The organism is Nocardioides ginsengisoli (assembly GCF_039537225.1).
Lineage (GTDB): Bacteria > Actinomycetota > Actinomycetes > Propionibacteriales > Nocardioidaceae > Nocardioides > Nocardioides ginsengisoli.
The window spans coordinates 1-170,518 of record NZ_BAABAC010000049.1 but is presented as its reverse complement, the minus strand read 5'-3'; the positions used below and the strand labels follow the sequence as shown (position 1 = coordinate 170,518).

At 71.8% G+C, this 170,518-nt stretch carries 183 protein-coding genes, 1 tRNA gene and 1 riboswitch; of the genes, 92 read left to right on the top strand and 92 right to left on the bottom strand.

Going from position 1 to position 170,518, the window contains the following annotated elements; genetic code table 11:
- From AB4880_RS24525 to AB4880_RS24510, 4 genes are all read right to left on the bottom strand, one after another.
- The coding region (locus tag AB4880_RS24525; RefSeq protein ID WP_367921849.1) for a DinB family protein at positions 1-341 on the bottom strand (341 nt) is incomplete at its 3' end.
- A 43-nt stretch (positions 342-384) separates the two neighbouring features.
- The gene (locus AB4880_RS24520) at positions 385-2,289 is read right to left on the bottom strand and encodes a hypothetical protein (protein WP_367921848.1); all 1,905 of its coding nucleotides are present in this window, start codon (positions 2,287-2,289) and stop codon (positions 385-387) included.
- Between the two features lie 4 nt (positions 2,290-2,293).
- The gene (locus tag AB4880_RS24515; RefSeq protein ID WP_367921847.1) at positions 2,294-3,367 is read right to left on the bottom strand and encodes a hypothetical protein; all 1,074 of its coding nucleotides are present in this window, start codon (positions 3,365-3,367) and stop codon (positions 2,294-2,296) included.
- Between the two features lie 50 nt (positions 3,368-3,417).
- Positions 3,418-3,870 (bottom strand): hypothetical protein, encoded by a 453-nt coding sequence (locus AB4880_RS24510; protein ID WP_367921846.1) that lies wholly within the window; start codon positions 3,868-3,870, stop codon positions 3,418-3,420.
- Positions 3,871-4,051: 181 nt separating this feature from the next.
- Here AB4880_RS24510 and rpe point away from each other — a divergent pair, with 181 nt between their 5' ends.
- A complete protein-coding gene (gene rpe / locus AB4880_RS24505; RefSeq protein WP_367921845.1) occupies positions 4,052-4,717 on the top strand; it encodes a ribulose-phosphate 3-epimerase in 666 nt (221 codons plus the stop codon).
- 21 nt (positions 4,718-4,738) lie between these two features.
- Here rpe and AB4880_RS24500 read toward each other — a convergent pair whose 3' ends face one another.
- On the bottom strand, positions 4,739-5,077 hold the full coding sequence (locus AB4880_RS24500) for a hypothetical protein (RefSeq protein WP_367921844.1): 339 nt from the start codon (positions 5,075-5,077) through the stop codon (positions 4,739-4,741).
- Positions 5,074-5,325, bottom strand: coding sequence for a hypothetical protein (locus AB4880_RS24495; protein ID WP_367921843.1), 252 nt, complete (start codon positions 5,323-5,325; stop codon positions 5,074-5,076). The genes AB4880_RS24500 and AB4880_RS24495 overlap by 4 nt, the downstream gene beginning before the upstream one ends.
- A gap of 33 nt (positions 5,326-5,358) precedes the next feature.
- On the opposite strand from AB4880_RS24495, the gene AB4880_RS24490 reads away from it, so the two are divergent.
- On the top strand, positions 5,359-5,817 hold the full coding sequence (locus tag AB4880_RS24490; RefSeq protein WP_367921842.1) for an MOSC domain-containing protein: 459 nt from the start codon (positions 5,359-5,361) through the stop codon (positions 5,815-5,817).
- 64 nt (positions 5,818-5,881) lie between these two features.
- Here the strand turns inward: AB4880_RS24490 and AB4880_RS24485 are convergent, their stop codons facing one another.
- The 3 genes from AB4880_RS24485 to kstD form a co-directional block, all read right to left on the bottom strand.
- On the bottom strand, positions 5,882-6,322 hold the full coding sequence (locus AB4880_RS24485) for an OsmC family peroxiredoxin (protein ID WP_367921841.1): 441 nt from the start codon (positions 6,320-6,322) through the stop codon (positions 5,882-5,884).
- A gap of 84 nt (positions 6,323-6,406) precedes the next feature.
- Positions 6,407-7,312 (bottom strand): enoyl-CoA hydratase ChsH3, encoded by a 906-nt coding sequence (gene chsH3, locus AB4880_RS24480; protein ID WP_367921840.1) that lies wholly within the window; start codon positions 7,310-7,312, stop codon positions 6,407-6,409.
- A complete protein-coding gene (gene kstD / locus AB4880_RS24475) occupies positions 7,312-8,985 on the bottom strand; it encodes a 3-oxosteroid 1-dehydrogenase (protein ID WP_367921839.1) in 1,674 nt (557 codons plus the stop codon). Before kstD ends, chsH3 begins: the two co-directional genes overlap by 1 nt.
- Positions 8,986-9,139: 154 nt before the next feature.
- Here kstD and hsaA point away from each other — a divergent pair, with 154 nt between their 5' ends.
- From hsaA to AB4880_RS24450, 5 genes are all read left to right on the top strand, one after another.
- Positions 9,140-10,327 (top strand): 3-hydroxy-9,10-secoandrosta-1,3,5(10)-triene-9,17-dione monooxygenase oxygenase subunit, encoded by a 1,188-nt coding sequence (hsaA, locus tag AB4880_RS24470; protein WP_367921838.1) that lies wholly within the window; start codon positions 9,140-9,142, stop codon positions 10,325-10,327.
- 1 nt (position 10,328) lies between these two features.
- Positions 10,329-11,219: a 4,5:9,10-diseco-3-hydroxy-5,9,17-trioxoandrosta-1(10),2-diene-4-oate hydrolase gene (gene hsaD, locus AB4880_RS24465; protein ID WP_367921837.1), complete on the top strand. Its 891-nt coding sequence runs from the start codon at positions 10,329-10,331 to the stop codon at positions 11,217-11,219.
- Positions 11,219-12,115 carry an iron-dependent extradiol dioxygenase HsaC gene (gene hsaC / locus AB4880_RS24460; RefSeq protein ID WP_367921836.1) on the top strand — a complete coding sequence of 299 codons (897 nt, stop codon included), beginning with the start codon at positions 11,219-11,221 and terminating at the stop codon, positions 12,113-12,115. Before hsaD ends, hsaC begins: the two co-directional genes overlap by 1 nt.
- Positions 12,116-12,137: 22 nt before the next feature.
- Entirely contained in the window at positions 12,138-12,782 is a 645-nt protein-coding gene (locus AB4880_RS24455; protein WP_367921835.1) for a flavin reductase family protein, read from the top strand.
- Positions 12,783-12,871: 89 nt separating this feature from the next.
- On the top strand, positions 12,872-14,140 hold the full coding sequence (locus AB4880_RS24450) for a trypsin-like serine peptidase (protein WP_367921834.1): 1,269 nt from the start codon (positions 12,872-12,874) through the stop codon (positions 14,138-14,140).
- 2 nt (positions 14,141-14,142) lie between these two features.
- Here AB4880_RS24450 and AB4880_RS24445 read toward each other — a convergent pair whose 3' ends face one another.
- Genes AB4880_RS24445 through AB4880_RS24435 form a run of 3 tightly spaced genes read right to left on the bottom strand, consistent with a single transcriptional unit; the run spans position 14,143 to position 17,200 of the window.
- Complete coding sequence (locus tag AB4880_RS24445) at positions 14,143-15,135, bottom strand: acyl-CoA dehydrogenase family protein (protein WP_367921833.1); 993 nt, start codon at positions 15,133-15,135, stop codon at positions 14,143-14,145.
- Positions 15,135-16,034, bottom strand: a complete 900-nt coding sequence (locus AB4880_RS24440) for an acyl-CoA dehydrogenase family protein (protein WP_367921832.1) — start codon at positions 16,032-16,034, stop codon at positions 15,135-15,137. The genes AB4880_RS24445 and AB4880_RS24440 overlap by 1 nt, the downstream gene beginning before the upstream one ends.
- On the bottom strand, positions 16,031-17,200 hold the full coding sequence (locus AB4880_RS24435) for an acyl-CoA dehydrogenase family protein (protein ID WP_367921831.1): 1,170 nt from the start codon (positions 17,198-17,200) through the stop codon (positions 16,031-16,033). Before AB4880_RS24435 ends, AB4880_RS24440 begins: the two co-directional genes overlap by 4 nt.
- A 97-nt stretch (positions 17,201-17,297) precedes the next feature.
- On the opposite strand from AB4880_RS24435, the gene AB4880_RS24430 reads away from it, so the two are divergent.
- The 3 genes from AB4880_RS24430 to AB4880_RS24420 are packed head-to-tail and all read left to right on the top strand — an operon-like array spanning position 17,298 to position 20,506.
- Positions 17,298-18,506 (top strand): acyl-CoA dehydrogenase family protein, encoded by a 1,209-nt coding sequence (locus tag AB4880_RS24430; protein ID WP_367921830.1) that lies wholly within the window; start codon positions 17,298-17,300, stop codon positions 18,504-18,506.
- A 2-nt stretch (positions 18,507-18,508) separates the two neighbouring features.
- The gene (locus AB4880_RS24425) at positions 18,509-19,312 is read left to right on the top strand and encodes an SDR family oxidoreductase (RefSeq protein WP_367921829.1); all 804 of its coding nucleotides are present in this window, start codon (positions 18,509-18,511) and stop codon (positions 19,310-19,312) included.
- A 30-nt stretch (positions 19,313-19,342) separates the two neighbouring features.
- On the top strand, positions 19,343-20,506 hold the full coding sequence (locus tag AB4880_RS24420; RefSeq protein WP_367921828.1) for an acetyl-CoA C-acetyltransferase: 1,164 nt from the start codon (positions 19,343-19,345) through the stop codon (positions 20,504-20,506).
- A gap of 73 nt (positions 20,507-20,579) precedes the next feature.
- Here AB4880_RS24420 and AB4880_RS24415 read toward each other — a convergent pair whose 3' ends face one another.
- The gene (locus AB4880_RS24415; RefSeq protein ID WP_367921827.1) at positions 20,580-21,275 is read right to left on the bottom strand and encodes a PilZ domain-containing protein; all 696 of its coding nucleotides are present in this window, start codon (positions 21,273-21,275) and stop codon (positions 20,580-20,582) included.
- 81 nt (positions 21,276-21,356) lie between these two features.
- Between AB4880_RS24415 and AB4880_RS24410 the strand changes: the two genes are divergently transcribed.
- Positions 21,357-21,737 carry a VOC family protein gene (locus tag AB4880_RS24410; protein WP_367921826.1) on the top strand — a complete coding sequence of 127 codons (381 nt, stop codon included), beginning with the start codon at positions 21,357-21,359 and terminating at the stop codon, positions 21,735-21,737.
- A 22-nt stretch (positions 21,738-21,759) separates the two neighbouring features.
- Here the strand turns inward: AB4880_RS24410 and AB4880_RS24405 are convergent, their stop codons facing one another.
- A complete protein-coding gene (locus tag AB4880_RS24405) occupies positions 21,760-22,125 on the bottom strand; it encodes a hypothetical protein (RefSeq protein WP_367921825.1) in 366 nt (121 codons plus the stop codon).
- A gap of 52 nt (positions 22,126-22,177) precedes the next feature.
- Here AB4880_RS24405 and AB4880_RS24400 point away from each other — a divergent pair, with 52 nt between their 5' ends.
- Positions 22,178-23,164, top strand: coding sequence for a GNAT family N-acetyltransferase (locus tag AB4880_RS24400; protein WP_367921824.1), 987 nt, complete (start codon positions 22,178-22,180; stop codon positions 23,162-23,164).
- 47 nt (positions 23,165-23,211) lie between these two features.
- Here the strand turns inward: AB4880_RS24400 and AB4880_RS24395 are convergent, their stop codons facing one another.
- Both AB4880_RS24395 and AB4880_RS24390 read right to left on the bottom strand, forming a co-directional pair.
- Positions 23,212-24,054, bottom strand: a complete 843-nt coding sequence (locus tag AB4880_RS24395; RefSeq protein ID WP_367921823.1) for a DUF2182 domain-containing protein — start codon at positions 24,052-24,054, stop codon at positions 23,212-23,214.
- Positions 24,055-24,097: 43 nt separating this feature from the next.
- The gene (locus tag AB4880_RS24390; RefSeq protein WP_367921822.1) at positions 24,098-24,379 is read right to left on the bottom strand and encodes a hypothetical protein; all 282 of its coding nucleotides are present in this window, start codon (positions 24,377-24,379) and stop codon (positions 24,098-24,100) included.
- 102 nt (positions 24,380-24,481) lie between these two features.
- Between AB4880_RS24390 and AB4880_RS24385 the strand changes: the two genes are divergently transcribed.
- Entirely contained in the window at positions 24,482-24,808 is a 327-nt protein-coding gene (locus tag AB4880_RS24385; protein ID WP_367921821.1) for a hypothetical protein, read from the top strand.
- Positions 24,809-24,866: 58 nt separating this feature from the next.
- Here the strand turns inward: AB4880_RS24385 and AB4880_RS24380 are convergent, their stop codons facing one another.
- From AB4880_RS24380 to AB4880_RS24365, 4 genes are read right to left on the bottom strand one after another with little or no spacing between them, the layout of a single operon-like run.
- Positions 24,867-25,934, bottom strand: coding sequence for an NAD(P)H-dependent flavin oxidoreductase (locus AB4880_RS24380; protein WP_367921820.1), 1,068 nt, complete (start codon positions 25,932-25,934; stop codon positions 24,867-24,869).
- On the bottom strand, positions 25,927-26,682 hold the full coding sequence (locus AB4880_RS24375; RefSeq protein ID WP_367921819.1) for a CoA-transferase subunit beta: 756 nt from the start codon (positions 26,680-26,682) through the stop codon (positions 25,927-25,929). The genes AB4880_RS24380 and AB4880_RS24375 overlap by 8 nt, the downstream gene beginning before the upstream one ends.
- Entirely contained in the window at positions 26,679-27,572 is an 894-nt protein-coding gene (locus AB4880_RS24370) for a CoA transferase subunit A (RefSeq protein ID WP_367921818.1), read from the bottom strand. The genes AB4880_RS24375 and AB4880_RS24370 overlap by 4 nt, the downstream gene beginning before the upstream one ends.
- Positions 27,569-28,330 (bottom strand): enoyl-CoA hydratase family protein, encoded by a 762-nt coding sequence (locus AB4880_RS24365; RefSeq protein WP_367921817.1) that lies wholly within the window; start codon positions 28,328-28,330, stop codon positions 27,569-27,571. Before AB4880_RS24365 ends, AB4880_RS24370 begins: the two co-directional genes overlap by 4 nt.
- A 40-nt stretch (positions 28,331-28,370) precedes the next feature.
- On the opposite strand from AB4880_RS24365, the gene AB4880_RS24360 reads away from it, so the two are divergent.
- Together AB4880_RS24360 and AB4880_RS24355 are read left to right on the top strand one after the other, a co-directional pair.
- Positions 28,371-29,129 (top strand): SDR family oxidoreductase, encoded by a 759-nt coding sequence (locus AB4880_RS24360; protein WP_367921816.1) that lies wholly within the window; start codon positions 28,371-28,373, stop codon positions 29,127-29,129.
- Positions 29,130-29,145: 16 nt separating this feature from the next.
- A complete protein-coding gene (locus tag AB4880_RS24355) occupies positions 29,146-30,027 on the top strand; it encodes an SDR family oxidoreductase (RefSeq protein ID WP_367921815.1) in 882 nt (293 codons plus the stop codon).
- Positions 30,028-30,105: 78 nt separating this feature from the next.
- Here the strand turns inward: AB4880_RS24355 and AB4880_RS24350 are convergent, their stop codons facing one another.
- Positions 30,106-30,630, bottom strand: coding sequence for a hypothetical protein (locus tag AB4880_RS24350; RefSeq protein WP_367921814.1), 525 nt, complete (start codon positions 30,628-30,630; stop codon positions 30,106-30,108).
- 106 nt (positions 30,631-30,736) lie between these two features.
- Between AB4880_RS24350 and AB4880_RS24345 the strand changes: the two genes are divergently transcribed.
- Positions 30,737-30,810 (top strand) — tRNA-Pro (locus AB4880_RS24345).
- Positions 30,811-30,899: 89 nt separating this feature from the next.
- Here the strand turns inward: AB4880_RS24345 and AB4880_RS24340 are convergent.
- Positions 30,900-31,565, bottom strand: a complete 666-nt coding sequence (locus tag AB4880_RS24340; RefSeq protein WP_367921813.1) for a response regulator transcription factor — start codon at positions 31,563-31,565, stop codon at positions 30,900-30,902.
- A gap of 216 nt (positions 31,566-31,781) precedes the next feature.
- Between AB4880_RS24340 and AB4880_RS24335 the strand changes: the two genes are divergently transcribed.
- On the top strand, positions 31,782-31,964 hold the full coding sequence (locus AB4880_RS24335; RefSeq protein ID WP_367921812.1) for a DUF5999 family protein: 183 nt from the start codon (positions 31,782-31,784) through the stop codon (positions 31,962-31,964).
- A gap of 2 nt (positions 31,965-31,966) precedes the next feature.
- On the opposite strand, the gene AB4880_RS24330 is transcribed toward AB4880_RS24335, so the two are convergent.
- Positions 31,967-33,484: a PAS domain-containing sensor histidine kinase gene (locus tag AB4880_RS24330; protein ID WP_367921811.1), complete on the bottom strand. Its 1,518-nt coding sequence runs from the start codon at positions 33,482-33,484 to the stop codon at positions 31,967-31,969.
- A gap of 10 nt (positions 33,485-33,494) precedes the next feature.
- Complete coding sequence (locus AB4880_RS24325) at positions 33,495-33,884, bottom strand: response regulator (RefSeq protein WP_367921810.1); 390 nt, start codon at positions 33,882-33,884, stop codon at positions 33,495-33,497.
- A gap of 129 nt (positions 33,885-34,013) precedes the next feature.
- Between AB4880_RS24325 and AB4880_RS24320 the strand changes: the two genes are divergently transcribed.
- Positions 34,014-35,723, top strand: a complete 1,710-nt coding sequence (locus AB4880_RS24320; RefSeq protein ID WP_367921809.1) for a DEAD/DEAH box helicase — start codon at positions 34,014-34,016, stop codon at positions 35,721-35,723.
- 166 nt (positions 35,724-35,889) lie between these two features.
- Complete coding sequence (locus AB4880_RS24315) at positions 35,890-36,708, top strand: maleylpyruvate isomerase family mycothiol-dependent enzyme (RefSeq protein ID WP_367921808.1); 819 nt, start codon at positions 35,890-35,892, stop codon at positions 36,706-36,708.
- Between the two features lie 9 nt (positions 36,709-36,717).
- Here the strand turns inward: AB4880_RS24315 and AB4880_RS24310 are convergent, their stop codons facing one another.
- Together AB4880_RS24310 and AB4880_RS24305 are read right to left on the bottom strand one after the other, a co-directional pair.
- A complete protein-coding gene (locus AB4880_RS24310; RefSeq protein ID WP_367921807.1) occupies positions 36,718-37,803 on the bottom strand; it encodes a ParB-like protein in 1,086 nt (361 codons plus the stop codon).
- Positions 37,804-37,916: 113 nt separating this feature from the next.
- A complete protein-coding gene (locus AB4880_RS24305; protein ID WP_367921806.1) occupies positions 37,917-38,267 on the bottom strand; it encodes a nuclear transport factor 2 family protein in 351 nt (116 codons plus the stop codon).
- A 120-nt stretch (positions 38,268-38,387) separates the two neighbouring features.
- Here AB4880_RS24305 and AB4880_RS24300 point away from each other — a divergent pair, with 120 nt between their 5' ends.
- The 4 genes from AB4880_RS24300 (at position 38,388) to AB4880_RS24285 (ending at position 43,360) form a co-directional block, all read left to right on the top strand.
- The gene (locus AB4880_RS24300; protein WP_367921805.1) at positions 38,388-39,164 is read left to right on the top strand and encodes a helix-turn-helix domain-containing protein; all 777 of its coding nucleotides are present in this window, start codon (positions 38,388-38,390) and stop codon (positions 39,162-39,164) included.
- Positions 39,165-39,203: 39 nt separating this feature from the next.
- On the top strand, positions 39,204-40,223 hold the full coding sequence (gene curA, locus AB4880_RS24295) for an NADPH-dependent curcumin/dihydrocurcumin reductase (protein WP_367921804.1): 1,020 nt from the start codon (positions 39,204-39,206) through the stop codon (positions 40,221-40,223).
- A gap of 843 nt (positions 40,224-41,066) precedes the next feature.
- Positions 41,067-41,795 carry a GntR family transcriptional regulator gene (locus AB4880_RS24290; protein WP_367921803.1) on the top strand — a complete coding sequence of 243 codons (729 nt, stop codon included), beginning with the start codon at positions 41,067-41,069 and terminating at the stop codon, positions 41,793-41,795.
- Positions 41,796-42,010: 215 nt separating this feature from the next.
- Positions 42,011-43,360: a cytosine permease gene (locus AB4880_RS24285; protein ID WP_367921802.1), complete on the top strand. Its 1,350-nt coding sequence runs from the start codon at positions 42,011-42,013 to the stop codon at positions 43,358-43,360.
- A 9-nt stretch (positions 43,361-43,369) separates the two neighbouring features.
- On the opposite strand, the gene AB4880_RS24280 is transcribed toward AB4880_RS24285, so the two are convergent.
- The gene (locus AB4880_RS24280; RefSeq protein WP_367921801.1) at positions 43,370-43,969 is read right to left on the bottom strand and encodes a TetR/AcrR family transcriptional regulator; all 600 of its coding nucleotides are present in this window, start codon (positions 43,967-43,969) and stop codon (positions 43,370-43,372) included.
- Positions 43,970-44,085: 116 nt separating this feature from the next.
- Between AB4880_RS24280 and AB4880_RS24275 the strand changes: the two genes are divergently transcribed.
- Together AB4880_RS24275 and AB4880_RS24270 are read left to right on the top strand one after the other, a co-directional pair.
- A complete protein-coding gene (locus AB4880_RS24275) occupies positions 44,086-44,871 on the top strand; it encodes an SDR family NAD(P)-dependent oxidoreductase (RefSeq protein ID WP_367921800.1) in 786 nt (261 codons plus the stop codon).
- A gap of 85 nt (positions 44,872-44,956) precedes the next feature.
- Positions 44,957-45,928, top strand: coding sequence for an AurF N-oxygenase family protein (locus AB4880_RS24270; RefSeq protein ID WP_367921799.1), 972 nt, complete (start codon positions 44,957-44,959; stop codon positions 45,926-45,928).
- A gap of 13 nt (positions 45,929-45,941) precedes the next feature.
- Here AB4880_RS24270 and AB4880_RS24265 read toward each other — a convergent pair whose 3' ends face one another.
- Both AB4880_RS24265 and AB4880_RS24260 read right to left on the bottom strand, forming a co-directional pair.
- Positions 45,942-46,931: a cation diffusion facilitator family transporter gene (locus AB4880_RS24265; RefSeq protein ID WP_367921798.1), complete on the bottom strand. Its 990-nt coding sequence runs from the start codon at positions 46,929-46,931 to the stop codon at positions 45,942-45,944.
- Positions 46,932-46,959: 28 nt separating this feature from the next.
- Entirely contained in the window at positions 46,960-47,706 is a 747-nt protein-coding gene (locus AB4880_RS24260; RefSeq protein ID WP_367921797.1) for a PaaX family transcriptional regulator C-terminal domain-containing protein, read from the bottom strand.
- A gap of 101 nt (positions 47,707-47,807) precedes the next feature.
- Here AB4880_RS24260 and AB4880_RS24255 point away from each other — a divergent pair, with 101 nt between their 5' ends.
- Together AB4880_RS24255 and AB4880_RS24250 are read left to right on the top strand one after the other, a co-directional pair.
- On the top strand, positions 47,808-48,653 hold the full coding sequence (locus AB4880_RS24255) for an SDR family oxidoreductase (protein ID WP_367921796.1): 846 nt from the start codon (positions 47,808-47,810) through the stop codon (positions 48,651-48,653).
- A complete protein-coding gene (locus AB4880_RS24250; protein ID WP_367921795.1) occupies positions 48,650-49,027 on the top strand; it encodes a PaaI family thioesterase in 378 nt (125 codons plus the stop codon). Before AB4880_RS24255 ends, AB4880_RS24250 begins: the two co-directional genes overlap by 4 nt.
- Here AB4880_RS24250 and AB4880_RS24245 read toward each other — a convergent pair.
- Positions 49,024-50,238 carry a cytochrome P450 gene (locus AB4880_RS24245; RefSeq protein ID WP_367921794.1) on the bottom strand — a complete coding sequence of 405 codons (1,215 nt, stop codon included), beginning with the start codon at positions 50,236-50,238 and terminating at the stop codon, positions 49,024-49,026. The two genes, AB4880_RS24250 and AB4880_RS24245, sit on opposite strands and share 4 nt — an antisense overlap.
- Before the next feature lie 130 nt (positions 50,239-50,368).
- Between AB4880_RS24245 and AB4880_RS24240 the strand changes: the two genes are divergently transcribed.
- Entirely contained in the window at positions 50,369-50,914 is a 546-nt protein-coding gene (locus tag AB4880_RS24240) for a TetR/AcrR family transcriptional regulator (protein ID WP_367921793.1), read from the top strand.
- Here the strand turns inward: AB4880_RS24240 and AB4880_RS24235 are convergent.
- Positions 50,911-51,579 carry a hypothetical protein gene (locus AB4880_RS24235; RefSeq protein ID WP_367921792.1) on the bottom strand — a complete coding sequence of 223 codons (669 nt, stop codon included), beginning with the start codon at positions 51,577-51,579 and terminating at the stop codon, positions 50,911-50,913. The genes AB4880_RS24240 and AB4880_RS24235 overlap by 4 nt on opposite strands.
- Before the next feature lie 70 nt (positions 51,580-51,649).
- On the opposite strand from AB4880_RS24235, the gene AB4880_RS24230 reads away from it, so the two are divergent.
- Both AB4880_RS24230 and AB4880_RS24225 read left to right on the top strand, forming a co-directional pair.
- On the top strand, positions 51,650-52,723 hold the full coding sequence (locus tag AB4880_RS24230) for a helix-turn-helix domain-containing protein (RefSeq protein WP_367921791.1): 1,074 nt from the start codon (positions 51,650-51,652) through the stop codon (positions 52,721-52,723).
- A 73-nt stretch (positions 52,724-52,796) separates the two neighbouring features.
- Positions 52,797-54,401 (top strand): hypothetical protein, encoded by a 1,605-nt coding sequence (locus AB4880_RS24225; protein WP_367921790.1) that lies wholly within the window; start codon positions 52,797-52,799, stop codon positions 54,399-54,401.
- A 43-nt stretch (positions 54,402-54,444) separates the two neighbouring features.
- Here AB4880_RS24225 and AB4880_RS24220 read toward each other — a convergent pair whose 3' ends face one another.
- Positions 54,445-55,761, bottom strand: a complete 1,317-nt coding sequence (locus AB4880_RS24220; RefSeq protein WP_367921789.1) for a TIGR04338 family metallohydrolase — start codon at positions 55,759-55,761, stop codon at positions 54,445-54,447.
- Between the two features lie 121 nt (positions 55,762-55,882).
- Here AB4880_RS24220 and AB4880_RS24215 point away from each other — a divergent pair, with 121 nt between their 5' ends.
- Positions 55,883-56,611: a hypothetical protein gene (locus tag AB4880_RS24215; protein ID WP_367921788.1), complete on the top strand. Its 729-nt coding sequence runs from the start codon at positions 55,883-55,885 to the stop codon at positions 56,609-56,611.
- Positions 56,612-56,620: 9 nt separating this feature from the next.
- Here the strand turns inward: AB4880_RS24215 and AB4880_RS24210 are convergent, their stop codons facing one another.
- Positions 56,621-57,763 carry a CDP-glycerol glycerophosphotransferase family protein gene (locus AB4880_RS24210; RefSeq protein ID WP_367921787.1) on the bottom strand — a complete coding sequence of 381 codons (1,143 nt, stop codon included), beginning with the start codon at positions 57,761-57,763 and terminating at the stop codon, positions 56,621-56,623.
- An 80-nt stretch (positions 57,764-57,843) separates the two neighbouring features.
- Here AB4880_RS24210 and AB4880_RS24205 point away from each other — a divergent pair, with 80 nt between their 5' ends.
- The 19 genes from AB4880_RS24205 to AB4880_RS24115 all read left to right on the top strand — a co-directional run bounded on the left by AB4880_RS24205 (position 57,844) and on the right by AB4880_RS24115 (position 74,973).
- Entirely contained in the window at positions 57,844-58,518 is a 675-nt protein-coding gene (locus AB4880_RS24205; protein ID WP_367921786.1) for an acyltransferase, read from the top strand.
- 130 nt (positions 58,519-58,648) lie between these two features.
- Positions 58,649-59,995 carry a hemolysin family protein gene (locus AB4880_RS24200; protein WP_367921785.1) on the top strand — a complete coding sequence of 449 codons (1,347 nt, stop codon included), beginning with the start codon at positions 58,649-58,651 and terminating at the stop codon, positions 59,993-59,995.
- Positions 59,988-61,043, top strand: a complete 1,056-nt coding sequence (locus tag AB4880_RS24195; RefSeq protein ID WP_367921784.1) for a hemolysin family protein — start codon at positions 59,988-59,990, stop codon at positions 61,041-61,043. The genes AB4880_RS24200 and AB4880_RS24195 overlap by 8 nt, the downstream gene beginning before the upstream one ends.
- A gap of 23 nt (positions 61,044-61,066) precedes the next feature.
- Positions 61,067-61,675 carry a cardiolipin synthase ClsA gene (clsA, locus tag AB4880_RS24190; protein WP_367921783.1) on the top strand — a complete coding sequence of 203 codons (609 nt, stop codon included), beginning with the start codon at positions 61,067-61,069 and terminating at the stop codon, positions 61,673-61,675.
- Entirely contained in the window at positions 61,668-62,519 is an 852-nt protein-coding gene (locus AB4880_RS24185; protein ID WP_367921782.1) for a DUF881 domain-containing protein, read from the top strand. Before clsA ends, AB4880_RS24185 begins: the two co-directional genes overlap by 8 nt.
- Positions 62,516-62,848: a small basic family protein gene (locus tag AB4880_RS24180; protein ID WP_367921781.1), complete on the top strand. Its 333-nt coding sequence runs from the start codon at positions 62,516-62,518 to the stop codon at positions 62,846-62,848. Before AB4880_RS24185 ends, AB4880_RS24180 begins: the two co-directional genes overlap by 4 nt.
- Positions 62,841-63,686 carry a DUF881 domain-containing protein gene (locus AB4880_RS24175; protein ID WP_367921780.1) on the top strand — a complete coding sequence of 282 codons (846 nt, stop codon included), beginning with the start codon at positions 62,841-62,843 and terminating at the stop codon, positions 63,684-63,686. The genes AB4880_RS24180 and AB4880_RS24175 overlap by 8 nt, the downstream gene beginning before the upstream one ends.
- A 10-nt stretch (positions 63,687-63,696) precedes the next feature.
- Positions 63,697-64,086 carry a glycine cleavage system protein GcvH gene (gcvH, locus tag AB4880_RS24170; RefSeq protein WP_367921779.1) on the top strand — a complete coding sequence of 130 codons (390 nt, stop codon included), beginning with the start codon at positions 63,697-63,699 and terminating at the stop codon, positions 64,084-64,086.
- Between the two features lie 74 nt (positions 64,087-64,160).
- Entirely contained in the window at positions 64,161-64,679 is a 519-nt protein-coding gene (locus AB4880_RS24165; RefSeq protein ID WP_367921778.1) for an FHA domain-containing protein, read from the top strand.
- A gap of 5 nt (positions 64,680-64,684) precedes the next feature.
- The gene (gene ftsR / locus AB4880_RS24160) at positions 64,685-65,416 is read left to right on the top strand and encodes a transcriptional regulator FtsR (RefSeq protein ID WP_367921777.1); all 732 of its coding nucleotides are present in this window, start codon (positions 64,685-64,687) and stop codon (positions 65,414-65,416) included.
- A 43-nt stretch (positions 65,417-65,459) separates the two neighbouring features.
- Positions 65,460-65,930: a bifunctional nuclease family protein gene (locus tag AB4880_RS24155; protein WP_367921776.1), complete on the top strand. Its 471-nt coding sequence runs from the start codon at positions 65,460-65,462 to the stop codon at positions 65,928-65,930.
- Positions 65,931-66,060: 130 nt separating this feature from the next.
- Positions 66,061-66,666 (top strand): MerR family transcriptional regulator, encoded by a 606-nt coding sequence (locus AB4880_RS24150; RefSeq protein ID WP_367921775.1) that lies wholly within the window; start codon positions 66,061-66,063, stop codon positions 66,664-66,666.
- A 76-nt stretch (positions 66,667-66,742) separates the two neighbouring features.
- Positions 66,743-66,840: riboswitch (glycine riboswitch) on the top strand.
- A 78-nt stretch (positions 66,841-66,918) separates the two neighbouring features.
- Positions 66,919-69,741, top strand: coding sequence for an aminomethyl-transferring glycine dehydrogenase (gene gcvP / locus AB4880_RS24145; RefSeq protein ID WP_367921774.1), 2,823 nt, complete (start codon positions 66,919-66,921; stop codon positions 69,739-69,741).
- Between the two features lie 21 nt (positions 69,742-69,762).
- Complete coding sequence (locus AB4880_RS24140; RefSeq protein WP_367921773.1) at positions 69,763-71,118, top strand: serine hydrolase domain-containing protein; 1,356 nt, start codon at positions 69,763-69,765, stop codon at positions 71,116-71,118.
- A 46-nt stretch (positions 71,119-71,164) separates the two neighbouring features.
- Positions 71,165-72,007: an acyl-CoA thioesterase domain-containing protein gene (locus AB4880_RS24135; RefSeq protein WP_367921772.1), complete on the top strand. Its 843-nt coding sequence runs from the start codon at positions 71,165-71,167 to the stop codon at positions 72,005-72,007.
- Between the two features lie 174 nt (positions 72,008-72,181).
- Positions 72,182-72,754 (top strand): hypothetical protein, encoded by a 573-nt coding sequence (locus tag AB4880_RS24130; protein WP_367921771.1) that lies wholly within the window; start codon positions 72,182-72,184, stop codon positions 72,752-72,754.
- 16 nt (positions 72,755-72,770) lie between these two features.
- Positions 72,771-73,490 carry a hypothetical protein gene (locus tag AB4880_RS24125; protein ID WP_367921770.1) on the top strand — a complete coding sequence of 240 codons (720 nt, stop codon included), beginning with the start codon at positions 72,771-72,773 and terminating at the stop codon, positions 73,488-73,490.
- 109 nt (positions 73,491-73,599) lie between these two features.
- Positions 73,600-74,235 (top strand): zinc metalloprotease, encoded by a 636-nt coding sequence (locus tag AB4880_RS24120; protein ID WP_367921769.1) that lies wholly within the window; start codon positions 73,600-73,602, stop codon positions 74,233-74,235.
- Positions 74,236-74,253: 18 nt separating this feature from the next.
- Positions 74,254-74,973, top strand: a complete 720-nt coding sequence (locus AB4880_RS24115) for a hypothetical protein (RefSeq protein WP_367921768.1) — start codon at positions 74,254-74,256, stop codon at positions 74,971-74,973.
- A gap of 12 nt (positions 74,974-74,985) precedes the next feature.
- Here the strand turns inward: AB4880_RS24115 and rmuC are convergent, their stop codons facing one another.
- The 3 genes from rmuC to pepN form a co-directional block, all read right to left on the bottom strand.
- On the bottom strand, positions 74,986-76,431 hold the full coding sequence (gene rmuC, locus AB4880_RS24110; RefSeq protein WP_367921767.1) for a DNA recombination protein RmuC: 1,446 nt from the start codon (positions 76,429-76,431) through the stop codon (positions 74,986-74,988).
- Between the two features lie 106 nt (positions 76,432-76,537).
- Positions 76,538-77,359, bottom strand: a complete 822-nt coding sequence (locus AB4880_RS24105) for a formate dehydrogenase accessory sulfurtransferase FdhD (RefSeq protein WP_367921766.1) — start codon at positions 77,357-77,359, stop codon at positions 76,538-76,540.
- Positions 77,356-79,788, bottom strand: a complete 2,433-nt coding sequence (gene pepN / locus AB4880_RS24100) for an aminopeptidase N (RefSeq protein ID WP_367921765.1) — start codon at positions 79,786-79,788, stop codon at positions 77,356-77,358. Before pepN ends, AB4880_RS24105 begins: the two co-directional genes overlap by 4 nt.
- Before the next feature lie 54 nt (positions 79,789-79,842).
- Here pepN and AB4880_RS24095 point away from each other — a divergent pair, with 54 nt between their 5' ends.
- A complete protein-coding gene (locus tag AB4880_RS24095; protein ID WP_367921764.1) occupies positions 79,843-80,721 on the top strand; it encodes an oxidoreductase in 879 nt (292 codons plus the stop codon).
- A 40-nt stretch (positions 80,722-80,761) separates the two neighbouring features.
- Here the strand turns inward: AB4880_RS24095 and AB4880_RS24090 are convergent, their stop codons facing one another.
- Positions 80,762-81,541: a peptidylprolyl isomerase gene (locus AB4880_RS24090; protein WP_367921763.1), complete on the bottom strand. Its 780-nt coding sequence runs from the start codon at positions 81,539-81,541 to the stop codon at positions 80,762-80,764.
- Between the two features lie 51 nt (positions 81,542-81,592).
- Between AB4880_RS24090 and AB4880_RS24085 the strand changes: the two genes are divergently transcribed.
- The gene (locus tag AB4880_RS24085) at positions 81,593-82,459 is read left to right on the top strand and encodes an LLM class F420-dependent oxidoreductase (RefSeq protein ID WP_367921762.1); all 867 of its coding nucleotides are present in this window, start codon (positions 81,593-81,595) and stop codon (positions 82,457-82,459) included.
- Here AB4880_RS24085 and AB4880_RS24080 read toward each other — a convergent pair whose 3' ends face one another.
- From AB4880_RS24080 to AB4880_RS24070, 3 genes are read right to left on the bottom strand one after another with little or no spacing between them, the layout of a single operon-like run.
- Complete coding sequence (locus AB4880_RS24080; protein ID WP_367921761.1) at positions 82,460-83,242, bottom strand: SDR family oxidoreductase; 783 nt, start codon at positions 83,240-83,242, stop codon at positions 82,460-82,462.
- Between the two features lie 27 nt (positions 83,243-83,269).
- Positions 83,270-83,821: a hypothetical protein gene (locus tag AB4880_RS24075; RefSeq protein WP_367921760.1), complete on the bottom strand. Its 552-nt coding sequence runs from the start codon at positions 83,819-83,821 to the stop codon at positions 83,270-83,272.
- Positions 83,822-83,866: 45 nt separating this feature from the next.
- Positions 83,867-85,537, bottom strand: coding sequence for an AMP-binding protein (locus AB4880_RS24070; protein WP_367921759.1), 1,671 nt, complete (start codon positions 85,535-85,537; stop codon positions 83,867-83,869).
- A 130-nt stretch (positions 85,538-85,667) separates the two neighbouring features.
- Here AB4880_RS24070 and AB4880_RS24065 point away from each other — a divergent pair, with 130 nt between their 5' ends.
- From AB4880_RS24065 to AB4880_RS24050, 4 genes are read left to right on the top strand one after another with little or no spacing between them, the layout of a single operon-like run.
- On the top strand, positions 85,668-86,255 hold the full coding sequence (locus tag AB4880_RS24065) for a TetR/AcrR family transcriptional regulator (RefSeq protein WP_367921758.1): 588 nt from the start codon (positions 85,668-85,670) through the stop codon (positions 86,253-86,255).
- 30 nt (positions 86,256-86,285) lie between these two features.
- Positions 86,286-86,573 (top strand): antibiotic biosynthesis monooxygenase family protein, encoded by a 288-nt coding sequence (locus AB4880_RS24060; protein WP_367922005.1) that lies wholly within the window; start codon positions 86,286-86,288, stop codon positions 86,571-86,573.
- Positions 86,574-86,582: 9 nt separating this feature from the next.
- Positions 86,583-87,122 (top strand): maltokinase N-terminal cap-like domain-containing protein, encoded by a 540-nt coding sequence (locus tag AB4880_RS24055; RefSeq protein WP_367921757.1) that lies wholly within the window; start codon positions 86,583-86,585, stop codon positions 87,120-87,122.
- A gap of 2 nt (positions 87,123-87,124) precedes the next feature.
- Complete coding sequence (locus AB4880_RS24050; protein ID WP_367921756.1) at positions 87,125-87,682, top strand: TIGR03086 family metal-binding protein; 558 nt, start codon at positions 87,125-87,127, stop codon at positions 87,680-87,682.
- Here AB4880_RS24050 and AB4880_RS24045 read toward each other — a convergent pair.
- Positions 87,672-88,430, bottom strand: coding sequence for a sulfite exporter TauE/SafE family protein (locus AB4880_RS24045; protein WP_367921755.1), 759 nt, complete (start codon positions 88,428-88,430; stop codon positions 87,672-87,674). The genes AB4880_RS24050 and AB4880_RS24045 overlap by 11 nt on opposite strands.
- Positions 88,427-89,134 (bottom strand): FadR/GntR family transcriptional regulator, encoded by a 708-nt coding sequence (locus AB4880_RS24040; protein WP_367921754.1) that lies wholly within the window; start codon positions 89,132-89,134, stop codon positions 88,427-88,429. The genes AB4880_RS24045 and AB4880_RS24040 overlap by 4 nt, the downstream gene beginning before the upstream one ends.
- Positions 89,135-89,218: 84 nt before the next feature.
- On the opposite strand from AB4880_RS24040, the gene AB4880_RS24035 reads away from it, so the two are divergent.
- The 3 genes from AB4880_RS24035 to AB4880_RS24025 are packed head-to-tail and all read left to right on the top strand — an operon-like array spanning position 89,219 to position 92,498.
- Positions 89,219-90,388: a CaiB/BaiF CoA transferase family protein gene (locus AB4880_RS24035; protein ID WP_367921753.1), complete on the top strand. Its 1,170-nt coding sequence runs from the start codon at positions 89,219-89,221 to the stop codon at positions 90,386-90,388.
- Entirely contained in the window at positions 90,385-91,815 is a 1,431-nt protein-coding gene (locus AB4880_RS24030; RefSeq protein WP_367921752.1) for a carboxyl transferase domain-containing protein, read from the top strand. The genes AB4880_RS24035 and AB4880_RS24030 overlap by 4 nt, the downstream gene beginning before the upstream one ends.
- A 26-nt stretch (positions 91,816-91,841) precedes the next feature.
- Positions 91,842-92,498: an HD domain-containing protein gene (locus tag AB4880_RS24025; protein ID WP_367921751.1), complete on the top strand. Its 657-nt coding sequence runs from the start codon at positions 91,842-91,844 to the stop codon at positions 92,496-92,498.
- Here the strand turns inward: AB4880_RS24025 and AB4880_RS24020 are convergent.
- The 6 genes from AB4880_RS24020 to AB4880_RS23995 form a co-directional block, all read right to left on the bottom strand.
- A complete protein-coding gene (locus tag AB4880_RS24020; protein ID WP_367921750.1) occupies positions 92,489-93,961 on the bottom strand; it encodes an FAD-dependent oxidoreductase in 1,473 nt (490 codons plus the stop codon). The two genes, AB4880_RS24025 and AB4880_RS24020, sit on opposite strands and share 10 nt — an antisense overlap.
- Before the next feature lie 970 nt (positions 93,962-94,931).
- Positions 94,932-95,471, bottom strand: a complete 540-nt coding sequence (locus AB4880_RS24015; protein WP_367921749.1) for a DinB family protein — start codon at positions 95,469-95,471, stop codon at positions 94,932-94,934.
- A complete protein-coding gene (locus tag AB4880_RS24010) occupies positions 95,464-96,387 on the bottom strand; it encodes a methylenetetrahydrofolate reductase (protein ID WP_367921748.1) in 924 nt (307 codons plus the stop codon). The genes AB4880_RS24015 and AB4880_RS24010 overlap by 8 nt, the downstream gene beginning before the upstream one ends.
- 23 nt (positions 96,388-96,410) lie before the next feature.
- Positions 96,411-96,878, bottom strand: coding sequence for a GNAT family N-acetyltransferase (locus tag AB4880_RS24005; RefSeq protein WP_367921747.1), 468 nt, complete (start codon positions 96,876-96,878; stop codon positions 96,411-96,413).
- A gap of 22 nt (positions 96,879-96,900) precedes the next feature.
- Positions 96,901-97,662, bottom strand: a complete 762-nt coding sequence (locus AB4880_RS24000; protein ID WP_367921746.1) for a dienelactone hydrolase family protein — start codon at positions 97,660-97,662, stop codon at positions 96,901-96,903.
- A gap of 9 nt (positions 97,663-97,671) precedes the next feature.
- Positions 97,672-98,559, bottom strand: a complete 888-nt coding sequence (locus AB4880_RS23995) for a hypothetical protein (RefSeq protein WP_367921745.1) — start codon at positions 98,557-98,559, stop codon at positions 97,672-97,674.
- 30 nt (positions 98,560-98,589) lie between these two features.
- On the opposite strand from AB4880_RS23995, the gene AB4880_RS23990 reads away from it, so the two are divergent.
- Entirely contained in the window at positions 98,590-98,943 is a 354-nt protein-coding gene (locus AB4880_RS23990) for a VOC family protein (protein ID WP_367921744.1), read from the top strand.
- 6 nt (positions 98,944-98,949) lie between these two features.
- Here the strand turns inward: AB4880_RS23990 and AB4880_RS23985 are convergent, their stop codons facing one another.
- Positions 98,950-99,468 carry a putative immunity protein gene (locus AB4880_RS23985; RefSeq protein WP_367921743.1) on the bottom strand — a complete coding sequence of 173 codons (519 nt, stop codon included), beginning with the start codon at positions 99,466-99,468 and terminating at the stop codon, positions 98,950-98,952.
- Positions 99,469-99,472: 4 nt separating this feature from the next.
- Positions 99,473-99,772: a DUF1330 domain-containing protein gene (locus AB4880_RS23980; RefSeq protein WP_367921742.1), complete on the bottom strand. Its 300-nt coding sequence runs from the start codon at positions 99,770-99,772 to the stop codon at positions 99,473-99,475.
- Positions 99,773-99,799: 27 nt separating this feature from the next.
- Here AB4880_RS23980 and AB4880_RS23975 point away from each other — a divergent pair, with 27 nt between their 5' ends.
- The gene (locus AB4880_RS23975; protein ID WP_367921741.1) at positions 99,800-100,252 is read left to right on the top strand and encodes a MarR family winged helix-turn-helix transcriptional regulator; all 453 of its coding nucleotides are present in this window, start codon (positions 99,800-99,802) and stop codon (positions 100,250-100,252) included.
- Here the strand turns inward: AB4880_RS23975 and AB4880_RS23970 are convergent.
- Positions 100,249-100,668, bottom strand: a complete 420-nt coding sequence (locus tag AB4880_RS23970; protein ID WP_367921740.1) for a DUF3224 domain-containing protein — start codon at positions 100,666-100,668, stop codon at positions 100,249-100,251. The two genes, AB4880_RS23975 and AB4880_RS23970, sit on opposite strands and share 4 nt — an antisense overlap.
- Positions 100,669-100,686: 18 nt before the next feature.
- Between AB4880_RS23970 and AB4880_RS23965 the strand changes: the two genes are divergently transcribed.
- Positions 100,687-101,487 carry an HAD family hydrolase gene (locus AB4880_RS23965; protein ID WP_367921739.1) on the top strand — a complete coding sequence of 267 codons (801 nt, stop codon included), beginning with the start codon at positions 100,687-100,689 and terminating at the stop codon, positions 101,485-101,487.
- On the opposite strand, the gene AB4880_RS23960 is transcribed toward AB4880_RS23965, so the two are convergent.
- The 5 genes from AB4880_RS23960 to AB4880_RS23940 form a co-directional block, all read right to left on the bottom strand.
- A complete protein-coding gene (locus tag AB4880_RS23960; RefSeq protein WP_367921738.1) occupies positions 101,468-101,923 on the bottom strand; it encodes a pyridoxamine 5'-phosphate oxidase family protein in 456 nt (151 codons plus the stop codon). The two genes, AB4880_RS23965 and AB4880_RS23960, sit on opposite strands and share 20 nt — an antisense overlap.
- Before the next feature lie 7 nt (positions 101,924-101,930).
- A complete protein-coding gene (locus AB4880_RS23955) occupies positions 101,931-102,341 on the bottom strand; it encodes a VOC family protein (RefSeq protein ID WP_367921737.1) in 411 nt (136 codons plus the stop codon).
- Between the two features lie 5 nt (positions 102,342-102,346).
- Entirely contained in the window at positions 102,347-102,817 is a 471-nt protein-coding gene (locus tag AB4880_RS23950) for a helix-turn-helix transcriptional regulator (protein ID WP_367922004.1), read from the bottom strand.
- Between the two features lie 77 nt (positions 102,818-102,894).
- The gene (locus tag AB4880_RS23945) at positions 102,895-103,659 is read right to left on the bottom strand and encodes a glucose 1-dehydrogenase (protein ID WP_367921736.1); all 765 of its coding nucleotides are present in this window, start codon (positions 103,657-103,659) and stop codon (positions 102,895-102,897) included.
- Between the two features lie 35 nt (positions 103,660-103,694).
- On the bottom strand, positions 103,695-104,264 hold the full coding sequence (locus AB4880_RS23940) for a TetR/AcrR family transcriptional regulator (protein WP_367921735.1): 570 nt from the start codon (positions 104,262-104,264) through the stop codon (positions 103,695-103,697).
- Positions 104,265-104,327: 63 nt separating this feature from the next.
- Here AB4880_RS23940 and AB4880_RS23935 point away from each other — a divergent pair, with 63 nt between their 5' ends.
- From AB4880_RS23935 to AB4880_RS23925, 3 genes are read left to right on the top strand one after another with little or no spacing between them, the layout of a single operon-like run.
- On the top strand, positions 104,328-105,182 hold the full coding sequence (locus tag AB4880_RS23935; protein ID WP_367921734.1) for an alpha/beta fold hydrolase: 855 nt from the start codon (positions 104,328-104,330) through the stop codon (positions 105,180-105,182).
- Positions 105,183-105,186: 4 nt separating this feature from the next.
- Positions 105,187-105,588, top strand: coding sequence for a hypothetical protein (locus AB4880_RS23930; RefSeq protein ID WP_367921733.1), 402 nt, complete (start codon positions 105,187-105,189; stop codon positions 105,586-105,588).
- Positions 105,585-107,192, top strand: coding sequence for an FAD-binding oxidoreductase (locus AB4880_RS23925; RefSeq protein WP_367921732.1), 1,608 nt, complete (start codon positions 105,585-105,587; stop codon positions 107,190-107,192). Before AB4880_RS23930 ends, AB4880_RS23925 begins: the two co-directional genes overlap by 4 nt.
- Here the strand turns inward: AB4880_RS23925 and AB4880_RS23920 are convergent.
- The gene (locus AB4880_RS23920) at positions 107,189-108,028 is read right to left on the bottom strand and encodes an SDR family oxidoreductase (RefSeq protein ID WP_367921731.1); all 840 of its coding nucleotides are present in this window, start codon (positions 108,026-108,028) and stop codon (positions 107,189-107,191) included. The two genes, AB4880_RS23925 and AB4880_RS23920, sit on opposite strands and share 4 nt — an antisense overlap.
- A 196-nt stretch (positions 108,029-108,224) precedes the next feature.
- Here AB4880_RS23920 and AB4880_RS23915 point away from each other — a divergent pair, with 196 nt between their 5' ends.
- Together AB4880_RS23915 and AB4880_RS23910 are read left to right on the top strand one after the other, a co-directional pair.
- Positions 108,225-108,356, top strand: coding sequence for a hypothetical protein (locus tag AB4880_RS23915; protein ID WP_367921730.1), 132 nt, complete (start codon positions 108,225-108,227; stop codon positions 108,354-108,356).
- 239 nt (positions 108,357-108,595) lie between these two features.
- A complete protein-coding gene (locus AB4880_RS23910; RefSeq protein WP_367921729.1) occupies positions 108,596-108,748 on the top strand; it encodes a hypothetical protein in 153 nt (50 codons plus the stop codon).
- 52 nt (positions 108,749-108,800) lie between these two features.
- On the opposite strand, the gene AB4880_RS23905 is transcribed toward AB4880_RS23910, so the two are convergent.
- Both AB4880_RS23905 and AB4880_RS23900 read right to left on the bottom strand, forming a co-directional pair.
- Positions 108,801-109,601 (bottom strand): maleylpyruvate isomerase family mycothiol-dependent enzyme, encoded by an 801-nt coding sequence (locus AB4880_RS23905; RefSeq protein ID WP_367921728.1) that lies wholly within the window; start codon positions 109,599-109,601, stop codon positions 108,801-108,803.
- A complete protein-coding gene (locus tag AB4880_RS23900; RefSeq protein WP_367921727.1) occupies positions 109,598-110,614 on the bottom strand; it encodes a zinc-dependent alcohol dehydrogenase family protein in 1,017 nt (338 codons plus the stop codon). Before AB4880_RS23900 ends, AB4880_RS23905 begins: the two co-directional genes overlap by 4 nt.
- 76 nt (positions 110,615-110,690) lie before the next feature.
- Here AB4880_RS23900 and AB4880_RS23895 point away from each other — a divergent pair, with 76 nt between their 5' ends.
- The 4 genes from AB4880_RS23895 (at position 110,691) to AB4880_RS23880 (ending at position 114,911) form a co-directional block, all read left to right on the top strand.
- Entirely contained in the window at positions 110,691-112,232 is a 1,542-nt protein-coding gene (locus tag AB4880_RS23895; protein ID WP_367921726.1) for a helix-turn-helix domain-containing protein, read from the top strand.
- Between the two features lie 29 nt (positions 112,233-112,261).
- The gene (locus tag AB4880_RS23890) at positions 112,262-113,029 is read left to right on the top strand and encodes a glycerophosphodiester phosphodiesterase family protein (protein ID WP_367921725.1); all 768 of its coding nucleotides are present in this window, start codon (positions 112,262-112,264) and stop codon (positions 113,027-113,029) included.
- Complete coding sequence (locus AB4880_RS23885) at positions 113,026-114,381, top strand: MFS transporter (RefSeq protein ID WP_367921724.1); 1,356 nt, start codon at positions 113,026-113,028, stop codon at positions 114,379-114,381. Before AB4880_RS23890 ends, AB4880_RS23885 begins: the two co-directional genes overlap by 4 nt.
- Before the next feature lie 137 nt (positions 114,382-114,518).
- The gene (locus AB4880_RS23880; protein WP_367921723.1) at positions 114,519-114,911 is read left to right on the top strand and encodes an RNA polymerase-binding protein RbpA; all 393 of its coding nucleotides are present in this window, start codon (positions 114,519-114,521) and stop codon (positions 114,909-114,911) included.
- Here the strand turns inward: AB4880_RS23880 and AB4880_RS23875 are convergent, their stop codons facing one another.
- From AB4880_RS23875 to AB4880_RS23860, 4 genes are all read right to left on the bottom strand, one after another.
- Positions 114,912-115,406, bottom strand: a complete 495-nt coding sequence (locus AB4880_RS23875; RefSeq protein WP_367921722.1) for an FxsA family protein — start codon at positions 115,404-115,406, stop codon at positions 114,912-114,914.
- A complete protein-coding gene (locus AB4880_RS23870; RefSeq protein WP_367922003.1) occupies positions 115,403-116,152 on the bottom strand; it encodes a polyprenol monophosphomannose synthase in 750 nt (249 codons plus the stop codon). Before AB4880_RS23870 ends, AB4880_RS23875 begins: the two co-directional genes overlap by 4 nt.
- A gap of 40 nt (positions 116,153-116,192) precedes the next feature.
- Positions 116,193-117,770 carry an apolipoprotein N-acyltransferase gene (gene lnt, locus AB4880_RS23865; protein ID WP_367921721.1) on the bottom strand — a complete coding sequence of 526 codons (1,578 nt, stop codon included), beginning with the start codon at positions 117,768-117,770 and terminating at the stop codon, positions 116,193-116,195.
- Between the two features lie 550 nt (positions 117,771-118,320).
- Entirely contained in the window at positions 118,321-118,785 is a 465-nt protein-coding gene (locus AB4880_RS23860) for an Lrp/AsnC family transcriptional regulator (protein WP_367921720.1), read from the bottom strand.
- Positions 118,786-118,813: 28 nt separating this feature from the next.
- Here AB4880_RS23860 and AB4880_RS23855 point away from each other — a divergent pair, with 28 nt between their 5' ends.
- The 11 genes from AB4880_RS23855 (at position 118,814) to ureG (ending at position 129,126) form a co-directional block, all read left to right on the top strand.
- Positions 118,814-119,740: a 5'-3' exonuclease gene (locus tag AB4880_RS23855; RefSeq protein WP_367921719.1), complete on the top strand. Its 927-nt coding sequence runs from the start codon at positions 118,814-118,816 to the stop codon at positions 119,738-119,740.
- 160 nt (positions 119,741-119,900) lie between these two features.
- On the top strand, positions 119,901-121,145 hold the full coding sequence (gene urtA / locus AB4880_RS23850; RefSeq protein ID WP_367921718.1) for an urea ABC transporter substrate-binding protein: 1,245 nt from the start codon (positions 119,901-119,903) through the stop codon (positions 121,143-121,145).
- A gap of 95 nt (positions 121,146-121,240) precedes the next feature.
- Complete coding sequence (gene urtB / locus AB4880_RS23845; RefSeq protein WP_367921717.1) at positions 121,241-122,125, top strand: urea ABC transporter permease subunit UrtB; 885 nt, start codon at positions 121,241-121,243, stop codon at positions 122,123-122,125.
- Complete coding sequence (gene urtC, locus AB4880_RS23840) at positions 122,122-123,246, top strand: urea ABC transporter permease subunit UrtC (protein WP_367921716.1); 1,125 nt, start codon at positions 122,122-122,124, stop codon at positions 123,244-123,246. Before urtB ends, urtC begins: the two co-directional genes overlap by 4 nt.
- Positions 123,243-123,995 (top strand): urea ABC transporter ATP-binding protein UrtD, encoded by a 753-nt coding sequence (gene urtD, locus AB4880_RS23835; protein ID WP_367921715.1) that lies wholly within the window; start codon positions 123,243-123,245, stop codon positions 123,993-123,995. The genes urtC and urtD overlap by 4 nt, the downstream gene beginning before the upstream one ends.
- The gene (locus AB4880_RS23830; protein WP_367921714.1) at positions 123,988-124,668 is read left to right on the top strand and encodes an ATP-binding cassette domain-containing protein; all 681 of its coding nucleotides are present in this window, start codon (positions 123,988-123,990) and stop codon (positions 124,666-124,668) included. Before urtD ends, AB4880_RS23830 begins: the two co-directional genes overlap by 8 nt.
- Position 124,669: 1 nt before the next feature.
- A complete protein-coding gene (locus tag AB4880_RS23825) occupies positions 124,670-124,972 on the top strand; it encodes an urease subunit gamma (protein ID WP_367921713.1) in 303 nt (100 codons plus the stop codon).
- A 10-nt stretch (positions 124,973-124,982) separates the two neighbouring features.
- The gene (gene ureB, locus AB4880_RS23820; protein WP_379228870.1) at positions 124,983-125,321 is read left to right on the top strand and encodes an urease subunit beta; all 339 of its coding nucleotides are present in this window, start codon (positions 124,983-124,985) and stop codon (positions 125,319-125,321) included.
- Positions 125,314-127,020, top strand: coding sequence for an urease subunit alpha (locus tag AB4880_RS23815; protein ID WP_367921712.1), 1,707 nt, complete (start codon positions 125,314-125,316; stop codon positions 127,018-127,020). Before ureB ends, AB4880_RS23815 begins: the two co-directional genes overlap by 8 nt.
- Before the next feature lie 11 nt (positions 127,021-127,031).
- Positions 127,032-127,691, top strand: coding sequence for an urease accessory protein UreF (locus tag AB4880_RS23810; RefSeq protein WP_367921711.1), 660 nt, complete (start codon positions 127,032-127,034; stop codon positions 127,689-127,691).
- Positions 127,684-129,126 carry an urease accessory protein UreG gene (ureG, locus tag AB4880_RS23805; RefSeq protein WP_367921710.1) on the top strand — a complete coding sequence of 481 codons (1,443 nt, stop codon included), beginning with the start codon at positions 127,684-127,686 and terminating at the stop codon, positions 129,124-129,126. Before AB4880_RS23810 ends, ureG begins: the two co-directional genes overlap by 8 nt.
- Here ureG and AB4880_RS23800 read toward each other — a convergent pair.
- A complete protein-coding gene (locus AB4880_RS23800; protein ID WP_367921709.1) occupies positions 129,123-130,199 on the bottom strand; it encodes a substrate-binding domain-containing protein in 1,077 nt (358 codons plus the stop codon). The two genes, ureG and AB4880_RS23800, sit on opposite strands and share 4 nt — an antisense overlap.
- A gap of 154 nt (positions 130,200-130,353) precedes the next feature.
- Here AB4880_RS23800 and AB4880_RS23795 point away from each other — a divergent pair, with 154 nt between their 5' ends.
- Positions 130,354-130,704, top strand: a complete 351-nt coding sequence (locus tag AB4880_RS23795; RefSeq protein WP_367921708.1) for a MarR family winged helix-turn-helix transcriptional regulator — start codon at positions 130,354-130,356, stop codon at positions 130,702-130,704.
- A gap of 25 nt (positions 130,705-130,729) precedes the next feature.
- Here the strand turns inward: AB4880_RS23795 and AB4880_RS23790 are convergent, their stop codons facing one another.
- The 13 genes from AB4880_RS23790 to dop form a co-directional block, all read right to left on the bottom strand.
- Positions 130,730-133,519 carry a DEAD/DEAH box helicase gene (locus AB4880_RS23790; protein ID WP_367921707.1) on the bottom strand — a complete coding sequence of 930 codons (2,790 nt, stop codon included), beginning with the start codon at positions 133,517-133,519 and terminating at the stop codon, positions 130,730-130,732.
- Positions 133,516-134,385 carry a diacylglycerol kinase gene (locus AB4880_RS23785; RefSeq protein ID WP_367921706.1) on the bottom strand — a complete coding sequence of 290 codons (870 nt, stop codon included), beginning with the start codon at positions 134,383-134,385 and terminating at the stop codon, positions 133,516-133,518. The genes AB4880_RS23790 and AB4880_RS23785 overlap by 4 nt, the downstream gene beginning before the upstream one ends.
- A gap of 28 nt (positions 134,386-134,413) precedes the next feature.
- Entirely contained in the window at positions 134,414-135,187 is a 774-nt protein-coding gene (tatC, locus tag AB4880_RS23780; RefSeq protein WP_367921705.1) for a twin-arginine translocase subunit TatC, read from the bottom strand.
- Between the two features lie 71 nt (positions 135,188-135,258).
- Entirely contained in the window at positions 135,259-135,531 is a 273-nt protein-coding gene (gene tatA, locus AB4880_RS23775; RefSeq protein WP_379228874.1) for a twin-arginine translocase TatA/TatE family subunit, read from the bottom strand.
- Positions 135,532-135,590: 59 nt separating this feature from the next.
- Positions 135,591-136,616 carry a helix-turn-helix transcriptional regulator gene (locus AB4880_RS23770; protein WP_367921703.1) on the bottom strand — a complete coding sequence of 342 codons (1,026 nt, stop codon included), beginning with the start codon at positions 136,614-136,616 and terminating at the stop codon, positions 135,591-135,593.
- Positions 136,613-137,572, bottom strand: coding sequence for a helix-turn-helix transcriptional regulator (locus AB4880_RS23765; protein ID WP_367921702.1), 960 nt, complete (start codon positions 137,570-137,572; stop codon positions 136,613-136,615). The genes AB4880_RS23770 and AB4880_RS23765 overlap by 4 nt, the downstream gene beginning before the upstream one ends.
- 173 nt (positions 137,573-137,745) lie before the next feature.
- The gene (locus tag AB4880_RS23760; protein WP_367922001.1) at positions 137,746-138,756 is read right to left on the bottom strand and encodes an FKBP-type peptidyl-prolyl cis-trans isomerase; all 1,011 of its coding nucleotides are present in this window, start codon (positions 138,754-138,756) and stop codon (positions 137,746-137,748) included.
- Positions 138,757-138,817: 61 nt separating this feature from the next.
- Positions 138,818-140,179 (bottom strand): Pup--protein ligase, encoded by a 1,362-nt coding sequence (pafA, locus tag AB4880_RS23755; RefSeq protein WP_367921701.1) that lies wholly within the window; start codon positions 140,177-140,179, stop codon positions 138,818-138,820.
- A 91-nt stretch (positions 140,180-140,270) separates the two neighbouring features.
- The gene (locus tag AB4880_RS23750; protein WP_367921700.1) at positions 140,271-141,233 is read right to left on the bottom strand and encodes a hypothetical protein; all 963 of its coding nucleotides are present in this window, start codon (positions 141,231-141,233) and stop codon (positions 140,271-140,273) included.
- A gap of 164 nt (positions 141,234-141,397) precedes the next feature.
- Positions 141,398-142,234, bottom strand: a complete 837-nt coding sequence (prcA, locus tag AB4880_RS23745; protein ID WP_367921699.1) for a proteasome subunit alpha — start codon at positions 142,232-142,234, stop codon at positions 141,398-141,400.
- Positions 142,231-143,085: a proteasome subunit beta gene (gene prcB / locus AB4880_RS23740; RefSeq protein ID WP_367921698.1), complete on the bottom strand. Its 855-nt coding sequence runs from the start codon at positions 143,083-143,085 to the stop codon at positions 142,231-142,233. Before prcB ends, prcA begins: the two co-directional genes overlap by 4 nt.
- A gap of 4 nt (positions 143,086-143,089) precedes the next feature.
- Complete coding sequence (locus AB4880_RS23735; protein ID WP_367921697.1) at positions 143,090-143,287, bottom strand: ubiquitin-like protein Pup; 198 nt, start codon at positions 143,285-143,287, stop codon at positions 143,090-143,092.
- A gap of 17 nt (positions 143,288-143,304) precedes the next feature.
- Complete coding sequence (dop, locus tag AB4880_RS23730) at positions 143,305-144,813, bottom strand: depupylase/deamidase Dop (RefSeq protein ID WP_367921696.1); 1,509 nt, start codon at positions 144,811-144,813, stop codon at positions 143,305-143,307.
- A 66-nt stretch (positions 144,814-144,879) separates the two neighbouring features.
- Here dop and AB4880_RS23725 point away from each other — a divergent pair, with 66 nt between their 5' ends.
- Positions 144,880-145,650 (top strand): DUF1206 domain-containing protein, encoded by a 771-nt coding sequence (locus tag AB4880_RS23725; protein ID WP_367921695.1) that lies wholly within the window; start codon positions 144,880-144,882, stop codon positions 145,648-145,650.
- Between the two features lie 231 nt (positions 145,651-145,881).
- Here AB4880_RS23725 and arc read toward each other — a convergent pair whose 3' ends face one another.
- The 3 genes from arc to AB4880_RS23710 all read right to left on the bottom strand — a co-directional run bounded on the left by arc (position 145,882) and on the right by AB4880_RS23710 (position 149,896).
- The gene (gene arc / locus AB4880_RS23720) at positions 145,882-147,645 is read right to left on the bottom strand and encodes a proteasome ATPase (RefSeq protein WP_379228878.1); all 1,764 of its coding nucleotides are present in this window, start codon (positions 147,643-147,645) and stop codon (positions 145,882-145,884) included.
- A gap of 138 nt (positions 147,646-147,783) precedes the next feature.
- Positions 147,784-148,734 carry a tRNA (adenine-N1)-methyltransferase gene (locus AB4880_RS23715; RefSeq protein WP_379228892.1) on the bottom strand — a complete coding sequence of 317 codons (951 nt, stop codon included), beginning with the start codon at positions 148,732-148,734 and terminating at the stop codon, positions 147,784-147,786.
- A 25-nt stretch (positions 148,735-148,759) separates the two neighbouring features.
- Positions 148,760-149,896: a site-2 protease family protein gene (locus AB4880_RS23710; protein WP_367921693.1), complete on the bottom strand. Its 1,137-nt coding sequence runs from the start codon at positions 149,894-149,896 to the stop codon at positions 148,760-148,762.
- Between the two features lie 74 nt (positions 149,897-149,970).
- On the opposite strand from AB4880_RS23710, the gene AB4880_RS23705 reads away from it, so the two are divergent.
- Positions 149,971-150,873, top strand: a complete 903-nt coding sequence (locus AB4880_RS23705; protein ID WP_367921692.1) for a RecB family exonuclease — start codon at positions 149,971-149,973, stop codon at positions 150,871-150,873.
- Here AB4880_RS23705 and AB4880_RS23700 read toward each other — a convergent pair.
- From AB4880_RS23700 to metH, 4 genes are all read right to left on the bottom strand, one after another.
- Entirely contained in the window at positions 150,842-151,501 is a 660-nt protein-coding gene (locus AB4880_RS23700; protein ID WP_367921691.1) for an HAD family hydrolase, read from the bottom strand. The two genes, AB4880_RS23705 and AB4880_RS23700, sit on opposite strands and share 32 nt — an antisense overlap.
- 17 nt (positions 151,502-151,518) lie before the next feature.
- Positions 151,519-152,088, bottom strand: coding sequence for a dihydrofolate reductase family protein (locus AB4880_RS23695; protein ID WP_367921690.1), 570 nt, complete (start codon positions 152,086-152,088; stop codon positions 151,519-151,521).
- Positions 152,089-152,113: 25 nt separating this feature from the next.
- Positions 152,114-152,236 (bottom strand): hypothetical protein, encoded by a 123-nt coding sequence (locus tag AB4880_RS23690; RefSeq protein WP_367921689.1) that lies wholly within the window; start codon positions 152,234-152,236, stop codon positions 152,114-152,116.
- Positions 152,237-152,319: 83 nt separating this feature from the next.
- Positions 152,320-156,027, bottom strand: coding sequence for a methionine synthase (gene metH, locus AB4880_RS23685; RefSeq protein ID WP_379228894.1), 3,708 nt, complete (start codon positions 156,025-156,027; stop codon positions 152,320-152,322).
- Between the two features lie 212 nt (positions 156,028-156,239).
- Here metH and AB4880_RS23680 point away from each other — a divergent pair, with 212 nt between their 5' ends.
- Positions 156,240-157,085 carry a PAC2 family protein gene (locus AB4880_RS23680; protein ID WP_379228881.1) on the top strand — a complete coding sequence of 282 codons (846 nt, stop codon included), beginning with the start codon at positions 156,240-156,242 and terminating at the stop codon, positions 157,083-157,085.
- Between the two features lie 215 nt (positions 157,086-157,300).
- Here the strand turns inward: AB4880_RS23680 and mshC are convergent, their stop codons facing one another.
- The 4 genes from mshC to AB4880_RS23660 all read right to left on the bottom strand — a co-directional run bounded on the left by mshC (position 157,301) and on the right by AB4880_RS23660 (position 160,653).
- A complete protein-coding gene (gene mshC / locus AB4880_RS23675; RefSeq protein WP_367921686.1) occupies positions 157,301-158,536 on the bottom strand; it encodes a cysteine--1-D-myo-inosityl 2-amino-2-deoxy-alpha-D-glucopyranoside ligase in 1,236 nt (411 codons plus the stop codon).
- 101 nt (positions 158,537-158,637) lie between these two features.
- A complete protein-coding gene (locus AB4880_RS23670; protein ID WP_367921685.1) occupies positions 158,638-159,378 on the bottom strand; it encodes an SCO1664 family protein in 741 nt (246 codons plus the stop codon).
- The gene (locus AB4880_RS23665; protein WP_367921684.1) at positions 159,375-159,929 is read right to left on the bottom strand and encodes a DUF3090 family protein; all 555 of its coding nucleotides are present in this window, start codon (positions 159,927-159,929) and stop codon (positions 159,375-159,377) included. The genes AB4880_RS23670 and AB4880_RS23665 overlap by 4 nt, the downstream gene beginning before the upstream one ends.
- Before the next feature lie 10 nt (positions 159,930-159,939).
- Positions 159,940-160,653: a histidine phosphatase family protein gene (locus AB4880_RS23660; RefSeq protein WP_367921683.1), complete on the bottom strand. Its 714-nt coding sequence runs from the start codon at positions 160,651-160,653 to the stop codon at positions 159,940-159,942.
- A gap of 126 nt (positions 160,654-160,779) precedes the next feature.
- Here AB4880_RS23660 and AB4880_RS23655 point away from each other — a divergent pair, with 126 nt between their 5' ends.
- Positions 160,780-162,009 (top strand): glycoside hydrolase family 16 protein, encoded by a 1,230-nt coding sequence (locus tag AB4880_RS23655; protein ID WP_367921682.1) that lies wholly within the window; start codon positions 160,780-160,782, stop codon positions 162,007-162,009.
- A gap of 35 nt (positions 162,010-162,044) precedes the next feature.
- Positions 162,045-163,025 (top strand): magnesium/cobalt transporter CorA, encoded by a 981-nt coding sequence (gene corA, locus AB4880_RS23650; RefSeq protein WP_367921681.1) that lies wholly within the window; start codon positions 162,045-162,047, stop codon positions 163,023-163,025.
- Positions 163,026-163,352: 327 nt separating this feature from the next.
- On the opposite strand, the gene AB4880_RS23645 is transcribed toward corA, so the two are convergent.
- Complete coding sequence (locus tag AB4880_RS23645; protein ID WP_367921680.1) at positions 163,353-164,195, bottom strand: undecaprenyl-diphosphate phosphatase; 843 nt, start codon at positions 164,193-164,195, stop codon at positions 163,353-163,355.
- A gap of 79 nt (positions 164,196-164,274) precedes the next feature.
- On the opposite strand from AB4880_RS23645, the gene AB4880_RS23640 reads away from it, so the two are divergent.
- Together AB4880_RS23640 and AB4880_RS23635 are read left to right on the top strand one after the other, a co-directional pair.
- Positions 164,275-165,225 (top strand): aldo/keto reductase, encoded by a 951-nt coding sequence (locus AB4880_RS23640; RefSeq protein ID WP_367921679.1) that lies wholly within the window; start codon positions 164,275-164,277, stop codon positions 165,223-165,225.
- Positions 165,222-165,455, top strand: coding sequence for a DUF5703 family protein (locus AB4880_RS23635; RefSeq protein ID WP_367921678.1), 234 nt, complete (start codon positions 165,222-165,224; stop codon positions 165,453-165,455). Before AB4880_RS23640 ends, AB4880_RS23635 begins: the two co-directional genes overlap by 4 nt.
- 72 nt (positions 165,456-165,527) lie before the next feature.
- On the opposite strand, the gene AB4880_RS23630 is transcribed toward AB4880_RS23635, so the two are convergent.
- Positions 165,528-166,868 carry a M20/M25/M40 family metallo-hydrolase gene (locus AB4880_RS23630; RefSeq protein WP_367921677.1) on the bottom strand — a complete coding sequence of 447 codons (1,341 nt, stop codon included), beginning with the start codon at positions 166,866-166,868 and terminating at the stop codon, positions 165,528-165,530.
- 40 nt (positions 166,869-166,908) lie between these two features.
- Between AB4880_RS23630 and AB4880_RS23625 the strand changes: the two genes are divergently transcribed.
- Both AB4880_RS23625 and AB4880_RS23620 read left to right on the top strand, forming a co-directional pair.
- Positions 166,909-167,619: a hypothetical protein gene (locus AB4880_RS23625; RefSeq protein ID WP_367921676.1), complete on the top strand. Its 711-nt coding sequence runs from the start codon at positions 166,909-166,911 to the stop codon at positions 167,617-167,619.
- 75 nt (positions 167,620-167,694) lie between these two features.
- Positions 167,695-168,657, top strand: a complete 963-nt coding sequence (locus tag AB4880_RS23620) for a LysR family transcriptional regulator (RefSeq protein WP_367921675.1) — start codon at positions 167,695-167,697, stop codon at positions 168,655-168,657.
- On the opposite strand, the gene AB4880_RS23615 is transcribed toward AB4880_RS23620, so the two are convergent.
- Positions 168,644-169,492, bottom strand: a complete 849-nt coding sequence (locus AB4880_RS23615; RefSeq protein ID WP_367921674.1) for an alpha/beta fold hydrolase — start codon at positions 169,490-169,492, stop codon at positions 168,644-168,646. The two genes, AB4880_RS23620 and AB4880_RS23615, sit on opposite strands and share 14 nt — an antisense overlap.
- Before the next feature lie 153 nt (positions 169,493-169,645).
- Positions 169,646-170,434, bottom strand: a complete 789-nt coding sequence (locus tag AB4880_RS23610) for an ATP-binding cassette domain-containing protein (protein ID WP_367921673.1) — start codon at positions 170,432-170,434, stop codon at positions 169,646-169,648.
- Positions 170,435-170,518: the final 84 nt, after the last annotated feature.

Sequence of the window (170,518 nt, the reverse complement as noted above, 5' to 3'; positions counted from 1 at the left end):
AGGTCGGCGGAGATCTCCGCCGGCGGCAGTGAGCCGTAGGCCGCCGCCGCCGCGTCCTGGTCCCAGTTCGCGAACGCGGGGTCGTCGAACGACAGCATCGTGGCCAGGCGCGCCGGGAGCAGCCGGCACAGGTCGCGGACGTGGGCGGCGTACTCCACCGGCGACCACACCTCGGGCGCAGGACGTACGGCCGCCGTCGCGCCGAGCAGCACCGCCGCCCAGCCCGGCAGTGCGCTGCGCACCCGCGTGGCCGCCTCGGCGGGCGTCAGCCCGCCGGGGGCGAAGCCGCACTCGGGGCAGCCGGTGTCGAGCACGAACGTCCAGTTGCGGGTCTCGGGCACGGACCCGATCATGCCCGACGGCGCCGGCGGAGACGACCGAGATTCAGGCGCCGTTGATCGAGAACGAGCGACTGGTGCTCGTGGTGTTGCCGGCCGCGTCCCGCACGGTCACGTCCAGCGTGTAGCTGGTGCTGTTGAAGTTCGGCTGCCCGTTGTTGCCCTGCCAGGCCAGCGGGTTCGACACCCACACACCGCCCGACAGCGTGAGCGCGACCGGCGTGCTGCAGTTGGCCGAGTCGAACGTCGTCGAGGCGGTGCCGCTCCAGCATCGCCCGCCCGACTTCGTCAGCACGACCGTGACGCCGGTGACGCCGACGTTGTCGCTGGCGGAGACGCAGATCCGGCCGGCGGTGTTGGGCTGGTTGCACGCCATGGCGGTCCAGCCTCCGGTGGCTCCGGCCGCCGGGCGGATGGTCCCGATCGTCGGGCCAGTGGTGTCGGCCGGCGCGCTGACCGCGAACGAGACGGACGCCGTCGGCGCGGGCGCCCAGGTCGTGTTCCCGGCCTGGTTGGCCTCGACGACGCAGGTGCCGGCCGCGACGTAGGTGATGACGGCGCCGTTCGTTCCGCTGCTGGTGCAGACGGCGGGCGTCGTGGTCGAGAAGACGACCGGGTTGCCGGAGCCGCCGCCGGTCGCCGTCGCGGTGTAGCTCCCGGGGACCGTCGCGCTCGACGGCGAGGTGAGGCCGGTGATCGTCTGTGCCTTGCGGGTGACGGCGATCGTCTGGGTCACCTGGGCGGCCGCGAGGTAGTCGGCGTTGCCGGCCTGGTTGGCGGTGACCGTGCAGGTTCCCTGGGCGAGGAAGGTGACCGTCGCGGCGCCCGGTCCGGTGGCGGACAGGGAGCAGACACCAGGCGTGCTGCTGGCCAGGACGACGGCGTTGCCGGAGCCGCCGCCGGTGGCGGTGACGGCGTAGGTGTCGCCGACCTTCGCGTCCGCCGGCGGGGTCGACGTGAAGCTGACGGCCTGGGCCGCGGGGGAGATGGCGAACGCCTGCTGCACCTGCGGCGCCGCCGCGTAGTTCGCGCTGCCCGCCTGGTTGGCGTCGATGGTGCAGGTGCCCGCCTTGAGGTAGGAGACCACGCCACCGGAGATCGAGCAGTTGGCCGACGTGGTCGCGTCGACGGTCAGCACCACCGCGTTGCCGGACGCGCCGCCCGTCGCCGCCGGGTGGTAGCCGCTGCCGCCGACCGTCGCGCCGGTCGGCACGGTCGTGGTGAAGCTGATCGCCTGGGTCGCCTGGGCGACCGTGAAGGACTGCTGGACCTGCGGAGCGGCCGCGTAGTAGGTGCTGCCGGCCTGGTCGGCGTTGATCTTGCAGGCGCCGGCGCCGACGAAGGTGGTGGTCGCGCCGTTCACGCCGGTCGAGGTGCAGACGGCCGGCGTCGCGCTGGAGAAGACGACCGGGTTGCCAGAGGCGCCGCCGCTCGCGCTCACGGTGTACGACGCCCCGCCGTACGTCGGCGCGTTCGGCGTGGACGTGAAGGTGATCGACTGCGACGCCTGGGCGACGGTGACCGGGTCGCTCGGCGCGGACGCCGTCGTCCACGTGCGGAGGACGGCGGTGACGACGTACCGCGCGGTGCCGATCGGCACGCTCTCGACGGAGCAGGAGAGGCTCGTCGTGGTGCAGACGTCGACGGCCGGGCCGGACGCCGGCACCCGCTGCACGCGATAGCTCGCGGGGGCGGCCCCGCCGACGGGCGCCGTCCAGCTGACGTCGACCCGACCGGTGCCGGAGGTCGAAACCGCGGTGACCCCGGTCGGTGCGTGCAGGTCGCCGGCGGTGGCGGAGCCGGTGCCGTTGCCGTCGGACCCGAAGTACGCCGCGGCGACGCCACCGAGCGAGGTGCCGACGACCAGGATCAGCAGGACGGCGAGCAGCGGGCGGATGCTCCGGCGCGCGGTGGTCGCGACCCGGCCGGGCGCGCGGTGACGACGGCTCATCGCTTCACGCCCCGTTCCCGGCACCGGTGTAGGCGAGCCGCACCTTCGCGCCCTTGCAGGCGTCCTGGTTGGTCGGGAGGTTGAACATCCGGACGGCGGGCCACTGGGCGCGCGGGACCCCGAGCTGCGAGAGCGTGCGGGTGCTGTTGGCCGGGATGGTCAGCGGGAAGGGCCCGCTGTAGTCGTCGATGGCGTAGTTCTGCGTGCCGCAGCCCGCGGTGTCGGTCGACGTGACGCTGACGCCGAGCCCGGTCACCGTCATCGCGGCGCCGTGCGGGTTGGTGAGCGCGAGGTCGATCGCGGCGCGTTCGCCGCCGGGCGTGAGGGTCCGGTCGGGCTGGCCGGCGATCGGGAAGCGGGGGTAGGTCTGCGGCACCACGACGAGGTACGCCGACGCCGTTGCCGAGGCCAGCAGCGCCTTGCCCTTCACGGTGATCAGGTAGGCGCCCGGCACCACGTCGGTGCCGGTGGTGACCTTGATCGTCGCGGTGTTGCCGAGGATGGACAGCGACGGGCTGACGGTCGCGGTGGCGTTCTGCGGCACGCCGCTGACGGTGAGGCCGATCGCGCCGGCGAGCAGGCCGCGGTCGATGGAGAGCGTGTACGTCGTGGACGCGCCGTCGACGACGGTCGCGGCCGGAGGAGACAGGGTCATCGTGAAGCCGGTCGGCAGGCTCACGACGAGGGTCACGGTGACGCTCGCCGACTGTCCGCCGGCGGTCGCGGTGATGGTGAGGGCATAGCTGCCCACGGGCGTCGACGCGCTCGTGCTGATCGCGACGACCGCCGGAACGCCGTTCAGGGCCGGGTTGGGCAGGATCGCCACGCTGGCGCCGACGGGTGCGCCGGTCACGCTCAGTTGCACCGGGCCGAGCAGTGAGCCCGGCTGGCTGACCGTGACGGCGACGACCGCCTGGGCGCCGACGGCGACGCCCACGGACGTCTGGTCGGCCCGCACGGTGAGCCCCACCCCCACGGTGGTCGCGGTCGGTGCGATGGCGCTGCCCCCGAACGATGCGGCCAGGAGGGCGGCGAGCAGCAGCACGAGCAGACGGATCCGTCCGGGATGCCTGCGCATGGGCTCTCCTTCCTCCTGGCCGCGGTCGCTCGGAACTCAGTCGGGCGAGGTCAGCTCGCGGCGACCTTGAGGTTGACCGTCACGCCCTTGCAGGCGTTCTGGTTCTGGCCGGTCTCGATCATCTGGATCGTGAACGTGCCGTTGACCGTGGCGCCGGCCGCGACGTCGCCGTACGCGATGGTGGTGGCGCTGATGTCGAAGTCCGCGGCCGTGCAGCCGGGGTTGCTGGTGCCGGTCACCGACGCGACGGTGCCGTTGAGGTGCTGGACACCGCTGTTGTCGTTCTTGACGGAGAAGTGGACCGTGTCGGTCGGGCCGTTCGGCGTGAGATTCGCGAGCGAGACGTTCTCGACGCTCACGGTCCAGGGGGTGGAGGTGCCGGTCGTGGCCGAGCCGGTGCCTTCGCCCGTGCTGGTCCAGTACGCGAACGCGACGCCGCCCGTGAGGACGACGGCACTGGCCGCGCCGACGACGACGACCTTCTTCCGGGTCATGCGGATCATGAGAGAACCTCTTCTGACTGGTGAGCTGCCGATGAAGGGAATCGGCGTCCCGTAGCTCTCCCGAGAGGGTCGGCGCGCGGCCCGAACACGCGCGCGTCGAGCCTTCAACGGGACCGCGGGCGAGGGTGTTACGTCGGCGCGGGTAAAGACTCGGCGAGCGGACCGCTTAGACTGACGGTCCGTGGGCCACATCCAGATCACCCCGTCGATCCTCAACTCCGACTTCGCCCGTCTCGGCGAGGAGGTCGCCCGGATTCCCGGCGCCGACTGGGTGCACGTCGACGTGATGGACAACCACTTCGTCCCCAACCTGACCTTCGGCCCGACGATGGTCGAGGCGCTGGCGCGGGTGAGCCCGATCCCGCTCGACGCCCACCTGATGATCGAGGACGCCGACCGCAACGCCCCGGCGTACGTCGAGGCGGGCTGCGGCTCGGTGACCTTCCACGTCGAGGCGGCCAAGGCGCCGGTTCGGCTGGCCCGCGAGATCCGCGCGGCGGGCGCCCGCGCGTCCATGGCCCTCAAGCCCGCGACGCCGATCGAGCCCTACGAGGACCTGCTCCCCGAGCTCGACATGCTGCTCATCATGACGGTCGAGCCGGGCTTCGGTGGCCAGAAGTTCCTCGACCTGTGCCTGCCGAAGATCCGCCGGGCGCGCGCGATGCTCGACAAGCACGGCATCGAGACCTGGCTGCAGGTCGACGGCGGCGTCTCGCTGGAGACGATCGAGCGTTGCGCCGAGGCGGGCGCCGACGTCTTCGTCGCGGGCTCCGCGGTCTACTCGGCCGAGGACCCCGACAAGATGGTCGCCGCGCTGCGCGACAAGGCCGCGGCCGTACAAGCCTGACCCCGCGCCCGGGTCGCACTGCTAGGCGGCGGGCGGTTCGCCGATCTCGACCGGCACGTCGCCCCGGTTCTCCTCCAGCCAGCCGATCACCTGCTCGAGCGCCCCGAGGCCGGACGGTCCGACGACGGCCGTCAGCGCCGCGGCTGCCGGCGACATCCCGAACGCCTGCCCCAGTCGGGCCGCCAGCGCGCCGGCGCCGTTCACGGAGATGTCGCGGTCGTCGCGGGCGATGAATCGCAGCACGGGGAGATGGCGTGCCTCGTCGACGTACGGCGGCACGATCTCCCACCACCCGACCTCGACGAGCTCGACGTTCGCCCAGAGCAGCATCGCGCCGGCGTCCGTGCTCTGCATGGTCACGCCGACGCCGTCGAGGTGGAGGCCGGCTCGAGCTGAAGAAGCGGCCGCGACCAGAGCCGGTAGCCGCCCCAGCCAGCGATCACCAGGCCGGTCAGGGCGAGCATCAGGGCGTCGATGACGTCGACCCGGTCGAGGGCCTGGGTGCCGGTCGCTGCGAGCGACGTGACGATCAGCACCGCCCCGATGACGAGCGCGAGCCAGGGGAGCCGGGGCGGGTTGCCGGCGGGTGCGGGCAGCCGGACGTCCATGGGCCGCACCCTAGGGGACAGTAGCCTCGAGCCGTGGACCACCCTCCCGTCGTCGCCGCGCTCCATATCGCCAAGGCGAGTCGCCTGCCGATGCAGGCCAAGGACGTCGTCGAGGTCGAGGCCGGTCGCGGGATCGTCGGCGACCGCTACCACGGCACCCGGCACCGGCACGTGACCGTGCAGAGCCGGGAGCGCCTCGACGAGGCGGCGGCGGCGTACGGCAGCCCGGTGCCGAGCGAGCTGACCCGGCGCAACGTGACGATCAGTGCGGGCGCCGTACCGCGCGACCCGGGCGCGCGGATCCGGATCGGCGAGGTGCTGCTCGAGGTGGTCCGGGTCGCGGCGCCGTGCAAGCTGCTCGACGACACGATCGGCGCCGGAGCGCAGGAGGCGCTCCGACGCCGGGCCGGGACGGTGTTCCGGGTGCTCGAGGGCGGGACGATCCGGGTCGGTGATCGGGTGGACTTCCTGACGGAAACTGGCGCTTCCTGACCGTTGCAACCGTCAGGAAGCGCAGGAATCCCCGCTGAAGCGGGGATTCCTGCACCCGCCGCGCTCAGCTCTCCAGCGCCGCGTCCAGCGTGATCTCGGTGCCGGTGAGCGCCTTGCTCACCGGGCAGCCGACCTTGGCGGTCTCGGCGGCGGCGAGGAATCCGGCGTCGTCGAGACCTTCGACCTCACCGCGGACGGTGAGCTTGACGCCGGTGATCCGGATGCCGCCGGCCGGGTCGGCGCCGAGGGTCACGGCGGCGGAGACGTCGAGCGCGTGTGGGGTCCCGCCGGCCTTGGCGACCTCGTTGGAGAGCGACATCGCGTAGCAGGCCGAGTGGGCCGCGGCGATGAGCTCCTCGGGGCTGGTGGCGCCGTCGGCGTCGTCCGCGGACCGCTTGGGGAACGAGACGTCGTAGGTGCCGAGGCCGGAGGAGGTCAGCTCGACCTGTCCGGAGCCGTCCTGGAGCCCGCCGTTCCAGGCGGTGCGTGCGGTGCGAGTGGGCATGGCAGACCTTTCGTCGGGGACGTGCCCCAACGTAGCCCGGCGGCCCACCCGAACGACAGGCTCAGGACCGGGCGGGCTCAGGGCTCAGGCCGGGGTGAGCACGCAGTCGGCGAGCACGGGCGAGCCGTCGCGGTCGCCGCCGTCGCCGCCGTCGCCGCCGTCGATGGTCGCCGAGCCGATGATCGCGTCGCCTTCGCGCCAGCCGGCCACGCGGATCGTCTCCCCGGGGAAGACGACGCCGGCGAACCGCCCGGTGAAGCCGCCCACCCGCGTCGCGTCGCCGCCGAGCAGGCCGTCGGTGAGCTCGCGCAGCACGATGCCGTAGGAGCACAGGCCGTGCAGGATCGGCGCCGGGAAGCCGGCCGCCTTGGCGAAGCCGGGGTCGGCGTGCAGCGGGTTGCGGTCGCCGCAGAGGCGGTAGAGCAGGGCCTGCTGCGGCGTCACGGCGTACGACGACACGTGGTCGGCAGCGCGGTCGGGCACGACCACGGGCTCGGCCGAGCCGCGGTCGCCGCCCCAGCCGCCCTCGCCCTTGACGAAGATCGACGAGCGCACCCGCCAGAGCTCTTCGCCGGCGCCGTCGGAGCCGGCGGTGGCGACGCCCTCCTGCCAGATGACGGCTGCCTTGCCCTTGTCCCAGATGTCGGTGATCGTCGTGCGCACGGTCGCCGTGCCGGACGTCGGGAGCGGGCCCGACACCGAGATCGCCTGCGAGCCGTGCACGACCTGGGCGAGGTTGATGTCGCAGCCGGGGAGGTCGAGCGGCGGCGGGTTGGTCTCGTGGAAGGTCGGCGCCACCACGCCGAACGACGGCAGCACCTGCAGCGCCGCATCGTCGAGCGTGTACCGCAGCGCGGCCGGGTCGAGGTTGTCGCCGGCGCGCGAGCCCGCGCCGATGCCCAGGTGGTAGAGCAGGACGTCGGACTCGGTCCACGAGAAGGTGCGCGAGCCGAGGTCGGCTCCGATCGCGACGGACGGGTCGATCGGCATCAGCTGTTCTCCTTGGCTGTGTTCTCGGCGATGTCCTCGGCGGCCAGGTAGCCGAACACGATGGCGGGTCCGATGGTGCCACCCGGGCCGGGGTAGGTGTTGCCCATGACGGCCGACGAGACGTTGCCGGCGGCGTACAGGCCGGCGATGACGGTGCCGTCCTCGCGCAGCACGCGGGCGCGCTCGTCGGTGACCAGGCCGCCCTTGGTGCCGAGGTCGCCGGGGACGATCTTGACCGCGTAGAACGGGCCCTTCTCGATCGGCGCGAGCGAGCAGTTCGGCTTGACCGTGGGGTCGGAGTAGTACTTGTCGTAGGCCGACTCGCCGCGATGGAAGTCCTCGTCGACGCCCGCGCGGGCGAAGCCGTTGAACCGCTCGACGGTGGCGTCGAGGGACCCCTCCGGCAGGCCGACCTTGGCGGCCAGCTCGGCGAGGGTGTCGGCCTTCACGACGACGCCCTCCTTGTACCAGCGGCCGGGGAAGGGCTGACGGCCCGCGACGCCCGCGAACAGGTAGCGGTTGCGGTAGGTCTGGTCGAAGACCATGTACGACGGCACGTGGTCGACGCCGGTGGCCTGGCCCTTGTAGATCTCGTGCGTGGCCTCGACGTAGGGGAGCGCCTCGTTCATGTAGCGCGCGCCCGCGGCGTTGACGATGATCGAGCCGGGCAGGTTGCGCTCGGCCAGGCAGAACCACGCCCGGCCGGGGAGCGGGATGGTCGGTCCCCACCAGGCGTCGTCGAGCAGGTCGGTGGCCGCGCCGGCCGCCGTACCGGCGAGCAGGCCGCCGCCGGTGTTGGACGCCGCGCCCGTCGACCAGGTCGACGAGGTCGGCTGGGGGAGGAACTTCTCGCGCAGCTCCTGGCTGTGCTCGAAGCCGCCGGAGCCGAGGATGACGCCGCGGGTGGCGCGGATCTCGCGGCGCTCGCCGCCGGTCTCGACGACGACGCCGACCACGCGGCGGTCCTCGACGAGCAGGTCGAGGAGCGCGGTGTCGTAGGCGACGGGGACGCCGGCGTCGACGAGGCCCTTGCGCAGGCCGATCGCGATCGCGTTGCCCATCGCGAACATCTTCTTGCCGGTCACCATCGCCAGCAGGCGCTTGAGCATGACCTTGAGCATGGTCAGCGGGCCCTTGATGGTGCGCAGGCCGAGGCTGATCTTGCGGAAGTCGGCCTGGGTGACGATCAGGTTCGCCGGCGCCTTCGTGTACGGCGGGTGGAGGCGCTCGAGCTCACTGCCGAGGAAGCGCGCGTCCAGCGGGACGGGCTCCACGCTGCGCCCGCGGGGACGGCCGCCGGGCTGCTCGGGCAGGTAGTCGGCGTACTCGGGCACCCAGGTGAACCGCAACGGCGTCTTCGCCTTGAGGAAGTCGAGCACCTCGGGGCCGCGGTCGAGGTAGGTGTCGCGGCGCACCTTGGGGACGACGTCGCCCACGATGGAGTCGAGGTAGGTCTTGGCGGCCTCGCGATCGCCCGCGTCGACCTGGCCGGCGGCCTGGAGCGCGTAGTTGCCGGGGATCCACACGCCGCCGCCGGAGCGCGCGGTGGAACCGCCGAAGTAGCCGCTCTTCTCGACCAGCAGCGTGTCGAGTCCCTGGTGCGCGGCGGTCAGCGCGGCCGACATGCCGGCACCGCCGGCGCCGACCACGACGACGTCGTAGGAGTCCTTCATGCGAAAAACTGTAACAGGTTCTAGTGTCGGGGTGACGCCATGTCCGCCGCACTCGCCACGCGTCCCGAACGAGGCGGTCGGCATGTCCGACTTGCCAAAAGTAGAACGTGTTCTACCATTGGTCCCACAGTTTGTCGCACACACAGGAGCTCCCATGTACCAGGACTTCACTCCCGAGGTGAACGGCGTCCTCGCGGGCGTGCGTGACCTGCTCCCGACCATCCGCGAGCGCGCGGAGGAGGGCGAGCGCCTCCGGGTGATCCCGGACGCCTCCATCAAGGAGCTCGAGGAGACCGGCTTCTTCCGCCTCCTCCAGCCGAAGCGCTACGGCGGCATGGAGGCCGACCCGGTCGCGTTCTACACCGCGGTCCGCGACATCGCCTCCGCCGACGGCGCCACCGGCTGGGTCTCCAGCGTCGTGGGCGTCCACCCGTGGCAGGTCGCGCTCTTCGCCGACGAGGCCCAGCAGGCCGTGTGGGGCGACGACCAGAGCGTGCGCCTGTCGTCGTCGTACGCGCCGACCGGCAAGGCCGTCATCACCGAGGGCGGCTTCACGCTCTCGGGCAAGTGGAGCTTCTCGTCGGGCTCCGACCACTGCGCGTGGGTGCTGCTCGGCGGCCTCGTGTTCAACGAGGAGGGCCAGGTCGTCGACTTCCGCACCTTCATGGTCCCGCGGGAGAAGTACCAGATCGTCGACGTCTGGAATGTCGTCGGCCTGCGCGGCACCGGCTCCAACGACATCGTGGTCGAGGAGACGTTCATCCCCGAGGCGTTCACGCTCTCGATGGGCGAGACCGGCCAGTGCAGGGGCCCGGGCCAGGCGGTCAACACCAGCGACCTCTACAAGCTGCCGTTCCACTCGATCTTCACCTCGACCATCGCCACGCCGATCATCGGCATGGCCAAGGGCGCGTACGCCGAGCACGTCGAGATGCAGCAGAAGCGCGTCCGTGCGGCCTACCTCGGTGAGAAGGCGTCGCTCGACCCGTTCGCCGCCGTCCGCATCGCGCGGTCGTCGTCCGAGATCGACGCGGCGTGGGCGCTGCTGATGAGCAACATCCGCGAGGAGCAGGCGTACGTCGCCCGCGGCGAGCAGATCCCGCTCGAGCTGCGCCTGCGCGTCCGGCGCGACCAGGTGCTCGGCACCGCGCGCTCCATCGAGGCGATCGACGCGCTCTTCGAGGCCTCGGGGGGTCGGGCGCTCGCCGAGGGCACCTACCTCCAGCGGGCGTGGCGCGACGCGCACGCCGGCCGGGTGCACGCGGCGAACGACCCCGAGCGCGCGCTGCAGATGTACGGCGCGCAGCAGTTCGGGCACAAGGTCGACCCGGGGATGTACTGAGATGGCCGACTTCTCGAAGGAGGCCACCCGCCGCTCCGCCCAGGTCAAGACCGAGGCGGCCGGCGAGATCACCCTCGACTACTACGAGGCGGGGGAGGGAGCCGGTCGGCTGCCGCTCGTGATGCTTCACGGCGGCGGCCCCGGTGCCTCGTCCTGGTCGAACTTCGGCCCGGCGCTCGGGGGCTTCGCCGCCGAGTACCGCACCCTCCTCGTCGACCAGCCCGGCTTCGGCGGCTCCGACAAGCCGCCGGTGGTGGGCAACTACTACCGGTTCGCGGCCGACGCGGTGGTCGCGCTGCTCGACGAGCTGGGCATCGAGAAGGTGCACCTGCTCGGCAACAGCCTCGGCGGCGGTACGGCGATGCGCCTGGCGCTCACCTACCCCGACCGGGTGGGGCGGCTGGTCCTCATGGGACCGGGAGGGCTCTCGCTCAACCTCTTCCACGCCGACCCGACCGAGGGCGTGCAGCGACTGATGGACTTCGGCGCCAACCCCAGTCGTGAGTCGCTGCGCGCCTTCATCTCGACCATGGTCGTCAACCAGGGCCTGGTCACCGACGAGCTCGTCGAGGAGCGCTTCGCCGACGCCACCGCGCCCGGCGCGCAGGACGCGATGCGCTCGATGGGCATGTCCTTCTGGAACCCGGAGACCGCCGAGGACGGGATGCTCTGGCGCGAGGCCCACCGCCTGCGCAAGCACACCCTGCTCACCTGGGGCCGCGAGGACCGCGTGAACCCGCTCGACGGGGCCTTCGCGGCGCTCAAGCTGATCCCCAAGGCTCAGCTGCACGTCTTCCCGAACTGCGGCCACTGGGCGCAGATCGAGGCGGCCGACGAGTTCCGCGAGGTTGCCGTCAGCTTCCTGAACCGCCACCGAGAGAGGGGCGCCTGATGACGATCGACATCAAGTCGATGGGCTACATCCGGGTCGCGAGCACCGACCTGGACGCCTGGAAGACCTTCGCCGGCAAGGTCCTCGGCCTCGCCGAGGGCCGCGGCCCGGACCCGGACAACCAGTACTGGCGCATCGACGAGGTGTCCGCGCGCCTCGTGGTGTTCCCGTCGGACGTCGACCAGCTCGACTGCACCGGCTGGGAGCTCGCCGACCACCAGGCGCTGCAGGCCGCCCGCGAGCACCTGCAGAAGGCCGGCGTGGAGTTCGAGGAGGGCACCCGCGAGGAGCTCGCCGAGCGCCGCGTCCAGGAGCTGGTCCGCTTCCGCGACCCGTGGGACAACGTCTTCGAGCTGTTCCACGGCATCACCTACGAGGCGCGGCCGGTCGTCACGCCGTACGCCGCGACCTTCGTGACCGGCGACCAGGGCATGGGCCACATCGTCGTCCCGGTGCTCGACGACGTGGAGGCGCTGCGCTTCTACACCGAGGTGCTCGGCTTCCGGCTGCGCGACTCGATGAGCATGCCCGGCGAGTTCGTCGGCAAGGAGCCCGGCAGCAAGGTCTGGCTGCGCTTCCTCGGCGTCAACCCGCGCCACCACTCGCTGGCGTTCCTGCCGATGCCGAACCCGAGCAAGTGCGTGCACGTGATGCTCGAGGTCGACAAGCTCGACCACGTCGGCCGCGCGCTGGAGCGGGTCCGCAAGCACGGCGCTCCGCTGTCGGCGACGCTCGGGCGGCACATGAACGACGAGATGATCTCGTTCTACGTGAAGTCGCCCGGCGGCTTCGACGTCGAGTTCGGCACCGAGGGCATGACCGTCGACGACGCCCGCTGGGTCGCCCGCGAGTCGACCGCGGTCTCGTACTGGGGCCACGTGTTCGGCGGACAGTGAGTTGAGCACTAACGTGACGGACGTGAGCGAGATCCCCGACGGCATCAGCCCGGACGCCAGGGAGACCTGGCCGCACCCCGAGCTGATCCAGTCCTGGCTCGGCGACGCCGACGTCGACTTCGAGCTGCGGCCCGGCGAGGAGGTCGCGGTTCACGACGACCCGGAGGCCCAGGCCGCGGCCCGCCGGTTCCGCGACGTCCTCGGCTGCTTCGCGTCGGGGATCGCCGTCATCACCACGATGAGCGGCGACGAGCCGGTCGGCATGACCTGCCAGTCGTTCTCGTCCGTCTCGCTCGACCCGGCGCTGATCACGTTCATCCCGGCGCGCTCCTCGCGCGCCTGGCCGCTGATCCAGCGTGCCGGCCGGTTCTGCGTCAACATCCTCGCCGCCGACCAGGAGCACGTCTCCGGCCAGATGGCGACGAAGGGGATCGACAAGTTCGCCGGGATCGGGTGGCAGCCCGCCAAGGTGACCGGGTCGCCGGTCATCGACGGCACCCTGGCCCACCTCGACTGCACGATCCACGCGGTCTACGAGGGCGGCGACCACTTCATCGTGGTCGGCAAGGTCGAACATCTCGAGGCCGCTGCCGCCGGCGACTCGGCGGGCGAGCCGCTGCTCTACTTCCAGGGTCGCTACCGCACCACGGACTCCTCGGCGACGTAGCCTCGGGCGCCGCTCGCGCGTTGATCCCCCCGATCGAGCTACGACGAACGGCCTGACGAACGGCCTGGCGAACGGCCTTGGGGGGATCGATGCCGACGACGCACCGACGGGGAGTCGCCGCGCTGGCGTGGCTCCTGCTGGCCGGTCTCCTGGCGGCCACGCCGACCACGGCGACCGCGGTCGCCCAGGGGCCGGTCGCGACCGACCCGGGGGCGTACTGGACGCCGCAGCGGATGCGCGACGCGCAGCCGCTCGACCTGGCCGGCGACGCGCCCGGCGCGGGCCGCTCGACCACCCGCGCGGGCGGATCGACGCCGGTCGTGCCGCCCAAGAGCGTCGGACGGCTGTTCTTCTCCGACGCGACGAGCGACTACTCGTGCTCGGCCGCGGCCGTCAACACCCCCGAGCGCAATGTCGTCATCACCGCCGGGCACTGCGTCAACACCGGTGCGAGCCGGGTGCTGCTCGGTGGCTGCCGGGCCGGCCGGTACTTCACGAACTTCGCGTTCGTGCCCGCCTACGACCACGCCGATCGCCCGTACGGCGTCTGGGCCGGCGTCCGCGCCGTCGCCCAGGCGCAGTGGATCACCGAGTGCGACGACACCGTCCACGACCAGGCCGTGATCGCGGTCGCGCCGCACAACGGCCACAACCTGGTCGACGTGGTCGGCGGCAACGGCCTGGCCTGGAACTACCCGGCCCGCGAGGACGGCGTCCGGGTCGTCGGCTGGCCCGCCGAGGCGCCGTACGACGGTGAGGGCGCGCAGCAGTGCGCCGGCCCGACGACGCCGTCCTTCGACTCGACCGACGCCCAGATCGCGTGCCCGATGAACGGCGGCGCCAGCGGCGGCCCGTGGTTCGTGAGCATGGTCAACCGCGACGTCGGGTTCATCTGGGCGGTCACCTCACGCCGTACGACCTCGGGGCCGCCCACCCTGCTCGCGCAGCCGTTCGACGCCTCGATCGTCCAGCTCCTCGCAAGCCTGCGCACGGCCGCCCGCCCGGTCGCGGGCCGCGCCCAGGCGTCGGGCCGGCCGCTGCGGATCACCGCGTCGGAGTCCGTCGCCGGTCGCGGCCAGGGCTACACGCTGCGGGTGCGCGCGAAGGCCGGCAGCCGGGTCGTGGTGCAGGTGCGCAGCACGCCGGGTGGGCGGTGGCGGCAGCTGACCGCGGTCCGGCTGCCGGCGAGCGGCGTCGCCTACCTGGCGCGGCCGAGCGTGCGGGTGGGGCCGGTCTGGTACCGGCTGCACCAGGGGAAGCGGAACAGCCGGAAGGTCGGGGTGACCGTCCGGCCGTGTCCGCTGCCGCTCGACCGGCGCGCCGCCGCGGTGGCGCGCTGCTCGAGCCCGTCGGCCTGAGCTCAGAGCGCGACGGCCGCCCGGTGGCGGTGCGGTGCCCCGAACAGCTGCCCGAGCGCGTGCGCGCGCTTGAACACCAGGTGCGCGTCGTGCTCCCACGTGATCGCGATGCCGCCGTGCAACTGGACGCACTCGCTGGCGGCGAGGGCCGCCGTCTCGATCGCGTACGACGCCGCGGAGTGCGTCAGGAAGGCGGCTTCGTCCGCGTCGGTGTCGGCGTCGGCCAGCGCGTACGACGCCGCCCAGCTCGCCGAGCGCGCCATCTCCACCCGCGCCAGAACGTCGGCCATCCGGTGCTTGAGCGCCTGGAAGGAACCGATCGCGCGCCCGAACTGGACGCGCTCCTTGCTGTAGTCGACGGTCATCCGCAGCGCCCGGTCGGCCAGGCCGACCGCGAGGGCCGCGACCGCGGCCGCGCCGACGAGCTCGGCCCGCTCGCGCGCAGCCCTGCCGTCGCCGATCACGGTGAGCTCGGCGTCGGTGAGGTCGAGCCGGGCGAGCCGGACGCTCTGGTCCATCGCCTCGACCCACGTCGCGGTGGCGCCGGCGATCTCGACGAGGTCGTCGCCGCGGACGGCGAGGACGATCTCGGCGCGGTCGCCGTCGAGCACGGCGCCCTCGTCGAGCGCGATGGTCGCGATCTCACCCGCCGCGATGCGGGGGAGCAGTCGCTTCTTGGCCTCGTCGGAGGCGCCGGCGAGTAGCGCCTCGGTGGCCACGGTCGTCGCCAGGAGCGGCGACGGTGCGATCGTGCGGCCGAGCTCCTCGAGCACCACGGCGGTCTCGAAGAAGGTGACGCCGACGCCGTCGTACTCCTCGGGGACGGCGAGCGCCGTCACGCCGATCTGCTCGCACAGCGTCGCCCACAGCGCCTCGTCGTACCCCTGCTCGGAGGTCGACGCGGCTCGGACGGCGGCCGAGTCGGCCCGCTTGTCGAGCAGGCCGCGGACGGTCGCCGCCAGCTCGGCCTGGTCCTCGCTCAGCTCGAACTGCATCACGCGCTCCGGAGGGTGTCGAGGATGCGGGCCCGGTGGGCGGCCGGCGTGCCCCAGGCGGTGACCAGCGCGCGGATCTTGGTGATCCAGACGCTGAGGTCGAACTCCTGGGTGTAGCCGATCGCGCCGTGGACCTGGAGTCCGGTGCGGGAGGCGAGGTACGCCGCGTCGGCGCACGCCACCTTGGCCGCCGACACCGCACGCGGGGTCGGGTCGAGCGCCGCGCCGTAGACGAGCGGACGCGCGAAGTCGAGCGCGATCCGGACGTCGGCCAGCTTGTGCTTGATCGCCTGGTACGACCCGATCTCGCGGCCGAACTGCTTGCGCTGCTTGACGTAGGTGACCGCGTCGGCGAGCACCCGCTCGCCCGCCCCGAGCAGCTGGGCGGCGGTCGCCAGGACCGCGAGGTCGTAGGCCGCGGCGGTGTCGCCCGGCGTCTCGACGGCGTCGCCGGCGGTGACCTCGAACAGGTGGCGGGTGCGATCGACGGAGACCGCGGCGGCGCCGACGACGGCCGTGCGCAGGCCCGCGCCGTCGATGACATAGGCCTGGTCGGCGACGTCGGCGTCGAGCGCGTACGACGACTCCGGCGCGGCCACGGTGGCGACGCCCTCGGTCTCGGCGCCGAGCGCGAGCGGCAGGTAGGCGGCCGACTCGACCCACGGGCCGGGGACGGCGTGCCGCCCGAGCGCCTCGAAGGCCACGCAGACCTCGACCGGCGACGCCTCGGTCGCGAGCATGGTCAGGCCCTGCTCGGCGAGCCGGTCCCAGAGCTTGAGGCCGGCGGCGTGGTCGCCCTCGGCCCAGCTGCGGGCGGCGCCGACGCTGTCGGAGGCGGCCAGGAGCGCGTCGAGGGACGCCGCGAAGTCCTGCTGGTCGGTGGTGAGCTCGAACCTCACTGCTGTGCTCCCTTCGCCTCGCGGGGCAGACCCAGGATCCGCTCAGCGACGATATTGCGCTGGATCTCGTTGGTGCCGGCGTAGATCGGGCCGGACAGCGAGAAGGTGTAGCCGTCGAGCCACCGGGACTCGAGCTCGGCGTCGGGGCCGAGCAGGTCGAGCGCGGTCTCGTGCAGGGCGACGTCGAGCTCGCTCCACCAGACCTTGTTGACCGAGCCGCGCAAATTCAGATCGTTGCCGATGTCGCCGCCGCGATCTGACTTGGCGAGCTTCGTGACCGTGCCCCAGGTGTAGAGCCGGTAGGCCTCGGCCTTGATCCACGCGTCGACCACACGGTCGGCGACGCGCGCGTCGGGCCGCTCGTCGTACAGCGCGAGGAGGCGGTCGGCTGCGGCGGTGAAGCGGCCGGGGGAGCGCAGCGAGAGGCCGCGCTCGTTGCCGGCGGTGCTCATCGCGACCCGCCAGCCGTCGCCCGGCGCGCCGAGGACGTCGGCGTCGGGGACGAAGACGTCGTCGAAGAAGACCTCGGCGAAGCCCTCCTCGCCGTCCAGCTGCGCGATCGGGCGCACCGTGACGCCCTCGGCGTCGAGCGGGAAGAGGAAGTAGGTGAGCCCGGCGTGCTTCTGCGCCTGCGGGTCGCTGCGGAACAGGCCGAAGCCCCAGTGGGCCAGCGCGGCGCGCGAGCACCAGATCTTCTGGCCGTTGAGGACCCAGCCGCCGCGGTCGTCGTCTCGGCGGGCGGTGGACTTGAGGGAGGCGAGGTCGGAGCCGGCCTCGGGCTCGCTCCAGCACTGCGCCCACACGCGCTCGGCGGTCGCCATGGTCGGGAGGAAGCGGTCCTGCTGGTCCTGGGTGCCGTGCTCGAAGATGATCGGCGCGAGCAGGAAGATGCCGTTCTGCGACACGCGCAGGGGCGCGCCGGCCCGGTAGTACTCCTCCTCGAAGATGATCCACTCGATGAGGGACGCCTCGCGGCCGTGGTAGTCCTTCGGCCAGGACACGACCGACCAGCGGTCGGCGGCGAGCTTGGCCTCCCACTCCTGGTGCAGGACGAAGCCCTCCGCGGTGTCCAGCGACGGCAGCGGCTCGGCGGGTACGTTGGCCGCCAGCCAGGCGCGAGCCTCGGCCTGGAAGGCCAGCTCGGACTCGCTCAGTTCGAGATCCATGTCAGTTCGTGTTCCTCATCCGGTGGGGGACCGCTGTGGGAGAAATCTAGGTCCATGCGGTGCGTGAACCAAGCATTTGCTTGGTAGGGTAGCAGCCATGAACCTGACCGAGGGTGCTGAGGACCGCGCATTCCGCGTCGAGATCCGGGAATGGCTGGGCGACCACCTGACCGGCGAGTGGGCGACGTTGCGGGGGCTGGGCGGCCCGGGCCGCGAGCACGAGGCCCACGACGAGCGTCTGGCCTGGAACCGGCACCTCGCCGAGCACGGCTGGACCGCCGTCGGCTGGCCGACCGAGCACGGCGGCCGCGGCCTGTCGCTGTGGCAGCAGGTGATCTTCCACGAGGAGTACGCGCGCTCCGACGCGCCGGCCGGCGTCAACCACCTCGGCGAGCAGCTCCTCGGCCCGACGCTCATCGCGTTCGGCACGCCGGAGCAGCAACAGCGCTTTCTGCCCGAGATCGTCGGCGTCCGCGAGCTGTGGGCGCAGGGCTACTCCGAGCCCGGCGCCGGCTCGGACCTCGCCAACGTCCAGACCCGCGCCCGCCTCGACGAGGCCACCGGCGAGTGGGTGATCGAGGGCCAGAAGGTGTGGACGTCGCTCGCGCACCTGTCTGACTGGTGCTTCGTCGTCGCCCGCACCGAGCCCGGCTCGAGCCGCCACCAGGGACTCTCCTTCCTGCTGGTGCCGCTGCGCCAGGACGGCGTCGAGGTCCGCCCGATCGAGCAGCTCACCAGCGGCTCGGAGTTCAACGAGGTCTTCTTCACCGGCGCCCGTACGTCGGCCGACCTCGTCGTCGGCGAGCCCGGCCGCGGCTGGGGTGTCGCGATGGGCCTGCTCGGCTTCGAGCGCGGCGTCTCGACCCTCGGTCAGACCGTCGGCTTCGCCCGCGAGCTGGAGAGCGTCGTCGCCCGCGCCAAGGACAACGGCTCGATCGACGACCCCGTCGTCCGCGACCGGCTCGCCGCGCTCAAGACCGAGCTCGCCGTGATCCGCAGCTACGCCCTGCGCGCGCTCGCCCTCGTCGAGGGCGGCCAGGACTCCGCCGCCGGCGGGGGAGCGGGCTCGATCTTCAAGCTGGCCTGGGCCAACTGGCACCGCACGCTCGGCGAGGTGGCCATGGACGTCGCCGGCCGCGACGGGCTGCTGACGCGGACGTCCGGCACGCCGTACGACCTCGACGACCACCAGCGCCTCTTCCTCTTCTCGCGTGCCGACACGCTCTACGGCGGCAGCGACGAGATCCAGAAGAACATCCTCGCCGAGCGTGTGCTCGGCCTGCCCCGCGAACCCAAGGGAGCCTGACCATGACTGCAATGCGACCCGAGCAGCCGACCCCCGACTACGTCCCCGGCCACGACTTGCTCGCCGGCAAGGTGGTCGTCGTGACCGCGGCCGCGGGCGCGGGCATCGGCGCGGCCGTCGTCCGCCGTGCGCTGGAGGAGGGTGCGAAGGCCGTCGTGTTCAGCGACACCCACGAGCGCCGGCTCAAGGAGGCCGAGGAGGCGCTGGCCGCAGAGTTCGGCGCCGACCGCGTGCGCCAGCTGGTCTGCAATGTCACGCTGGAGGAGGACATCACGGCCCTCCTCGACGCGGCCGAGGAGTTCGGCGGCGTCGACATCATGATCAACAACGCGGGTCTGGGCGGCACCGACTCGATCCTCGAGGTCACCGACGAGACCTGGAACCGGGTCATCGACATCACCCTCACCGGCACCATGCGCGCCACCCGCGCGGTCGGCCAGCGCTTCGTCGCGGCCGGCAAGAAGGGCGTCATCGTCAACAACGCGTCCGTCATCGGCTGGCGCGCGCAGGAGGGTCAGGCCCACTACGCCGCCGCGAAGGCCGGCGTGATGGCGCTGACCCGCTGCTCGGCGCTCGACCTTGCCCCGCACGGCATCCGCGTCAACGCGGTCTCGCCGTCGCTGGCCATGCACCCGTTCCTGGAGAAGGTGACCTCGCCCGAGCTGCTCGTCGAGCTCAAGCAGCGCGAGGCGTTCGGCCGCGCGGCCGCGCCGTGGGAGGTCGCCAACGTGATGGTGTTCCTCGCGAGCGACTACTCGTCGTACCTGACCGGCGAGGTCATCTCCGTCAGCAGCCAGCACGCCTGATCGTCCACCCCCACCACCCAAGGAGAAGCCATGGCTGAGGCCTATATCGTCGACGCGGTCCGCACCGCCGTGGGCAAGCGCGGCGGCGCGCTCGCCGGCGTCCACTCCGCCGACCTCGGCGCCCACTCGCTGAGCGCGCTCGTCGACCGGACCGGCATCGACCCGGGCGCCGTCGACGACGTCATCCTCGGCTGCTGCGACACGATCGGCTCGCAGGCCGGCGACATCGCCCGTACGGCGTGGCTCGTGGCGGGCCTGCCCGACCACGTCCCTGGTGTGACGATCGACCGCCAGTGCGGCTCGTCGCAGCAGGCCGTCCACTTCGCGGCGCAGGGCGTCATGTCCGGCACCCAGGACCTGGTGGTCGCCGGCGGCGTGCAGAACATGAGCGCCATCCCGATCTCCGCGGCGATGCTCGTCGGCCAGCAGTACGGCTTCTCGACGCCCTTCGCCGAGTCGCCCGGCTGGATCAAGCGGTACGGCGACCAGGAGGTCAGCCAGTTCCGCTCGGCGCAGATGATCGCCGAGAAGTGGGACATCACCCGCGAGGACATGGAGCAGTACGCGCTCGCCTCGCACGAGCGGGCCCGCGCCGCGATCGCCGAGGGGCGCTTCACGAACGAGATCGCGCCGTTCACGCTCGCCGACGGCAGCGTCTTCGACACCGACCAGTGCCCGCGCGAGACCTCGCTGGAGAAGATGGCCGGCCTCGAGCCGCTCGAGCCCGGCGGCCGGATCACCGCCGCCGTCGCCTCGCAGATCTGCGACGGCTCCGCCGCCATGCTCATCGCCTCCGAGCAGGCGGTCAAGGACCACGGCCTCACCCCGCGCGCGCGGATCGTGCACCTCTCGGTGCGCGGCGACGACCCGGTCTGGATGCTCACCGGCCCCATCCCCGCCACCCAGCACGCGCTGGCCAAGGCCGGGATGACGATCGACGACATCGACCTCTTCGAGTGCAACGAGGCCTTCGCCTCCGTCGTCCTGGCGTGGATGAAGGAGACCGGTGCCCCGCACGACAAGCTCAACGTCAACGGCGGCGGCATCGCCCTCGGTCACCCGATCGGCGCCACCGGCGCCCGGCTGATGACCACGCTGCTCAACGAGCTGGAGCGCACCGGCGGCCGCTTCGGCCTGCAGACCATGTGCGAGGGCGGCGGCCAGGCCAACGTCACCATCATCGAGCGGCTCTGACCGCTCCCTTCGGGGAGTCGTGTGCCTGAGAACCCGGATATCCGGGTTCTCAGGCACACGACCCTCGCCTGGGTCAGGTACGGCGGCGGCGCTGCCGCTCGGCCGCGAACACCACGGACCGCAGCTGGTCGCCGTGGACCTTCGGGTCGGTGAACTCCACCGCCACCCCGGTCCCGCCGCTCGCGAAGTCGACATGACGGATCACCCGGGCCGGCTGGCTCAGGTTGTGACCGTCGAGGCGGACCGTCACCTCGATCTCGGTTCCCGGCGCGGGCGGCTCGCTCCGGACGGACGCCAGCAGGCCGCCCTCGCTGAGGTCGACGACCACGCCGTGCAGCTCGATCGGCTCGACTGGTTCGGGCGTCTCCGGCTGCGGCTGGTCTTCTGCGCAGTCGGCGGGCTCGCGCCAGCGGAGCAGGACCGGCACCGGGATCCGCGCGCGGAAGTACGCCCGCTGCTGCAGCCGGGTCGCCGGCGCGCTCGGGCAGAGGACCCATACGTCGCCGTACGCGCGACGGCCGGGGCGCGTGCTGACCGCGCACTCCATCCGCCCCAGCGGGTACGTCCACGCCAGGGTCGCGTCGAAGTGGTGCTCGCGCGGGTCGAGGCCGGCGGGTGGCGCGACGACCAGCCGGGTGGATCCGTCGGGCTGCGGCTCGAGGTCGAGCACCTTGGTCTCCATCGCCATCGGGCTGCCGGAGGTCGGGCGCAGCGTGAGCGCGACGGACTGCAGCACGCCGGGATGCACGTCCGGTGCCGTGAGGTGCATGTCCCCCTGATCGGCCGGACGACCCGGAATCTGAGGCGGAATCTGAGGCGGTTGTCGGCGCATCCTGGTTCGATGGGCCGCATGATCGATCACCTCGGCATCAACTGCGCCGATCTCGCTGCGTCCAAGTCCTTCTACGACCAGGTCCTCGCGCCCCTCGGCTACGGTCGCGTCCTCGACTACGACGTCGCCGTCGGCTACGGCGTCGAGGGAGACCCGGCGTTCTGGTTGAGCAGCTATGCCGACATGCCGGCGCAGCGCGAGGTCCATGTCGCGTTCAAGGCCGCCGACGTGGCCGCCGTCCAGGCGTTCTTCGAGGCCGCCGTCGCCGCGGGCGCGGAGGTGCTCCACGAGCCGCGCCCGTTCCCCGAGTACCACCCCGGCTACTACGGCGCCTTCGTCCGCGACCTCGACGGCAACAACATCGAGGCCGTCTTCCACGCTTACTCCGCGCCGGCCTGAGCCGACCCCCGCACGGGGAGGCTCAGAGCACCGTCCACCAGATGCCGACGATGCCGGGCACCAGTCCGAGGAGCAGCCACGGCGACTTCCACGAGCGGCCGTTGAGGATCAGCGTCGCGGCGATGCCTCCGACGAGGAAGGCCGACGCGATCACGTTGAGCCCGATCCGGGCGTCGGAGCGCGCGGCCGACACGTGGTCGGCGGCGATCACGAAGCCGGCCGAGAGGTGGATGATCGTGGTGATGACCAGGACCGAGACCACCCGGCGCTGCACGCGCTGAAGGCGCTCGAGGTCGCGCGGGTCGGGCGCCTTGCGCGGGGCGTTGGGGTCCATCAGGTGACGACGGCGCGCGGGGCTCGCCGAGCCGGAGGGCGACGTCTGGTTCACCGGCCCAGGATATCCAGTGGAGTCCGCGAGCCCCGCATCGCATGCTCCTTCCATGGAGATCGTCCCGTTCGGACCCGACGACGCCGATGCCCTCGCCACCTGGACCGACCTGGTCAATGCGATCGACGAGGCCGACGCTCCTTGGCAGCGGTCCACCTCGCCCCGCGGGGCCGACGCGCGGTGGCGGCACGGCTTCGACGGCGAGCCCGGCACGCCGCACCTGGCGCGGGTCGACGGCGAGGTCGTCGGCTGGGCGGGCTACGAGGCGAGTGACTACGACAACCTCCACCTCGGCTGGGTCGACGTCGGGATCCATCCCCGGCACCGCCGGCAGGGCTACGGCTCGCTGCTGCTCGCCGCGATGGAGGACAAGCTGCGCCGCCTCGGCCGCACCACCGTCGCCGGCGGCGCCTGGGACGCGTACGCCTTCGACGCCTTCGCCCGCCGGCACGGCTATGCGTGCAAGTCCACCGAGATGAACCGCCGCCAGGTGCTCGCCGACATCGACTGGCCCGAGCTCGACCGCCGCTACGACGCCGCGCTCCCGCACGCCGCCGACTACGTCCTCGAGCGCCGCCTCGGCCCCACCCCGGACGACGAGCTGGACGCGCTGGCGCTGATGGCGTCGTCGATCAACGACGCCCCGACCGACGACCTCGACTACGAGGACGAGGTGTTCAGCGGCGGCCGGATGCGCGCCTACGAGGACTCCGTCGCCGCCCACGGCAACGAGCTGTACCGCGTCGTCGCCCGCCACGTCCCGACCGGCGAGCTCGCCGGTCAGACCGTCGTCGCCGTCTCGCGTGACCAGCCGGGCTGGGGATCGCAGCACGACACCTCCGTCGTCCGCGCTCACCGCGGCCACCGGCTCGGGCTGCTGCTCAAGGCCGACATGCTGCGCTGGCTGCGCGACGCCGAGCCGGGCCTGGACTCGCTGACGACCTGGAACGCCGAGTCGAACGAGCAGATGATCGGGGTCAACGAGATCCTCGGGTACGTCGTGCTCGGGCGGGTGAAGGTCTACCAGCGCACGCTCTGACCCGCGCCCGCCCGACGACGCCCACGACGAGCCGCCGTCGCGGCGGGTCAGCCGGCGATGCTCCCGAGCAGCGACGGCTCGATGAGGATCGCGACGCCGAGCGCGATCAGCGCCGTACCGGCGACCCGGGACAGCGCGACGGCGTGCCGCCAGTGCTTCTCGGCGAGGAAGATCAGCGCGATCCCGGCCATCCATGCCAGGTTGGTCAGCCCGACCACGACGAGGACCGCCATCAGCGCCCAGCAGCAGCCGACGCAGTACAGGCCGTGGGTGACGCCGACGCGGGCAGCCTGGAGCGGCCCCGTGCCGAAGTCGTGGGTCATCACGAACGACAGGGGAGTGCGACAGGCGCGCTGGCAGGCGTCCTTCCAGGCGGTGAACTGGTAGCCGCCGGCGACGATCAGCACCGCACCGCCGAACGGGACCAGCCAGCCGTCGTCGCGGGGGACGTCGCGGACCGCGGCAAGGAAGGCGTACGGCACCACGCCGGCCGCGACCCAGACCGCGAGGTAGCCGGCGACCAGCCCGACCGAGGCGAGCGGACCCTCACCGCGGCGCCGGGTCACCATGCGGTGCAGCAGGACGATCGGCCCGACGGTGGGCAGCATCATCGCGACCATCATCGCCGTCCACATGCCGAGGAAGACGCCGATGCTCATGTCGAACGACATCGCCATCATCGCGCCACCGGGCGCGAGTCCGACGCTCATGTCGTCCATGCCGCGGTTGGCGAGTGCGGTCCACACCCAGGCGAGGGCGCCGAGCAGCACCAGCGTGCCCGTGGCGGCGAGCGTGGCCCGGGTCTCGAGCACCCGGTACGCCGCGGTGGGCGTGTCGGTCAGGGCCGACCGGCCGCTACGGCCGGCGCCGACGGATTCGCGGTGGGACATGCGACCTCCTCACCGCGAGTGAACGCCCGCGCCGAGAGGCCCCTCAAGCCCTATTTGAGGTGTCTGTGTAGCGGTGCGTCTTCGCAGCGTGCCCGCGCTCGCGCTGGCAGGTGCGCCCGCCCTTGCCGGGGTGCCCGCACAGCTCGTCAGCCGTGCTCGGCGGCGTCGCTGCCGCCCCGGGGTGGGCGACCTCGGGCGCGATCGGCGCGGAGGCCCGCGCGGCGGCGCGCTGTGCGGCGCGCGGCGAGTCCTGTGTCGTCTGGCGGCTCCTCTCCTGGTTGAAACGGGCCTCGCGCAGGGCCCGTACGGCGTCCAGCTTGCTCATCGGTTGCTCACGTCGAGAACCCTAGGAGAGGGGTCCGACACAACCTCCGGCGGCGGTGCCGGCACCGCTAGGCTCACGCCCAGGACGACCCAGGAGGCGGACATGGTGGCGAGCCGATCGGCTCGGGAGCGGAAGGCGGCCGCGCAGGCCGGGCCGCTGGCGCGGGTGCGGATCGACGTCGGCGCGGACGAGCAGTTCGTCTACAAGATCGGCTGCACCGAGTGCGTGGTGAAGGCCGATCGGCGCTGGTCGACGTACCGTCCGGGCGACGACAACGGCTTCATGGCCGCGATGGACCGTTGGATCTTCCACCTGCGCGAGAAGCATGCCGGTGCCGACGCGCCGTGCCTGGAGTTCCTGCCCGCGGCCGAGCAGCGGCTGCACGAGCGCCGCCAGCAGCGCGAGCGCGAGCACCCGCCCCGCGGCTGAGAAAAGCAGAGCGGCGCCGCCCGGCCGAAGCCGAACCGCGCCGCCCGGGGCGAGGCCGTCACACCAGGTACGACGACGCCCGCTTCAGCTCGTCCGCCGCCTGCGTGACGATCCGCTCGATGAGCTCCTCGCACGACGGCAGGTCGTCGATCACGCCGACCACCTGTCCGCTGGCGAGCACGCCCGCCGAGGTGTCGCCCTCGACCAGGCCGGCGCGCAGCATGGTCGGCGTGTTGGCGGCGAGCGCCATCTGCCCGAGCGTGCGGCCCTGGGCCTTCTTCATGGCCCGGCCGTCCTTGAGCAGCGCCGTCCACGACATGCCCGACGACTTCTTGAACTCCAGGGTCCGGCGCGCCGACGGCCCGAGCCGGCGTACGGCGGACGTCTCCTCGAGCGAGTCGACGAGCGGGGTCCGCAGCATCCGGTGGGGCATGCCGTCGACCTTCGTGGTGACGATGGTGTCGGCGAGGCCCTTGGTCAGGTAGAGCTCCTTGACCGCGTCCGGGACGGCCGAGTCGCGGGTCAGCAGGAAGCGGGTGCCCATGCCGACGCCCGCGGCGCCGTAGGACAGGGCGGCCGCGAGGCCGCGCCCGTCGAAGAAGCCGCCGGCCGCGATGACTGGGATGTCGACGGCGTCGAGCACGGTCGGCAGCAGCAGCGTGGTCGGGATGGCGCCGGTGTGGCCACCGCCCTCACCGCCTTGGACCATGACCGCATCGGCGCCCCAGCCGGCGACCTTCTTGGCGTGCTTGGCCGCGCCGATCGACGGCATCACGACGATGTCGTGCTCCTTGAGCTTGGCGATCAGCTCCGGCTTGGGGGCGAGCGCGAAGGAGGCGACCTTCACGCCGTGGTCGATGAGCAGCCGGCAGCGGTCGGAGGCGTCGGCCGCGTCGGCGCGGAGGTTGACGCCGAACGGCTTGTCGGTGCGGCCCTTGACCTCGATGATCGCCTGCTCGAGCTCGGCGAAGGTCATCGTCGCCGAGGCGAGGATGCCGAGGCCGCCGGCGTTCGCGGTGCCCGAGACCAGGCGCGGGCCGGAGACCCAGCCCATGCCGGTCTGCACGACGGGGTGGGGGACGCCGACCAGGTCGGTGAACGGCGTCCGGATCTGCTGCTCAATCATTCGGCACCTCCTTGAACCGCAGGCCCTTGGGATCGAGCATCTCGCGGATGATGGTGAGCTCCTCGGAGGAGGGCTCGCGGGTGATCGGCACCTCGGCCGGGATCTCCAGCGCGAACCCGGTCGACGCGACCACCTCGTCGACGGTCACGCCGGGGTGGACTGAGACCAGGCGCATCGTGTCGTCGGCGCCGCCCATGTCGAAGACGCCGAGGTTGCTGACGATCCGGTGGATGTCGTTGTAGCGCGACGCGCCCGCACCGGCCGCCTTGGCCCGCGCCGGGCCGACGCCGGAGACGATGTCGACCTGCTCGACGAAGACGCGGGCGGAGTGCTTGGGCACCCAGTACGACGTGCGGTTGTTGACCGTGTTGCCCGGCGCGCCGCGCGAGCCGAGCAGCTGGCGCTTGGGCCGCGCGAACGGCCCGATCGCGGAGATGTTCTGGTTGCCCTGCCGGTCGACCTGGGTGGCGCCCATCATCACGTGCCGCTTGCCGTAGGCGACCACGTCGAAGACGCGGCGGAACGGGATCCAGCCCTCGACGACGTCCTTGCCGCCGAGCGGGGGAGTGCCGCCCAGGAACAGCGACTCGCCGTCGCTGATCACCAGGTCGGGGTTGGAGGTGAGCTTGGCGAGCCGGACGCCGAGCGTCGGCAGCAGGCCCATCGGGCTGGCGAAGATCTCGCCGTCCTCGCTGAAGGCGTCGGCGATCGCGGCGGCGCACACGTCGGCGCGGGTGTAGTCACTCATCGAGCGTTCTCCAAGGTGTTGGCCTGGACGGCTGCCTGGTACGACGCCTCGTCGCCCGCGAGGAAGCGGTCGTGGAAGGCCTGCCACTCCTCGTCCGTGCCGCCGGCGGCCGCGGCGTAGGCGCGCTGGAACCTCTCGTCGCGCTCGTAGTCGGGCGTGCAGGTGGTGAAGTGGGCGCCGCGGGGCGTCTCGACGACGCCGCTGACCATCATCCGGTTGACCAGCAGCCGCTGGACCGGGGTGTCGACGGTGAGCCCGGCGGTGTCGACGATCTGCTCGACGCAGAGGTAGGTCTTGTCGGCGGCCATCGCGAAGAGGTCGTCGAAGTAGGGGTCGGGGCCGAGGTAGGTCCCGTTGCCGTGGACGTCGGCGCGGTTGAGGTGGATCAGCGCGGCGTCGAGGCGGAGCGCGGGGACGGCGACGAGCTCCTCGTGGCCGGCGCCGTCGTCGTACGGGCTGGTGACGGTCTTGATCCACGGGTTGTTGACCAGGACGTCGGAGCCGAGGCCCGCGCGCATCGGCAGGAACGGCAGCCGCTCGGCCGCGGCCTTGAGGCCGGTCTGGAACATGCCCTCGTCGAGCTCGACGATCTCGGGGATGGACGCCGCCTGGCGGGCGCGCTGGAAGTTGGGCTCGAGCGGCACGGTGTCGAGCGAGACGAAGGCGTAGACCAGCTTGCGGATCTTGCCCGCGCGGGCGAGCAGGCCCACGTCGGCGCCGCCCCAGGAGACGATGGTCAGGTCGGTGAGGTCGGAGTTGTAGATCGCGCGGATCAGCGCCATCGGCTTGCGCCGGGGACCCCAGCCGCCGATGCCGATGGTCATCCCGCTCTCGAGGCTGCCGACGACCTCGTCGATCGACATCCGCTTGTCGCGCGGCTTGCGGCTCACTGCGCGCCCCCCGCCTTGGACGTGCCCGCGAAGTCGTCGCGGAGCTCGTCGCTGACGCCCATCAGGTTGAGCTCGAAGGTGAAGCCCTGCTCCCAGCGGTAGGACTTGTTGACGTCGATCGGGTCGATGCCGTTGAGGGCCTCCTTGGCGGCCCGGATCACCTTGGTGTTCTTGGCGGCGATCTCACCGGCGACCTGGAACGCGGCGTCGTCGAGCTGGTCGCGCGGGACCACCTCGAGCACGGAGCCGAACTGGACCAGATCCTTGGCCGGGATCGTGCGCGCGGTGAAGTAGAGGGTGCGCATCATGTGCTGGGGGACCAGGCGGGCCATGTGGGTGGCCGCACCCAGCGCGCCCTGGTTGACCTCGGGGACGCCGAAGTAGGCGTCCTCGCTGGCGACCACGACGTCGGCGTTGCCGACCAGTCCGACGCCGCCGCCGACGCAGAAGCCGTTGACCGCCGCGACGACCGGCACGGAGCACTCGTAGACAGCCTTGAACGCGGCGAAGCAGCCCTTGTTCGCGCCCAGGAGGGCGTCGAAGCCGGTGGTGTTCTGCATCTCCTTGATGTCGACGCCCGCGTTGAAGCCCTTGCCCTCCGCGCGGAGGACGACGACCTTCGTGTTCATGTCGGCGCTGGCCTCGTCGAGGGCCGCGGCCACGTCGAACCAGCCCTGCACGGTGAGGGCGTTGACCGGGGGAGCGTTCATCGTGACGACGCGGATGCCGTCCGGACGCAACTCGCTGGTGACTGTCATGGATGCATGCTACCAAGCATTTGCTTGGTATTGTGCAGTCATGACACTCAGCTTGGACCTGACCGGCCGGGTCGCCCTCGTCACCGGCGGTGCCCGCGGCATCGGCCGCGGGATCTCCGAGGTGCTGATGGCCGCCGGTGCGACGGTCGTGACCTGCGGCCGCTCCGAGGCCGAGCCGCCGGCGGGCGCCAGCCACCTGACCTGCGACGTCCGCGACGCCGACGCGGTGACCGCTCTCGTCGACGCGATCGTCGCCCGCCACGGGCGCCTCGACATCGTCGTCAACAACGCGGGCGGCGCGCCGTACGCGATGGCCGCGGACGCCTCGCCCCGCCTGCACGACAAGATCGTCGGCCTCAACCTGATGGCCGCGCTCCACGTCAGCCAGGCCGCCAACAAGGTGATGCAGGAGCAGGACGGCGGCGGCTCGATCATCAACATCTCGTCCGTCTCCGCGCTCCGGCCCTCGCCGGGCACCGCGGCGTACGGCGCGGCCAAGGCCGGCACCGACTCGCTGACCACCTCGCTCGCGATGGAGTGGGGCCCGAAGGTGCGGGTCAACTGCATCGACGTCGGCCTGGTGCGCACCGGCGACACCGCCGACCACTACGGCAGCGACGAGACCGTGGCCGCCATCGAGCGGACCATCCCCGCCGGCCGGATGGGCCGGATCGAGGAGATCGGCAACGTCGCGGCCTTCCTCGCCAGCGATCTGGCCACCTATGTCTCCGGTGCGAGCGTCGCCTGCCACGGCGGCGGCGAGTTCCCGGTCTTCCAGTACATCGTCCTCAACGCCTGAACCCCTAGGAGTACTCGTGAGCAAGCTGCTCGAAGGCCGCGTGGCCATCGTGACCGGAGCCGGCCGCGGCATCGGCCGGGCGCACGCCCTGGAACTCGCCCGCCACGGCGCGAAGGTCGTCGTCAACGACTTCGGCGTGTCGGCCGCCGGTGAGGGCACCGACGAGTCGCCCGCCCACGAGGTGGTCGCCGAGATCGAGGCGATGGGCGGCCAGGCGGTCGTCAACGGCGCCGACGTGGCCGACTTCGCTGCGGCCGAGGCGATGATCCGCCAGGCCATCGACACCTTCGGCGGCCTCGACATCCTGGTCAACAACGCCGGCTTCCTGCGCGACCGGATGCTCGTCAACACCGCCGAGGACGAGTGGGACGCCGTCATCCGCGTCCACCTCAAGGGCCACTTCGCCCCGCTGCGCCACGCCGGGGCGTACTGGCGGGCCGAGGCCAAGGAGGGCCGCCAGCGCGCGGCCCGCGTCATCAACACCTCCTCCGGTGCCGGCCTGCAGGGCTCCGTCGGCCAGGCCACCTACTCGGCCGCCAAGGCGGGCATCGCCGGCCTCACCCTCGTCGCCGCCCAGGAGATGGGCCGCTACGGCGTCACGGTCAACGCGATCGCGCCGGTCGCCAAGACCCGGATGACGGAGGGCGCGTTCGACACCTCCGCGATGGCCCTGCCCGAGGACAACTCGCCGATCGTCGCCTGGCTCGCCTCCGAGGAGGCCGGCGACGTGACCGGTCGCGTCATCGAGATCGACGGCTCCGTGATCACCGTCGAGAACGGCTGGTCGCACGGCCCGTCGCGCGACGCGGGCGCCCGCTGGGAGGCGGAGAAGGTCGGCAGCGCGCTGCGCGACATCCTCGCCGAGGCCCCGACGCCGGAGCCGGTCTACGGCGCCTGAGCCGTCCGCTCGCCGTCCACGACAAGCGCCCCGCCGGTCATCCGGCGGGGCGCTTGCGTCGTCGGCGCCGGGGGAGCCTCAGAGGCCGTCGGTGTTGAACTCGTCGCCGCTGACCAGCCAGGTGCCGTCGACCTCGGTCAGCTGGTAGAGCGTGGTGATGTTGGCGAGCTTCGAGCCGACCTTGACCGTCGCCACGCCGTTCTCGCCCTGCAGCTCGGTGAGCTGGACGTCGTCCTGGGTGAACAGCGGCTTGCTGAACACGCTCTCCCAGCTCGTGCAGGCCTCCTCGCGCGGGGTGCTCTCGTCGGCGAAGAGGGCGATCGAGCGCAGGTACTCGGTGGTCGCCAGGTCGCAGTCGCCGGTGACCAGGAACTCGCGGATCGTCGTACTGATCGCGGCCTGGTCGGCGGCGCTCAGGTCCCCGGCGACGACCTCGGTCTCCACCGTGGACGGCGACTCGGACGTCGCCTCGGACGTCGCCTCGGACGGCGCCTCGGACGGCGCCTCCGACGTCGGTTCCTGCGTGGCCGCGGGCTTGTCGTCGCTCCCGCACGCGGTGAGTGCGAACGGCAGCACGAGGGCGGCGATGAAACGTCGGTGCATGGGTAGTTTCCTACCGTGACGCGCGCTGTGGGGTGGGCGATTCGGGAGAGTTCGCGTGCCTGCGGTAGTGTTCCGTTCGCCTTGGACGGTGACCCGGCCGAGGTATCGGGCTGTAGCGCAGCTTGGTAGCGCACCTGACTGGGGGTCAGGGGGTCGCAGGTTCAAATCCTGTCAGCCCGACCGAAGATCCGGCTCTGTCCAGCGAGACGCTGGGGCAGGGCCGGATCGCTTTTTGTCGCCGTCGCCCCGGTCCGCGGCGGCCGGCCCGGTCACGGCGAGGGCACCAGCCCCTCCCGGATCGCCCAGACCGCCGCCTGGGTCCGCGAGCTCAGCCCGAGCTTGACCAGCACGTTGCTGACGTGGGTGCGGGCGGTCCGCTCGCTGATCACCAGCTCGTGCGCGATGTCGCGGTTGGACTGGCCCTTCGCGACCAGGATCAGCACCTCGCGCTCGCGCGTGGTCAGCTCGCCGACCGGGTCTCCGCCGGCGACCAGCGTGCGGGTCAGGCGACGCGCGACGGCGGGGTCGAGGTGCACCTCGCCGGCCATCGCGGCGCGGACGGCGGCCGCGACCTCGTCGGCCTCGGCGTCCTTGAGCAGATAGCCCGCCGCCCCCGCCTCCAGGACGGCGTGCACCCGCTCCACCTCGCTGAAGCTGGTCAGTGCGACCACCTCGACCTGCGGGTGCCGGGCCTTGATCGCGCTCGTCGCGGCCAGGCCGTCGAGGCGCGGCATCATCAGGTCCATCAGGACGACGTCCGGGAGCTCGCCGTCGACGGCGCGGTGGTCGAGCTGCTCGACGGCGTCCTGGCCGTCGACCGCCTCGCCGACCACCTCGAGGTCGGGGAGCATGTCGATGAACGCGCGCATGCCGCGGCGGACCACGGCGTGGTCATCGACGAGGAAGACCCTGATGACACCCGCTGCGTCACTCACGTCCTGAGAATCCCACCGGCGCGCAGGCAGGGCAACGGGTGCGACATCCGTCGCGGTCATGACGGACGTCGGTCGCGGGCAGGGTGGCCGCGATTGACCCGATCGGTGCCGTCAAGGCGACGTGGCAGGAGCGGCACGGAAGGCGCATGGTGGTTCTCAACGAAACCCGCCGAGACCCAGCGACCGTGGAGCTCGACACAGACAAGGAGTCGGACGATGTGCAACCACAACCCCCAGTGCCCCTCAGCCAGTGCCGGCGACTGCTGCCGCGCCCACGTCACCGCTGACCACTCCGAGCAGGGCTGGTGCCTGCTCTGCAACGGCGTCGTCCTCTTCGACGACGGCATGGCCCTGCTGCCCGACGGCCGCACCCGGCACATCCTCGAGTCGGTCGCCTGACCTCACCGCTGCGGGGGGAGCGCTCCCGGAAGCAGTACCTCGACCACCGTCGGTCCGCCGGGCCTGCTGTCGACGACCAGTCGTCCGCCCGCGCGCTCGGCCCGCTCCGCCATCGAGGTGAGGCCCAGGTGGCCGGGATAGGCGGCCCTCGCGTCGAAGCCGACGCCGTCGTCCGCGACCCGGATGCTCAGGTCGCCCGCGTCCGTCGTACCGAACGAGATCCGGACCTGTCGGGCCCCGGCATGCTTGGCCACGTTGTTGAGGGCCTCCTGCACCAGCCGGAACAGCTCCTGCTCGACGGCCTCGGAGAGCGGCAGCCGCTCGTCCGGTCCGGTCACCTCGATCTCCAGCCCGCTGCGCGCGGCGACCGCCGCGGCCTGCTTGGTCACCGCCGCGACCAGTCCCTCGTCGTGCAGCGCGCCCGGCCGCAGCTGGAAGATCAGCGCCCGCATCTCCGCGTGGACGCCCTGGGTGAGCTCGCGCAGCTCGGCGATGCCCTGGGCCACCGACTCCCGGTCCGGCGGCTCCTGGTCGTGTGCCAGCTGGACCGCCCGCGTGTGCAGGGTCAGCGAGAACATCGCCTGGGAGATCGAGTCGTGGAGGTCGCGCGCCAGCCGGTGGCGCTCCTCCAGCGACGCGGACTCGCCGATCTTCGCCACCAGACGGGTGTTCTCGATCGCGACCGCCGCCTGGTCGCCGATCGCGGTGAGGAAGGCGACGTCCTCCTCGTCCGGGTCGACCCCGGGCGCGTACGACGCCGTGAGGACGCCGAGCTGCCGCCCGCGCGCCGTGATCGGGGCCACCACGATGGTGTCCCAGTCGTGGTCGCCCTCGCCGAGGATCGGCGCGAACCGGGGGTCCGTCGCGATCGACCGCATCCAGTGCCGGCCGATCTGGGCCTCGCCGGTCTCGAACGCCTTGAGGCTCAGCAGTGGCGCCCCGAGTGCCCGTGACTCCTCGAGCCGCTCCGCGTAGTGCGGCGGCAGGTCGCCGGCCGCACCCGCCTGGATGGCGCCGGTTTCGGGGTCGACCAGGACGACGCCGCACGCCACCGCCTCCGTCGTGGCCTGCACCTCCTCGGCGAGGTGGTCCAGGACCTCGTCGAGCGTCTCGCCGACCGTGATCCGCGCGGCCGCCCGGGTGAAGGCCCGGAGCTGGCGCTGCCGGCGGTGGGCGACGGTGACGTCGCGGAAGGTGACGAGCGTCCAGCGGTCGTCGGGTGCCCCGAAGGGCGACTCGACCAGCTCGAGCTCCGGCATTGCGTCCCGGCCGGACGAGTCGACGCCGGTGGCGACCAGCATCGTGGCCGGTGCCCCGATCAGCGCGCTCGGCGCGGCGCCCAGGATCGACGCACCGCCGTCGTTGACCCACAGGAGGCGGCGGTCGCCGTCGAGCACGGCGATGCCCTCGGGATGGGCGGTCAGGGCGGACGCGACCACCTCCGCGCCGACTCGTTCGAGCAGTGCGACGAGCTCGCGGGACGTGCTCCCAGCCTCGGGGCGACTCTCGAGAGACGCCATGCCACTGAGTCTAGGACGCCGGTCGGTCGCCGCGCGCGTGCTCGGACGCGACCTTGGCCAGGGCCTCGGGGAGCGTCGCGGCCGCGCCGCCCTTGTCGTGGAAGGCCGAGGCGCCGGCGAGTGCCGACGGATGCCGCGAGTGGGCCACCGAGCTCATCGCCACCACCGAGATCCCGAGCGCGGTGAGCTCACGGGTCAGGGACAGTCCCGAGAGGCCGCCGGGGGTGTCGAGGTCGACCAGGGCGACCGCGGGCGCGTGCTGGCGGGCCAGGCGCGCGGCCTCGCACGGCTCGGCCGACTCCGCGACGACGCGGTAGCCGGTCATCGCGTCCACCAGCCGGACGAGGGCGCGGCGGCTCCGCAGATCGCCCTCGACCACGAGCACGCGCACCTCGTCCACGTCGCCTCCTTCGCGGGATCGCCGCTCCTCCATCGAACGCCGTCGCGCTCGCGCGCGCGAGCGGCGCCCGACGTACCGGCACCGCGACGAATGTCGTAGTCGGCGCCGGGCAACCGATAGCGTCCGGGGGTGGTCCGCACCCGACGCTCCCGCCCCCGCCGCCGCACCTCGTCGGCGCCGCGGCCGCTGCCGCTCGTCGGCCCGGGGGAGCGGCTGTGGGTGCTCGACGTCCCCTACGGCACGCAGGTCGAGGGCGCGACCTGGCACCCGGCCGTCAAGACCCACCTGTACGTCGGCCGCGTGCTACCCGCGCACCTCCAGCCGTACGCGCCCGGCCCCTACACGCTGGGTCGCTTCATCGAGAACACCCTCAACCCGGACGACCCGACGCCGAGTCCGGCGCCGACCGATGCGCTCGAGCCGCGGCGGCTCCAGTTCGAGGCCGCGGACGCGATCGCCGCGCGGGCCGAGGCCGGCGGGCGGCTGTTCCTGCTGGCCGACGAGCCCGGCGTCGGCAAGACGATCTCCGCGGTGCTCGGCGCGACCGCGGTGGGCGACCTGCGCGGCGCCGAGCGGGTGCTCGTCGTCGCCGACCGTCCGGCGGCGATCACCATCGGCCACTGGTGTCGCACCATCGCGGCGCTCGGCGACGGCGGCATGGAGTGGGTCGTCATCACGTGGGACCGGCTGGAGAAGGTCAAGGACCACGCCTGGGACGTCATCATCGCCGACGAGGCCCACGCCCTGCGCCGTACGACGACCAAGCGGTGGAAGCTCTGGGCGCGGATCTCGGGTCACGGGCGCCCGCACGACAAGGCGCCCTTCGTGATCGCGACGACGGCGACGCCCGGGCACACGCCGCTGGAGCTGCCCTATCTGGCGCCGGCCTACGCGCAGGTGCTCGGCGAGTCGATGAAGGACTGGACGTCGGCGACCCAGCCCGGTGCCTCCTTCGCCGAGGCACTCGAACGGCACGGCGTCGGCGTGGAGTCCGGTCGCTACGGCGCCTCCTGGACCACCGACGCGGCACGGCGCGCGGCCGACCTCAAGCTGGTCCGCGGCTGGCTCGCCGACGAGCGGCCGCCTGCGATGCTCCACCGGGCCGCGCCTTGGGGGCCGGTGCCGATCTCGGGGATGCCGGTGGCGCTCACGCCGGCGGAGCGGGCGGCGTACGAGGCGGAGTGGGGTGAGTTCTGCCGCGAGATGGACATCGCCCGCCGCGGTCGCAATGTCGCCAAGGGCCGCGCAGCGCTGCTGCGGTTCCGGCAGAAGGCCGGGCTGATCCGCGTCGACTCGACGGTCGACTGGATCGCCCAGCAGGTGCGGGCGGAACGGCAGGTGGCGTGCTCGGTGGAGTTCGTCGCGACCGCCGCCGACCCGATCGTCGACCGGCTGCGCGACTCCGGCATCGAGGTGGCCACCATCTACGGACGTGACCGGTTCGACCCCGAGGCGGAGCGGCTCCGGTTCCAGACCGGAGCGGCGAAGGTCTGCGTGTTCACGACGGTCGCCTCGATCAGCCTGCACGCGGGCGAGACCCTGGCCGACGGCCGCCGGGCGAGCACCGAGCCGCGCGTCGGTGTCTTCCACCAGGCCCGCTTCTCCGGCATCGCGGGCCGGCAGGTGACCGGCCGCACGCACCGCGACCACCAGGTCTCGCCGTGGCACATCGCCTACGCCGAGGGCACCGTCGAGGAGCAGGTCGGCAAGGTGATGGTGGAGCGGATCGCCGCGGCCTCCGACACCGTCGGAAGCGACACCACCGGCCTTGCCGACCTCGCCGAGCTCCTCGGCGCCGACTGGCTGCCGTCCGCGGCGCTCACCGAGGACGGCGCCTGATCGCTCCGGCCGGGGGCGGTCGTCGTCCTTGGTGCCGGGCGAGGGTGGGGCTACCGTGGATCCGACGTCTCCACCCATGACTCACCGGGCAGTCCGCAGCGCCCGGCGCAGCCTGCGCCGGATCCGGGCCGGCCCCTCGAATCTCCTCCCGACGGAGGTGGTGGGCATGAGCACCTGGAACGCCATGACCCCGGAAGGCAAGGGCACGATCCTGCGGGTCGTGCGCACCGAAGCAGAGCAGTTCTTCGACCTCGTCGACAGCGAGGAGGCATGGCAGGCGCCAACCGGGGCCGGGCACTGGCAGGTCCGGGACGCCGTGGGCCACCTGGTCGACACGACGGAGGCGTACTTCGTCGCCTTCGACGCCGCACGCAACCACCGCCAGGTCGAGCCGGCGTACGGGCTGCCGGGGATGGCCGCGCGCGTCGACGTCCAGGCGCAGGCGCTGAGCCGGACCGAGTCGCGGGAGGCGCTGGTCGACCGGCTGCGCGACGACTTCGCGAAGATGATGGAGCTCTTCGACGGCCTGACCCATGAGGACTGGACGCAGCTCCTGGTCCCGCACTTCTACATGGGACCGCTGCCGGCGTTCTTCTTCCCGGCGTTCCAGCTCATGGACTACGGCGTGCACTCGTGGGACGTGCGGCAGGGGACCGGCCGTGCCCACGGGCTGTCCGGCGAGGCGGCCGACCTGCTCACGCCGTTCATGTTCGTGCTCTGGCAGTACACCTCGAACCCGGTGGAGGCGGCCGACGCGTGCGAGGTCGGCATCCGGATCACGTCCGGACCGAACGCCGGAGACACGCGCGTCGCCGTCTCGCCGGACGGCTTCTCCTACAGTTCCGGCGAGATCGACGACGTGCCGGTGCTCGAGTTCGACCCGGGCAGCTTCGTGCTGACGGCGTTCGGGCGCAGCAACGCGGGCACGATCCGCGGCGACCAGACGGTCGCGTTCCGCTACCTGAACCTGTTCTTCCGGATCTGAGACGGCTGATCAGTCGAGCCCGTGCACCCGCTTGTACTCCAGCGCGTACGCGATCTTGCCCGGCTTCGCGTCGCTGTAGGGCTTGCTCAGCTTGTCGAACTCGCCCTTGTTCTCGGCCTTGCCGGCGTTCCAGGAGTCGAGGGCACCGAGCTGGGCGGCGGTGAAGCCGCTGTCGACGACGGTGCTCTTCGGCAGCGCCGTCATCGCCTGGGTGGAGGCCTTGACCGCGGCGAGGTAGCCGGCCGGGTCGGTGTTGCTCCAGCTGGTCAGGCCGGCCGGACGGGTGTCGCGGATCCAGTCGCCCCAGTAGAACTCCTGGAACGGCAGGCCGTTCTGGGCGTAGCCGATGTCGCGGCCGAAGTAGAGCAGGCTGCGGTACTTGTCGTTCTGGAAGCTCGACAGCCCGACGCTCGTCGGCAGCTGGTCGACCTTCACCGGGTCGCCCTGCGGGTCGAGCAGGTAGGTCCACTTGTGGGCGATCATCTGCGCCCAGAAGTCCTTGCGGGTCAGGGTGCTGAAGTTGGCCTGGACGCGCACCCGCACGTGCAGGTTCGGGCCGCCGTCGGGCGTCTCGTCGAAGGCGGTCAGCGTGTGATGGCCGTCGGTGAGGAAGGGCTCGCCGCCGGGGCCGATCACCACGGTCTTCATCGCGGCGATGCTCGCCGCGGTCTCGCCGCCGCGCGGCAGCGCGCAGGTGAAGGACGACGGGTCGTCGAGGCGCGCGTCGGGCTGGGCGGCGACGGCGTCGAGCCGGCCGTCGGCCTCGCACCAGTCGGCGAACCTCTTGTTGATGGCGTCCTTGCCGAGCGTGTAGCGGCCGAGCTTGTAGTAGACCTCGTCGTAGCCGAGCGACGGCTGCGTCGGGTGCACGTCGCCGATGCGGACGTCGAGCAGGTCGCCCTCCTGCGCGCACAGGTAGCCGGCGTACGGCGTGCTGCGGTTGTCGTGGCCGCAGAACGACGGCCGCTCGCCGGGGCTGCCCGGGGCGGCGGTCGCCGACGGCGCGGAGGGCGCGGCGACCACGGCGCCGAGGGCGGCCACGGCGGTGAGGAGGCCGGCGAGTCGCCGGCGCGGGGACAGGGTGCGAAGAGCCATCGGTGGGAACCTCTGCTGTCGGTGGGCCCGGGGAGTCGCGCGTCAGGCTGCGCGCGTCGGGCGTCCCACCGATGGCACTCCAGGGAGGTGTCGGCGAACGCGAGGTGAACTCCTCAGGCGGGCACCCGGTCCAGGAAGCCGTGGACGTCGCGGACCCGCCCGGCCTCGTCGAGCACCACGACGTCGAAGCCGATCACGACCGGCTCCGCGCCCTCCGGCCCGAGGCCCCACTGGAAGCGCAGCCGGTCGTGGTGGCCGTCGGGGTCGCCGACGGGCGTGAACACGAACCCGGGGAACTGGGTCCGGACGCCCTCGATCAGCGCGTGCATCCCGGCGTGACCGGCGACCTCGGTGAGCGGGTCGACGTAGGTGACCTCGGGGGAGAAGTGGTCGGCGAGCAGCTGCTCCCGCTCGGCGGGCGCGGCGTTCCAGGTGGCGAGGTAGGCGTCGACGATGGGGTTCATGGCGGTGCTCCGTTCGGTGGTTGCTGCTGGGGACGGGCTCCACCGTGGTCGCAGTCGGGCCGCGGCGCCATGACCTCCGAGGTCATGGGGAGCGCGACGCCATCTCCCTAGGGTGGGCCCATGACCGCCGTACTCGAAGCGCCGCAGGTGGGGCCGATGCTGCGGCGGTGGCGCGAGCGCCGCCGGTTCAGCCAGCAGGAGCTGTCGAACCGAACGACCGTCTCGACGCGCCACCTGAGCCGCGTCGAGACGGGCCGCGCGCACCCGACGCCGGAGATGATCCTGCACCTGGCCGACAGCCTCGACGTGCCGCTGCGCGACCGCAACCGGCTGCTGCTCGCCGCCGGCTACGCCCCGCGCTACGACGAGCGCGCCTGGGACGACGCCTCGCTCGCGGTCGTCATGGACGGCCTGCGCGGCCTCCTCGACGCCCACCTGCCCTACCCGGCGCTGCTGCTCGACGACCACTGGGACGTCGTCGACGCCAACGAGGCCGTCACGGCCCTGCTCGCCGGCTGCTCGCCGGCACTGCTCGAGCCGCCGCTCAACGTGATCCGGCTGAGCGTGCACCCCGACGGCCTCGCCTCCCGGATCGAGAACCTCGACCAGTGGGCCGCCCACCTCCACCACCAGGTGCTGCACCGCGCCGAGCGCACCCACGACTCTCGGCACGAGGCGCTCGCCGCTGAGATCACCGCGCTCCGTGGGGGAGTGCCGCGGCTGGAGCCGACGCCGGGACCGGTGCTGACGATGCGGCTGCGGGTCGGCGACCGGACGCTCAGCATGTTCAGCACCGCCGCCCAGCTGACGACGGCCACCGACGCGGCGCTCGAGGGGCTGCACGTCGAGACCTTCCTGCCCGCCGACGAGCCCACCCGGGCGTTCTTCGCGTCGTGACGGACGGTCGCCATCGGGGCGGCCGGTAGGTTCGGATCCGTGCAGACCACCCAGATCCGCCTCGCGTCCCGTCCCGTCGGCGAGCCCACGGACGACGACTTCGCGTTCGTCACCGACGACCTCCCCGAGCTCGCCGAGGGGCAGGTGCTCCTCCGCACGATCTACCTCTCGCTCGACCCCTACATGCGCGGCCGGATGAGCGACGCCAAGTCGTACGCCGCGCCGGTCCCGCTCGGCGGCGTGATGGTCGGCCAGACGGTGTGCGAGGTCATCGAGAGCCGCTCCGACCGGCGCGCGGTCGGCGACCTGGTGCTCGCCTACACCGGCTGGCAGACGCACGCGGTCGCCGACGCACAGCACACCCGCCGCCTCGACCCCGACGCGGCGCCGGTGTCGACGGCCCTCGGCGTGCTCGGGATGCCGGGCTTCACGGCGTACGCCGGACTGCTCGAGATCGGCCGGCCCCAGCCCGGCGAGACGGTCGTCGTCGCGGCGGCCACCGGTCCGGTCGGCTCGGCCGTCGGGCAGATCGCGAAGATCAAGGGCGCCCGCGCGGTGGGCATCGCCGGCGGGCCGGAGAAGGTCCGCGCGCTCACCGAGGAGTTCGGCTTCGACGTCGCCCTCGACCACCGCTCGCCGACCTTCCGCGACGACCTCGCCGCGGCCACGCCCGACGGCATCGACGTCTACTTCGAGAACGTCGGCGGCCCGGTGGCCGACGCCGTCAACCGGCGGCTCAACCTCTACGCCCGGGTGCCGGTGTGCGGACTGGTCGCCAACTACAACGCGACCTCCGCGCCCGAGGGGCCCGACCGGCTTCCCGGCTACATGAGCCGGATCCTCACCCAGAGCCTGACCGTCCGCGGCTTCATCCAGAGCGAGTTCGAGCCGACCCTGTTCAAGCCCTTCCTCGCCGACATGGGGGAGTGGGTCCGCGACGGTCGCGTCCGCTACCGCGAGGATATCGTCGAGGGGCTCGAGAACACGCCGGAGGCGTTCCGCGGGCTGCTCGTCGGGCGCAACTTCGGCAAGCTGCTCATCCAGGTCGCGCCCCTCTAGGCAGTGTGTCCAGGGCGGGTCTATGCGGCCGGCGCCCCCAGGCCGCGGACCGAGCCGATCCGCGGGCCCGACGGATCGAAGATTCAGACGACCTCGCGGTCGCCGGCCTCCCAGGAGTCACGGCGCGGGTAGTAGCGGACGGCGTCGAGACCCGAGCGGGCGCGCGGGGCGCCGTAGTAGTCCGCAGGGGCCGCCGCCCCACCGCGCGGACGCCCGCTCGGACACGGCCTCGTCGCCGGGGAAGTCGCCGCCGGTCAGGTCGAACCGGAAGGTGATCTCACCGTCGTGGTCGCCTCCGCACGACACCTTCCGGTCGGGGCGGTCGGCGTCGCCCCGTAGCCCGGGCGCCGTCAGCTGAGCGAGGTCGACCAGCGGACGGGGTCGAAGACGCCGGTCTCCACGACCTCGGCGTGGTGCGGCGCGGTGCACGAGCGCCGGACGAACACGATCGTGTCGTCGCTCTCGCCGGTGCGGTCGAAGCTGCTGTCGACGCAGTCGCCGAGCTCGAGGGCGCTCGGGACAGCATGTCGAGGTCGTCGTACCAGCGGGCGAGAGCGACCGCGCCGGCGAAGGCGGCGATGCCGAGCAGTCCGCCGACGATGCCCAGGACGGCGCACCTGCGGCCGCGCTGCCGCCCGGCCCCGGTACGGCGCAGGCCGCGCACCCCCAACGCGAGCGCGACCGGCGCCAGTACCCAGGTCCCCGCCAGGAGCGCGGAGGCCACGGAGCCGCGGTCGTAGTCCCCAGGTCGCATGGTTGTCCTACGTTGCCCGATCGGCCGGTTCACCGGGACAACTTGCCCGAGCCGCGGCGGTTACGGGGCACGATGGGAGAATGGCTCTCATGTCGGACCGCACGGACAGCCTGGACGCCCGCTCGGGCAGCCTGACCAGCCCGGACTTCGAGTCGGAGTCGGCCCGGGTCGCCGCCGCGATCCGCGACCAGATCCTCGACGGCGTCCGCGCGCCGGGGTCCAAGCTGGTCGAGCGCGACCTCGCCGACGAGCTCGGCGTGAGCCGGGTGCCGGTCCGCGACGCCCTCAAGGTGCTGGTGACCGAGGGCCTGGTGACGCCCCGCCCGCGCACGTGGGCCGTCGTCCGCGAGTTCACGCCGGCCGACGTCGCCGACCTCAACGAGGTGCGCTCCGCGCTCGAGGTGCTGACCTTCCGGCTCGCGGCCAACCGCCGTACGCGCGACGGGCTGAGCGCGCTGCGCGCCGTCCTCGACGCCGAGCTGGCCGCGGCCCGCAGCGGAGACGCCGCCCTCGCCCGGCGTGCCGCCGCCGACTTCCACGAGCAGGTCACCATGCTCGCCGGCAACGACCTGCTGCACGAGATCGGCGGCATGCTCAAGAGCCGGATCCGCTGGCTGCTCCTGCAGCACGAGGACATCGACGGCGTGGCCGAGGAGCACCAGGCGCTCTACGACGCGATCGCCGCGCGCGACGTGGCCAAGGTGAGCGCGCTGATCCTGGCCCACATGGGCAACATCCGCTACCTCGACGACCCGACCTGGCGCGACGACGACCCGCTGCTCGGCGGCGCGAGCGAGCAGGTCGAGTCCGCCGGCTAGGCCGCGCGCCGCGCCGCGGATTCCGGGGGGGATCCCCAAGCCGGACCAAATGGCATACCATTCTGATCGGGTGACGGGTTGGTCACACGGGATCACACGCGATTACACGCGATCACACGCGAGCTGGGGTCGCATGCCTCCGCGGTCTCGCATCGAGGTGGCGTCAATGGCATACCAACTCGCCGCCGATGTCCCCTGAGCAGAGAGTGTCATCGATGACCACATCGTCCGGAGTCTCCTCCGCCGACCGCGAGCAGCAGGACCCGCGCGCACCGCACGACGCCGCCGGCGGCCGGGAGCTCGAGTCCGAGTTCGAGCACGAGCCGGTCCCGGTCACCCATCGCAAGTCGCTGCTGACGGTCTCGGCCGTCTGGTTCGGCTTCCCGATGATCCTGACCAACGCGATCCCGGGCGGCCTCGTGGTCGCGCTCCTCGGGTTCTGGCAGGGCGTCGCGGCGATCCTGGTCGCCAACGCGATCATGTTCGCCTACGTCAGCCTGCTCAGCTATCGCGCCGGCCAGACCGGCAAGAGCTTCGCCCTGCAGGCCACCGAGACCTTCGGCACCGTCGGCTACGCGATCGCGTCGGGCTTCCTCGCGACCGTCGTGGTCGGCTGGTTCGCGTTCAACACCGGCGCCACGGGCGCCAGCCTCAACCAGGCGTTCGGGTGGAACGAGTCGCTCGTCGTCCTCGTCGCGGGCGCGGCCTTCATCGCCGTCACGTACGTCGGCATCAAGGCGCTCTCGGTCCTCGGCGCGATCGCCGCGCCCCTGTTCATCGTCGCCGTGATCATCGCGATCGCAGTGGCCGCCAGCACCGCGGACTTCTCGCAGGTCACCAGCTACGCCGGCGTCGGCGGGGGAGCGATGACCTTCGGTGTCGCGGTCACCTCGATCATGGCCACCTTCGCCGACTCCGGCACGATGACCGCCGACTTCACCCGCTGGTCGCGCAACGGCCGCGAAGCCGTCCTCGCCACGCTGACCGCGTTCCCGATCGCCAGCCTGGTCGCCCAGCTCAGCGGCGGCCTGCTCGTCGCGGCGGGCGCGATCGCCAACCCCGGCGCGGTCGGCGGGGACTTCACGCCGATCCTCACCGGCGAGGACAACCTGCTGCTCAACGCCTTCGTCGTGGTCTTCGTGCTCATCAACCTGGGCTCGGTCTGCACCCACTGCCTCTACAACGGCGCCCTCGGCTGGTCGCACCTGACCCGCTCGACGATGCGGCTGCTGACCCTCGTGCTCGGTGTGCTCGGCGTCGTCGTCGCGTTGGCCGGCGCGTGGCACCACTTCGTCAGCTGGCTGGCGTTCCTCGGCGTCCTCGTCCCGGCGCTCGGCGGCGTCCTCATCGCCGACCAGATCATCCTCGGCCGCCGGCTTGCCGGCCGCACGGAGTCCAAGGCCCGGCTGACGGCGTTCGCCGCCTGGGCGATCGGCGCGGGCGCCGCGGTGATCGTCCACTACTCGGCGGACTTCCTCTCGGACGCCGTCGTCGGTCTGGCCACCGGCATCGTGGCCTACCTGGTCATCGAGAACGTGCGACGCCCCGCGAGCGTCGGCGCCTGACCGGAGGGGTCAGCCCCCGAGACCGCGCGTGAGGGAGCGCAGGCACCGGACCGCCAGGTCGACCGGTGCCTGCGCTTCGTCGCGTCGGGCCCAGTCCTCGAGCGAGACGCGGATCGCGTCGGTCGCCGCCGCGGCGAGCAGGCGCAGGTCGAGCTCGTCGGCGTCGGGCGCGATCTGCGCGAGGATCGGCAGCAGCCGGGCCTCGGAGTCGCGGTTGACCCGGTACCAGACCGCGGCCAGGTCGTCGTCGTCCTCGGCGGCCCGGAGCAGCCCGCGCATCCACGGCAGGTCGTGGTCGATGTCGGCCGCCGACAGCGTCGCGTGCATGGCCTGCTCGATCGCCGGCACCAGCCGCGAGCCGGGCGGCGTCGCGGCGAGCTCGGCGCGCCAGGCGTCGCCGCCGAGCGTGAGCAGCGGGGCGATCGCGTCTTCCTTGGTCCGGCTGTAGCGGTAGAAGGTGCGCAGCGAGATGCCGGCGGCCTCCGCGATCGACTCCGCAGTCGTGCCGGCCGCGCCGTGGTCGGTGAACAGCTGCGCGGCGACGCGCGCGATCTCGAGCTGCGTCGCCGTACGACGTCGCTCGGTCAGGCTCGCCGAAGTTCCGCTCACAGGGAGCAGCGTAGCGATCGGTGGCGTCGTACGGGCATATTGTGCCGATCTGGCACGTTGTGCCATATCGACGCGATGACACCAGCGCCACCGCGACCACGAGAGAGGAAATCGAGATGAACCGTTACGAGGGACGTCGGGTCCTGGTCACCGGAGGCGGCTCGGGCATCGGCCAGGCCACCGTGCTGCGAATGCTGGCGGAGGGCGGTCGCATCGTCGCCGCCGACGTCAGCGAGGCGGGCCTCGCCGACACCGTCGCCAAGGCGGGCGACGCGGCCGACCGGCTCTCGACCGTCGTCATGAACGTCGCCGACGAGGCGTCGGTCACGGCGGGCGTCGCGACCGCCGTACAGACGCTCGGAGGGCTGGACGCGGTCGTCAACGCCGCCGGCATCCTGCGCTCGGGACACACCCACGAGGTCACCGTCGAGTCGTTCGAGCAGGTCCTCCGGATCAACCTGGTCGGTACCTTCATCGTGATCCGCGAGGCGATTCCGGCCCTGCGCGAGGGCAATGGCGCCGCGGTCGTGAACTTCAGCTCGACCTCCGCGATGTTCGCCCACCCCTACATGGCGGCCTATGCCGCGAGCAAGGGTGGCATCCAGTCGATGACCCACGCGCTCGCCGCCGAGTACGCCCAGCAGGGCATCCGCTTCACCTCCGTGCAGCCCGGCTCGATCTCGTCCGGCATGACCGACGGCAGCGGCCAGAGCAAGCAGAGTGTCGGCCCCGGCCTGCCCGAGGACGCCGACATGAGCCTGTTCATGAAGCTCGCCCCCGCCCTCGGCCAGGGCTTCGCGGGCCCGGAGACGGTCGCCTCGGTCGTCGCGCTCCTCGCCAGCGACGACGGCGCCTTCATCACCGGCACCGAGGTCCGCATCGACGGCGGCACCCACTTCTGAGTGCCGGCGTGCGGGGGTTGCGCCACGAACTGCGTGCAACCCCCGCACCTCGACGGTACGTGTTACCGACGGTAACATCTGGGGCATGGGTGGCATCGGCGCAGTCCAGAGTGAATACCAGGCGATGCTTCGGACGCTGTCAGAAGCATCGGTCGAGCAGCACTTCGACGCCTTCACCGACATCGCGTGGGACGACCCGGCGTTCGCGATCGACCCGGCCGACCCGCGCTGGGTGCTGCCGGAGGTCGACCCGCTGGGGCGTACGGCGTGGTACCGGTCGCTCCCGCTGGAGCGGCAGATCGAGGTCGGCTTCTACCGCCAGACCAATGTGGTCAAGGTGGGCCTGCAGTTCGAGCAGGTGCTCATCGCCGGGTTGATGATGTACTGCCTCGACCTGCCGAACGGGCGGGCCGAGTTCCGGTACTCCACGCACGAGGCGACCGAGGAGTGCCATCACACGCAGATGTTCCAGGAGTTCGTCAACCGCACCGGGCTCGACGTCCCGGGTGCGCACAGCGTCTTCCGGGCGCTGGGGCCGATCCTGCCGCTCGCCGCGAAGCACCTGCCGTTCATCTTCTTCGTCGGCGTCCTCGGGGGCGAGGAGCCGATCGACCACGCACAGAAGGTGATGCTCCGCTCCGGCGAGGAGATGCACCCGCTGCTGCGGCGGATCAGCCAGATCCACGTCGCCGAGGAGGCGCGGCACATCGGGTTCGCCCACCAGTTCCTCGAGCACCGCGCCCCGGCGCTCAATGTCTTCGAGCGCGCCTTCGCGTCGGTGTTGACGCCCGTCATCATGCGGCTGCTGTGCGACGCGATCGTCGTGCCGGGGCCGAAGGCGATCCGCGACATGGGCATCCCCAAGGACGTCGTCCGCGAGGTGTGGTGGGGCAGCCCCGAGTCGCGCAAGTTCCTGCGCGACATGTTCGGCGACGTCCGGATGCTCGCCGAGGAGATCGGCCTGATGAACCCGGTCTCGCGCCGCATCTGGCGCGCGCTCGGCATCGCCGGGCGACCCAACCGGTTCCGCAGCGAGCCGGCGCCGGGCTCGGCCTGACCCGGGCCGAGGCTCAGCTCCGGGGTGCGTCCTCGAGATACCAGTCCGGCAGCGGTCCCGGGTGCAGGTCGGTGTCGTCGTCCGGCCGGGTCAGGGTGAGGACGGCGCGGACGATCTCGTCCCGCTCCTCGAGCGCGTCGGCGATGGCGGCGAGCCGGCTGGCGACATCCGACTCGGGCGCGTCGCCGACCACGTCGACGGCGGCGACGAGGAAGATCCGGTCGGCGCCGACCCACTCCATGTGGAGATAGCTGACCCGCGCGATCTCGGGGTGCTCGAGCAGCGCGCCCAGCACGACATTGCGTGCCAGCGGGGTGACCGCCTCGCCGGTGAGGAAGTCGAGGTTGCGCCGGATCAGGAACAGCGCGACCCCGCCGAGCAGGACGCCGACCGCGATGGAGCCGATCGCGTCCCACACCGGGTTGCCCGTCACCTGGTGCAGCAGGATGCCGACGAAGGCGATGCCGAGGCCGACGAGCGCGGCGGAGTCCTCGGCGACGACGGCGCGCAGCATCGGGTTCGACGTGACGTGCAGGTAGCGGACCGGATGCAGCCGACGCGGTACGGCGGCCGCGCGGGCCTGGCGCAGCGCCTGCAGGAAGGACGTCCCCTCGAGCACGAAGGCGATGCCGAGCACCAGGTAGGCCACCAGATAGGACGGCGTGTCTCCCTCCCCGCCGAGGGACTGCACGCCGTGCCAGACCGAGACGGCGGCGCCCACCGTGAACAGCCCGAAGGCCGCGAACATCGACCACACGTAGCCGGCGCGTCCGTAGCCGAGCGTGTGCTCGTCGTCCGGCGGGCGCGCGGCCTGGCGCTCGCCGACGAGCAGGAAGACCTCGTTGCCGGTGTCGGCCCACGAGTGGGCGGCCTCGGCGACCATCGACGCGGAGCCGGTGATGGCGGCGGCCGCCGTCTTGGCGACGGCGATCAGCGCATTGGCGCCGAGCGCGACCAGGACGGTGAGCAGGCTCTCGTTCCGCGGCTCCGAGGTTTCCGTCACCCGACCCATTGTGGGGGCTCGGGCGGGGCTATGCCGAGGACTGAGCTGTCTGGGTCAGGGCGCGCCGCATCTCGACGATCCACTGCTTGTAGGCGACGTGCGAGGCGCGCAGTGCGTCGCCGGGCCAGTTGGCCGGCAGCAGGTCGGCCGGCAGCACCGGGTCGGTGAGCAGATGGCGCCCCGAGGTCGCGCACGCGGTGAAGCGCAGGACCGGGTCGTCGGTCGCGGTGGAGTCGAGCAGCGCGCGGGCCGTCGCGGCCCAGTCGTCGAGGTTCCAGAGCCGTCGGGCGAGGTCGGCCGGCTCGCTCACCGGAGCGCCGACGAAGCGCTCGCAGACGTCGTCGACGGCGGCGGGCCAGTCGAGGTCGAGGTTGGCGGGCCGGGTCCAGAGGCCCTCGCGAACCTCGGCGAGCCGGAGGTCGGTGAGCGCCGCGCGCAGGTCGGCGCGGTCGCTGGCGGTGCGACCGGCGGTGGTGACGGCGACCAGCTCCCAGTCGCCGTCCCAGTCGCGCAGCGACGGGTGGGCGGCCTGCTCCTGCCGGCGTTGCCGGGCGACGAGCCGGTCGGAGAGGCGGTAGGCGCCCTCCTCGTCGCGGACGACGTCGCCCGCCGCGGTCATCCGCGACAGTGCGACCCGCACGGTCGGCTCGGCGAAGCCGACGACGGACGCCGCCGCGACGAGCTCGCGGGTGGACAGCCGGGGCACCTCGGCGCCCAGCAGCAGGGTGAGCAGGGCGGAGCGGGTGGAGACGGGCTTGAGGTCGAGAGCAGCCATGACCCGGTCATGTTACAGACTCCGGACGGCCGTCGCCGATCTGTTGTGATCTATGTCTAACAGTCTTGGCGCGGCTGTCGGCACTATGTAACGGTGGCGCCATGACTGAGGCGAACACGCAGAAGCGACTGGCGGGCCGGACCCTGATGATGTCCGGGGGCAGCCGGGGGATCGGGCTGGCGATCGGGCTGGCGGCGGCGCGCGAGGGCGCGAACGTCGTCCTGCTCGCGAAGACCGACGTCCCCGACCCGCGCCTGCCCGGCACGGTCCACACCGCGGCGGCCGAGATCGAGGAGGCCGGCGGCCAGGCGCTCGCCGTCGTCGGCGACGTCCGCGACGAGGCGTCGGTCGAGAACGCCGTCGCGCAGGCGGTCGAGCGCTTCGGGGGCATCGACATCTGTCTCAACAACGCCTCCGCGATCGCGCTCGACGGCACCGAGCAGCTGCCGGTCAAGCGCTTCGACCTGATGACCCAGATCCAGCTGCGCGGCACCTACCTGCTGACCCGCGCCTGCCTGCCGCACCTGCGCGAGGGAACGAACCCCCACATCCTGTCGCTGTCGCCGCCGCTCAACATGTCGCCCGAGTGGCTGGGCAAGCACCCGGCGTACACCCTCGCCAAGTACGGCATGTCGCTGCTGACGCTCGGCTGGGCCGCGGAGTACGCCGACGCGGGTGTGGCCGCCAACTGCCTGTGGCCCGAGACCCTGATCGCGACCGCGGCCGTCCAGAATCTGCTCGGCGGCGACGACGCGATCGCGAAGGCGCGCACGCCCGGGATCGTCGCCGACGCCGCCATCGAGATCCTGACCCGGCCCGCCCGGGAGTTCACCGGCCGCGCGGTGCTCGACGTCGAGGTGCTGCGCGAGGCGGGCGTCACCGACTTCTCCGCGTACGGCGGCACCGGCGAGCTGGAGTACGACATCTTCATCGACGGTCCGCAGTGACCGGTCCGCGCGACGCCTACGCCGGGACGCTCCGCGTCGAGGTCGTCGGTCACGGCGGCGGCCACGCCGAGGCGCGGGTGACCGTCACCGAGGCGCACCTCAACCCGCACGGCACCGCCCACGGGGCCTTCCTGTTCTCGGTCGCGGGCATCGCGCTGGCGGCCGCGGCCAACGACGCCGAGCACTCGGGCGTCGTGAGCGCGGTGCAGATCGACTACGTGCGCCCGGCGCGGCCCGGCGACGCGCTGGTCGCGGAGGCGCGGGTCGCGGAGCGGCTGGCGAAGGAGGACCTCTTCGTGGTCCGGGTGACGCACGATGGCGAGCTGGTCGCGCGCGCGACCGGGCGCGCCAACCGGCGGGTCCGCAGGCCCTAGGAGAGCGCGAGCCGCAGCCGGGTGTGCCGTCGCACGAAGATGCTCGGCGCCCAGGCTGCGGCGTCCGCCTCGTCGCCGTCGAGCCGGATCGACGTGGTCCGACTGAGCAGCGCATGGATCGCGACCGTCGCCTCGAGCCGGGCCAGTGCGGACCCGACGCAGAAGTGGATGCCGCGCCCGAACGCGAGGTGCTGGCGGATGCCGGTCCGGCCGAGGTCGAGCGTGTCCGGCTCCTCGAAGCGCGCGGGATCGCGGTTGGCGGCGCCCCAGAGCAGCAGCAGCGTGCTGCCGGCGGGCAGCTCGACGCCGCCGAGCGTGGTACGCGCCGCGACGTGGCGGTAGTGCCCGCGGAAAGGTGACTCCAGGCGCAGGCACTCGTCGAGGAACGGATCGATCAGGTCCGGCTGCCGGCGCAGCAGGTTCTGCAGGCAGGAGTCGGTCGCGAGCCGCCGCGCCGCCGTACCGACGAGGCCGGCGGTCGACTCGCCGCCCGCGCCGACGAGCTGCAGCAGGATCAGCACGGCCGTGTCGACGTCCAGGTCGTCGATCTGGCACGCCAGGGCCAGCTCGCCCATCAGGTCGTCGCCCGGCCGGTCGAGCGCGGCGTCGAACCGCTCGGCGAGGTAGGCGTGCAGGTCCAGGGAGGCCTGGACCGTCGTGCCGAGCCGGTCGCCGTCGACCCAGCCACCGAGCATCTCGGTGCTGTCGTAGGCCCAGCGCAGCAGGTCCGGTACGTCGTCCGGCGCCAGGCCGATCAGCTCCGCGACGAGCACCAGCGGCAGCCGGTCGGCCATGTGGCGCGCCCAGTCGCCGCCGCCGTCGGCGAAGTGGCGGCTCCACAGATGGTCGACCTGGCCCGAGACCGACGACTCCAGTGAGCGGATCCGCCGCCCGATCGTCGCCAGGACGACGCCGCGGTGCATCTTGTGCGACGGGTCGTCCGCGGTCGCGAGGACCTGCTCGACCGCGCCGCCGCCGTCCGTCGGGAGCGTGGTGGCGCTGCCGTCGGCCCGCCGCAGCAGCACCGAGCGCAGTTTCGAGGAGTAGGTCTCGGGCTCGGCGAGCACCTCCTGGACCAGGTCCCACGACGTCACCAGATGGACGTCGGTGCCGGCGACGCGGTGCACCGGATCGCTCGCGCGCAGCCGGGCGAGCGCGGGGTAGGGGTCGTCGACCAGCGCGGGGTCGAAGACGTCGAAGGTGTGGAGCATGGAGCCAGTGTCGGCCCGCGGCGGCGGGCCGTCAGCAGAAGCGGACAGGTCGGCGTGGAGTTACCTAGAATGTGTCTCATCTGCCGCTCAGAGATGGCGATCCGATGTCTCAGTGCGAGACCCTCTGCTCATGACGCAGGGCGACTGGCTGCTCGATGGACGCCGGCGCGACGCCGCCGTGCGACGGATCCACCGCGCGGCCGGGGAGCTCTTCCTCGAGCGCGGCATCGAGCGGACCACCGCCGACGCCATCGCCCGGCGGGCGGGCTGCTCGCGCGCCACGTTCTACCGCCTGGTCGGCAGCCGGGGGGCGCTCATCGACGCGCTGCTCACCAGCGGCGCCGCGGCCGTCGTCGCGCGGGTCGAGGAGGCCACCGAGGGACTGGCAGGCGCCGACCGGGCGACCGAGGCGATCGTGACCGCCGCGGCCGCGATCCGCGACGACCCGGTGGTGGCCGCCTGGCTGCGCGAGCGCGCGGGTCTCGGCGACCTGCTCGGCGGCCCGGAGGGGGTCGCCGGGCTCGCGAGGACCCTCACCGGCGTCGCCCGCCCCGACACCCGCGACGGCGAGTGGATCGTCCGCTCGGTCCTCGCCCTGGTCGCGATGCCGGGCGCCGACGCCGCGGCCGAGCGCGAGCTGGTGGCGACGTATGTGGTCCCGCCGCTGGGCGTCTAGAGCCAGCCGACCGCCCCGAAGGTCATGGCGAGCGCGAGGTCGACGGCCGCCATCGCGCCGACCACGGTGAACCGCCGCCGGTGGCTGTCCATGTCGAAGACGGTCGCGGCGATCCAGAAGAAGGTGCCGTAGCCGAGCACCACGATCGGAAGCAGGAGGGGCTCGTTCCAGTACCACCACGCCCAGTGGAAGATCCCGGCGCGGTGCAGCAGCACCTCGACGAAGACACACACGCACGACCACCAGGTGATGAAGACCCAGCGGTTCGGGATGCCGAGGATCCGGAGGTTCTTGTCGGCCGGCAGGAACTTCACGAACTCGATGCCGCTGATCAGGAACAGGAAGACGATCTCGATCGACCAGCCGATCAGGATCAGGTACGCCGTGTCCCCGGTCACCGTCCACAGCGGCGCGCGGTCGCTGACGTGGAACCACGCCGAGTTGACCAGCTCGTTGAGGACGTCCATCAGGAAGAAGGCGAGCCCGGCGGCGATCACGTCGTACCGCTGGCGCTCGACCTCGTTGGCGTAGACGTACATGACGATGCCGAAGAAGGTCACGACGTACCAGTGCAGGTGCGACGGGTCGCGCAGCATGGCGAGCGCCTCGCGGGCGGCGTCGGTCGGCACGAGGGCGCCGAGGAGGGTGCTGAGGAGGGGCGTCACGTCGTCCGAACCTAGGGGCCGTCGCCGGATCCGCCGGTGGGGTTCCCTCCATGGTGGGAGGGTGCCGCTTGTGAGTATCTCCATCGAGCAGCGGATGCGCCCGCATCTCGACGCGATGTGGGCCGACCGTGACCGGATCGTGCGCCAGGTGGCGCAGTCGGTGACCCGCGGCGTGCCGAGCTATGCGACGACACCGTCGAGCGAGGTCTGGATCGGCATGACCCGGATCCTTGAGCGGGCTGCCCACGGCAACCCGTTCGGCGCGCCGACCGACGACGACCGGCTGGCCGCGATCGGCACGGGCGCGCAGGGCGCGGGTGCGGGCATCGCGGTCGACGACCTGGTCACCGCGGTCCTCCTCGGCGCCCGCGAGGTGGAGTACGACGTCCTGGAGCGCGCGACGGAGGCCGGCGTCCCGGCGGGGGAGATCCTCGAGGCCTCGCGGCGGGCGCGGGTCTGGGCCGAGCAGGTCGCGGTCTGGGCGGTCCAGGGCCTGTGCGGCGCGGCGGAGGCCGACGCCGAGGATCACGTCCGGCACGAGCAGCTGATCGCCGAGCTGCAGGCGGGCGACCTCGACGCGGCCCGTGCGACGCTCGACCGGCTGGGCCTCGACCCGGCGACGCGGTGGTGGGCGGTGGCGGTCGCGGGCGATGCGACGCCCGCGCTGCGCCTCGCCAACCACGGCGCGGTGTGGGGACTGACCGCCGGACTGGTCCCGCGGGCGCCGAGCGTCCCGCGCGAGCTGGTCGCCGGCGTGAGCGGACCGGCCGGCGTGGCGGAGCTGCCGGCCGCGCTGCGCGACGCGGCCCGTGCCGCGCGGGTCGGCGCCCGGTTCGGGCGCGGCGGAGCGGTCACCCTCGCCGAGCTCGGCCTGCTCGTCCCGCTCCACGAGGACCCCGCCCTCGCCCGCCGCCTGCACGAGCGGTGGGTCGCGCCGCTCGCCGCGGAGCCGCGCCACGACCTGGTGGCGACACTGCGCCGCTGGCTGGAGCGAGACGGTCAGGTCGACGCGGTCGCACGCGATCTCGACGTCCACGCCAACACGGTGCGCAACCGGCTGGCGCGGATCGGGCGGCTGCTCGGCGACGCCTGGCGCGCGCCGCAGGGGCGGGCCGAGGTCTGGGCGGCACTCCAGCTCGGCTGAGGAGAAGTTGTGGGAACCTCCACATTCTGACCGCGGCGTCGCTGCGTTGAATGGTCGGACCCGAGGAGGCCCGATGAGACGGACGACCACACTGCTGGTGCCCCTGGCGCTGGCGGCGCTGCTGCTCGCGCCCTTGCGGGCGCCCGCGGCCCGGGCCGACGGCGGTGGCGGCGACATCGACCTCCAGGACCTGCTCGCCCAGGTGCCCGGCATCGTGCACGCCCTCCTGACCGACCGCGCCGACATGCTGCGCTGCCCGGAGCTCATCGGCGGCACCATCGGACTCCTCGAGTCGGCCGGCGAGCCCGGCCGTCGCACCGTCGACGAGGGCAACCCGCTGCGCGACGGCGATCCGAGTGACGCGCCGCGCAGCCTCCCGGACCAGGTGATCTTCCGGAGCACGACCCAGACCTTCAACCGGCGCTACCAGTTCGCGCTCTCCGGCGGCCACATCTGGTTCAAGTCCAACACCGAGGTGACCGGCCTCCGCGAGCCGTGGGCGCGGCTGCCCGTGTCGGCCTGCTTCGCCGGCAAGGTCGCCGGCATCTCCGCGGACGACGACGAGCTGATCGCCGTCGACACCGACCGCTGGGTCTACGGCATGGACGGCGCGCTCAAGGCGGCGCGCTTCTTCAACTGGTCATTGCGCTGGGGGCCGCCGGTGTGGACCGGACCCGGCCGCCGGCTGCCCGCCGGCATCGCCACCTGGTCGTGGTCGGTCGTCTCCCAGCTCGAGGACGGGACCTGGCCCGACGACGCCGGCAACGCGCACCGTGTCGGCGACGGGAAGGTCTCGCACATCTGGACGCTCAGTCACGGCGGCCAGCGGTTGACCTACCTCGATCCGTGGCTCGCCAACGACCAGAGCTATGAGATGTGCGGCCCGGTCCGCGGCCGGTTCCGGTCGGCGAGCATGTCGGCGTCCGGCTCGACCGTCTTCGTCGTCGGCCGGTACGGCGACCTCTGGACCCGGCTCTACGACTTCGACATCGCAGGCGCCGACCCCGTCTTCTTCGACTACGCCTACGACGACCAGCGCGGCGTCGCGAAGCCCAAGATCCAGCTGCCGTCGCCGGCGTGGGTGCGCCAGCCGAAGATCCCCGGCGCGATCACCGACCGGATCTCGATCCACAAGGTCGGCGCGGGCGCGATCCACCGCGAGCTCCGCGTCGAGGGCGTCCGGTCGGGCGCCGCCGGCTACTGGCACAAGGACATCGCCGCGCCGCGCTGGGCGTTCACCGCCACCGGCGGCGCACTCGCCGGCCACCCGCTCGCCAACCCGAGCGGCGACACCTCCGCCCGCGGCCTCGGCCCGAGCGAGGACCGGACCTACGCCGGCGCCGTGCCGGGCGGCACGGTGACCATCGCCGACTTCAACGCCTCCTGCTCGCCCGCGCGGGTCGAGGTCCGACTGACGACGGGGGAGCGGTTCGCGCTGCGGCTGCACACGACCGACAACATCCGCCAGTTCCAGCGGGCGCGCGGGCTCGACGGCACGCCGCGGATGTTCAACGGGATGCTGGAGATCCCGCCGGCCCTGCGGACCTCGCCGAGTCCGGCGATCCGGGCGGTCGTCGCCCGGCTCGGCGCGCAGCGGTTCGTGCGGGCCAACCTCGACGGCACCCTCGACAGCCTGCGCTTCCGCAAGCAGCCCTGGACGCTGACCTACCGGTCCTGACCTACCGGTCCTGACCTACCGGCCCTGACCTACCGGCCCTGAGTCACCGCTCGATCGCGCGCTCGGTGCCGAGCCGGGCGCGGGCCGCGGCGCGGGTGCCGGCCTCGTGGGAGCCGGGGGCCGCATGGCCCGCGGCGGCCGTGCCCTTCCAGGTGCCGCGGATGCCGTGCTCGCGCTGCATCCTGCCGAAGTAGTCGACGATCTCGACCTCCTTGGCCCGGATCGCCAGCTCGGTCGACGCCGGGTCCTCGGCGACCGCCGCCTCCTGGACCTCGCGCCGTGCGGTCGACAGTCGGTGGCCGACGTGGTCGGCCCATGCCTCGTAGAACGCGGCGCGCGCCGTCGAGCCGTGGACCGGCTTGAGCTCCCAGCGTCGGCGGCGGGCGTTCCACACCTGCTGCTCGTCGGCCTTGTGGGCGCCCGAGCGCAGGTGGGCGTCGCCGTCGGCGACCATCTGGGTCACCAGCGACGCGTAGAGCGCCTTGACCACCGCGACGTCGCTCGGGAAGCCGTAGAGGGTGACCCGGGTGTTGCTCGTGTAGATCGCCACCCGGACGTCGTTGGCCCGCGCGATCTCGATCATCAGCCGGACGTAGCGGGCCAGGGAGCGCTTGCCGGACTCACCGATGAGGACGGTCTCGTAGGTCGGCTCCTCCCGCTTCTCCTCGGCGCCCGCGGTCGCGCGGGCCACGGCCAGCGCGATCTGGTGGCGGGTGGCCAGCGCCTGCGCCTTGGCGAAGAAGGCGTCGCGCTCGGCGGTGTTGGAGGTGCGCTCGGCCTGCCGCAGCAGCCGCCCGATGCGGAGCAGGGTGCGGTCGTCGCCGTCGACGCCGGTGTCGAGACCGTTGAGCCGGTAGGCGGTGTGGAGCAGCTCGGCCTGGACCGGCCGGCCGATGTCCTCGAGCAGCCGCAGGTGGGTCGTGCGGAACTCGCGCCCGTGCCCCTCGCCCGCCGCGAGGTGGTGGGCGATCTCGTGCAGCACGACCGCCCCGCGCAGGGACCAGGCGCCGCCCACCTCGCGGGGCGGGATCGCGATCACCCCGCGGCGCGGGCGCTCGTCGTACTCGTAGTGGGCGCGGGTGCGCCCGCGCCGGGCCCGCACCACGACCGGCACCGCGGCCAGGTCGAGTCCCGTGCCGTCGTCGTAGCGGCTCTCGGTGGCGACGAGATGGGCCAGCACCCGGTCGACGAACTCCTGGACGTGCGCCGGATCGGTGAACCGCGGCTCGGTCTCGGGCTCGAAGGTCTGCACCGTCTCGCCCACCCGGACCCGCAGCGGCTCGCCGGGCCGGCGGCTCGCGTCGTCGAGCCATCCGGAGAACAGATCTTCGGCGGCATAGACCTCACGGGTTTCGGGCATAGGGCCACCTTGTCAGGTGCCACCGACGGAAACCGACGGCGGACCGGATAGCCTCACCCTCGCGACAGAAGTCGCAAGGGATCACCAACATGCGAACCTCCGGGAACATACACAGATGTAGATGAAGATGAACTCGCTGCGACGCGTCCTGCTGCTCGTCGTCGCGCTCGTGGCGAGCACGCTTTCGCTCGTGGGCCTCTCGTCCGCGCCGGCCAGCGCCGACACGTTCAACGGCACCGCCGAGGTCCGCGCCACCGTCGCGGTCCGCCAGGGCGGCACCGCCACCGTGCAGGGCCGCGTCACCTTCGTGGCGCCCGACTCGCAGCGCTACTACGTCCTGGCCGGCACGGCCACGCTGCAGCAGCTGGCCTACGGCGCGAGCGCCTGGACGACGGTCAGCAGCCAGACCATCACCCAGGACACCGAGGACCTGACCTGGACGGTGCGCCCGGCGAAGAACACGCAGTACCGCGTCGTCTACTCCGGCGGCACCTACACCTGGCCGGACTCGAGCACCGACAGCTGGAACCCCGCCACCTCGGCGGCGGTGACGGTCGGCGTCGCGCGCAACCTGAACGACAAGTACACGAAGCGCACGCACGTCTTCCAGGGCAAGGTCGCGGCCTACGGTCGCAAGATCGTCGTCATCCAGAAGTCGACCTGCGCCGACCCGAAGTCCGCCTCCTGCAAGTGGAAGACCTACAAGAAGCTGCGCACCAGCGCGAAGGGCGCCTGGTCGCTGAAGCTGCCGTTCAACCGGACCAACACGCACTTCCGTGCGGTCGTGAAGGCCGGATCCGGCTACATCACCAGCTACTCCACCTGGGTGATCAGCACCCGCCGGTACTGACCGCGTAGGTCAGGCCGACTCCTCGAGGCCGGCTGCGGGGCTCGCGCCCTGCAGCCGGTCTCGGCGCTCCACCAGCTCGGTGATCGCCTCGACGAAGCGCACCGTGCTGTCGCCGACGCCGTTGTCGTCGAAGTAGTGGTGGCGCATCGCCGCGCGGGCGATCCGGTGCTCGTCGTGGGCGAGCCGGTCGGTGAGCAGCTCGGTGAGGGCGGGCAGGTCGTCGGTGTCGATGACGTCGGCGCACCGGCTGACGGGCACCTCCTGGCGCAGCCGCTCGGCGTCGTGGTGCCGGTCGGTGATGAGGATCGGCTTGTCGGTCTGGAGGTAGAGCCAGTCGAGGCCGACCGACGAGACGTCGGTGATCATCGCGTCGCAGCCGGGGAAGACGGCGAGGATGTCGCCCTGCCAGATGGCGGCGTGGCCGGCGTCCGGCTCGCGCTCGGCGGCCCGCTCGATCAGGTCGAGGATCGCCTGGTGCGCCTCGCGGATCGCGGGCGTCTGGCTGGTGGTGACCTTCGGGTGCGGCTTGTAGACCAGCCGCGCGTCCGGGACGGCGAGCACTGCGGTCGCGATCTCGACGCCGAAGACGTCGACCGACGTGTAGTCGTTGTACTCCGCGTCGCCCTCCCAGGTCGGCGCGTAGAGGACGCTACGTCGCGCGCTCGGCGGCAGCAGGGGAGCGGGACGCAGGTCGAGCTGGGGTCGGCCGATCCGGACCAGGCGGTGCTCGTCGAGCTCCATCAGCGCCGCCCGGTGCCGCTGGACGGCGGCCTCGCCGGCGACGAACACGCGGTCGTAGGCCTTCGCGTTGTTCGACACCATGCTGTGCTTGTCGCTCTCGCCGTGGTTGATGTGCACGTGGAACATCCGGCCGTCGAGCAGCGAGTTGAAGTTGAGCATCGAGTTGTTGCAGTACACGACGACCTTGGCCTCGAGCTCGTCGTACGCCGCGGCGAGGTCGGCGAAGCCGGGCGCGAAGTGGACGGGCAGCGAGGTCCGCTCCTCGACGATCGCGCGGGTCTGCGGGTCGCGCGTCAGGATGCCCACGGGATGGGTGTCATCGAGCCGTTCCAGCACCGGGAGCCACTGAAGGAGCTGGTAGACCCGGGTCGGGTCGTCGGCGAAGTAGGCGATGACATGGGGCTTCTGCACCGGCGGATACTACGGCCACGAACGGTGGGTGAACGAACCGGCGCGAGCGCTCGAATGTTGCGTTTCGGTAACCTCGCGCCGTGCCCGATCTCCGGCGTCCGCTCCGCCGCCTCGTCAACCGTTCCGTGCACCGCGTCTGGCGCTGGGCCGAGCACGTCGGCGACGTGTCGCCCGGCACCGATCTGGCCGACCGGTTCGGGACCTTCGGGCCCGGCGCCTGCCTGGCCTTCCCGCTCTCGGACGTCGTCAACGCCGCGGCCATCCACGTCGGCCGCGACACCCTGATCGGCCGCTACGCCACGCTTTCCGTCGGCTACGGGCCGACCCAGACCGTGCTCCCCGAGCGGGGCCTGGTGATCGGCGAGCGCTGCGTCCTCGGCGCCCGGATCTGCATCACCGCGCACGAGTCCATCGAGATCGGGGACGACGTCTGGTTCGGCCAGGACGTCTTCGTCTCCGACGCCAGCCACGGCTACACCGACCCCGACATCCCGGTCGGCCTCCAGTTCGGCACCCACCAGCCGGTGACGATCGGCTCCGGCACCTGGATCGGCCACGGCGCGATGATCCTGCCCGGTACGACGATCGGCCGGAATGTCGTCGTGGCCGCAGGCTCGGTCGTCCGGGGCGCCGTGCCCGACCACGCGGTCGTGGGCGGGGTCCCGGCCAAGCTGATCCGCCGCCTCGACGCCGACCGTCAGTGGGTGCGTGTCCGCGACGAGCCGGCCGTCGAGCTGCCCGCAGTGACCCTGTGAACGCCGTCGACGCGTCCCCTCGGGAGATCGCCGCGGGCCGGACCCGCGGTCGTGCCGACGTCCCAGGTAGTGTGGACGCCCCCGAGCCGATCGACTGCTACCGAACCGTGGGCAGGAGCCTCCGAACCCGATGACCGCCTGGCTATTGCTGGGACTCGCCATCCTTCTCGTCCTCGCGTGTGGACTCTTCGTCGCCGCCGAGTTCGCCTTCGTGACCGTCGACCGTGGCCAGGTCGACCGCGCCGCCGCTGACGGCGACGCCACGGCGCTCGGCCTGCAGAAGGCGCTCCGCACGCTGTCGACCCAGCTCTCCGGAGCCCAGGTCGGCATCACCATCACCAACCTGGCCATCGGCTTCCTGGCCGAGCCGGCGATCGCGGAGCTGCTCCGCGGCCCGCTCGGCACGGCCGGCGTGCCCGACAGCGCGATCGGGCCGGTCGCGGTCACCCTCGGCCTGGTGCTGAGCACGCTGCTCACCATGCTCATCGGCGAGCTGGTGCCGAAGAACGTCGCCATCGCGCTGCCGATGGCCACGGCGCGCATGACCCAGCGCCCGATGCGTCTCTTCACCGCCGCCGCACGCGGGCCGATCAAGGTCCTCAACGGCAGCGCCAACGCGATCGTGCGCCGTCTCGGCGTCGAGCCGCAGGAGGAGCTCCGCTCGGCGCGCAGCTCCACCGAGCTCGCGTCGCTGATCCAGCACTCCGCCGACGAGGGCACGCTCGACGCCGACACCGCCGAGCTGATGGAGCGCTCGGTCGAGTTCGGCACCCGCACCGCGGGCGAGATCATGACGCCGCGCGTCCGCACCCGCACCCTCGAGGCCAACGACCGCGCCAGCGCGGTCATCACGCTGGCGCGCGAGTCCGGCAACTCGCGCTTCCCGGTGCTCGACGAGTCCGACGTCGTCGTCGGCACCGTCCACGTCAAGAACGCCGTCGCGCTGCCGCTCCACGAGCGCGCGACGACCAAGGTCAAGCACCTGATGGCCAAGCCGATCGTCGTCCCCGACTCGCTGCGGCTCGACCCGCTGCTCGCGCTGCTGCGGGCCGACGGCTTCCAGATGGCCATCGTCCTCGACGAGTACGGCGACCACGCCGGCATCGTCACGCTCGAGGACGTCATCGAGGAGATCGTCGGCGACATCGCCGACGAGCACGACCGGCTCGGCAGCCGCGGCCGGCTCCGTCGCGACGGCACCTGGTCGCTGTCCGGCCTGCTCCGCCCCGACGAGGTCGAGGACCTCACCGAGGTCCAGCTCCCCGAGGGCGAGGACTACGACACCGTCGCGGGCCTCGTGCTCAAGGTGCTCGGCCGGATCCCGCAGACCGGCGACGAGGCCGTCGTACCGCTGCCGCTGGCGGGAGAGGACGACGACGAGCCGCTGCGCCGCGCCGTCCTGACCGTCGACCACATGGACGGACTGCGCATCGACCGGATCTCGCTGCGCGTCGAGGAGGTGGGCAACGATGGGTGACTTCGGTGGCGTCCTGCTCGCCGTCGTCCTGCTCGCGGCCAACGCCTTCTTCGTCGGCGCCGAGTTCGCGCTGATCTCCGCGCGCCGCAGCCAGATCGAGCCGCGCGCCCAGGCCGGGTCGCGGATGGCCCGGATCACGCTCGACGCCATGGAGCGGGTCTCGGAGATGATGGCGGGCGCCCAGCTCGGCATCACCATCTGCTCGCTCGGCCTCGGTGCCGTCGGCGAGCCCGCGCTCGCGCACCTCATCGAGCCGGTCTTCCACGACCTGCACGTGCCCGACGAGTGGCTGCACCCGGTCGCCTTCGTGCTGGCGCTGTGCATCGTCGTCTTCCTGCACGTGGTGCTCGGCGAGATGGTGCCCAAGAACATCGCCATCGCCGGCCCCGACCGCGCGGCCCTCATCCTCGGCCCGCCGATGCTCGGCATCGTCACCGTGCTCCGGCCGCTCATCATCGCGATCAACGCGATCGCGAACGCCATCCTGCGGCTGCTCCACATCGAGCCGAAGGACGAGGTCGGCAGCACCTTCACCCGCGAGGAGGTGGCGGCCCTCGTCGAGGAGTCCCACGGCGAGGGGCTGCTGGCGGAGGATGAGTACGACCGGCTCTCCGGCGCGCTCGGCTTCACCGAGAAGACAGTCGGCGAGATCATGATGCGGCCCGAGACGCTGGCGACCGTCGTCCGCGGCTCGACCGGCGCAGACGTCGAGGCGCTGTGCGCCGCGACCGGCTTCAGCCGGTTCCCGGTGGTGGGGGAGCACGGCGATCTGGCCGGCTACCTCCACATCAAGGACGTCCTCGAGCCCGACGAGGAGCGCCGGCTGCGCCCGGTCGCCGACCGCTGGATCCGGCCGTTCGCGACGGTCAGCGCCGACACGCTGCTCCACGACGCGCTCGAGGTGCTCCAGCGCCGCGGCTCCCACATGGCCCGCGTGGTCGGCGTCGACGGGACGACCCAGGGCGTCGCGGCTCTCGAGGACGTGATCGAGGAGCTGGTCGGCGAGATCCGCGACGCCGCGCACTCCGACGAGGCCCCGGCGACATGACCGCTTCCTCTAGGGTGTCGTCCGTGGGTGGATCGAAGACGGGCGACGGCCGTTCGACCGGTCCGCGAGTGCTGACGATCCCCAACCTGATCAGCGGTCTGCGCCTGCTCGGCGTCCCGCTCTTCCTCTACCTGGTGCTCGGCCCCGAGGCCGACGTGGCCGCGCTCGTCGTGCTCATGCTGTCGGGCGTCACCGACTTCCTCGACGGCTGGCTCGCGCGCAAGCTCAACCAGCAGTCCGAGCTCGGCAAGCTGCTCGACCCGATCGCCGACCGGCTCTACATCCTGGCCGTCGTCGTCGGCCTGGCGATGCGCGACATCATCCCGTGGTGGGTCGCGCTCTCGCTGCCGCTGCGCGACCTGCTGCTGTGGGGACTGGTGCCGCTGCTGCGCACCCGCGGCTACAGCGCCCTGCCGGTGCACTTCCTCGGCAAGGCCGCCACGTTCAACCTGCTCTACGCCTTCCCGCTGCTCCTGCTCGGCGACGGCGAGGGCACGGTCGCCACCCTGGCGCAGGTGTTCGGCTGGGCGTTCGCGCTGTGGGGGGTCGGGCTCTACTGGTGGGCCGGCGTCCTCTACGCCTGGCAGGTCCGCAAGCTGCTCGCCACCACCGAGCGACGATCCGATGCCTGACCAGCTGGACCGTGCCCGCACACCGCTCCTGACCCTGATCACCCAGGAGTCGCTCGATCGCGACTACCAGGTGGCCGCCGACCGCCGCGGCGAGAAGGCCCAGCCCGAGGGCCGGCGCGCCTACCGGATCGGCGTCATCGCCGTCATCGGCGCCTTCGCGATGCTCGTCACCGTGGCCGGCGTCCAGACCTCCGAGAACGCCGACGTCAACGACGCCAGCCGCGCGAGCCTCATCAAGCGGGTCGAGGACCGGCGTGCCGTCGTCACCCGCGACCAGAACCTGATCGCCAGCCTGCGCCGCAAGAACACCGACGCGGAGGCCGCCCTCAGCAGCCTCGGACGGCGGTACGCCAGTGTCCAGGCGCGCGTCGACCGGCTCGGCGCGCTCTCCGGCTTCGAGCCGGTGACCGGCTCCGGCGTCCGGGTCCGCGTCGACAATGCGCCGAGCGCCGGGGCCGACCAGGACATCCGCGACTCCGACCTCGCCCTCCTCGTCAACGGGCTCTGGCAGGCCGGCGCCGAGGCGATCGCGGTCAACGGCCAGCGGCTCAGCCCGGTGACGGCGATCCGCAACTCGGGCATCGCGATCGAGGTCAACAGCATCGGCATCGCGCCGCCGTACACGATCGAGGCGGTGGGCGACCGGCGTACCCTCGCCGCGAACTTCGTCGAGACCGACAGCGGTCTGAAGTTCATCGCGCTCGTCGACCAGTTCGGCTTCGCCTACCGGATGGACACGGTGACCGGCCTGCGGCTGCCTGCGGCACCGGGCGCGTTCCAACAGCTACGGTCGGCGAAGCAGGTCCCGAAGAACCAGAAGCGTCAGGGAGGTGAGGCACCGTGATCGCGGTGCTCGGACTCGTCGTCGGCATCGTCCTCGGGCTGGTGTTCCAGCCCGACGTGCCGCTGGGCCTGGAGTTCTATCTCCCGATCGCCGTCGTGGCCGCGCTCGACGCGGTCTTCGGCGCGCTGCGCGCCTATCTCGACGGGATCTTCGACGACAAGGTGTTCGTCGTCTCCTTCGTCAGCAACGTCCTCATCGCCGCGGGCATCGTCTACCTCGGCGACCGCCTCGGCGTCGGCGGCCAGCTCTCGACGGGCGTGATCGTCGTGCTCGGGATCCGGATCTTCACCAACGTCGCGGCGATCCGCCGCCACCTGTTCCATGCCTGAGCCCGACGAGCAGCAGCCCGAGCCGTCGGCCCCGGAGCCGTCAGAGCAGTCGGAGCAGTCGGAGCAGTCGGAGCAGTCGGAGCCGTCAGCACCGCCGGTACCGTCCGCACCCGCGGAGAGCACCGCGGCCGACCGGCTGCGGCGCGCGCTCTTCCAGCCCTCGCGCAAGCAGGTGGTCGCGGGCGTGCTGCTCGCGCTGCTCGGCTTCGGCGCGGTCACCCAGGTCCGGATGACCGGCCACGACGACACCTACGCCGGCCTGCGCGAGCAGGACCTGATCGACCTCCTCGACGGTCTCGCCGGCGCCCGCCAGCGCACCGAGGGCGAGATCAGCCGACTCGAGGACGTCGCCAGCGGCCTGCGCGACGACACGACCAAGCGGCAGACCGCCCTCGACCAGGCCGACGCCGAGGTCGACGACCTCAACATCCTGGCCGGCCTGGTGCCGGTCACCGGCCCCGGCATCCGGATCACGATCACCGAGGACACCGGCCGGGTCCGCCTCCCGTCGCTGCTCGACACGATCGAGGAGCTGCGCACCGTGCGCGCCGAGGCGATCGCGATCAACGGCAAGGTCCGCGTCATCGCGCAGACCTCCTTCGCCGAGACCGACGGCGGCTTCCTCGTCGACGGCGTGCGGCTCGAGGCGCCGTACGTCATCGACGTGATCGGCGAGCCGAGCGTCCTCAGCTCCGCCCTGACCTTCGCGCTCGGCCCCAAGAAGCAGGTCGAGGACGACGGCGGGCACCTCGAGGTCCGTGAGCTGCGCACCGTCGACATCGAGGCCGTGACGCGCCGTGCCGAGCCGCGCTACGCGGTACCGGACCAGGGGCAATAGGCTTCCGCCCATGAGCAACCCCGCTGACCTCAAGTACACCGTCGAGCACGAGTGGCTCCGCCGGCCGGGCGAGGCCGCCGGCTCGGTGCGTGTGGGCATCACCGACTACGCCCAGGACGCCCTCGGCGACATCGTCTACGTCTCGCTGCCCGAGGTGGGCGCCAGCGTCGAGGCCGGCTCGTCGTGCGGCGAGCTCGAGTCGACCAAGTCCGTCAGCGACGTCTATGCGCCGATCACCGGCGAGATCGTCGCCGTCAACGAGGCGCTCGACGCCACGCCCGAGCTGGTCAACACCGACCCCTACGGCGCCGGCTGGCTCTTCGAGGTCGTCCCCGCCGACGCCGGTCAGATCGAGGGTCTGCTCGACGCAGCGGGATATGAGGCCCAGCTCGACACCTGATCCGGTAGGTTCGTAAGTGAGTGGTGGGGCGCGATGGCCCCACTGCTTCGATCCGTCCAGACGAGGAGTCCCTGATGCCGTTCTGCACCAACTGTGGTCGGCAGAACCCCGATGACGCGCGCTTCTGCTCCCAGTGCGGCACGCGCCTGGTGGCGGCCGACACCGCCCCGCCGGTGAGCGACGCGACCGCGACGATCCAGTTCGGCGGCGGTGCCGCGGCCGACCGGGTCGAGACCTCCGACCGCGCGCTCAGCGCCGTCGACGCCGCCGCGGTCGACGCCCTGCCCACCGGCCACGCCCTGCTCGTGGTGCAGAAGGGCCCGGGCGCCGGCAGCCGCTTCCTGCTCGACGCCGACGAGGTGAGCGCCGGACGCCACCCCGAGAGCGGCATCTTCCTCGACGACGTCACCGTCTCGCGTCGCCACGCGGTCTTCCGCCGCGACGGCGACACCTTCACGGTCGAGGACGCGGGCAGCCTCAACGGCACCTACGTCAACCGCGACCGCATCGAGAAGACCACGCTCAAGGACAGCGACGAGGTCCAGGTCGGCAAGTACCGCCTGGTCTTCTTCGCCGGACACGAGAGCGCCTAGGCGCGATGCCTGCTGCCGTCGCTCGGGGCGAGCGGGAGCCCCTGCTCAACATCGGGCAGGTGCTCGACCGACTGCGCGCCGACTTCGAGGACATCAGCATCCCGAAGATCCGGTTCCTCGAGGCCGAGGGGCTGGTCAAGCCGGAGCGCACCCCGTCGGGCTACCGGAAGTTCTCCGAGGCCGACATCGCCCGGCTGCGCTACATCCTGCGGATGCAGCGTGACCACTACCTGCCGCTCAAGGTCATCGGCGAGCACCTCGACGCCCTCGACCGCGGGCTCGAGCCGCCCGCGCCCGAGCCCGTCGTCCCCACCGTGCCCACCGTCGCCCTCGGCTCCGACGGTCTGCCGGCCCCCGAGTCGTTCCGTCGTACCGACCGACTGCGGCTCTCGCGCAAGGAGCTGATCAAGGTGGCCGACATCGACGACGACCTGTTGGGCCAGCTCGAGGAGTTCGCGCTGATCACCCCGTCCGCGACGGGGCACTACGACACCGACGCGCTGGTCATCGCCCAGACCGCGCGCGAGCTCGCCGACTTCGGCATCGAGCCGCGCCACCTGCGCGGCTTCCGCGCCGCCGCCGACCGCGAGGTCGGTCTCATCGCCCAGGTCGTCGCCCCGCGCAAGGGCCGCGACGCCGGCGCGGCCGCCCGCGCCGAGGAGGCCGTGAGCGAGATCGCCGCCCTCTCCGTCAAGCTGCACGCCACCTTGGTCAAGGCCGGGCTGCGCCGCATCTGACCTACGGGATCTGCGCCCGGGGTCGGAGCAGTAGGCTGGACGCATGCGCGAGGTCGATGTCATGGGCGTGCGGGTGGAGATGCCTTCCAACCAGCCGATCGTGCTGTTGCGCGAGGTCTCGGGGGAGCGCTACCTCCCGATCTGGATCGGCGCCGTCGAGGCGACCGCGATCGCCTTCGCCCAGCAGGGCGTCGTCCCGCCGCGGCCGCTCACGCACGACCTGATGAAGGACATCCTCGCCGCCACCGGCAACGAGCTGACCCAGGTCAAGATCACCGACGTCCGCGACGGCGTCTTCTACGCGACGCTGGTCTTCGCCTCCGGCGCCGAGGTGAGCGCGCGGCCGTCGGACTCGATCGCGCTCGCGCTGCGCACCGGCACCACCATCTACTGCGCCGAGGACGTCCTCGCCGAGGCCGGGCTCGCCGCGCCGGCCGAGGAGGAGGACGAGGTGGAGGCCTTCCGCGAGTTCCTCGACCACGTCTCGCCCGACGATTTCGGGCCGGGCCAATAGTCTCAACCTCAGGTTGAGATTGAGGGTTTTTCCCGACACGCGGGGCGACATCTTTGACCGGTCCGAGGCCACAGCCGTACCTTGGAAGACGTCGAATGACAGCAGTGCAACGCGCCCCGTGGAGGACCCCGTGAACGAGCAGCAGCCTGAGAAGGTCGGTCAGGACACCGCTGCGGCGACCGCTGTCGCCGAGGAGCAGGGTCTGCTCTTCACCGACGACGTATCGCCGCTGCCCAGCGACCTCGGCTACCGCGGTCCGACCGCGTGCAATGCCGCCGGCATCACCTACCGCCAGCTCGACTACTGGGCCCGCACCGGCCTGATCGAGCCCAGCGTCCGCGGCGCCAAGGGCTCCGGCTCGCAGCGGCTCTACAGCTTCCGCGACATCTTGATCCTCAAGATCATCAAGCGGCTCCTCGACGCCGGCATCTCGCTGCAGCAGATCCGCACCGCCGTCGGCCACCTGCGCGAGCGCGGCACCGACGACCTGACCCAGGTCACCTTGATGAGCGACGGCGCCTCGGTCTACGAGTGCACCAGCAGCGACGAGGTCATCGACCTGCTCCAGGGCGGTCAGGGCGTCTTCGGCATCGCCATCGGCGGTGTCTGGCGCGAGATCGAGGGCACCCTGGCCCAGCTGCCCAGCGAGTCGGCCGCGGAGTCCACCGCGGACGCCGACGCGCCGGTGGCGGGCGACGAGCTCGCAGTGCGCCGTGCGGCGCGCAATGTCGGCTGAACCGCCGACCCCACTGGCCGACTGACGAGCAGGAGCCCGCGCACGCGGGCTCTTGCTGTTAGTCTGGACCTGCTGTTGATGCTGCACGGGAGAGTCCAGACTCCTTCGTGATGCTGGCGCCGAAGGGGCAATCCCTCCCCGGAACCTCTCAGGCGCAAGGACCGTGCAGAGCAGGCAACTCTGAAGTCGCGCTGGTGCGACGACAGAGGGGGAGGCTTCGATCATCCGATCCCAAAGGAAGCCACCCAGCCCATGAGCGCACCCTTCGTCAACCGTCACATCGGCCCCGACGACAGCCAGGTCGAGTCGATGCTCGACCGCCTCGGCTACGCGTCCCTCGACGCCCTGATGGAAGCGGCCGTGCCGAAGTCCATCCGGTCGACCGACCCGCTCGGCCTCCCGGCCGGCGTCAGCGAGGAGACCGCCGCCGCCGAGCTCCGCGAGCTCGCCGGCGCCAACGTCCCGGGCGAGCCGATGATCGGTCTCGGCTACCACGCGACCGTGACGCCGGCCGTCATCCGACGCAACCTGCTCGAGGACCCGAGCTGGTACACCGCCTACACGCCGTACCAGCCGGAGATCTCGCAGGGTCGGCTCGAGGCGCTCATCAACTTCCAGACGATGGTCGCCGACCTGACCGGCCTCACCACCGCCGGCTCGTCGCTGCTCGACGAGGGCACCGCCGCGGCCGAGGCCGTCGCCCTGGCGTTCCGCGCCAACCGCAAGGCGAGCGGCCCCTTCGTCATCGACGCCGACGCGCTGCCGCAGACGCTCGACGTCGTCCGCACCCGCTGTGAGGGCATCGGCATCGACGTCCTCGTCGCCGACCTGAGCGAGGGCCTGCCCGAGGGCGACGTGTCCGGCGTCCTCATCCAGTACCCCGGCGCCAGCGGCCGCGTGCCGACCATCAAGCCGGTCATCGACGCCGTCCACGAGCGCGGTGGCCTCGCCGTCGTCGCCGCCGACCTGCTCGCGCTGACCCTGCTCGAGGCGCCCGGCGCGCTCGGCGCCGACGTCGTCGTCGGCTCCGCGCAGCGCTTCGGCGTCCCGCTGTTCTACGGCGGCCCGCACGCCGGCTTCATCAGCGTCCGCGAGGGCCTCGAGCGCCAGCTCCCCGGCCGCCTGGTCGGCGTCTCCGTCGACGCCGAGGGCCGCCCGGCCTACCGGCTCGCGCTGCAGACCCGCGAGCAGCACATCCGCCGCGACAAGGCGACGTCCAACATCTGCACCGCGCAGGTGCTGCTCGCCGTGACCGCCGGCATGTACGCCGTCTACCACGGTCCCCAGGGCCTGCGCGAGATCGCCGGCGACATCCACGAGCTCGCGGGCCGCGCCGCCGCGGCGCTCACCAACGCCGGCCTCGAGCTGGTCAGCGACACCTTCTTCGACACCATCCAGGTGCGCGTGCCCGGTCGCGCCGCCGACGTCGTCGCGGCCGCTCGCGCCGAGGGCGTCCACCTGCGCCAGGTCGACGCCGACACCGTTGGCATCGCGTTCGGCGAGACCGCCGACGCCACGACCCTGGGGGCGCTGCACACCGCCTTCGGTGTCACGCCGGCCGAGGCGACGCCCCTCGCCGGCCTGCCTGCCGACCAGCGGCGCGCGACCGAGTTCATGACCCACCCGGTGTTCAACACCCACCACAACGAGACCTCGATGCTGCGCTACCTGGCGCGGCTCTCCAACCGCGACTACGCGCTCGACCGCGGCATGATCCCGCTCGGCTCGTGCACGATGAAGCTCAACGCGACCACCGAGATGGAGCCCATCTCGCTCGCCGGCTTCGCCAACCTGCACCCGTTCGTGCCGGCCGCCGACGCCGACGGCTACCGCCGGATGATCGACCAGCTCGAGGAGTGGCTCGCCGTGGTCACCGGCTACGACCGGGTCTCGGTGCAGCCGAACGCCGGCGCGCAGGGCGAGTTCGCGGGCATGCTCGCGATCCGCAACTACCACCGCGCCAACGGCCAGGACCAGCGCGACGTCTGCCTGATCCCGTCGTCGGCACACGGCACCAACCCGGCGTCCGCCGTCATGGCCGGCATGCGCGTCGTCGTCGTCAAGGCCGAGGACGACGGCACCGTCGACCTCGACGACCTGCGCGCCAAGTGCGAGCAGTACTCCGACACGCTGGCCGCGATCATGGTCACCTACCCGTCGACGCACGGCGTCTACGAGGAGACCATCACCGAGCTGTGCGACCTGGTCCACTCCCACGGCGGCCAGGTCTACATCGACGGCGCCAACTTCAACGCGCTGCTCGGCTACGCCGCGCCCGGCAAGTTCGGCGGCGACGTCTCGCACCTCAACCTGCACAAGACGTTCTGCATCCCGCACGGCGGCGGTGGCCCCGGCGTCGGCCCGGTCGCGGTGCGCGAGCACCTGGCGCCGTACCTGCCGACCCACCCGCTCCACCCCGACGTCTCGCGGCGCGAGGGCACCGGCGCGATCAGCGCGGCGCCCTTCGGCTCGGCTGGCATCCTGCCGATCTCGTGGGCCTACATCCGGATGATGGGCGGCGAGGGCCTGACCCGCGCCACCGCGGTCGCCGTCCTGTCGGCCAACTACGTCGCGGCGCGCCTCGGCGAGCACTTCCCGGTGCTCTACCGCGGCGAGTCGGGCCTGGTCGCGCACGAGTGCATCCTCGACCTGCGCGAGATCACCAAGCAGACCGGCGTCTCGGTCGACGACGTCGCCAAGCGGCTCATCGACTACGGCTTCCACGCCCCGACCATGTCGTTCCCGGTCGCGGGCACGCTGATGGTGGAGCCGACGGAGTCCGAGGACCTCGCCGAGCTCGACCGGTTCTGCGACGCGATGATCGCGATCAAGGGCGAGATCGACCGGGTGGCCGCGGGGGAGTGGGACGTCGACGCGTCGCCGCTGCACCACGCGCCGCACACCGCCCGGGCGCTTGTCGGCGAGTGGGACCGCGCCTACTCCCGCGAGGTCGCGGTCTTCCCGGCCGGCATCACCGTCGACAAGTACTGGCCGCCGGTGGCCCGCATCGACCAGGCCTACGGCGACCGCCACCTGGTCTGCGCGTGCCCGCCGGTCGACGCCTACAACGACTGACCCGGACGCTCACCGACCCGGATGCTCACCCACACCCACCGCTACGACGCCGTGCTGGCGTCGCTGCAGGCCGCGGGGCGGCTGCCGTCGATCACGGCGGCGGTCGCCCGGGGCGGTGAGGTGGAGTGGCGCGGGTCGGTGAGCGTCGACCCTTCCGGCTTGTCGGACTCTCCCGGCGTGAGGTCCGCCTACCGGATCGGGTCGATCACCAAGACCCTCACCGCGGTCCTCGTCCTGCAGCTGCGCGATGCCGGCCGGCTCGCGCTCGACGACCCGATCGGTGACCTGGTGCCCTGCGGCGACTACGGCTCGGCTACCGTGCGCGAGCTGCTGTCGCACACCTCCGGCATGCAGAGCGAGCCCTCGGGGCCGTGGTGGGAGCGCATCGACGGCGGCTCCCTCGACGACCTGCTCGCCGCCAACCCCGGGGCCGGCCGGGTCGCCGGGCCGGGGGAGTTCTACCACTACTCCAATCTCGGCTTCGCCCTCCTCGGCGCCGCCGTGTCCCGCCTGCACGACGTGCCCTGGTGGGAGGTCGTGCAGCAGCGGATCCTCGTGCCGCTCGGCATGACACACACGACCTACCTGCCACCGGCCGACCACGCCCGCGGCAGCAGCGTCGACCACTTCGCCCACACCCTCGTCCGCGAGCCCCACGCCGACACCGGCGCGATGGCGCCTGCGGGCCAGCTGTGGAGCACCGTCGACGACCTGCTGCGGTGGGCCGACTTCCTCGCCGTCGGGCATCCGGAGCTGGTCCCGGCCACGACGCTGGAGGAGATGGCCGCGCCTTCCTTCGGCGGCGGGGAGGGGCCCGCCGGTGCGGGGGAGTCCTACGGGCTCGGGCTGCGCCGGGTCCGTGTCGACGGGCGGACGCTGGTCGGCCACACCGGGTCGATGCCCGGCTTCCTGGCCTCGCTGTTCGTCGACCGCGAGACGCGGGACGCGGTCGTGGCTCTCGCCAACGCGACGACGGGACTGGCCACGGACCAGGTCCCGGCGGCGCTGCTGACCGACGCGCTGCCCGCCGTACCGGAGGCGGTGGCGGTGCCGTGGCGCCCGTCGACCTCGCCCGTCCCGGCGGCGGTGGCCGACGTGCTGGGCGTGTGGTTCTGGGGCAACACCGGCTTCGGGTTCGAGTGGGCCGACCAGACGCTCGTGGGGCGCGACCTGCGCACCGGCGAGATCGAGGAGCGGTTCCGCCTCGCCGACGGCGTCTTCGTGGGCATCGACGGCTATCACCGCGGCGAGATGCTCCGGCTGGTCCGTCACGCCGACGGTACGGCGAGCCACCTCGAGTGCGCGACCTTCGTGTGGACGCGGTCGCCGTACGACCCCCGGGCGCCGATCCCCGGAGGCCCGCCAAGCGCCACGTGACGGACGTGACAGTCCACGGCGTTGACCGAACGGGCATGATGGGAGCGTGAACGAGAACACGTTCCAGTTTTCCTGGTTCCAGCAGTCCGACGCCGGCTTCGAGCCGCTGCCGCTCGCCCAGAGCCTGTGGCGGTCCGACCAGATGCACGGCGTCGCGGTGAGCGGGCTGCTCGCGCGGGCGATCGAGCGCGCCGTACGGGATGCCGGGCGGGACGAGCTGGTCCCGGCGCGCTACCACGTCGACCTGTTCCGGCCGGCGATGATGACCACCACGACGGCGTCCGCGCGGATCGTCCGGGAGGGTCCGCGCCTCGTGCTGCTGGACGCCGTCGTCGAGCAGGACGGCGAGATCGTCGCGCGGGCGGGCGCCACCTTCCTGGCGCCCTCCGCCCCCGCGTCCGGCGAGGTCTGGGCCGCGCCCGACGATCGCCCGACGCCCCCGCCGGCGGACCGGCTCCCGACGCCGGGGGAGCACCACGTGCCGTGGTTCGCGAGCGAGCAGCCGTGGTCGGACAGCTTCGGCGACCACCAGAACGCCGGGCGCCACCAGACCTGGCAGACGGCCGTCCCCATCGTCCTCGGTGAGGAGTGCACGCCCTTCCAGGCCGTCGCGTCGATCGCCGACGCCACCAGCATGGTCACCAACTGGGGCAGTGCCGGCGTCGAGCACATCAACACCGACATCGACCTCGCCCTGTGCCGCACCCCCGACAGTGCCCGCCTCGGCCTGCGCGCGCTCGACCACGTCGCCTCCGACGGCATCGCCGTCGGCACCGCCGAGGTCTTCGACAGCACCGGCCCGATCGGCACCGCGACCGTCACCGCGCTCGCGAACACCCGCCGTACCGTCGACCTCTCCGGCGGCGTGGAGGCGCGCGGCTCGGCCTGAGCCTCACCATGCCCCTGCCCGACAAGGTTGCCGGACGGCCCTTGTCTCTTCGGCAACCCTGACTTACTCTCCTGGCCTCATATATTGATCAGAGGGCTGGGGGGCTCGGGTATGGACCTGGTATCGAGACGTGCAAGACCTGGCGCGCTGCGGCGACGCGGAGCGGCCTCGGTCGTGTGGGCGCTGCTGATCGCGGGCGTCACGACGGTGACCGTCGGCGGACCGGCGTCCGCCGACGGATATCCGAACGGGTGGTATCCGGACAAGGGCACCTATCACTCCTTCTGCTTCAGCCTCGCCTTCGCGCAGTACAGCGGTCTGGTCAGTCGGGCGCGCTACTCGATGGACAACAACGACGGCGTCGAGGCCCAGACCGTCGTCAACACGCTCGAGCAGTCGTGTGCGTCCGCCACCGACGTGGTGTTCCGGATCGCCGACCTGCACGGCAAGTACTACGGCTACACCAACTGTCTCCGCACCAACGCCAACGGCTACTGCGACTCGTGGTCGGTCGACATCGACTGGGAGATCATCAAGCAGAACGCGGCGAACGACGGCTACGAGGCACGCCACACGCTGTGCCACGAGATCGGGCACACCCTCGGCGTCCAGCACTACTTCTCCGGCGCGTCACCGGACGGCGCCACCAACTCCTGCATGATCAGCGGCCTCGCGGACAGCGGTGCCGCATGGACCCGCACCTACGGCGCCCACCACCGCTCCCACATCAACAGCTGGTTCGCGTGACCGGAGGGGAATCGACATGCGGATGAAGAAGACGGGTCTCACCCTGGCAGCACTGCTTGCTGCGACCACACTGGTCGGCTGCGGCGCCGAGGACGGATCGCAGAAGGTGGTCGACGCGCCAGCGAGCGCCGCACCCGGTGGAGCGGGCGACGCTGATGGCGGCTTCCTCAAGAGCCTCCAGGATCGGGGTGACCTGGTGACGGTGTACAGGTCGCTCGAGGAGGCCGCTGCGGCGGAGTCGATCGTGGCAACCGGCGTCATCGACCGTGTTGCCGCGGGCCGGACGACGGTGCAGACGACCGCGCCGGGGCTCGAGGCCCGTGATCAGACGGCCGTGGTGCGGATCCGGATCGTCCGGGTCTACAAGGCCGCCGACGTCAAGCTGGACGACGCGTTCGCGTACGTGACGCTGCGGCGAGGTGCTGAAGCCACCGCGGCCGACGGCGCTCCCATCGGGGCCGGTCCGTCGACCGTCACGTCCATCGGTGCCTTGGGCAAGGCGCTGCCGAGTGGCACGCGCGTCATCCTCGTGACCTCACCGGTACCGCCACCGCGCCCGGGCGCGGACTCGGGACGGGTGGTCACTCCGGAGGCCGGTACCAGCCATGGGGCACCGCTGCTCGAGGGGGACGTCTCTCAGCTCTTCTCCATCGAGGACGGCGACGGGCGGCTCACCGGCTGGCCCTCGATGACGTACGACGACGCGGTCGCCGCGCTGGAGAAGGCCTTCCCCTGAGCGCACCTCGCGTGGGCGTTCGGCAGGTTGCCGGACCGCGGTTGTGTCCTCGAGGGGGGCGACCTACCGTCCAGGCCTCACACCACTCACAGGGGCTAGAGGCTCGGGTATGGACCAGAAGGCGGGGCAGGCACGGCGTCGCGGGCGACGCGGGCGTGGCGCGATGGGGGTGGGGCTGGCCGTCCTGACCGTCGCCGTGACCACGATGACCAACGGCGGACCGGCGTCCGCCGATCCGTATCCCAACGAGTGGTACCCCGACAAGGGCACCTATCACTCGTTCTGCTTCACGCTGGCCTTCGCGCAGCACAGCGGTCTGGTCAGTCGTGCCCGCTATTCGATGGACAACAACGACGGAGTGGAAGCTCAGACCGTCGTCGACACGGACGAGCAGAGTTGCAGCGCGGCCACGGACGTCGTTTTCCGCATCGGAGACCTCCACGGAAAGGCCTACGGCTCCACGGACTGCGTCCGGTGGAACGGCAACGGCTATTGCGACTCCTGGGCAGTCGACATCGACTGGGAGGTCATCAAACAGGACGCCGTCAATGACGGCTATGCGGCCCGGTTCACGCTGTGTCACGAGATCGGTCACACGCTCGGCGTCAAGCACTACCCCGCGGGTTCGTCGCCGGACGGTGCCACGAACTCCTGCATGCTCAGCCTGCTGACGGACACGGGGGCTGCATGGACCAGGTCCTACGGCGCACATCACCGCTCGCACATCAACAACTGGTTCGCCTGACCGGAGGGAGAAGCTGACATGGGGATCACGACGAAGAGCCTCGCGGCGGCGGCGGTGTTCGCAGCGTTGACGCTGGCCGGGTGCGGCACCGAAGGTCACACGCAGAAGGTGGCCGATCGTTCGAGCAGCACCCGCGTCGGGCCGTCAGGAGAGGTCGATGCGGCATTCCTGGAGCGCCTCCAGGATCGCGCCCTGCCTGCCGTCAGGTCCGGGTCGCTGGCTCAGGCGATCGCTGCCGAGCCGGTCGTGCTGACCGGTGTCATCGACGGCGTCGAGGCGGGGCCGACGACCGTCCAGGCCATCTCGACCGAGCTCGACACGCGCGCGCACACGGTGGTCGTGCGGGTTCGGGTCGAGCGGGCGTTCAAGTCCGATGGCGTGAAGCTGGCGGCCGGGTTCGCCTACGTCACGATCAGGAGCGGCAGCGAGATGACCGATCATGATGGTGCCGCGATCGGCGACGTCCCGTCGAAGAACCCGACCGTGGCCGACATCGCGAAGGCGATGCCGGCCGGCACGCGGGTCGTGCTGGCGACCAGGCCGACTCCGCCGCCGCGGGCGGGCGCTGAGTATGGCCGGGTCGTCGATCAGGATGCCGGGCATCCGGCGGGGGCGGCGCTGCTGGAGGGTGATCTGCCGCCATTCTTCTCGATCGAGGACGGCGACGGGCGGCTCACCGGCTGGCCCTCGATGACGTACGACGACGCGGTCGCCGCGCTGGAGAAGGCCTTCCCCTGAGCGGACCCGAGGTCAGCCCGCCTGCGCGTCGTCGACGATCTCGGCGTCGACGGTGCCGGCTAGGTCGAAGTCGAAGGTGAGCTCGTCGCGCTCGAGGTCGGCCAGGGCGGAGAACTCGCTGGAGGTCAGCGCCTTGGGTGCGTCCTCGATCTCCTTGGGGGCGGGGATGGTGGCGATCGGGTCGGCGGCGTTGAGCTTGCGCGCGGCGGGGAGGACGGAGCGCTCGAGGGATCCGGTGAAGGCGTTGTAGTCCTTGACGCTGCGCTGCAGCGAGCGGCCGAGCTTGTCGACGTGCTCGGAGAGCTTGAGGATGCGGCGGTAGAGGACCTGACCGAGCTCGAAGAGGACCTGCGCGTCCTCGGTGAGCGCCTCCTGCTTCCAGGTGAAGGCGACCGTCTTGAGCATGCCCCACAGATTGGTCGGGGTGGCCAGGACGATGCCCTGCTTGAAGGCGTGCTCCATCAGGGACGGGTCGACCTCGAGGGCGGCGTTGAGCAGTTGCTCGTTGGGGATGAAGGCCACCGTGAACTCGGGGCTGATCGCCAGACCCGTCCAGTAGCCCTTCTGCGCGAGGACGTCGACGTGGCCCCGGACCTTGCGGGCGTGGTCGTCGAGCAGGCGCTGGCGGACCTCGGGGTCGATGCCCTCGCGGTGGGCGTCCATGAACGCGTTGTAGGGGACCTTGGCGTCGATCGCCATCTGCTTGCCGCCGGGCAGGTTGATCACCATGTCGGGACGGCGGGCGCCCGAGTCGGCCTCCATCGAGTGCTGCAGCTCGAAGTCGATGCGGTTGAGCAGGCCGGCGGTCTCGACGAGGGTGCGGAGCTGGGTCTCGCCCCAGGCGCCGCGGACCGCGTTGTTCTTGAGCACCGAGGCGAGCGTGTCGGCGGCCTTGCGGGAGTCTTCGACCGACTGCTGGGTGTGCTTGATCTGGCTGGCCAGCTCGGTGTGCTGGCGCACCCGCGCCTTCTCGAGCTCGTCGACCTTCGCCTGCATCGCGCGCAGGTGCTCGACGACGGGGGTGAGGGTCTTGAGCACCTGGGTCTGGCCGGTCTCGTTGCGCTCGCGCTCACGCTGGGTGGTGCGCTGCTGGTCGAGGAGCGTCTGGTACTGCGCGCGGGCCTCGTCGACCGCCTCGCGGAGCTGGTCGACGGTGGCCAGCGCGCCGGTCAGCTCGGCCTGGACCGCGGCCCGGGCGCTCGCCTCCTGTGCCCGCGCCTCGGCCGTGCGGGAGGCGCCGACCATCTCGGCGCGCTCGACCTCGTGGCGCAGCGCCGCGACCGCGGCCTCGTGGGAGGCGCGCAGCTCGGCGAGGGCTGCCTCGTGGCGTGCGGCGACGACCTCGGGCGCCTCACCGGGGACCACCTCGGGTGCCGGCGCCAGGGTGGTCTGGCGCACGGCCCAGCCGACCCCTGCACCGAGCAGGAGACCGACGATGAGCGCGAGGAGGATGGCCATGGGAGCAGTCAAACAGGAGGGTCCGACGGAAACCCTCGGGGCACGCCGTCAGGGGGTGATCGGAACGCCCGGTTCGGTCCGGAGATCGCGCCAAGCGGTCGCCTGCTCAGACGTAGCGGACGGTCCGGTCGCCCTTGGTCCAGCCGTAGAGCGCCAGGCCGCCGGCCTCCGCGAGGCGTACCGAGAGCCCCGTCGGGGCGCCCACGGCGACGAGCGCTCCGATGCCGCTCGCGACCGCCTTCTGCACCAGCTCGAAGCCCGCACGGCCGCTCACCACGAGCACCGCCTCGGCCGACGGGGCGCCGGCGAGGAGACGCGCGCCGACGACCTTGTCGACCGCGTTGTGCCGCCCCACGTCCTCCCGTACGGCGACCAGCTCGCCCGCCGCGGTGAACAGACCCGCGGCGTGGGCGCTGCCGGTGCGCGCGAACAGCTCCTGCCGCGGCCGCATCAGGTCGGGCAGCGTCCGCACCAGCTCGGCGGCCGGGAGCGGGCCGGTCCACGGCAGCGAGGGGCGTCGGGAGAGCACCTCGGTCACCTCGTCGGTACCGCAGACGCCGCACGCGGCCGACCCGGCGCTGAGGGCGTCGAGCTGGCTCGGCACGCGCGGCGGCACGGCGTCCAGAGTGACCGTGACGACGTTGAACTCCTGCTCGGGCCGCAGCGCCTCGTCGGTGCAGTAGGCGACGCCGCTGGGCATTCCGAGCCCCTCGTGGTGCACCCACCCCGCGGCGAGCTCGAAGTCGTGGCCGGGCGTGCGCAGCGTCGTCCACACCCGCCGCGCGGGCGCGCCGGGCCACGCGAGCCGGATCTCGAGCGGCTCCTCGGTGAGCAGCCGGTCCTCGTGGCGTCGTACGGCGTCGCCCCGGTGCTCCTCGACCCGGAGCCGGCCGGTCGGACCCGGGCGGCGCGGGCGGGTCGCGGTCATGTGAGCACCGCCCTGCGGCGCTGCAGGTCGTCGACGCGGTCGGCCAGGCGCCGGCGGACGGCTCCCGGCAGGTCGCGCTCGAGCGCGGCGAGGCCCGCAGTCTCGGTCGCGTCGTCGAGGTGGGTGATCGGGAAGAACGCCTCGATGACGTCGCCCTGGACCCACCCCTGGTGCGCGTTCATGAGCGCGTCGAGCTGGGCGAAGTAGGCGGCCGCGTAGGAGGCGGTCAGCGCGCGCTGCGAGGCCTGCCACATGCCGGCGCCGGCGGCCTTCAGCTCGTAGTTGGGAACCGAGACCTCGCCGGTCGCGCGCGCCCAGGCGAACTCCTTCGCCGCGGGGGACGGCAGCGACGCGACGGCCCGCGCGTGGTGGACCTGGGCGGCGCCGGTCGGCTCGGCGGCGAGGGCGGCGTCGAGAGCGGCCATGTCGGTGGCGCCGATCTCGGCGAGTCGGCGGCGCGCCTTCCAGCGCAGGTCGAGGTCGGGGGCGATGCCGTCGGGCAGCCCCTCGCCGGCGGCCCAGCGCTCCAGCTCGGTGGTGTCGAGCGCGGACAGCACGGTCGCCCGGAACGCCGACAGCTGCAGCTCCGAGCCGACCTCCGCGGCGAGATGGGCGGCACGCACGGCGGCGTGGAAGCGCTCCGTCGTCCCCTCGGGAGCGAGCGGCAGCACCGTCTCCAGCACCCACGGCAGCAGGTTGCGGATGCCGTCGGCGGTGTCCTCGACCGGGGGAGCGGCGGCGAGCAGGTCGGCGACCTGGGGCAGCGAGATGGCGCTCTCGAAGAGTCCGAGCCGGACGCTGTTCCACATCGTGGCGCGCAGCTGCGGGTCGTCCATGGCGGGCGCGAGCGCCGGCAGCGATGCGAGGGTCACCATGTCGGGCGGGCACACCGCCCACGTCGTCTCGGTCGCGTCGATCAGGACCGGGGCGTCGCCGACGGCCAGCGGCGTGACCGGTCCGTCGATCACGTACGGCTGCTGGGTCCAGCCGTCCGGGCCGTGGACGGCGATCTGCAGCTCGTGGCGCCGGTCGGCGGGATGCGCCGCGGGCGAGGTCCGGCGGACGGCGCCCATCGAGCGGTCGAGCTCGAGCCGGTCGGCCCCCGGGGTGAGCAGCCAGTCCTTGACGAAGCCGTCGAGCGACGCGCCTCCGGCGGCGCGCTCCCAGCTCGCGAACAGGTCGTGCATGGTCGCGTTGCCGTAGCGGTGCAGGGCGAAGTGCTCGCGCACACCGCCGAGGAAGGCGTCATCGCCGAGCCGGTGGGCGAGCTGACGCAGCACGTTGGAGCCGCGGGCGTAGGAGATGCCGTCGAAGTTCTGCAGCGCCGACAGCGCGTCGGGCGCGGCGTTGCCGGCGACCGGGTGGGTGGTCGGCCGCTGGTCGGCGGTGATGCCCCAGACCCGGCGGGCGTAGGACTGGTGCAGCCACGCGTCGTCGTACTCGGTGGCCTCGGCGATCACCCGATAGCCCATGTACTCGGCGAACGACTCGTTGAGCCACAGGTCGTCCCACCACTGCGGGGTGACCAGGTTGCCGAACCACTGGTGGGCCATCTCGTGCGCGACGAGCGCCGCGCGGAAGCTGCGGTCGGCGCGCGTGCTGCTGCCTTCGAAGAGCAGCGGGTCGCGGATCGTGACGCAGCCCGGGTTCTCCATGGCGCCCGCGTTGAACTCCGGCACGAACGCCTGGTGGTAGTCGCCGAACGGGTACCGCACGCCGAACAGCCGGTGCAGCTCGTCGAACGACTGCCGGGTCAGCGTGAACAGCTCGTCGGCCTCACGGTCCAGCGTTGCGGCGAGGCTCTGCCGCGAGCTCAGGCCGAGCGGGATGCCGTCGTGCTCGTCGCGGATCAGATGGTAGGGACCGGCCACGAGCGTCACGAAGTACGTCGCCAACGGCGGCGTCGGCCCGAGCTCCCACTGCTTCGTCGCGCCCTCGCTGCCCACCTCGCGCGCCGGCGCGTTGCCGACGACGAGCCAGTCGGCGGGCGCCGTCACCCGCATCGAGTACGGCGCCTTGAGGTCCGGCTGGTCGAAGCACGCGAAGATCGACGGTGCGGCGTCCATGAAGGACATGCCGTAGACGTAGGCCTTGCCGTCGACCGGGTCGACCGAGCGGTGCAGGCCCTCACCGTCGTTGCGGAAGCTCATCGTCGCCTCGACGACCAGCTCGTGCTCGGCGGCCGACAGGCTCAGCGGCACCCGGCCGTCGGCGAGCAGCCCGGTGTCGAGGGGCGCGCCGTCGAGCCGGACGGCGTGCAGCGCGGTCGGCTTGACGTCGACGAAGGTGTCGGTCGCCTCGCTGCGGAAGCGGATCGTCGTCCGCGAGGCGAACACGTCGTCGGCGACGCTGAGGTCGAGCTCGACGTCGTACGACGCGACGGTGATCGTGGTCGCGCGGTGCTCTGCTTCGGCGCGGGTGAGGCTCATCCCGCCAGCCTAGAACCAGCCCGGCGCGCGGTCGGATGTGGGAGTCTTCGGCCCATGCGTCCGTGGACCCAGGTGCCGCCCCAGCAGGGCCGGCGGTTCGTCATCACCGGCTCGAACGGCGGCATCGGGCTGCAGACCGCGCGGATCCTCGGCTCCCGCGGCGCGGAGATCGTGATGGCCTGCCGCAGCGTCGCGAAGGCGGAGGCGGCGGCGGCGAAGGTGCCCGGCGTCGACAAGGGACGCGTCGAGGTGCGGCAGCTCGACGTCAGCGACCTGGCGTCGGTGCGGAAGTTCGCCGACACGATGCTGGGGGAGGGGCGGCCGGTCGATGTCCTCGTCAACAACGCCGGTGTCCTCGGCGTCCCGCACGCGCTGTCGGCCGAGGGCGTGGAGATGCACTTCGCGACCAACTACCTCGGCCACTTCGCGCTGACGCGCGCGCTGCTGCCGCTGCTGACCGACCGGGTCGTGGTCGTCAGCTCGCGCGAGCACCGCTCGGGAGCCATCGACCTCGACGACCTCGGCTGGGAGCGGCGCCCCTACCGCCCCTTCCAGGCGTACGGCGACTCCAAGCTCGCCGACCTACTCTTCATGCGCGAGCTCGACCGCCGGCTGCGGGCGGAGGGCTCGCCGCTGCGTGTGGTCGCCGCCCACCCGGGCGCCTCGGCGACGGGGATCACCAGCGGATCGGGCAATCCGATCGTCACCGCGATCGGCCACTACGGCCAGCAGCTGGTCGGGATGCCGGCCTGGCGCGGCGCACTGTGCACGGTCTACGCCGCGACGATGGACGTCCCCGGCGGGACCTACATCGGCCCGCACGGGCGGACCGAGCTGTGGGGTTGGCCCGCGCCGGCACGCATGTCGCGGAAGGCCGACGACGAGGTGCTGGCGCGGGCGCTCTGGGACCGCTCGGTCGCGTTGACCGGCTGAGCCCGCTGCCCGGGACGATCAGCCGGGACGATCGGCCGGGTCAGCCGATCGAGATGCTCGTGAAGGTGACCGGCGTCTTCGGCCGGCCGCCCCCGCTCGCGCCCCAGAAGCCGTCGTTGCCCGACGCGGTGGCCTTCTTGAGCGTCGCCAGCGACGACGGGTCGAGGTGACCCCACACCGTGTAGGACGGCGGGAACTGCGAGTCGCCGAACACGATGAAGAACTGGCCGCCGCCCGAGTTGGGCGCGCCCGTGTTGGCCATGGCGAGGGTGCCGGCCGGGTATGTCTCGGTGCCGTCGACCTCGTCGGGGATCGTGTAGCCCGGGCTGCCGGTGCCGGTCTTCGGGTCGGGCGAGGAGGCCTTCGGGTCGAAGTAGGGGTCACCGCACTGCAGGAACTCGAAACCCGGGTCGTTGCCCTGGCGGTGGCAGGAGGTGTCGTCGTAGTAGCCCTGCTGGGCGAGTGAGGCGAAGGACTCGACCGTGCACGGCGCCTTCTTCGCGTCGAGCGTCAGCTTGAGGTCGCCGATCGAGGTGTGCAGGACGGCGGGCACCTCGCCCTGGTAGGCGGGCTTCGACGGCGGCAGCTTCACCTTGCGCGCGGCGTCGCCGCTCTCGACGAAGTCGCACTTGCCGGCGCCCGCCGGGGTGGACGAGCCGTCGGTGGCGCCCGTAGCGGCGCCGTCTGAGGTGCTGTCGGTCGCCGACGGCGAGTCCGACGCGGCCGGGGTGTCGTCGGCCTTCTTGTCGTTGCCGCCGCAGGCGGTGAGCGTGGCGAGGAGCAGGACGGCCGGCGCACCGGCGAGCAGGCGGGTTCGCATGGGGCGCATCGTACGCAGCGGACCTGAGCGCCAGGGGTCTAGGTTGGCAACATGGACCTGGGCATCCACTACGCCTCCTTCAGCCACCCCGAGTGGCAGACCCACCTCACCGACCGTCTCGCCGAGACCGCGCAGATCGCCGACCAGGGCGGCATCACGCTGTTCACCGCGATGGACCACTACTTCCAGATGGAGATGGCCGGCGGCCCCGCCGAGCCGATGCTCGAGGGCTACACGACGCTCGGCTTCGTCGCCGGTCGCACCGAGCGGATGAACCTCTCCCTGCTCGTGACCGGCGTGAGCTACCGCCGTCCCGGCCTGCTGGCCAAGATCGTCACCACGCTCGACGTCCTCTCCCGCGGCCGGGCCTGGCTCGGCATCGGCGCGGCCTGGTACGAGCGGGAGCACCTCGGACTCGGCGTCCCGTTCGCGCCCGTCGCCGAACGGTTCGAGCGGCTCGAGGAGACGCTGCGGATCTGTCGTCAGATGTGGAGCGACGACGACGGCCCGTTCGAGGGCGAGCACTACCGGCTGGCCGAGACGATCTGTGTCCCGCCGCCGGTCCACGGCCGGGTGCCGATCGTGATCGGGGGGCAGGGGGAGCGCAAGACCCTGCGCCTGGTCGCCCAGTACGCCGATGCGTGCAATCTCTTCACCGGCGAGGGCCCCGACGGCGTGGGCCGCAAGCTCGAGGTGCTGCGCCGCCACTGCGACGACGTCGGCCGCGACGACGACGAGATCCGCAAGACCATCCTGTGGTTCGGCGACCCGGTCGCCGAGCCGGAGCGGTTCGTGCGCGAGATGGAGCAGTACGCCGCGCTCGGCGTCACGCTCGCGTCGATCATGCCGCCGACCGACGACCCGGCCGGCTGGACGAGCGACCTGGTCGAGAAGGCACTGCCCCGGGTCAGCGGCTGATCAGCGGCTGATCCGGGCGTTGATCCGACGCAGCATCCACGAGGGCGCCAGCCCCGACGACGCCATCAGCACCTTGGCCTGCGCGCCCACCGCGCGGTGCACGGGCTGGGGGAGCCGGCGCGGGCGGACGACGTCGAGCACCTCCTTCGCCACGTCGTCGGCGGTGAGCCGGATGCCGAGCGAGCGGGTCGAGGCGATGTCCATGTCGGACGTCATCGCGGTCTGCACGAACAGCGGCCACACCGCTCGCACTGCGATGTCGTCGGCTGCCCACTCCAGGTCGAGGGCCTCGGTGAGCCCGCGGACCGCGAACTTCGACGCCGAGTACGTCGCCAGCTCGGGCTGGCCGTAGATCGCACTCGCCGACGCGAGGTTGACGACGTGTGCGCCGGGCGTGGCCTTCAGATACGGATACGCGGTGTGGCAGCCGTTGAGGACACCCTTGACGTTGACGTCGACGATCCGCTGCTGCGCGTCGAGCGGGATGTCGGTGAACCGGCCGCTGCTGAGGATCCCGGCGTTGTTGACCAGGACGTCGAGCCGGCCGCCGGTGCGCTCGGTGAATGCGGCGAGACGCTGCCCCCACTCGGCAGCGTCGCGGACGTCGAGCGCACCGGTGACCATCCGGCCGGGCTCGCCCACCTCGGCGGCCAGACTCTCGAGGCCGGTCCGGTCGACGTCGTACGCGCCGACCAGGTAGCCGGCGGCATGGAAGCGCCGGGCGATGGCCCGGCCGATGCCCGCGGCGGCTCCGGTGACGACGACACTGCGCTGCTCGCTCATGCAGCGCAGTATCGCCGTCGGGCGTGCTCAGCCCGCGACGAGGGCGGCGAAGTCGGCCGGCAGCTCGGCGTCCTCGAGGACGCGCATCTCGATCGGGCCGCCGGTGTAGGAGTCCTCGCCGATGATCATCAGGTCCTCGTCGAAGGACCAGAAGATCACGTTGCGCATCCGGATCAGGTAGTTCTTGTCGGCCTCGGCGAAGTCGCCGGCCATCGGGTGCTGCACCATCAGCGCGCCCGGCTGGATCATCGTGAGCCGGCCCTCGATGACGATGCAGTGGTCGTCGACGACCATCCGCTCGCAGAAGAACTCCAGCACGTGCCCGTTGTTCTCGACCAGGTTGCGGTAGTAGTCGGAGACGCCCTCGCGGGTCTTGGGGCCGACGTCGCCGGAGAGCTCCCAGAAGTGGTAGTTCGTGGCCTCGCCGAGGGTGCCGACCAGGGTCTCCAGGTCGCCGTCGCGCTCGGCGGCGGCGTGCACGCGCATCCGCTCGAGCATGGTGCGCTGGCGCGGGGACTCGGTGGTCGCGAGCCGCTCGGTGATGAAGTCGACGAGGTGGTTGCGGTTGAGCTCGATCACGGGTTGATGCCTTTCCTGGGGTGAAGCGCGGGATGCACGGGATGGTCAGGGGAGGAGCGACTGTCGGCCGTGCGCGACGAACGCGGCCTCGCGCTCGGTCAGGTCCTGCTCGGTGAAGGGCCGATAGCCGTCGGCGGTGGCGAGCAGCACCGGGTCGTCGGCCAGCCAGGCCTGGCGGCGCAGCACCTGCTTGTCGAGCTTGCCGGTGCCGGTCAGCGGCAGGTCGTCCACGACGCGGACCAGCCGCGGGCGCCACTTGGTGCCGAGGTCGGGCTGCGCGTCGAGGAAGGTGTCGAGGTCGGCGGCCTCGATCCGCCGGCCGGGCAGCAGCAGGAGGGAGGCCATCACCTCGTCGCCGGTGCGGGGGTCCGGTACGCCGTACACGACCGAGGTGGCGACGGCGGGGTGGCGGGCGAGGATCCGCTCGATCGGGGCGGTCGCGAAGTTCTCGCTGTCGACGCGGATCCAGTCGGAGTTGCGCCCGGCGAACCAGAAGTTGCCGTCGGCGGTGGCGTAGGCGAGGTCGCCGGTCCAGTAGTCGCCGTCGCGGACCTTCGCCGCCATCGCGGCCGGGTTGTTGTAGTAGCCCTCGAAGCGCGCGGCCCCGCCGCGGACGACGATCTCGCCGATCGCCTCGGCCGCATTGACCAGCCGCCCGTCGGGCGCGAACTCCGCGGGCGGGCAGATCTCGCCGCCGGCGTTCAGGATCTCGAGGCCCATCTGCTCCTCGGGCCGGCCGAGCGCGCCCTCGGGGGTGTCGGGCCCGCGCAGGATCGCGCAGACCCCCTCGGAGGAGCCGTAGGACTCGACGATCCGGCAGCCGTAGCGACGGACGAACTCCTCGCGATCGCGCGTCGACGCCTCGGTGCCGAAGCCGAACCGGAGCCGGGTGGTGCCCTCCTTCGGCGACTCCGGCTGCGCCAGGATGTAGGAGAGCGCGCGGCCCACGTAGTTGAAGAAGGTGGCGCGGAACCTCAGCACGTCGGGCAGGAAGCCGGACGCCGAGAACCGCGGCCGCATCGCCATCGTGCCGCCGACGACGAGGATCGGCGCCCAGGCGGCCATGAGCGCGTTGCCGTGGAAGAGGGGCATCGCGCAGTAGGCGACGTCCTCGCGCACCAGACCGTGCCGGTTGAGCTGGCCGATCACCGCGAGCCGGAAGGACGAGCAGATGACGGCCTTCGGGGCGCCGGTCGAGCCGGAGGTGAAGAGCAGGAGCAGGGTGTGCTCCATGCCGGGCGGCGCGGTGGTGGCGATCGGGTTCGCGGCGGCGTCGGCGAGGAGGGCGCGGTAGCGCTCGCCGTCCTGGTCGAGGACGTCGATGCAGTCGACCTCGGCGTCGGTGGCCAGGTCGAGGTCGTCGAGCAGCGCGCGGTGCGTCGTACCGACGACGAGCGCCTGGCAGTCGGTCCCGCGGATGTCGGCCGCGAGCTCGGCGCCGCGCCGGGTGGGGTTGACCCCGATGACGGTCGCTCCGCACAGGGCCGCGCCCGCGATGAGCAGCAGGAACTCGGGATCGTTGTCCATGAGGACGCCGACGTGCCACGGCCGTCCCTCGCGCCGCAGCCGGGTGAGCACGGTCGCCCGCTCCCGCGCGGCCGCGACGAGCTCGCGCCAGGTCAGCGACCGGTCGCCGAAGAGCAGCGCGGGATGGTCGTCCTCGGCTCGGGCGAGCAGCAGCTCCGCGATCGAGCCGTAGGGGAAGGTGGGGGTCACTGGCGCTCCAGGGTGATCCGGATTACATTGCGTTGTGATACGAAACATAAATACGGTGACGGGTCGCGTCAAGGGGTTCGCGATAACGCGCGTCGACCGGACCCGACCAGGCGAACGAGGAGGTGGGGGAATGAGCGAGGCCGCTGCCGCGGGCCGTCCGCGTGACACCCGCATCGACGAGGCCGTGCTCGACGCGACCCGCGGCCTCGTCGCCGAGGTCGGGTACGCCGACCTGACCTTCCGCGCCATCGCCGAGAGGGCTGGGACGTCGGTGCCGGCCATCCGCCGGCGCTGGGCCTCGAAGGCGCACCTGGTGCACGAGGCCGTCTATCCCACCGACTCGATGGTCGCTGCCGATGAGGTGCGCGACCTCCGCGCCGAGGTCCGCGCCGTGGTCGAGCGCTGCCTCGGCAACGTCGGATCGCCTCACGGGCGCCGCGCCACGCCCGCGCTGATGAGCGAGCTGATGGCCGACCACGCACTCGAGGTCGAGCTCAGCTCGCGCCTGCTCGCCGGTGGCCGGGAGAGCCTCGCCGCCCGGCTCGCCGAGTCGGCCGCGCGCGGCGAGTCCCGCGCCGACGTCGACCTGGGGCTGTTCATCGAGATGGTGTTCGGCACCACCCTCGTCGCCATCGTGATGCGCGGTCGCGAGGCCGTCGACGACGCCTGGGTCGACGGGCTGGTCGACGTCATCGTCGACGGCATCCGCGTGCGCTGACCGCAGGACTGCCACAATCGCGGCGTGATCATGGAGCACGCCGTCCTTCCCGTCATCCCCGGCCGTGAGGAGGAGTTCGAGGCCGCCTTCGCCAAGGCCCGCAGCATCATCTCCTCGATGCCCGGCTTCGTGAGCCTCGGCCTGCGCCGCTCGCTCGAGTCGCCCAACCTCTACCTGCTGCTCGTCGAGTGGGAGAGCGTCGAGGCGCACACCGAAGGCTTCCGCGGCTCGCCGCAGTACGACGAGTGGCGGGCGCTGCTGCACGAGTTCTACGAGCCGTTCCCGGTCGTCGAGCACTACGTCGACGTCGCGTTCTAGGCTGATTCCATGGCGATCGTCCACCGCGCGACACTGACCCCGAGCAAGCAGGAGCTGCTGACCGCCTGGCTGCCGACCCAGGACTGGGCGGGCCCGGGCGAGGTCGAGATCCTCGGCGCCTACCGGTACGACGACCCGGAGGGCGAGGTGGGCGTCGAGGCGTTCATCGTGCGCCTGGGGGAGCGGCTGCTGCACGTCCCGGTGACCTACCGCGGCGCGCCCTACGACGACGCCGACCTGATCGGCACGCTCGAGCACTCGGTCCTCGGCCACCGCTGGGCCTACGACGGCACGACCGACGCGGTCGCGCTCGGCTGCTTCGCGCGGGCGCTGGCCGGCGAGCAAGAGCAGGCGCAGGTCGAGCTGTGGGACGACGAGCAGCGGGTCCATCACCTGCCGCTGTCGGTGACGGTCGCGCTGGAGGGCGAACCCGGCGAGGGCAAGTTCCGGATCCTGCACGAGATCGTGGCCGCGGTCGACGCGGGCGGCGCGGCGCGGATCGTCGCCACGTGGGACGGCGGGTCGGGCGCGGTCGCCGTCCTCGCCTGAGCATGCACGACCTCGACGCGCTCGACCTCTCGACCGCGCTCCTGCGCGCGCGGCTCGCCGCCGTCCCCGGCGACCGGTGGGAAGCGGCGACGCCCTGCGAGGCCTGGACGGTCCGCGACGTCGCGGCGCACGTGGTAGGCGACGCGGTTCGCTACCGGCTGTGGCTGGAGGGCGCGCCCGACGAGGAGGTCGTCGCGAGCCGTGCGGTCGACTTCGCGGGCGACGATCCGGTCGCTGCGCTCGACCGGATCCAGGGTGCCCTGCGCGAGGCGCTCGCGGCGCCCGGCGCGCTCGACCACACGGTCGCCCACTCCGCCGGCGTCATCGTCGGGCGCGAGCTGCTGGAGCTGAGGATGCTCGAACAGGCCCTGCACGCCTGGGACATCGCCGTCGGCAGCGGCACCGACGACACCATCGGCGACGAGCTCTGCGCGCGCCTGCTCCGGGCCACGCCGACCATCGACCGGCTACGGAGCGCCGGCTACTACGCAGCCGCGGCAGCGCCCGCGGGGTCGCTCCAGGAGCAGCTGCTCCGCGCGGCCGGGCGACTCAGAACATGAACGCCGCGGCGGCCACGCCCGCGCCCACGACGGCGACCCGGAAGACCGCGGCGGGCAGCCGCCGTCCGATCCGCGCGCCCAGGTAGCCGCCCCCGACCGAGCCCAGCGACAGCAGCACGACGGCGCGCCAGTCGAGGTCGGCGACGAGGACGAAGATCGCGCCGGCGACCAGGTTGCAGGCGAGCAGCGCGAGCGTCTTGACCGCGTTGACGAAGCGCAGGTCGAGGTCGGTGCCGAGGGCGAGGACGGCGACCATCATCACGCCGGCGCCCGCGCCGAAGTAGCCGCCGTAGACGCCGGTCAGCAGCGCGAACGCCGTCGTCGCCGCCGTCATCGTGTGGCGGGGGCCGTCGTCCTCGTGGCGGTGGCGGGCGAGCCAGGAGGAGATCCAGGGCTGCGCGCCGACCAGTCCGCAGGCGAGCAGGATCAGCCAGGGGACGGCGGCCTCGAACGCCGTCGCTGGCAGTGCGAGCAGCAGGGTCGCGCCGATCACCGCGCCGACGGCACAGCAGGTCATGACGACCCCCGTGACGTGGCGGTGACTGCGCAGCTCGGTGCGGTAGCCGATCGAGCCGCCGAGGCCGGCCGGGATCAGGCCGACCGAGTTGGAGGCGTTCGCGACGACCGGTGGGATGCCGAGCGCGACGAGCACCGGGAAGCTGAGCAGCGACGCGACGCCGACGGTCGAGCTGAGGATGCCGGCGCCGAAGCCCGCGGCGAGGATGGCGAGCTGGTCGAGCGCGCTCACGCGTCGTCGCGGATCAGCGCGACGTCGCTGACCAGGCCGATGTGCTCGTGCATCGCCTGCGCGGCGCCGGCGGCGTCGCCGGCGGCGATGGCGTCGGCGATCCGGCGGTGGCCGGCGAGCGAGGAGCGCGGGCGCTCCGGCTGTGACAGCGACTCGAGCCGGGTCTCGCGGACGAGGGGGCCGATCTCGAGCATCAGCCGGGCCAGCAGTGCCGAGTGGCTGGCGGCGGTGACGGCCGCGTGGAAGCGCTCGTCGCCCTCGACGCCACGCCCGCCCGCCGCGATGTCGGTCTCCATGTCGGTGAGCGCGGCCTCGATCGCGACCAGGTCGGCATCGGTGCGGCGTACGGCGGCCAGCGCGGCGAGCTTGGTCTCCAGCGCGTCGCGCGTCTCGATGATCTCGGGCAGCCGGTCGGCGTGGTCGCGGATCGCCTGGGTGATGATCGCGGTCGTCGGCCGCACGAGGACCGTCCCGTCGCCGTGCCGGACGGCGACCACGCCCACGACCTCCAGCGCGACCAGGGCCTGGCTCAGGGTCGCGCGGCTGACGCCCAGCTGGACGGCGAGCTCGCGCTCGGGCGGCAGCCGATCGCCGACCTGCAGGCCGGACTCGGCGGCCCAGGCGGTGATCTGCTCGGCGACCTGCTCGTACAAGCGGGTCCGGGTCACCTTGGGGGGCAGCGGGCGTCCGGTCGTTGCGGCCATGCGCCCATCCTATTGACAACTGTCCGCGTGTCCTATTGGCTAGGCCACTGATCCAACGGTTTCCCCTTGACTGAACGAGGAACGATGCACGGACCCCTCTGCGACGTACTGGTCGTCGATCTGTCCCGCGCCCTCGCCGGGCCGCACGCCACGATGATGCTCGGCGACCTCGGCGCCCGGGTGATCAAGGTCGAGGCGCCCGGCCACGGCGACGACACGCGCGGCTGGGGGCCGCCGTTCGTCGAGCCGGAGGCGGGGGAGCGGGAGTCGACGTACTTCCTCGCGGCCAACCGCAACAAGGAGTCGATCGCGCTCGACCTCAAGGACGACGTCGACCGCGCGGTCCTGCTCGGGCTGATCGACCGCGCCGACGTCCTCGTCGAGAACTTCCGCACCGGCGTCCTGGAGCGGCTCGGCCTCGGCCTCGAGTCGCTGCTCGAGCGCAACCCGCGCCTGGTCGCGCTGTCGATCACCGGCTTCGGGCACGACGGCCCGGAGGGCGGTCGTGCGGGCTACGACCAGATCGCGCAGGGTGAGGCGGGCCTGATGTCGCTCACCGGCGCCGGTCCGGAGGACCCGCAGCGCGTCGGCGTTCCGATCGGCGACCTGCTCGCCGGGATGTACGGCGCCTACGGCGTCCTCGCCGCGCTGCACGAGCGGTCGCGGACGGGCGTCGGCCAGATCGTGCGCACGTCACTGCTCTCCGCGGTCGTCGGTGTGCACGCCTTCCAGGGCACCCGCTGGACCGTCGCGGGCGAGGTCGGCCGCGCGCAGGGCAACCACCACCCGTCGATCGCGCCCTACGGACTCTTCCGCTGCGCCGACGGCGCGGTGCAGATCTCGGTCGGCTCCGAGGCGCTGTGGACCCGCTTCTGCGCGGCCTTCGACCTCGACCCGACGCAGGACGGGCTCGCGACCAACCCCGCCCGGGTGGCCAACCGCGACAAGACGATCGCCCTCATCGAGTCCGCGTTCGCGGGTTGGGAGGCGGCGGCGCTGCTCGACAAGCTGGCGTCGGCGGGCATCCCGGCCGGCAAGGTCCGCACACTCGACGAGGTCTACGCCTGGGACCAGACCGCCAGCCAGGGGCTGCTGCTCGACGTCGAGCACCCGACCCTCGGCCCGCTCACCCTGCCCGGCCCGCCGCTGCGCTTCTTCGGTGCCGACGGCGACGAGCAGACGCCGCGCGGCCACCGCGCGCCGCCGACGCTCGATCAGCACGGCGCCGACGTCCGCTCGTGGGTGCGGTCGTGAGCGCGCGGCTGGGCGCCCGCGACCTGCTCGACCTGGTCCTCGACGCCGGCACCTTCCAGTCCTGGGACCAGCCGGTCGACCACAGCGGCTTCGCGCCGTCGTACGTCGCCGAGCTCGAGGCCGCCGCCCTCAAGGCGGGCACCGACGAGTCGGTCCTCACCGGCCGTGGACTCGTGCGGGGGCGGCCGGTGGCGGTCGTCGTCAACGAGTTCCGCTTCCTGGCCGGGTCGATCGGCCGGGCCGCGGCGCAGCGCATCGTCGCCGCAGTACGACGAGCGACGGCCGAGGGCCTGCCCCTGCTCGCCGCGACCGCTTCCGGCGGCACGCGGATGCAGGAGGGCACGCCCGCCTTCCTGCAGATGGTCGAGATCTCGCGCGCGCTGATGGAGCACCGCGCGGCCGGCCTGCCCTATCTCGCCTACCTGAGGCACCCCACGACCGGCGGTGTCTTCGCGTCGTGGGGCTCGCTCGCGCACGTCACCGTGGCCGAACCGGGCGCTCTGGTGGGCTTCCTGGGGCCGAAGGTCTTCGAGGCGCTCAACGGCGAGCCGTTCCCGCCGGGCGTGCAGACGTCGGAGAACCTCGCCGCCCACGGCGTGATCGACGCCGTGGTGCCGACCGAGGACCTGCCGCTCCTCGTCGACCGGGCGCTGAGCGTGCTGGTCGACCCGCCGGCGGAGTCGACGCTGCCGCGGCGCTTCGGTGCGGTCACCGAGCGCGACGCCTGGGACTGCATCACGCAGACGCGCGCCGACGGCCGCGCCGGCGTACGGGATCTGCTGCGGCACGGCGCCACCGACACGGTCCGGCTCTACGGCACCGACGAGGGCGAGCGCGACAGCACCGTCCTCGTGGCGCTCACCCGGCTCGACGGCCAGCCGTGCGTCGTCGTCGGCCAGGACCGGTCCCGACAGACGCCGGAAGGGCCGATGGGTCCGTCAGCGCTGCGCGAGGCGCGGCGCGGGATGCGGCTCGCCGAGGAGCTCCGGCTCCCGCTGGTCACCGTCATCGACACCCCCGGCGCCGAGCTGTCCCAACGCGCCGAGGAGGGTGCCATGGCGGGCGAGATCGCACGCTGCATCGCGACCCTGACGACGCTGACCGTGCCGACCGTGTCGGTCCTGCTCGGCCAGGGCTGCGGGGGAGGGGCGCTCGCGCTGCTCCCGGCCCGCACCGTCGTGGCGACCGAGCGGGCGTGGCTGTCGCCGCTGCCGCCCGAGGGCGCGAGCGTGATCGTGCACGGTGACGTCACCCACGCTGCGGACATGGCGCGGGCGCAGGGCGTCCGGGCGGTCGACATGCACGCATCGGGCGCCGTCCATGTCCTGGTGCCGGAGCTGGACGACGACACGCCCGCCGGCCTCGCGGTCGCGGTCGCGGCGGCGTGCGGCGAGGTGCTGGCGGCGGCGACCGCGCCGTCGATCTGAGTCCGCCGGTCTGAGATCGTGGGCGCGTGGACGTTGACGAGAGCCTGCTGATCGACCGGAACCCGCCACCCGACGGCGTTCCCGAGCGGTTGGCCGCACAGCTGCGGTTCGTCGCGGAGGCCGACAAGCTGAAGACGATCCTGCGCGCGTCGCCCCTGGCGGCGGCCGACCGGCGGGAGAACGACGCCGAGCACTCGTGGCATCTGGCGCTGATGGTGATCCTGCTGGCCGAGTACGCCGACGAGCCGATCGACGTCGGCCACGCGATCAAGCTGGTGGTGATCCACGACCTGGTCGAGATCTACGCCGGCGACAGCCCGGTCTTCGCGCCGGATGCCGCCGACGACCAGGCCGAGCGCGAGGCCGCCGCCGCCACGCGGCTCTTCGGGCTGCTGCCCCCGGACCAGGCCGCGTCCATGCGGGCGCTGTGGGACGAGTTCGAGTCCGGCGCGACGCCGGAGGCGCGCTTCGGCAAGGCCATGGACCGGCTCGAGCCGATGCTGCTGAACTGGCTCAACGGCGGGGGGACCTGGGGCATGCCGGGCGCGACCGAGGCGACGGTCCGGGCGCGGGAGGCCGGGGTGGTCGCGGGCTCGACGTCGCTCGGATCGGTGACCTCGCTGCTCGTCGACGAGGGGCTGCGGCGGGGCTGGATCCGCCCCGCCGCAGTCGCTCAGGACTGAGCCGCGGCCGCCCCTGCCCGCCGGCCGAAGTAGGTGCCGTCGCCGAGCGACGTCCCGCTGATGTAGCCCCGCGCGTGCATGCTGGACGTCGCCCGGCCGGCGGCGTACAGGCCGGGGACGGCGTCGCCGTCGTGGTCGAGCACGGCGCCGTCGATGGTCGTGACCAGGCCGCCGAGGGTGAAGACCTCCGCGCCGCCGCCGCTGGTCTCGCCGTACTCGGGCGGGGCGATGCCACGCCGTACGTCGATCGCGGCGAACGGCGCACGCAGCGGCCGCAGCCAGCGCTCGGCCTTGTGGAAGTAGGGATCGGCGCCCTGCTCGGCGTGCCGGTTGTACTCCGCGACGCTGCTCTGGAGCGCTCCGTCGGGCATGCCCAGCTCGGCCTCGAGCTCGGCGACCGTCTCGGCCACGAAGTGCGGTCGCACGCCCCAGCGCTCGATCTCGGGGACCTCCTCGTAGGCCTCCTCGTCGAGCACCACCCACACCTTCAGTCCGTGCTTGAAGAGCGCGGCCTGGCCGATGAGGCCGGGATAGACGTCCTCGTTGATGAACCGCTGGCCGTGGTCGTTGACGACCATCCCGCGGATCGCCATGGCCGGCACCAGCGAGATGCCGACCTGCCCGGCGGCCATATTGCGTACGGCGGCGCCGGCCGCCTGCGCCATGGCGATGCCGCGGCCGTCGTCCCCGCCGTCGCTGTTGACGGGAAGTCCGGCCAGGACCGGCGCGTGCGTGGCGACCATGGCGGCGTTGTCGGCGAACCCGCCGGTCGTGAGGACGACGCCACGACGGGCCTTGTAGGCGATGTCCTTGCCGTAGTTGCGTGCGAGCAGCCCGACGACGCGGCCGGCCTCGTCGACGATGAGCTGCTGCGCGCCGGTGTCGGTGTGGACAGGGATCCCGGCCTTCGCCACCGCCTCGCTGAGCACCTGCATGAGCACCTTGCCGCCGAAGCCGTCGGAGGTGACCCGGTGGCCGCGGGGCGCGGGCGTCGCTGCATCCGCGAACGGGTGGGCGGCCTCGCCCATCCACATCAGGCCGTCGTCGGTGGGCGGGACCCACGTGGGGGAGTCCCACAGCGACGGCTTGAACGGCACGCCGTGTCCGACCAGCCAGTCGTAGTGCTCACGGCTGCCGCGGCTGTAGGCCCGGACCTTCGCGGCGTCCGCGTCGGGTCCGAGCGCCGCGAGCAGGAACTGCTCCATGTCCTCGGGCGTGTCCGCGAACCCGCACGCCTCCTGGATCGGCGTCCCGCCGCCGAGGTAGATCTCGCCGCCCGACAGCGCCGCCGACCCACCCCCTCCGGACAGCCGCTCGAGCAGGACGACGTGCGCGCCCGCCGCGTGCGCGTCGAGCGCCGCTGCCGCGCCCGCACAGCCGTAGCCGGCGACGATGACGTCCGCCTCGTGGGCGAACTCCGGGATCTCGGCTGCCGGGACCGGCTTGACCGACGACTTCCACATGGGTGGTCTTCCTTCCGCTGGGTGCGCGGGACGCTAGGCGGGTGCGGGGGAGCGGACGCGCCGTGTTCCCGGAGAGCGGAACCTGGCGCCGGCGGCGTGAGCGTGCGTTCCATGGCGGATCGATGGGTGGTGCTGCCGGCGCCCATGTAACTCGGTGTTCGTGAATCCACCAGGGGGTTATGACCGGTAACGACGCCGTGGTGGATGACGCAGCGCCGTGGTGGATGAAGAACGGCGACCCTGCCTTGCTGTTCGGCGCCGACCTGCGATCCGACGAGTTGCGTCAGATTCAGTGAAACGGAGCACGCACGTGCCAGCCAGCCTCGACGAGCCAATCGCCCTCGACGTCCTGCATGGTCAGGCCGCAGTCGCCTACGAACTCCCCGGCGTGCGTCTCCAGCACCCATCGGGCGACCGCCAGAGTCGCCGCGCCGGCCGATGGCATACCTCGAGGGTGCGCCCGGTCTGCGTCAGATCGAGTGAGACGCGCCGTACAGATGCGTCAACTTCATTGAGACAGATCCTCGAATGCGTCAGGTCCAGTGAGACTGCGACGAGTCAACTGAGACAGGACATGAGACAGGACATGAGACAGGACATGCGGGGAAGTGGTTCAGGCGGATCCAGCGGCTCTGAGAGCGCCTGCCCCTCCAACCACTGTCTGACATAATGTCACTTATCGGTGCCTTTCTTCGGCGGGCCGACTGCTGGTCGGAGGCCCGTTCGAGACCGCGACCGGTCCATGTCGCTCGCACCATGGGGTGGTCCACGCACCACGCCGCTCAAGGACGCGCTGCTGGCGCGACGCAGCGCACCCCTGTCACGCCGACGATCCGCATGTCGGAGGTTCCCCGAACACCGCCATTCCGGCTCACGCACGTCCGCACGCGTTATGTCACCGCCACCGGGTGCGGGCTTCGTCCCGTGGAACAGTGCAGGTCTTCCCAGCTGCTTCCCTGACAGACACCTGTCAGCGGCGTTCGCGCAGGTAGAGATCTCGCAACAGCCCGATCTCTCCGCCGTGATGCGCGACCTCGTCGAGGGCGTGCAACGCGAGCTTCAGGTAACGCTCGTCGGCCCAGCCGCCGGGCCCGCGGCCCATCGGCGCCAGCAGGCCTTCGTCGCCGAGGGAAGCGATCCGCGAGACGAAGCGCTCCCAGTCTTCGGCGAGCGCTTGGAGTCCCTCCGCCGCGGTGCCTGGCCACGCGAGGCGGTCGCCGAAGTCCTGGACGTCCTCGAAGAAGTGGATCACGTAGCCGCGCAGACAGCCGGTGCCGATGTGCATGATGCGCCAAGCGATGGTCGTCACGGGGTCCGGCCCGTCCGGAACCGGCTCCGGGAACAGCTCATCGACGCCGAAGCTGCCGCCCTTGCGGGGGCCGATGTTGAGACTGTCCTCGGCAGGCTCCCACAGGTATTCGGCGTCGGTCAGTCCGTCGAGGCGGCCGAACAGCCGCCGTCGCACCCCGTCGAAGGTGCTGAGCAGGTCGCGGGTGACGGGGTCAGACACGGCGTAGCTCCCGACCCAGTGCCGTCGCAAGCTCCACCGACGCCTCGATCTCAGCGCGCCGGATCGAGACGCTCTCGACGTTGATCCCGAACGGGACGCCGATCCGTCGGCAGTACTCGATCAGGTCGCGAGCGACACCGACCGAGTGCTCGTACGACGCTTGCAGCGTGTCGTCGGCATGACGCAGGTCGTTGTGGATCCAGCGCGGCACGTCGACCCCGAGCCAGCCCAGGAACTCCAGTGTCTTCAGCGAGCCGCACACCGAGAACGTGAAGACGATCGGCACCGGCTCGAGGCCGCGTTCGGCGCATTCGTAGCGATAGTCCGAGACGAGGTTCTTCGCCGCGTTGACGTCGTAGACGACCTGGGTGACGAAGAACGAGCATCCGGCTTCCTGCTTGGCGATCAGGCGCAGGTGCTCGTCGCCACGGCGGGTGTGGCGTTCCGGGATCGCGACGCCGCCGAGCGGCAGCTCGGGCCGCAGGTCCGCCCACAGCCGCTGGGCGCGAACGAGCGAGGTCGCTGACTGCTTGTCCCGGGACGATGCGCCGACGAACACGGTCAGCGCGTGATCCGCGTCCTGGGTCTCCAGCCAGGCGCGGAGCTCTGCCTCGTCGTACTTGCCGACAGAGCGGTAGACCACGACCGGCGTCCGCCAGCCGGTCAGGTGCTGTGAGCGGAAGACGGCCGGATCGAGCGTCGGGAGGAACGGGAACGGTCGCTCGTCCGGGTTGCGGTCGCTCTCGTCGTCGATGTCGTAGAGGACGAGACCGTCGAGATCCAGTGCAGCGAGGCGCTTCTGGGTCACGTCGGCGATCTCCTGGGCGCGCTCTGCACCGACCGTGACCCGAGGCGGAGTCAAGGCGAAGAGCAGGAACTCACTCCCCCGTGCTGCGATCCGGCGCGCTAAGTCCATGGGGCGAACGTAGCCGACGACGCTCAGCGGGACAGTCCGAGGCCGAACACCAGTGCGGGGCCACCGTTCTTGTGGATCTCCCGTTCGAGCACCATGCCGATCTTCGTCGCGACCCGCTGCGAGGCGACGTTGTGGGGCCGAATGATCGCGATCAGATGCTCCACGCCCGCATCCCGCGCCGCATCGCGTACGGCGGCCGCGGCCTCGGTCGCCAGACCCGACCGGCGCCGATCCGCGCGGATGTGCCAACCGGCCTCCACGAGCCACGCGCCCTCGACCTCCTGCATCGTCAGCCCGCAGTCACCGACGAACTCGCCGGCGTGGGTCTCCACGACCCAGAGCCCGAACCCGTGCTCGGCATAGTTGTCGAGATTCCACGCGATCCAGTCCGCCGGACCGCGGGAGCCACCGCGGTCCAGGCTCGCGATGTCGGCGAGGTCTGCCTCGGCCATCTCGCGGAATCGCAGGCGCGGTGTGGCGAGGGGCAGCATGCCGCTCACCGTAACGCCGTGATCACGTGCGACAGGCGAACTGGTTGCCGGGGTCGAAGCCCGGCCGATCGATCAGGTGACGCACCAGGAATCCGATCCACGCATCCACCGCGTCCGGCGACGTCGTTCCGTGTTCGCCCGGAAAGCCGACGACCTGCTTGTCGGCAGCGCCCACGCAGTCGAACAGCTCGAACTGGCCCGCCCGCGCGAACAGCTCGTCGTCCCACGTGACGTGCCACAACGTCGGCGCCACGACGCCCGCGGCGCACGCGCGCAGTTCCGCCGCGTCGTGGAGGCCGGGATGCAATGCCTCACTTTGGACCAATCCGAACATGCCGAGTACCACGCAGGCGAGCTCGTGCCCCAGCGCCGCCGCGAGCGGGAGGCCGAACCGCGTGCCCATCGACATGCCGAGGTAGCCGAGGCCGCCGTCGCCGGCGCCCGTGGCGCGGGCGGCGGCGATCGCGGCGGTCCAGTCCTCCACCATGTCGCGCACGACGATGTCCATACCGCGTGCGACGAGCTCGGCCTGGTACTCCCCCGGCGCCATCGGCCGCGGAGCCCGCTCGCCATGCAACGGACCGTCGATCGCGACCACGCACACGCCGGCCCCAGCGAGCCGCTCGGCGAGCATTTGCTGGCGCGTCGCGGTCTTGTGTCCGCTCCCGCCATGTCCGAGCAGGACCAGTGGCGCCGGTCCTACGCCTCGCGCCACCCACATCACCGCGGGCACCCGGCGCGTGTCCGCGGTGACCGCCAAGGGACGCGGCGCGACCGACTCCATGCCGCGACGCTACTCCCCACCGCGCCGGAGGTCCGCGACCTGCCGGAGAAGCTGGTCCCGCTCGTCGAAGATCCGCTCCCGCCCCTGCTCGTTGATGACCCTGAACTGCATGTCCAGCACGGCCGTCGTCTGCATCTCGTCGAGCCCGAACCGCCGCACCAACGCGGTCCGGCTCTCGTCGAGCGTCCGCCCCGTCATCAGTACGTCGACCAGCACCCGCGGGTCGGCCAGGGCGCGGGCCAGGCCCTCCATGATCTGCAAGCGCTGAAGGCAGCTCTCCAGCTGCAGCTCGTCGTCGGTCGGTGCCGACGCGCCGTTCGGCAGCGGCAGCACCTTCGTGCGGTCGCGATGCGTCGGCGCGAAGAAGGACGGCGACAGGTCCGGCTCGACGCGTACGTCGTGCCACTCCTCCGCGAATCCGATGTCGTCGCGCGCCATCCGCAGCACCAGCCCGAGCTCGGCGTCCACGATCACCGTCGGCGACCCGCCCTTCACACGCGGCATCGAGAACTCCCACGCGGGCCGGCCGTCGTACGTCATCGCGTGCAGCGTCCGCTTCACCCGAGCGCGGTCACTGGAGAGCCACTCGGTCCAGTAGTCCCGCGGGTCGACCAGATGGGCGAGGCCGACGTCAGCCGGCGCGTTGTCGGGATCGCGCAGTTCCCAGACCTCCTCCTGATACTCGGTCCGCGCGCTCCACAGCATCCGCTCCCCCGCCAGCACCCGCGCGTCACCAGGCGGGTCCTCCACCCGGATCAGGTCGCGCCAGCGCCAGACCTTCACCGAGCGTCGAACCTCGCCGTCCGCGATCTCCACGAGCGTTCCCGACCACCCCGGCGACGGGTCGTTGCCCGCGATCATCAGCTCGAGCAGCTCTTCGAAGGACGGCACCTGCATGGGCGCATCCTCACATGGCACGCTGACCCCATGGAGCGAGTCCTGGGCATCGGCGGTCACTTCCTGCGCGCGTCCGACCCGGAGGCGCTCGGCGCGTGGTACCGCGACTGCCTCGGCCTCGACGCCGACCAGTACGGCGCGTGGGAGCAGGCTCCCGGGCCGACGGTGTTCGCGACCTTCGAGGCCGACACCGACTACTTCGGCGCCCGCACGCAGCAGGTGATGTTCAACTTCCGGGTCCGCGACCTCGACGCGATGCTCGCCCAGCTGCGCGCGAAGGGCGCCGACGTGAGCGCCGAGACCGAGGAGATGGACGGCGTCGGGCGCTTCGGCTGGGTGACCGACCCGGAGGGCAACCGGATCGAGCTCTGGCAGCCGGCCTGAGCCCGCTCACACCGAGAAGACCGACCAGCAGAGGTCGTTGCGCAGCCGCTGGTCGTCGATGACCAGGGCCCGGATCTCCTCCGGCAGCCGGTCCCGCTGCCACGCACACTCGGCGCGCCCCGCCTCCACCGCCTCGGCATCGCCCGGTGCAGCGGCCCGCACCGCCTTGATCGCGTACGCCGCCGCGCCCAGCTCGTGCGCCGCCACGTGCGCGACCACCGCCGCCTGCCCGGCCGCGTACGCCGCGAACCGGGCCGCCCCGCACAGGTCCCGGGCCGCCGCCATCGCGTGACCGCCGGCGGCGCGGGTGCGCATCATCGGCAGCTCGCCGCGCGTCCATGCCCGGACAGCGCACAGCGCCTCCCGGGGCCGCGGATCGTCCGGTCGTTCGGCCTCGAACAGCGGCAGCACGTGCTCCGCGCACTCCGCCGCCCACAGCGCCAGCAGGCGGTGGTCGGCGTCGGTCAACGACCCGCCACGACGGATCGTGGTGAAGCGAGGATCCCGTACTTTCGGGAGGATCACGCCGTCACGCTGCCGCGTCGAGCCCCCGGACCAGCAGCGTCGTGCCGACCGTCGCGGCGACGCGGTCCTTTGAGATCTCCTGGTACGCCGGCGACGTCGCCCAGCGACGCGCCTCCTCGGCGTCCCGGAACCGGATCAGGACGAACTTCCGATGCGGCCACTCCCCCTCCAGTCTCTCCGGCGCGACGTCGGCGGCCAGCAGCTCGCCGTCGTAGCCCTCCATGGTGGCAGCGAACGCCCGCGCGTAGCGCAGGTATCGCTCCTGGTCGTGGATCGTGAACTGGGCCGCCACGTAGGCCGTCATCGGACACTCCTTCGCTACACTTCACTAGTGAAGTCTTCGACAGGGGCCCAGGCTAGCACCCGAGCGGCCCACGAGAGCCGGCTCTACCACCAGCTCCAGCTCGCCGCGCACCTCTCGAGGAAGTACGCCGACCGCGAGGTGCTCGCCGCGACCGGGCTGACCGTGGCGCAGATCGCCGTCCTCAACGCGATCACCGCGTCCGGCGACACGACCCAGCGTGACGTCGCGGCCCAGCTCGGCGTCAACGAGTCCGCGGTGACCGCGATGATCCGGCGGCTCGTCGAGTCCGGTCACGTGGCCCGGGCCGACCGCGACGGCCGGACCCGACGGCTCACCCTCACCGGCCTCGGTACGACGGCCGTCCGGGCGAGCTCCCGGGCCTTCCGACCTGTCAACCAGACCCTCGCCGGCGACCTCGCCGCCGACGAGATCGGTGAGCTCGCCCGTCAGCTGACGGCGATCGTCGAGCGCCTCTCCTAGCCGAGCTCGTACTCGACGACCACCCGGTGCGTGCCGTCGGCGTCGATGCTGAGCGACCCGCCACCGCGGATCCCCTCCAGCTCGCCGGTGCCGCTGCCGGGGACGATCGTGAAGTACTCGTCGAACCGGTCCTCGCTGTGCGTGGACGCGCCGTGCGCGAGCGCGAACGTCCCGCGGCGGCCGCCGAGCGTGCCGTCGAACGCCTCCATCGCGACGTAGGTGCCCGAGCCCACCGCGTGGTTGAGCGCACCGAGGAACCAGGTCGTCGCGTGACCGCTGAGGTCGCCGTCGAACGTCTTCACCATGTGGGCCAGGCCGATCGGCGCGGCGGTCTCGACGAGCGTGCGCTCCCCGACCCCCGCGGGCGGCTCGGCGGGCGTCCAGTCGGACACGGTGAAGGTGGCGTCGGCTCGCATGGCGGCTAGGTTACCGACGTGCTCGTCGCCACCGACCTCGACGGAACGCTCGTCCCCGACCAGAGCACCGTCGTGCCGCCTTACACCGCGGAGGTGCTGCGTCATGCCGACGCCGCCGGCATCCCCATCGTGTTCGTGACGGCCCGGCCGCTGCGGTGGATGGAGCCGCTCTGGCAGTACGTCGGCGAGCACGGCCTGGCCATCGTCTCCAACGGCGCGATCACGTACGACGTCCACGCGCACGAGGTCCTGACCGTCACCGGCCTCGAGCCGGACCACGGCCTCGAGGTCGTCGACGCCATCAGCACGGCGGTCCCGGGGGCGGCGTTCGCGATCGAGTGTGTCGACGGGATCCGCCTCGACCCGGCGTACGTCGAGCCCTATCCCGTGCCCGACGGCAGCCCGCGCGGTCCGCTCGCCGAGATCTGGGACCGGACCGCGGTCAAGCTGCTGGTCCGCCATCCCGAGCGGGCGGACGACGCCTTCCGCGAGGCGGTCGCGCACGCCGTCGGCGACCTGGCGACGGCGACCTGGTCGGGGCCGGGCCTGGTCGAGATCAGCGCAGCCGGCGTCACCAAGGCGAGCGCGCTGGTCGGGCTCTGCGAGCGGTTGGGCGTCGCGCGCGACGACGTCGTCGCGTTCGGCGACATGCCGAACGACATCGCGATGCTCAGCTGGGCCGGGACGTCGTACGCGATGGCCGACGGGCACGCGAGCGTCCGCGAGACGGCCGACCACGTGGCTCCGCCGTGTGCGGAGGAGGGCGTCGCGCAGGTGCTGGCGGGGCTGCTCACACCAGTCACTCGCCCGCGCGCATGAGGGTGCGGCCGACCAGCTCGTTCGACTCGCGCCAGGCCTGCATCCGCTCGGGCCGCAGCACCAGGAAGACATAGTCGACGAGGCCGCGCGGGTCCCAGTCGGCCTGCGCCGCATAGTCGTCGCCGAGCCCGCGGTCGTCGTCGACGCCCACGCTGCGCTCGAGGACCGCGTCGATCATCACGACGTCGCGCGTCGGGCCGACGCCGAGCCGGGCGCGCTCCGACGCCTCGAGGTTGCGGGCGGTCACCGACGACGCGGCGACCGCGATCACGACGCGCTCCCCCACCCAGGCCAGCGAGACCGGCACCAGGTGGGGTGCTCCCGTCGCGGAGGCGGTCGCGACCCAGACGTCGACGGCGGGCGTGGTGAGGATGTCCAGCGCGTCGGTACGGCGGGTCGCGGCGTCGCGAGCGGGAGGCGGGTCGTCGTCGGGCACGCGTGCCTCAGACCGCCTGGTTGATGCGGACGTGGTTGCCGGCGGGGTCGCGGAAGGCGCAGTCGCGCACGCCGTACGGCTGGTCGATGGGCTCCTGGATGACCTCGGCGCCGGTGGCCTGGATCCGGTCGAAGGTGGCGTCGAGGTCGTCGGCGCGCAGCACGATCGTGGCGTAGGTGCCCTTCGCCATCATCTCGGCGATGGTGCGCTTCTCGTCGTCGGTGATGCCCGGGTCGGCGGCCGGCGGCGCGAGCACGATCGACGGGCCGGCGTGGCCCTTCGGCGCGACGGTGATCCACCGCATCTCGCCGTAGCCGACGTCGTTGAGGACCTCGAAGCCGAGGACGTCGCGATAGAAGGCGAGCGAGGCCTCGGGGTCGGTCTGCGGAAGGAAGCTGTGCTGAATGCTGATGTCCATGACCGTCACGCTAGCCGCGTCGGGAACGGGTCTGCTTCTTGATTCCTGATCGGTCTGGTGACCTTCTTCGTGACGCACGACGGCGGCTCGCCGAGCGCGCCGTCGTGGGACGCGTCGCGCTCGGCGACCTCGTCGCGATAGGCGCTCGGCGACATGCCGACCAGCTCGGTGAACCGGGTGCTGAACGTGCCCAGCGACGAGCACCCGACCGCGAAGCAGACGTCGGTCACGCTCATGTCGCCGCGCCGCAGCAGCGCCATCGCGCGCTCGATGCGCCGGGTCATCAGGTAGGAGTACGGCGGCTCGCCGTACGCCCGTTTGAACTCGCGGCTCAGGTGTCCCGACGACATGTGGACGTCGCGCGCGAGCGCCTCGACGTCGAGCGGCTCGGCGTACTCACGGTCGATCCGGTCGCGCACCCGCCGCAGCAGGGTGAGCGCACGCAGCCGGTCGGCGTCGGCGGCGGCCGAGGGCATGGACTCGCTGGGCACGGGTCCATCTTCGCAAATGCGTGGCTCCCCCGGCCGGATCACCGCCGCGCCGATCCCGCGGGTCACTGACCCGCGATGTACTCCACCGACGGACCGGCGGTCCAGCCGCCGTCGACGGCGAGCTCGGCGCCCGTCGTGTACGACGCCGCGTCGCTGAGCAGGTAGACGACCGCGCCGACGAGCTCCTCCGGGCGACCCACGCGCCGGAACGGGTTGTTGGGGAAGCCGCCCTCGTCGGCGACGATCCCGGTCGGCGCGGTCATCGGGGTGAGGACCATGCCCGGGTGGACCGAGTTGACCCGGATCCGCTCGCGGCCGAGCTCGACGGCGGCGAGCTTGGTGAGGCCGCGGACGCCCCACTTCGCGGCGCCGTACGCGCTCGTCATCGCCATGCCCATCAGGCCGGCGGCCGAGGAGATGTTGACGATCGAGCCGCCGGCGGCCTCGCGCATGGCCGGCACGACCGCGCGCAGGCCGGTGTGGACGGCGATCAGGTTGATCTCGATGATCCGGCGGAAGACGTCGGTGGTCTCGTCGACCGTGAGCTGGCCGGTGGCCGAGATGCCGGCGTTGTTGACCAGGCCGTCGAGGCGACCGAAGGCGTCGACGGACGCCTGGACGGCGGCGGCCCACGACTGCTCGTCGGTGACGTCGAGGTGCACGTAGCGAGCGCTGTCGCCGAGCTCGGCGGCGACCGCCGTGCCCTCCTCGTCGAGCAGGTCGCCGATGACGACCCGGCCACCGGCCGCGACGATGCCGCGCGCGAACGCGGCGCCGAGACCCCGCGCGCCGCCGGTGACGAGGACGACCTTGTCCTGCAGATCCATGATGTTCTCCTTCTCGTGCGGCGCGGTGGCGCCGCTCAGTGGTGACGTACGTCGGCGAAGAGGGCCGCGCCGACTGCGGCCGCCGCCTCGTGGGCGGTGAGGCCGTCCTCGACCATGTGGGCGAGGGCGGAGATGGCCAGCACGATCGCCTGACCGCAGCCGACGGTGGTCGCCACGGCGTGCTCGTCGGCGCCGATCCGCGCCGCGACCGCGGGCCGCAGCACCCCGGCCGTCGCATAGCTCGCCTCGAGCCACACACGGCGCAGCTGCAGGTCGCCGAAGACGGTCCGCATGAACGCGCGCGCGTCGTCGTCGCTCATCGCGTCGTTGCTCTCGACGAACGCCGCGACGACCGCCTCCCCCAGCGACCGGTCGGCAGGCTGCGCGGCGAGTGCCGCGGCGTATGCCTGGTTGCCGTCGTCGAAGATCGGACGTAGGCAGTCGGCCTTGGTCGGGAAGTAGCGGTGGAAGCTCCGCTCGGACATCCCTGCGGCCGCGACGAGGGTCGCGACGGTCGGGCTCGAGTCGCCGGCGGCGACGAAGACGTCGGCGCACGCGCGGGCCAGACCCAGGAGGGTCTCGTCGTCCGGTGGGCGTCGTGCCATGCGTCCAGCATACTCCTTTAGTGGCAGAAACTGCCATTAAAGGGTGTGAGTAGGGTCGCGTGCATGGACCTCTCGGGTACGACGACCGCGGTGCGCCGCGACCTCAGCACCTCTCCCGACGAGCCGGTCCGCGTCCGCTGGACGCCGGCCGCGCACCACGGCGTCGGCGCTCTCGTCCTCGGCGGCTCGAGCGGCCGGGTCGACGAGCAGCGCGCCCGCCTGCTCGCCGAGAACGGGGTGATCGCCGAGGCGATCCAGTGGTTCGGCGGGCCGGGCCAGCACGCCGGGCCCTGGGAGATCCCGCTCGAGACGTTCACCGAGCGCGTCGACGCGCTCGCCACCGAGTGCGACCGCGTGCTCGTCATGGGAGTCTCCTTCGGCGCCGAGGCCGCGCTCGCCACCGCCGCGCTCACCGACGCGCCGATCGCCGGCGTCGTCGCCTTCGCACCGACCGACGTGGTCTGGGCCGGCATCACCGAGGACGGCCGACAGACCTCGCACTGGACCCTCGACGGCCGGCCGCTCCCCTACGTCCCGTTCGACCCGCTCTGGTCCGAGGCCGTCGTCGACGAGCCGCCCGCCTACCGCGACCTGTACGCCGGCTCCCGGGCCGCCGCGCCCGAGGCCGTGGCGGCCGCCGCGCTCCCGGTGGAGCGGATCGCCGAGGTCGTCCTCGTCGCCGGCGACGACGACCAGGTCTGGCCGGCGCGCGAGCAGGCGGAGGAGATCGTGCTCCGCCGCGCCGCCCACGGGCTGCCGACCACGCTGGTCGTCGACCCGGAGGCCGGGCACCGCGCCGTACTGCCGGGCGAGCAGGTCGTCACGGCAGGCCAGGCGATGCGTCGCGGCGGCACCGAGCTCGCCGACCGGCGGCTCGGCACGGCGGCGTGGGCCGCCGTCCGCGAGCTCCTAGGGTGAGCCCATGAGCCAGCTCCCGCCGCCACCTCCGCCGCCGCCGGGCTATCTGCGCCTGCACCTGCAGGGCAACCGGATGCTCAGCATGATCACGCCGAGCATCCACATCGACGGCTACCCGGTGCCGGCGCGCTACGGCGAGAACGTCTATCCCGTCGTGCCCGGGCAGCACGCGGTCGCCGGCCATGCGCAGTGGATGTGGCGCTTCGGCCACGCGACCCAGGCGTTCCAGGTGGCGCCCGGGCAGACCGTCGACATCTTCTACGCGGCGCCCGCGCTGACCTTCCTGAGCGGGAGGATCGGGTTCGAGAAGCAGCGGACGCCCGGCCTGGTGGCCCTCATCGCGCTCTTCGCCGTCCTGCTGCTGCTCGTCATCGTGCCGATCGTGGCCATCGCCGCCGGCGCATGACCCGATCGTGGTGGGGCTGGGGCGCCGACGAGGCCCGGCTCTCGGACGCCGAGACGGCCGCGCTCGTCGAGCGGGTCGCCGCCCTGCTGCCCGGGCAGGACCTCACCGATCACGCGCCGCCCGACCCCCGTGCCCTGGGCGTCCCTCCGCCACGGGTCACGCCGCCCGCGGCGCTGGCCGCGCTGTGCTCCGCGGACGTCGTCGACCGCCTCGGGCATGCGCGGGGCAAGGCGTTCCGCGACGTCGTGCGCAACCTGCACGGCGACGTCGCGCACGTGCCCGACCTCGTCGTCCGGCCGCGGAGCGAGCAGGACGTCGTCGACGTACTCGACTGGTGCTCGGCCACCGCGACGCCCGTCATCCCGTACGGCGGCGGCAGCTCGGTGGTCGGCGGCGTCGAGCCGCGCTTCGAGGGGCCCGCGGTCACCCTCGACCTGGGCCTGCTCGACCGGGTCGTCGAGGTCGATCCGGTCAGCCGGGCGGCACGGATCCAGGCGGGTGTCGACGGACCCGCGCTCGAGGCGCAGCTCCGCCCGCACGGACTGACCCTGCGGCACTTCCCGCAGTCGTTCGAGTTCTCGACCCTGGGCGGCTGGCTCGCGACCCGGGCGGGCGGCCACTTCGCCACGCTGGCGACCCACATCGACGACCTCACCGAGTCGCTGCGCGTCGTATCGCCGGCCGGCACCGGCGAGTCGCGCCGGCTGCCGGGCTCGGGCGCCGGCCCCTCGCCCGACCGGATGTTCCTCGGCTCCGAGGGCTCGCTCGGCGTGATCACCGAGGCGTGGATGCGGCTGCAGCAGCGGCCGGTCTGGCAGCAGACCGTCACCGTCGACTTCTCCTCCTACGAGGCGGCCGTGGCGGCGACCAGGGCGATCGCGCAGTCGGGTCTGTACCCGTCGAACTGCCGCCTCCTCGACCCGGCGGAGGCACTCCTCAACGCCGGCGCGACGACGTCCGGGGGCCTGCTCCTGCTGGCGTTCGAGTCGGCCGACCACCCGGTCGACGCCTGGATGGAACGGGCGGTCGAGCTGGCCCGCGACCACGGCGGCGTCGTCCTGGCGTCACGGGATCGCCCGTCGGGAGCGGGCGACGCCGGTGCCCCTGCTGAAACTGCCGACACTGCCGACGCGTCGCAGTCCTGGCGGTCGGCGTTCATCCGGATGCCCTACCAGCGCGACGCGCTCGCCCGCCGTTCGATGGTGGTCGAGACCTTCGAGACCGCGTGCACCTGGGACGCCTTCCCGACCTTCCATGCGGGCGTCGTCGCCGCCGCAGAGAAGGCGATCGTCGACGTGTGCGGTGGACAGGGCGTGGTGACCTGCCGGTTCACCCACGTCTACCCGGACGGCCCGGCGCCGTACTACGGGATCTACGCCGGCGGCCGCTGGGGCAGCACGCTCGCCCAGTGGGACGACATCAAGGCCGCCGTCGCGGACGCGATCATCGCCCGCGGCGGCACCATCACCCACCACCACGCGGTCGGCCGCGACCACCGGCCCTGGTACGACGCCCAGCGCCCCGAGCCCTTCCACCTCGCGCTGCGCGCGGCGAAGGCGGCGCTCGACCCGGCCGGCGTCCTCAACCCGGGCGTGATCGTCTAACCCTCCGCCACCCACTTCTCGCTGCGCTCCCACAGCTCGGCCGCGAGCTCGGGCGTGACCACCGACGACGGCTGCTTCTCCCGCTCGTTGTCGTAGTAGCGACCGGTCTCGTCGGCGACGTCGGGCGAGGTGGCGCAGTAGAGGGACGTCTTGGCGCCCTCGGCCGGCGACTTCATGAACAGCTTCATCAGGTGGCGTAGCCCGAAGGGCACCTCCCGCCACACGTCGGACGCGATCGCGCCGGGATGCAGCGAGTACGTCGTCACGCCGGTCCCCTCGAGCCGGCGCCCGAGCTCCTGCGCGTGCAGGACGTTGGCGAGCTTGGACACGCAGTACTCGTCGAACGCGGTCCGCGTGACCGACGGCCGCCGCACGGCCTCCCAGTCGATGCCCTTCGCGCGGTAGTGGCCGGTGCTGGCGACGTTGACGATCCGCCCCGGCCCGGACGCGACGACGTGGTCGCGGAGCAGCTCGGTGAACAGGAACGGCCCGACATGATTGGTGCCGAACGCCAGCTCGAACCCGCTCGCGCTCATCCCCCGCTTGCCGGCCAGGCCCGCGTTGTTGATGAGGACGTCGAGGCGCTCGCCGGAGTCGAGGAACTGCTGTGCGGCGGCACGGACCGAGGTCAGGTCGCCGAGATCGAGCGGGAGGTGGTCGAGCCGCGCGTTGCCGGTCTCGGCCGTGATCTCGTCGATCGCGGCCTTGGTCTTCTCGGCCGAGCGGCCGGCGAGGACGATCCGGGCGCCGCGTAGGGCGAGGACGCGGACCGTCTCCTTGCCGATGCCGGTGTTGGCGCCGGTGACGAGGAAGGTCTGGTCGCGGAGGTCGGTCATGGCGTGATCATCGCGGGTGGTGTGGTGGGTTGTCGTCCTCCCAGGGTCGGAGTCTGGGGGCGGGCCGGTGGTGGCGGGCGCGACGGGGTGTCAGCGGCGGGCTGACGTGCGGGGTGCTCAGGTGGGGTGCTCAGGTGGGGTGCTCAGGTGGGCCGGCGCGCCGCCGATGGGGTGATCAACACCACCGGGAGACGCCATGCGGGAATCGCACATCCTCGACCAGGGCCACCTGTCGCACGACCGCCCCTGCCCCCACTGCGGGCACGCCTGGCACTACTACCTGCCCTGCGACAGCGGGTGCGGCTGCGACGCCGCCCACCCCGCCTGACCCTTCGGGAGCCCTCACCAAGATTGCGGTTTGGGACCAAACCGCAACGTTTTGGCCCCGGATTCTGCGGTCTTTGCCCATTCGGCGCACTTCCCGACCGCCCCGGCATCGACCGCCGCCGCCACCCCGCGCCGCCACCCCGCGCCGGACTCCGACGGGCCACCCCCGCCTTCCGCCAAACGGAAAGCCCCCCCACCAAGGTCCTCGCAATGTGACACAAGTCATGTCAAGGTGGGCGCATGAGCGTTGTGCTTCTCGCCGCCCTGATCGCCCTGGTCGGCGTCGCTGTCGCAGGCGTCGGAGGTCTGTTCGCCGTCGTCTTCGTGGCCGGCCGCTCCGGCGGCAAGGCGCAGGCACAGGTTCGCGACAGTCACCAGCAGCGGGCAGCCTGACCGACCTGCTACCCCCAAGGCGCCGGCAGGATGCCAAGCAGGCGAGCGACGGTCAGTCGATCGACTGCCCCAGCACCGCAGCGACCACCGCGCGCACCTCGTCGTCGCCCTCGATCACGACGCGCTCGTCGCCCACCCGGTGCCACAGCCACGCATCCAGGTCGGCGGCGGTGCCGCTGACCACGAGCGCGGGCGCCACGCCCGGGTCGGGCACGACGTGCTGGTCGGGCTCGTCGGTGTAGGTCTTGCCCTCCGGCGAGGTGCCGGAGAAGGTGCCGATCTGCGCCCAGACCGAGACGCCGGTGTCGGTGATCCGGTATTCGACGTACGACGGCGCGGGCGTGAACACGCCCCACTCGGGCAGCCCGCCGAACATCACGTCGAGGGCCTCGTGGACGCCGTCGGTGGCCAGGTCGGCCGGCATGCCCGAGGAGACGCCGGCCGCGAGCTCGGCGTCGAGGCGGTGGATGAGCACCTCGTGGGCCTGGCGGCGGTAGGTGAAGGCGACGTTCTGGTCGCTGGGCAGCGACCACGACCAGGCCTTCTCCTCGGGATCGGCAGCGGCGAGGGCGGCGAGGAACGAGGCGTGCGTGGCGGAGAAGAAGGCCAGCAGCTCGTCGTAGGAGTCCGGTCGGACCGGCTCCTCGTCGTCGTCGGGCCCGGCCGGCCGGGTGGAGATGATCCGGTGCCAGAAGTACTGGACGGTGCCGAGGTGCCACAGCAGGTCGGCGGCGTTCCAGTCCGGGCAGGAGGGCACCTGCGCGTCGGGCGCGCAGGTGGAGAGGACGTCGAGGAAGCGCGCGGACTCGGCCTCGATGTGGGCGAGGTAGGCGGCGGGGTCGAGGCGGGTCACGGCTGGAGCAGCACCTTGATCGCGCGGCGCTCGTCCATCGCCGTGTAGCCGGCGGGCGACTCCTCGAGCGGCAGGGTCAGGTCGAACACCAGGCCGGGGTCGATGCGGCGGTCGAGGACCAGGTCGAGCAGCTCGGGCAGGTAGCGGCGCACAGGCGCCATGCCGCCGCGGACGCCGACGTTCTTGTCGAACAGCCGTCGCGCGGACAGCTCGACGCCGTGGGGCGCGCCGACGAAGCCGACTCCCCCGCCGGGGCGGGTGACCTCGATCGCCGTGGTCATCGCCTCGTCGGTGCCGACACACTCGAGCGCAGCGTCGACGCCCACGCCGTCGGTCAGCTCGCGGACCTCGGCCAGCGCATCCTCGCCGCGCGAGGCGATGATGTCGGTCGCGCCGAACGCGCGGGCGACCTTCTGGCGCGGCTCGTGGCGCGACATCGCGATGATCCGCTCGGCGCCCATGGTCGCGGCGGCGAGGACGCCGCTCAGCCCGACCGCGCCGTCGCCGACGACGACCACGGTGTCGCCGGCCTTCACCCCGGCCGAGACCGCCGCGTGCCACCCGGTCGGCATCACGTCGGACAGCGCGAGCACCGAGGCGATCAGGTCGTCGGCCGGTACGCCGCCGGTGGAGACGAGGCTGCCGTCGGCCTGGTTGACCCGGGCGTACTCCGACTGCCCGCTCAGCGTGAAGCCGAGGTTGTCGCACACCGACTGGGCGCCGTTGCGGCAGTGCGGGCAGGTGTTGTCGCAGTGGCAGAACGGGACGACGACGAAGTCGCCCGCCTTGAAGTCGCGGACCTCGCTGCCGACCTCCTCGACCACGCCGATGCACTCGTGGCCGATGGTCTGGCCGGGCCGCACCGGGTTGGCGCCGCGATAGGGCCACAGGTCGGAGCCGCAGATGCAGCCGGCGGTCACCTTGATGATGGCGTCGGTCGGCTTCTTGAGCTCGGGGGCGGGCACCTCTTCGACCCGGATGTCCCGGGCCCCGTGGATCGTCGTCGCGCGCATGGATGTGATCCTTGCACGAGGGTCCGACACGGCCCTCGGGACTTGCGTTATCTCATATGTGAGTTACGGTCGACGCATGACGCCTGACGTCCCCACCGACGACTACAAGGGCCGGATCGGCAACCTGATCCGCGACGCCCGCAAGCACCGTGGACTCACCCAGGCACAGCTCGCCGAGCGCCTCGGGACCAGCCAGAGTGCGATCAACCGGATCGAGAAGGGCCACCAGAACCTCTCGCTCGAGATGCTCGCGCGGATCGGCGCGGCGCTCGACTCCGAGATCGTCGCGCTCGGCGCCGGCCCGACCCACCTGCGGGTCAAGGGGCCGACCACGCTGTCCGGCAGCATCGACGTGAAGACCTCCAAGAACGCCGGCGTCGCGCTGCTCTGCGCGTCCCTCCTCAACCGCGGCCGGACGACGCTGCGCAAGGTCGCCCGCATCGAGGAGGTCAACCGCCTGCTCGAGGTGCTCGACAGCATCGGCGTCCAGACCCGCTGGATCAACGCCGAGAACGACCTCGAGATCATCCCGCCCAAGGACCTCGACCTCTCCCGCATCGACGAGGAGGCCGCGCGGCGTACCCGCTCGGTCATCATGTTCCTCGGCCCGCTCCTCCACCGCGCCGACACCTTCGAGCTGCCCTACGCCGGCGGCTGCAACCTCGGCACCCGCACCGTCGAGCCGCACATGTCGGCGCTGCGCCCGTTCGGCCTCGAGGTCAAGGCGACCGACGGCTGGTACCACGCCCAGCTCAACCGGGCCATCGTCCCCGGCCGCCCGATCGTGCTCACCGAGCGCGGCGACACGGTCACCGAGAACGCCCTCATGGCCGCCGCCCTCCACCCCGGCACGACCGTGATCCGCAACGCCTCGTCCAACTACATGGTCCAGGACCTCTGCTTCTACCTGCAGGCCCTGGGCGTCGAGGTCGAGGGCATCGGTACGACGACGCTCACCGTCACCGGCCGCGAGAGCATCGACGTCGACGTCGACTACTCCCCCAGCGAGGACCCGATCGAGGCGATGTCGCTGCTCGCCGCCGCGATCGTGACCCGCTCCGAGATCACCATCCGCCGGGCGCCGATCGAGTTCCTCGAGATCGAGCTCGCGGTCCTGGAGGAGATGGGCTTCCGCTACGACCGCTCCGAGGAGTACGTCGCCGCCAACGGTCGCACCCGCCTGGTCGACATCACCACCCACCCCTCCGACCTGGTCGCGCCGCGCGACAAGATCCACCCGATGCCGTTCCCCGGCCTCAACATCGACAACCTCCCGTTCTTCGCGGTGATCGCGGCGGTCGCCGAGGGCACGACGTACCTCAACGACTGGGTCTACGACAACCGCGCGATCTACCTCACCGAGCTCAACAAGCTCGGCGGACGGGTCAGCCTGCTCGACCCCCACCGGGTCCAGATCGACGGCCCCACCTCGTTCACCGGCACCGAGCTGGTCTGCCCGCCGGCGCTGCGGCCCGCGGTCGTCGTCCTGCTCGCGATGCTGGCCAGCAAGGGGACGTCGGTGCTGCGCAGCACCTACGTCATCCACCGCGGCTACGAGGATCTCGCCGAGCGCCTCAGCGACCTGGGCGCCGAGATCGAGACGTTCCGGGACATCTAGCCTCCGTGGCCTATCTGGAACCAGGTCGGGTGCTGGCATTCGCCCACCGCGGCGGCGCCTACCACCCCGAGATCGAGGGCCTCGAGAACACGCTCGCGGCCTTCCGGCACGCGGCGGCGCTCGGCTACGACTACCTCGAGACCGACGTCCACCTGACCGCCGACGGCGTCCTGCTGGCGTTCCACGACGCGGTGCTCGACCGGGTGACCGACCGGCGGGGCGCGATCGCCGAGCTCACCCTCGCCGAGGTGCGGGCGGCGCGGATCGGCGGGCGCGAGGAGGTGCCGACGCTCGTCGAGCTGCTCGACGCCTTCCCGGAGGCGCGGTTCAACGTCGACCTCAAGGACGCCCGGGCCGTCGAGGCGCTGGCCGCGCTGGTCCGCGAGCGCGAGCTGTGGGACCGGCTGCTCGTCGCGTCCTTCTCCCGCCGGCGGGTACGACGCTTCCGCGCGCTGACCGACGGCCGGGTGCCGACGGCCGCCGACCCGTGGCAGATCGTCGCCTTCCGCCTCTCCCCCACCGCCGGCATCGCCCGCCGGCTGGCCGGCGACGGCTTCGCCGCCTTCCAGGTGCCCCACCGGCACAGCGGCGTCACCGTCACCACCCCCGGCTTCGTACGACGTGCCCACGCCGCCGGCCACCAGGTCCACGTCTGGACCATCGACGACGCCACCGAGATGGACCTGCTCCTCGACCGCGGCGTCGACGGCCTCTTCACGGACCGGACCGACGTGCTCAAGGATGTGCTCCAGCGACGTGGCCAATGGTGGTCCGCGCGGGGAGGGACGACAGCATGAACGCATCGGCGCCCATCGCCGACCTGGGGCCGCTCAACCGAGCACGGGAGCAGCGCGCCTGGTACTTCACCGACTGGGCCGCCTCGGCGTTCCAGACGACCGTCGCCGGCGTGCTCTTCGCGCCGTACCTGATCTCGGTCGCGGAGAACGCCGTCGGTGAGCACGGCCGCCTCCACATCCTCGGGCTCTCGATCGCGCCGGGCTCGCTGCCGTCGTACGTCATCACCGTCTCGACGCTGCTCAGCGCGCTGATCTTCCCGATCGTGGGTGCGCTCGCCGACCGGACGTCACGCAAGCCCGACCTGCTCGTCGCACTCTCCTGGGTCGGCGCGGTCGCGGCCGGCCTGCTGTTCTTCATGAACGGCGACAACTGGGCGTTCGGGAGCATCGCCTTCATGGTCGCCAACCTGGCCGGTGGCGCGGCGATCGTGGTCAGCGACTCGATCCTGCCGCTCATCTCCACGGAGGAGGAGCGCGACCGTACGTCGTCCGTGGGCTGGGCCTACGGCTACGCCGGCGGCGGCCTGCTCCTCGCCGTCAACTTCGCCATGGTGATCGGCCACGACGCGATCGGGCTCGACAAGGAGATGGCCGTCCGGCTGTCCCTGCTGTCGGCCGCGCTGTGGTGGGCGGCGTTCATGATCATCCCGTGGCGCGGCATCAAGCGTCACCGGCCGCAGGCGGTGGAGGCAGTCGCGGGCGGCCTGATGTCGCGCTCCTTCGGCCAGCTCGGCGCGACGCTCAAGGACCTGCGCAACTACCCCGTCGCGCTGACCTTCCTGGTCGCCTACCTGTTCTTCAACGACGGCATCCAGACCACCATCGCGTCCGCCTCGACGTTCGGCATCGAGGAGCTCAAGTTCGCCGAGGGCACGGTCCTCGGCACCTACCTGCTGGTGCAGTTCGTGGCGATGTTCGGCGCGGTCGGCTTCGGCCGGGCGGCGGCGCGCTACGGCGCCAAGAAGGTGATCTTGTCGGGCATCGTCGGCTGGATGGTCATCGTGACCGTGGCGCTCGTCGTCCCCCAGAAGCAGCTGGTGCCCTTCCTGCTGCTCGGCGTGGCCATCGGCATCGTGCTCGGCGGCACCCAGGCGCTGGCCCGCTCCTACTTCTCGCTGTTCATCCCGCGCGGCAAGGAGGCGGAGTACTTCAGCCTCTACCACGCCATGGACCGCGGCACGTCGTGGTTCGGGACGCTCACCTTCGGCCTCGTCTACCAGATCACCGACTCCTACCGGCCGGCCATCTTCGCGCTGGTCGCCTTCTTCGTCCTCGGCGGCCTGATCCTCCTGCGGGTCGACACCGAGCGCGGGATCCGGGAGGCTGGTAACGCCCGGCCCTCCGTCATCTGAGTCAGCTTCGCCCGACGCGCCGGTCTAGTCCGATCGGACCCCTCGAGAGGGGCCGGTTGCACATCGGACGCTTGGAACCTTTTACCGATGGGTAGCGTTGAGGAGTCTGGAAGCGAAACACGGGAGGTGGAGTTCTCATGGCTGAGCGCACACTGCGCGGCGCCCGTCTGGGCGGGCAGTCGTTCGAGGACGAGCGGGGCATCGAGTTCGCTGCTCGCCAGCAGGTTGGCTATCGGTGTCCCCAGGGGCACGAGTTCGAGATCACGATGTCGATCGAAGCCGAGGTGCCTGCCATCTGGGAGTGCCCCCGGTGTGGCCTGGAGGCCGAGTCGACGGCGGGCATCGAGCGTGAGGTGAAGGCGGAGAAGCCGCAGCGGACCCACTGGGACATGCTGCTCGAGCGACGCTCCGAGAAGGAGCTCGAGGAGATCCTCACCGAGCGCCTCGAGCTGCTCCGCGGTGGAGAGATCGGCCCGGCGCACCTGCACCGCGCCAACGCGCGCACGAAGAAGAAGCCGGCGAAGGCCTGATCAGTCGCTCTCGTCGATGACCTCGCCCTGGACCACCGTCGGTCCGGGGCGAGTGTCGTTCTCGGGTGTCTGACGGCCCGGGAAGCCGGGCGGGAAGCCGGCCGTACGGCGCGCGACCTGCCGCGACGCGACGGCCCCGAAGAGCCCGCGGAACAGCGGCCGGGTGAGCGGCACGATGAGCAGCAGCGCGACCAGGTCGGTGAGGAAGCCGGGTACGGCGAGCAGCACGCCGCCGAGCATCACCAGGGCGCCGTCGCCGACCTCCCGCGACGGCGGCCGACCGGTCTCCAGTCCTTCCCGCAGCGCCAGCCAGGCCCGCCGTCCGGCGTGCTTGGCGACGGCTGCGCCGAGGACGACGCCGAGCAGGACCAGCACGAACGTCCAGCCGGGCCCGATCAGCCGGGCGACCTCGACGAGGACGGCGATCTCCGCCACGACCGCCAGCCCGAAGGCCAGCAGCACGAGCGCGAGCGTACGCCGTCCACGCTTGGTCATCGTGGCTGCAACTCCCGCTCGGCCGAGGCGGCGCGGCGGCGGCCGCGGGCCTGCTCCCAGCGCTCCCGCAGGCCCCACTGGGTGATCCGCTTGAGGGACTCCAGCGCCACCTGGCCGCTCATCTTGGACTCGCCACGCACCCGCTCGACGAACTCGATCGGGACCTCGCGCACGGTCAGCCCGGCGCGCAGCGTGCGCGCGACCAGGTCGGTCTGGAAGACGTAGCCGGTGGAGCGCACCTCGTCGAGGCGGATCTTCTCCAAGGTGGAACGACGGAACAGCCGGTAGCCGGCCGTGGCGTCGCGCACGGAGATGCCGAGGAGGGTGCGGACGTAGAGGTTGCCGCCGCGCGAGAGGACCTCGCGCTCCCACGGCCAGTTGACCACCGAGCCGCCGGGGACCCAGCGCGAGCCGATCACCAGGTCGGAGTCGAGCAGACCGGTGAGCAGCCGCTGGAGCTGCTCGGGCTGGTGGGACCCGTCGGCGTCCATCTCGCCGATGACGTCGTAGCCGCGGTCGAGCGCCCACGCGAAGCCGGCGAGGTAGGCGGCGCCGAGCCCGCCCTTCGCCGTACGGTGCAGGACGTGGACCTGGTCGTCGACCGCGGCGATGCCGTCGGCGATGGCGCCGGTGCCGTCCGGGGAGCCGTCGTCGACGACGAGGACGTCGACCTGCGGCTGCGCGGCGCGCAGCCGCTCGATGATCCAGGCGACATTGCCGGCCTCGTCGTAGGTCGGGATGACCATGACGGTGCGGCCGAGGGCGTGTCCCTCGATCAGCTCGTGGTCAGACAACGGGTGCCTCGCTCGTGTTCGCGGTGGGCGCTGGGGCCTCCTCCGAGTGGGAGATCTCCGGCGCTGGACCGTCGAACTCTCTCCTCCGACGGTACGCGACGGCACCTGACACGAGAGCACCGAGAGTCAGGACGGTGAACATCCGGGCCGGCCACGGGCCCAGCCGCACCGCCGGCGTGAGCGCCGAGCTCAGCCCGACCTTCTCGACGAGGACGGCGGTCGTGCGCGGCTTCGCGGACGCCACGACCGTGCCGTCGGGCGAGATCACGCCGGTACGGCCGTTGGTCGAGGCGACGGTGAGCCAACGGCCGGCCTCGATCGCGCGGAGCCGGGTGATCGCGAACTGCTGCTCGATCTGGTGGGTGAAGATGAAGCTGGCGTTGCTCGTCTGGACGGTGAGCAGCCGGGCGCCGTCGCGAACCTGCGGCGGGAACACGTCGTCGTAGGCGACGTCGAAGCAGATCGCGTCGGCGACCGGGATCCCGGCGATCCGGAGCGGGGTGGTGCGGGTGCCGGCGCGCTGGTCGCGGGTGATGAGCGCGAGCTGGCCGAACTTGGGGTCCCAGATCTTGCGGAACGGGATGTACTCGCCGTACGGGACCGGGTGATGCTTCGTGTACCGGTCGCCCGGGCCGGTGACCGGGTCCCAGACGACGCCCTGGTTGAGGACGTGCTTCGGGTCGTCGTCGACGATGCCGCCGATCACCACCGGCACGCCCATCGCCGCCACCGCCTCCTGGATCCCGGCGTTGACCGAGCCGCTCCGGAACGGGTCGATCGCGGTGGAGTTCTCGGGCCAGAGCACGAAGTCGGGCCGCGGCCTCTCCCCCGCGGAGACCTCGCCGGCGAGGCGGACGGTGGCGTCGACGTGGTTCTGGGTGACCCCGAGGTAGTCGTAGAGGATGTCGTTGCCCGGGCCGGGGACATCGCCCTGGACGACGGCGACGGTCGCGGAGCCGTCCTCGTGCGCGTGGTACGGAAACACCGCGGGCGCAACCAGGACGGCGAGCACGCCGACCGCGCCGGCGGCGGGGAGCCGGACGCCGGAGCGTGGCCGGCCGACGATCGTCTCGGCGAGGTGCGCGAGCGCGAAGCCGCTGAGCGCCAGCAGGAAGGAGAGCCCGGTCATGCCGACGTACGCGACGGCGGGCGCGGCCGGCGTGTCGATCGCCGCGAACGCGAGCCGACCCCACGGCATCCCGCTGAACGGCCAGCCGCTGCGGACGGTCTCCATCGTCGTCCACGTGGCGGCGAGCCAGAGCGGCCACAGCGGGAGGCGGCGGATCAGGGGGACGGTGAGCCCGAGCAGCCCGTAGAACAGCGCCTCGACCGACGAGAGCGCCGCCCAGGCGTCGGCGCCGATGGAGTCCTTCATCCACCAGATGTGGGTGAAGTAGAAGACGACCCCGAAGAGCAGTCCGGCCAGGCCCGCACGTCGTACCGTCAGGTCGCGGGTCGCGAGGGCGTAGCAGGCGACGCCGAGCGGCAGCAGCCAGCCGATCGCGACCGGCTCGTAGGACGAGGTGAGCAGCACGCCGCCGAGGACTGCGAGGAAGAGGCGCTGCACCACGCGGTGAGCCTAGTCGGCGAGCGGGGATGCGGCTCTTTCAGGGCACGGAAGGGTCCGAGGCGCCTTCGGACCATCGCCGCGGCGACTGGCTGCCGACACGTCCGACGTTGTCTAGGGAGCACCCGGACCCTTCCGGCTCGCTCTCGAGGTGCGAACCGACCTCCGCGAACCGTTGTCGGGTGGAGCTGGTGCTACTCCCCCGGCCTACGGCCACTCGGACGTCGGTCCGCCGGCCACGACCTGCATGAGCGAACGTCTCCGTACTTTGGTGATACTTACCGGCGCTGTCAACCGTGCGCTGACCTGCGGGGATACACGTTCTCGCAGGTCAGCAGGCGCCGATGTGGCAGCGAATTCGTACGAAAAATCTCACGGCCTGCGGCGTGTCGGGATGCGACGCGCCGATGGAAGTGCCGGTCGGCGGATTGGTGGTGCGGCGCGGTGGGTGCGGCGAGTGGGCAGAAACCGCACCGTCCGGCGCCGAATCGTTGCGGTTTGGTCCCAAACCGCAGAATCTGAGACGGCCCGTGAGACAGCCGCCACCGACCCCTCAGCCCGAGACAGGCCGGTTCTCGTAGTACGTCGACAGCACGATCGTCGTCCGCGTCGACACGTTCGCCACCGACCGGATCCGCCCGAGCAGCCCCTCGAGCTCCTCCGGCGACGTCGTGCGCACCTTCAGCACGTACGACTCCTCCCCCGCCACCGACCAGCACGACTCGATCTCCGGCAGAACGACGAGCCGCTCGGGGCAGTCGTCGGGCTGCGAGGGGTCGATCGGGCGGATCGAGATGAAGGCGGTCAACGGGACGCCGATCTCCGCGTAGTTGACGGTCGCACCGTAGCCGAGGATGAGGCCGCGCTGCTCGAGACGCTTGACCCGCTGGTGCACTGCCGAGGTCGAGAGGCCTGTCGCCCGCCCGAGGTCGGTGTAGGACATGCGCCCGTCCTTGGCCAGGAGCTCCAGGATCTGACGGTCGGTTGCCTCGACCGCTGGATTGCTGCTCTGACTCACGTGGCGCAGCCTAATAGGCTGCGCGGTGATGAATGAGCGCCTTCTACTCCTCGATACGGCCAGCCTCTACTTTCGCGCGTACTTCGGCTCGCCGGAGATCCCCGCGCCCGACGGCACCAACGTGAACGCCGTCCGCGGGCTGCTCGACTACATCTCCCGGCTGACCGAGCAGTACCAGCCGTCTCATCTGGTCTGCTGCTGGGACGACGACTGGCGTCCGCAGTGGCGCGTCGACCTCATCCCGACCTACAAGGCGCATCGCGTGGTCGAGGAGGTCGCCGGCGCGCCGGACGTCGAGGAGGTCCCCGACCCGCTCGAGACGCAGGTCCCGATCATCCGCGAGGTGCTCGCGGCGTTCGGGATCGCGGTCGTGGGTGCGCCGGGCTACGAGGCCGACGACGTCATCGGGACGCTCGCGACGGGTGCGGGGATGCCGGTCGACGTGGTCACCGGTGACCGCGACCTGTTCCAGCTCGTCGACGACAAGGCCGCCGTCCGGATCCTGTACGTCGGGCGCGGCGTCGGCCGCCACGAGCGGGTCGACGAGGCGTGGGTCGTCGAGAAGTACGGCGTCCGCGCCGACCAGTACGCCGACTTCGCCACGCTCCGCGGCGACGCGTCCGACGGTCTGCCGGGCGTGAAGGGCGTGGGCGAGAAGACGGCGGCCACGCTGCTGCAGAAGTACGGCGACCTGGCCGGCATCCGCGCCGCCGCCGAGGACCCGGCCAGCGACCTGGGCCCGGGCCCCCGCACCAAGATCAAGGACGCGGCGCCCTACCTGGCGGTCGCGCCGACGGTCGTGGCGGTCGCCCGCGACATCGACCTGCCGCGCGACGGGCTCGCGCTGCCTCCGGCGCCGGTCGACGCCGAGGGCCTGAGCGCCCTCGTGGAGCGCTGGGGACTCGGCACACCGGTCGCCCGGCTCACCGGCGTGCTGGGCGCGCGGAAGATGTAACAGAGCGGGCGGATCGCGAAACACCGACTTAATTCCATTTGGTAGCAATCCGAAATCAGCCCTTCCTAGGTTCATCGCCACCGGGGCCCGGCGTCGTGCCCCCTGGCCCAGCGCCCGACTCCCGAGTCGACGGGTGCGATGACCGAGAGGGTTGTCCCACGTGTTCCTTTCCCGTTCCCGCCTCGCGAGCGGCACCGCGCTCGCCCTCGCCGCGGCGCTCAGCCTGAGCGCCTGCGGCGGCTCCAAGTCCGGAGAGGCGAGCGCCTCCGCGAGCTGCGTCGACACCTCCGGCGACACGATCAAGCTCGGGTTTCTCAACTCCACGTCCGGCGCGATGGCGATCAGTGAGCAGACCGTCCGCGACTCGCTCTCCCTCGCCACCGAGCAGATCAACGCCGCCGGCGGCATCCTCGGCAAGAAGATCGAGCCGGTCGTCGAGGACGGGGCCAGCGACCCGGCGGTGTTCGCGGAGAAGATCCAGAAGCTGCTGACCGGCGATTGCGTCGCGGCCGTCTTCGGCGGCTGGACGTCGGCCTCGCGCAAGGCCATGCTGCCGGTCGTCGAGTCCGACAACGGGCTCCTGTTCTACCCGGTGCAGTACGAGGGCCTCGAGGCGTCGAAGAACATCTACTACACCGGCGCCACGACCAACCAGCAGATCATCCCGGCGATGGACTTCCTCAAGTCCAAGGGCGTCAAGACGCTGTTCCTCGCCGGGTCGGACTACGTCTTCCCGCGCACGGCCAACAAGATCATCAAGCAGTACGCCGCCAAGCTCGGCATCAAGATCGTCGGCGAGGAGTACGTCCCGCTCGACGACGACGACTGGACCACGCAGGTCGCCAAGATCGTCGCCGCCAAGCCCGACTTCGTGTTCAACACGATCAACGGCTCCTCGAACGTCGGCTTCATCAAGGCTTACTACGAGCAGGGCCTGAGCCCGAAGACCACGCCGATCATCTCCGTGTCGATCGCGGAGGAGGAGGCGCCGGCGATGGGCAAGGACGTCACCGGCCAGTTCGCGGCCTGGAACTACTTCGAGTCCGTGAAAAGCCCCGCCAACGCGGCGTTCATCAAGGCGTTCCAGGACAAGTACGGCGCCGACCGGCCCACGTCGGACCCGATGGAGGCGGCCTACACCTCGCTGTACCTCTACAAGAACCTGGTCGAGAAGGCCGACTCGTTCGACGTCGACAAGATCAACGGCGTCGCCGACGGCGTCGCCTTCGACGCACCCGAGGGCAAGGTCACCATCGACGGCGAGAACCACCACATCGCCAAGACCGCGCTGATCGGCCGGATCAACAGCGACAACCAGTTCGACGTCGTCTGGTCGTCCGGCAAGCCGATCGAGCCCGACCCGTTCCTCAAGGGCTACGCGTGGTGGGACCCGAGCGCGAAGTGACCTGAGGGCCCACGCCCTCGTCCTCCGCTCGTCCCCGTCCCCGGGGTGCCGTGCCCGCCGGCGCGGCACTCCGGGCCACCCGTCAGGAGTTCCCCGTGGACGCGTTCACCACCCCGCTGCTCGCCGGTACGGCGACCGGCGCGCTGCTGCTCATCGCCGCGCTCGGCCTGGCCCTCACCTTCGGTCAGATGGGCGTCATCAACATGGCCCACGGCGAGTTCCTCATGGCCGGCGCCTACACGACCTACCTCACGCAGCAGGTCGTGACCGACACCGACCTGTCGATCCTGGTCGCCCTGCCTGCCGCCTTCCTCGTCGCCGGAGCCCTCGGCCTCGTGCTCGAGGTCGCGATCATCCAGTGGATGTACCGGCGCCCCCTCGACACGCTGCTCGTCACCGTCGGCGTGAGCCTGCTCCTCCAGCAGCTCGCCAAGGACGTCTTCGGTCCCCAGGGCGACCCGGTGCACACGCCCGGCTGGCTCGACGGCCACGTCGACGTCCTCGGCTATCACTGGCCCTACCGCCAGATGTTCACGATCCTGCTCGCCGTCGCGGCACTGGCGACCCTCGGCGCCCTGCTCAAGTACACGTCGTACGGCCGGCGGATCCGGGCCACGGTCCAGAACCGCGACCTCGCCGAGACGATGGGGGTCTCGACCCGCACCGTCGACCGGGTCACCTTCTTCGTCGGCTCGGGGCTCGCCGGGATCGGCGGCGTCGCCGTGTCGCTCATCTCGGGCACCAACCCCAACCGCGGGACGACGTACATCATCTCGGCGTTCCTCGTGGTCGTCGCCGGCGGGCTCGGCCAGCTCAAGGGCACCGTCATCGCCGCGTTCACCGTCGGTGTGGTGACCGCCTTCTTCACCGACTGGTTCAGCTCCAGCATGGCCCAGGTGCTGACCTTCGCCCTGGTCGTCGTCTTCCTCCAGCTCCGGCCGCAAGGCCTGTTCACCCTTCGCACCAGGGGGCTCGCATGAAGCAGCTGCAGAACTGGGGCCGTACCTGGGGTCCCCTGCTCGGCATCGCGGTCATCGCGATCGCGCTGCTCGTCGTGGCGCCCGCCGTACTCAGCCCGTTCCGTCTCAACAACCTCGGCAAGTACGTCTGCTGGGCGATCGCCGGCGTCGGCATCGGCCTGGCCTGGGGGCGCGGCGGCATGCTGGTCATGGGCCAGGGAGTCTTCTTCGGACTCGGCGGCTACGCGATGGCCATGCACCTCAAGCTCGAGGCCGCCATGGCGACCGGCGGCCCGGACGCCGTCCCCGACTTCATGGTCCTGTACGGCGACGGCACCATGCCGGGCTGGTGGGCACCCTTCCGCAGCGGGGCCTTCACGCTGGCCGCCATCGTCATGGTGCCGGCCGTCGTGGCGGCCGTCCTCGGCTGGGCGATCTTCAAGCGCCGCGTGAAGGGCGCCTACTTCGCGATCCTGACCCAGGCGCTCGCGGTCGCGTTCGCCACCCTGCTCGTCGCGACCATCAAGCAGACCGGCGGGTTCAACGGCCTCAACCAGTTCACCGTGTTCTTCGGCTACAACCTCTACGACCCGACCAACAAGCGGATGGTCTACACGATCGCCGCGACCGCGCTGGTGGTCTGCCTCGTCGTCGTCTGGCAGCTCTACCGCAGCCGCTTCGGCGAGCTCCTCGTCGCCACCCGCGACGCGGAGGAGCGCGTCCGCTTCCTCGGGCACGACCCGGCCAACGTCAAGCTGGTCGCCTTCGTCCTGGCCGCGGTGATGGTGAGTGTCGGCGGCGCCCTGTTCGCGCCGATCACGGGGATCATCTCCCCCTCGGACGTCGACGCGACGGCGTCCATCCTCCTCATCGCCGGCGTCGCACTCGGCGGCCGGGCTCTCCTGCTGGGCCCGGCCGTCGGCGCCTTGGCCGTGGGCTTCGGGCGCACCACGCTGTCGGAGACCTTCCCCGACCAGTGGACCTACTTCCTGGGGCTGCTCTTCATCGTGGTCGTCCTGTTCTTCCCGGCCGGGCTGGGGAGCGTCAGCTCGCAGGTCGTCGGCCGGCTGCGCACCCTCCTGCCCACGCCACGCCGTACGCCGATCGCGGCCGGCACCGACGCGCTGGAGGTGGCCCCGTGAACGACGACTACCTCGAGATCCGCGGCCTGAGCGTCGACTTCGACGGCTTCAAGGCGATCGACGACGTCGACCTGACCCTGCTCCAGGGCCGGCTGCACTTCCTGATCGGGCCGAACGGAGCGGGCAAGACCACGCTGGTCGACGCGGTGACCGGGCTGGTCCCCGCCACGGGCCTGGTCCGCTACCGCAACCAGGACCTGCTGCGCACCAAGCCGCACCGGATCGTCCGGGCCGGCATCGGGCGCACCTTCCAGACCGCGACCGTGTTCGAAGGGCTCTCCGTCCTGCAGAACCTCGACATCGCCGGTGGGGTCCACCGACGGGCGTGGCGGATGGGGCTCGCCCGGCGGGGCACGCCGTCGTACGTCGCCGAGGCGCTCGAGACGATCGGGCTCGCCGGGCTCCGGGACCGTCCGGCCGGGGTGCTGGCCCACGGGCAGAAGCAGTGGCTGGAGATCGGCATGCTCCTCGTGCAGGACGCCCGGGTGATGCTGCTCGACGAGCCGGTGGCCGGCATGAGCGCCGAGGAGCGCGAGCAGACCGGCGACCTGCTCCGGCGGATCGGCCGTGAGCGGACCATCGTCGTGATCGAGCACGACATGGACTTCGTCCGCAGCTACGCCGACGTCGTGACCGTGATGCACGCCGGCAAGGTCCTCGCCGAGGGGACCGTCGCCGCCATCCAGGCCGACCCGAGGGTCCAGCAGGTCTACCTCGGCCGTACCGCGGAGGAGGCGGACCATGCTTGAGCTGCGCGAGGTGACGGCCGGCTACGGCCGGACCCGGGTCCTGGAGAACGTCTCGCTCACGGTGCCCGAGGGCGGCGCCGTCGCGGTGATGGGCCACAACGGCGCCGGGAAGACCACCCTGCTGCGTGTCGCGGTCGGCCTGCTGCCGGTGATGCGGGGGCAGGTGCTGCTGGACGGCGAGGACGTGACGCGCCTGCGTCCGAGCAAGCGCGTCGCCCGCGGCCTGGGCTACGTGCCGCAGGGCCAGCTGTCGTTCCCGCAGATGACGACGCTGGAGAACCTCCAGCTGGTCACCCCCGACCGGTCCGCGATCGACGGGGTGCTCGACACCTTCCCGGCGTTGCGCGACCTGCTCCCGCGCCGAGCGGGCCTCCTGTCCGGCGGGCAGCGCCAGCAGCTGGCGATCGCCCGCACGCTGCTCACGAAGCCGCGACTGCTCATCCTCGACGAGCCGACCGAGGGCATCCAGCCCAATGTCGTGGCCGAGATCGAGTCCGTGATCACCGCGCTCACCGCGCGCGGCGACCTCTCGGTCCTCCTCGTCGAGCAGCACGTGGGCTTCGCGCTGCGCAGCACCGACTCCTACTTCGTGCTCGAGTCCGGGCGGGTGACCTCCAGCGGCGCGGGCGGACCGGGCGCGCTGGACGCGGTCCGGGCAGCGATGGCGGTCTGACATGCACCTGACTCCCGCCGACACCGAGAAGCTCCTGCTCAGCGTGGCCGGCATGATCGCCCGCGACCGGCTCGAGCGCGGCGTACGCCTCAACTACCCGGAGGCGGTGGCGCTGCTGTCCTGCTGGATCATCGAGGAGGCTCGCGCCGGTGCCACCGTCGTCGACCTGATGGAGCGCGGCCGCGAGGTGCTCGTCCGCGACCAGGTGCTCGCCGGCGTCGCCGAGATGATCGTCGACGTCCAGGTCGAGGCCACCTTCGACGACGGCCGCAAGCTCGTCACCCTCCACCACCCGATCGCCTGAGGAGCGCGCAGTGGGAATCCTGACCGACGGCCCCGGGGCGACCCGCCCCGGCGCCGGCACCGTGGTGCTCAACGGCGACCGCTCCCCCGAGGAGCGGCAGCTGCTCGTGGTCACCAACACCGGAGACCGCCCGATCCAGATCGGGTCGCACCTCCACCTTCCCGACGCGAACCTGGCCCTGTCCTTCGACCGGACGGCGGCCCACGGCTTCCGGCTCGACGTGCCGTCGGGCACCTCGCGCCGGTTCGAGCCCGGCGCGTCGCAGGAGGTCGCGATCGTCGCCCTCCGCGGAGCGCGGGTCGTTCCCGGGCTGCGGATCCGCCCGGACGGAGGCGAGCTGGATGGTTGAGATCAGCCGGGCGGCGTACGCCGCCCTCTACGGCCCCACGGTCGGCGACCAGGTCCGGCTCGGCGACACCGACCTGTGGATCGAGGTGGAGCAGGACTGGGTGATCGGCGGCGAGGAGGCCGTCTTCGGTGGCGGCAAGTCGATCCGCGAGTCGATGGCGCAGTCCACCCGTACGTCGACCGAAGGCGCTCTCGACACGGTCATCACCAACGCCGTGGTCCTGGACCACTGGGGCATCGTCCGCGCGGACGTCGGGATCCGGGCCGGCCGGATCGTCGCGCTCGGCCGCTCCGGCAATCCCGACATCGCGGACGGCGTCCACCCGGACCTCGTCATCGGACCGGGGACGGACGTGATCGCCGGCGAGGGGAAGATCCTCACCGCCGGCGCGATCGACGTACACGTGCACCTGCTGTCGCGCTCCCAGCTGGTCGAGGCGCTCGCGACCGGCATCACGACGATCGCCGGCGGCGGCACCGGGCCCTCGGAGGGCTCGAAGGCGACCACGGTGACCCCGGGCGCCTGGCATCTCGCGACGGTCCACCGGGCGCTGGACTCCGTGCCGCTCAACGTGCTGCTCTTCGGCAAGGGCAACACGGTGAGCGCGGGCGGCCTCGCCGAGCAGGCGATCGCCGGCGCTGCGGGCTACAAGGTGCACGAGGACTGGGGCTCGACGCCTGCGGCGATCGACGCCTCGCTCCGTGCGGCCGACGAGTTCGGGCTGCAGGTGGCCCTGCACTCCGACAGCCTCAACGAGGCGGGCTACGTCGAGTCGACCATCGGCGCGATCGCCGGCCGGAGCATCCATGCCTTCCACGCCGAGGGTGCCGGCGGCGGGCACGCGCCCGACATCCTCACCGTCGCGTCACTGCCGCACGTCATCCCCGGCTCCACCAACCCGACGCTGCCGCACACCGTCAACACGGTCGCCGAGCACCTGGACATGCTGATGGTGTGCCACCACCTCAACCCGCAGGTGCCCGAGGACCTGGCCTTCGCCGAGTCCCGCATCCGGGCCACGACGATCGCCGCCGAGGACCTCCTGCACGACCTCGGCGCGCTGTCGATCACCTCCTCCGACGCACAGGCCATGGGCCGGATCGGCGAGGTGATCTGCCGGACCTGGCAGGTGGCGCACGTGATGAAGGCACGGTACGGCGCGCACGGCGATCTCGCCGTGGGGCCGGCCGACAACGCCCGCGCCCGGCGCTACGTCGCCAAGTACACGATCAACCCGGCCGTCGCGCACGGGATCGACCACGAGGTCGGCTCCGTCGAGCCGGGCAAGCTCGCCGACCTGGTGCTGTGGGACCCGCGCTTCTTCGGGATCCGTCCGCAGGTGGTGATGAAGTCCGGAGCGCTCGTGTGGGGAGCGCTCGGTGACCCCAACGCCTCGATCCCGACACCCCAGCCGGTGCTGATGAGACCGACCCTGTTCGACGACGGCAGCGCACACGCCGTCAGCTTCGTGTCGCCGGCAGCCCTGGCGGACGGGCTGGCGGACCGGCTCGGCCTGCGTCGCCGGCTGGTCGCCGTCCGTCCGACCCGGGCCGTCACCAAGGCCGACATGGTCAACAACTCCGCACTGCCACGTATCGACATCGACCCGGAGACCTTCCAGATCGACGTCGACGGCGAGCGGGTCGTCCCGGCGCCGGCGACGGAGCTGCCCTTGGCCCGCCTCTACTCGATGTTCTGACCGGACCCGCCATGAGCCACCCCGAGCTGATCCTGCTCCTGCTGGCGGACGCCCGCCTGCCCGTCGGCGGGCACACGCAGTCCGGGACTCTGGAGGGAGCCCTCGCCCACGGCCTGGTCGCCGCGGACGTCCCCGGCTACCTGCGCACCCGGCTCCTGAGCACCACGCGGGTCGAGGCGGGCACCGCGGTCGTCGCCCGTGCCACCGTGGAGCGCGGCCGCGCCCTCGAGCCGGTGGAGCGGGCGTGGGCGGCGCGAACCGTCTCCCCCGCCCTGCGGGAGGCATCGCGGGCACAGGGTCACGCGCTCCTGCGGCTGGTCCGTCGTACCTGGCCCGACCTGGCCCGCCCCCTCGACGACCTTCCCCGGCCGAGCCGGAGCACCGTCCTCGGGGCCGTCTCCGCCGGGCTCGGGCTGGGCGCCGCGTCGCTCGCCCGGCTGGTCGCGTACGACGACGTCCAGACCGTCTGCGCGGCAGCACTCAAACTGCTCCCCCTCGATCCCGTCGCCGTGACCGGCTGGACCGCCGAGGCGCTGCCGGGCGTCGCGGACGTGGTGGACGCCGTGTCGTCGGCCGAGCTGCCGACCGACATCCCGGCCTGCTCGGCCCCCCAGATCGAGGCGTGGGCACAGGCCCACGCCGCCAGCACCAGGAGGTTGTTCCGTGCCTGACCACACCCATCCCCACCCGGTCCCGGCTCCCGCCGCGCGCCCGCTGCGTCTCGGCGTCTGCGGACCGGTCGGCACCGGGAAGAGCTCGCTGATCGCGCTGCTGTGCCGAGAGCTGTCCGGCCGCCTCGAGCTCGCCGTCGTCACCAACGACATCTACACCGACGAGGACGCGCGGTTCCTGCGCTCGGCCGGCGTCCTGGCCCCGGAGCGGATCCGGGCGGTCGAGACCGGAGCCTGCCCCCACACGGCGATCCGCGACGACATCAGCGCCAACCTCACGACCGTCGAGGAGCTCGAGGCGGCGTACCCGGGTCTCGACCTGGTGCTGCTCGAGTCCGGCGGCGACAACCTGACCGCGACCTTCTCGCCGGCTCTCGTCGACGCCCAGATCTTCGTCCTCGACGTCGCCGGTGGGGGTGACGTCGCCCGCAAGGGCGGTCCCGGCATCGAACGCGCCGACCTGCTGGTCGTGAACAAGACCGACCTGGCGCCGTACGTCGGCGTCGACGTGTCCCAGATGCTCGCCGACGCCCGCACGGCGCGAGGCGACCGACCCGTCATCGGCCTGTCCCGCACCGACCGGGCGAGCGTCGATGCGCTGGTCGCGTGGGTCGACGACGTCCGAAGCAGTCAGGCGGCGGGAGCCCTGATCCCCGTCGACCGGGCCCGATGGCGCGCCACGTGCATGCTCACGAGCACTGAGCGCACCGCGCGAACCCGGGTCCGGGTCTCCCCCGCGGAGGCGGGCCGGTGCCGGGTGCGCAGCACGGTCACCCTCTCCGGCCCGACCGCATCCTCGCTGCGGCCGGTGCTGGTCGGGCACGACCGCGCGACAGCGCGGATCTCACTGGTGCCCGAAGGCGCGCTGCTCCTGGCCGGGGACCGCGTCGAGGTCGACGTCACGGTCGACTCCGGCGCACGCCTCGACCTGGTCGAGCCGGGCGGCACCGTCGCCTTCGACATGCGGGGCGACCGAGCCCACTGGGACGTGCGGATCACGCTTGGGCGCGGTGCGGTGCTCACCTGGGCCGGTGAGCCGTTCATCGTGTCGGCCGGAGCAGCCGTCGAGCGGACCACGCGGGTCCGGCTTCAGGACCAGGCCGTCCTCGCCCTGCGGGAGTCGCTCGTGCTCGGCCGGCACGGCGAGGGGCCCGGCCGGGTGCATCAGCGCACGGAGGTGCTCTCCGGCGACGGGCCCGTCCTGGTGGAGGACCTGGCGGTCGACGCGCTGACGGCACCGGCGCTCCTGGGCGGGCACCGGGTCATGTCCTCCGTCCTCCTGGTCGGAGCGACGCCTCCCGCGGACGCCCGCGAGCACCGGTTCGACCTGGAGGGCGGCGCCACGCTGTGGCGTCGGTTGGGCGTGCACGCCCACGAGGCCGACCTCGGCACGGCGTGGCAGGCCGCCCGCCGCGGCGCGGGCGGTGGCGCCTAGTGCACGCGCGCGATCTGCTGCTCGACGCGGAAGCCGAGACCATCCGCCGCGGCGAGGTAGACGTCCTGGTCGAGCAGGTTGCCGTCGAGCCGCATCAGGCCCCGGGGACTCGAGTGGAAGTGTCCGTCGGGCATTGTCGTGGCCGCGTCCACGCTGACCGAGCCGCAGACCTCGCCGATCCGGGCGAGGAAGGTGATCGCCTCGTAGCAGGACTCTCCGACCGCGTTGAGCGCCGGAGCCCAGCGGCCCCAGCGGGCGTAGTAGTCCTGCGCGAGTGCGGAGCTCTCGACGGTGTCCATGCCGTCGAAGTACGCCGCGGCGGCGTACAGGCCCTCGTTGGCGGCCGGACCTCCGGCGAGCAGGGTGTTCTCCTCGACCGCCGGACTCAGCCGCGGGAGCGCCGCGGCCAGGCCGCTGCGGGCGAACTGCCGGTTGAAGTGGACGGCGTCCTGCCCCATCAGCAGCATGATCACGCCGTCGACGGGCTGCTCCTCGAGATCACTGATCACCGCCGCGAAGTCGGTCGTGCCGAGCGGCACGTACGCCTCGCTCACCACCTCCGACGCGGTGCCCGCGAGGGCCAGCCGGGCCGTGGCGCCGGTGACGCGTGGGAAGACGTAGTCGTTGCCGAGGATCGCCCAGCGGCCGACGCCGAGCTGCTCCCTCATCCAGCGCGCTGCGGGCAGCAGCTGGTTGATCGGACGCTCACCGATCATGAACACGCCCGGAGTGGGGTCGCCGCCCTCGTGCATGGCGCCGAACGCATAGACGACGCGGCCGCCGACGCGGCGGGTGATCGCCTGCCGGACCGCCGAGGTGTGCCAGCCGGCGACGGCCTGCACCTGTCCGGCGTCGACGAGCCGGCCGACCTCGTCCGCCACCACTTCGGGCGCGCGGCCGCCGTCCACCACCACCAGCTCGACCTCGCGGCCGGCGATGCCCGCGCCGGCGTTGAGCTGCTCCACGGCGAGCTCACCGCACGCCAGGCAGGAGGGTCCGTAGATGCCGGTGGGGCCCTGCAGCGGAACGACGAAGGCGACGGACAGCAGCTCGGGTGGGAGCAGGCGGGGCACGGGACCTCCGTGCGGGCGTCGGCTGCTGCTGCCGGCGACGGTGCGGGCAACGGAACAACCGGTGGCTGGCGTGGTCGCGCCTAGACTAGGGCCGGCGGAGCGGGATCCCGCCGTCGTTCACGTGATTGTCACAAACCCGGCCGAGGAGGTCGCCGTGACGCACAGCAGCCTGGCCGTGCAGGTGCGCCGGGTCGAGGCCGACCTGCGCCAGGTGCTCCAGCCGATCCTCGACGAGCAGGGCCTCACGATGGACCACTGGCGGATCATCGCGGTGATCGGCGCCGAGCCCGGGCTCGGCATGAGCGAGATCGCGACCGCCGCGGTCGTCGCGGCGGCGAGCCTGACCCGCCACGTCGATCGGCTGGTCGCGCAAGGCATCGTGGTGCGCCGCATCGATCCCGACGACCGTCGCCGGGCCGTCGCCGCGCTCTCACCGCGCGGCGAGCAGTACGCCGCTCGCCTGCGCGCGGCCGAGCGCACCGTGACGCCGATCGGCCTCAGCTGAGCCGGAGCATCATCCGGTCATCCCGTCATCCGGTCGCCACGATGCCGCGCCGGAGCAGCTTGACCAGCTGGCGGGCGGTGTCGCGCACCGGGGTCCCGGCGGCCGCGTCGGCGATCTGGCCGGCGAAGTCGATGAGCTGCTTCATCTGCCGCACGAAGTCGCCCGCGGTCTGGTCGTTGCGGCCGATGACCTCGTCGAGCTCCTGTCCCTCCGCCCAGCGGTAGGCAGTCCACGCGAAGCCGCCGTCGGGCTTGCGCAGGAAGTCGAGCCGGTGCTCGCGCTCGAGCCGCTCGAGGTCGGCCCACAGCCGGGTCATCGCGTCGATGGTCACCTGGATCGCGCCACCGGGGACGCTCGGCGGGCCGTCCTCGGGGCGCCGGGCCTCGTAGACGAGCGCCGACAGCACCGCGCCCAGCTGGGGCGGCGTCAGGTCGTCCCACAGGCCGAGGCGCAGCGACTCGGCGGCGACCAGGTCGAGCTCGGAGTAGATCCGCATCAGGCCGCGGCCGCGCTCGGTGACGTCGTCCTCGACGAGGTAGTCGAGCGCCTCCAGGACCTCGCAGACACGGTCGAAGGTCCGGGCGACGGTGTTGGTCCGGCGCTCGATCCGCTGTGCGAGGAGGTCGGCGTCCTTCTGCAGCTTGGCGTGCCGCTCAGCCCACCGGGCGTGGTCCTCGCGCTCGGCGCAGCCGTGGCAGGGGTGCTCGCGGATCTGGGCGCGCAGCGCCTGGATCTGCTGGGCGATGCCTTCGTCGACCGGTCCGCGCTCGGCCTTGGGCCGGGTCACCGACAGCGGCAGCGACCGGACCGCCTCACGGACCTGCTGGGCGATGTCCTTGCGCTGGTGCGGGTTGCGCGCGTCGACCTTCTTCGGCAGCCGCAGCTTCGCGACCGGCTCGACCGGCGTCGGGAAGTCCATCATCGCGAGCCGGCGTCCCTGCCGCTCGGCGGTGATCACCAGCGGCCGGTGGCCGTGCTCGGACAGACCGGGGTCGAGGACGACGGCCGGTCCCGCGAACTTGCCGACCGGGACGACGATCACGTCGCCCGGCGCCAGCCGCTCCAGCGAGGCCGCGGCCTCGTCGCGGCGGTCCTGGCGGCGCGACTTGCTCGACTCCTTCTCCAGCTCGGAGACCCGGCGCCGCAGCGCGGCGTACTCCATGAAGTCGCCGAGGTGGCACCGGGCCGCCTCCGCATAGCCCCTGAGCGCGTCCTCCGCCTTGCGCAGCTGGCGCGCGAGCCCGACGACCGCCCGGTCGGCCTGGAACTGCGCGAACGACTGCTCCAGCAGCTCGCGGGCCTGGTGGCGACCGTAGGAGTGCACCAGGTTGACGGCCATGTTGTACGACGGCCGGAACGACGAGCGCAGCGGATAGGTCCGGGTCGAGGCGAGGCCGGCGAGCTCGCGCGGGTTCATCCCCGGCTGCCAGAGCACGACCGCGTGGCCCTCGATGTCGAGGCCACGGCGGCCGGCGCGGCCCGTCAGCTGGGTGTACTCCCCCGGCGTGATGTCGGCGTGCGTCTCGCCGTTCCACTTCGACAGCTTCTCCAGGACGACGGTCCGCGCGGGCATGTTGATGCCGAGCGCGAGCGTCTCGGTGGCGAAGACGATCTTGATCAGGCCGCGGAGATAGAGCTCCTCGACGCACTCCTTGAACGCCGGCAGCATGCCGGCGTGGTGCGCCGCGACGCCACGCGAGGCGGCGTCGAGGAAGTCGTGGTAGCCGAGCACGTGCAGGTCGGCCGACGGCAGCCCGCCGAGCGTCTGTTCGACGTACGCGATCACCTCGTCGCGCTCCTCCGGCGTGGTGAGCCGCAGGTTGGCGTCGAGACACTGCTGGACGGCCGCGTCGCAGCCGGCGCGGCTGAAGATGAAGTCGATGGCGGGCAGCAGGTTGTCGCGCTCCAGGCGGTCGACGACGTCGAGCCGGCCGGGGATCCAGATCCTCCGGCCGCTTCCGACGTTCCGGCTGCCCGGTCCGCCCTGGCGTCCGCGCGCACCCTTCGGCGTCCGGCGGTCCTTGAGGCGGGACGACGCCCAGTCGTCGCGCGCGAGCTTCATCAGCTCGTCGTTGACGGGCGCGCCCTCGCGGACGAAGCCGGCCGCAGCGTCGACGTCCGACGACGCGAACAGGTCGAGCAGGCGGCGTCCGGCCATGACGTGCTGGAACAGCGGGACCGGGCGACGCTCCGCCACGATCGTGCGGGTCGCGCCGCGAACGGTCTCGAGCCACTCGCCGAACTCCTCGGCGTTGGACACCGTCGCCGACAAGGAGATCACCGACACCGACTCGGGCAGGTGGATGATGACCTCCTCCCAGACCGCGCCGCGGGAGCGGTCGGCGAGGTAGTGGACCTCGTCCATCACCACGAACCCGAGCCCGACCAGCGTCCGGGAGCGCGCGTAGAGCATGTTGCGCAGCACCTCGGTGGTCATCACGACCACCGGCGCCTCGCCGTTGATGGTGGTGTCGCCGGTGAGGAGCCCGACCCGGTCGGCGCCGTACCGCTCGACGAGGTCGTGGTACTTCTGGTTCGACAGTGCCTTGATCGGCGTGGTGTAGAAGCACTTGCGCTCGGTCTCGAGCGCGAGATGGACGGCGAACTCGCCGACCACCGTCTTGCCGGCGCCGGTCGGGGCCGCGACGAGCACGCCGTCGCCGTCCTCGACCGCCTTGCAGCCCTCGACCTGGAACTCGTCGAGCTCGAACGAGAAGCCCGCCGCGAAGTCGCGGAAGACCGGGTGCTCGCGGCCCTTGCGGTACGACGCGTAGCGCTCGGCGGGGCTCAGCGTGTCGTCGTCGTGGCTGCTCATGCGATCACCCGTGCCGCGCTGGGCACGCACTCGACGGTCAGGGGAAGCGGGCCGAAGCGCTCGCCGTCGGCGTACCCGACGATGCCGGCGCTCGCCACCGTGACGCGCTTGACCCGGTGACGCTCGTACTGCGGATGACTCACGTGGCTCCCGTCGAAGAGCTTGGGGTAGGTCCGGACCAGCTCCATCCTGCCCAGGGGCTTGATGAGGACCACGTCGAGGAGGCCGTCGTCGAGCTCGGCGCCGTGGGTGATCCGCAGACCACCGCCGAAGGAGGGGCCGTTCCCGACGGCGACCAGCATGGCGTCGAGACGCCGTTCGACGCCATCGAGTTCCAGGACGTAGCGCCGCGGCTCGAACACCCGCAGCTCGGCGAGGGTGGCCAGGTTGTAGCGCATCTGGCCCTTCGGCCAGCGCATCCGGTTGGCCCGCTCGTTGACGACGGCGTCGAAGCCGGCGGCGAGGACGCCGCCGAAGTAGCGGTCGCCGATCCGGGCCAGGTCGATGGTGCGGGGGCTGCCGTGGACGATCCGGGCGGCGGCGGCCACACCGTCGCGCAGCGGGAGGTCGAAGTAGCGGGCGAAGTCGTTGCCGGTGCCGGCGGGCAGGATGCCGACCGGGACCTCCGTGCCGGCCGCCGCCTGCAGGCCGAGGTTGACCATCCCGTCACCGCCGCACAGGACGAGCGCGTCGGGCTCCTCGGCCACGGCGACCCGGGCCAGGTCGAGCGCCTCGTCGGCATCGCGACCGGTGAGGGACGTCGTCCGCCAGCCCGCGCCGTGGAAGCGCGGCAGCGCCTCGTCGCGCATCCGCGCACCCCGCCCCTTGCCCGAGGAGGGGTTGGTCAGGACGATCGCGCGGGGCACGGGTGAAGGCTAGCGCTGGTGCGGTGGCTCACAGGTCAAGCGGGCTGGCCTCGTCGGGCGACAGGCCGGCGTTGATCTTCTTGCGGTCGCGGCGCCGGTCGTTGAACCGGGCGATGGCCTCGGAGACGAAGAACAGCAGGCACATCGGGGCGGCCATGAAGGTCATCGTGAACGGGTCGGTCGACGGCGTGGCGGCCGCGGCGAAGATGAACGTCCCGACGACGATCCACGGCCGCGCCGCGCCGAGCGCCTTGCCCTTCACGACGCCCGCCATGTTGAGCAGCACCACGAAGACCGGGATCTCGAAGGCGATGCCGAACACCAGCAGCGTGCGGGTGAAGAAGCTCAGGTACTCGTTGAACTCCACCAGGTTGGTGAGGTCGGCGTGGGTGAAGCCGATCAGGATCTCGAGACCCTTGGGCAGTGTCACATAGCCGAGCACGATGCCGAACAGGAAGAGCGGACCGGCGATGATGGCGAAGATCAGCGTCCAGCGCTTCTCGTTGGAGTGCAGGCCCGGGAGGATGAACGCCCAGATCTGGTAGAGCCAGATCGGGCTGGTCCCGACGACGGCGGCGATGCCGCACAGCTTCAGGTACAGCATGAAGCTGCCGCCGACGCCGCTGGTCGTCGCCATCGTCCGCTGCGCCCCGAGCGACTCCCGAGCCTGCTGGTAGGGGTCGTTGATGAACGCGAAGATCGGGTCGAAGAAGAAGAGCGCGACGATGAACCCGACGAGCAGCACGAGCGCGGACTTGAGGATCCGCGCGCGCAGCTCTCGGAGGTGGTCGGACAGGGCCATCCGCCCGTCGTTGCCGACGGGGTGGACCGGTTTTCCGACGAAGAGCCTGAGGAGACCGGAGACGGCCAACGTCAGGCGTTGTTCTCGCGACGCTCGTCGACGATCTCGCCCTCGGCGATGTCGTCGGCGGCGCTCAGCTCACCCGGCTCGGTGGGCTTGGCAGCCTTCTTCTCGTCGTCCTTGTCGTCGTCCCGCAGGCCCTTGGTCTCCGCCTTGAAGATGCGCAGCGCCTGGCCGGTGCCGCGGGCGAGGTCGGGCAGCTTGGCCGCGCCGAAGACCAGGACGACGATCGCCAGGATGACGAGCCACTCGGCGCCCTGGGGCATTCCGATCAGGGGAAACATCGGTGATGACCAACTCTCGATCGTGGGGTGGTGCGGTCAGGCTCCATGCTACGCCCAACTCACTGATAGAGCCTGAGCGTCTCCTGTGCACGCGCAGTCAAAGCCTCGGTGAACTCTCCCGGTTGGAGGACCTCCGCGTACGGCGCCAGGCGCAGCAGCAGCCGCACCAGCCAGCGCCGGTCGACGACGACCAGGTCGACCTCGGCGGAGCCGTCGTCGGCGGGGCGGACGTCGCGCATCGGGTAGTAGTCGGTCGCCCACCGCGCCTGCGGCGCCAGCCGGAGCGTGACCAGCGTAGAGTCGGGGCCGGTGTCGTCGCCGAACAGGCCGTCGTCGAGGTCGCGCGGCGGCCGGACCGGCGCCGTCGTACGGCTGGGGAGGATCTCGGCCTTGGTGATCCGGTCGAGCCGGAACAGCCGGTCGGCGCCCGCTCGGTGGCACCAGGCGTCGAGGTAGCTGAAGATGCCGTGGTTGACGATGCCGTGGGGGTCGACGACCCGCTCGGACTCCTCGTCGCGGGACGGGACGAAGTAGGACAGCCGGATCTGGTGGGAGCCCGCCAGTGCCTCCTCGACCAACGCCCGGAGCTGGGCGACCACGACCTGCTCGGCGTCGCGCGGCGACGGCGCCACCTCGACGTGCGGCGCTCCCCCGATCGCGGCCGCCGCCTCGAGCTTGGCGAGGACCCGGTCGACGAGCTCGGGCGACGCGCCGGCGGCGCGGGTGTCGCGCAGCATCCGGAGCGCGACGATCACGGCGGAGGCCTCGGTGGCGGTGAGGCGGAGCGGACGCGCGAGGTAGTCGGCGTTCTCGATCCGGATCACGCCCTCGCTGACCGGGCTCCCCTCCTCACTGACGATCGCGTCGAGGTCGACGTCGATCAGGTCGTCGGGAAGGCCGCCGGGCAGGCCGCACATGAACAGCACGCGCAGGTCCTGGACCACCTGGTTCGGCGTCGTGCCGAGCAGCGTCGCGGCCTCCTCGAGGCGGACGCCGTCGCGGTGGTGGAGGAACGGGACGAGGGTGAGCAGCCGCGCCACCTGTCCCAGGGCGCCGACGGGGGCTGCCGTCGGGGTGCGGCTCATCCGGCCACCTGCATCAGCCGCTCGACCACCTGGTCGCGGATGGCCGTCGGCTCGAGGAGAACGACGTCGGGCCCGTGGCTCAGCACCTCGTCGGCCAGACCCTGCGTGGCCCGCAGCACCTCCACCCGGTCCCAGCCGGAGAGGTCGTCGGGACCCTCGACGCCGGTCGTGATCCGCGAGGCGGTCCGGCGGAACCCGTGGCCCGCGCCCGCACGGACCAGCAGCACCGCGGTCGCCGTCGGCGTGGGCGGAGCCATCCGCCGCGCGATCTGGCGCACGTCGGTGTCGGGCGGCACGTCGTACGCGCCGGGGTGGCCGACCAGGCGGACCTCGCCGAGGAAGCGCGAGAGCCGGAAGACCCGCTCGGCGCCGCGATCGGCGTCGTAGCCGACGAGATACCAGCGCCCGGCGTACCGGACGACGCCCCAGGGCTGCACGTGCCGACGCATCGGCTCCGCCTCGGGACGCTGATAGTCGAACTCGATCGCCTGCCGCTCGCACACCGCGATCCAGCACCGCTCGAACGCCGGCTCCTCCGCCGTCAGCAGCGGCCGCGCGATCTCGAGCGCGTCGAGATCGACGTCGATGCCCGCAGCACTCAGCTTGCGGACCGCATCGGTCGTCGCCTGCGCCATCGTGGCGTGCTGCCACACCCGCGACGCGATGCCGACCACCTGCGCCTCCTCCGGCGTCAGCTCGACCTCCGGCAGCGCGAACGCCTCCGGCGGGATCCGGTAGCCGACCTCGTCGTCGAACAGCGGGTCGATCTGGGCGACCTCCACCGGCACGCCGAGGCTGCGCAGCTCATCCTTGTCGCGCTCGAACATCTTCTCGAAGGCGTCCGGGCGGGAGTCAGGGTAGAGCAGCTCCCGGATGCGCTCCTTCGCGATGGGACGGCGCTGCACCAGGAGCATGATGAGCAGGTTGAGCAGGCGCTCGCTCTTGGGGGCGGGCATACGTCCGATTCTGCCTGAGAGGGCGTGGTGGGGGGTACGGGATTTCGGGGCGCCGGGCGGGCCGACACCGATCGTCAGGTTGCGGTTTGGGACCAAACCGCAACGTTTTGGGGCCGGATTACTGCGGTTTGGTCCCAAACCGCAACATTCTGACCCTCTGACGCGGGTTGAGGTCAGCCTGCGGCGAGGACGTCGACGACGAAGTAGAGCGTCGAGTTCGCCGGAATGTCCTTGCCCTGCGCCTGGTCGCCGTAGCCGAGCTTCGGCGGGATCTTGATGAGCACCCGGCTGCCGACCTTGACGCCCTCGAGCGCCTTCGACCAGCCCTTGACGACGGTGCCGAAGTCCTCGCTGATCACGGCCGACAGCGGCGTGCCGCGGCTGTAGCTTTCGTCGAACGGCTTCTTGGCGTCGTAGAGCTGGCCGAGGTAGTTGGCCGCGATGACGTCCCCGGCCTCGACCGGCGCGCCGGTGCCCTGCAGGAGGGTGGCGACCTCGAGCTTGCCCTTCGGGTCGGGCTTGGCGACGCCGGAGAAGTCGAGCGCGGTGGGGGCGCCCTTCTTCTCGACGACCTTCGGGGCCCACGCCGGGGAGACGTTGGTCGGCTTGCCGTCGGGGGCGGCCGGGACGACGGACACCAGGTCGGCGACGATCACGAGGCCGTCCTCGTTGCCGATGTCGTGCTGCGACATGTAGCTGGAGACACTGGCGTCGCCGAGGTACTGCCCGATGACGTCCTTGCTGTCGACGGTCACCGCGAGGCGGGTGCCGAGCTTCATGCCCGCCTTGATCTCGTCGGTGATCGGCAGCGTCAGGAGGTCGGTGACCTGCTGCGGCTGGGCCTTCGCGCCGACCTCGGTGACGAAGCCGCCGGCGTCGGGACCGTAGGAGTCGATGACCGTCTTCTTCGTCCAGCCGTCTCCGACGACGAAGTTGACGATCACCCGGTCGCCCTTGGCGACGGCCGCGCCGTCACCCTCGTGGATGACCTTCTCCTGCTGCTTGCCGGAGGCCATCTGGCCCTTCCAGTCGAGCTTGGGCGCCTCGCCCGCCGCACCGGAGACGCTGACCGCGTCGAACCCCTTGAGCTGGGCGTTGTCGTCGCTGCTGCCGCAGGCGGCCAGAGCAAGGGTCGCCGGGAGCAGGGCGGACAGTACGAGGGTCGACGGACGTCGCAGGCGCATCAGCACGCGCAAACCCTACCGAGTGTCCCTGAGATCCCTCTCAGGGACACTCAGATCGCTGTCACATCCCGTCGATCAGCCGCTGGACGCGCTCGTCGTACGCCCGGAACGGGTCCTTGCACAGCACCGTTCGCTGGGCCTGGTCGTTGAGCTTGAGGTGCACCCAGTCGACGGTGAAGTCGCGACGACGCTCCTGCGCGCGGCGGATGAACTCTCCACGGAGGCGCGCGCGGGTGTTCTGCGGCGGAACCGACTTGGCCTCGAAGATCTTGAGATCACTGGACACCCGTGCGACGGCGCCACGCTTCTCGAGCAGGTAGTAGAGGCCGCGGCCGCGGTGGATGTCGTGGTAGGCGAGGTCCAGCTGGGCGACCCGCGGGTGGCTGAGCGGCAGACCGTGCTTGGCACGGTAGCGGTCGATCAGCTTCCACTTGATGACCCAGTCGATCTCACGGTCGACCAGGCTCAGGTCGTCCGACTCGACCGCCTTCAGCCCGCGCTCCCACAGGTCGAGGGAGCGCTCGATGACCGGGGTGCTGATGCCGCGACGGTCGACGAAGTCGCGCGCCTTGGCGAGGTACTCCCCCTGGATGTCGAGAGCACTGGCCTCGCGGCCGTTGGCGAGCCGGACCTTGCGGCGGCCCGAGGTGTCGTGTGCGATCTCGCGGATGGCCCGGATCGGGTTCTCCATGGTGAGATCGCGCATCACCACGCCCTCCTCGATCATCCGCAGCACGAGGTCGCAGGACGCCACCTTGAGCATCGTCGTCGTCTCGCTCATGTTGGAGTCGCCGACGATGACGTGGAGCCGGCGGTACTTCTCGGCGTCCGCGTGGGGCTCGTCGCGGGTGTTGATGATCGGCCGGCTGCGCGTGGTGGCGCTGGAGACGCCCTCCCAGATGTGCTCGGCGCGCTGGCTGACCGAGAACGTCGTACCGCGTGGCGTCTGGGTGACCTTGCCGGCTCCGACGATGATCTGCCGGGTCACCAGGAACGGGATGAGGACGTCGGCGAGTCTGGAGAACTCGCCGGCACGGGAGACGAGGTAGTTCTCGTGGCAGCCATAGGAGTTGCCCGCCGAGTCGGTGTTGTTCTTGAACAGGTAGATCTCGCCCGCGATGCCCTCGTCGTGCAGCCGCTGCTCGGCGTCCAGCAACAGCCCCTCGAGGACGCGCTCCCCCGCCTTGTCGTGGGTGACGAGCTCGGTGACGTCATCGCACTCGGGCGTGGCGTACTCGGGGTGGCTGCCGACGTCCAGATAGAGGCGGGCGCCGTTGCGCAGGAAGACGTTGCTGGAGCGACCCCAGCTCACGACCTTGCGGAACAGATAGCGCGCGACCTCGTCCGGGCTGAGCCGGCGTTGGCCGCGGAACGTGCAGGTGACGCCGTACTCGTTCTCGATCCCGAAGATCCGACGGTCCATGAATGAACACTACTGCTGGGACGGTCGCCCCGCCTGGCTTGCGGGTGGTCTCTTGCGGTTTGGTCCCAAACCGCATCATTTCCGCCCTGGATCATGCGGTTCGCGCCCATTCGACTGGTGTCGTCGACCGATACCAACGGTTCATGACCCGCGCGCGCCCCGTCTCGGAGTAGAACGAGTCGTCGATCAGTGCTCGCCAGCGCCTCAGCCTGCGATCTTGATGCGCTCGGTCGAGGAGACGGTCGAGCTCGTGCATGATGACCGCCGGGTGGTTGAGCAGCTCGTCGAGCGTGAACCCCCGTCGGATGTACGGCGTCGCGGCCAGCCGTCGCTCTCGCCGCAGGTCATTGCGTTGGGCATTGCCGGTTCGATGGAGGGCGCCGTCGTACTCATGGAGGAAGTTGGTGCCCACCACCTGCAGGTCGGCGCGACAGACGAACCGACCATCCGGGTCATGGATCTCCACCTGCGACTTGGTCGGGATCCGCATCGCGTCGTGGAACCACCGGAGGAGCGTCTCGCCGGCTGACTCGGCGCCGGCGTCGCGCGCGTCCCACACGCGCTGGAGCCGCCGGCACCCCGGTCTCTTCGAGGAGAGGACCGCGGTCATCGCATCCACGGCGACGTGGCCGAGCCGGACAGCGGAGTCGAGCATGATCGCGAGGTCGACATCGCCGAGGTCACGAGCCGCCCGCAGGAGGATCTCAGGAGGATCGTCGACCGGCAGGCCTCTGACGAAGGTGACCGCAGATGTATTGGTGAGACGCGAGCAGATCAGCCCAGGGCGTCTCGGACGAAGGCGGCTGCGGACCGCCGCGAAGAAGGGCACCTTCTCGGGGAGCGCCGGCAACTGCCAACCGAGCAGTCGGGCGGCGGTGACGTGGGTGAACACGGCGTCATCGGGAAGCACCAGCTGCAGGGCGCTCAGATCGCGCAGAAAGTTCTCGAACGAGCCGAGGTGTGGGGACTCAGGGCGGTAAAGGCCATGGAGCACGCGCTGGTACCCCGCGACGCGTACCTCGCCGCGGATCGCGCCATTCGGACCGAACTCCACGGCAGAGAGCCTCACCCGCAGCCCGGCGAGGTTCAAGAAGCAAGGTTCCGGCTGTGGATAACACGACTCGACCGCGTGGCGAACCGCTGCCGAGTGGTCAGAAACTGCACGTCGAACGGCCTGATCGTTGCGGTTTGGGACCAAACCGCAACGATCTCAGCGCGTTACAGCGGGGGTGCGACAGGCGGCTCGGGGTCGCCGTCGCGCGACTCCGGGCCGGGCGAAGGGGCAGGTGCCGTCGGCGAGGCCGGCGTCTCCGAGGCGTGGACGGCGGGCGCGGCCTCGGCCGGCCCCCGGTCGCCCAGCACCTCGGCCAGCCGCGCCGGCAGGATCCGGCGGAACTTGCGAGGCTGCGTCCGCGTCCGGTCCAGGACGGCGACCTCCAGGTCCTCGACCGGGATCACCCGGTCCTGCACCTGACCGCCGTCCGCGCTGTGCCCGAGCGCCGCGACGGCGACGTGGAGGGCCTGGTCGAGCGGGGCGCCGTCGGTGTAGTGCTCCTTGAGGTACGACGCCACGGTGTCGGCGTCGCCGCCCATGACGGCGTAGCCGTGCTCGTCGGCGACGCGGCCCTCGTAGGTGAGGCGGTAGATCTGGTCGTCGGCTGCGGTGGCGCCGACCTCGGCGACGAAGATCTCGACCTCGTAGGGCTTCTCGCCGCCGGAGGAGAAGATGGTGCCGAGGGTCTGGGCGTAGGCGTTGGCGAGGCCACGGCCGGTGACGTCGCGGCGGTCGTAGGCGTAGCCGCGCATGTCGGCGAGGCGGACGCCGGCGATGCGGAGGTTCTCGAACTCGTTGTAGCGGCCGACCGCGGCGAACGCGAGTCGGTCGTAGAGCTCCGAGACCTTGTGCAGCGCCTGCGACGGGTTCTCGGTGACGAGGAGGACGCCGTCGGCGTACTGGACGGCGACCAGCGAGCGGCCGCGGGCGATGCCCTTGCGGGCGAAGTCGGCCCGGTCCTTCATCAGCTGCTCGGGCGAGACGTAGAACGGGGTGCTCATGCCTGAGCCTCCTCTCCCCCGCCGGGCAGCGGTGCGACGGGGCCGTCCGGCCGCTGCAGTCGGGCACCGACGACCTGGTCGGCGAGCTCGCCGATCCGGTCCTCGGGGAGGCGCGAGGCGCCGTCGGCGGTGACGACCCACACGACCGGGAAGATCCGGCGGGTCAGGTCGGGGCCGCCGGTGGCGGAGTCGTCGTCGGCGGCGTCGTAGAGCGCTTGAAGGCAGACGCGGACGGCGTCGTCGGAGGTGAGGTCGTCGCGGTAGAGCTTCTTCAGCGCGCCGCGGGCGAACATCGAGCCCGAGCCGACGGTGAAGAACGCCGCCTCCTCGTGCCGGCCGCCGGTGACGTCGTAGCCGAAGATCCGGCCGACGCCGCGGTCGAGGTCGTAGCCGGCGAACATCGGTACGACGGCGAGCCCCTGCATCGCCATCCCGAGGTTGGCGCGGATCAGCGCGGAGAGGCGGTTGGCCTTGCCGTCGAGCGACAGGATCGAGCCCTCGATCTTCTCGTAGTGCTCGAGCTCGACCTGGAACAGCCGCACCATCTCGACCGCCAGGCCGGCGGTGCCGGCGATGCCGACGACGGAGTACTCGTCGCCCGGGAAGACCTTCTCGATGTCGCGCTGGGCGATGACATTGCCCATCGTGGCGCGGCGGTCACCGGCCATCACCAGGCCGCCCGGGAAGGTCAGCGCGACGATCGTCGTCCCGTGGGGGGCGATCTCGGCGGCGCTGCCGGCGGGCAGGGAGCGGCGTGCGGGGAGCAGGTCCGGGGCGTTCTCGGCGAGGAAGTCGCTGAACGAGGAGGTGCCCGGGCGCAGATAAGCGGCCGGGATGCGCGCGTCGTTCAACGGGTTACTCCCCGCCCTTCTGGATGAACGACTTCACGAAGTCCTCGGCGTTGGACTCGAGGACGTCGTCGATCTCATCGAGGATCGCGTCGACGTCGTCGTCCAATGCGTCCTTGCGCTCGGCGACTTCGGACTCGGCGGTGGCCTCGACGGTCTCGTCCGCCTCGTCCGACTTGCGCGGCTGCTTCTGCTCCTGAGCCATGACTCCACCCTAGCCATTCAGCGGGTGAGTGCGCGGACCAACTCGTCGGCAGTTGCACACCGATCGATCAGCTCGCCGACGTGGGCCTTGCTCCCGCGCAGCGGATCGATGGTCGGGACGCGCTGCAGCGATTCCCGTCCGGGCAGGTCGAAGATCACCGAGTCCCACGACGCGGCGGCGATGTCGGGGGCGTACTTCTCGAGGCAGCGGCCGCGGAAGTAGGCCCGGGTCTCGGCCGGCGGGTTCATCATCGCGTCGTCGATCTCGGCGTCGGTGAGCAGCCGCTGGATCCGCCCGGCGTTGACGAGCCGGTGGTAGAGGCCCTTCTCGGGACGGATGTCGGAGTACTGGTAGTCGATGAGCTGCAGCTTGGCGTCGTCCCAGGCGAGGCCGTCGCGCGTACGGTACTGCTCGATCAGCTTCAGCTTGGCCACCCAGTCGAGCTGGTCGGCCAGCGACATCGGGTCGGACTCGAGCCGGGCGAGGACGTCCTCCCAGCGCGCCAGGACGTCGACCGTCTGCGCGTCGGCGTCGGCGCCGTAGCGGTCCTCGACGTACTTGCGGGCCAGGTCGAAGTACTCCAGCTGCAGCTCGATCGCGGTCAGCTTGCGCCCGTCGTGGAGCGTCACCCGCTGCTCCAGCGACGGGTCGTGGGACACCGCCCGCAGCGCGTTGACCGGCATCTCGACGCTCAGGTCGCGGGTGATGAACCGGTCCTCGATCATCGCGAGGATGAGCGAGGTCGTGCCGACCTTGAGGTACGTCGCGATCTCGGCGAGGTTGGCGTCACCGATGATGACGTGGAGGCGGCGGTACTTCTCCGGGTCGGCGTGCGGCTCGTCGCGGGTGTTGATGATCGGCCGCTTGAGCGTCGTCTCGAGGCCGACCTCGACCTCGAAGAAGTCGGCACGCTGGCTGATCTGGAAGCCGTGGGTGCGACCGTCCTGGCCGCGCCCGACGCGTCCGGCACCGCAGAACACCTGGCGGCTCACGAAGAACGGCGTCAGGTGGCGGACGATGTCGGCGAAGGGCGTCGAGCGCCGCATCAGGTAGTTCTCGTGGGCGCCGTACGACGCGCCCTTGTTGTCGGTGTTGTTCTTGTAGAGCACGATCTGCGGGTTGCCTGGCAGCTGCTGCGCCCGGCGGGCGGCGTCGAGCATGATCTGCTCGCCTGCCTTGTCCCAGCGGACGATGTCGAGCGGACTCACCACCTCGGGGGTGGAGTACTCGGGGTGGGCGTGGTCGACGTACAACCGGGCGCCATTGGTGAGAATGACGTTGGCGAGGCCCAGGTCCTCGTCGGTGAGCTGGGTGGGGTCGGCGATCTGGCGGGACATGTCGAACCCGCGGGCGTCGCGCAGCGGCGACTCCTCCTCGAAGTCCCAGCGCGCCCGCCGGGCGCGGACCGTCGCCGTGGCGTAGGCGTTGACGACCTGGGACGAGGCGACCATCGGGTTCGCGGTCGGCTGCCCCTGGACCGAGATGCCGTACTCGACCTCGGTGCCCATCACGCGGCGCACGCTCATGTCTCCAGCCTACGGGTACGACGAGGGCCCGGCATCGGTACGCCGCGCCCGGGTACTGCCGGATACATGCGCGACTTGGTGCTCGACCGCCTGGCGCGAGCCGGACTGGTCGCCTACGGAGTGGTGTACGGCCTCGTCGCCTGGCTCGCCGCCGCCCTCGCTCTGCGGGACCGGCACGGGACGCCGTCCGGGCAGGGCGCCTTCCAGGAGCTCGCGCACCAGCCGGCGGGGCGCTGGATCCTCGCGCTGGTCGCGGCCGCGCTCGCCGGGCTGGCCGCGCAACAGGCGTTCACGGCGCTGCGTGCAGCTGACGGCTGGGCCGCTCGCCTCGGTGCTGCCGGACGGAGCCTCGTCCTCGCCGTCCTCGCCGTCCTCGCGGCCCGCTCGGCGCTCGGCGACGGCAGCTCGAGCGGCGGGCGGCAGACACCGAAGGGCGTCACCGTCCGGCTGCTGGACCTGCCGGTCGGGCCCGCGATCGTGGTCGCCCTCGGGCTCTTCATCGCCGGCATCGGCGTGGCCAGCGCCGTCCGGGCGTTCGGCGACAGCTGGCGCGACGACCTCGAGCTCGACGGGCGTACCGGCGCGTCCGGTCGGCTGATCGCGGTGCTCGCGCGCAGCGGGTTCCTGTGCCGGGCGGTCGCCTTCGCGGTGATCGGCGGGATGTTCGTGTGGGCCGGGATCACCCACGACCCGAAGCAGTCCGGCGGGCTGGACCAGGCGATCGTGCGCTTCCGGGACGAGCCGTACGGACGCTGGGTGATCCTGGTGGTGGCCGTCGGCCTGGGCTGCTACGGCGGGTACAACGTCGTCCGCGCGTGGTACCTGCGCCGCCGCTGAGCCGACGTCCCGTAGCGCGCGGAGCCGAGACGCGAACGGGCCCCGCACCCACGGTGGAGTGCGGGGCCCGACGGCGTTGTCAGCTGTTCAGCGACCCTTCGCGACCTTGACGGCGGCGGTGATGCCGAGCGCGACGAGCGCGACGATGACGAGCTTCTTGACCACGGGGGCTCCTCGGAATGATTGTCGTTGGTGGACGGCCCCACCCTAGGTGAGCCGGCCAAGGGCTGGTTACAGATACTGGCCCGTGTCGCTGACCGTGTCGATCGAGCGACCCGGCTCGGTGCCCTGCTTGCCGGTGATGAGCGTGCGGATGAAGACGATCCGCTCGCCCTTCTTGCCGGAGATGCGGGCCCAGTCGTCGGGGTTTGTCGTGTTGGGCAGGTCCTCGTTCTCCTTGAACTCATCGACGCACGCCTGGAGCAGGTGGGAGACGCGCAGGCCCTTCTGGTCGTGCTCGAGGAAGTCCTTGATCGCCATCTTCTTGGCTCGGTCGACGATGTTCTGGATCATCGCGCCCGAGTTGAAGTCCTTGAAGTAGAGGACCTCCTTGTCACCGTTGGCATAGGTGACCTCGAGGAAGCGATTCTCCTCGGTCTCCGAATACATCCGCTCGACCGTGGCCCGGATCATCCCGGCCGTGGCCGCCTTCCGGTCGCCATTGAACTCGGCGAGGTCGTCGGCATGGATCGGGAGGCTCTGGGTGAGGTACTTGCTGAAGATGTCGCGCGCGGACTCGGCGTCCGGGCGCTCGATCTTGATCTTCACGTCGAGCCGGCCCGGGCGCAGGATCGCCGGGTCGATCATGTCCTCGCGGTTGGACGCACCGATGACCAGCACGTTCTCGAGCAGTTCGACGCCGTCGATCTCGCTCAGCAGCTGCGGGACGATCGTGTTCTCGACGTCGGACGACACGCCGGAGCCGCGGGTGCGGAAGAGCGAGTCCATCTCGTCGAAGAACACGATGACCGGCGTACCGGTGCTCGCCTTCTCGCGCGCCCGCTGGAACACCAGCCGGATGTGGCGCTCGGTCTCACCGACGTACTTGTTGAGAAGCTCCGGGCCCTTGATGTTGAGGAAGTACGACTTCCCCTCCTGGCCCGTCTTCGCGGCGACCTTCTTGGCGAGCGAGTTGGCGACCGCCTTCGCGATCAGCGTCTTGCCGCAGCCCGGCGGGCCGTAGAGCAGGATGCCCTTCGGCGGCTTGAGCTCGTGCTCGGCGAACAGCTCGGGATAGAGGTAGGGCAGCTCGACGGCGTCCTGGATCGCCTCGATCTGGTTGCCGAGACCGCCGATCGTCTCGTACGTGATGTCGGGGACCTCCTCGAGGACCAGCTCCTCGACCTCCGACTTCGGGACCTTCTCGTAGACGTAGCCCGCACGGGAGTCGAGCAGCAGCGAGTCGCCCGCGCGCAGCGTCTCGTCGAGCAGCGGCTCCGCGAGGCGGACGACGCGCTCCTCGTCGGCGTTGGCGATGACCAGGACGCGCTCGCGGTCGGCCAGCACCTCCTTGAGCATCACCACCTCGCCGACCGTCTCGTAGTCGAACGCCGCGACCACGTTGAGCGCCTCGTTGAGCATGACCTCCTGCCCGCGGCGCAGCGTGTCGAGATCGACCGACGGACTGACCGTCACCCGCAGCTTGCGCCCGCCGGTGAACACGTCGACCGAGTCGTCCTCATTGCGCTGCAGGAAGGTGCCGAAGCCCGCCGGCGGCTGCGCCAGCCGGTCGACCTCCTCCTTCAGCTTCATGATCTGGTCGCGCGCGTCGCGCAACGTCGTAGCGAGCCGCTCGTTCTGCGCGGTCACCGCGGCGAGTGAGCGCTGCGCATCGGCGAGACGCATCTCCAGGGAACGCGAAGGCCCCCCGGGCGTGTCGACCAGTCGGCGGCGCAGGTCGTGGACCTCGTCCTCGAGGTAGCGCACCTGCTCCTCGAGCTCCTCACGGCTCGGGGAACGGTGGCTTCCCGAAGTGCCTTCTCCCATGCTCGTCATGGCACACCTCCTGGATCGACCCTACTCGGGGACGTGTTACAGGGAAGTGATTAATGCGGTTTGGGACCAAACCGCATGGTTTTGGGGCCAAAACGTTGCGGTTTGGTCCCAAACCGCAACTTCGGGCAGGCCTCCGACTCAGTCGTCAGCCGGCGTCTCCGGCACCCCCGGCGGCCGCGGACCGGTGTAGTCCGGCCCGTACGCGCCCGGCGCCGGACGACGCTTCTTCAACGGCGCCCGCTCCCCCGGAGCCATCCGGCGAGCGGTCACCAAGAACGCGGTGTGCCCGATCATCTTGTGTCCCGGCCGGACGGCGAGTCCCTCGACGTGCCAGTCGCGCACCAGCGACTCCCACGGCGCCGGCTCGGTGAACCCGCCGTGCACCCGCACCGCCTCGACGAACTTCGACAGCTGGGTGGTCGTCGCGACGTAGGCGCACACGATCCCGCCGGGCCGCAGCGCGTCGGCTGCCGCGTCGAGGCAGTCCCACGGCGCGAGCATGTCGAGGATGATCCGGTCGCAGCGCTCACCCGATGCCGGCAGCGCCTCGGCGAGGTCGCCGAGGGTGAGCTGCCAGGCGGGGTGGTCGCCGCCGAAGAACTGGGTGACGTTGCGGCGGGCGACGTCGGCGAACTCCTCGCGCCGCTCGTACGACGACACCCGGCCGTGCGGACCGACCGCGCGCAGCAGCGAGCAGGTGAGGGCGCCGGAGCCGACGCCGGCCTCGACGACGTGGGCGCCGGGGAAGATGTCGGCCATCGCCACGATCTGGGCGGAGTCCTTGGGGTAGACGACGGCGGCGCCGCGCGGCATCGAGACCACGAACTCGGAGAGGAGGGGCCGGAAGACGAGGTACTCGCCGCCGACCGACGAGGTCACGGCGAAGCCCTCCTCGCGCCCGATCAGCTCGTCGTGGTCGAGGTGGCCCTTGTTGGAGAAGAACCGCTTGCCGGGCACCAGCTCGAAGTTGTGCTTGCGGCCCTTGCCGTCGACCAGGCGCACCCACTCGCCGGCGCGCAGGGGGCCGCGGTGGACGCCCGACCAGGCGTCGTTCGGCACGTCAGGAGTCGCTTCGGTCACCGGCGCAATCTACCGGCCGACCAGCCGCGGGCACTCAGCGGGACCCGCGCACGACCTTCAGCACGTCGGCCGTGGCCAGGACGCCGTAGACCTGCCCTTCCGGATCGAGCAGCAGGTACTCCGACGCCGGCGTGCGGCGGATCGCGTCGAGCAGCTCGGCGCCGCTCACCGACAGCGGCAGCTGGAGCCCCGGCTCGATGCTGCGGGTGACGGTGGAGACGGCGACCCACGGCTTCCGCTCGTCCGGTACGGCGCGCGCGGCGGCCTCGTCGACCAGACCGACCGGACGACCGTCGGTGGTGACGGTGACGATGCTCCCCGCCTCGGCCTCCTGGGCGCGACGGATCGCCTCGGCCAGCGGCAGGTCCGACGGTACGGCGAGCGTGCGCCGCGCGAGCCGCAGCGCCTCGATGCCGGCGAACTGACGGGCGAGGCGCGCGACCGCGAGCGACTGGCTGGCGCCGGTCCAGAGGAAGACGGCGACGATCGCGAGCACGAACGGGTTGGCGAACGAGCCGTCCTGCGCGCTCAGCAGCGCCCATGCGGCCACGGCGACCGCGGTCACCCGGCCGCCCCAGGCGGCGATCGTCGTGCCGGTGTGGACCTGGCCGGTCACCGCCCACACGGCCGACTTGAGCACCCGGCCACCGTCGAGCGGCAGGCCCGGGACGAGGTTGAGGACGCCGATCAGCAGGTTGGCGCCCGCGAGTCCCTCGACGACGAGCTGGAGCAGACCACCCGGCACCACGAACCACAGGCCCAGCGCCACCGCGCCGACCGCGAGCGAGCTCAGCGGACCCACCACGGCGATCCAGAACTCCTGCCGCGGTCGCTGCGCCTCCCCCTCGATCGACGTCGCGCCGCCGAGGAAGTGCAGGGTGATCGAGTTGACCTTGAACCCGTAGCGCCGCGCGACCAGCGCGTGCGCCGCCTCGTGGACCAGGACGGCGAGGTAGAGCGCCACCGCGAACGCCAGCCCGACGACGTACTTGAAGCCGCCGAGCCCGGGCTCGACCTGGTCGACGCGCGGCGCCATGACGAGCGCGATCAGCGCGGCGATGAGGAACCAGGACCCGGAGACGAGCACGTCGCTGCCGGCGATCCGGCCGATCCGGAACATGCCTCGGGGCACAGGGGTGCGCTCGGGGCTCTGGGGGGCATGACCGGACACACCTCGAGGCTATCCGGCGACACCTGCTGGACGCTCCCCCGGCCACTGTCGGACCTCTCGCCTAGGGTCGAGCCATGACCACGTCCACCGAGCGCACCGGCGTCGAACCGGCCGACCCGTCCGAGCGCGGCGGTACGCAGGTCGACGGCGTCGAGGTGCTCGGCGCGCTGTCGCCGTCCCGGGTCGGCGACTTCATGTCCTGTCCCCTGCTGTTCCGGCTGCGCACCATCGACCGGCTGCCCGAGCAGCCTTCGCCGGCCGCCGTCCGCGGCACCGTCGTCCACCGCGTCCTCGAGCAGCTCTTCGACCTGCCCGCGGCCGACCGCACGCCGGAGCAGGCCGACACGATGATCGACCCCGCGTGGGCCGAGCTGCAGGAGATCGAGCCCGCGGTCACCGCGATGTTCCCGGCCGACGGCCCCGAGATCGCGGCCTGGCTGGTGTCGTGCCGCGAGACGCTGCGCCGCTACTTCGACCTCGAGGACCCGCGCCGCCTCGAGCCCGCCGACCGCGAGCTGTACGTCGAGACGCTCACCGACGCCAAGCTCCTGCTGCGCGGCGTCATCGACCGGGTCGACGTGGCGCCCGACGGAGCGATCCGCATTGTCGACTACAAGACCGGCAACGCGATCAGCGAGATGTTCGAGGGCAAGGCCCTCTTCCAGCTGAAGTTCTACGCGCTCGTCCTGTGGCGCACCCGCGGCGTGATCCCCAGGCTGCTCCAGATCATCTACCTCGGCAACGGCGAGGTGCTGCGCTACGAGCCCGACGAGCACGACCTGCTCGCCACCGAGCGCAAGGTCCATGCCGTGTGGCAGGCGATCCAGCAGGCGACCGAGCTGCGCGAGTTCCAGTCCCGGCCGGGTCCGCTGTGCCAGTGGTGCTCCCACCAGGCGCTCTGCCCGTCCTACGGCGGCACGCCGCCGGTGTTCCCCGACCCGCAGGTCAGACCAGCGAGCCCAGCTCCGCCGGAGTGACGTCCTCCAGCGAGGTCCGGAACACCCTGCGCGGCCCCTGGTCCACCGGCACGTGGTTCGGTACGACGAGCACCCGGCAGCCGGCCTCCTCCGCGGAGGTGGCGCCGGTCGGCGAGTCCTCGATCGCGATGCACTCGGCCGGCTCGACGCCGAGCGCGGCGGCCGCGGTCAGGTACGCCTCCGGGTGCGGCTTGCCGTTGTCGACCATGTCGCCGGTGACGATCACCCGGAAGGTCTCCGGCGGCAGGTGCTCGAGGATCGGCGCGACCAGCCGCTGGTAGGACATGGTGACCAGCGCGCACGGCACGCCGGCGTCGTGCAGCGCCAGCAGCAGCTCGCGCCCGCCCGGACGCCACGGCACCGCGTGGTGGACCTGCGCGACGACACCGTCGAGGAGCATCTCGACGACCTCCTCGGCCGACTGCGCGAGCCCGAGCTTGGCCTTGATATAGGCGCCCGAGGTGAGCAGGTCGTTTCCGACCAGGGTCATCGCGTCCTCGTGCGTCCAGGTCGCGCCGTGGGCCTCGGCGATCTCGTTCTCGGTCGCCATCCAGTACGGCTCGGTGTCGACCAGGGTCCCGTCCATGTCCCACAGGACGGCGGCGGGCAGTCGGCGTTCACTGGTCACGGCACCAGCCTAGGCACTCACCGGACGCGGCGATGACGCAGGTAGACGACCCCGGAGGAGGAGAACGTCCGGGTCTCGACGAGCTCGAGTCGGCGCCGCTGCTCGTCGCGCGCGAAGAAGGGCGTCCCGCCGCCCACCACGACCGGGAAGACCCGGATCAGGTACTCGTCGATGAGGTCCTGCTCGGCGGCCTGCGCCGCGAGCTCGGCGCCGCCGAGGGCGATGTCGCCCTCCCCCGGCTCGGCCCGCAGTCGGGCGATCTCCTCGGCCAGCGTGCCGGTCGCGAGCCGGGCGGCCGCACCCTCGACCTCGGTGAGGGTCCGCGAGAACACCACCTTGGGCAGCGGGTTCCAGAGTGTCGTCCACTCCCGCTCCATCTCGCTGAGCGCGGGGTCGTCGGCGTGGGTCTCCCAGTAGAGCATCGTCTCGTAGAGCCGGCGCCCGAGCAGGTGGACGCCGACCTCCTGGATCTCGTCCATCGAGTGCGCGAAGACGTCCGGGTCGGGATCGCCCCAGTCGAAGCTGCCGTCGGCGTCCTTGATGAAGCCGTCGAGCGTGACGCCCATCGAGTAGGTCACCTTGCGCATCGCGGACTCCTCACGGCTCCAGGGATCAGTTGCAGGGCGCGCCCTCGCAGCACGGGCGGATGTAGCCGCAGCCGTCGCAGCGCTCGTGCGACGTCTCCCAGCGCATCAGGGTGCTGCAGTTGGGGCAGGGCTCTGTCAGGTCGGCCATCATCCGAGGGTAGGCCGAGACGCACTCGCCCCGCCGCCGACACGTCGGGGCGGGGCGAGCGGTGCGCCTGGGTGGGCGTCGGATCAGTCCTCCGGGTCGTAGCCGAGGTTCGGGGAGAGCCAGCGCTCGGCCTCCGCGACCGTCCAACCCTTGCGCTCGGCGTAGTCGGCGATCTGGTCGCGACCGAGCCGCCCGACGACGAAGTACTGCGCCTCGGGGTGGCTGTAGTAGATGCCGGAGACCGACGCGCCCGGCCACATCGCCATCGACTCGGTGAGCTCGATGCCGGTGGTGGCCTGGACGTCGAGCAGTTCCCAGATGGTGCGCTTCTCGGTGTGGTCGGGGCACGCCGGGTAGCCCGGGGCGGGGCGGATTCCGGTGTACTTCTCGGCGATCAGGTCCTCGTTGGAGAGCTGCTCCTCGGGTACGTGCGCCCAGAACTCGGTGCGCACCCGCTGGTGCAGCCGCTCCGCGAACGCCTCCGCGAGCCGGTCGGCGAGCGCCTCGAGGAGGATCGCCGAGTAGTCGTCGAGGTCCTCCTTGAACGCCGTGATCCGCTCGGTGGTGCCGTGGCCCGCGGTCACCGCGAACGCGCCGACCCAGTCACCGCCGCCGGCGAGGTCGCTGCCGATCGGGGCGACGTAGTCGGCGAGCGACCGGTTGGGCACGCCCTCACGGTGCTGGCCCTGCTGGCGCAGCTGGTGCAGCGTCGCGCGGACGGCGCCCCGCGTGTCGTCCTCGTAGACCACGACGTCCTCGCCGGTGCTGGCCGCGGGGAACAGGCCGTAGACGCCATGGGCCGTCAGCCACTTCTCGGCGACCAGCCGGTCGAGCATCGCCTGCGCGTCCTCGTAGAGCTTGCGCGCGGCCTCACCGTGGGTGGGGCTGTTGAGGATGTCGGGGAACTTGCCCTTCATCTCCCACGCGTTGAAGAACGGCTGCCAGTCGATGTAGTCGCGCAGCTCGGTCAGGTCGTAGTCGGCGAGGACGTGGACGCCGGGCGAGCGCGGCTGCGGCGGGGCGTAGCCGTCCCACGCGATCGGCGACTTGTTGTCCTGGGCGTCGGCGAACGACAGCTGCGGGCGGTCGGACTTCTGGGAGTGCCGGGCGCGCAGCGAGTCGTAGTCGGCCTTGGTCGCCTCGAGCAGAGCCGGGCGCTGGCGATCGTCGAGCAGCGCGGCGGCGGTCGGGACCGAGCGGGAGGCGTCCTTGACCCAGACCACGGGGCCGGAGTACTTGGGGTCGACCTTGACCGCGGTGTGGGCGCGCGAGGTCGTGGCGCCGCCGATGAGGAGCGGGATCTCGAGCCCGAGGCGCTGCATCTCGGTGGCGAAGCCGACCATCTCGTCGAGGCTCGGCGTGATCAGGCCCGACAGTCCGATGATGTCGGCGCCGACCTCCTTGGCCGTGTCGAGGATCTTCTGCGCCGGCACCATCACGCCGAGGTCGATGACCTCGTAGTTGTTGCACGACAGGACGACGCCGACGATGTTCTTGCCGATGTCGTGGACGTCGCCCTTGACCGTGGCCAGGACGATCGTGCCGTTGGTGTCCTTCTGGCTGGCGAGCTCGGGGTTGGCCGCCTTCTCCTCCTCGATGAAGGGGATCAGGTAGGCGACGGCCTTCTTCATCACGCGGGCCGACTTCACGACCTGCGGGAGGAACATCTTGCCGGCGCCGAAGAGGTCACCGACGACGTTCATGCCGTCCATCAGCGGGCCCTCGATGACCTCGATCGGCCGGCCGCCGCGCGCGGCGATCTCCTGACGCAGCTCCTCGGTGTCGGACTCGACGAAGCCGTCGAGACCCTTGACCAGCGCGTGCGTGATCCGCTCGCCGACGGGCAGCGAGCGCCACTCCTCCGCGGCCGCCTCGACCTTCTCGCCGGTGCCGCGGTGGGCCTCGGCGAGCTCGAGCAGCCGCTCGGTGGCGGCCAGCGAGTCGGCGGTGCGGTTGAGGACGACGTCCTCGATCGCGTCGCGCAGCTCGGGGTCGATGGTGTCGTAGGGCACCAGCGCGCCGGCGTTGACGATGCCCATGTCGAGCCCCGCCTCGATGGCGTGGAACAGGAACACCGCGTGGATCGCCTCGCGGACCGGGTTGTTGCCGCGGAAGCTGAAGCTCACGTTGGAGATGCCGCCGGAGACCTTGGCGCCCGGCAGGTTCTGCTTGATCCAGCGGGTCGCCTCGATGAAGTCGAGGCCGTACGTCGCGTGCTCCTCGATGCCGGTCGCCACCGCGAAGACGTTGGGGTCGAAGATGATGTCCTCGGCCGGGAAGCCGACCTTGTCGACGAGCACCCGGTAGGCCCGCTCGCAGATGGCCTTGCGGCGCTCGAGGTTGTCGGCCTGGCCGTCCTCGTCGAACGCCATCACGACCGCGGCGGCGCCGTACTTCTTGCAGAGGTTGGCGTGCTCGATGAACTTAGCCTCGCCCTCCTTCATGGAGATCGAGTTGACGATCGGCTTGCCCTGGACGCAGCGCAGACCGGCCTCGATGACCTCCCACTTGGAGGAGTCGATCATCAGCGGGACGCGGCTGATGTCGGGCTCGCTGGCGATCAGCTTGACGAAGCGGTCCATGGCCGCGACGCCGTCGATCATGCCCTCGTCCATGTTGATGTCGATGACCTGGGCGCCGGCCTCGACCTGCTGCGCGGCGACGGAGAGGGCGGTGTCGTAGTCACCGTCCTTGATCAGGTTGCGGAAGCGCGCCGAGCCGGTGATGTTGGTGCGCTCGCCGACGTTGACGAACAGGCTGTCGTCGGTGATCGTGAACGGCTCGAGGCCCGACAGGCGCATGGCCGGCTCGACGCCGATCGGCTCGCGGACTGCGCGGCCCTCCATCCGGCGGGCGATCTCGGCGATGTGGGCCGGGGTGGTGCCGCAGCAGCCGCCGACGATGTTGAGGAAGCCGGCCTCGGCGAACTCGACCAGCACGGCCGCGGTGTCGCCGGGCGCCTCGTCGTACTCACCGAAGGCGTTGGGCAGGCCGGCGTTGGGGTAGGCCGACACGAACGAGTCGGCGAGCCGGGACAGCTCGGCGACGTAGGGGCGCATCTCCTTGGCGCCGAGCGCGCAGTTGAGGCCGACGGCGAGCGGCCGGGCGTGACGGACCGAGTCCCAGAACGCCTCGGTGACCTGGCCGGACAGGGTGCGGCCGGAGGCGTCGGTGATGGTGCCCGAGATGACGACCGGCCACCGGCGGCCGGCCTCCTCGAAGAGCGTCTCGACCGCGAAGATCGCCGCCTTGGCGTTGAGCGTGTCGAAGATCGTCTCGATGAAGAGCAGGTCGGCGCCGCCGTCGACGAGGCCACGGGTGGCCTCGAGGTAGGCCTCGACGAGCTGCTGGTACGAGACGTTGCGCGCACCCGGGTCGTTGACGTCGGGGCTGATCGAGGCGGTGCGCGTCGTGGGGCCGAGCGCGCCCGCGACGTACCGCGGGCGGCCGGTGGCGGCCGCGACCTCGTCGGCGACCCGGCGCGCCAGGCGCGCGGACTCGAGGTTGAGCTCGTACGACAGCGACTCCATGCCGTAGTCGGCCAGCGAGACCGCGTTGGAGTTGAACGTGTTGGTCTCGATGATGTCGGCGCCCGCGTCGAGGTACTCGCGGTGGATGCCGGCGATGATGTCGGGCTGCGAGATCGAGAGCAGGTCGTTGTTGCCGATCAGGTCGCTCGGCCACTCCTCGCGGCTGGCGAAGCGCTCGCCCCGGTAGCCGGCCTCGTCGGGCCGGTCACGCTGGATGGCAGTCCCCATGGCGCCGTCGAGGATCACGATCCGCTCGCGCATCAGAGCCGTGAGCTCCTCGGTCGCGTCCGGCCGCCAGGCCGCCGCGGCTGCGTCGTGATCTGCGATGTCAGACAATGCCCCATCCTTCCGGTTCGGAAGGCGTCCTTGGTCATCGGCCGAGCGTGGCGGGCGGCCCGTCGCGGGTGGCCCGTTGCAACGCCTCTCGGCTGGTGCAGATCCTACTCGGATCCGGGGACTAGGCTCGGAGAGTGATGGAGATCGAGACGGTCAGCGGGCTGGTCCGCCCGCTGGTCATCGCCGCGTTCGAAGGTTGGAACGACGCCGCCGAGTCCGCGACCGCCGTGGTCGACCACCTGATGAAGGTCTGGAACGCCAAGATCGTGGCCGCGATCGACCCGGAGGACTACTACGACTTCCAGGTCAACCGGCCCACGATCGGCATCGACGAGAACGGCTTCCGCAAGCTCACCTGGCCCAGCACCCACATCGCCGTCGCCTCTCCCCCGGACCTCGACCGCGACGTCATCCTGGTCCGCGGCATCGAGCCGAACATGCGCTGGCGGCAGTTCACCGCAGAGATCCTCGCCGCGCTCGACGAGCTCGGCGGCGAGATGGTCGTGACCCTCGGCGCCCTCCTGTCCGACAGCCCCCACACCCGCCCCATCCCGGTGTCGGGCTCCTCCACCGAGCCGGACCTGCTCGAGCGGCTCTCGCTGGAGCAGTCGACGTACGAGGGGCCCACCGGGATCGTCGGAGTGCTGCAGGACGCCTGCACCCGCATCGACATGCCGGCGGTGTCGTACTGGGCCGCCGTACCGCACTACGTGGCGCAGCCGCCCTGCCCCAAGGCGACGCTGGCTCTCATCACCCGGCTCGAGGACCTCCTGGAGACGCCGATCCCCCTCGGCGACCTGCCCGAGGAGGCACGGGCATGGGAGCGGGGCGTGGACGAGCTGGCCGAGGAGGACGAGGACATCGCGGAGTATGTCCGGTCGCTGGAGGAGTCGCGGGACACCGCCGACCTGCCCGAGGCGTCGGGTGAGGCGATCGCGCGGGAGTTCGAGCGGTATCTCAAGCGACGGGGCGAAGAGGGCTAGACGCCCCACTTGCCTGGACTTGTCGTTGCGGTTTGGTCCCAAACCGCAACATTCGGGGGCCTGGGGTTGCGGTTTGGGACCAAACCGCAGCAATTTCGACCAGCCGTGCGGCCACGTCGAGGCGCCCTCGTGAGCCGAGTTGCCTGAGTCTGTCCGACCTCGGGGATGCGCACGCCCAGCGCCAGCGCCCACGGGCCGCCAGGCGCGCCGAGCGGTTACAGCGCCAGCCCGAGCGCCGCGTCCAGCGCCGGCAGGAGTGTCACCGCCGCCTCCGCGTCGCTGGTGTCCGCCAGCCCGTCCGTGCCGAGGGTCGCGCTGACCCACGCATCGACGGCCGCGACCGCGCGCGGCGCGTCCAGGTCGTCGGCGAGCGCGGCGAGGATCTCGGTGACCACCGGCGCCGCGGGCGCGCCGGCTCCGAGCGCCAGCGCCCGGCGCCAGGCGGCGATGTCGTCGACGGCCTGCCAGAGCTGGGCGTCGGTCCACTCCCAGTCGCCGCGGTAGTGGTGGCGGAGCAGGGCGAGGCGGATCGCCATCGGGTCGATGTCGCTGTTGCGCAGCGCGGAGACGAAGACCAGGTTGCCGAGCGACTTGGACATCTTGTGGCCGTCGTAGGCGACCATCCCGGCGTGCGAGTAGATCTTGGCGAACGCCTCGCCGGTCGCGACCTGCACGTGGCCGGCGCACATCTCGTGGTGCGGGAAGACGAGGTCGCTGCCGCCGCCCTGGACGTCGAACGCGCCGCCGAGGTGCTCGAGGGCGATCGCAGCGCACTCGATGTGCCAGCCGGGACGGCCGCGGCCGAACGGGCTGTCCCAGGCGGGCTCGCCGTCGCGCTCGCCACGCCACACGACGCAGTCGAGCGGGTCCTTCTTGCCGGCGCGGTCGGGGTCGCCGCCGCGCTCGGCGAAGAAACCGAGCATGGTCTCGCGGTCGTAGTTCGACTCCGCACCGAAGGCGGGGTCGGCGGTGACGGAGAAGTAGAGGTCCTGCTCGACGCGGTAGATCGACCCGGCGGCCTCGAGCCGCTGGATCAGGTCGATGACGAGCGGGATCGACTCGACAGCGCCGACGTACTCCACCGGCGGGAGGACGCGCAGCGCCTCCATGTCCTTGCGGAACAGCTCGGTCTCACGCTCGGCGAGCTCGACCCAGTCGACACCCACCTTGTCGGCGCGCTCGAGCAGCGGGTCGTCGACGTCGGTGACGTTCTGGACGTAGCGGACGTCGTGCCCGGCGTTGCGCCAGGCGCGGTTGAGCAGGTCGAACGCGACATAGGTGTTGGCGTGACCGATGTGCGTCGCGTCGTACGGCGTGATGCCGCAGACGTACAGGCGACCGGTGCCGTCGGGCGCGGTCTCGACCTTGCTGCCGGTGGCGGTGTCGTGGAGCACGACCGGGGGTCCGGAGACCGGCGGCGCCGGGAAGGCCGGCGCATTCCAACTACGCATGCGTCGATGTTAGAGGTTTGCGGCCGGCGGCAGCGCGGCGGGAGGTCTCGCCCGGCGAGCATGCACGTGCCGCTGTGCCGGTGACGCGGTCGCCGCGTCGATCAGAACGGGGGCCACGGGATGGCGGGCCAGGCTCCCGAGGGGCTCGGCAGGACGCCCGATCCCAGCAGTCGATCGGTACGACGCTCGAGTGCACGCAGCTCGTGCTCGGCCAGATGCGTGCCCAGCCGCTCGCCGAGCTCGCCCCGGACCGCAGTGCGCACGGCCGTGACGACATCCCTCTCCTCCACCGTCAGTGGCGAGTCGGCCCAGCCCCACAAGACGGTGCGGAGCTTCTGCTCGTGGTGGAAGGAGACGCCGTGGTCGACGCCGTACCGGTGTCCCCCGGCCATCGCGAGGACGTGTCCGCCCTTGCGGTCGGCGTTGTTGATGAGGACGTCGTAGACGGCGAGCCGGCGCAGCGCCGCGGTGTCCTCGTGGATCAGGGTGATGGGGCGGTCGCGGTCGTCGAGTCCGTCCACGACCTCCAGCCAGCCGTCCGGCACCTGGCCCGACGGCACGAGGGTGACCGCGTCGTCGTCGGGGTCGACCTCCTGCCACTCCTGGAGCATCCCGGGGCCGTGCGGGCCCTCGCCCCACCAGGTGGGCGGGACGATATTCCAGCCGGTCGCCTCCGACACCAGGAAGGCGGCGACCTCCCGGTCGGCGAGCGTCCCGTCGGGGAAGTCCCACAGCGGCCGCTCCCCCGCAACCGGCTTGTAGACGACCTCGCGGCCGTCGAGGTCGCCGAGGAAGGTGGCGTTGGACGCCGGCATGATCCGGCCCTTGAGGGTGAGCGTCACGGGTCGCGGCGCTTGAAGCCGTTGGCGCGCACGCAGAGGTGGCCCTCGGGGTCGATCGGCTGGCCGCAGAACGGGCACGGCGGGCGACCCGCGCCCACGACGTGCTCGGCACGCCGGACGAATGCGCGGGCCTGCCCCGGCTCGAGCCGGACCAGGAGCAGCTCGGCGGGGTCCTCGCCGTCCGAGAGCTCGACCGGCTCCTCGCCGACGGGGAACACCTCGACCACGACGCGTTCGTCGTCCGGGTCCCACGACAGGGTCATGGTGCCGGCCCGGAACTCCTCCTCGATCGGCAGCTCGAGCGGCTCGTCGTCGGCCAGGCCGAACGGCGCCATCGCGGGGACGATGCCCCGCGCGCGACCGTCGGCGATGACCTCGTCGAGGAGCTCGTCGATCCGCTCCGCCAGCGCGGCGACCTGCTGCTTCTCGAGGGCGACCGAGACGAGCCGGCTGCCGGCTCGGGCCTGCAGGAAGAAGGTCCGGCTCCCGGGCTCGCCGACGGTGCCGGCGACGAAGCGCTCCGGCGGGTCGAATCCGTGGACGATCGGCATGGTTGTGAGCCTAGTGGGGGCCCGAGCCGCCGCCGACGACAGCACCCTGCGGCTTGGCGCGCCGCCGGCCGGGCTTGGGCGCGAGCCAGGACAGATCACCGGCGTCGGTGTTGCTCGCGAGGACGTACGGGCGGTCCGGCGCATACCGGATCACCGACACCGACGCCGGGTCGACGCTGATCCGCTGGAACAGGTCGAGGTGCATGCCGAGCGCGTCGGCGATGACCGACTTGATGATGTCGCCGTGGCTGACCGCGACCCAGACCGCCTCGGGTCCGTGCTCGGCGGTGATCGCCGCGTCGAGCCGTCGTACGGCGGCCACGGCGCGGTGCTGCATCGCGACCATCGACTCGCCCCCGGGGAACACGGCGGCCGACGGCTGGTGCTGGACCGTCTTCCACAGCGGCTCCTTGAGCAGCTCCTTGATGGGCCGGCCCTGCCACTCGCCGTAGTCGCACTCGGCGAGCGCCTTCTCCGTCGCCGCCTTCACGACCGGATGCCCGGCGTCGCGCTGGCTGTCGCCGAGCGCCTTCGCGGTCTGCCGACAGCGCTCCTGGGGGCTGGTGACGAGCGCCGTGAGCGGGACGGCGGCGATCCGCTCCGCGGCACGCGCGGCCTGCTCCAGACCCCTCTCGTCGAGGCGCACGCCCGGCGTCCGGCCGGCGAGGATCCCGGAGGCGTTGGCCGTCGTACGACCGTGACGGACCAGCAGCAGTGTCGCCATGCGGGCGAGCCTAGTGCCGGTGACCGGTCACGCCCGTGGTTTGTGTCGCGGGTATCTGCGACGATGAATTTCCTCGGAAACTACAACCGCACTCGGGAGCGTGTTGTGAACAATTCAAGACTCTCTTTGGCGACCCGTCGATATGCCGTCGCGCTCGCCGGACTCGTCGTCCTGCTCGGCCTCGGCACGCTCGTTCCGGCCCGCGTGGCGCTCGGCCAGCCCGCCTCGGCCGCCTCGACCACCTCGACCGGCTCGACCGGCTCCGCCGCGACCGCCCGCGCCGTCGGCAAGAAGCCGGTGCTCAGGCCGCCGCGCGTCGTCTCGCCCACCCAGGTCCGCTTGCGAGGGAAGGCCCGGCAGCGGAAGGTCGTCGTCCAGGTCCGCTGGGGGACGTCGTGGCAGAAGGTCACGACCCTCAAGGTGCGCCGCAACGCCTTCACCACGCTGCTCGCCCGCCGGACGCAGACCGGGCAGGTCCGGGTGGCGGCCGGCCGCTACCGGAGCAAGGCCTATCCGATCCCCGCGACGACCGCCGCTGCCCTCGGCGGCTCGCCGAGCGCCGACCGCGCCGAGCCCGCCGACGCCTGCGGTCCGCGCCCGCGCAAGGCCGACGGCTCGTACTGGTCGTGCACCTTCCACGACGACTTCTCCGGCACCGAGCTCGACCGCACCCTCTGGACGCCGCAGACCAACTTCAAGAGCGGCGAGCTCGACCTCAAGTACGCCTGCTACCTCGACGACCCCGACAACATCTCGGTGTCCGGCGGCGCCCTGCACCTGACCCTGCGCAAGGACCGGCGGTTCCGGGTGTGCCTCAAGGACAGCGTGCTGCCGACGCAGTACACCTCGGGGATGGTGTCGACGTATCGCGGTTTCAGCCAGCAGTACGGGCGCTTCGAGGCGCGCTACGCCAATACCGCGGCGACCGTGCCCGGGCTGCAGGAGACCTTCTGGCTGTGGCCCGACGACCGCTACCAGAAGCCGCTCGACCTGTGGCCGGCCGCGGGCGAGATCGACGTCGCCGAGACCTACTCCCAGCACCCGACCCTCGCCATCCCGTTCCTGCACTACACGTGGAACGACAACGGCGGCCCGCGCCCGGGCGTCAACACGGCGTGGGACTGCCAGGCACGGCGCGGCGGCTACACGACGTACACGCTCGAATGGTCGCCGACCCGGATCGCGATCTCCGTCAACGGCAAGCCCTGCTTGGTCAACACGTCGGGCGACAAGGCGTTCCAGAAGAGGTACATCGTGGCGCTGACCATGCTGCTCGGCGCGAGCGGCAACAAGGCGACCGACGCCACGCCGATCCCGGCGACGATGAGCGTCGACTACGTGAGGGTGTGGGAGTGACGTACGCGGTCTGCCGGAATGGGTAGCGTTGGTTCGTGATCGTCGACAGCGCCGTCTACCGCCACGGCGTCCGCGTCCCGGTGGACTGCCACCTGCACGACTACGCCGCGCTGCGGGAGGCGGCGAGCCGCGAGCAGGACTTCGTCTGGGTCGGCCTCTACGAGCCGAGCCACGTCGAGCTCCAGGAGATCGCCGACGCCTTCGGCCTGCATCCGCTCGCCGTCGAGGACGCGGTCGTCGCGCACCAGCGGCCCAAGCTCGAGCAGTACGAGAACAGCCTCTTCCTGGTGCTGAAGACGCTCTGGTACGTCGACGAGGACGACGCCGTCGAGACCGGTGAGATCAACATGTTCATCGGCGAGGACTTCGTGATCACCGTTCGCCACGGCCGCGGCTCCTCGCTCAGCGACGCGCGACACGAGCTCGAGCAGCAGCAGTCGGTGCTCGACCACGGACCGTCCGCCGTCGTGTACGCCGTGTGCGACGCGGTCGTCGACGGCTACACCTCCGTCGTCGCCGAGCTGCAGATCGACGTCGACGAGGTCGAGACGTCCGTGTTCTCCGACCGCCGTACCAACGACGCGGGGCGGATCTACATCCTCAAGCGCGAGCTGTCCGAGGTCCGCCGCGCCGTCCACCCCCTGCGCGAGCCGATGCGCCGCTTCGCCACCGCCGCCGTCACCCACATCGAGCCCGAGGCCGGCCCCTTCTTCCGCGACGTCTCCGACCACCTCGCCCAGGCGTCGGAGGAGCTGGAAGTCCTCGACGGACTGCTCTCGAGCGCGTTCGACGCACACCTGTCGCGAGTCGCGGTCCAACAGAACGACGACATGCGCAAGATCTCGGCGGGCGCGGCGCTGGTCGTGGTGCCGACGCTGATCGCGGGCGTCTACGGCATGAACTTCACGCACATGCCGGAGCTGGACTGGACCTTCGGCTATCCGTTCGCGATCGTGCTGATGCTGTCGTCGGTCGCCGGGTTGTGGGTGTTCTTCAAGAAGTCGGGGTGGTTCTGAGGGGCGAAAAGACGTTGTGGTTTGGTCCCAAACCGCAACGTTCTGGGTCGGAAACGTGCAGTTTCCGGCCAATCGACAGCCTTTCTACCTCCACCCGATCCAGGCTTCTCTGGTGTCACCCGAGCTGCGCGGTCAGACGTCGCCACAGGACCGCGTTGGCATACCAAACGGTGCCGCAGGGCGGGCGAGACCGCACTTGCCGGCGCTATCCGCCCGGCCCCATTCAGTCTGAGCGAACGACCACCGCGCCTCCCAATTGCGGTTTGGGACCAAACCGCAGCGATCTGACCCCGCAACCTGCGGTCTCTGCCCAATCGACGCCCCGCGTCAGGCCGCCAGCACCCCGTTGGCCAGCAGCACCAGCACCGCGGCGCCCAGCACCACTCGGTACACCACGAAGGGCGTGTACGACTTCGTCGTGACCCATTTCAGCAGCCACGCGATCGCCGCGTAGCCGACCACGAACGACACGATCGTCGCCACGATCGTCGGCCCCCAGCCGTAGTTGGCCTCGCCGGCGTGCGCGGTGCCGACGTTCGAGATCTCCTTGAGCTCGAACACACCGGCGCCGACGACGGCGGGGATGGCGAGGAGGAAGGCGAAGCGGGTGGCGGCCTCGCGCTCGTAGCCGAGGAAGCGGCCCATCGACAGCGTGGCGCCGGAGCGGGAGACGCCGGGGACCAGGGCGAGGGCCTGGGCGCCGCCCATCAGGGCCGCGTCGCGCAGGGTCATCTGCCGGATGGCGCGCTCGTTGCGGCCGACGCGGTCGGCGAGGCCGAGGATCAGGCCGAGGACGATCAGGGTGCAGCCGATGATCCACAGGTTGCGGAAGTCGCGCTCGATGATGTCCTTGAGCAGGACGCCGAGGATCACGATCGGCAGTGAGCCGACGATGATGTACCAGCCCATCCGTGCGTCGACCGAGCCGCGGTACTCCGGCTTGAACAGCGACAGCACCCACGCCCGCGCGATCCGCCAGATGTCCTTGCGGAAGTAGACGAGCACCGCGAGCTCCGTCCCGATCTGGATCACCGCCGTGAACGCGGCGCCCGGGTCGCCCCAGCCGAAGAGCTCGGGGAAGATCCGCAGGTGCGCGCTGCTGGAGATCGGGAGGAACTCGGTCAGGCCCTGGAGCACGCCGAGGAACACTGCCTGGAGGAAGTCGACCACGAGCGGACATCCTAGGGACTGACCGCGCGGCGGTGTGGCGGCGCACCGGGCGCACCACGGGCCGGATACCTTGTGCCTCATGCAGCAGCGGTACGTCGGCGCCAGCGGCCTCCGGGTGTCGCGCCTCGCCCTCGGCACGATGACGTGGGGCAAGGACACCGACGAGCACGAGGCCCGTGACCAGCTCACCGCCTTCGTCGAGGCCGGCGGTACGACGATCGACACGGCGGCCGGATACACCGACGGCCGCTCGGAGGAGCTCATCGGCTCCCTCCTCGGCGACGTCGTACGGCGCGACGAGGTCGTGCTCGCCACCAAGGCGGGGATCTGGCGGCGCGGGTCCGAGCGGCTCGTCGACACCGCCCGCGGCGCCCTGCTCCGCGGTCTCGACACGTCCCTCAAGCGGCTCGGCACCGACCACGTCGACCTGTGGCAGGTCCACATCTGGAGCGACGACGTCCCCCTCGAGGAGACGCTCGGCGCCCTCGACCACGCGGTGACCAGCGGCCGCGCGACGTACGTCGGGATCTCCAACTTCAACGGCTGGCAGACCGCCCGCGCGGTCACCCTGCAGGAGACCGCCGGGCGGGCGCGGATCGCGTCGACCCAGATGGAGTACTCCCTGGTCAACCGCCGGATCGAGCGCGAGGTGCTGCCGGCTGCCGAGGCGCTCGGCCTCGGCGTCTTCCCGTGGTCGCCGCTGGGCCGGGGCGTGCTGACCGGCAAGTACCGCACCGGCACGCCCTCTGACTCGCGCGCCGCCTCGCCCGTCTTCGCCGGCTTCGTCGAGGCCTACCTCGACGACCATAGCCGCGGCATCGTCGAGGCCGTCGCCCGCGCCGCCGACGGGCTCGGCTGGACGCCGCTCGAGGTCGCGCTCGTCTGGGTCCGCGACTCTCCCGGCATCACCGCCCCCGTCGTCGGCGCCCGTACGGCGGCCCAGCTCGGCGTCGCGCTCGGCGCCGAGGCCAAGGTGCTGCCCCCCGAGATCAGGGCCGCGCTCGACGACGTGTCGGGAGGAGCCGCATGAGCCGCTCGCTGCTCCGCCCCGGCGTGATGCGCGGCCTCGGCCGCGGGGTGGAGTGGGAGTTCGAGCGAGTCACCTTCGAGCGGGACTTCTCCCGCAACGCGGTCACCCGGCTGCTCATCGAGCGCGCCGAGCACGGCGGCTGGGAGCTCGACCGGGTCCAGATCGGGCCCGACGGCAAGCGGCGCGTGGTGCTCCGGCGCAAGATCATCCGGGCGGTCCGGACCGCCTGAAAATTGCGGTTTGGGACCAAACCGCAACATTTCGGGCTCAAAACCCTGCGGTTTGGTCCCAAACCGCAGATTTCAGGCCTGGTCCAAGAACCGGTCCATCACCCGCGCCCCGAACTCCAGCGCGTCCACCGGCACCCGCTCGTCCACCCCGTGGAACAGCGCCGTGAAGTCCAGGTCGTCGGGCAGGCGCAGCGGCGCGAAGCCGTAGGAGCGCATGCCGAGCTTGGCGAAGTGCTTGGCGTCGGTGCCGCCGCTCATCAGGTACGGCGCGACCAGCGCGTCCGGGTCCTCCGCGATCAGGCTGCGGGTCATCGCGTCGACGAGCGCGCCGTCGTACGGCGTCTCCCAGGGCGCCTGGCGCGACACGAAGTCGATGTCGACGCCCTCACCGGTGAGCTCGGCGAGGGTGGCGAAGAACTCGTCCTCGAAGCCCGGCAGGAAGCGGCCGTCGATGTGGGCGGTGGCGTCGGTGGGGATGACGTTGACCTTGTAGCCGGCGTCGAGCATGGTCGGGTTGGCGGAGTTGCGGAGCACGGCGCCGAGCATCCGGGCGGCACCGCCGAACTCCTCGACGAGCGTCGGCGCGTTCTCCGGGTTGGCCTCGACGCCGGCGAGCTCGCCGACGGCGGCGAGCAGGGTCCGCATGGTGGGGGTGAGGCGGACCGGCCAGTCGTAGGCGCCGATCCGGGCGACCGCGGACGCGAGCCGGGTGACGGCGTTGTCGTCGTTGAGCATCGAGCCGTGGCCGGCGCGGCCGCGGGCGCTGAGCCGCATCCAGGCCATGCCCTTCTCGGCGGCCTCGATCAGGTAGAGCCGGCGGCCGCGGACCGTCGTGCTGAAGCCACCGACCTCGCCGACCGCCTCGGTGCAGCCCTCGAACCACTCCGCGTGGTTCTCGACGAGCAGCTGCGCACCGTCGTGGCCGCCCGCCTCCTCGTCGGCGGTGAAGCAGAGCACCACCTCGCGCTCGGGCGCCCGGCCGGCGCGCTGGCGGGCGCGGACGACGGACAGCAGCATCGCGTCGAAGTCCTTCATGTCGACCGCGCCGCGGCCCCACACGTAGCCGTCCTGGACCTCGCCGCTGAACGGGTGGACGCGCCAGTCCTCCGCCGCCGCCGGTACGACGTCCAGGTGGCCGTGCAGCAGCAGCGCACCCCGCTCGGCCGCACCCGACCCCGAACCGCTCGAGCCGCCGGAGCCTCCCCACCGCGCGACCACGTTCGCCCGCCCCGGCTTGGTCTCGATCACCTCGGCGGCGATGCCGACCTCGTCGAGCAGGCCGGCGACGTGCTCGGCGGCCTTGCGCTCGCCCGGGCCCTCGCCGTTGCCGTAGTTGGAGGTGTCGATCCGGATCAGGTCGCGGCAGAGGTCGACGACCTCGGCGGCGACGTCGGGGGTGCTGGAGTCCACCATGTCGTCATCGTGCCATGGCCATGATCTAGCGTTCCCTCGCGTGGCACCTCGCACGTGGCGGCAGTACTCCCCCGACCCCGAGCCGAAGGGCGAGAACCCCGCGTACGACGCTCCGCCGGCCGAGCTGCCGCACGTGCGGACCGTGGCGGAGCGGACGATCCGGCGTCGTCCCGCCTCGCCGCGCTCGGCGCTGATCGCCCTCGTCGCAGCCGCCGCCGTGGCGGGCTTCTTCACCCTCCTCAACGGCCGCGGTGACGACGCCGACACCCCACCGACCGGGCCGCGGATCACGGTCTCGCCCCAGGTGAGACCGCAGCAGAAGGACGACTTCGCCACGCTCCTCGACGACATCGCGGAGTCCAACGGGGGCAGCACGATCGTCACGTCCGCCGCACTGAACGACGCCTACGCCGAGGTCACCGTCCCCGACCACGGCCCCGGTGACGAGCGCGCCGTCCGCTACCACTGGAACGCCCGGGGCCTCTCCGGCGCCACTAGGACGACCACCAGCTACCGGCCGTTCGACCTTGCCACCTACCGCGACGTGATCACCGAGGACCTCTGCGCGCAGGCACGGGCGCTCCTCGACCGGCCGCGGAGCTGCTACCTGCTCATCGAGGAGACCGACGCCGACGAGCCCGGACCCGTCGGCATCACCGCCTGGGCCGGCAACGACTACGACCAGACGGCCCGGATCGAGTTCGACCACCGCGGTCGCGTCCTCGAGCGGAGCGGCCCGAACGCCCGCTAGCATCGGGATTCCCCCGGTCCCGCCTTGCGGATCCCCCCACCGTGACGGGCGCCCGGCCGACGCGACGGAGCCCGCGTGCCCACGATCGACCCCCGACGACTCCTCGTCCTGCGTGCCTTCGTGCTGTCCGACTCGGTCACCGCGACGGCGGCGGCGCTGCACCTCACGCCGTCCGCGGTGTCGCAGCAGCTCGCGGCGCTGGAGCGGGAGGTCGGGCACGCGCTCGTCGTCCGTACCGGGCGCAAGCTGGCGCTCACGCCCGCGGGCCGGATCCTCGCCGACCACGCCGAGGAGATCAGCTCGCGCCTCAAGATGGCCGAGGCCGATCTCGCCGCGCACGCGGGCGGGGTCCTGGGGCAGCTGCGGATCGGTGCCTTCCCGACGGCCATCAACTGGGTCGTGGCGCCCGCGATCGTCGAGCTGCGCCGGCAGGCGCCGGGCGTCGACGTGACGGTGGTCGACGCCGAGGCGCACATGAGCCACCGGATGCTGATGCGCGGCGACATCGACGTCACGGTCAGCCTCGAGTACGAGTCCGACCCCGAGCGCGACTCCCCCGACATCGCCAAGTTCCCGCTCTACATCGAGCGGTTCAAGGCGGTGCTGCCCCACGGACACCCGCTCGCGGGCGAGGACGGCATCGAGCTCACCCAGCTCACCGCGGACGGCTGGATCATGCCGTCGCCCGGAAACCCGTGCCGCACCATGGTGCTCCAGGCCTGCGCGGAGGTCGGCTTCCACCCGCCGATCACCCACGTCTCCGACGACTACCGGGCGGCGTTGGCGCTGGTCGCCGCCGGCGCGGGGATCTGCCTGGTGCCGGAGTCGGCGCTGTCGGCGCGGGACGCCGACTGGGTGACCGTGCTGCCCACGCGGGGCATCGCCCCGCTGCGCAAGGTCATCATGACGACGCGGCGCGACAACCAGGGGCATCCCGTCGTGCGCGCCGGCCTGGAGGCGATGCGGGCCGCGCTCGCCGCGCCGGACGCGGAGATCTACGGCCCGCTCGCGCGGTCCGACACGTTCAGCGTCGAGTGACCACCGTCGGCGCGTTCTCGCGCAGGAAGGCGTCGACGTGCCGGTGGTACTCCTCCGGCCGATCACGGCGCACACAGTGGTGCGCGCCCTCAATGACGACCACGTCGAACCCGGGCGCGACCGCGGTGAGCCGCTCACGCGAGTGCTTGTCGACGATGACGTCGCCGGTGCCGGTCACGAGCAGCGCCGGTACGCCGGCCGGGCCGACCGTGATCTGGCGCGCGGTCGGCGTCCAGATCCGGCGCTTCTCGTGCAGCCGCTGCTCCATGTAGTCGGTGTCGACGGCCTTCATCGCCTCGGCCAGGGGCCGCAGCTCCTGCTCGGGCCAGTGCGGCTTGAGCTCGCGCTGCAGGTCGACCAGCTCGTCGACCGTCAGGACGTCGACCTCGTCGAAGGGATCGCGCTCCCGCTGGTCGGCGGGCACGCTCAGCCACGGGTTGGGCCCGGCCTCGGGCACCCACCACGGCGGGTCCTCCAGGATCACGCCGGCGACCAGGTGCGGCGCGTCGGCCGCGACGAAGGCGGCGATCCGCGCGCCCATCGAGTGCCCGACCACGAGCGTCTTGCGCCCGGTCGCATCGAGCAGGTCGCCGAGGATGTCGATCGCGTCCTGCACCATCACGTCGGTCGACGGGACACCCACGTGCTCGGGCTGCCGCCCCGGCGAGCGGCCGTGGCCGCGCGCGTCGGGAGCGACGATGTGGAAGTCACCGCCCCAGCGGTCGACGGCGTCGCCGAAGCAGGCGCCGGACTCGACGGCGCCGTGCAGGATCAGGACGGCGGGCGCATCGGCGGCATCCCGGCCGAAGTGGCGGACGAACAGGTCGGTTCCCACAGGTCTTCTCTCTATCGGTGAGTCACGGTCAGATGGTGGCAGACCGGACGACGTTCCGCAGCGCGCCGTCTCGGGCCACGGATCGGCTCCGGTCGGATCAGTCAGGTCGGTCAGGTCGGTCAGGTCGGTCAGGTCGGTCAGGACGTCAAGTCGTCAGGTGGGCAGCTCGGCCTCGGGCGTCGCGGCGACGAGCGCCTGCGTGCACGGGTGCTGCGGCGAGCGGAAGATCTCCTCGGACGGGCCGGTCTCGACGATCCGGCCGCGCTGCATGACCGCGACCCGGTCGCTGTAGAGCCGGATCACTGCCAGGTCGTGGCTGACGTGCAGAAACGAGATCCCGTGGTCGCGCTGCAGATCCGCGAGCAGGTTGAGGATCTGGGCGCGGACCGACACGTCGAGCGCCGAGGTGGGCTCGTCGGCGATGATCAGGTCCGGCTTCAGCGCGAGCGCCCGCGCCACGGCGACCCGCTGCAGCTGACCGCCGGACGCCTCGTGCGGGTAGCGCCCGAGGTAGTCGGGGCCGAGGCCCACCGACGCGAGGAGCTCGACCAGCTCGGACGTCGACGTCGTCTCACCGTGCGCGCGCAAGACGTTCTCCAGCGTCTGGCGCACGGTCTGGCGCGGGTTGAGCGACGCGAGCGGGTCCTGGAAGACCATCGCGACCCGGCGCCGGAGCCGACGCAGGCCACGGCGCCCGAGCGCGGCGACGTCGTCACCGTCGGTGCGGACCGTGCCGGACGTCGGCACGACCAGGCCGTTGACCATCCGGGCGAGCGTCGACTTCCCGGACCCCGACTCGCCGACCAGGCCGACGGCCTCCCCGCGCCCGACCGTCAACGAGACGCCGTCGACCGCGAGGAGGCCCGCACCACGGCGGCCGAAGCCGCCCGGGGTGCGGAACCGCTTGCTGACGTCGGTCATCTCGACGATCGGCGTGCTCACTGGATTACCTTCCTCACGTCGGCAGGAACAACTGACCTGCTGATGCACCCCTGGTCCCCACCGGACCACCGCCAACGTTGCTCG

Excerpts from the sequence above, each read along its gene's own strand:
- AB4880_RS23630 (WP_367921677.1), bottom strand. The coding sequence starts at position 166,868 with ATGGTGGACTCCAGCACCCCCGACGTCGCCGCCGAGGTCGTCGACCTC.
- AB4880_RS24270 (WP_367921799.1), top strand. The coding sequence starts at position 44,957 with ATGGGTGGCATCGGCGCAGTCCAGAGTGAATACCAGGCGATGCTTCGG.
- chsH3 (WP_367921840.1), bottom strand. The coding sequence starts at position 7,312 with ATGCCGATCGACCCGTCCGTCGCGATCGGAGCCGACCTCGGCTCGCGC.
- AB4880_RS23810 (WP_367921711.1), top strand. The coding sequence starts at position 127,032 with ATGAGCCACCCCGAGCTGATCCTGCTCCTGCTGGCGGACGCCCGCCTG.
- AB4880_RS24315 (WP_367921808.1), top strand. The coding sequence starts at position 35,890 with ATGAGCACCTGGAACGCCATGACCCCGGAAGGCAAGGGCACGATCCTG.
- AB4880_RS23900 (WP_367921727.1), bottom strand. The coding sequence starts at position 110,614 with ATGCGCGCGACGACGATCCACGGGGCCCGGGACATCCGGGTCGAAGAG.
- AB4880_RS24260 (WP_367921797.1), bottom strand. The coding sequence starts at position 47,706 with ATGGCTGCTCTCGACCTCAAGCCCGTCTCCACCCGCTCCGCCCTGCTC.
- dop (WP_367921696.1), bottom strand. The coding sequence starts at position 144,813 with ATGAGCGTGCGCCGCGTGATGGGCACCGAGGTCGAGTACGGCATCTCG.
- metH (WP_379228894.1), bottom strand. The coding sequence starts at position 156,027 with ATGCGCGAGCGGATCGTGATCCTCGACGGCGCCATGGGGACTGCCATC.
- AB4880_RS24065 (WP_367921758.1), top strand. The coding sequence starts at position 85,668 with ATGAGCGAGGCCGCTGCCGCGGGCCGTCCGCGTGACACCCGCATCGAC.
- AB4880_RS24435 (WP_367921831.1), bottom strand. The coding sequence starts at position 17,200 with ATGGATCTCGAACTGAGCGAGTCCGAGCTGGCCTTCCAGGCCGAGGCT.
- AB4880_RS24445 (WP_367921833.1), bottom strand. The coding sequence starts at position 15,135 with ATGCAGTTCGAGCTGAGCGAGGACCAGGCCGAGCTGGCGGCGACCGTC.
- AB4880_RS23940 (WP_367921735.1), bottom strand. The coding sequence starts at position 104,264 with ATGGCACGACGCCCACCGGACGACGAGACCCTCCTGGGTCTGGCCCGC.
- AB4880_RS23735 (WP_367921697.1), bottom strand. The coding sequence starts at position 143,287 with ATGGCTCAGGAGCAGAAGCAGCCGCGCAAGTCGGACGAGGCGGACGAG.
- AB4880_RS23705 (WP_367921692.1), top strand. The coding sequence starts at position 149,971 with ATGACCACGTCCACCGAGCGCACCGGCGTCGAACCGGCCGACCCGTCC.
- AB4880_RS23690 (WP_367921689.1), bottom strand. The coding sequence starts at position 152,236 with ATGGCCGACCTGACAGAGCCCTGCCCCAACTGCAGCACCCTGATGCGC.
- pepN (WP_367921765.1), bottom strand. The coding sequence starts at position 79,788 with ATGAGCCTCACCCGCGCCGAAGCAGAGCACCGCGCGACCACGATCACC.
- AB4880_RS24140 (WP_367921773.1), top strand. The coding sequence starts at position 69,763 with ATGCTCACCCACACCCACCGCTACGACGCCGTGCTGGCGTCGCTGCAG.
- AB4880_RS24305 (WP_367921806.1), bottom strand. The coding sequence starts at position 38,267 with ATGAACCCCATCGTCGACGCCTACCTCGCCACCTGGAACGCCGCGCCC.
- urtC (WP_367921716.1), top strand. The coding sequence starts at position 122,122 with ATGAAGCAGCTGCAGAACTGGGGCCGTACCTGGGGTCCCCTGCTCGGC.
- AB4880_RS24410 (WP_367921826.1), top strand. The coding sequence starts at position 21,357 with ATGATCGATCACCTCGGCATCAACTGCGCCGATCTCGCTGCGTCCAAG.
- AB4880_RS24200 (WP_367921785.1), top strand. The coding sequence starts at position 58,649 with ATGACCGCCTGGCTATTGCTGGGACTCGCCATCCTTCTCGTCCTCGCG.
- AB4880_RS24125 (WP_367921770.1), top strand. The coding sequence starts at position 72,771 with ATGCGGATGAAGAAGACGGGTCTCACCCTGGCAGCACTGCTTGCTGCG.
- AB4880_RS23915 (WP_367921730.1), top strand. The coding sequence starts at position 108,225 with ATGCGGGAATCGCACATCCTCGACCAGGGCCACCTGTCGCACGACCGC.
- ftsR (WP_367921777.1), top strand. The coding sequence starts at position 64,685 with ATGCCTGCTGCCGTCGCTCGGGGCGAGCGGGAGCCCCTGCTCAACATC.
- AB4880_RS24255 (WP_367921796.1), top strand. The coding sequence starts at position 47,808 with ATGACTGAGGCGAACACGCAGAAGCGACTGGCGGGCCGGACCCTGATG.
- AB4880_RS24055 (WP_367921757.1), top strand. The coding sequence starts at position 86,583 with ATGGCGATCGTCCACCGCGCGACACTGACCCCGAGCAAGCAGGAGCTG.
- AB4880_RS24245 (WP_367921794.1), bottom strand. The coding sequence starts at position 50,238 with ATGCTCCACACCTTCGACGTCTTCGACCCCGCGCTGGTCGACGACCCC.
- AB4880_RS23765 (WP_367921702.1), bottom strand. The coding sequence starts at position 137,572 with ATGCCCGCCCCCAAGAGCGAGCGCCTGCTCAACCTGCTCATCATGCTC.
- AB4880_RS24385 (WP_367921821.1), top strand. The coding sequence starts at position 24,482 with ATGGTGGCGAGCCGATCGGCTCGGGAGCGGAAGGCGGCCGCGCAGGCC.
- AB4880_RS24420 (WP_367921828.1), top strand. The coding sequence starts at position 19,343 with ATGGCTGAGGCCTATATCGTCGACGCGGTCCGCACCGCCGTGGGCAAG.
- AB4880_RS23770 (WP_367921703.1), bottom strand. The coding sequence starts at position 136,616 with ATGAGCCGCACCCCGACGGCAGCCCCCGTCGGCGCCCTGGGACAGGTG.
- AB4880_RS23910 (WP_367921729.1), top strand. The coding sequence starts at position 108,596 with ATGAGCGTTGTGCTTCTCGCCGCCCTGATCGCCCTGGTCGGCGTCGCT.
- arc (WP_379228878.1), bottom strand. The coding sequence starts at position 147,645 with ATGACGAGCATGGGAGAAGGCACTTCGGGAAGCCACCGTTCCCCGAGC.
- gcvP (WP_367921774.1), top strand. The coding sequence starts at position 66,919 with ATGAGCGCACCCTTCGTCAACCGTCACATCGGCCCCGACGACAGCCAG.
- AB4880_RS24330 (WP_367921811.1), bottom strand. The coding sequence starts at position 33,484 with ATGGCGTCTCTCGAGAGTCGCCCCGAGGCTGGGAGCACGTCCCGCGAG.
- AB4880_RS23870 (WP_367922003.1), bottom strand. The coding sequence starts at position 116,152 with ATGGTCATCCCGACCTACGACGAGGCCGGCAATGTCGCCTGGATCATC.
- AB4880_RS23995 (WP_367921745.1), bottom strand. The coding sequence starts at position 98,559 with ATGCAGGTGCCGTCCTTCGAAGAGCTGCTCGAGCTGATGATCGCGGGC.
- AB4880_RS24285 (WP_367921802.1), top strand. The coding sequence starts at position 42,011 with ATGACCACATCGTCCGGAGTCTCCTCCGCCGACCGCGAGCAGCAGGAC.
- AB4880_RS24105 (WP_367921766.1), bottom strand. The coding sequence starts at position 77,359 with ATGACCGCGACCCGCCCGCGCCGCCCGGGTCCGACCGGCCGGCTCCGG.
- AB4880_RS23635 (WP_367921678.1), top strand. The coding sequence starts at position 165,222 with ATGAGCCGCTCGCTGCTCCGCCCCGGCGTGATGCGCGGCCTCGGCCGC.
- AB4880_RS24335 (WP_367921812.1), top strand. The coding sequence starts at position 31,782 with ATGTGCAACCACAACCCCCAGTGCCCCTCAGCCAGTGCCGGCGACTGC.
- AB4880_RS23660 (WP_367921683.1), bottom strand. The coding sequence starts at position 160,653 with ATGGCGACACTGCTGCTGGTCCGTCACGGTCGTACGACGGCCAACGCC.
- AB4880_RS24035 (WP_367921753.1), top strand. The coding sequence starts at position 89,219 with ATGCACGGACCCCTCTGCGACGTACTGGTCGTCGATCTGTCCCGCGCC.
- AB4880_RS24220 (WP_367921789.1), bottom strand. The coding sequence starts at position 55,761 with ATGCCCGAAACCCGTGAGGTCTATGCCGCCGAAGATCTGTTCTCCGGA.
- AB4880_RS24365 (WP_367921817.1), bottom strand. The coding sequence starts at position 28,330 with ATGACAGTCACCAGCGAGTTGCGTCCGGACGGCATCCGCGTCGTCACG.
- AB4880_RS24165 (WP_367921778.1), top strand. The coding sequence starts at position 64,161 with ATGCCGTTCTGCACCAACTGTGGTCGGCAGAACCCCGATGACGCGCGC.
- AB4880_RS24350 (WP_367921814.1), bottom strand. The coding sequence starts at position 30,630 with ATGCACCGACGTTTCATCGCCGCCCTCGTGCTGCCGTTCGCACTCACC.
- AB4880_RS24155 (WP_367921776.1), top strand. The coding sequence starts at position 65,460 with ATGCGCGAGGTCGATGTCATGGGCGTGCGGGTGGAGATGCCTTCCAAC.
- AB4880_RS24390 (WP_367921822.1), bottom strand. The coding sequence starts at position 24,379 with ATGAGCAAGCTGGACGCCGTACGGGCCCTGCGCGAGGCCCGTTTCAAC.
- AB4880_RS24400 (WP_367921824.1), top strand. The coding sequence starts at position 22,178 with ATGGAGATCGTCCCGTTCGGACCCGACGACGCCGATGCCCTCGCCACC.
- AB4880_RS23725 (WP_367921695.1), top strand. The coding sequence starts at position 144,880 with ATGCGCGACTTGGTGCTCGACCGCCTGGCGCGAGCCGGACTGGTCGCC.
- AB4880_RS24290 (WP_367921803.1), top strand. The coding sequence starts at position 41,067 with ATGTCGGACCGCACGGACAGCCTGGACGCCCGCTCGGGCAGCCTGACC.
- AB4880_RS23825 (WP_367921713.1), top strand. The coding sequence starts at position 124,670 with ATGCACCTGACTCCCGCCGACACCGAGAAGCTCCTGCTCAGCGTGGCC.
- hsaA (WP_367921838.1), top strand. The coding sequence starts at position 9,140 with ATGTACCAGGACTTCACTCCCGAGGTGAACGGCGTCCTCGCGGGCGTG.
- AB4880_RS24495 (WP_367921843.1), bottom strand. The coding sequence starts at position 5,325 with ATGGACGTCCGGCTGCCCGCACCCGCCGGCAACCCGCCCCGGCTCCCC.
- AB4880_RS23880 (WP_367921723.1), top strand. The coding sequence starts at position 114,519 with ATGGCTGAGCGCACACTGCGCGGCGCCCGTCTGGGCGGGCAGTCGTTC.
- hsaC (WP_367921836.1), top strand. The coding sequence starts at position 11,219 with ATGACGATCGACATCAAGTCGATGGGCTACATCCGGGTCGCGAGCACC.
- AB4880_RS23930 (WP_367921733.1), top strand. The coding sequence starts at position 105,187 with ATGAGCCAGCTCCCGCCGCCACCTCCGCCGCCGCCGGGCTATCTGCGC.
- AB4880_RS24005 (WP_367921747.1), bottom strand. The coding sequence starts at position 96,878 with ATGCTGCCCCTCGCCACACCGCGCCTGCGATTCCGCGAGATGGCCGAG.
- AB4880_RS23990 (WP_367921744.1), top strand. The coding sequence starts at position 98,590 with ATGGAGCGAGTCCTGGGCATCGGCGGTCACTTCCTGCGCGCGTCCGAC.
- AB4880_RS24225 (WP_367921790.1), top strand. The coding sequence starts at position 52,797 with ATGAGACGGACGACCACACTGCTGGTGCCCCTGGCGCTGGCGGCGCTG.
- hsaD (WP_367921837.1), top strand. The coding sequence starts at position 10,329 with ATGGCCGACTTCTCGAAGGAGGCCACCCGCCGCTCCGCCCAGGTCAAG.
- AB4880_RS23830 (WP_367921714.1), top strand. The coding sequence starts at position 123,988 with ATGCTTGAGCTGCGCGAGGTGACGGCCGGCTACGGCCGGACCCGGGTC.
- AB4880_RS24360 (WP_367921816.1), top strand. The coding sequence starts at position 28,371 with ATGACACTCAGCTTGGACCTGACCGGCCGGGTCGCCCTCGTCACCGGC.
- AB4880_RS24050 (WP_367921756.1), top strand. The coding sequence starts at position 87,125 with ATGCACGACCTCGACGCGCTCGACCTCTCGACCGCGCTCCTGCGCGCG.
- kstD (WP_367921839.1), bottom strand. The coding sequence starts at position 8,985 with ATGAAGGACTCCTACGACGTCGTCGTGGTCGGCGCCGGCGGTGCCGGC.
- AB4880_RS24090 (WP_367921763.1), bottom strand. The coding sequence starts at position 81,541 with ATGCGAACCCGCCTGCTCGCCGGTGCGCCGGCCGTCCTGCTCCTCGCC.
- AB4880_RS24300 (WP_367921805.1), top strand. The coding sequence starts at position 38,388 with ATGACCGCCGTACTCGAAGCGCCGCAGGTGGGGCCGATGCTGCGGCGG.
- AB4880_RS24510 (WP_367921846.1), bottom strand. The coding sequence starts at position 3,870 with ATGATCCGCATGACCCGGAAGAAGGTCGTCGTCGTCGGCGCGGCCAGT.
- AB4880_RS24310 (WP_367921807.1), bottom strand. The coding sequence starts at position 37,803 with ATGGCTCTTCGCACCCTGTCCCCGCGCCGGCGACTCGCCGGCCTCCTC.
- mshC (WP_367921686.1), bottom strand. The coding sequence starts at position 158,536 with ATGCGTAGTTGGAATGCGCCGGCCTTCCCGGCGCCGCCGGTCTCCGGA.
- AB4880_RS24195 (WP_367921784.1), top strand. The coding sequence starts at position 59,988 with ATGGGTGACTTCGGTGGCGTCCTGCTCGCCGTCGTCCTGCTCGCGGCC.
- AB4880_RS24010 (WP_367921748.1), bottom strand. The coding sequence starts at position 96,387 with ATGGACTTAGCGCGCCGGATCGCAGCACGGGGGAGTGAGTTCCTGCTC.
- AB4880_RS23970 (WP_367921740.1), bottom strand. The coding sequence starts at position 100,668 with ATGCGAGCCGACGCCACCTTCACCGTGTCCGACTGGACGCCCGCCGAG.
- AB4880_RS23895 (WP_367921726.1), top strand. The coding sequence starts at position 110,691 with ATGACGCCTGACGTCCCCACCGACGACTACAAGGGCCGGATCGGCAAC.
- AB4880_RS24040 (WP_367921754.1), bottom strand. The coding sequence starts at position 89,134 with ATGGCCGCAACGACCGGACGCCCGCTGCCCCCCAAGGTGACCCGGACC.
- tatC (WP_367921705.1), bottom strand. The coding sequence starts at position 135,187 with ATGGCCCTGTCCGACCACCTCCGAGAGCTGCGCGCGCGGATCCTCAAG.
- AB4880_RS24515 (WP_367921847.1), bottom strand. The coding sequence starts at position 3,367 with ATGCGCAGGCATCCCGGACGGATCCGTCTGCTCGTGCTGCTGCTCGCC.
- AB4880_RS23950 (WP_367922004.1), bottom strand. The coding sequence starts at position 102,817 with ATGCCCTCGGCCGCCGCCGACGCCGACCGGCTGCGTGCGCTCACCCTG.
- AB4880_RS24415 (WP_367921827.1), bottom strand. The coding sequence starts at position 21,275 with ATGCACCTCACGGCACCGGACGTGCATCCCGGCGTGCTGCAGTCCGTC.
- AB4880_RS23885 (WP_367921724.1), top strand. The coding sequence starts at position 113,026 with ATGAACGCATCGGCGCCCATCGCCGACCTGGGGCCGCTCAACCGAGCA.
- AB4880_RS23980 (WP_367921742.1), bottom strand. The coding sequence starts at position 99,772 with ATGACGGCCTACGTGGCGGCCCAGTTCACGATCCACGACCAGGAGCGA.
- AB4880_RS23920 (WP_367921731.1), bottom strand. The coding sequence starts at position 108,028 with ATGACCGACCTCCGCGACCAGACCTTCCTCGTCACCGGCGCCAACACC.
- AB4880_RS23945 (WP_367921736.1), bottom strand. The coding sequence starts at position 103,659 with ATGGATCTGCAGGACAAGGTCGTCCTCGTCACCGGCGGCGCGCGGGGT.
- AB4880_RS23875 (WP_367921722.1), bottom strand. The coding sequence starts at position 115,406 with ATGACCAAGCGTGGACGGCGTACGCTCGCGCTCGTGCTGCTGGCCTTC.
- AB4880_RS24120 (WP_367921769.1), top strand. The coding sequence starts at position 73,600 with ATGGACCAGAAGGCGGGGCAGGCACGGCGTCGCGGGCGACGCGGGCGT.
- AB4880_RS24450 (WP_367921834.1), top strand. The coding sequence starts at position 12,872 with ATGCCGACGACGCACCGACGGGGAGTCGCCGCGCTGGCGTGGCTCCTG.
- gcvH (WP_367921779.1), top strand. The coding sequence starts at position 63,697 with ATGAGCAACCCCGCTGACCTCAAGTACACCGTCGAGCACGAGTGGCTC.
- AB4880_RS23680 (WP_379228881.1), top strand. The coding sequence starts at position 156,240 with ATGGAGATCGAGACGGTCAGCGGGCTGGTCCGCCCGCTGGTCATCGCC.
- AB4880_RS23925 (WP_367921732.1), top strand. The coding sequence starts at position 105,585 with ATGACCCGATCGTGGTGGGGCTGGGGCGCCGACGAGGCCCGGCTCTCG.
- AB4880_RS24425 (WP_367921829.1), top strand. The coding sequence starts at position 18,509 with ATGACTGCAATGCGACCCGAGCAGCCGACCCCCGACTACGTCCCCGGC.
- AB4880_RS23695 (WP_367921690.1), bottom strand. The coding sequence starts at position 152,088 with ATGCGCAAGGTGACCTACTCGATGGGCGTCACGCTCGACGGCTTCATC.
- AB4880_RS24395 (WP_367921823.1), bottom strand. The coding sequence starts at position 24,054 with ATGTCCCACCGCGAATCCGTCGGCGCCGGCCGTAGCGGCCGGTCGGCC.
- AB4880_RS24380 (WP_367921820.1), bottom strand. The coding sequence starts at position 25,934 with ATGATTGAGCAGCAGATCCGGACGCCGTTCACCGACCTGGTCGGCGTC.
- tatA (WP_379228874.1), bottom strand. The coding sequence starts at position 135,531 with ATGTTTCCCCTGATCGGAATGCCCCAGGGCGCCGAGTGGCTCGTCATC.
- prcA (WP_367921699.1), bottom strand. The coding sequence starts at position 142,234 with ATGAGCACCCCGTTCTACGTCTCGCCCGAGCAGCTGATGAAGGACCGG.
- AB4880_RS24375 (WP_367921819.1), bottom strand. The coding sequence starts at position 26,682 with ATGAGTGACTACACCCGCGCCGACGTGTGCGCCGCCGCGATCGCCGAC.
- AB4880_RS23955 (WP_367921737.1), bottom strand. The coding sequence starts at position 102,341 with ATGGACATCAGCATTCAGCACAGCTTCCTTCCGCAGACCGACCCCGAG.
- AB4880_RS23855 (WP_367921719.1), top strand. The coding sequence starts at position 118,814 with ATGAATGAGCGCCTTCTACTCCTCGATACGGCCAGCCTCTACTTTCGC.
- AB4880_RS24185 (WP_367921782.1), top strand. The coding sequence starts at position 61,668 with ATGCCTGACCAGCTGGACCGTGCCCGCACACCGCTCCTGACCCTGATC.
- AB4880_RS23665 (WP_367921684.1), bottom strand. The coding sequence starts at position 159,929 with ATGCCGATCGTCCACGGATTCGACCCGCCGGAGCGCTTCGTCGCCGGC.
- AB4880_RS24275 (WP_367921800.1), top strand. The coding sequence starts at position 44,086 with ATGAACCGTTACGAGGGACGTCGGGTCCTGGTCACCGGAGGCGGCTCG.
- AB4880_RS24485 (WP_367921841.1), bottom strand. The coding sequence starts at position 6,322 with ATGCCCACTCGCACCGCACGCACCGCCTGGAACGGCGGGCTCCAGGAC.
- AB4880_RS24060 (WP_367922005.1), top strand. The coding sequence starts at position 86,286 with ATGGAGCACGCCGTCCTTCCCGTCATCCCCGGCCGTGAGGAGGAGTTC.
- AB4880_RS24215 (WP_367921788.1), top strand. The coding sequence starts at position 55,883 with ATGAAGATGAACTCGCTGCGACGCGTCCTGCTGCTCGTCGTCGCGCTC.
- AB4880_RS23640 (WP_367921679.1), top strand. The coding sequence starts at position 164,275 with ATGCAGCAGCGGTACGTCGGCGCCAGCGGCCTCCGGGTGTCGCGCCTC.
- AB4880_RS24020 (WP_367921750.1), bottom strand. The coding sequence starts at position 93,961 with ATGTGGAAGTCGTCGGTCAAGCCGGTCCCGGCAGCCGAGATCCCGGAG.
- AB4880_RS24115 (WP_367921768.1), top strand. The coding sequence starts at position 74,254 with ATGGGGATCACGACGAAGAGCCTCGCGGCGGCGGCGGTGTTCGCAGCG.
- AB4880_RS23815 (WP_367921712.1), top strand. The coding sequence starts at position 125,314 with ATGGTTGAGATCAGCCGGGCGGCGTACGCCGCCCTCTACGGCCCCACG.
- AB4880_RS24085 (WP_367921762.1), top strand. The coding sequence starts at position 81,593 with ATGGACCTGGGCATCCACTACGCCTCCTTCAGCCACCCCGAGTGGCAG.
- pafA (WP_367921701.1), bottom strand. The coding sequence starts at position 140,179 with ATGGACCGTCGGATCTTCGGGATCGAGAACGAGTACGGCGTCACCTGC.
- AB4880_RS24080 (WP_367921761.1), bottom strand. The coding sequence starts at position 83,242 with ATGAGCGAGCAGCGCAGTGTCGTCGTCACCGGAGCCGCCGCGGGCATC.
- AB4880_RS24175 (WP_367921780.1), top strand. The coding sequence starts at position 62,841 with ATGCCTGAGCCCGACGAGCAGCAGCCCGAGCCGTCGGCCCCGGAGCCG.
- rmuC (WP_367921767.1), bottom strand. The coding sequence starts at position 76,431 with ATGGCCATCCTCCTCGCGCTCATCGTCGGTCTCCTGCTCGGTGCAGGG.
- AB4880_RS24095 (WP_367921764.1), top strand. The coding sequence starts at position 79,843 with ATGCGTCCGTGGACCCAGGTGCCGCCCCAGCAGGGCCGGCGGTTCGTC.
- AB4880_RS23935 (WP_367921734.1), top strand. The coding sequence starts at position 104,328 with ATGGACCTCTCGGGTACGACGACCGCGGTGCGCCGCGACCTCAGCACC.
- AB4880_RS24000 (WP_367921746.1), bottom strand. The coding sequence starts at position 97,662 with ATGGAGTCGGTCGCGCCGCGTCCCTTGGCGGTCACCGCGGACACGCGC.
- AB4880_RS24520 (WP_367921848.1), bottom strand. The coding sequence starts at position 2,289 with ATGAGCCGTCGTCACCGCGCGCCCGGCCGGGTCGCGACCACCGCGCGC.
- AB4880_RS23760 (WP_367922001.1), bottom strand. The coding sequence starts at position 138,756 with ATGCGCCTGCGACGTCCGTCGACCCTCGTACTGTCCGCCCTGCTCCCG.
- AB4880_RS24240 (WP_367921793.1), top strand. The coding sequence starts at position 50,369 with ATGACGCAGGGCGACTGGCTGCTCGATGGACGCCGGCGCGACGCCGCC.
- AB4880_RS23790 (WP_367921707.1), bottom strand. The coding sequence starts at position 133,519 with ATGAGCAGCCACGACGACGACACGCTGAGCCCCGCCGAGCGCTACGCG.
- AB4880_RS24430 (WP_367921830.1), top strand. The coding sequence starts at position 17,298 with ATGAACCTGACCGAGGGTGCTGAGGACCGCGCATTCCGCGTCGAGATC.